Source organism: Streptomyces sp. NPDC002730, from assembly GCF_042888805.1.
Taxonomy (GTDB): Bacteria; Actinomycetota; Actinomycetes; order Streptomycetales; family Streptomycetaceae; genus Streptomyces.
In genome coordinates, this window is sequence record NZ_JBIAQG010000001.1 from 275,097 (window position 1) to 500,311 (window position 225,215).

General features: G+C 70.1%; 203 protein-coding genes and 1 riboswitch (1 of these 204 only partly in view). Of the genes, 118 read left to right on the top strand and 85 right to left on the bottom strand.

The genetic code is table 11. The features are described from left to right. Positions 1–123 precede the first annotated feature (123 nt). The 3 genes from ACFYXH_RS01470 (at position 124) to ACFYXH_RS01480 (ending at position 3,604) form a co-directional block, all read left to right on the top strand. Positions 124–699 carry a sigma-70 family RNA polymerase sigma factor gene (locus ACFYXH_RS01470; protein WP_326652003.1) on the top strand — a complete coding sequence of 192 codons (576 nt, stop codon included), beginning with the start codon at positions 124–126 and terminating at the stop codon, positions 697–699. 164 nt (positions 700–863) lie between these two features. Then, a complete protein-coding gene (gene guaB, locus ACFYXH_RS01475) occupies positions 864–2,366 on the top strand; it encodes an IMP dehydrogenase (RefSeq protein WP_327325528.1) in 1,503 nt (500 codons plus the stop codon). A 113-nt stretch (positions 2,367–2,479) separates the two neighbouring features. Next, positions 2,480–3,604: a GuaB3 family IMP dehydrogenase-related protein gene (locus tag ACFYXH_RS01480; protein WP_362678409.1), complete on the top strand. Its 1,125-nt coding sequence runs from the start codon at positions 2,480–2,482 to the stop codon at positions 3,602–3,604. Between the two features lie 109 nt (positions 3,605–3,713). Here ACFYXH_RS01480 and ACFYXH_RS01485 read toward each other — a convergent pair whose 3' ends face one another. Further along, positions 3,714–4,202 carry a hypothetical protein gene (locus ACFYXH_RS01485; protein WP_389559616.1) on the bottom strand — a complete coding sequence of 163 codons (489 nt, stop codon included), beginning with the start codon at positions 4,200–4,202 and terminating at the stop codon, positions 3,714–3,716. A 112-nt stretch (positions 4,203–4,314) separates the two neighbouring features. Beyond that, a complete protein-coding gene (locus ACFYXH_RS01490) occupies positions 4,315–5,556 on the bottom strand; it encodes a nucleotide sugar dehydrogenase (protein ID WP_389559618.1) in 1,242 nt (413 codons plus the stop codon). Between the two features lie 229 nt (positions 5,557–5,785). Between ACFYXH_RS01490 and ACFYXH_RS01495 the strand changes: the two genes are divergently transcribed. From ACFYXH_RS01495 to ACFYXH_RS01535, 9 genes are all read left to right on the top strand, one after another. Then, positions 5,786–7,492: a glycerol-3-phosphate dehydrogenase/oxidase gene (locus tag ACFYXH_RS01495; protein ID WP_389559620.1), complete on the top strand. Its 1,707-nt coding sequence runs from the start codon at positions 5,786–5,788 to the stop codon at positions 7,490–7,492. Between the two features lie 326 nt (positions 7,493–7,818). Further along, complete coding sequence (locus ACFYXH_RS01500) at positions 7,819–10,092, top strand: protein kinase (protein ID WP_389559622.1); 2,274 nt, start codon at positions 7,819–7,821, stop codon at positions 10,090–10,092. Between the two features lie 139 nt (positions 10,093–10,231). Beyond that, positions 10,232–13,201 carry a protein kinase gene (locus ACFYXH_RS01505; RefSeq protein ID WP_389559624.1) on the top strand — a complete coding sequence of 990 codons (2,970 nt, stop codon included), beginning with the start codon at positions 10,232–10,234 and terminating at the stop codon, positions 13,199–13,201. A gap of 155 nt (positions 13,202–13,356) precedes the next feature. Then, positions 13,357–14,973 (top strand): serine/threonine-protein kinase, encoded by a 1,617-nt coding sequence (locus ACFYXH_RS01510; RefSeq protein ID WP_389559625.1) that lies wholly within the window; start codon positions 13,357–13,359, stop codon positions 14,971–14,973. A gap of 29 nt (positions 14,974–15,002) precedes the next feature. Further along, entirely contained in the window at positions 15,003–16,625 is a 1,623-nt protein-coding gene (locus ACFYXH_RS01515; RefSeq protein ID WP_389559627.1) for a serine/threonine-protein kinase, read from the top strand. A 79-nt stretch (positions 16,626–16,704) separates the two neighbouring features. Next, positions 16,705–18,426, top strand: a complete 1,722-nt coding sequence (locus ACFYXH_RS01520) for a serine/threonine-protein kinase (protein WP_389559629.1) — start codon at positions 16,705–16,707, stop codon at positions 18,424–18,426. After that, the gene (locus tag ACFYXH_RS01525; RefSeq protein ID WP_389559630.1) at positions 18,423–20,315 is read left to right on the top strand and encodes a protein kinase; all 1,893 of its coding nucleotides are present in this window, start codon (positions 18,423–18,425) and stop codon (positions 20,313–20,315) included. The genes ACFYXH_RS01520 and ACFYXH_RS01525 overlap by 4 nt, the downstream gene beginning before the upstream one ends. Before the next feature lie 104 nt (positions 20,316–20,419). Then, the gene (locus ACFYXH_RS01530; protein ID WP_389559632.1) at positions 20,420–22,036 is read left to right on the top strand and encodes a succinic semialdehyde dehydrogenase; all 1,617 of its coding nucleotides are present in this window, start codon (positions 20,420–20,422) and stop codon (positions 22,034–22,036) included. Between the two features lie 28 nt (positions 22,037–22,064). After that, entirely contained in the window at positions 22,065–23,954 is a 1,890-nt protein-coding gene (locus ACFYXH_RS01535; RefSeq protein WP_389559634.1) for a GMC oxidoreductase, read from the top strand. 108 nt (positions 23,955–24,062) lie between these two features. On the opposite strand, the gene ACFYXH_RS01540 is transcribed toward ACFYXH_RS01535, so the two are convergent. Beyond that, the gene (locus tag ACFYXH_RS01540) at positions 24,063–25,031 is read right to left on the bottom strand and encodes an LPXTG cell wall anchor domain-containing protein (protein ID WP_389559636.1); all 969 of its coding nucleotides are present in this window, start codon (positions 25,029–25,031) and stop codon (positions 24,063–24,065) included. Between the two features lie 484 nt (positions 25,032–25,515). Here ACFYXH_RS01540 and ACFYXH_RS01545 point away from each other — a divergent pair, with 484 nt between their 5' ends. After that, positions 25,516–25,716 (top strand): hypothetical protein, encoded by a 201-nt coding sequence (locus tag ACFYXH_RS01545; RefSeq protein WP_389559638.1) that lies wholly within the window; start codon positions 25,516–25,518, stop codon positions 25,714–25,716. Between the two features lie 538 nt (positions 25,717–26,254). Here the strand turns inward: ACFYXH_RS01545 and ACFYXH_RS01550 are convergent. Continuing rightward, entirely contained in the window at positions 26,255–26,536 is a 282-nt protein-coding gene (locus ACFYXH_RS01550; RefSeq protein WP_389559640.1) for a chorismate mutase, read from the bottom strand. A 309-nt stretch (positions 26,537–26,845) separates the two neighbouring features. On the opposite strand from ACFYXH_RS01550, the gene guaA reads away from it, so the two are divergent. Next, entirely contained in the window at positions 26,846–28,441 is a 1,596-nt protein-coding gene (gene guaA / locus ACFYXH_RS01555) for a glutamine-hydrolyzing GMP synthase (RefSeq protein WP_389559642.1), read from the top strand. Between the two features lie 114 nt (positions 28,442–28,555). Next, positions 28,556–29,137, top strand: a complete 582-nt coding sequence (locus ACFYXH_RS01560; protein WP_389559644.1) for a Uma2 family endonuclease — start codon at positions 28,556–28,558, stop codon at positions 29,135–29,137. A 6-nt stretch (positions 29,138–29,143) separates the two neighbouring features. Here the strand turns inward: ACFYXH_RS01560 and ACFYXH_RS01565 are convergent, their stop codons facing one another. Next, entirely contained in the window at positions 29,144–29,593 is a 450-nt protein-coding gene (locus tag ACFYXH_RS01565) for a cupin domain-containing protein (protein WP_389559646.1), read from the bottom strand. A 78-nt stretch (positions 29,594–29,671) separates the two neighbouring features. Here ACFYXH_RS01565 and ACFYXH_RS01570 point away from each other — a divergent pair, with 78 nt between their 5' ends. The 3 genes from ACFYXH_RS01570 (at position 29,672) to ACFYXH_RS01580 (ending at position 32,472) form a co-directional block, all read left to right on the top strand. Then, positions 29,672–30,460, top strand: a complete 789-nt coding sequence (locus ACFYXH_RS01570; protein WP_389559648.1) for a class II aldolase/adducin family protein — start codon at positions 29,672–29,674, stop codon at positions 30,458–30,460. A gap of 206 nt (positions 30,461–30,666) precedes the next feature. Then, positions 30,667–31,839, top strand: coding sequence for a hypothetical protein (locus ACFYXH_RS01575; RefSeq protein ID WP_389559650.1), 1,173 nt, complete (start codon positions 30,667–30,669; stop codon positions 31,837–31,839). Between the two features lie 105 nt (positions 31,840–31,944). Continuing rightward, positions 31,945–32,472: a DoxX family protein gene (locus ACFYXH_RS01580; protein WP_389559652.1), complete on the top strand. Its 528-nt coding sequence runs from the start codon at positions 31,945–31,947 to the stop codon at positions 32,470–32,472. A gap of 168 nt (positions 32,473–32,640) precedes the next feature. Here ACFYXH_RS01580 and ACFYXH_RS01585 read toward each other — a convergent pair whose 3' ends face one another. Beyond that, complete coding sequence (locus tag ACFYXH_RS01585; RefSeq protein WP_389559654.1) at positions 32,641–33,960, bottom strand: PspC domain-containing protein; 1,320 nt, start codon at positions 33,958–33,960, stop codon at positions 32,641–32,643. 140 nt (positions 33,961–34,100) lie between these two features. Here ACFYXH_RS01585 and ACFYXH_RS01590 point away from each other — a divergent pair, with 140 nt between their 5' ends. The 3 genes from ACFYXH_RS01590 to ACFYXH_RS01600 all read left to right on the top strand — a co-directional run bounded on the left by ACFYXH_RS01590 (position 34,101) and on the right by ACFYXH_RS01600 (position 37,406). Further along, complete coding sequence (locus ACFYXH_RS01590; RefSeq protein ID WP_389559656.1) at positions 34,101–35,402, top strand: PspC domain-containing protein; 1,302 nt, start codon at positions 34,101–34,103, stop codon at positions 35,400–35,402. Next, on the top strand, positions 35,399–36,094 hold the full coding sequence (locus ACFYXH_RS01595) for a LuxR C-terminal-related transcriptional regulator (protein WP_389559658.1): 696 nt from the start codon (positions 35,399–35,401) through the stop codon (positions 36,092–36,094). The genes ACFYXH_RS01590 and ACFYXH_RS01595 overlap by 4 nt, the downstream gene beginning before the upstream one ends. Positions 36,095–36,191: 97 nt before the next feature. Then, positions 36,192–37,406, top strand: coding sequence for an alpha/beta hydrolase (locus ACFYXH_RS01600; RefSeq protein WP_389559660.1), 1,215 nt, complete (start codon positions 36,192–36,194; stop codon positions 37,404–37,406). A gap of 101 nt (positions 37,407–37,507) precedes the next feature. Here ACFYXH_RS01600 and ACFYXH_RS01605 read toward each other — a convergent pair whose 3' ends face one another. Both ACFYXH_RS01605 and ACFYXH_RS01610 read right to left on the bottom strand, forming a co-directional pair. Further along, the gene (locus ACFYXH_RS01605; RefSeq protein WP_389559662.1) at positions 37,508–38,263 is read right to left on the bottom strand and encodes a GNAT family N-acetyltransferase; all 756 of its coding nucleotides are present in this window, start codon (positions 38,261–38,263) and stop codon (positions 37,508–37,510) included. A gap of 120 nt (positions 38,264–38,383) precedes the next feature. Further along, a complete protein-coding gene (locus tag ACFYXH_RS01610; RefSeq protein ID WP_389559663.1) occupies positions 38,384–39,454 on the bottom strand; it encodes an NlpC/P60 family protein in 1,071 nt (356 codons plus the stop codon). A 333-nt stretch (positions 39,455–39,787) separates the two neighbouring features. On the opposite strand from ACFYXH_RS01610, the gene ACFYXH_RS01615 reads away from it, so the two are divergent. Then, positions 39,788–40,141 (top strand): hypothetical protein, encoded by a 354-nt coding sequence (locus ACFYXH_RS01615; protein ID WP_389559665.1) that lies wholly within the window; start codon positions 39,788–39,790, stop codon positions 40,139–40,141. A gap of 146 nt (positions 40,142–40,287) precedes the next feature. Here ACFYXH_RS01615 and ACFYXH_RS01620 read toward each other — a convergent pair whose 3' ends face one another. Further along, complete coding sequence (locus tag ACFYXH_RS01620; protein WP_389559666.1) at positions 40,288–41,481, bottom strand: NlpC/P60 family protein; 1,194 nt, start codon at positions 41,479–41,481, stop codon at positions 40,288–40,290. A gap of 1 nt (position 41,482) precedes the next feature. Next, positions 41,483–41,648, bottom strand: a riboswitch (cyclic di-AMP (ydaO/yuaA leader). Positions 41,649–41,958: 310 nt separating this feature from the next. Between ACFYXH_RS01620 and pcrA the strand changes: the two genes are divergently transcribed. Continuing rightward, positions 41,959–44,400: a DNA helicase PcrA gene (gene pcrA / locus ACFYXH_RS01625; RefSeq protein WP_389559668.1), complete on the top strand. Its 2,442-nt coding sequence runs from the start codon at positions 41,959–41,961 to the stop codon at positions 44,398–44,400. A gap of 76 nt (positions 44,401–44,476) precedes the next feature. Here the strand turns inward: pcrA and ACFYXH_RS01630 are convergent, their stop codons facing one another. Together ACFYXH_RS01630 and ACFYXH_RS01635 are read right to left on the bottom strand one after the other, a co-directional pair. Beyond that, positions 44,477–46,132, bottom strand: a complete 1,656-nt coding sequence (locus ACFYXH_RS01630; protein WP_389559670.1) for a peptidoglycan DD-metalloendopeptidase family protein — start codon at positions 46,130–46,132, stop codon at positions 44,477–44,479. Positions 46,133–46,380: 248 nt separating this feature from the next. Next, on the bottom strand, positions 46,381–47,241 hold the full coding sequence (locus tag ACFYXH_RS01635; RefSeq protein ID WP_389559672.1) for an esterase/lipase family protein: 861 nt from the start codon (positions 47,239–47,241) through the stop codon (positions 46,381–46,383). A gap of 381 nt (positions 47,242–47,622) precedes the next feature. Here ACFYXH_RS01635 and ACFYXH_RS01640 point away from each other — a divergent pair, with 381 nt between their 5' ends. Then, the gene (locus tag ACFYXH_RS01640) at positions 47,623–48,036 is read left to right on the top strand and encodes a cobalamin B12-binding domain-containing protein (protein ID WP_327325560.1); all 414 of its coding nucleotides are present in this window, start codon (positions 47,623–47,625) and stop codon (positions 48,034–48,036) included. A gap of 674 nt (positions 48,037–48,710) precedes the next feature. On the opposite strand, the gene ACFYXH_RS01645 is transcribed toward ACFYXH_RS01640, so the two are convergent. After that, positions 48,711–50,330: a DUF5691 domain-containing protein gene (locus ACFYXH_RS01645; RefSeq protein WP_389559675.1), complete on the bottom strand. Its 1,620-nt coding sequence runs from the start codon at positions 50,328–50,330 to the stop codon at positions 48,711–48,713. A 15-nt stretch (positions 50,331–50,345) separates the two neighbouring features. Beyond that, positions 50,346–51,695, bottom strand: coding sequence for an SWIM zinc finger family protein (locus ACFYXH_RS01650; protein WP_389559677.1), 1,350 nt, complete (start codon positions 51,693–51,695; stop codon positions 50,346–50,348). Positions 51,696–51,824: 129 nt separating this feature from the next. Here ACFYXH_RS01650 and ACFYXH_RS01655 point away from each other — a divergent pair, with 129 nt between their 5' ends. From ACFYXH_RS01655 to sucD, 7 genes are all read left to right on the top strand, one after another. Further along, positions 51,825–52,937, top strand: coding sequence for an AAA family ATPase (locus ACFYXH_RS01655; protein WP_389559679.1), 1,113 nt, complete (start codon positions 51,825–51,827; stop codon positions 52,935–52,937). Then, complete coding sequence (locus tag ACFYXH_RS01660) at positions 52,934–55,513, top strand: DUF5682 family protein (RefSeq protein ID WP_389559681.1); 2,580 nt, start codon at positions 52,934–52,936, stop codon at positions 55,511–55,513. The genes ACFYXH_RS01655 and ACFYXH_RS01660 overlap by 4 nt, the downstream gene beginning before the upstream one ends. Then, complete coding sequence (locus ACFYXH_RS01665; RefSeq protein WP_389559683.1) at positions 55,510–56,802, top strand: VWA domain-containing protein; 1,293 nt, start codon at positions 55,510–55,512, stop codon at positions 56,800–56,802. Before ACFYXH_RS01660 ends, ACFYXH_RS01665 begins: the two co-directional genes overlap by 4 nt. Before the next feature lie 94 nt (positions 56,803–56,896). After that, positions 56,897–57,811, top strand: a complete 915-nt coding sequence (locus ACFYXH_RS01670) for a hypothetical protein (RefSeq protein ID WP_389559685.1) — start codon at positions 56,897–56,899, stop codon at positions 57,809–57,811. A 106-nt stretch (positions 57,812–57,917) separates the two neighbouring features. After that, the gene (locus ACFYXH_RS01675; RefSeq protein WP_389559687.1) at positions 57,918–58,904 is read left to right on the top strand and encodes a hypothetical protein; all 987 of its coding nucleotides are present in this window, start codon (positions 57,918–57,920) and stop codon (positions 58,902–58,904) included. 401 nt (positions 58,905–59,305) lie between these two features. Continuing rightward, a complete protein-coding gene (gene sucC, locus ACFYXH_RS01680; RefSeq protein WP_327325568.1) occupies positions 59,306–60,484 on the top strand; it encodes an ADP-forming succinate--CoA ligase subunit beta in 1,179 nt (392 codons plus the stop codon). 21 nt (positions 60,485–60,505) lie between these two features. Beyond that, entirely contained in the window at positions 60,506–61,390 is an 885-nt protein-coding gene (gene sucD, locus ACFYXH_RS01685) for a succinate--CoA ligase subunit alpha (protein ID WP_385303993.1), read from the top strand. A 113-nt stretch (positions 61,391–61,503) separates the two neighbouring features. Here the strand turns inward: sucD and ACFYXH_RS01690 are convergent, their stop codons facing one another. After that, positions 61,504–62,694 (bottom strand): sigma factor-like helix-turn-helix DNA-binding protein, encoded by a 1,191-nt coding sequence (locus tag ACFYXH_RS01690; RefSeq protein WP_389559690.1) that lies wholly within the window; start codon positions 62,692–62,694, stop codon positions 61,504–61,506. A 116-nt stretch (positions 62,695–62,810) separates the two neighbouring features. On the opposite strand from ACFYXH_RS01690, the gene ACFYXH_RS01695 reads away from it, so the two are divergent. Then, the gene (locus tag ACFYXH_RS01695) at positions 62,811–64,451 is read left to right on the top strand and encodes a DUF6350 family protein (protein WP_389559692.1); all 1,641 of its coding nucleotides are present in this window, start codon (positions 62,811–62,813) and stop codon (positions 64,449–64,451) included. A 153-nt stretch (positions 64,452–64,604) separates the two neighbouring features. On the opposite strand, the gene ACFYXH_RS01700 is transcribed toward ACFYXH_RS01695, so the two are convergent. Further along, positions 64,605–65,387: a hypothetical protein gene (locus tag ACFYXH_RS01700; RefSeq protein WP_389559694.1), complete on the bottom strand. Its 783-nt coding sequence runs from the start codon at positions 65,385–65,387 to the stop codon at positions 64,605–64,607. 241 nt (positions 65,388–65,628) lie between these two features. Between ACFYXH_RS01700 and purN the strand changes: the two genes are divergently transcribed. Continuing rightward, positions 65,629–66,264 (top strand): phosphoribosylglycinamide formyltransferase, encoded by a 636-nt coding sequence (gene purN, locus ACFYXH_RS01705; RefSeq protein WP_385303986.1) that lies wholly within the window; start codon positions 65,629–65,631, stop codon positions 66,262–66,264. Further along, a complete protein-coding gene (gene purH / locus ACFYXH_RS01710) occupies positions 66,261–67,823 on the top strand; it encodes a bifunctional phosphoribosylaminoimidazolecarboxamide formyltransferase/IMP cyclohydrolase (protein WP_389559697.1) in 1,563 nt (520 codons plus the stop codon). Before purN ends, purH begins: the two co-directional genes overlap by 4 nt. Before the next feature lie 72 nt (positions 67,824–67,895). On the opposite strand, the gene ACFYXH_RS01715 is transcribed toward purH, so the two are convergent. The 3 genes from ACFYXH_RS01715 to ACFYXH_RS01725 all read right to left on the bottom strand — a co-directional run bounded on the left by ACFYXH_RS01715 (position 67,896) and on the right by ACFYXH_RS01725 (position 69,752). After that, positions 67,896–68,252 (bottom strand): hypothetical protein, encoded by a 357-nt coding sequence (locus ACFYXH_RS01715; protein WP_389559699.1) that lies wholly within the window; start codon positions 68,250–68,252, stop codon positions 67,896–67,898. Further along, positions 68,249–68,983: an FHA domain-containing protein gene (locus ACFYXH_RS01720; protein ID WP_389559701.1), complete on the bottom strand. Its 735-nt coding sequence runs from the start codon at positions 68,981–68,983 to the stop codon at positions 68,249–68,251. Before ACFYXH_RS01720 ends, ACFYXH_RS01715 begins: the two co-directional genes overlap by 4 nt. Before the next feature lie 178 nt (positions 68,984–69,161). After that, positions 69,162–69,752 carry a hypothetical protein gene (locus ACFYXH_RS01725; RefSeq protein WP_389559703.1) on the bottom strand — a complete coding sequence of 197 codons (591 nt, stop codon included), beginning with the start codon at positions 69,750–69,752 and terminating at the stop codon, positions 69,162–69,164. Positions 69,753–70,028: 276 nt separating this feature from the next. On the opposite strand from ACFYXH_RS01725, the gene ACFYXH_RS01730 reads away from it, so the two are divergent. The 12 genes from ACFYXH_RS01730 (at position 70,029) to ACFYXH_RS01785 (ending at position 84,391) form a co-directional block, all read left to right on the top strand. Beyond that, positions 70,029–70,895: a bifunctional methylenetetrahydrofolate dehydrogenase/methenyltetrahydrofolate cyclohydrolase gene (locus ACFYXH_RS01730; RefSeq protein WP_327325575.1), complete on the top strand. Its 867-nt coding sequence runs from the start codon at positions 70,029–70,031 to the stop codon at positions 70,893–70,895. A gap of 17 nt (positions 70,896–70,912) precedes the next feature. Continuing rightward, positions 70,913–71,926 carry a DUF3017 domain-containing protein gene (locus ACFYXH_RS01735; protein WP_389559705.1) on the top strand — a complete coding sequence of 338 codons (1,014 nt, stop codon included), beginning with the start codon at positions 70,913–70,915 and terminating at the stop codon, positions 71,924–71,926. Positions 71,927–72,074: 148 nt separating this feature from the next. Beyond that, positions 72,075–73,295, top strand: coding sequence for an NADP-dependent isocitrate dehydrogenase (locus ACFYXH_RS01740; RefSeq protein WP_389559706.1), 1,221 nt, complete (start codon positions 72,075–72,077; stop codon positions 73,293–73,295). Positions 73,296–73,666: 371 nt separating this feature from the next. Further along, positions 73,667–74,734, top strand: a complete 1,068-nt coding sequence (locus ACFYXH_RS01745; protein WP_389559709.1) for a DUF2690 domain-containing protein — start codon at positions 73,667–73,669, stop codon at positions 74,732–74,734. Positions 74,735–74,931: 197 nt separating this feature from the next. Further along, positions 74,932–75,921 carry a malate dehydrogenase gene (locus ACFYXH_RS01750; protein WP_389559710.1) on the top strand — a complete coding sequence of 330 codons (990 nt, stop codon included), beginning with the start codon at positions 74,932–74,934 and terminating at the stop codon, positions 75,919–75,921. A gap of 152 nt (positions 75,922–76,073) precedes the next feature. Beyond that, positions 76,074–76,586 carry a hypothetical protein gene (locus ACFYXH_RS01755; protein ID WP_389559712.1) on the top strand — a complete coding sequence of 171 codons (513 nt, stop codon included), beginning with the start codon at positions 76,074–76,076 and terminating at the stop codon, positions 76,584–76,586. 152 nt (positions 76,587–76,738) lie between these two features. After that, entirely contained in the window at positions 76,739–78,232 is a 1,494-nt protein-coding gene (locus ACFYXH_RS01760) for an aldehyde dehydrogenase family protein (protein ID WP_389559713.1), read from the top strand. A 16-nt stretch (positions 78,233–78,248) separates the two neighbouring features. After that, a complete protein-coding gene (locus ACFYXH_RS01765; protein WP_389559715.1) occupies positions 78,249–79,799 on the top strand; it encodes a GMC family oxidoreductase in 1,551 nt (516 codons plus the stop codon). Continuing rightward, positions 79,796–81,010, top strand: coding sequence for a glycine betaine/L-proline ABC transporter ATP-binding protein (locus ACFYXH_RS01770; protein ID WP_389559717.1), 1,215 nt, complete (start codon positions 79,796–79,798; stop codon positions 81,008–81,010). Before ACFYXH_RS01765 ends, ACFYXH_RS01770 begins: the two co-directional genes overlap by 4 nt. Beyond that, a complete protein-coding gene (locus tag ACFYXH_RS01775) occupies positions 81,007–82,989 on the top strand; it encodes an ABC transporter permease (protein ID WP_389559719.1) in 1,983 nt (660 codons plus the stop codon). The genes ACFYXH_RS01770 and ACFYXH_RS01775 overlap by 4 nt, the downstream gene beginning before the upstream one ends. A gap of 27 nt (positions 82,990–83,016) precedes the next feature. Further along, the gene (locus ACFYXH_RS01780) at positions 83,017–83,970 is read left to right on the top strand and encodes a glycine betaine ABC transporter substrate-binding protein (protein WP_389559721.1); all 954 of its coding nucleotides are present in this window, start codon (positions 83,017–83,019) and stop codon (positions 83,968–83,970) included. A gap of 58 nt (positions 83,971–84,028) precedes the next feature. Then, positions 84,029–84,391: a hypothetical protein gene (locus ACFYXH_RS01785; protein ID WP_389559723.1), complete on the top strand. Its 363-nt coding sequence runs from the start codon at positions 84,029–84,031 to the stop codon at positions 84,389–84,391. Here ACFYXH_RS01785 and ACFYXH_RS01790 read toward each other — a convergent pair. After that, positions 84,388–85,164 carry an isocitrate lyase/phosphoenolpyruvate mutase family protein gene (locus tag ACFYXH_RS01790; RefSeq protein ID WP_389559725.1) on the bottom strand — a complete coding sequence of 259 codons (777 nt, stop codon included), beginning with the start codon at positions 85,162–85,164 and terminating at the stop codon, positions 84,388–84,390. The two genes, ACFYXH_RS01785 and ACFYXH_RS01790, sit on opposite strands and share 4 nt — an antisense overlap. Positions 85,165–85,242: 78 nt before the next feature. Then, positions 85,243–85,743, bottom strand: coding sequence for a carboxymuconolactone decarboxylase family protein (locus ACFYXH_RS01795; RefSeq protein WP_389559727.1), 501 nt, complete (start codon positions 85,741–85,743; stop codon positions 85,243–85,245). Positions 85,744–85,790: 47 nt separating this feature from the next. Here ACFYXH_RS01795 and ACFYXH_RS01800 point away from each other — a divergent pair, with 47 nt between their 5' ends. Next, entirely contained in the window at positions 85,791–87,191 is a 1,401-nt protein-coding gene (locus ACFYXH_RS01800) for a PLP-dependent aminotransferase family protein (RefSeq protein ID WP_389559729.1), read from the top strand. Between the two features lie 163 nt (positions 87,192–87,354). On the opposite strand, the gene ACFYXH_RS01805 is transcribed toward ACFYXH_RS01800, so the two are convergent. Further along, the gene (locus ACFYXH_RS01805) at positions 87,355–88,203 is read right to left on the bottom strand and encodes a hypothetical protein (protein WP_389560617.1); all 849 of its coding nucleotides are present in this window, start codon (positions 88,201–88,203) and stop codon (positions 87,355–87,357) included. A 134-nt stretch (positions 88,204–88,337) separates the two neighbouring features. Between ACFYXH_RS01805 and ACFYXH_RS01810 the strand changes: the two genes are divergently transcribed. Both ACFYXH_RS01810 and ACFYXH_RS01815 read left to right on the top strand, forming a co-directional pair. Beyond that, positions 88,338–88,625, top strand: a complete 288-nt coding sequence (locus ACFYXH_RS01810) for a hypothetical protein (RefSeq protein ID WP_389559731.1) — start codon at positions 88,338–88,340, stop codon at positions 88,623–88,625. Between the two features lie 18 nt (positions 88,626–88,643). Then, complete coding sequence (locus ACFYXH_RS01815) at positions 88,644–89,825, top strand: glutathionylspermidine synthase family protein (RefSeq protein ID WP_389559733.1); 1,182 nt, start codon at positions 88,644–88,646, stop codon at positions 89,823–89,825. 46 nt (positions 89,826–89,871) lie between these two features. On the opposite strand, the gene rocD is transcribed toward ACFYXH_RS01815, so the two are convergent. After that, positions 89,872–91,077, bottom strand: coding sequence for an ornithine--oxo-acid transaminase (rocD, locus tag ACFYXH_RS01820; protein ID WP_385303947.1), 1,206 nt, complete (start codon positions 91,075–91,077; stop codon positions 89,872–89,874). A 317-nt stretch (positions 91,078–91,394) separates the two neighbouring features. On the opposite strand from rocD, the gene glyA reads away from it, so the two are divergent. Further along, positions 91,395–92,663: a serine hydroxymethyltransferase gene (gene glyA / locus ACFYXH_RS01825; protein WP_362678568.1), complete on the top strand. Its 1,269-nt coding sequence runs from the start codon at positions 91,395–91,397 to the stop codon at positions 92,661–92,663. A gap of 129 nt (positions 92,664–92,792) precedes the next feature. Here the strand turns inward: glyA and ACFYXH_RS01830 are convergent, their stop codons facing one another. The 3 genes from ACFYXH_RS01830 to ACFYXH_RS01840 all read right to left on the bottom strand — a co-directional run bounded on the left by ACFYXH_RS01830 (position 92,793) and on the right by ACFYXH_RS01840 (position 95,075). Continuing rightward, positions 92,793–93,524, bottom strand: coding sequence for a hypothetical protein (locus ACFYXH_RS01830; RefSeq protein WP_389559735.1), 732 nt, complete (start codon positions 93,522–93,524; stop codon positions 92,793–92,795). A 104-nt stretch (positions 93,525–93,628) separates the two neighbouring features. Beyond that, positions 93,629–94,435 carry a hypothetical protein gene (locus ACFYXH_RS01835; protein ID WP_389559737.1) on the bottom strand — a complete coding sequence of 269 codons (807 nt, stop codon included), beginning with the start codon at positions 94,433–94,435 and terminating at the stop codon, positions 93,629–93,631. Then, entirely contained in the window at positions 94,428–95,075 is a 648-nt protein-coding gene (locus ACFYXH_RS01840; RefSeq protein ID WP_389559739.1) for an RNA polymerase sigma factor, read from the bottom strand. The genes ACFYXH_RS01835 and ACFYXH_RS01840 overlap by 8 nt, the downstream gene beginning before the upstream one ends. A 37-nt stretch (positions 95,076–95,112) precedes the next feature. Between ACFYXH_RS01840 and trpS the strand changes: the two genes are divergently transcribed. After that, positions 95,113–96,135, top strand: coding sequence for a tryptophan--tRNA ligase (trpS, locus tag ACFYXH_RS01845; RefSeq protein WP_389559741.1), 1,023 nt, complete (start codon positions 95,113–95,115; stop codon positions 96,133–96,135). 130 nt (positions 96,136–96,265) lie between these two features. Beyond that, positions 96,266–96,847 carry a 2'-5' RNA ligase family protein gene (locus ACFYXH_RS01850; RefSeq protein WP_385303938.1) on the top strand — a complete coding sequence of 194 codons (582 nt, stop codon included), beginning with the start codon at positions 96,266–96,268 and terminating at the stop codon, positions 96,845–96,847. Between the two features lie 71 nt (positions 96,848–96,918). Here the strand turns inward: ACFYXH_RS01850 and ACFYXH_RS01855 are convergent, their stop codons facing one another. Further along, complete coding sequence (locus ACFYXH_RS01855; RefSeq protein WP_389559743.1) at positions 96,919–97,674, bottom strand: decaprenylphospho-beta-D-erythro-pentofuranosid-2-ulose 2-reductase; 756 nt, start codon at positions 97,672–97,674, stop codon at positions 96,919–96,921. A 112-nt stretch (positions 97,675–97,786) separates the two neighbouring features. Then, entirely contained in the window at positions 97,787–99,139 is a 1,353-nt protein-coding gene (locus ACFYXH_RS01860; RefSeq protein WP_389559745.1) for an FAD-binding protein, read from the bottom strand. A 158-nt stretch (positions 99,140–99,297) separates the two neighbouring features. Here ACFYXH_RS01860 and ACFYXH_RS01865 point away from each other — a divergent pair, with 158 nt between their 5' ends. The 3 genes from ACFYXH_RS01865 (at position 99,298) to ACFYXH_RS01875 (ending at position 101,982) form a co-directional block, all read left to right on the top strand. Next, positions 99,298–99,915 (top strand): phosphatase PAP2 family protein, encoded by a 618-nt coding sequence (locus tag ACFYXH_RS01865; protein ID WP_389559747.1) that lies wholly within the window; start codon positions 99,298–99,300, stop codon positions 99,913–99,915. Beyond that, on the top strand, positions 99,908–100,849 hold the full coding sequence (locus ACFYXH_RS01870; RefSeq protein WP_389559749.1) for a decaprenyl-phosphate phosphoribosyltransferase: 942 nt from the start codon (positions 99,908–99,910) through the stop codon (positions 100,847–100,849). Before ACFYXH_RS01865 ends, ACFYXH_RS01870 begins: the two co-directional genes overlap by 8 nt. Positions 100,850–101,016: 167 nt before the next feature. Beyond that, the gene (locus ACFYXH_RS01875) at positions 101,017–101,982 is read left to right on the top strand and encodes a YihY/virulence factor BrkB family protein (RefSeq protein ID WP_389559751.1); all 966 of its coding nucleotides are present in this window, start codon (positions 101,017–101,019) and stop codon (positions 101,980–101,982) included. Here the strand turns inward: ACFYXH_RS01875 and ACFYXH_RS01880 are convergent. Further along, positions 101,951–103,159, bottom strand: a complete 1,209-nt coding sequence (locus ACFYXH_RS01880; RefSeq protein ID WP_389559753.1) for a D-alanyl-D-alanine carboxypeptidase family protein — start codon at positions 103,157–103,159, stop codon at positions 101,951–101,953. The two genes, ACFYXH_RS01875 and ACFYXH_RS01880, sit on opposite strands and share 32 nt — an antisense overlap. 121 nt (positions 103,160–103,280) lie before the next feature. Between ACFYXH_RS01880 and ACFYXH_RS01885 the strand changes: the two genes are divergently transcribed. Beyond that, complete coding sequence (locus ACFYXH_RS01885) at positions 103,281–103,541, top strand: SCO4848 family membrane protein (RefSeq protein ID WP_327325600.1); 261 nt, start codon at positions 103,281–103,283, stop codon at positions 103,539–103,541. Between the two features lie 12 nt (positions 103,542–103,553). After that, positions 103,554–104,951, top strand: a complete 1,398-nt coding sequence (locus ACFYXH_RS01890) for a metallophosphoesterase (RefSeq protein WP_389559755.1) — start codon at positions 103,554–103,556, stop codon at positions 104,949–104,951. 145 nt (positions 104,952–105,096) lie between these two features. On the opposite strand, the gene ACFYXH_RS01895 is transcribed toward ACFYXH_RS01890, so the two are convergent. Together ACFYXH_RS01895 and ACFYXH_RS01900 are read right to left on the bottom strand one after the other, a co-directional pair. Further along, entirely contained in the window at positions 105,097–106,674 is a 1,578-nt protein-coding gene (locus ACFYXH_RS01895; protein WP_389559757.1) for an ATP-binding protein, read from the bottom strand. Further along, positions 106,671–107,357, bottom strand: coding sequence for a response regulator transcription factor (locus tag ACFYXH_RS01900; RefSeq protein ID WP_389559758.1), 687 nt, complete (start codon positions 107,355–107,357; stop codon positions 106,671–106,673). Before ACFYXH_RS01900 ends, ACFYXH_RS01895 begins: the two co-directional genes overlap by 4 nt. A 159-nt stretch (positions 107,358–107,516) precedes the next feature. On the opposite strand from ACFYXH_RS01900, the gene ACFYXH_RS01905 reads away from it, so the two are divergent. Next, complete coding sequence (locus ACFYXH_RS01905; RefSeq protein ID WP_389560619.1) at positions 107,517–109,961, top strand: MMPL family transporter; 2,445 nt, start codon at positions 107,517–107,519, stop codon at positions 109,959–109,961. 60 nt (positions 109,962–110,021) lie between these two features. Here ACFYXH_RS01905 and ACFYXH_RS01910 read toward each other — a convergent pair whose 3' ends face one another. From ACFYXH_RS01910 to ACFYXH_RS01930, 5 genes are all read right to left on the bottom strand, one after another. Beyond that, on the bottom strand, positions 110,022–110,723 hold the full coding sequence (locus ACFYXH_RS01910) for a TetR family transcriptional regulator (RefSeq protein ID WP_389559760.1): 702 nt from the start codon (positions 110,721–110,723) through the stop codon (positions 110,022–110,024). Between the two features lie 11 nt (positions 110,724–110,734). Beyond that, positions 110,735–111,214: a DCC1-like thiol-disulfide oxidoreductase family protein gene (locus ACFYXH_RS01915; RefSeq protein ID WP_389560621.1), complete on the bottom strand. Its 480-nt coding sequence runs from the start codon at positions 111,212–111,214 to the stop codon at positions 110,735–110,737. Between the two features lie 5 nt (positions 111,215–111,219). Further along, positions 111,220–111,663 carry a hypothetical protein gene (locus ACFYXH_RS01920; protein WP_389559762.1) on the bottom strand — a complete coding sequence of 148 codons (444 nt, stop codon included), beginning with the start codon at positions 111,661–111,663 and terminating at the stop codon, positions 111,220–111,222. A gap of 234 nt (positions 111,664–111,897) precedes the next feature. Continuing rightward, positions 111,898–114,378 carry a DUF4132 domain-containing protein gene (locus tag ACFYXH_RS01925; protein WP_389559764.1) on the bottom strand — a complete coding sequence of 827 codons (2,481 nt, stop codon included), beginning with the start codon at positions 114,376–114,378 and terminating at the stop codon, positions 111,898–111,900. Between the two features lie 5 nt (positions 114,379–114,383). After that, positions 114,384–115,643 (bottom strand): MFS transporter, encoded by a 1,260-nt coding sequence (locus ACFYXH_RS01930; protein ID WP_389559766.1) that lies wholly within the window; start codon positions 115,641–115,643, stop codon positions 114,384–114,386. An 80-nt stretch (positions 115,644–115,723) separates the two neighbouring features. On the opposite strand from ACFYXH_RS01930, the gene ACFYXH_RS01935 reads away from it, so the two are divergent. Continuing rightward, the gene (locus ACFYXH_RS01935; RefSeq protein ID WP_389559768.1) at positions 115,724–116,254 is read left to right on the top strand and encodes a MarR family winged helix-turn-helix transcriptional regulator; all 531 of its coding nucleotides are present in this window, start codon (positions 115,724–115,726) and stop codon (positions 116,252–116,254) included. On the opposite strand, the gene ACFYXH_RS01940 is transcribed toward ACFYXH_RS01935, so the two are convergent. Continuing rightward, positions 116,190–117,113, bottom strand: coding sequence for an SMP-30/gluconolactonase/LRE family protein (locus ACFYXH_RS01940; RefSeq protein WP_389559770.1), 924 nt, complete (start codon positions 117,111–117,113; stop codon positions 116,190–116,192). The two genes, ACFYXH_RS01935 and ACFYXH_RS01940, sit on opposite strands and share 65 nt — an antisense overlap. 77 nt (positions 117,114–117,190) lie before the next feature. Here ACFYXH_RS01940 and ACFYXH_RS01945 point away from each other — a divergent pair, with 77 nt between their 5' ends. Genes ACFYXH_RS01945 through ACFYXH_RS01955 form a run of 3 tightly spaced genes read left to right on the top strand, consistent with a single transcriptional unit; the run spans position 117,191 to position 120,192 of the window. Further along, positions 117,191–117,634, top strand: coding sequence for an Lrp/AsnC family transcriptional regulator (locus ACFYXH_RS01945; protein WP_362678620.1), 444 nt, complete (start codon positions 117,191–117,193; stop codon positions 117,632–117,634). Positions 117,635–117,664: 30 nt separating this feature from the next. Continuing rightward, complete coding sequence (locus tag ACFYXH_RS01950) at positions 117,665–117,964, top strand: hypothetical protein (protein ID WP_389559772.1); 300 nt, start codon at positions 117,665–117,667, stop codon at positions 117,962–117,964. A 59-nt stretch (positions 117,965–118,023) separates the two neighbouring features. Further along, entirely contained in the window at positions 118,024–120,192 is a 2,169-nt protein-coding gene (locus ACFYXH_RS01955; RefSeq protein ID WP_389559774.1) for a DUF4132 domain-containing protein, read from the top strand. A gap of 9 nt (positions 120,193–120,201) precedes the next feature. Here ACFYXH_RS01955 and ACFYXH_RS01960 read toward each other — a convergent pair whose 3' ends face one another. The 6 genes from ACFYXH_RS01960 to ACFYXH_RS01985 all read right to left on the bottom strand — a co-directional run bounded on the left by ACFYXH_RS01960 (position 120,202) and on the right by ACFYXH_RS01985 (position 125,147). Next, entirely contained in the window at positions 120,202–120,744 is a 543-nt protein-coding gene (locus ACFYXH_RS01960; RefSeq protein ID WP_389559776.1) for a hypothetical protein, read from the bottom strand. Positions 120,745–120,936: 192 nt separating this feature from the next. Continuing rightward, on the bottom strand, positions 120,937–121,695 hold the full coding sequence (locus ACFYXH_RS01965) for a succinate dehydrogenase iron-sulfur subunit (protein WP_385303895.1): 759 nt from the start codon (positions 121,693–121,695) through the stop codon (positions 120,937–120,939). Next, the gene (gene sdhA, locus ACFYXH_RS01970) at positions 121,695–123,449 is read right to left on the bottom strand and encodes a succinate dehydrogenase flavoprotein subunit (protein ID WP_389559778.1); all 1,755 of its coding nucleotides are present in this window, start codon (positions 123,447–123,449) and stop codon (positions 121,695–121,697) included. The genes ACFYXH_RS01965 and sdhA overlap by 1 nt, the downstream gene beginning before the upstream one ends. A gap of 20 nt (positions 123,450–123,469) precedes the next feature. Then, positions 123,470–123,946, bottom strand: coding sequence for a succinate dehydrogenase hydrophobic membrane anchor subunit (locus ACFYXH_RS01975; RefSeq protein WP_327325632.1), 477 nt, complete (start codon positions 123,944–123,946; stop codon positions 123,470–123,472). 8 nt (positions 123,947–123,954) lie between these two features. Then, positions 123,955–124,335: a succinate dehydrogenase, cytochrome b556 subunit gene (sdhC, locus tag ACFYXH_RS01980; protein ID WP_326652107.1), complete on the bottom strand. Its 381-nt coding sequence runs from the start codon at positions 124,333–124,335 to the stop codon at positions 123,955–123,957. A 167-nt stretch (positions 124,336–124,502) separates the two neighbouring features. Continuing rightward, positions 124,503–125,147, bottom strand: coding sequence for a 2-oxo-4-hydroxy-4-carboxy-5-ureidoimidazoline decarboxylase (locus ACFYXH_RS01985; protein ID WP_389560623.1), 645 nt, complete (start codon positions 125,145–125,147; stop codon positions 124,503–124,505). Between the two features lie 126 nt (positions 125,148–125,273). On the opposite strand from ACFYXH_RS01985, the gene ACFYXH_RS01990 reads away from it, so the two are divergent. The 6 genes from ACFYXH_RS01990 (at position 125,274) to ACFYXH_RS02015 (ending at position 131,577) form a co-directional block, all read left to right on the top strand. Continuing rightward, on the top strand, positions 125,274–126,896 hold the full coding sequence (locus ACFYXH_RS01990; RefSeq protein WP_389559780.1) for a glycoside hydrolase family 20 protein: 1,623 nt from the start codon (positions 125,274–125,276) through the stop codon (positions 126,894–126,896). A gap of 240 nt (positions 126,897–127,136) precedes the next feature. Continuing rightward, positions 127,137–127,823, top strand: coding sequence for a DUF4328 domain-containing protein (locus ACFYXH_RS01995; protein WP_389559782.1), 687 nt, complete (start codon positions 127,137–127,139; stop codon positions 127,821–127,823). Positions 127,824–128,005: 182 nt separating this feature from the next. Further along, positions 128,006–128,512 (top strand): hypothetical protein, encoded by a 507-nt coding sequence (locus tag ACFYXH_RS02000; protein WP_389559784.1) that lies wholly within the window; start codon positions 128,006–128,008, stop codon positions 128,510–128,512. Positions 128,513–128,571: 59 nt separating this feature from the next. Next, positions 128,572–129,156 carry a hypothetical protein gene (locus ACFYXH_RS02005; protein WP_389559786.1) on the top strand — a complete coding sequence of 195 codons (585 nt, stop codon included), beginning with the start codon at positions 128,572–128,574 and terminating at the stop codon, positions 129,154–129,156. Positions 129,157–129,910: 754 nt separating this feature from the next. Next, entirely contained in the window at positions 129,911–130,639 is a 729-nt protein-coding gene (locus tag ACFYXH_RS02010) for an RNA polymerase sigma factor (protein ID WP_389560624.1), read from the top strand. After that, entirely contained in the window at positions 130,639–131,577 is a 939-nt protein-coding gene (locus ACFYXH_RS02015) for a hypothetical protein (RefSeq protein WP_389559788.1), read from the top strand. The genes ACFYXH_RS02010 and ACFYXH_RS02015 overlap by 1 nt, the downstream gene beginning before the upstream one ends. A gap of 232 nt (positions 131,578–131,809) precedes the next feature. Here the strand turns inward: ACFYXH_RS02015 and ACFYXH_RS02020 are convergent, their stop codons facing one another. Beyond that, positions 131,810–132,661 (bottom strand): L,D-transpeptidase family protein, encoded by an 852-nt coding sequence (locus ACFYXH_RS02020; protein ID WP_389559790.1) that lies wholly within the window; start codon positions 132,659–132,661, stop codon positions 131,810–131,812. Positions 132,662–132,867: 206 nt separating this feature from the next. On the opposite strand from ACFYXH_RS02020, the gene ACFYXH_RS02025 reads away from it, so the two are divergent. Both ACFYXH_RS02025 and leuE read left to right on the top strand, forming a co-directional pair. After that, complete coding sequence (locus ACFYXH_RS02025; protein ID WP_362678692.1) at positions 132,868–134,448, top strand: methylmalonyl-CoA mutase family protein; 1,581 nt, start codon at positions 132,868–132,870, stop codon at positions 134,446–134,448. A 75-nt stretch (positions 134,449–134,523) separates the two neighbouring features. Next, positions 134,524–135,177: a leucine efflux protein LeuE gene (gene leuE, locus ACFYXH_RS02030; protein WP_389559792.1), complete on the top strand. Its 654-nt coding sequence runs from the start codon at positions 134,524–134,526 to the stop codon at positions 135,175–135,177. Here the strand turns inward: leuE and ACFYXH_RS02035 are convergent. Beyond that, positions 135,164–136,609, bottom strand: coding sequence for an FAD-dependent monooxygenase (locus ACFYXH_RS02035; RefSeq protein ID WP_389559794.1), 1,446 nt, complete (start codon positions 136,607–136,609; stop codon positions 135,164–135,166). The genes leuE and ACFYXH_RS02035 overlap by 14 nt on opposite strands. A 58-nt stretch (positions 136,610–136,667) precedes the next feature. Between ACFYXH_RS02035 and ACFYXH_RS02040 the strand changes: the two genes are divergently transcribed. Together ACFYXH_RS02040 and ACFYXH_RS02045 are read left to right on the top strand one after the other, a co-directional pair. Further along, entirely contained in the window at positions 136,668–137,378 is a 711-nt protein-coding gene (locus ACFYXH_RS02040; protein ID WP_389559795.1) for a TetR/AcrR family transcriptional regulator C-terminal domain-containing protein, read from the top strand. Between the two features lie 139 nt (positions 137,379–137,517). Further along, positions 137,518–137,718: a hypothetical protein gene (locus ACFYXH_RS02045; RefSeq protein WP_389559796.1), complete on the top strand. Its 201-nt coding sequence runs from the start codon at positions 137,518–137,520 to the stop codon at positions 137,716–137,718. A 663-nt stretch (positions 137,719–138,381) separates the two neighbouring features. On the opposite strand, the gene ACFYXH_RS02050 is transcribed toward ACFYXH_RS02045, so the two are convergent. From ACFYXH_RS02050 to ACFYXH_RS02060, 3 genes are all read right to left on the bottom strand, one after another. Next, positions 138,382–138,867, bottom strand: a complete 486-nt coding sequence (locus ACFYXH_RS02050) for a hypothetical protein (protein WP_389559798.1) — start codon at positions 138,865–138,867, stop codon at positions 138,382–138,384. A 639-nt stretch (positions 138,868–139,506) separates the two neighbouring features. Beyond that, positions 139,507–140,496: a hypothetical protein gene (locus ACFYXH_RS02055; protein WP_389559800.1), complete on the bottom strand. Its 990-nt coding sequence runs from the start codon at positions 140,494–140,496 to the stop codon at positions 139,507–139,509. A 3-nt stretch (positions 140,497–140,499) separates the two neighbouring features. Continuing rightward, positions 140,500–140,898: a hypothetical protein gene (locus tag ACFYXH_RS02060; RefSeq protein WP_389559801.1), complete on the bottom strand. Its 399-nt coding sequence runs from the start codon at positions 140,896–140,898 to the stop codon at positions 140,500–140,502. Between the two features lie 174 nt (positions 140,899–141,072). Between ACFYXH_RS02060 and ACFYXH_RS02065 the strand changes: the two genes are divergently transcribed. Continuing rightward, positions 141,073–145,242 carry a tetratricopeptide repeat protein gene (locus ACFYXH_RS02065; RefSeq protein ID WP_389559802.1) on the top strand — a complete coding sequence of 1,390 codons (4,170 nt, stop codon included), beginning with the start codon at positions 141,073–141,075 and terminating at the stop codon, positions 145,240–145,242. A gap of 268 nt (positions 145,243–145,510) precedes the next feature. Here the strand turns inward: ACFYXH_RS02065 and ACFYXH_RS02070 are convergent, their stop codons facing one another. Then, a complete protein-coding gene (locus ACFYXH_RS02070) occupies positions 145,511–146,854 on the bottom strand; it encodes a polysialyltransferase family glycosyltransferase (RefSeq protein ID WP_389559803.1) in 1,344 nt (447 codons plus the stop codon). Then, a complete protein-coding gene (locus tag ACFYXH_RS02075) occupies positions 146,854–147,837 on the bottom strand; it encodes a glycosyltransferase family 2 protein (RefSeq protein WP_385303848.1) in 984 nt (327 codons plus the stop codon). The genes ACFYXH_RS02070 and ACFYXH_RS02075 overlap by 1 nt, the downstream gene beginning before the upstream one ends. Before the next feature lie 188 nt (positions 147,838–148,025). Between ACFYXH_RS02075 and ACFYXH_RS02080 the strand changes: the two genes are divergently transcribed. From ACFYXH_RS02080 to ACFYXH_RS02135, 12 genes are all read left to right on the top strand, one after another. Further along, the gene (locus ACFYXH_RS02080) at positions 148,026–149,420 is read left to right on the top strand and encodes a DUF6716 putative glycosyltransferase (protein WP_389559804.1); all 1,395 of its coding nucleotides are present in this window, start codon (positions 148,026–148,028) and stop codon (positions 149,418–149,420) included. Positions 149,421–149,470: 50 nt separating this feature from the next. After that, positions 149,471–150,790 (top strand): cytidylyltransferase domain-containing protein, encoded by a 1,320-nt coding sequence (locus tag ACFYXH_RS02085; protein WP_389559805.1) that lies wholly within the window; start codon positions 149,471–149,473, stop codon positions 150,788–150,790. Positions 150,791–150,803: 13 nt separating this feature from the next. After that, complete coding sequence (locus ACFYXH_RS02090; RefSeq protein WP_389559807.1) at positions 150,804–151,727, top strand: N-acetylneuraminate synthase family protein; 924 nt, start codon at positions 150,804–150,806, stop codon at positions 151,725–151,727. 123 nt (positions 151,728–151,850) lie between these two features. After that, the gene (locus ACFYXH_RS02095) at positions 151,851–152,981 is read left to right on the top strand and encodes a hypothetical protein (RefSeq protein WP_389559808.1); all 1,131 of its coding nucleotides are present in this window, start codon (positions 151,851–151,853) and stop codon (positions 152,979–152,981) included. 349 nt (positions 152,982–153,330) lie between these two features. Continuing rightward, the gene (locus ACFYXH_RS02100) at positions 153,331–154,551 is read left to right on the top strand and encodes an amidohydrolase (protein ID WP_389560626.1); all 1,221 of its coding nucleotides are present in this window, start codon (positions 153,331–153,333) and stop codon (positions 154,549–154,551) included. A 219-nt stretch (positions 154,552–154,770) separates the two neighbouring features. After that, positions 154,771–155,814, top strand: coding sequence for a BMP family protein (locus ACFYXH_RS02105; RefSeq protein WP_389559810.1), 1,044 nt, complete (start codon positions 154,771–154,773; stop codon positions 155,812–155,814). 242 nt (positions 155,815–156,056) lie between these two features. Continuing rightward, a complete protein-coding gene (locus tag ACFYXH_RS02110; protein WP_389560627.1) occupies positions 156,057–157,607 on the top strand; it encodes an ABC transporter ATP-binding protein in 1,551 nt (516 codons plus the stop codon). Next, complete coding sequence (locus tag ACFYXH_RS02115; RefSeq protein ID WP_389559812.1) at positions 157,604–158,716, top strand: ABC transporter permease; 1,113 nt, start codon at positions 157,604–157,606, stop codon at positions 158,714–158,716. Before ACFYXH_RS02110 ends, ACFYXH_RS02115 begins: the two co-directional genes overlap by 4 nt. Continuing rightward, the gene (locus ACFYXH_RS02120) at positions 158,716–159,978 is read left to right on the top strand and encodes an ABC transporter permease (RefSeq protein WP_389559814.1); all 1,263 of its coding nucleotides are present in this window, start codon (positions 158,716–158,718) and stop codon (positions 159,976–159,978) included. The genes ACFYXH_RS02115 and ACFYXH_RS02120 overlap by 1 nt, the downstream gene beginning before the upstream one ends. After that, a complete protein-coding gene (locus ACFYXH_RS02125) occupies positions 159,975–160,367 on the top strand; it encodes a cytidine deaminase (protein ID WP_362678730.1) in 393 nt (130 codons plus the stop codon). The genes ACFYXH_RS02120 and ACFYXH_RS02125 overlap by 4 nt, the downstream gene beginning before the upstream one ends. 112 nt (positions 160,368–160,479) lie before the next feature. Next, a complete protein-coding gene (locus ACFYXH_RS02130; protein WP_389559816.1) occupies positions 160,480–161,757 on the top strand; it encodes a thymidine phosphorylase in 1,278 nt (425 codons plus the stop codon). 151 nt (positions 161,758–161,908) lie between these two features. Then, a complete protein-coding gene (locus ACFYXH_RS02135) occupies positions 161,909–162,202 on the top strand; it encodes an STAS domain-containing protein (protein ID WP_389559818.1) in 294 nt (97 codons plus the stop codon). 33 nt (positions 162,203–162,235) lie between these two features. Here the strand turns inward: ACFYXH_RS02135 and ACFYXH_RS02140 are convergent, their stop codons facing one another. From ACFYXH_RS02140 to ACFYXH_RS02150, 3 genes are all read right to left on the bottom strand, one after another. Then, on the bottom strand, positions 162,236–163,216 hold the full coding sequence (locus ACFYXH_RS02140) for a sigma-70 family RNA polymerase sigma factor (RefSeq protein ID WP_389559820.1): 981 nt from the start codon (positions 163,214–163,216) through the stop codon (positions 162,236–162,238). 68 nt (positions 163,217–163,284) lie between these two features. Continuing rightward, positions 163,285–163,986, bottom strand: a complete 702-nt coding sequence (locus ACFYXH_RS02145; RefSeq protein ID WP_389559822.1) for a L,D-transpeptidase family protein — start codon at positions 163,984–163,986, stop codon at positions 163,285–163,287. 106 nt (positions 163,987–164,092) lie between these two features. Continuing rightward, complete coding sequence (locus ACFYXH_RS02150; protein WP_389559824.1) at positions 164,093–165,376, bottom strand: MFS transporter; 1,284 nt, start codon at positions 165,374–165,376, stop codon at positions 164,093–164,095. Between the two features lie 62 nt (positions 165,377–165,438). On the opposite strand from ACFYXH_RS02150, the gene ACFYXH_RS02155 reads away from it, so the two are divergent. After that, entirely contained in the window at positions 165,439–166,401 is a 963-nt protein-coding gene (locus ACFYXH_RS02155; protein WP_389559826.1) for a LysR family transcriptional regulator, read from the top strand. Positions 166,402–166,405: 4 nt separating this feature from the next. On the opposite strand, the gene ACFYXH_RS02160 is transcribed toward ACFYXH_RS02155, so the two are convergent. Beyond that, positions 166,406–166,699, bottom strand: coding sequence for a DUF397 domain-containing protein (locus ACFYXH_RS02160; RefSeq protein ID WP_389559828.1), 294 nt, complete (start codon positions 166,697–166,699; stop codon positions 166,406–166,408). Beyond that, positions 166,680–167,534, bottom strand: coding sequence for a helix-turn-helix domain-containing protein (locus ACFYXH_RS02165; RefSeq protein ID WP_389559830.1), 855 nt, complete (start codon positions 167,532–167,534; stop codon positions 166,680–166,682). The genes ACFYXH_RS02160 and ACFYXH_RS02165 overlap by 20 nt, the downstream gene beginning before the upstream one ends. Before the next feature lie 112 nt (positions 167,535–167,646). Between ACFYXH_RS02165 and ACFYXH_RS02170 the strand changes: the two genes are divergently transcribed. The 6 genes from ACFYXH_RS02170 to ACFYXH_RS02195 all read left to right on the top strand — a co-directional run bounded on the left by ACFYXH_RS02170 (position 167,647) and on the right by ACFYXH_RS02195 (position 171,516). After that, positions 167,647–167,859 (top strand): hypothetical protein, encoded by a 213-nt coding sequence (locus ACFYXH_RS02170; RefSeq protein WP_389559832.1) that lies wholly within the window; start codon positions 167,647–167,649, stop codon positions 167,857–167,859. After that, positions 167,856–168,224, top strand: coding sequence for an ATP-binding protein (locus ACFYXH_RS02175; protein WP_389559834.1), 369 nt, complete (start codon positions 167,856–167,858; stop codon positions 168,222–168,224). The genes ACFYXH_RS02170 and ACFYXH_RS02175 overlap by 4 nt, the downstream gene beginning before the upstream one ends. A 126-nt stretch (positions 168,225–168,350) precedes the next feature. Continuing rightward, positions 168,351–168,764 carry a hypothetical protein gene (locus ACFYXH_RS02180; RefSeq protein WP_389559836.1) on the top strand — a complete coding sequence of 138 codons (414 nt, stop codon included), beginning with the start codon at positions 168,351–168,353 and terminating at the stop codon, positions 168,762–168,764. Next, positions 168,761–170,557, top strand: coding sequence for an alpha/beta hydrolase (locus ACFYXH_RS02185; protein ID WP_389559837.1), 1,797 nt, complete (start codon positions 168,761–168,763; stop codon positions 170,555–170,557). The genes ACFYXH_RS02180 and ACFYXH_RS02185 overlap by 4 nt, the downstream gene beginning before the upstream one ends. Positions 170,558–170,619: 62 nt before the next feature. Beyond that, positions 170,620–171,090, top strand: a complete 471-nt coding sequence (locus tag ACFYXH_RS02190) for a hypothetical protein (protein ID WP_389559838.1) — start codon at positions 170,620–170,622, stop codon at positions 171,088–171,090. 72 nt (positions 171,091–171,162) lie between these two features. Beyond that, positions 171,163–171,516 (top strand): hypothetical protein, encoded by a 354-nt coding sequence (locus ACFYXH_RS02195; protein ID WP_389559839.1) that lies wholly within the window; start codon positions 171,163–171,165, stop codon positions 171,514–171,516. A 9-nt stretch (positions 171,517–171,525) separates the two neighbouring features. Here ACFYXH_RS02195 and ACFYXH_RS02200 read toward each other — a convergent pair whose 3' ends face one another. After that, positions 171,526–172,206, bottom strand: a complete 681-nt coding sequence (locus ACFYXH_RS02200) for an alpha/beta hydrolase (RefSeq protein WP_389560629.1) — start codon at positions 172,204–172,206, stop codon at positions 171,526–171,528. A gap of 295 nt (positions 172,207–172,501) precedes the next feature. Between ACFYXH_RS02200 and ACFYXH_RS02205 the strand changes: the two genes are divergently transcribed. The 3 genes from ACFYXH_RS02205 to ACFYXH_RS02215 all read left to right on the top strand — a co-directional run bounded on the left by ACFYXH_RS02205 (position 172,502) and on the right by ACFYXH_RS02215 (position 175,001). Further along, positions 172,502–173,656 (top strand): adenosine deaminase, encoded by a 1,155-nt coding sequence (locus ACFYXH_RS02205; protein ID WP_385303824.1) that lies wholly within the window; start codon positions 172,502–172,504, stop codon positions 173,654–173,656. 127 nt (positions 173,657–173,783) lie between these two features. After that, on the top strand, positions 173,784–174,161 hold the full coding sequence (locus ACFYXH_RS02210; protein ID WP_389559841.1) for an ATP-binding protein: 378 nt from the start codon (positions 173,784–173,786) through the stop codon (positions 174,159–174,161). 81 nt (positions 174,162–174,242) lie between these two features. Continuing rightward, a complete protein-coding gene (locus ACFYXH_RS02215) occupies positions 174,243–175,001 on the top strand; it encodes a hypothetical protein (RefSeq protein ID WP_389559842.1) in 759 nt (252 codons plus the stop codon). Between the two features lie 70 nt (positions 175,002–175,071). Here ACFYXH_RS02215 and ACFYXH_RS02220 read toward each other — a convergent pair whose 3' ends face one another. The 5 genes from ACFYXH_RS02220 to afsQ1 form a co-directional block, all read right to left on the bottom strand. Next, positions 175,072–175,272, bottom strand: coding sequence for a PspC domain-containing protein (locus ACFYXH_RS02220; RefSeq protein WP_362678761.1), 201 nt, complete (start codon positions 175,270–175,272; stop codon positions 175,072–175,074). Positions 175,273–175,364: 92 nt separating this feature from the next. Further along, positions 175,365–175,934, bottom strand: a complete 570-nt coding sequence (locus ACFYXH_RS02225; protein ID WP_389559844.1) for a VanZ family protein — start codon at positions 175,932–175,934, stop codon at positions 175,365–175,367. Between the two features lie 115 nt (positions 175,935–176,049). Next, positions 176,050–176,685 (bottom strand): hypothetical protein, encoded by a 636-nt coding sequence (locus tag ACFYXH_RS02230; RefSeq protein ID WP_389559846.1) that lies wholly within the window; start codon positions 176,683–176,685, stop codon positions 176,050–176,052. Then, the gene (locus tag ACFYXH_RS02235) at positions 176,682–178,274 is read right to left on the bottom strand and encodes an ATP-binding protein (RefSeq protein WP_389559848.1); all 1,593 of its coding nucleotides are present in this window, start codon (positions 178,272–178,274) and stop codon (positions 176,682–176,684) included. The genes ACFYXH_RS02230 and ACFYXH_RS02235 overlap by 4 nt, the downstream gene beginning before the upstream one ends. 40 nt (positions 178,275–178,314) lie before the next feature. Further along, complete coding sequence (gene afsQ1 / locus ACFYXH_RS02240; RefSeq protein ID WP_175257369.1) at positions 178,315–178,992, bottom strand: two-component system response regulator AfsQ1; 678 nt, start codon at positions 178,990–178,992, stop codon at positions 178,315–178,317. A gap of 250 nt (positions 178,993–179,242) precedes the next feature. On the opposite strand from afsQ1, the gene ACFYXH_RS02245 reads away from it, so the two are divergent. Then, positions 179,243–179,974 (top strand): SigE family RNA polymerase sigma factor, encoded by a 732-nt coding sequence (locus ACFYXH_RS02245; RefSeq protein WP_362678773.1) that lies wholly within the window; start codon positions 179,243–179,245, stop codon positions 179,972–179,974. A 960-nt stretch (positions 179,975–180,934) separates the two neighbouring features. Here the strand turns inward: ACFYXH_RS02245 and ACFYXH_RS02250 are convergent. After that, positions 180,935–181,639 (bottom strand): uridine kinase, encoded by a 705-nt coding sequence (locus ACFYXH_RS02250; RefSeq protein ID WP_389559850.1) that lies wholly within the window; start codon positions 181,637–181,639, stop codon positions 180,935–180,937. Positions 181,640–181,695: 56 nt separating this feature from the next. Here ACFYXH_RS02250 and ACFYXH_RS02255 point away from each other — a divergent pair, with 56 nt between their 5' ends. Then, positions 181,696–182,085, top strand: a complete 390-nt coding sequence (locus ACFYXH_RS02255; RefSeq protein WP_389559852.1) for a hypothetical protein — start codon at positions 181,696–181,698, stop codon at positions 182,083–182,085. 134 nt (positions 182,086–182,219) lie between these two features. Here the strand turns inward: ACFYXH_RS02255 and ACFYXH_RS02260 are convergent, their stop codons facing one another. From ACFYXH_RS02260 to deoC, 3 genes are read right to left on the bottom strand one after another with little or no spacing between them, the layout of a single operon-like run. Next, entirely contained in the window at positions 182,220–183,107 is an 888-nt protein-coding gene (locus tag ACFYXH_RS02260) for an aldehyde dehydrogenase family protein (protein ID WP_362694111.1), read from the bottom strand. Next, the gene (locus ACFYXH_RS02265) at positions 183,100–184,545 is read right to left on the bottom strand and encodes an aldehyde dehydrogenase family protein (RefSeq protein ID WP_389559854.1); all 1,446 of its coding nucleotides are present in this window, start codon (positions 184,543–184,545) and stop codon (positions 183,100–183,102) included. The genes ACFYXH_RS02260 and ACFYXH_RS02265 overlap by 8 nt, the downstream gene beginning before the upstream one ends. Positions 184,546–184,551: 6 nt before the next feature. Further along, the gene (gene deoC / locus ACFYXH_RS02270; RefSeq protein WP_389560631.1) at positions 184,552–185,499 is read right to left on the bottom strand and encodes a deoxyribose-phosphate aldolase; all 948 of its coding nucleotides are present in this window, start codon (positions 185,497–185,499) and stop codon (positions 184,552–184,554) included. A gap of 158 nt (positions 185,500–185,657) precedes the next feature. On the opposite strand from deoC, the gene ACFYXH_RS02275 reads away from it, so the two are divergent. Continuing rightward, complete coding sequence (locus tag ACFYXH_RS02275) at positions 185,658–186,293, top strand: PH domain-containing protein (protein ID WP_389559856.1); 636 nt, start codon at positions 185,658–185,660, stop codon at positions 186,291–186,293. 158 nt (positions 186,294–186,451) lie between these two features. Here the strand turns inward: ACFYXH_RS02275 and ACFYXH_RS02280 are convergent, their stop codons facing one another. The 4 genes from ACFYXH_RS02280 to ACFYXH_RS02295 all read right to left on the bottom strand — a co-directional run bounded on the left by ACFYXH_RS02280 (position 186,452) and on the right by ACFYXH_RS02295 (position 191,251). Beyond that, a complete protein-coding gene (locus ACFYXH_RS02280) occupies positions 186,452–187,648 on the bottom strand; it encodes a hypothetical protein (protein WP_389559858.1) in 1,197 nt (398 codons plus the stop codon). Positions 187,649–187,804: 156 nt separating this feature from the next. Continuing rightward, positions 187,805–189,469 (bottom strand): phospho-sugar mutase, encoded by a 1,665-nt coding sequence (locus tag ACFYXH_RS02285; RefSeq protein WP_389559860.1) that lies wholly within the window; start codon positions 189,467–189,469, stop codon positions 187,805–187,807. A 401-nt stretch (positions 189,470–189,870) separates the two neighbouring features. Further along, complete coding sequence (locus ACFYXH_RS02290) at positions 189,871–190,701, bottom strand: purine-nucleoside phosphorylase (RefSeq protein WP_389559862.1); 831 nt, start codon at positions 190,699–190,701, stop codon at positions 189,871–189,873. Between the two features lie 112 nt (positions 190,702–190,813). Then, a complete protein-coding gene (locus tag ACFYXH_RS02295; protein WP_327325688.1) occupies positions 190,814–191,251 on the bottom strand; it encodes a gamma-glutamylcyclotransferase in 438 nt (145 codons plus the stop codon). Positions 191,252–191,454: 203 nt separating this feature from the next. Here ACFYXH_RS02295 and ACFYXH_RS02300 point away from each other — a divergent pair, with 203 nt between their 5' ends. Together ACFYXH_RS02300 and ACFYXH_RS02305 are read left to right on the top strand one after the other, a co-directional pair. After that, the gene (locus ACFYXH_RS02300; protein ID WP_389559864.1) at positions 191,455–192,894 is read left to right on the top strand and encodes an NAD(P)H-quinone dehydrogenase; all 1,440 of its coding nucleotides are present in this window, start codon (positions 191,455–191,457) and stop codon (positions 192,892–192,894) included. Between the two features lie 176 nt (positions 192,895–193,070). Continuing rightward, the gene (locus ACFYXH_RS02305) at positions 193,071–194,027 is read left to right on the top strand and encodes a DeoR/GlpR family DNA-binding transcription regulator (protein WP_389559866.1); all 957 of its coding nucleotides are present in this window, start codon (positions 193,071–193,073) and stop codon (positions 194,025–194,027) included. Positions 194,028–194,230: 203 nt separating this feature from the next. On the opposite strand, the gene ACFYXH_RS02310 is transcribed toward ACFYXH_RS02305, so the two are convergent. Beyond that, complete coding sequence (locus tag ACFYXH_RS02310) at positions 194,231–194,866, bottom strand: TetR/AcrR family transcriptional regulator (protein ID WP_389559868.1); 636 nt, start codon at positions 194,864–194,866, stop codon at positions 194,231–194,233. A gap of 121 nt (positions 194,867–194,987) precedes the next feature. On the opposite strand from ACFYXH_RS02310, the gene ACFYXH_RS02315 reads away from it, so the two are divergent. Further along, positions 194,988–196,442, top strand: coding sequence for an MFS transporter (locus ACFYXH_RS02315; RefSeq protein ID WP_389559870.1), 1,455 nt, complete (start codon positions 194,988–194,990; stop codon positions 196,440–196,442). Between the two features lie 65 nt (positions 196,443–196,507). On the opposite strand, the gene ACFYXH_RS02320 is transcribed toward ACFYXH_RS02315, so the two are convergent. Continuing rightward, positions 196,508–198,259 carry an acetyl/propionyl/methylcrotonyl-CoA carboxylase subunit alpha gene (locus ACFYXH_RS02320; RefSeq protein WP_389559872.1) on the bottom strand — a complete coding sequence of 584 codons (1,752 nt, stop codon included), beginning with the start codon at positions 198,257–198,259 and terminating at the stop codon, positions 196,508–196,510. Between the two features lie 356 nt (positions 198,260–198,615). On the opposite strand from ACFYXH_RS02320, the gene ACFYXH_RS02325 reads away from it, so the two are divergent. After that, positions 198,616–199,080: a hypothetical protein gene (locus ACFYXH_RS02325; protein ID WP_389559874.1), complete on the top strand. Its 465-nt coding sequence runs from the start codon at positions 198,616–198,618 to the stop codon at positions 199,078–199,080. An 84-nt stretch (positions 199,081–199,164) separates the two neighbouring features. On the opposite strand, the gene ACFYXH_RS02330 is transcribed toward ACFYXH_RS02325, so the two are convergent. The 4 genes from ACFYXH_RS02330 to ACFYXH_RS02345 all read right to left on the bottom strand — a co-directional run bounded on the left by ACFYXH_RS02330 (position 199,165) and on the right by ACFYXH_RS02345 (position 202,012). Further along, entirely contained in the window at positions 199,165–199,776 is a 612-nt protein-coding gene (locus ACFYXH_RS02330) for a Maf family protein (protein WP_389559876.1), read from the bottom strand. A 20-nt stretch (positions 199,777–199,796) separates the two neighbouring features. Beyond that, the gene (gene mmpB, locus ACFYXH_RS02335) at positions 199,797–199,925 is read right to left on the bottom strand and encodes a morphogenic membrane protein MmpB (protein ID WP_326652175.1); all 129 of its coding nucleotides are present in this window, start codon (positions 199,923–199,925) and stop codon (positions 199,797–199,799) included. Between the two features lie 278 nt (positions 199,926–200,203). Next, positions 200,204–200,410: an acyl-CoA carboxylase epsilon subunit gene (locus ACFYXH_RS02340; RefSeq protein WP_327328471.1), complete on the bottom strand. Its 207-nt coding sequence runs from the start codon at positions 200,408–200,410 to the stop codon at positions 200,204–200,206. A gap of 21 nt (positions 200,411–200,431) precedes the next feature. Beyond that, a complete protein-coding gene (locus ACFYXH_RS02345) occupies positions 200,432–202,012 on the bottom strand; it encodes an acyl-CoA carboxylase subunit beta (protein ID WP_389559879.1) in 1,581 nt (526 codons plus the stop codon). 114 nt (positions 202,013–202,126) lie between these two features. Between ACFYXH_RS02345 and ACFYXH_RS02350 the strand changes: the two genes are divergently transcribed. From ACFYXH_RS02350 to hutH, 5 genes are all read left to right on the top strand, one after another. Beyond that, positions 202,127–202,984, top strand: coding sequence for a biotin--[acetyl-CoA-carboxylase] ligase (locus ACFYXH_RS02350; RefSeq protein WP_389559880.1), 858 nt, complete (start codon positions 202,127–202,129; stop codon positions 202,982–202,984). 130 nt (positions 202,985–203,114) lie between these two features. Next, entirely contained in the window at positions 203,115–204,440 is a 1,326-nt protein-coding gene (locus tag ACFYXH_RS02355) for an adenylate/guanylate cyclase domain-containing protein (protein WP_389559882.1), read from the top strand. A 119-nt stretch (positions 204,441–204,559) separates the two neighbouring features. Further along, positions 204,560–205,360: an enoyl-CoA hydratase-related protein gene (locus ACFYXH_RS02360; protein WP_362694071.1), complete on the top strand. Its 801-nt coding sequence runs from the start codon at positions 204,560–204,562 to the stop codon at positions 205,358–205,360. Positions 205,361–205,419: 59 nt separating this feature from the next. Further along, entirely contained in the window at positions 205,420–206,619 is a 1,200-nt protein-coding gene (locus ACFYXH_RS02365) for a diguanylate cyclase domain-containing protein (RefSeq protein ID WP_389559884.1), read from the top strand. A gap of 87 nt (positions 206,620–206,706) precedes the next feature. Continuing rightward, a complete protein-coding gene (gene hutH, locus ACFYXH_RS02370; RefSeq protein ID WP_362694120.1) occupies positions 206,707–208,248 on the top strand; it encodes a histidine ammonia-lyase in 1,542 nt (513 codons plus the stop codon). 58 nt (positions 208,249–208,306) lie between these two features. Here the strand turns inward: hutH and ACFYXH_RS02375 are convergent, their stop codons facing one another. Continuing rightward, the gene (locus ACFYXH_RS02375) at positions 208,307–208,579 is read right to left on the bottom strand and encodes a hypothetical protein (protein ID WP_389559886.1); all 273 of its coding nucleotides are present in this window, start codon (positions 208,577–208,579) and stop codon (positions 208,307–208,309) included. 108 nt (positions 208,580–208,687) lie between these two features. Here ACFYXH_RS02375 and ACFYXH_RS02380 point away from each other — a divergent pair, with 108 nt between their 5' ends. Both ACFYXH_RS02380 and ACFYXH_RS02385 read left to right on the top strand, forming a co-directional pair. Next, a complete protein-coding gene (locus ACFYXH_RS02380) occupies positions 208,688–209,050 on the top strand; it encodes a hypothetical protein (protein ID WP_389559888.1) in 363 nt (120 codons plus the stop codon). A 207-nt stretch (positions 209,051–209,257) separates the two neighbouring features. Next, complete coding sequence (locus tag ACFYXH_RS02385; protein ID WP_389559890.1) at positions 209,258–210,523, top strand: Ig-like domain-containing protein; 1,266 nt, start codon at positions 209,258–209,260, stop codon at positions 210,521–210,523. Between the two features lie 86 nt (positions 210,524–210,609). Here the strand turns inward: ACFYXH_RS02385 and ACFYXH_RS02390 are convergent, their stop codons facing one another. Further along, a complete protein-coding gene (locus ACFYXH_RS02390; protein ID WP_389559892.1) occupies positions 210,610–211,470 on the bottom strand; it encodes a helix-turn-helix transcriptional regulator in 861 nt (286 codons plus the stop codon). 120 nt (positions 211,471–211,590) lie between these two features. Here ACFYXH_RS02390 and ACFYXH_RS02395 point away from each other — a divergent pair, with 120 nt between their 5' ends. Both ACFYXH_RS02395 and ACFYXH_RS02400 read left to right on the top strand, forming a co-directional pair. Beyond that, positions 211,591–212,634: an NAD(P)-dependent alcohol dehydrogenase gene (locus tag ACFYXH_RS02395; RefSeq protein WP_389559894.1), complete on the top strand. Its 1,044-nt coding sequence runs from the start codon at positions 211,591–211,593 to the stop codon at positions 212,632–212,634. Between the two features lie 274 nt (positions 212,635–212,908). Further along, on the top strand, positions 212,909–213,262 hold the full coding sequence (locus tag ACFYXH_RS02400; RefSeq protein WP_362688210.1) for a DUF1330 domain-containing protein: 354 nt from the start codon (positions 212,909–212,911) through the stop codon (positions 213,260–213,262). A gap of 103 nt (positions 213,263–213,365) precedes the next feature. On the opposite strand, the gene ACFYXH_RS02405 is transcribed toward ACFYXH_RS02400, so the two are convergent. The 4 genes from ACFYXH_RS02405 to ACFYXH_RS02420 all read right to left on the bottom strand — a co-directional run bounded on the left by ACFYXH_RS02405 (position 213,366) and on the right by ACFYXH_RS02420 (position 216,145). Beyond that, positions 213,366–213,734, bottom strand: a complete 369-nt coding sequence (locus tag ACFYXH_RS02405; protein WP_385311835.1) for a VOC family protein — start codon at positions 213,732–213,734, stop codon at positions 213,366–213,368. A gap of 68 nt (positions 213,735–213,802) precedes the next feature. Beyond that, positions 213,803–215,299: a hypothetical protein gene (locus ACFYXH_RS02410; RefSeq protein WP_389560632.1), complete on the bottom strand. Its 1,497-nt coding sequence runs from the start codon at positions 215,297–215,299 to the stop codon at positions 213,803–213,805. Between the two features lie 125 nt (positions 215,300–215,424). Further along, positions 215,425–215,787 carry a hypothetical protein gene (locus ACFYXH_RS02415; protein ID WP_389559897.1) on the bottom strand — a complete coding sequence of 121 codons (363 nt, stop codon included), beginning with the start codon at positions 215,785–215,787 and terminating at the stop codon, positions 215,425–215,427. Next, on the bottom strand, positions 215,777–216,145 hold the full coding sequence (locus tag ACFYXH_RS02420; RefSeq protein WP_389559899.1) for a hypothetical protein: 369 nt from the start codon (positions 216,143–216,145) through the stop codon (positions 215,777–215,779). Before ACFYXH_RS02420 ends, ACFYXH_RS02415 begins: the two co-directional genes overlap by 11 nt. Before the next feature lie 148 nt (positions 216,146–216,293). On the opposite strand from ACFYXH_RS02420, the gene ACFYXH_RS02425 reads away from it, so the two are divergent. Beyond that, positions 216,294–216,671 carry a hypothetical protein gene (locus tag ACFYXH_RS02425; RefSeq protein WP_389559901.1) on the top strand — a complete coding sequence of 126 codons (378 nt, stop codon included), beginning with the start codon at positions 216,294–216,296 and terminating at the stop codon, positions 216,669–216,671. After that, positions 216,668–217,120, top strand: coding sequence for a helix-turn-helix domain-containing protein (locus tag ACFYXH_RS02430; RefSeq protein ID WP_389559903.1), 453 nt, complete (start codon positions 216,668–216,670; stop codon positions 217,118–217,120). The genes ACFYXH_RS02425 and ACFYXH_RS02430 overlap by 4 nt, the downstream gene beginning before the upstream one ends. Before the next feature lie 57 nt (positions 217,121–217,177). Here the strand turns inward: ACFYXH_RS02430 and ACFYXH_RS02435 are convergent, their stop codons facing one another. Together ACFYXH_RS02435 and ACFYXH_RS02440 are read right to left on the bottom strand one after the other, a co-directional pair. Next, entirely contained in the window at positions 217,178–217,780 is a 603-nt protein-coding gene (locus ACFYXH_RS02435) for a ClpP family protease (protein ID WP_385311843.1), read from the bottom strand. 1 nt (position 217,781) lies between these two features. Then, on the bottom strand, positions 217,782–218,435 hold the full coding sequence (locus tag ACFYXH_RS02440; RefSeq protein ID WP_389559905.1) for a ClpP family protease: 654 nt from the start codon (positions 218,433–218,435) through the stop codon (positions 217,782–217,784). A gap of 194 nt (positions 218,436–218,629) precedes the next feature. Here ACFYXH_RS02440 and ACFYXH_RS02445 point away from each other — a divergent pair, with 194 nt between their 5' ends. Beyond that, a complete protein-coding gene (locus ACFYXH_RS02445) occupies positions 218,630–219,103 on the top strand; it encodes a hypothetical protein (RefSeq protein ID WP_389559907.1) in 474 nt (157 codons plus the stop codon). A 203-nt stretch (positions 219,104–219,306) separates the two neighbouring features. Here the strand turns inward: ACFYXH_RS02445 and ACFYXH_RS02450 are convergent, their stop codons facing one another. Next, the gene (locus ACFYXH_RS02450) at positions 219,307–220,440 is read right to left on the bottom strand and encodes an endonuclease NucS domain-containing protein (protein ID WP_389559909.1); all 1,134 of its coding nucleotides are present in this window, start codon (positions 220,438–220,440) and stop codon (positions 219,307–219,309) included. A 191-nt stretch (positions 220,441–220,631) separates the two neighbouring features. Here ACFYXH_RS02450 and ACFYXH_RS02455 point away from each other — a divergent pair, with 191 nt between their 5' ends. From ACFYXH_RS02455 to ACFYXH_RS02465, 3 genes are all read left to right on the top strand, one after another. After that, the gene (locus tag ACFYXH_RS02455; RefSeq protein ID WP_389559911.1) at positions 220,632–221,633 is read left to right on the top strand and encodes a helix-turn-helix domain-containing protein; all 1,002 of its coding nucleotides are present in this window, start codon (positions 220,632–220,634) and stop codon (positions 221,631–221,633) included. A gap of 161 nt (positions 221,634–221,794) precedes the next feature. Then, positions 221,795–222,373, top strand: a complete 579-nt coding sequence (locus ACFYXH_RS02460; protein WP_389559913.1) for a hypothetical protein — start codon at positions 221,795–221,797, stop codon at positions 222,371–222,373. Between the two features lie 8 nt (positions 222,374–222,381). Then, a complete protein-coding gene (locus ACFYXH_RS02465; RefSeq protein WP_389559915.1) occupies positions 222,382–222,513 on the top strand; it encodes a hypothetical protein in 132 nt (43 codons plus the stop codon). A 212-nt stretch (positions 222,514–222,725) separates the two neighbouring features. On the opposite strand, the gene ACFYXH_RS02470 is transcribed toward ACFYXH_RS02465, so the two are convergent. Beyond that, positions 222,726–223,553 (bottom strand): alpha/beta fold hydrolase, encoded by an 828-nt coding sequence (locus tag ACFYXH_RS02470; protein WP_389559917.1) that lies wholly within the window; start codon positions 223,551–223,553, stop codon positions 222,726–222,728. Between the two features lie 73 nt (positions 223,554–223,626). Between ACFYXH_RS02470 and ACFYXH_RS02475 the strand changes: the two genes are divergently transcribed. Then, positions 223,627–224,232: a sigma-70 family RNA polymerase sigma factor gene (locus ACFYXH_RS02475; RefSeq protein ID WP_389559918.1), complete on the top strand. Its 606-nt coding sequence runs from the start codon at positions 223,627–223,629 to the stop codon at positions 224,230–224,232. A gap of 240 nt (positions 224,233–224,472) precedes the next feature. On the opposite strand, the gene ACFYXH_RS02480 is transcribed toward ACFYXH_RS02475, so the two are convergent. Next, a protein-coding gene (locus ACFYXH_RS02480; protein ID WP_389559920.1) for a fatty acid desaturase family protein crosses the window boundary here: on the bottom strand, positions 224,473–225,215 show its 3' portion. It continues 307 nt past the right edge of the window; 743 of the gene's 1,050 nt are visible here — the last part of the coding sequence; its start codon lies beyond the right edge, outside the window; its stop codon occupies positions 224,473–224,475.

Genomic DNA, 225,215 nt, shown 5'->3' on the forward strand with positions numbered 1-225,215 from the left:
AAGTCGGTCGAGCGGGAGGGGAGGGCGCAGGAGATGAGTTCCGGCGCACCTGCTCATAACGCTTCGGTGCACAACATTGGACGCAGTGCCACGGATCCTCAGCCGCCAAGGCACCATGGACCGATGCGCGACGACGAGACCACGGTGATCGGTGCACTCGTTCACCGTGCCGTCGATGGCGACGAGCAGGCTACGCACGACCTCCTCGCGCATGTCCATCCGCTTGCGCTGCGCTTCTGCCGTGCCCGGCTCAGCCGGCTGCCGGGCGACGCGCGTCACTTCGTGGAGGACCTTGCGCAGGAGGTCTGTGTCGCGGTGCTGATGGCGCTGCCGCGGTACAAGGACACCGGAAGGCCCTTCGAGGCTTTCGTCTTCGCCATCGCATCCCACAAGGTCGCCGATCTGCAGCGGGCGGCCATGCGGCATCCGGGATCGACGGCCGTGCCGTCCAACGAGATGCCGGAGCGTCCTGACGATTCGCTCGGTCCCGAGGAGCGCGCGCTGCTCAGTGACGATGCCGAGTGGGCCAAGAGGCTGCTCGCCAATCTGCCGGAGAACCAGCGGGAGCTTCTGGTGCTGCGGGTCGCCGTGGGACTGACCGCCGAGGAGACCGGGCAGATGCTGGGAATGTCACCCGGCGCAGTGCGTGTCGCCCAGCACCGGGCGCTCAGCCGGCTGCGTGCCCTGGCCGAGCAGTAGGCCGCGGGCCGAACCGAACGGTTGGCCGAGCACTGAACCGAGCAGCGCGTCTCGTACGTATGAATGTACAAAGCTGCTCGCTGATCTTGATCGTGGAATGAGACCGCTGCTGAGCCCGTTAGCATGGACATCCGCACCGATCAAGGCCATTTGGGGAAGGTGTCATGACCAACGTCGACGGAGTGCCCGATAAATTCGCGACACTCGGGCTGACCTACGACGATGTGCTGCTGCTGCCGGGCTCCTCTGACATGGCGCCCGACCAGATCGACACCTCCTCGTACATCTCGAAGAACGTACGGGTGAAGATCCCGCTGCTGTCCGCCGCGATGGACAAGGTCACCGAGGCCCGTATGGCCATCGCCATGGCCCGGCAGGGCGGCGCCGGTGTGCTGCACCGAAATCTCTCCATCGCCGACCAGGCCAACCAGGTCGACCTGGTCAAGCGCTCCGAGTCCGGCATGGTCAGCGACCCGATCACGGTGAACCCGGACGCGACGCTCACCGAGGCCGACCAGTTGTGCGCCAAGTTCCGTATCAGCGGCGTCCCGGTGACCGACCGCGCCGGCAAGCTGCTCGGCATCGTCACCAACCGCGACATGGCCTTCGAGTCGGACCGTACGCGCCAGGTGCGCGAGGTCATGACTCCGATGCCGCTGGTCACCGGCAAGGTCGGGATCTCCGGTGTGGACGCCATGGAGCTGCTGCGCCGGCACAAGATCGAGAAGCTTCCGCTGGTCGACGAGGCCGGTGTACTCAAGGGCCTGATCACGGTCAAGGACTTCGTCAAGGCCGAGAAGTACCCGAACGCCGCCAAGGACAAGGACGGTCGGCTGCTCGTCGGTGCGGCCGTCGGTGTCGCCGGTGACGCGTACGAGCGGGCCCAGGCGCTGATCGAGGCGGGCGTCGACTTCATCGTCGTCGACACCGCGCACGGCCACTCCCGGCTGGTCGGCGACATGGTCGCCAAGATCAAGTCGAACGCGGCCGGAGTCGATGTCATCGGCGGCAACATCGCCACCCGCGACGGCGCACAGGCGCTGATCGACGCCGGTGTCGACGGCATCAAGGTCGGTGTCGGACCGGGCTCCATCTGTACGACGCGTGTGGTCGCCGGCATCGGCGTACCGCAGGTCACCGCGATCTACGAAGCCTCCCTCGCCGCCAAGGCGGCCGGCGTCCCGGTCATCGGTGACGGCGGTCTGCAGTACTCCGGCGACATCGCGAAGGCGCTGGTCGCGGGCGCGGACACGGTGATGCTCGGCTCGCTGCTCGCCGGCTGCGAGGAGTCGCCGGGCGAGCTGCTCTTCATCAACGGCAAGCAGTTCAAGTCGTACCGCGGCATGGGTTCGCTGGGCGCGATGCAGACCCGTGGCGAGCAGCGTTCCTTCTCGAAGGACCGTTACTTCCAGGAGGGCGTGGCCTCCGACGAGAAGCTGGTGCCCGAGGGCATCGAGGGCCAGGTGCCCTACCGCGGTCCGCTCTCCGCGGTCGTGCACCAACTGACCGGTGGTCTGCGGCAGTCGATGTTCTACGTCGGCGGGCGTACGGTGCCGGAGCTGCAGGACCGCGGCCGGTTCGTACGGATCACGTCGGCGGGGCTCAAGGAGAGTCACCCGCACGACATCCAGATGACGGTCGAGGCGCCGAACTACACCAGGCGCTGACAGCTGTGTGCTGAACGCATGCGGTGAGGGGCGGCTCCGGGGTTCCGGGGCCGCCCCTCCCGTGCGTGTCGGGGATACTGGAACCGCAGACGTAGAGGGAAAGGCCACACATCGTGACTGAGATCGAGATCGGGCGCGGAAAGCGCGGCCGCCGGGCGTACGCGTTCGATGACATCGCCGTCGTACCGAGCCGGCGTACGCGGGACCCGAAGGAGGTCTCGATCGCCTGGCAGATCGACGCCTACCGCTTCGAGCTGCCGTTCCTGGCCGCTCCGATGGACTCGGTGGTCTCTCCGCAGACCGCGATCCGCATCGGTGAGCTGGGCGGACTCGGTGTGCTCAACCTCGAGGGCCTGTGGACCCGGTACGAGGACCCGCAGCCGCTGCTCGACGAGATTACTGAGCTCGACGAGGACGCCGCGACCCGCCGTCTGCAGGAGATCTACGCAGCCCCGATCAAGGAGGAGCTGATCGGGCAGCGGATCAAGGAGGTGCGCGACTCGGGTGTGGTGACCGCTGCCGCGCTCTCGCCGGGGCGCACCGCGCAGTTCTCGAAGGCCGTGGTGGACGCGGGCGTCGACATCTTCGTCATCCGCGGTACGACGGTCTCCGCCGAGCATGTCTCCGGCGCCGCCGAGCCGCTGAACCTGAAGCAGTTCATCTACGAGCTCGATGTGCCGGTCATCGTGGGCGGCTGCGCCACCTACACGGCCGCGCTGCACCTGATGCGTACGGGCGCCGCCGGCGTCCTGGTCGGCTTCGGCGGCGGCGCCGCGCACACCACGCGCAACGTCCTGGGCATCCAGGTTCCGATGGCGACCGCTGTCGCCGATGTGGCCGCGGCCCGCCGCGACTACATGGACGAGTCCGGCGGCCGGTATGTCCACGTCATCGCGGACGGCGGCGTGGGCTGGTCCGGCGATCTGCCGAAGGCGATCGCCTGCGGTGCGGACTCGGTGATGATCGGCTCCCCGCTGGTCCGTGCGACGGACGCTCCGGGCAAGGGCCACCACTGGGGCATGGAGGCAGTCCACGAGGACGTGCCGCGCGGCAAGCTGGTGGACCTGGGCATCGTGGGCACGACCGAGGAGGTCCTCACCGGTCCCTCGCACAGCCCCGACGGCTCGATGAACTTCTTCGGCGCGCTGCGCCGGGCGATGGCGACGACGGGCTACAGCGAGCTCAAGGAGTTCCAGCGCGTCGAGGTGACGGTGGCGGACTCGCAGCACCGCCGCTGACGCCCACGGTCGTACGGTCTGTACGGGTCGTACGGCTGGTACGGCTCGTACGGTCAGTACGCAGAAGGGCCCCGCACCTGGTGGTGCGGGGCCCCTTCGCTTGCGTGGATCAGCCGTTGGCCTTCTTGGCGCCGGCGAACGCGGCGGCCGCGCCGACGGCGAGGAAGACGTAGGACATGAAGTCCGCCGCCTCCTTCCACACCTTGGTCAGGTCACCGAAGTGGCCGAAGAAGTATTCCGTGAAGGAGAGGTCGCCCAACTTCGTGAAGATGACCGCGATGGCAACCAGCTGCCCCAGGTACACGGCACCGAGCGCGAGCACCGCGCCGATGACGGGCAGGGCCGGGTTGCGGCCGCCGACCTTGGCGGCGGCGAAGCCGACAAGGAAGCCGACGCCGATGGCCGCGTAGCCGATCTCGCGCTCGATGGCACCGCCGATGGCGCCGTACGCGCCCGCGGCGACCAGGGCGGCGACGACGGCGGCCACCAGGCCGAGGCCGATGTTGTCGCGGACCGGGGCCGGCGGCGGAGTCGGGGCGTACGGGGCGCCTTCGCCGGCGAACGGGTTGCCGGACGGCGGTGGAACAGGCTGGCTCATGTGGAATTTCCCCCAGGGACGAATGCATCGCACGACCATGCGAGCGGAGGTCCCGGAGACTAGCAGCCCGGTCCGACAGTGCGGCATTCAGTTATCGAGCCGTTGTGAGGGCTCAGAGGCGGTGTGCTGCGCCGACCGGGGTGGCTCCCCTTGTGTCCAGCAGGAGTTGGGCTTTGACCGCGAGACCTTGGAGGTCGTACGTGCGGTGGTGCTGGAGAAGCACCGTCAGATCCGCGCTGGCGGCGGCCTCGTAGAGCGAGTCGGCCCGGGGCACCGGCTGATCGCCGATGCGCCAGTCGGGGACGTACGGGTCGTGGTAGCTGACGGCTGCGCCGAGGTCCAGCAGACGGCGGGCGATCTCGGTCGCCGGGGAGCTCTCCAGGTCGGCGAGGTCCGGCTTGTAGGTGATGCCCATGAGCAGCACGCGCGCGCCGCGGGCCGATTTGCCGTGTTCGTTGAGGAGGGTGGCGCAGCGCTGGATGACGTACTGCGGCATCCGGGTGTTGATCTCCTGGGCGAGGCCGACCATTCGCAAGGGGTGGCCGGGGGTACGGCCGGTGTGCGGGAGGCAGTTGGGGTCGAGGGGGACGCCGTAGCCGCCGACGCCCGGGCCGGGGCGGAAGGCATGGAAGCCGAACGGCTTGGTCTCGGCGCAGCGGATGACGTCCCACAGGTCGACGCCGAGGTCGTGGCAGAGCACCGCCATCTCGTTGACCAGGGCGATGTTGACATGTCGGAAGTTCGTCTCGAGGACCTTGACGGTCTCGGCCTCGCGCGGTCCGCGAGCGCGGACCACTTTGTCGGTGAGCCGGCTGTAGAAGGTGGCTGCCGATTCGGTGCAGGCCGGGGTGAGACCGCCGATGACCTTGGGGGTGTTGGCGTAGTCGTGGGTGCGGCTGCCCGGGTCGACGCGGCTGGGGGAGTAGGCGAGATGGAAGTCGCGGCCGGCCCGCAGTCCGGAGCCTTCCTCGAGGATGGGGCGGAGAAAGTTCTCCGTGGTGCCGGGCTGGACGGCCGATTCCAGTAGCACGGTGGTGTGCGGGCGCAGTCGGGCCGACAGTGCCCGGGCGGCTTCGGCGACCGCTGTGAGGTCGAGGGTGCCGTCCGCGCCGAGAGGTGTGGGGGCGCAGATGACGGCGGTGCGTACGCGGCCGAGTTCGCCCGGGTCGGTGACGGTCCGGAAGCCCCCCGAGAGCATCCGGCGGATGTCGGCGGGGGTGCGTCCCGCGGCCGGTTCCGTGAGGTGGCGTGGGTCGGTGTCGTAGCCGATGGTTTCGATGCCGACGGCTACGGCGGCCTGGGCGAGGGGCAGGCCGAGGTGGCCGAGTCCGATGACGGCGAGATCTGCGGGCATGGCGTTGGCCGTCCTTCCCTTAGCCGGAGGGGACAGAGAGCGCAAGCCCTGTGGGCAGAACGAGCGTGCGCAATGTCAGACTAGGCGTAAATATGACCGATATGCCGCATTGCAAGCTTGTGGCTGCCCGAGTGTTATCCACAGCCGGTGGCTGAAGTCGCCGAGTGCGGACAGAATCGACGTTGTGAGCCCGACCGCAGGGGACACACGGGGGCGACGGGAGGCAACAGTGAGGACAGCGACACTGGGACCCGTGGAGCGCGCCGAGGCGCTCGCCGGGATGGCCGAGCGTGAACTGGACGTGCTGGTAGTGGGCGCGGGCGTGGTCGGAGCCGGTACCGCGCTGGACGCCGCGACGCGCGGGCTCTCGACCGGTCTGGTCGAGGCGCGCGACTGGGCATCGGGCACGTCGAGCCGGTCGAGCAAGCTGATCCACGGCGGGCTGCGCTATCTGGAGATGCTGGACTTCGCGCTCGTACGGGAGGCGCTGAAGGAGCGTGGGCTGCTGCTGGAGCGGCTGGCACCGCATCTGGTGAAACCGGTGCCGTTCCTGTATCCGCTGCAGCACAAGGGCTGGGAGCGGCTGTACGCCGGATCGGGCGTCGCGCTGTACGACGCGATGTCGGTGTCGTCGGGGCACGGGCGCGGACTGCCTGTCCACCGTCATCTCTCCAAACGACGCGCGCTGCAGGTCGCGCCCTGTCTGAAGAAGGACGCCCTGGTCGGGGCCTTGCAGTACTACGACGCCCAGATGGACGACGCACGCTATGTGGCGACGCTGGTGCGCACGGCGGCGAGCTATGGCGCCCAAGTCGCCAGCCGGGCCCGGGTGATCGGCTTCCTGCGGGAGGGCGAGCGGGTCGTCGGGGCGCGGGTGCAGGACGTGGAGGCCGGCGGGGAGTACGAGATCCGGGCCAAACAGGTCGTCAACGCCACGGGTGTGTGGACGGACGACACCCAGGCGCTGATCGGGGAGCGCGGGCAGTTCCATGTGCGCGCGTCCAAGGGCATACATCTGGTGGTGCCCAAGGACCGGATCCACTCGACGAGCGGGCTGATCCTGCGGACCGAGAAGTCGGTGCTGTTCGTCATCCCGTGGGGCCGGCACTGGATCGTGGGGACGACGGACACCGACTGGGACCTGGACAAGGCCCATCCGGCGGCATCCAGCGCCGACATCGACTATCTGCTGGAGCACGTCAATTCGGTGCTGGCGGTACCGCTGACCCGGGACGACGTCGAGGGTGTGTACGCCGGTCTGCGGCCGCTGCTCGCCGGGGAGTCGGACGCGACCAGCAAACTGTCGCGCGAGCACACGGTGGCGCATCCGGTGCCGGGCCTCGTGGTTGTCGCGGGCGGTAAGTACACGACGTACCGCGTGATGGCGAAGGACGCGGTGGACGAGGCGGTGCACGCGCTCGACCAGCGGGTGGCCGCGTGCGTCACGGAGGACGTGCCACTGGTAGGGGCCGAGGGGTACGGCGCGCTGTGGAACGCGCGGGCGAGGATCGCGGCGCGGACCGGGCTTCATGTGGTGCGCGTGGAGCATCTGTTGAACCGGTACGGCTCGATGATCGAGGAGCTGTTGACCCTGATCGCCGACGATCCGGCGCTCGGTGAGCCGCTGGGCAGTGCGGACGACTATCTGCGGGCCGAGATCGTCTATGCCGCCTCGCACGAAGGGGCGCGGCACCTCGACGACGTACTGACACGACGGACCCGGATCTCGATCGAGACCTTCGATCGGGGAACGCGGAGTGCGCGCGAGTGTGCGGAGCTGATGGCACCGGTGCTGGGTTGGGACAAGGAGCACATCGAGAAGGAGGTGGAGCACTACGAGAAGCGGGTCGAGGCGGAGCGTGAATCGCAGCGGCAGCCGGACGACCTGACGGCGGACGCGGCGCGGCTGGGCGCGCCGGACATCGTGCCGATCTGACCTCTGGAGATCTGTCCGGCTCCCTGCATCCGGCCCTGAACCGGCGGAAATCGGCCTCTGGGAAGGTCGGTTCGGGGCGGTGAGTGGAGCGGAGGGATGCCGTCCGCTTGGCCGGGCAGGGCTACGACCAGCGGAGCGGTGAGCTTCACCACGAGTAATGGCATTGTGGGTGGTCCCATGCTTCCGGACCCGTCCCGGCGGACGGCGGACCCGGGAGAAACGCCGGTCCTGGAGTAGGGGACAATGGGGGCTCTGCCAGGGCGGGTTACCGCATCGCGCGGGAAGCGGCAGGCGCGGGCGAAGATCAGGGATCGCAGAGGGGACGCATGTCGGAGGCGGAGCAGTCGCGGGAGCCCCAGCGGGACACGGCCGAGGAGCCCCAGCGGGACGCCGGGCAGGATTCCGGGACGGAGCTCGAGGCGGAGTCCAAGGACTCCAAGAAGGAGCTCGGCAAGGAGCCCGAGCCGGGGCCCAAGTCGGAGTCCGTGAAGGGATCCGGGGCGGAGTCCGGGGCGGGGCCCGCGAAGGGTTCCGGGGGGTCTGACAGGGGCTCGGGGCGGGGCGCGGAGAAAGCTTCCGGTCACGGGGCCGAGGCCGGGTCCGGTGCTGGGTCTGCGGACTCCGCGGCCGGGTCTAAGGCTGGGTCTGCGGGGTCCGGTGTCGGGTCCGGGTCCAAGGCCGGGGCCGTCGCGTCCGGAGCCGGGCAGGGCGCTGCCAAGGCTGCCGCGGGCGGAAAGGGGTTCGGGCGGGAGACCGAAGGGCGGCTTCTCGCCGGGCGTTACCGGCTCGGCGGCGTGCTCGGGCGCGGTGGCATGGGCACGGTCTGGCGAGCCGTCGACGAGACGCTCGGCCGTACCGTCGCCGTGAAGGAACTGCGCTTCCCCAACAGCATCGACGAAGAAGAGAAGCGCCGGCTCATCACGCGTACGCTGCGCGAGGCCAAGGCGATCGCCCGGATCCGCAACAACAGCGCGGTGACCGTCTACGACGTCGTCGACGAGGACGACCGCCCGTGGATCGTCATGGAGCTCGTCGAGGGCAAGTCTCTCGCCGAAGCCGTACGTGAGGACGGCACGCTGACTCCGCGGCGGGCCGCCGAGGTCGGGCTGGCGATCCTCGACGTACTGCGTTCCGCGCACCGCGAGGGCATCCTGCATCGCGATGTGAAGCCGTCCAATGTGCTGATCGGCGCGGACGGGCGTGTGGTGCTCACCGACTTCGGTATCGCGCAGGTCGAGGGTGACCCGTCGATCACCTCGACCGGCATGCTCGTCGGCGCCCCTTCGTACATCTCGCCCGAGCGCGCCCGTGGCCACAAGCCCGGGCCGGCCGCCGACCTCTGGTCGCTGGGAGGCCTGCTGTACGCGAGCGTCGAGGGCTGCCCGCCGTACGACAAGGGCTCCGCGATCGCGACGCTGACCGCCGTGATGACCGAGCCGCTCGACCCGCCGAAGAACGCGGGCCCGCTGGAGGAGGTCATCTACGGCCTGCTCGCCAAGGACCCCGATCAGCGTCTCGACGACGCGGGCGCACGGGCGTTGCTCATCGATGTATTGCACGCGCCCGAGGCCCCGGAGCGGGTCGCCGAGCCGGAGCCGTCGCCCGAGGCCACCCGGGCCATCGCGCTGCCGCCGCCCCCCCCTGGGCCGCCGGAGGCGAAGCCGAAGGACCCCGCGGCCGACCGGGTGCGCGGTGCGCTGCGCTCCGTACGGAACGCGGCGGCGGCCGCGAAGCCGGAACAGAAGCCGAAGCCGCGGCCCACGCCGCAGGCACCCGCCGCGCGGCCCACGCCGCAGGCACCCGCCGCGCGGCCCACGCCGGTGCGCGCACCGCTCACCGATGTGGTGCCGCGCCGCACCCTGGTGATCATCGCGGTCCTCGCCGCGCTCGCCGTGCTGTCCACCGTGCTCTATCTGACGCTGGGCGACGACGACAAGGGCGGTAAGGGCAAGCCCAAGGGCGACAAGTCCGCTTCGGCCGGGGCCACAAACGGCGGCAAGGGCACGGACGCCGGCACGGACACCGGCAAGGGCAAGGACACGGGCACGGGCGGCGGCAAGGATGACACCGGCGGCAGCGGCGCCGCGTCCGGGCAGCCGTCGGGCAAGCCCAAGACCGACGACTCCGCGGGCGGGAACGGGCTGCCGGCCGGGTACGCGATGATGTCCAACGACCAGTTCCACTTCACCATGGCGATGCCCAAGGGCTTCAAGCTCACCGGCATCGCGGGTGAGAACTCCGGCGGGATTTTCAGCGCCGGCGGTGGATTCCCGCGCATCCAGGTCGACTTCAACCCCAGCCCCAAGGACGACGCCGCCGCTGCCTGGAATGCGGCGATGCCGGGGACCGCAGGCAGCAGCCGTGGCTACAAGCACCTCGGGATCCGCGCGGTCGAGTACAACGGCTATCCGACCGTCGCCGACTGGAAGTTCGAGCGCAATCAGGACGGCAAGCGGGTACGGATCCTCAACAGGGGCTTCAGGGTGGACGCCACGCACGGCTACTCGATCATGATCACGTGCGTGGCGAGCGAGTGGGGGAGCGCGGAGTGCGAGACGCTCCGCAAGACGGCGTTCGCCACATTCAAGCCCAAGGACTGAGCAAGGCCACGTATCGTGAGAGCTCGCGGACGGTACGCAGCCGCGAGGGGTCGTAAGAGGCCGTCAAACGACCGGAATTGACGGTTTGGTGTCGGCCTCCGGGACCAGCCGGGGGACAGCGCGCTCGTGGGGAGGCGTCGTGGACGACTATGCGGGACGGGTGCTCGCCGACCGCTACCGCCTGCCGCTGCCGCCTTCCGACGCGTACGAACTGGTCGAGACCCGCGCGTTCGACACCTACAGCGGGCAGGAAGTCCTGGTGCGGCAGGTGCCGTTACCGGAGGTCGTGGACGCAGAGGTGCTCGACGCGGACGGCATGGCCGGGGCCGCGGTACCAAGGAGAGCCCAGGGGCGCACGACGCGACGGCCCACGGACCCGGCGGTGCGGCGGGCCATCGACGCGGCGCAGGCCGCGGCACAGATCCCCGACCACCCGCGCCTGGACCAGGTCTTCGACGTCTTCGCGGAGGGCGGCTCGCTCTGGATAGTGAGCGAACGCGTCGCGGCCCGGCCGCTGGCGGCACTCCTTGCGGAGAAGCCGCTCAGTCCGTACCGCGCGGCCGAGGTCGCCTCCGATGTGCTCACCGCGCTCCGTGTGCTGCACGCGCACGGCTGGACCCACCGGAACATCACCGTCCGCACAGTGCTTGTCTGTGACGACGGGCGCGTGGTTCTGACCGGACTTGCGTCCGGCGCGGCCGAGGAGGCGCTCTGCGGATACGCCCCGGTGCCGGAGCCGCCGGAGGAGAGTGACCAGCAGGACGAGGTTATTGACGCGGAGTTGGAGCCGCTGCCTGCGGGGGGAGTTCCCGCATCGCCGGGGCGGGCCGCGCTGGAGACTGCCCGCTCGGAAGATGCGGACGACGAGGCGGATGCGGATGTCGCGGTAGATGCGGATGTCGCGGTGGATGCGGATGTCGCGGCGGATGCCGAGGATGACGGTCCGTACGAGGTTTCGCCCGCAGCGCCGGTCGCGCTGCCGGGCAGCGGGGCCCGCGGTGGTGTGCCGGATGTCCGCGCCGCCAGGGCGGGCGCGATCGCCGCGTATCGCGCGGGCGCCAGGGCCGCTGCACGCGTCAGCGAGAACCAGCGCCAGGACGAGGGGCCGGGCGATCCGGTGGACCGCCCGGTGCAGACCGGCTACGACCCGGACTGGTGGGCCCAGCGACCGGGCGACCTGCGCCCGGCCATCGATGTGGACGACATCGACGACGACGAGGACGACGGGGAGGACGAGGGCGGTTGGTATCCGGGTGACGGCTCTCGCGGTCCCGGCCACGCCCGGCTGGCCGGGACGTGGCACGACGGGCCGTTCCCGGGCAGTGAAGGACCCGGACCCGTACCCGCGGGCGGCAGCGGCATGCCCGCGGGTGGCAGGCCCGTACATGGAGTCCCCACAGGTGTGAGGCCCGCCGACGGTGAACTGCCGTACGGTGTGCGCCGGGCGGCACCGGACAGCGGCCATCGCTCCGACCGCGACCGCTCAGACCGCGACCGCTCAGACCGCTCCGGACGCTCCGAACGCGACCGCTCCGGTGGCAGCCCCTACGGTGGCGCCCGTCCCGCGCTGCCCGCCCCCCGGCCCGGAGGCGGACGCGCCCCGCAAGGCAGCGGCGACCCCTACGGCGCCCGCCCCGCCCTGCCCGGCGCCCGCTCCGGCACCCCGTCCGGCCCCCGGCCCGCCGCCCCCGCCGCAGGCAGCAGCGGGAGTTGGGAGCACGGCGGCGGCGGGGACGCACTGCGCGCAGACGCCCAGCGGCAGCCCGTCGTGGCCGGCAGCAGCGCCCCCACCGGGCGTTGGGACGAGATCGTCGCGAGCGGGGGCACCCCCGCGTACCGCGGCCCCGCCACGCCGCTCGCCGCCGAGCGCGCCCGGCAGGCGCGCATCGCGGTCGTCGGTGCCGTCACCGAGCGATGGGCGCCCGAGCAGGCCGGACCCGTCCACGAGAACTGGCAGTTGGCCGCCCCGGTCGGCCCCTCGACCGATCTGTGGGCGCTCGGTGCGCTGCTCTACCGGGCCGTGCAGGGCCATGCCCCGTACCCGGAGGAGAGTGCCGTCGAGCTGGTCCAGCTCGTCTGCGCCGAGCCGCCCGCGTTCGCCGAGGAGTGCGGTCCGCTGCGCCCCGTCGTCGAGTCGCTGCTGCGGCAGGACCCCACCGAGCGCCCGGACTTCGAGGAGCTGCGCGGCTGGCTGCGTTCGCTCGTACGGTCCGCGCCCGAGCCCGAGGCCGGTATGGACGTCGTGCCGCTGCCGGCGAGTGCCGTCGACGGCACGCGGCTGCCCGTCGTACGCCGCCGGGGCGAGCTGGTGCGCAAGCGCCGCGCCGGCTCGGCCGAGGTGGTCCACGGCCGCCACCGCCACGCGAAGTCGAAGCGGGAGCGGCGCGGACGCGGCGAGCACGGGCCGCGGGCGCTCGGCCGCACCCTCCTGCTGCTGATCCTGGTCGTCCTGGTGGCCGCCGTCGCGTACGCGGTGCTGTTCATGCCGAAGTCCGGCCAACAGCAACAGGACCAGCCGCTGCCCAAGAACGGCGCCCGCCCCCCGGCCACCAGCGCGAGCCCGGACCGCACCGCCCCGGACACCCCGCCCGCGACCTCAACCGGCAGTCCCGGGAGTGCCCAGCAGCCGCAGACCTCGGCCCCGGCCGGGAAACTCCCGGACGGCTATGCGCTGCGCAAGGACCCCGAAGGCTTCCAGATCGCCGTCGACAAGACCTGGCAGCGCCGTTCCATCAATGACAGTGGCCAAGTCCGCTACACCGACGGAAACTTCACACTGATAGTCGTCCCAGGCCGGGACCCCGTGAAGACCAACGGCAACGACCCGCTGGCATACCAGCGCGACAAGGAGCGCGAGCTCCAGCCGTTCCGGGACTCCTCCTGGGCCGGGGCGACCGGACTGCGCCGTATCGACGTCGGGCAGCAGGCCATGGCAGAGGGCCAGTTCACTTGGCAGGACGGCAGCGGCCGTGAGGTCTATGTACGCAACCTCGCCCTGATCGTCGACGGCAGCTATCACGTCATCCAGGTGATCGGTCCTGAGGACCGGCGAGACAAGGTGACGGAGGCCTACCAGGAAGCCACGAACGCCTACCGCGCGACCCGTTAGACACCTGGACACCTGCCGTACACCCGTTAGCGGGCGTTTTGCCTGTCGTTGCGCAGAGTCACAAGCATCACAGTGAGGTCACTTGAGCCATCCGAGGTTCCGCGCCCGTACTTCACCTCCGTAACCTGTGATCCCAAGGAAACGGGGCGGGGGACGTGGAACACTCTCAGAGCACGGGCGCGGGTCTCTTGCTCGCCGGGCGTTACCGGCTGAGCGAGACGATCGGCACCGGCGGCATGGGCAAGGTCTGGCGCGCACACGACGAGGTGCTGCACCGGGTCGTCGCGGTCAAGGAGCTGACCGCGGGGCGATATGCCTCCGAAGCCGACCGGATCGTCCTGCATGCCCGCACTCAGAAAGAGGCCCGGGCCGCCGCCAGGATCAGCCACCCCGGTGTCGTCACCGTCCATGACGTGCTCGAGCACGACTCGCGCCCCTGGATCGTCATGCAGTACGTCGACGGGCCTTCGCTCGCCGACGCGGCCAAGGAGTCCGGACGGATCCAGGCGCTCGAGGCCGCCCGCATCGGGCTGCACGTGCTGCGCGCGCTGGGTGCCGCGCACGCCGCCGGTGTGCTCCACCGGGATGTCAAGCCCGCCAACATACTGCTCAACCGCGACGGCCGGGTCCTGATCACCGACTTCGGGATCGCCGCGATCGAGGGCGACTCGACGATCACCCGCACCGGGGAAATAGTCGGATCCATCGATTACTTGGCTCCCGAGCGGGTGCGCGGCGCCGATCCGGGTCCCGCTTCCGACCTCTGGTCACTGGGCGCGACGCTCTACACGGCGGTGGAGGGCGAGTCGCCGTTCCGTCGCTCCTCGCCGCTCTCCACCATGCAGGCGGTGGTGGCCGAGGAGCCGCGCCACCCCGAGTCGGCCGGTCTGCTCACGCCCGTGATCATGGAGCTGCTGCGCAAGGACCCCGCCGCCCGCCCTTCGGCCGCCGAGGCCGAACGGATGCTGCTGGCGGCGATGGACGGCCGGGGGCCGGCCGCGAAGCAGCCGCAGGTGCCCACTCAGCGGACGACCCAGCGGAATGTGCGGCCCGAGACCGCCAGGATGCCCGCGCCGACGCGGCCCGCACCTGTCCCGGTTTCCGCCAACACCAATACCAACGCCGGCACCACCGCCAACACGACCGCTTCGGCGTCGGCACCGCGGCGCGGCGGCCGGCTGCGCATGGCGGCGATCGTCGTCGTACTCGCCGCCGTCGTCGGCGGCGGTGCGGGACTGGCCGCCATGAAGTACGCGGCCGGCAAGAACGGCTCGGAGAGTACGGGCACCCAGTCGACCCCGGACACCTCCCCGTCGGCGTCCGCACCGTCCGGCTGGCACCGCGTCGACGACCCGGAAGGCTTCAGCCTGCTGGTGCCGAAGGGCTGGACGCGCCAGACGGACGGCGACCAGATCGACTACACGCCCGACAACGGCCGTCACCGCATCCGGATCAGCAGCGACACCTCGCCGGACTTCGAGAATCCGTACATGCACATGCTGGACATGGAGAAGAGCGTCAAGCGCCTGCCCAAGTACCAGAAGGTGAAGCTGCGCCCCAATACCTTCCGCGGCCATACGAACTCCGCGCTCTGGGAGTTCTCCTGGACCGAGAAGACGGACTTCCCGGGCAAGCGGCGGGCCATCGACCAGATCTACTACGAGGACGACGGCACGGAGTACGCGCTCTACATGTCGGGCCCGGCCGAGGACTGGGCGACGACCCGCGAACAGTTCGACACCATGCTCGGCGGCTGGCAGCCTCCGGCATGATGGACGCAGGCTGATCGAGGGGGAGTTGCGTGTCCGAGGAATCGCGGCTGATCGCGGGCCGCTACCGGCTCCTGGACCGGCTTGGGCGCGGGGGCATGGGCACCGTGTGGCGCGCGGACGACGAGCTGCTGGGCCGTCGTGTGGCCGTCAAGGAGCTCCATCCTGACGACGGGAACTCCGGCCGTCCGGTGTCTCCGTACACCTCGGCGGCCGCACCCCTGCGTGAGGCCCGCGCCGTCGCCCGGGTCAAGCACCCGCATGTCATCGTCGTCCATGACGTGGTGGTGGACGACGGACTCGCGTACATCGTCATGGAACTGGTCGACGGCGGCTCGCTCGCCGAACGGATCTCCCGCCGGGGTCCGGTCGATGTGGCGGAGGCGGCGCGGATGGGGCTCGCGCTGCTCGGCGCGCTGCGTGCCGCGCACGGGCTCGGGGTGCTGCACCGGGATCTGAAGCCCGCCAACGTGCTGCTGGAGGAGTCCACCGGGCGGGTCGTCCTCACCGACTTCGGCATCGCGCACTTCGCCGGGGCCACCACGATCACCGAGTCGGGGTCGTTCGTCGGATCGCCGGAGTACACCGCGCCGGAGCGGATGTCGGGCGACACGGCCGGTCCCGAGTCCGATCTGTGGTCGCTCGGTGTGCTGCTGTGCGCGGCGCTCAGCGGTGAATCGCCGTTCCGCCGCGATTCCTTGGGCGGCATTCTGCACGCCGTCGTCGAGGACGAGATCCGTCCGCCCGCGCAGGCAGCCCCACTGCTGCCCGTCGTCATGGGGCTCCTCGAGCGGGACCCGGAGCGTCGGCTCGGTGCGACGGAGGCGGAGGATCTGCTGCGTACGTACATCACGACGGGCTCGCTGCCGGTGGTCGCGGCGCAGTACACACCCACCCGCCAGGACACGCGACCCGCGTCCTCGCCCCGGCAGCCGGTCGCCGCGCCGGCGCCCCCGTCCGCGCCCCGCCGCCGTGCGCCGCTCCTGGTCGCCGCCGCCCTGGTCGCCGCGCTGGCCGGAGCGGGAGGGGCGGCCGCGGTGCTGCTGCAGGACGACGGGCCGGGCGGCGCACAGGCCGGAAGAACACCGAGCCCTACGGTCGTGAGCAGTACGCCGCCGGTACGCACCGCACAGTCACCCGCCCCGGGCGCGAAGCCGACCCCCACGGTGACCGTCACCACCCCTGCCGCCGGCGCCGCCAACAGGCCCGTGGCGCCGGACGGTTACCTCACCGTGGCCGACCCGGACGGGTTCGCGCTCGCCGTCCCCGAGGGCTTTTTCCGCTCCGAGGACGACAAACGGGTCTACTTCATGGCGCCCGACAAGAGCATCAGGATCGGCGTCCGGGTGCAGAACCCCGCCTCCGACGGGCCGCTCGGCACGATGCGACGCTCGGACGCCGACGCACCGAACACCAACCCCGGCTACCGCGACGGCAAGGTCACCCCGACCACGCACAACGGACTGTCCGCCGCGCTCTGGGAGTTCACCTGGAACGGCTACTCCCAGGCCGAGGGACCCCGGCACACGTACGACATCTGCTGGGACGAGAACGGCACGATGTACGACGTCTGGGTCTCGGCGCCGGTCGGCCGACTCGACGAGGCGCGACGGCACTTCGACACCGCGCTCGACTCCTTCACGCCGCACAGATGACGCGCGGACACGGTCACGGGTCTGCATCCGCTCCGCTGGGCCGGTGGTATCCACATCCACTTATGGCCAGGATGTGAGCATGACCAACGATGGGGGACGGGCGAACGAGCCCACCAGCTATGGACTCCGGCCGCCGAACGCCGCGCAGGTGCCGTCGCAGAGCGGCGCGTACCGGCCCACGCAGGCGTCCGAGCTGCCCGGTTCCGGCTCTGGAGATGCCTCCGGTTCCGGCGCCGGTTCCGGTTCGGGCGCCGGCGTCGGTTCGGGCGCCGGGACCGATCCCGAGGTGGGCCGGCTGATCGGCGGTCGCTACCGCCTCGTCTCGCGCCTCGGACACGGCGGAATGGGCACGGTCTGGCGGGCCCGCGACGAGGTCGTGGACCGCGACGTCGCGGTCAAGGAGCCACGCCTGCCGGACCATGTGAACGAGCGCGAGCGGGACAAGGTCTATCTGCGGATGCAGCGTGAGGCGCGCGCCGCGGCCCGGATCGACCACCCTTCCGTCGTCACCATGCACGACGTGGTGATCGAGGACGCCAAACCGTGGATCGTCATGGAGCTGGTGCACGGCCAGTCGCTCGCCGACCGGCTGCAGGACGGGACGCTCGACGTTCGTGAGGCGGCCAGGATCGGTCTCGCCGTACTCGGCGCGCTCTCCGCGGCCCACGAGGCCGGCGTGCTGCATCGCGACGTCAAACCGGACAACGTCCTGCTGGGGCGCGGCGACCGGGTCGTACTGACCGACTTCGGTATCGCGCAGGTCGAGGGCGAGCAGGGGCTGACGGAGACCGGGGCCTTCGTCGGGTCGCCGGAGTTCATCGCGCCGGAGCGGGTGCTGGGTCAGCAGCCGGGTCCCGAGTCGGATCTGTGGTCGCTGGGTGTGGTGCTGTACGCGGCGGTCGAGGGCATGTCCCCGTACCGCCGCTCCAACAGCCCCGCGACGCTGCAGGCGGTGCTCTCCGCCGAGCCGCAGACGCCCGCTCGCGGTTCCGGGGCCTTCGGCACGCTGGTGATGCAACTGCTGCGCAAGGACCCGGCGATGCGGCCGGACGCCGCGGAGATCCGGCAGACGCTGGAGTCGGTGGCGCGGCCGCCGCAGATCCCGCTCGATGCGACGAGGCTTCTGGCGGGCGCCCCCGGCCAGGGCGCCGGCAGCCCGGCCGGGCGCGGGAGCCGGTGGGTGCCGCCGGTGCTGCAGGGCAACCGGCCGGCGCAATTCGGTCTCGGCGGCGGGGTGCTCGCGGTGGCTGTCGCCCTGGTCCTGATCTTCGCCGATCCCTTCGGCGGCGACGCGATCCCGGAGGGCTGGGAGGTCCGCCCGGACCGTGAGGTCGTCTCGGCGAACATCGCCGTCCCGGCGGAGTACGAGCGGGTCGAGGGCGACAGCGGCAACAGCGTCACGTACTGGGATCCGAGCGGTGTCTTCCAGGTCTACATGGAGCGCATCGAGACCAAGACCGTGGAGGGCGAGCTCAAGCCGGAGGCCGACGTCTGGCGGCAGTACTACGAGAAGGGCGGCAAGGACGGCACCGAGATCAAGGACCAGGAGGTGAGGTCCTCGTCCACGACGCAGCAGGGCAGCAAGGCGTTCGACACGCTTGTCGACTATGTGCAGTTCAGCGACTCGAACGACGACCCGATCCGGTACCGCTGGCACGAACGCGTCGTCGGCACGGGCAAGGGTGCGGACGAGGTCTACTGGCGGCTGCGGGTGGCCGGGCCCGCGGAGGGCTGGGCGGCGAGGGAGGGCGCCAAGCTCTTCGACGGGGTCGTCAAGCATCTGAAGATCCAGGATCTGTGAGCCCGGCGGGGCAGCCGGAGCCGGCAGACGGGGGCGACGGCAACAGGGGCGAGGGCGGCAGCGGTGAGGGCGGCAGCGGTGAGGGCCGGCTGATCGGCGGCCGATACCGGCTGACCGTACGTGTCGGGTCCGGCGGCATGGGCACGGTCTGGCAGGCGCGCGACGAACTCGTCGGCCGCGACTGCGCGGTGAAGGAGCCACGGCTGCCCGGCGACCCCCGCGAGCCGTCCCAGCAGCGGCTCTACGAACGGCTGCGGCGGGAGGCCAGGGCTGCCGCCCAGGTCGAGCACCCGGCGGCCGTGGCCGTCCACGATGTCGTGATGGACGGCGGACTCCCTTGGATCGTCATGGAGTTGATCCGCGGTGAATCGCTCCATGAACGGCTCAAGCGCGGTTCGCTGCCTCCGGCAGAGGCGGCACGGATCGGGCTCGCCGTGGCGGGCGCGCTGGGCGCGGCGCACACGAAGGGGATCGTCCACCGGGATGTGAAGCCCGCGAATGTGCTGCTCGGTCCGCACGGCCGGGTGGTGCTCACCGACTTCGGTATCGCGCGGATCCAGGGCGAGGAGCCGCTGACCGTGAGCGGTGAGTTCGTCGGCTCGCTCGAATTCATCGCCCCGGAGCGGATGTCGGGCATCACGGCCGTTCCGGAGTCGGATCTGTGGTCGCTGGGTGTGCTGCTGTACGCGGCAGTGGAGGGCTGGTCGCCCTTCCGCCGTACGACCCTGGAGTCGACGCTCGCCGCCATCCTCCAGGCCGAGGCCCCGAAACCGGTCCAGGCGGGCCCGCTGGCGGAGTTGATCGTCCGCCTGCTCTCGAAGGTCCCGGAACACCGTCCGTCCGTCGACGAGGTGGAGACGGAACTTGCGGCGGTCGCGGAGGGCAGCGCGTCGACGCTGCGGCCACCGGCCCCGGCGGAGACGGAGAGCCCGCCGACCCCGCCGGAGACCGAGAACCGGCCGGAGGCGGCGTGGCCAGGGTCCGAGGTGGACTGGCCCGTGGCCGGGTCCACCGGAGCCGGCCGGCTGCCCGGAAGGCGGGAGGCCCGGCAGCCGGATACGGACGACTCCGGCCCGGTCGACTCCGGCCCGGTCGACGCCGACTCCGACGCCGACGCCGACTCCGACTCCGACTCCCGGACCGTACGGCTCGGAGGCCGCGCATCCGCCCCGTCGGCCGCTCCGGGCCCCTCGACGCCACCAAGGGCCCCGGCCCGCGCCCGCGCCCGTGTCGCGCTCGCCGCAATCGCCGGGGCCGTCGCCGTCGGTATCGCGGTCTGGGCGTACGCACCCGCCTCGCCGGACACCGGCAACGACAAGCGCGCCGGCGCATCCACCCGTACCACCCCGCCGCCGATGGAGGCCCCGGAGGCATGGCAGACCTGGCGCCCCTATCTCGAGTCCCGGCTCGACGCGGAGATCTCCGTCCCCTCCACGTACACACGTGAACCCGTCACCTCCGAGGCCGAGCTCGCGAAGGACAAGGAGATCACCTTCGAGGAGCGCGGCAATCCCGTCTGGGTCGAGCTCAAGCGCGCCGGCAAGGCGACGGACACGGCCGTCCAGTGGGCGCGGGGCGAGCTGAAGTGGCTGACGGACGGCGGTCCGCGCGCGGGTGGGTTCACCGCGTCCGAGGCGAAGGGCACCGTCGTGCCGGCCAACCACCACGGCGTTGACGCGGCCCTGCTCGACGTGACGTACTTCGCGCAGGAGGGCGACACTGCGCGTCCCGTCCACCGCCTGGCGTTCTACGTCGTTACCGAGGCCGGCGAGCGCTACACGGTGCTCGTCGAGATGCCCAAGGGCGGCAGGGAAGAGGCCGCCGGGCAAGATCTGTTCCGGGGCGTACGGAAGCGGTTGAAGCTCGGAAAAGCCGAGACAAGCCCCTGATCAGGCCTTATCTGCCAGTGATCGCTGGCGCGATGGTGAGGGCCTGGTGAAAAGCCGTTACCGACGGGTACCCAAAGTTCCGGATGCGGCATACTCTCGCCCCCATGACGGACTCGCAGGCCCCCGCCGCCGCCCCCGGCACCAACCCGACAGCCGCCGCGCCGGCCGGTGCGCGCACCGCAGCCGATGTGGTCACCCCCGAGGTGGTCGCCCAGCTCACCCGTGGTGTGGTCGGCTCCGGCCGTACCGCCAACCACACCCCGTTCACCGGGGAGAAGCTGGCGGACCTGCCCGAGTCCACCCCCCAGGACGTGGCGGAGGCCTTCGAACGCGCCCGCGCCGCCCAGCCCGTCTGGGCCGCGACGTCGGCCCGCGCCCGCGCCGCCGTCCTGCTCCGCTTCCACGACCTGGTCCTGGAGCGCCAGGCCGAAGTCCTAGACCTCATCCAGCTGGAGACCGGCAAGGCCCGGCTGCACGCGCACGAAGAGGTCCAGGCCGTCGCCGTCGCCGCCCGCCACTACGGCCGCAAGGCGCCCGCCTATCTCAAGCCCAAGCGCCACACCGGTGTCGTTCCCGTCCTCACCAAGACCACCGAACTGCGCCAGCCGCGCGGCGTCATCGGCCAGATCGCGCCCTGGAACTACCCGTTGGAGCTCTCCGTCGGTGATGCGCTGCCCGCGTTCGTCTCCGGCAACGCCGTCGTGATGAAGCCCGACACCGAGACCGCGCTCACCGCGCTGTGGGCCCGCGATCTGCTCATCGAGGCGGGCCTGCCCGCCGGCGTCTTCCAGGTCGTTCTCGGCGAAGGGCCGGTCGTCGGCCCCGAGGTCGTCAAGCACGCCGACTATGTCTCCTTCACCGGCTCCACCCGCACCGGCCGCGAGGTCGCCCAGGGCGCCGCGGCCCGCCTGGTCGGTGTCTCCCTCGAACTCGGCGGCAAGAACGCCATGCTGGTGCTGAAGGACGCGGACATCGAGAAGGCCGCGGCCGGAGCGGTACGCGCCTGCTTCTCCTCCGCCGGCCAGCTGTGCATCTCCATCGAGCGGCTGTACGTGCACGAGTCGATCGCCGACGCGTTCGTGGAGCGCTTCGCCACCCGTACGAAGGCGATGCGCCTCGGCAAGTCCCTCGCGTACGGCGCCGACATGGGCTCGCTCGTCGGCGAGCGCCAGCTGGAGACCGTCACCCGCCATGTCGAGGAGGCCGTCGCCAAGGGCGCGACGCTCGTCGCGGGCGGCGTCGCCCGCCCCGACATCGGCCCGCTGTTCTACGAGCCGACCATCCTCGACGGCGTCGAGGCGCCGATGGCCGTCTGCACCGAGGAGACCTTCGGCCCGGTCGTCTCCATCTACCGCTTCACGGACGAGGACAAGGTCGTCGAGCAGGCGAACGCCACTCCGTACGGGCTGAATTCGAGCGTCTGGACCAAGGACGGCAAGCGCGGCCACGCGGTCGCGGCGAAGCTGCGCACCGGCACGGTCAATATCAATGAGGGCTACGCCCCGGCGTACGGCAGCGTGCAGTCCCCGATGGGCGGCATGAAGGACTCCGGCCTCAGTCGGCGGCACGGCTCCGAGGGCATCCTCAAGTACACCGAGGCACAGACCGTCGCCCAGCAGCGACTGATGCCGCTGGCGCCGTCCTTCGGCATGGACGACGAGAAGTACGCCGCGTTCATGAGCCTCAGCCTGAAGGCGATGAAGGCCCTGCGCCTGCGCTAGTTTCCGCTGTTTTCGTACGAGGAGAGCCATGTCCCAGGTACCCCCTGCCCAGAATCAGGCCGCCGAGAGTGACGAACAACTGCTCTCCGAATCGGTTTCCGAGTCGGTTTCCGAGTCGGTTTCCGAAGCGGTCTCCGACCAGGCCTTCGACCCGGCGTACGACTACGACGTCATCGTCGTCGGCTCGGGCTTCGGCGGTTCGGTCACCGCGCTGCGGCTGACCGAGAAGGGCTACCGGGTCGGGGTCCTGGAGGCGGGCCGCCGCTTCACCCGCGAGACTCTGCCCAAGAATTCCTGGGACATCAAGAACTATCTGTGGGCGCCCCCGCTCGGCCTGTACGGGATCCAGCGCGTGCATCTGCTCGGCAAGGTGATGGTGCTGGCGGGCGCGGGTGTCGGCGGCGGCTCGCTCAACTACGCCAACACGCTGTACGTACCGCCCGCTCCCTTCTTCGAGGACCCGCAGTGGAAGGACATCACTGACTGGCAGGAGGAGCTGTCGCCGTACTACGACCAGGCCAAGCGGATGCTGGGCGTACGGCTCAACCCGACGATGACCCCCTCCGACGTGCATCTCAAGGCGACGGCGCAGGCGATGGGTGTCGGCGACAGCTTCCACATGGCCCCGGTCGGCGTCTTCTTCGGCGACGGCGAGGACGCCGACGGTACGTCGAAGGCCGGTCCGGGCTCGACGGTCGATGACCCGTACTTCGGGGGCGCGGGCCCGTCGCGCAAGGCGTGCACCGAGTGCGGCGAGTGCATGACGGGCTGCCGGCACGGCGCGAAGAACACCCTCAACGAGAACTACCTCTACCTGGCCGAGAAGGCCGGGGCCGTCATCCACCCGATGACGACGGTCGCCTCGATCAGCGAGGACCCGGAGGGCGGCTTCCACGTCACGACGGTCCCGACGGACGCCCGCAAGAAGGCCGAGCCGAAGCTGCTGAGGGCCGGGCGCGTGGTCGTGGCGGCGGGCACGTACGGCACCCAGACCCTGCTGCACACCATGAAGGACCAGGGTCTGCTGCCGCATATCTCGGCCCGGCTCGGCGAGCTGACCCGTACCAACTCCGAGGCGATCGTCGGCGCCCAGACCGACAACCGCCGCTACCGCAAGCGGCACGGCGTGGACAAGGTCGACTTCACACGCGGAGTGGCGATCACGTCCTCGGTCCACCCCGACGAGAACACCCATATCGAGCCGGTCCGCTACGGCAGGGGCTCGAACGCGATGGGTGCGATGACGATCCTCCAGGTTCCGTACCGTGCGCGGGCGCGGGTCGCGGGCTGGTTCGGCAATATGGCCAGGCACCCCTGGCTCGCGGCCCGCGCGCTCTCCAACCGCCGCTGGTCGGAGCGGACCATCATCGGGCTGGTCATGCAGTCGCTGGACAACTCGCTGACCACGTACCGCAAGCCGGGCGGTATCGGAAAGGGCCTGCTCACCGCCCGCCAGGGCCACGGCGCACCGAACCCGAACCAGATTCCCGAGGCGACGCGCGCGGCCTCGCTGCTCGCCGAGGAGATCAACGGCTTCGCGGGGTCCAACATCGGCGAGCTGATGGGCACCCCGCTGACGGCCCACTTCCTGGGCGGCTGCCCGATCGGGGCCTCGGCAGAGGAAGGCGTCATCGATCCGTACCACCGGCTCTACGGCCACCCGGGCATCTCGGTCGTCGACGGCGCCGCGGTCTCGGCGAACCTCGGTGTGAACCCGTCCCTGACCATTACGGCGCAGGCCGAGCGGGCGATGTCGTTCTGGCCCAACAAGGGCGAGGAGGACCCGCGTCCGGCACAGGGCGCGGCGTACGAACGGCTGGCGGCGGTCGCGCCGAAGTCACCGGCGGTCCCGGAGGAGGCGTTCGGCGCGCTGAAGCTGCCGTTCCTGGGCATCCCGGCGGTCCCGCCGAAGAAGTGACCCGGCCTCCGGACGTCGTACGAAGGCCGGAGGTACGAAGGTTGGAACGCGCGAAGGCCGCTGCACCCCCCTCCGAGTGCAGCGGCCTTCTGGCGTGTGGGCCCGGTGTTACGCGGTGGCGTCGCCGCTGCGGCGGCGCTTCATCGCGAAGACGACACCGGCACCGGCGACGATGGCGATGCCACCGGCGATACCGACGGTCGGCAGCATGGAGCTGGAACCGGTCTCGGCGAGGTTGCCGGTGACCGGGATCTCCTTGGAGCCACCCTGCGGCTTGACGTCCTTCGGCTTCTCACCGCTCGGCTTGGCGTCGTCGACGTCGCCCGCGTTGCTGCCGGCCTTGAGAACGTCGAACTCGTAGAACTCGCTGTCCTCGAAGCAGTCCTCGCCCTTGTCGTAACCGCCGGCGGCGAGGGCGATGCCCTTGCCCGCAGGGGCCGCCTTGTCGATGCGAACGCGCAGCTTGATCGAGCGCTTCTCGGCCTTCTTGAGGTCGATCACGTCGAAGTAGAAGCCGTTGTTCATCCCGGAGAGGTTGCCGCCCGCCTTCCACTCACCGGACGACTTGTCGAAGTACTCGAAGTGCGCGTACTTCTCGATCAGGCGGTCCTGCTCGCCGCCGATCAGGTCGTCCTCGTACGAGGCGAAGGTGAAGAGACCGAAGTTCTCGATCTTCTCCTTGCTGTTGTTCTTGACGTCGAGGCTGAACTTCTTCCAGCCACCGCCCGCGACGATCTTGTTCGGGAAGCCGGAGAGCTTCACGTCGACCGCGGATGCCTTGCACTCGAAGTCCGGGTCCTCGTCGCCCTCGCCCGGCTCGCCGGCGGTGGCGCTCGGCGTCGCTGCGGCCGAGCTCGCGGGGGTGCTCGGCGTCGCGGCGGGCGAGCTCGGCGTGTTGGCCGGCGCGCTCGGCGTCGTGGCCGGGGTGCTGCTCGGCGCCTCCGACGGGGCGCTCGGGGACTCCGATGGGGTGCTGCTCGCCGTCTCGGTCGGCGTCGGCGACGGGTCCGCGAACGCGGCCGGAGCCGACAGGAGCGCGGCGGGTGCTATGACAGCGGTCGCTGCAGCGACGGCCATAGCGCGGCGAAGCTTCATTAAGACCTCAGTGAAGTCCGGCGTACCGCATGACGCGGCACGGAGTCTGGTGGGCCTACCGAGGTGGGGGTACACGGGTGAGGCCGTTGTTTCGCATGCATGACCTGTGACCAGCCTGAATAGTTGCCCTGGGACTCACAGAAACTTTATGTGACACCCGTCACGCGCAGCCTTCTGCTCCTGGCCGGGTCGAACTCGTGGTGCCTTCCGGCCTCTTGCCGTCCCGCGGCAATTTCAGCACCCACTGATGAGAGTCCTGATGAGACGTTTTGGCTTCGCTGTCGTTGCCGCGGTCTGCCTTGTGACACTGGCCTTGGGTGCAGCCGCGTGTTCGGGCGCCGACGGCGATGGCGCAGGGAGCGCCGCACCCACGGCGTCTTCGTCATCGCCGTCGACCACACTCCCGACGCCGTCCGTGCGCCTTTCGCCCAGCAGCGATACGACCGCTACCCCCAAGACGAAGGCCGTGCCCAGCCTGACGGCGAAGCCGCGCAGGACGAAGGCGGCGGGCGGTCGGAGCAGCAGCGGCGGGCAGTCGTCGGCGTCGGCTGTGCCGCAGAACCCCAACCGCGGCCCCAACCCACCGCCCGCGCCGCCGGCCCCCGAGCCGACGGCGGAGTGGAGCGACGCCAACTGGAAGCCGGGCGACCCTTACGCGACGAGGTAGCCCCGCACGGGACAAGCAAGGGCCCCGCGGATGCATGATCCGCGGGGCCCTTGGCGGTCAGCACCGACGTCAGGGCAGCGCCGGTGCCGAGGTGCGGCGCCGGGGGGTAGCGCCGCGTGGGGAGGGTCGCCGACCCGGCGCACTTGGGGCGCGCGAGTGGTATCGACCTTTGGCAATATGGCTGCGCAGAGTGGGGACGCGCTTGTCTTGCATCGTGCGGGATGGGCTGCGGCCTGCGCAACCGTTTCGACCGGATGCGGTCGGCCCCGGGCGTCCCCGGAGCCGACCGCCCTTGGGGTGACCGGGCTGCTGTCCCCTGCCGACCGGTCACGCGCGCTGGGGCGAGGTCCCACGACGTACTTGCAGTACGTCACACGCCCCAGCGGAGCCACGCGTGGTTTCCTTCATGACCCGCCCCTGGCTGGCACGGATATCGGTACCAACGAAGCCCCGGCGCGTGCAGTCACGCGCCGTACGGGTGAGAGTGCGCCCGAACTCAGGTCCGTGCGCGGATGTCTGCGCAGGCTCGGACACGGCCTCAGATCCGGCCCCGGCAGAGCTCGAGCAGCGTCATCGCGAGCGCCGTTCCCGGCTTTCCGAGCGCGTCGCGGAAATGGCTGAGAACCTCCATTTCGCGCGACAGACTCACCCGGCGGCCGCCGGAGGAGATCCGGGCTTCCTGGATGACGGCCGAGACGGCCATCCGTTCCTGGATCAGCCCGATGATCCGGTCGTCGAGCGTGTCGATGCGGCTGCGGGCGTCGCCGATGAGGGAAGCGGCCTCTTCGGTACGGGCTCCGGTGTCGGTCGTGACGGTCATGCGGGGCTCCTTGTCGGGGACGGTGCCCCGGAGCGGCAAGGCCCGGAAATGACAGAACGCCCCGGGCCTTGTCGGCCCGGGGCGCCTGGGAAGTTGCTTGTCAGTGGCTCAAGCAGCACGACCATGGCAGCCGGACGGGCCGGTGCCATAGGTAAAGACGAAGGTCAGCTGCTTGTGCATGGGTGGAGTATGGACCTCCCGCCGTCCGCGGCCAAACCCGGGTTCGGATGGTGAGACGAAAAGCGGGTCCGCCACGCCGGTAGAATCGACAAATACCGACCCCCTCCCACCGCCGGAAGGCCGCCACCCGTGCCAGCAGCACCCTCCGCCGCCCCCGACAGCAACGCTCCGGACGTCGTCCTCGTTGTTGACTTCGGCGCGCAGTACGCACAGCTCATCGCCCGCCGCGTCCGTGAGGCCCGGGTCTACAGCGAGATCGTCCCGTCCACGATGCCCGTGGCCGAGATGCTGGCCAAGAACCCGAAGGCGATCATCCTCTCCGGCGGCCCGTCCTCCGTGTACGCGGAAGGCGCCCCGCGCCTCGACCGCGCGATCTTCGAGGCCGGGGTCCCCGTCTTCGGCATGTGCTACGGCTTCCAGCTGATGGCCACGACGCTCGGCGGGACCGTCGACAACACGGGAGCGCGTGAGTACGGCCGTACGCCGCTGCATGTCTCCAAGACCGGCTCGACGCTCTTCGAGGGCACCCCGGCCGAGCAGCCTGTGTGGATGTCGCACGGCGACGCCTGCTCCGCCGCCCCGGAGGGCTTCACGGTCACCGCGTCCACGGACGTGGTGCCGGTCGCGGCCTTCGAGAACGACGAGAAGAAGCTGTACGGCGTCCAGCACCACCCCGAGGTGATGCACTCCACGTACGGCCAGCAGGTCCTGGAGCACTTCCTCTACCGCGGCGCCGGCATCGAGCCGAACTGGACCACCGGCAATGTCATCGAGGAGCAGGTCTCGGCGATCCGGGAGCAGGTCGGCACCAAGCGCGCCATCTGCGGTCTGTCCGGCGGCGTGGACTCCGCGGTCGCCGCTGCACTCGTGCAGAAGGCCATCGGCTCCCAGCTGACCTGCGTGTACGTCGACCACGGCCTGATGCGCAAGGGCGAGACGGAGCAGGTCGAGAAGGACTTCGTCGCGGCGACCGGCGTGCAGCTGAAGGTCGTCGACGCGCAGGAGCGGTTCCTGAAGGCGCTGGCCGGGGTGTCCGACCCCGAGGAGAAGCGCAAGATCATCGGGCGCGAGTTCATCCGGGTCTTCGAGCAGGCGCAGGCCGAGATCATCGCCGAGGCCGCGCATGGCGAGGACGTCGCCTTCCTCGTGCAGGGCACGCTCTACCCGGACGTGGTCGAGTCCGGCGGCGGCACCGGCACCGCCAACATCAAGTCCCACCACAACGTCGGCGGCCTGCCCGAGGACCTCGAGTTCGAGCTCGTCGAGCCGCTGCGCAAGCTGTTCAAGGACGAGGTCCGGATGGTCGGCCAGGAGCTCGGCCTGCCGGACGAGATCGTCCAGCGCCAGCCCTTCCCGGGCCCGGGCCTCGGCATCCGTATCGTCGGCGAGGTCACCAAGGACCGCCTCGACCTGCTGCGCGAGGCGGACGCGATCGCCCGCGAGGAGCTGACGGCGGCCGGTCTGGACCGTGACATCTGGCAGTGCCCGGTGGTGCTGCTCGCCGATGTGCGCTCCGTGGGCGTACAGGGCGACGGCCGCACCTACGGCCACCCGATCGTGCTCCGGCCCGTCTCGTCCGAGGACGCGATGACGGCGGACTGGACGCGGATGCCGTACGACGTGCTGGCGAAGATCTCGACCCGTATCACCAACGAGGTGGCGGACGTGAACCGCGTGGTGCTGGATGTGACCTCCAAGCCGCCGGGCACCATCGAGTGGGAGTAACCCTCTCTGCAGGCTCAACGCCGACGCCGTCGCTCATTCGTTTGAGCGGCGGCGTTGTCGTATGGGCTGGGTACGCTGACCGTACGGCCCAGAATCCCGTCCATGGGAGGAACCATGACCGCTGAGATCGCGCACCCCTGGCCGGTGCCGCCGCAGGACGGTTACACCGTGGACGACCTGCTGACGCTGCCCGACCTCCCGCCGCACACGGAGTTGATCGACGGGAGCCTGGTCTTCGTGAGTCCGCAGAGGAGTTTTCACAGTCTGGTGAACGACCTGCTGATGCATGGCCTGCGCAGGACGGTGCCCGATGATCTGCGGGTGCGGCGGGAGATGACTGTGGTGATCGACAAGCGCCAGGGGCCGGAGCCGGACGTCTCGGTGATCCGGGCGGAGGCTGTGACCAGTTCGAACGAGACGCATTACAACGCGAAGGATGTCGTACTCGTAGTCGAGACGGTGTCACCGGACTCGGAGGAGCGCGACCGCAAGCGCAAGCCGCAGCTGTACGCGGAGGCGGGCGTCCCGCACTTTTGGCGGGTGGAGTCCGGCGAGGGCGGCCGCCCGGTCGTGTACGTCTATGAATTGGACCCGGCGACGAAGGCGTATGCCCCCTCCGGCATCCACCACGACCGGCTCAAGCTCTCCGTTCCCTTCACCATCGACATCGACCTGGCGGAGATCGACAACCTGTAGCTCTCTTCAGCTCTCTTCAGGCTTCTCCAGCTCGAAGTCGTCGAAGTGGAACCCCGGCGCCACGATGCAGGTGACCAGGACCGGCTCGGCACCTGCCGGGTCCGCCGACTGCCAGGTGCCCGCCGGGACCAGGAGCTGGGGCTGTTCGCCGGATTCGACCGAGGGACCCAGGGTCAGGGTCGTGGCTTCGCCCGGCTCGTTGCCCATGCCGCCGAGGTGCAGATTCAGCGGGCCGCCCCGGTGCCACAGCCAGAGTTCGTCGGAGCGTACGCGGTGCCAGCACGAGCTCTCGCCGGGGTGGAGCAGGAAGTAGATACCGGTCGCGTACGCGCGCGGGCCCGGGTAGCCCGGCGGGGTCGTCGAGCCGGCCGTCTTCCAGGTCTCCTTGAACCAGCCGCCCTCGATGTGCTTCTCGAGGCCGAGGAGAGAGACCAGGGGGGATGTCGGTTCGGTCATGGGCGCATTCTCGTGGAAGCCGTGCGAGGCGCGTGAAGTCTCTGGTCAGTTGCGGTACCCGAAGGTAGCTTCCCAGCCATGACTGAGACGCCCGCTCCGATCCCCGTCGAGCAGCTGCGATTCGCCATGCCGCCCGTGCATGAGTCCGTCGTGGACGAGCGGGCGTACCGGAAGGAGCGGCTCGCCGGGGCGCTGCGGCTGTTCGGGCGTTTCGGGTACGAGGACGGGGTGTCCGGCCATATCACCGCACGGGACCCGGAGTTCACCGACTGCTTCTGGGTGAACCCCTTCGGCGTGCCGTTCGCGCATGTCGCCGCCGGTGATCTGATCCTCGTGAACGGGGAGGGGCAGGTCGTCGTGGGGCGGTACCACGTCAACCAGGCCGCGTTCGCCGTACACGCCCAGGTGCACCGCGCCCGGCCCGAGATCGTCGCTGTCGCGCACACCCACTCCGTGCACGGGCGGGCACTGTCCGCGCTCGGCGAGCTGATCGAGCCGATCACCCAGGAAGCCTGCGGTTTCTACGAGGACCACGCCCTGGTCGACAGATACACCGGAGTGGTCGTCGACGAGGAGGAGGGGCGGCGGATCGCCGGTGCCCTCGGTGCGTACAAGGCCGTCATCCTGCGCAACCACGGGCTGCTGACCGTAGGCGACTCGGTGGACGCGGCAGCCTGGTGGTTCATCTCCATGGAGCGCTGCGCGCAGGTTCAGCTCGCGGCGCGGGCGGCGGGCAAGCCCCTGCTGATCGAGCACCGGGACGCGGTCGCCACGCGCGAGCAGCTCGGCACCGATCTGGTCGCATGGATCAACTACCAGCCCCTGTGGCGGCAGATCAGCCGGGCCGAGCCCGACCTCGTGCAATAGGGAGTGGTCAACCGGGCAATGGCGGATTCACCCGCTGTGGCCTCGGGCGCCGCGGGAGGCGCCCCTTCCGTACGGCACAATTCCCAGCAATCAAAGGGAAGTTCAGTCGGTGCGGGGCGGGGAAGGTGGCGTCGGTCGTGGCGGTGCAAGAAGCGGGACAGTGCGACGAATGTACGCACGGGGCGCGCGAAGGGCATCGGCGGGCAGTGGCAGCCTTCCTCGCCAAGCGGGACGAGCTGGCCACCGGGCAGGGATTACCGGTCGCTCTCTCGCACTCGCCGGTCGCCTCGCGCCAGTGGGTGTCGGACGAGCTGACGCAGTCGGCGCGCACTGTCGCCGATCGCAGCCGTGAGGCGGGCGAGGTCTGGCTCCAACTGGTCTGGTGCCGCACGCTGCTGGTCGTATGGGCCGGTCTCGCGATCCTGGCGCTGGGGCAGACGGTGACCGCGATCGGCGCGGGCTGGACCGGTGCGCGAACGGCAGGGTTGCTCGCCGCGCTCACCGTCGGTGGGCTGCTGACCGGCGCGGCACGGCTGCACAGGTCGCGCGGCGGGCTTCTCGCGCCGCTGATCGGCGAGGACAACCGCCTCTCGACCTCGCGCGCGGTCGCCACGGTCTGGGTGCTGCTCGCCGTCTTCGCCGTCCTTGTGCTGGCCCTCCAGCTGGCGTTGGCCTCGTCCGCCGCCCATCGGGACGCGCTGATCGAAGGGCTCGACCTGGCCCGCGGCGCAGGCATGCTCTCCGTCCTCGCGCTCGTGTGCGCGATCGCCGTCGTCGTACGCCGTGTGGTCGCCGTACGCGTCCTCGGCAAGCGGCTGCAGAAGGTGCGTGCCGACCGCCCGAGGCTGGCCGATCTGCTCTGCGACGACGCCGGCCGCGGCAGCTTCGCGGATGTGCAGTACGTGCTGGTGAGCGCCGCTGCGGTGATCTTCGCGCTGGTTCGGCTCGCCCGCCGGCCCGAGCAGCTGCCCGACCTGCCGTGGGGGCTCGCGCTGCTGGTCGCGGTCTCGGCGATGACGTACTTCGCCGGGAAGCACGCGGAAGGAGGCCGGCCCGTCGTGTTCGCGGTCGTCCGGGCCCGCGAGGCCGGGGACCTGGACGCCCCGATCCGTACCGGCGACGACATCGAGATCCGCGGCGCCGGCTTCGTACCGCCGGGCGCCGGGGCCCCCGACCGGCTCGCCCGTATGGTCGTACGCATCGGCGCCGTCCATGTCCATGTCCCGCTGATCCCGGTCACCGGCGGTTTCGCCAACCCGACCGACACGGTGCTCACCGTGCCGGTCCCGGCGGAGGTCGAGCCAGGGCGGGTGGATGTGCAGGTGGTGACGGCATCGGGAGCGGAGAGCAACCGCTGCGCCATCGAGGTGACGGACTGACCGGCGGGCAGGCTGTTGTCACAGAGTGAGCCGCACGTCTGGTGAGCCGCGCGGCTTCGTCGTACGTATGGTCAGTTGACGGGTCAACCGAAGGTGGGACCAGCGATGACACACACATATCGGACGACAGCGACCTACGGCACGGTCGACGGAGGCGGCGGACGCGGCGGCTTGAGAGAGCGGGCGGGACACTACGCCCTTCTGCCGCTGCGGATCTTCCTCGGCGTGACCTTCATCTATGCGGGCATCGACAAGCTCACGGACAGTCAGTTCATGGCGGCGAGCGGAGCCGGTTCCGTCGGCGACCTCATGCGCAGCGTGCGCGACACCTCCGCCGTGCCTGCCCTTGTCGATCTGGCGCTCAAGAACCCCGAGGGTTTCGGCTACGCCATCGCCTTCGGTGAGCTCGCCGTCGGCATCGGCGCCCTCGTCGGACTGCTGGCCCGGCTGGCCGCGCTCGGCGGGGCGCTCATCTCGCTGAGCCTGTGGCTGACCGTGAGCTGGCAGACCGAGCCGTACTACTACGGCAACGACCTCGCCTATCTGATGGCCTGGCTGCCGCTGGTGCTCGCCGGCGCTCCGCTGCTCTCGCTCGACGCGCTGTTGGCCAAACGGCGGCGCCGGATGCCGTAGTACGTCAGGCTCACCGCCCCGGCCAGGAACAGACCGCCGAAAACGACCGGGAACACCACATAGAACGGTGTCTGCCAGGAGCCGGCCGCATCGCCCGCGTACAGCAGCGCTGCGGCCAGCACAGCGAGACCCGCGACCAGCTTGCCCGGCCGGAAATCATGCCGGAGTTCACGACGCGGCACGGGTCACCTCCACCTGTCCGATGCCCACTTCGAGATCTAGATCCAGTGTGCCGGTCGGCTTCGCGCCGGCGGGCGCGGGCAGTGTCTGCCGCCGGTCCTGATCGGGTGAGACGTCGATGTCGTTCGCCGCGTCGTCGGGCAGACGGATATCGCCGAGGCCCGCCTGGGCCCGCAGCTTCACCGTCGCGTTCTTCGGTACGACCACCTTGAGCTGACCCGCCGCGACTTCGGCCCTCGTCGACACCGTCCGACCCGCGGGGACGGCGAGAGAGGACAGGTCGAGCGTCGCGACTCCCGAGCCGAGCTCGTAGCTCGGCTGGACGGCGGCGACCGAGGCCGGCTTCCACTGCGTACGTATCCACTCGGTGGTGATGTCCTTGGGCAGCGCCGCGGCTCCCGCCAGCAGTGCCGCTGTGAGCACCGTCAGCATGATCGTTCCGAAGCCGGTTCGGCCGAGCAGCGAGCTGACCAGCAGACCCATCCCGAATACCGCCAGCGCGCAGACGAGCCCGATCTGCAGGCTCGTGCCCAGCGGCTGGCTGTCCCAGCTGGTCCCGGTGCCGAGCCCGCCCGCGAGGAGCGCGAGAAGGAAGACGGTGCCGCCGATTCCGCGCGGCCCGCGCGCATACGCGGGAGCTGCGTTCGGCCGGAGCCGGCGCGGCGCCCCGGTCTCCGCCACCGCGCTCTCCGGACCCCACAGATAGCCGGTGGGCACCAGCCCTGTCGTGCCGTCCTTGACGATCGGGTCGCGCCACCACGAGGGCCTGTCGGGCACCGGCGGCGCCTTCGTCTCGGGCGGCGCCTCGGCCACCGCATGCGCCGTCGCCGCATCCAGCGGTACACCGTCGGGCGCGGTGAGACGGCGGCGCTGCGACCACACGGCGGCGCCCGCGACCGCGAGGGAAAGCAGCGCGGCGAAAGCGAGCGTCCCGCCGTTGCTCAGCATGGAGAGGAACACCCCGCAGCCGATGAGAGCGAGGAGTACGGCGGTGAGGGAAGCACCGTCGACCCGGCCGGACAGCAGCCGGCGCGCCTCGTTCTCCTCCTCGTCCTCGAACGGGATCAGCAGCCAGGCGAAGCCGTAGAAGATCAGGCCGATGCCGCCGGTCACGGAGAGCACACCGATGACGATCCGGAATATCACCGGGTCGATGTCGCAGTACCGGCCGAGCCCGCCGCAGACACCGGCCACGACTTTCTGGCGGGGCGTGCGGCGCAACTGCTGCACCTCGGGCGGCGCCGGAGCGGGCTGCGCCTCCGGCTGCGCGTCGTGCGGCGCCGCCGGCGGTGGGGTCGGCTGATTCATACGTACATGGTGACGGGCGCCGCGCTGTGATGGCACCCGCGCCGACCCTGGCCCTTCCCTGATATCGCACCCGGCTTTCAGGGTCGGTTTAAGGGACGACCCTGATACCGCGCCCTGTCCTTACATGTGACGATCGGGGCATGCCAGTCGCCACGCCCCGACCCGCCGGTCCCTCCCGCGCCCCCGTGCCGGAGGAGCAGCCGATGCGCAAGCTGTATCGCAGCGCCGACGGCCGGATGCTCGGCGGCGTGGCGCGCGGGCTGGCCGGTCATCTGGGGCTGCCGGTCATCTGGGTACGACTCGTCTTCCTCGGCCTCTTCATGGCCGACGGCCTCGGTGTGCTGCTGTACGCCGTCTTCTGGATCGTCGTACCCCTCGGCGTCGGCGGCAGGACCGCAGAGCCGCGCTCCGTCTTCGAGACCACGCCCGACGGCCGCCGTCGGCTGCGCAAGCCCGACAAGGGCCAGCTCTTCGCGATGGTCGCGCTGCTGGTCGGCGCCGCGGTCTTCGCCGGCAATGTCGAGACGGGCAGCAGCGCCAACCGCTATGTCTGGCCGATACTGCTGATCGGCGCCGGTGTGGTGCTGGTGTGGCGCCAGGCGGACAACGCCCGCCGCGCCCGCTGGGCCACACTGTCGACGGACAGCCGACGCCGTCGGCTGCTGCAGCTGGGCCGGGCGCTCGCCGGTGTGGCGCTGGTCGGCATGGGCCTGACCGTCTTCATGGTGGTCCGCGGCTCGGCGGCCCAGCTCGGCAACGTACTGACCGCCGCGATCGCCGTCATCGCCGGTGTCGCTCTGCTCGCGGGGCCGTGGCTGGTACGGATGACGCAGGACCTCTCGGAGGAACGGACCATGCGCATCCGGGCCCAGGAGCGTGCCGAAGTCGCAGCCCACGTCCATGACTCCGTACTGCACACCCTCACCCTGATACAGCGGAACGCCGACGACGGCGGCGAAGTGCGCCGTCTCGCCCGCGCTCAGGAGCGCGAGCTGCGGAACTGGCTCTACAAGCCGGAGGGGACGGGCAAGGACGAGGACGAGGAGCCGGACACGCTCGCCGAGGCGGTGAAGAAGGCCGCCGCCGAGGTGGAGGACAAGCACGGGGTCCCGCTGGAGGTCGTGGTCGTAGGCGACTGCCCGCTCGACGAGAAACTGTCCGCACAGATGCAGGCCGCGCGTGAGGCGATGGTCAATGCGGCCAAGTACGGTGGCGAGGGGGGCGCGGTCCAGGTCTACGCGGAGGTCGAGGGCCGTACGGTCTTCGTGTCCGTACGGGACAGGGGACCGGGATTCGATCCGGATTCGGTGCCCCAGGACCGGATGGGCGTAAGAGAATCGATCATCGGCCGGATGCAGCGCCACGGCGGAACGGCGCGACTGCGCTCGGTTCCCGACGGGGGCACCGAGGTCGAGCTGGAGATGGAGAGGGCGGGCGAATGACCGAGACCGAGACTGCTGGAGAGACCACCGAGCGGCGTGTACGGGTCGTGCTCGTCGACGACCACCGGATGTTCCGTACCGGAGTGCAGGCCGAGATCGGCCAGACCGACCGCACCGGCGTCGAGGTGGTCGGCGAGGCCGCCGACGTCGACCAGGCACTCACCGTGATCACGGCGACCCGTCCCGAGGTCGTCCTGCTGGATGTGCATCTGCCGGGCGGCGGCGGGGTGGAAGTGCTGCGCCGCTGCGCCTCGCTGATGGCGGCCGCGGAGCATCCCGTACGGTTCCTGGCGCTGTCCGTGTCCGACGCGGCCGAGGATGTGATCGGGGTGATCCGGGGCGGGGCTCGCGGCTATGTCACCAAGACGATCACGGGCACGGATCTGGTCGACTCGATCTTCCGGGTGCAGGAGGGCGACGCGGTCTTCTCGCCGCGGCTCGCGGGTTTCGTGCTCGACGCGTTCGCCTCGACGGACGCACCGCCGGTGGACGAGGACCTCGATCGGCTCACTCAGCGGGAACGGGAAGTCCTGCGGCTGATCGCGCGGGGTTACGCGTACAAGGAAATCGCGAAGCAGCTGTTCATCTCGGTGAAGACGGTGGAGTCGCATGTGTCGGCGGTCCTGAGGAAGCTTCAGCTCTCGAATCGGCACGAACTGACCCGATGGGCGACCGCCCGACGTCTCGTCTAGTCTCCGTTGTGAGGTAACTGGTACATAGGCGGGCAACCAGTTGCGCCCAGTTCACCTCTTGTTTTGCGTGATGAATTTGACGGGGCACACCTTCTTCTTGATCACGATCGTCCTGGTCGTGATCGCCGTCCTGCTGCCGCTGCTGCTGTGGAGCCGGCTGCGCGGTCCCGCTGTGGTGCGGGGCGCCGGGCGGTTGCTCATGGTGCTCTTCGCACAGGCCACCGCCGTGCTCGTGGTCTTCGTGGCAGTGAACAACGCCAACGGTCTCTACGACAGCTGGGACGATCTGCTCGGCACGACCGACCATGTCGACTCGGCGATCGACCTCGGACCGAGCGGCACCGGCGGCAGGCAGATCTCCTCGCTGCCCAAGGTTCCGCTGAAGTTCGAGAAGGTCGACGACCCTCAGCTCGGCAGCGGCTTGCTGCGCACCTCGCTCAAGGGCTCCATATCGGGAGTGTCGGGCGAGGTGTATGTCTGGCTGCCGCCGCAGTACAACGATCCCGCGTACCGCAACAAGAAGTTCCCGGCCGTCGAGGTGCTCTCCGGCTTCCCAGGTACGTCGAAGAGCTGGTTCAAGGCACTGAAGTTCCAGGACAAGGTCCAGCCGCTGATCGAGTCGGGCAAGGTCGCGCCCTTCATCCTGGTCTCGCCGCGGACCATGCTGCTCGGCAAGTCCGACGCCGGGTACGCGAACATACCGGGCGAGGTCAACGCGGACAGCTGGCTGACCGTCGACGTACGCAAGGTGGTCACCGACAACTTCCGGGTCTCCCCGAACCCGGAGAGCTGGGCCATCGCCGGCTACTCGGCGGGCGGGCACGGCGCCGCCAAACTGGCCCTGGCCCACCCCGACCGCTTCAGCGCCGCCGTCAGCTTCTCCGGGTACAACGATCCGGCCGTCGAGCGCGGCTCGCTGACGGGCGCGGACCCGAAGCTGCGGCACGAGAACGACGTTCTGAACATCCTGAAGTCGGCGAAGAAGCCGCCGCGTGTGTCGCTGCTGGCGATGGGCGAGGGCGCGGACGGCTATGAGCCAGGGCTCGCGCTGAGGCGTGTGGCCAAGCCGCCGACGCAGGTGGATGTACGGCAGACGTGGGGCGGGCATCTGCCGGTGGTGTGGAGCAGGGAGCTGCCTTACGCGTTCGAGTGGCTGACGCGGCAGATGCAGCTGCAGCACCGGGGCGGCGTGGACGCCGGGGCGCCTCGGGGCGGCGGAGGGCCCAGCGTTGGCGGGGTGTCCCATGAAGCCCAGGACGGTCAGGCGCCCGACAACGGCCAGGCGGCAGCCGGTGGCGGCCTGCTGGAGTGACAGCGGTGGCCCGTTGGGAATGACAGCGGTGGCCTGCTGACGTGACAGCGGTGACCCCGCCGGAGTGACAGCGGTGGCCTGTTGGGAATGACAGCGGTGGCCTACTGGAGTGACATATCGGTCTTGTCGCCGACCCGCCGGTAGCCGATCCCCGCGTAGATCCGCTCGATGTCCGCGTCGCCCGGCTCCAGCCAGACGATGCGGCAGCCCCGGTCGAAGGCGGTGGCCGTCAGATACGCGGACAGGGCCGCGCCGATTCCTCGGCGGCGGTGCGAGGAGGCGACCGCCAGGCCGCACAGCTCGCTCAGTCCGTCGGCCGGGACGGAGCAGCCGCCCGCGGCCACCGGTGTGCCGTCCTTGTCGTCCGTGGCGAGGCCTGCGACTCCGCCGCCCTCGTTGGCCCCGCGCAGCCACGCGATTTCGCCGTCGGTCGGGTCGCCCGACTCGCCGTACGCGAGATGCTGCACGCCCGCCGCGGCGGTGTACCCGGCCTCGTCGGAGGGCTCGGTGAGGCTGACTCCGTCGACCGGCGCCGGGGCTATGAGGGATTCGGGCGTGCAGGCCAGCAGTGGTGCGCGGCGCTCGACCGTGAAGCCGGCCGCGAGCAGAGCGGGCTCGACCTCGGGCGCGCACGACGGCAGGAACTCCAGGCGTGGCTGCCGGTCGCGCTCGCGGAAGACGGCGATCAGAGCGTTGACCTCTTCGGTGGTCGGCTCCGCGCCATGGTCGGGGATGGCGTAATTGGCCGGTGGGATCGCCCAGTTGGGGTTGTAGCGCACGGTGAAGGGGCCGACGCGGACGTGATCGGACGAGCGGAGCGTGAGCGTGCGTACGTAGTTCTGGACATCGACGTCCACGGGGGCTCCTGCCGCGATCGGGATCTTGGGACGCCGGGGATGGTGTCACTTCCGTGCGCGGCCGGGCAACCGGTTTGCGAGCGGCTCGCGGTCCCTCCGGTGGCGCGGGCTCTGCGGCGGCTACACGGGGCGGGCGGCACCCGCGAAGGGCATCTGGTCGATGGGCGCGACGCGGACGGGGGCGCCCGGACGGGGTGCGTGGATCATCTGGCCGCCGCCGATGTAGAGGCCGACATGGGAGATGCCTGAGTAGAAGAACACCAGGTCGCCAGGGGCGAGTTGAGAGAGGGACACGCGTTCGCCGGTGTTGATCTGGGTGTAGGTGGTGCGGGGCAGCGAGACGCCGGCGGAGCGCCAGGCGGCCTGTGTGAGACCGGAGCAGTCGTACGAACCCGGGCCCGTCGCACCCCATACGTAGGGCTTGCCGAGTGCTCCGTACGCGTACGCGACGGCTTGTGCGGCACGGGAATTGGGGGCCCGGAGCGAGCCGCGCGGGACGGCGGAGCGGTCGGCGCGGGCATCCGTCGCTCCGCCCGTACCGCCGTAGGCGGAGTTGTACGCCGCGCGCTGCTCGGCGGTCATCCGGGTCAGCAGACGCTCGGCGGCGGCGAGCTTCTCCCGGACGGTGGACTTGTGCTTCGCCAACTCGGTCTGCCGGGCCTCGAGAGCTCTCATCCGCTCGTCGGCCCGCGCCTTCAACCGCGCGATCTCCACCAGCTGTTGGTGTACGCCGGTGATCGCGTCCGCGTGCCGCTCGCCGACCCGCTCGGCGAGCGCGGCGCGCTCCAGATACTGGTCGGGGTCGGAAGTGAGCGCGAGCTGCAGGCCGGGGTCGATACCGCCGGCGCGGTACTGGGCGGTGGCGATCGAACCGAGCGCGTTCCGTGAGGTGTTGAGCCGCTGGGTCCGGCGCCCGGCCTCGTCGCGCAGCGAGTCCAGTGACTCGCGCGCTCTGGCGGTCTGCTCCTTGGCCTCGTTGTACTTCTCGGTGGCGGCCTCCGCCTCCTGGTACAGCTTGTCGACCTTGGCCTTGATCTGTGCGGGGCTGAGGCGGGGCTCGGCGTGCCCGGCGCCTTCGAATGCGGTGGCGGTCGCTGCGCCGGCGAGCGCGAGAGTGGCGGCGGTACGGGCGGCGGGCCCGGTGAGCGGATGCTGCTTGGGTTTCCGGTGCGCTGCCACGAGGGCGTCCACGTCCTTCCGTTCCCTGCCGGTCCGAGTCGGAGTCCGACGGCGGACCGCACAGGGGGAGCGGCCCGCCGCCGGATCTCTCGGCGGTGGTGACTGACGGCCGCCCGGGAACTCGGCGGCGGTGGGGAGTCGGTCACCTGAGGGAGGACGCTAAACCTGGGGGTCACGGGAAAGAGGCGTAAGGACCGATGTTGGCCAAAGGTGGACATGAGGGTGCGCCTTGTGAGAGCCCTGCCCATGGTGCCGGACCGCAATTCCGTACCGGAGTGACCGATGAGGCGAACGAGGCCCACCTGCCCGGAGAGCGGTGGTATGGGGGCGGCTAGGCTCCGCCTCATGGACGTACTCATCAATGTCTTCGTCGCCCTGCACATCATCGGCATCGCGTCGCTGCTCGGCGGCTTCCTCACTCAGATGAAGGCGATGGGCGCGGGAGAGGCACGCTTCATTCCGGCGATGCTGCACGGCGCGCTGACGATGCTGGTCACGGGCGTGGCGCTGGTGGGCCTCAACCAGGCGGACGACCAGGCGGTGAACAACCTCAAGATCGGCATCAAGCTGGCGGTGCTGATCGTGATCCTGGGCCTGGTGTATGTGAAGCGGGACGAGGAGAAGGTGGAGAAGGCGCTGTTCGGGGCGGTGGGCGGACTGACGGTCGCGAACATCTTCATCGCCACGCTCTGGACGTGAGAACGCCGCTCCCGATGTGAGAGCGGCGTTCTCCGTACGTGGCACGTCTTCCGTACGTGGTCTTCCGTACGTGGCCTTCCGTGCTGGGAACGCCCGGGCGCGGTCGGGTCCGGGCGTTCCCCTTGTTCGCTGTGCCAGTTGTTCCGCTATGCCGGACGCACGCTGCCGTAGATCGGCATGTAGTAGATCGACTCCTCGCGGACGTTCGCGCCGGGCTTGGGCGCGTGGATCATCTTGCCGTCGCCGATGTAGATGCCGACGTGGCTGATGTCGTCGTAGAAGAAGACCAGGTCGCCCGGGAGCAGATCCTGTGTCGCGATCCGCTTGCCGACCTTCACCTGGTCCCAGGTGGTGCGCGGCAGATCCACGCCGGCCGCCTTCCAGGCGGCCTGGGTCAGTCCCGAGCAGTCGTACGAGCTCGGCCCCGTGGCGCCCCAGACGTACGGCTTGCCCATCTGCGAGCGGGCGAACGAGAGGACCTTGTCGGCCTTGGCCGCGTACGCACCACCGCTGGAGCCGGTGCCTGTACCCGTACCTGTGCTGGTGTCGCCGCCCGGCTGCTGCGCCTGCTCCCGGCGCTTGCGCTCCGCCTCCGCGTCGGCCCGGGCCTTCGCCTCCTCCTTGGCCTTGGCCTCGGCCTTGCGGCGCGCCACTTCCTCCTTCTCGCGCTCGATCGCCGCGAGCCGCGCCTTCTCCTCGGCGGTCAGCTTCGACAGCAGCGAACGCGCCTCGCTCAGCTTCGCCTGGACTTCCTGCTTGCTGGTGCGCAGCGCCTTCTGGGAGTCCGTGAGCGACTCGAGGCTCTTCGTCGCCTCCGCGCGTTGCTTGGCGGCTGCGGCCCGCTGGGTCTCGTAGTCGTCGATGACGGTGCGCTGACGGTCGGTCATCCGGTCCATCAGCTGTGTCTGGTCGAAGTACGCCTGCGGGCTGTCCGCGAGCAGCAGGGCGGCGGTCGGGGTGACCGCGCCCGTGCGGTACTGCGCGGCCGCGTAGTTGCCGAGCGTGCGCCGGGACTCGTTCAGCTTGTCCGTGCGCTTCGCGGCGTCGTCGAGCAGCTGGTCGACCTCGCGCCGCTTCTCGTCGGTGGATTCCTTGGCCTTGTTGTACTTCTCGGTCGCGGTGCCGGCCTGCCGGTACAGGTCGTCGACCTTCTTCTGCACCTCTTCGACGGAGGGCTTCGGCTCGGTGGGCGCGGCGTTGGCGCTCTGCGTGGACAGCAGGGTGACGGAGGCGAGGGCAGCCGTCGTGAACCCGACGGCGGGGGAGTTGGTGCGTAGTCCTGCCATTCCGGCAATTCCGGTACGGGTACGCGGTTTGCGATGCGACGCCAAGGCCGGCATCTCCTTCTTCCGTGGACCGCCTACCGGGTTAGCTGTCGGGTTCGGGCGGAACGGAAGGTCGCCCTACGGACCGAGGGGGGAACGGTCCGATTCACCCCAGGTTGTGCATGGTGGGTCCCCGGCTCCGAACTCCCGTGAAGAGAGCTCGAATTCGGCGCAGGCCGCCCGATTCGGCGCGAGTCGCCAGGGGGGTACGGGCCGCCTGATCGAGCACGCTAGCCAACTCGTGTGGTTGCTGTGAAGGTTGATGTTCGATATGTCCGATACATTTTCGTGACCTTCGCGGCTGAGTGAGGAGTCGCTCACGGGCCGGTGCCGCGTGACAGCGCAGCGGAGCGGCCTGATCGCGTAGCGTCGTCGGGCTCGTCGTCGGTCTCGTCACCCGAGTCGCTGCCCGAGTCGTGCCGGAGCCGCTCTCGGAGTCGTATCGCAATGCGGCCGCGGGCTGTCAGTGCGGCGGCCTAGACTCGTAGAGCGATGAGCAGCCTCTTTGACGACAGCTTCCTGGCGGACCTCCAGCCCAGCGCGGAGCAGCACCCGCCACCGCCCGAGGACTCGGCCCCGGAGGAGATCCCGGACGATCTCTTCCAGGGTGCATTTGACGTGCCTCCGGCCAGGGACCCGTACTACCGCGACGGCGCCCCGCGCACCGTCGTGGACCCCGCCGCCCTGCTCGAGGGGCTGAACGAGCAGCAGCGTGCCGCCGTTGTGCACACCGGGTCGCCGCTGCTCATCGTGGCCGGCGCCGGGTCCGGCAAGACCCGGGTGCTGACCCACCGGATCGCGCATCTGCTGGGGACCCGCAGCGTGCACCCCGGCCAGATACTGGCGATCACCTTCACCAACAAGGCCGCCGGCGAGATGAAGGACCGCGTCGAGCAGCTCGTCGGGCCGCGCGCAAACGCCATGTGGGTCATGACCTTCCACAGCGCGTGCGTCCGCATCCTGCGCCGGGAGTCCAAGAAGCTCGGCTTCACCTCGTCGTTCTCGATCTACGACGCCGCCGACTCCAAGCGACTGATGGCACTGGTCTGCCGCGATCTGGACCTCGACCCCAAGAAGTTCCCGCCGAAGTCCTTCAGCGCGAAGATCTCGAATCTGAAGAACGAGCTGATCGACGAGGAGACCTTCGCCGACCAGGCCGTCGACGGTTTCGAGAAGACGCTCGCCGAGGCCTACCGCATGTACCAGGCGAGGCTGCGCGAGGCCAATGCCCTGGACTTCGACGACATCATCATGACCACCGTCCACCTCCTCCAGGCCTTCCCGGACGTCGCCGAGCACTACCAGCGGCGCTTCCGGCACGTCCTGGTGGACGAGTACCAGGACACCAACCACGCTCAGTACACGCTCGTACGCGAGCTGGTGGGGACGGGCTACGAGGACCTGCCTCCGGCCGAGCTCTGCGTGGTCGGCGACGCCGACCAGTCGATCTACGCCTTCCGCGGCGCGACCATCCGTAACATCCTCCAGTTCGAGGAGGACTACCCGGACGCGACGACGATCCTGCTCGAGCAGAACTACCGCTCGACGCAGACGATCCTCTCCGCCGCCAACGCCGTCATCGAGCGGAACGAAAGCCGCCGGCCCAAGAACCTCTGGACCAACGCCGGCGCCGGCGCGCAGATCACGGGCTATGTCGCGGACACCGAGCACGACGAGGCGCAGTTCGTTGCCGACGAGATCGACCGGCTGACGGACGCGGGCGACGCGAAGGCCGGCGACGTCGCCGTCTTCTACCGTACGAACGCCCAGTCCCGTGTCTTCGAAGAGATCTTCATCCGGGTCGGGCTGCCGTACAAGGTCGTCGGCGGAGTGCGCTTCTACGAGCGCAAGGAGGTCCGGGACGTCCTCGCGTATCTGCGGGTCCTCGCCAACCCCGAGGACAATGTCCCGCTGCGCCGGATCCTCAACGTCCCCAAGCGGGGTATCGGCGACCGCGCGGAGGCGATGATCGACGCGCTCGCGCTGCGCGAGAAGATCACTTTCCCGCAGGCGCTGCGCCGTGTGGACGAGGCGTACGGCATGGCGGCCCGCTCCGCCAACGCCGTGAAGCGCTTCAACGTGCTCATGGAGGAGCTGCGTACGGTCGTCGACTCGGGCGCGGGTCCGGCGGTGGTGCTGGAGGCCGTCCTCGAGCGGACCGGATATCTCGCCGAGCTGCAGGCATCCACCGACCCGCAGGACGAGACCCGTATCGAGAACCTTCAGGAACTGGCCGCCGTGGCGCTCGAGTTCGAGCAGGAGCGCGGCGAGGAGGACGGTGCGGGCACGCTCGCAGAGTTCTTGGAGAAGGTGGCGCTCGTCGCCGACTCCGACCAGATCCCGGACGAGGACGAGGATGGATCCGGTGTCATCACGCTGATGACGCTGCACACCGCCAAGGGCCTGGAATTCCCTGTGGTGTTCCTGACCGGCATGGAGGACGGCGTCTTCCCGCATATGCGTGCCCTCGGCCAGGCGAAGGAGCTGGAGGAGGAGCGGCGGCTGGCGTACGTCGGCATCACGCGCGCCCGCGAGCGCCTCTATCTGACGCGGTCGTCGATGCGCAGTGCGTGGGGTCAGCCCTCGTACAACCCGCCGTCGCGGTTCCTGGAGGAGATCCCGGGCCGCCACCTGGAGTGGAAGCGGACGGGCCCGATGGCCGCGCCCGCCGGTCCGACGTCCGGCATCGCCTCGTCGCTGTCGTCGTCGCGCTCACGGTCGGGCGGTGGTGCTTCGGGATTCGCCACGCGGCGTACGAGCGACAAGCCGGTGATCGCGCTGGTCGTCGGCGACAGGGTCACGCACGACCAGTTCGGTCTGGGGACCGTGGTGGAGGTGACGGGGTCGGGGGCGGACGCACAGGCGACGATCGATTTCGGGGACACCAAGCCGAAGCGGCTGCTGCTGCGGTACGCGCCGGTCGAGAAGCTGTAGCGGGCTTCGTCGCTTCGTCGTTACGTCGCTTCGGCGGGTCGTCGCTGCGGCGGGTTGTCGTTACGCCGCTTGGTCGTTACGTCGGGTCGAGGCCGTGGCTGCGAAGCCACGGCAGCGGGTCGATCGCCGAGCCGCCGCCTGGCCGGACCTCGAAGTGGAGGTGCGGTCCGGTGGAGTTGCCGGAGTTGCCCGAGTACGCGATGACGTCACCGGCCTTGATCGAACCGGAGCGGATCTTGGTGCTGCTGAGGTGGCAGTACCAGGTCTCGGTGCCGTCGGGCGCGGTCACGATGGCCATGTTGCCGTAGGCGCTGTTCCACTGCGTACGGACGGTCCCGTCGGTCGCGGCCATCACCTCGGTGCCGTACGACACCGGGAAGTCGATGCCGGTGTGCACGGACATCCAGTTGACGCCGGCCTGGCCGTAGTACGCGCTCAGGCCCTGCTGTTTCACCGGCAGTACGAACTTGGGGCGCATGGCCTCGCGGCGCTTCGCCTCTTCCTCGCGCTTTTTCTTCTCCGCCTCCTGGCGCGCCTTGAGATCGAGGCGTTCCTGGGTGCGCGACGCACGGTCGCCGAAGTCGCGGGCGTCGGCGCTGAGAGCGGCGAGCTGCGTGTCCATCTTGTTGTTGGCGGCGACGGGTTTGACGGAGGCCGGATCGGCGGCCGCCAGGCTGGTCGTGTCGTCCTTGGTGTTGCTGCCGCTGTCGGCGAGGCCACCGACGGAGGCGGCGGCGATACCGGCGACGCCCATCACACAGGCGGAGGGCACGGCGACGGTGAGGAGGGCCGAGCGCTTGGCGGGGGTGCGGCGACGGCCTCGGCTTCCGCCGGAACGGCGGACGGGGCGGGGCGTGACGGGTGTGACGGGGGTGATGGCTGACGGCTCGAACTCGGCCTCAGCCTCGGAGTCGAGGTCGGAGTCGTGGTCGAGTTCGGCTGCGGGCTCGGCTTCGGTGTCGAACTCCCCCTCGAACCCGGCCTCAAACTCCGTCTCGAACTCGGTGTCGGTGTCGGTGTCGAAGTCGGGCTGAGGCTCCGGCTGGAAGTGGGCCTCGGTCTGGAAGTCCGGCTGGTGCTGGGTCGTGTACTCGGCCGGGTTCTCGTAGCCGGTCTCGTACCCGGTGTCGACCGTGAACTCGGGTGCGGGGCTGAACTCCTGCTCCGGCGTGAACTGTCGCGGTACGAAGGCCTCCGCGCCCGTGTTCCAGGCGGTGGCGTCGTATGTGCCGGTGTCGAAGGCGGGCGCCGCCCACTGGCCGGTCGCGTCGTAAGCAAAGGTGGCCGCGGCGGTCTCGTACTGACCGGTCTGCGCGGTCTGGTTCCAGGCGCTGGCGTCCCACTGGCCTGTGGCGTCCCACTGGCCTGTGGTGTCGTACTGACCCGTCGTGTCGTACTGACCCGTGTTGTTGTACTGACCGGTGGTGTCGTGCAGGCCGGTCGTGTCCCATTGGCCCGTGTTGTCCCACTGACCTGTGGTGTCGTACTGACCTGTCGCGTCGTACTGCGGGAATTGCTGCGTCTGCTGAGGCTGTTGGGCCTGCTGCGTGGCGTAGACGTCGTAACCGGGGGCCTGGTGAGACCCGGTGTCCCATTGGCTGCTGTCGTACTGACCGCTGTGGTTCGCCTCGTGGCTGCCCGGAAGGGCGCCGAAGAGGGGGTCGGCGTCGTAGCCGCCAGTGGAGTACCCGTCGTGTCCGACGTACCCGGCGTGGGCGTGCTGGTCGTTCACCAACTTCTCTCTCGCCTCGGCAGCAGGACCTGGGTTCCGGGGCCCGGGAGAGCGGGGAGCCCCAGAGGGAAAGCAGTGGCGCGACTGTACCCGGCGGTATGCGACGGCGACAATCTTCCGCAGGTTTTAGGCAATCAGGAAACGGGCATTCGGCCGTGTTTCGGGGAACTGTGGGCACAGCTTTGGCCCTACGTTCGAAATGTGTTCGACGTGCGGTTACCTGGTCGGACGCTGAATCGGGCGCCGAATCAGGCGACCGAGACGGCTCCCGAGGTGCCTGCCTCCGACTCGCTCGATTCGAGCGCCTGGCGGATGCCGGTCGCGACGGCGGAGTGGACCGGCAGGGCGAGATGTCCGATTCCGCTTACGCGCACGTTCTGCGCGATGAGGTCCGGATGGTCGATGCAGGCCGTCTCGACCGGGACCATTATCTGGTCGAGGTCACTCCAGAAGCTGACGAAACGGGTACGGCATCCGGGTGCGGGCGCGCGCAGCGCCTCGATCACGGCGGATCCCGGACGCATCTGGCGAACTATGGGATGTGCGCTCGCGAGCGGGGCGACGGCGGTGCCCGAGTGCGGGGTGCCGAGCGTGACCAGGGTGCGTACCCGCTGGTCGCCGCCGAGGCGCTGTACGTAGTAGCGGGCGATCAGACCGCCGAGGCTGTGCCCGACGATGTCGACCTCGCGATGCCCCGTACGCGCGCAGATCTCCTCTATGTGCCGGCCGAGCAGATCGGCGGCGGCGCGGATGTCGCATGTCAGAGGGGAGTAGTTGAGGCACTCGAGATGGTGCCAGCCGTGCCGGGCGAGGGAGCGGCGGAGCAGAACGAAGACGGAGCGGTTGTCGACGAAACCGTGGAGCAGTACGGCGGGCGGGTGTGAGGGGCCTGCGGTGGTCGGCAGGGCCGCGGCCTGGGGCGGCAGCTCGGCGTTCCTCGGTCCGGGGTGGTCGGGGGTGCGGCGCTCCGGGGTGAGGCCGGAAGGGTAGAGGAGCAGATGCCCGGCGAGGATCGCCAGCTCGAGGGCGGTGGCCCGAAGCAGCGCGGCCGAGATTCTTAGGTGTCGCACGGGGCGCAGACACAGCGGAAAGAAGGGCAAGACCTTCATGGCCGACCTCCCGAATGGCACGCCGGAGACGGCTCTGTCCCCCGTTGTGCCCTCATGGGGCGCCGCTCAGGCTCTTTTACGGCTCTGTGCCCGTGCCGGGCCGGTGTCGGAGGGGTCGCAGCACCGTGCCGTGCGGCTGACGGCGCGGTGCTGCGACGACCCTGTAGCGGCTCCCCGTGCGACCGTTCCCGCTGCGGCTTGTGTGCCGCGTGATGCGGGTACGACGCATAGCGAACATGTCCCACGTGTGATTTCCCCCTCCCTATCCACCGTGAAACGGCGGGTTGCGGGATGCTGGAGATAACGTTCGTTCACTTTCCCGGACCTTGGTCGGTGCGGGACCCGTGCCCGTGGCGGCGCAGTCGGTATGTGGAGGCAGTGATGGGTGTGACTGGTCCGATCCGTGTGGTGGTGGCCAAGCCGGGTCTCGACGGCCACGATCGCGGGGCCAAGGTGATCGCGCGGGCGCTTCGCGACGCGGGTATGGAGGTCATCTACACCGGGCTCCACCAGACTCCTGAGCAGATCGTGGACACGGCGATCCAGGAGGACGCCGACGCGATCGGCCTGTCCATCCTGTCCGGGGCACACAACACGCTGTTCGCGAAGGTGATCGAGCTGTTGAAGGAGCGCGAGGCGGAGGACATCAAGGTGTTCGGCGGCGGCATCATCCCGGAGGCGGACATTGCTCCGCTGAAGGAGAAGGGCGTCGCGGAGATCTTCACGCCGGGAGCGACGACGGCGTCGATCGTCGACTGGGTCAACGCAAACGTCCGCCAGCCTGCGGGGGCGTGACGCCTCCGTCGCGTTGCCCGGGCCGGGGGGTGCGGGTGCTTGTTGCCCGGGCTTGGGGTGCGGGTTGCCTCCGGCGGGGGCGTCCGGTCTTGTCGGGTGCGGGCGCGCGTGTTGCCCGGGCTGCGGGGTGCGCGCTCTTGTCGGGTGCGGGCTCCGGTGCCCCTCCGGGCTCGACTCCTCGGGGTCGGCGGCGTACAGGGTCTTGGTGCGTGACCCCGGTTTTGCCGCCAATCCCCTGCGGGGCCGACCCTGCACGGCCCCTCCCCACCCGGACGAGACAAGACCACTCGCCGCGGGGGTACAGCGGTTCGCCGGAGGAAACCACCCACCGGACAGCAACCAGCAACGCCCCCGGCCCACCCCGGCCACATGACCGATCACTGACGGCACCTCCCCACCGGACGGGACAAGACCGCTCGCCGCGGGGGTACAGCGGTTCGCCGGAGGAAACCACCCACAGACAGCAACCGAACAACGCCCCCGGCCCACGCTCACCACGTGACCGAGCAACTGACGAAGCTGCCGCTCAGGGGTGTGGGGGCGTCAGCCCCCACGTAGTCCTTCCCCTGGCAGGGGGTGGGGTCTGGGGACTGGAGCCCCCAGTTTCAGGAAGGGGCGGGGTGGGGGAGCAAAAAGGCCCGCATCCCGAGCGTGACCGCGCCCCCACCCGCTCCCTACCCCGCCGGGCCCCGGAGCTCCGCCGTCATCGTCGCTCGCAGCCGCAGTGTCGAGACCAGGCGCTGGAACGCCTCCGACCAGTAACCACCCGCGCCCGGTGACGCGCCCTCCGGCTCGTCAGGCGTGGCCGTGAGTATCTCCAGGCGGCTCGCCTCCTCCGGGGCCAGGCAGCGTTCCGCCAGGCCCATCACTCCGCTGAAGCTCCAGGGGTAGCTCCCCGCGTCCCGCGCGATGTCGAGCGCGTCGACCACCGAACGGCCCAGCGGCTCCGACCACGGCACCCCGCAGACCCCCAGCAGCTGGAACGCCTCCGACAGGCCGTGCGCCGCGATGAACTCCGCCACCCAGCCCGCCCGTTCACCCGCCGGCAGCGTCGCGAGCAGCTTCGCCCGCTCGGCGAGTGACGTCGTGCCGGGGCCGGTCTCCGGCGGGGTGCCCGGTGCGCCGAGGAGGGCCCGGGACCACTCCGCGTCCCGCTGCCGTACCGCCGCCCGGCACCAGGCCGCGTGCAGCTCGTCGCCCCAGTCGTCGGCGACGGGCAGCGCGACGAGCTCATCGGCCGTACGCCCGCCGAGCCGCCCCGGCCAGGTGGCCAGTGGCGCCGCCTCCACCAACTGGCCCAGCCACCAGGACCGTTCGCCCCGTCCCGACGGCGGACTCGGCACCACACCGTCGCGCTGCATACCGGCATCACACTCGTGCGGCGCCTCCACCACTATCGCCGCATCGGCTCCGTCACCACTGCGGTCGAGGCTGATGCACGACGCCGCCCGCGCCGCCATCCGCCCGGCGAGCGCGGAGTGAGGCAGCGCCGAGAGCAACTCGGCGGCCGTGGAGCGGACATTGCGGCTGCGGTCGGACAGGGCCTTTTCCAGGAACGCCTCGTCCGCGTCGGACAGTCCCGTACGCAATGAGTCCAGGAACATCAGCCGATCCTCGGCGCGCTCCGTGGACCAGGTCGCGGCCAGCAGCGCCAGCGCCGTACCCGCGTCGTGCGCCCGTACGGCGGCCAGGAGCGCGACCCGCTCGGCGAACAGCCCTTCCTCCCAGAGGCTTTGGACGGCCTCCGCGTCACCAGTGTCCGGAAGCGTGGCGCCGCCGGACGCGCCGCGCAGCGCGAACTTCCACTCCGGGCTGAGCCGGGCGAGCCACAGCCCGCGCGGCCCGGCGAAGGTGAGGGCCTGCGGCCGCAGATCCGTACGCGCACGGGCCGCGTCGAGCAGCGCGGGCAGAACGGACGCCGGCGCCTGGTACTCGCGCTCGTTGGCCGCGGCCAGCCACTGGGGGAGCAGCTCGGTCAGATCCGGCGCCGTACCGCGCCGCCCCCCGGCGGACGGGGCGGACCGGTCTGCCAGCAGCTGGGCGAGCCGGCGCCGGGCGGGCGCGGGCAGCTGCGGGCGCGCGTCGTGCGGCGCGGGCTCGGGGAGGGCGGCGGCAGGTGCGGGCAGCAGCCCCGCCCTGCGCCGTACGGTCTGCAGGGCCGCGGCGTCCAGCAGCGCGGCCGGCGCGTCCTTCCCCGGCGTCGTGGCCTCGGCCGGCGGCGTACGGCGGTCGGTGCCGAGAAGAGCCGAGGTGACGAGCTCTTCCCAGAGTGAGGTGCTGGTGGTGCCAGTCATGGGTCCTCCGTACATTCAGATGAGCGGGACCGTCTCGGACCCGTCCTCGGACCAGGCGGCGAGCGGCGAGAAGCCCTGGTGGCCGCACTCGCCGAAGACGGTGACCGGTCCGCCTCCGGAGAGCGCCACAAGCTTCAACAGCCCGGAGCGGCCGAGCGCGGCGGGCGCGATGGGCAGCGCGGTCTCGCCGTCGGCGTCCGCCAGTTGCCACCCTGGGCTCGTCGGGACGGGTATGACGCCGCTCAGCGTCACCGGCCAGGAGTCCAGCCAGGGATCGTCCCGCAGCGCCTGCCCGTACGCATCGAGAGCCGCCCCGGTGCGCCCTCCCGGCGGCGGTGACGCGATCGCGACGGGCGCGCCGAACTGCTCGCCCAGGTCCGCCCGCAGCTGCCCCGCGCCCGCGTACGGAGTGAGTTCCGCGTCGATCATCAGCCCCACCGGAAGCGCCTGCTGCGGGGACCGGCCTGCCGCGCCGAAGGAGAGCAGCAGCGCCGTCCGCCCGGAATCCCGCCCGTACAGCCAGATACGGCGGGTGGTGATCTTGCCGTCCGAGGAGTCGTACTGGGCAAGGATCAGCCAGTGGTCCCGGACCGGCGGGCCCTCGGCGGGGGAGGTGAGGCCGACCCGGGTGCGGACCGTGGCGGCCAGTGGCTCCGGCAGCCGCTCGATGCCCAGCCAGGCCGCGTCCAGCAGATGGATCAGCGCGCACTCCTCCAGCAGCCGCACCGGCCAACCGGGCCCGGAGCCAGGAATGGCGCCCAACTCCCGCACCCGGCCTGCCAGTCCCGGCGCCTGCGCGTCGACCATGCGGGCCGCGGTCTCCTCCCACAGTCCGTACCCCGACTGCTCGGCCGCGGCCAGGCCGCCGCGCAGCAGATCCGCCAGCCGCTGCTCCAGCTCCGTCGCCCCCGCGGTGATCCGCCCCGCCCGGCGTTCGGCCCGGCGCCTGGCCGCTTCCGGGTCGGCGGTCTTCGCGGACTGTCCTGTGCCCGCGTCGCTCTGTTCCTTGTCCGTGGTGCGCTTTCGGCGCCCTTCCAGCCACTCCTCGGCCCAGTCCGGCGTCGTGGAGCCGCGTACGGCCTCCTCGTCCGCCGCCCAGAGCAGCAGCAGTCCCAGCGCGTGCTTGCACGGGAACTTCCGGCTCGGGCAACTGCACTTGTAGGCCGGGCCCGTGGTGTCGACGACTGTCTGGTACGGCTTGCTCCCGCTCCCCTTGCACAGGCCCCACACGGCTCCCGAGCCGCTGCTGCCCGCGCCGGACCACGTCCCTGCCGCGCCGAGTTTGTTTCCCGCTTTGCGTGACACGTCGTCAGGAGCCAGAGCCAGCACCTGTTCCGACGTCCAGCGCACCCCCTGCTGATTCATGGGTACGACGCTACGGGCCACCACTGACAATCGGCTCTGACCTGCGGAGACGGTCGATTGTCAGTGGCATGGTGCACGGTGGAACTCACATCGGGTCGAACAATCTGGAACCGATCTGGAGGGGGATCCATGACCGTGTCCGAAACCGGCGCAGCCACCGGCGCCGAGGCCCTGCGGCCGCACGCCGAGGATGCTTTCGCCGACGAGCTCAAGACGCTCGCCGCGGCCGACGACCGGCCGCGGCCGGTCAGCTGGCAGCTGTCGCCGTGGGCCGTCGCCACCTATCTGCTCGGCGGCACGCTGCCCGACGGGACGGTGATCACACCCAAGTACGTGGGGCCGCGCCGGATCGTCGAGGTGGCCGTCACCACGCTGGCCACCGACCGGGCGCTGCTGCTCCTCGGCGTGCCGGGCACTGCCAAGACCTGGGTCTCCGAACATCTCGCCGCGGCCGTCAGCGGCGACTCCACCCTGCTCGTGCAGGGCACGGCGGGCACGCCGGAAGAGGCGATTCGCTACGGCTGGAACTACGCGCAGCTGCTCGCCCACGGCCCCAGCCGGGACGCGCTGGTGCCCAGCCCCGTCATGCGCGCGATGTCGGAGGGCATGACCGCGCGGGTCGAGGAGCTCACCCGTATCCCCGCGGACGTGCAGGACTCGCTGATCACGATCCTGTCCGAGAAGACGCTGCCCATCCCGGAGTTGGGGCAGGAGGTGCAGGCGGTCCGCGGGTTCAATCTCATCGCCACCGCCAATGATCGCGACCGCGGGGTCAACGACCTCTCCAGCGCGCTGCGCCGCCGGTTCAACACCGTCGTGCTGCCGCTGCCCGCCACCCCGGAGGCCGAGGTCGACATCGTGTCGCGCCGCGTCGACCAGATAGGGCGCTCGCTCGATCTGCCGGCCGCGCCGGAGGGGCTGGAGGAGATCCGCCGTGTGGTCACCGTCTTCCGGGAGCTGCGGGACGGAGTCTCGACGGACGGCCGCACCAAGCTCAAGTCACCGTCCGGGACGCTCTCCACGGCCGAGGCGATCTCCGTGGTCACGGGCGGTCTCGCGCTCGCCGCGCACTTCGGGGACGGCGTGCTGCGTCCCGGTGATGTGGCGGCCGGCATCCTCGGCGCGGTCGTACGCGACCCGGCGGCGGACCGGGTCATCTGGCAGGAGTACCTGGAGACGGTGGTCCGCGAGCGGGACGGGTGGAAGGACTTCTACCGCGCCTGCCGCGAGGTGAGCGTATGACCGGCCCCCTGCTGCTCGGCGTCCGCCACCACGGGCCGGGCTCGGCACGGGCGGTCCGGGCCGCGCTGGAGGCGGCGTCGCCCGCCGCCGTGCTGATCGAGGGACCGCCCGAGGGCGACGCGCTGCTCGCGCTCGCCGCGGACGAGCAGATGCGCCCGCCGGTCGCGCTCCTCGCGCACGCGGTGGACGACCCGGGGCGGGCGGCGTTCTGGCCGCTGGCCGAGTTCTCCCCGGAGTGGGTGGCGCTCCGCTGGGCGCTGGGACGCGGGGTCCCGGTCCGGTTCATCGATCTTCCGGCGGCGCATTCGCTGGCGTCGGCGGCGCAGGAGGAGACGGCGAACCCGGACGCCGCCGACGGCGAGCCAGGCTCAACCGAGGGGGCCGAGCAACCCGAGGGCAGCGGTGCCGGGACGGGTGCACCCGGAGCGGGGGCGGACAGCGTCCACCCGGAAGGCCCGGGGACGGGCGGGCCGAGCGGGGTCGCACCGCCTACGGGGCAGGCGCCCGAGGGCAGCGGTGCTCCGGTGGCAACACCGGGTGCGCCCGGGACCACAGGATCCCTGCCGCCCGACGGGCGGACGCCCGGTGCGGAGGGAGGCGACGGCGCGGGCACGGTAGGACCCGAGGACGAGCGGGGCGCGCCCGACCCCCGTGGGCTGCGGATCGATCCCATCGCCGTGCTTGCCGAGACGGCCGGATACGACGATCCCGAGCGGTGGTGGGAAGACGTCATCGAGCATCGCGGTACGGGAGCCGACGCGGCGGATCCCCGCGCGCCCTTCGCCGCACTCGGGGACGCCATGGCCGCACTGCGCGAGACGTACGGGCACGGCGGACACGACCGTGATCTCGCCCGCGAGGCCCATATGCGGATCCAGCTCCGGGCCGCACGAAAGGAGTTCGGGGACGACGTCGCCGTCGTCTGCGGCGCCTGGCATGTGCCCGCGCTCGAGGAGAAGACCACTGTCGCCGCCGACAGGGCTCTTCTCAAGGGGCTGCCCAAGGTCAAGACCGAGATGACCTGGGTGCCCTGGACCTACCGCAGACTCGCCCGGCACAGCGGATACGGCGCCGGCATCGACTCGCCCGGCTGGTACGGGCATCTCTTCGGCGCGGCCGACCGGCCCGTCGAGCGCTGGATGACCAAGGTCGCGGGGCTGCTGCGTGACGAGGACAGGTTGGTCTCCTCCGCCCATGTCATCGAGGCCGTACGGCTCGCCGAGACCCTCGCCGCCATGCGCGGCAGGCCCCTCGCCGGGCTGACCGAGACGACCGATGCGATACGGGCCGTGATGTGCGAGGGCTCCGATGTGCCGCTGGACCTCATCCGGGACCGTCTCGTCGTCGGGGATGTGCTCGGCGAGGTGCCGGACGCGGCGCCTGCCGTGCCGCTGCAGCGCGATCTGACCCGACTCCAGCGCAGTCTGCGGCTCAAACCGGAGGCACTGGAGCGGGAGTTGGAGCTCGATCTGCGTAAGGAGACCGACGCGGCGAAGAGCCGGCTACTGCACCGGCTGCGGCTGCTCTCCATCGGCTGGGGCGAGCCCGTGACGGGGCGGGGGAGCACCGGCACCTTCCGGGAGAGCTGGCGGCTGCGTTGGGAGCCGGAGCTCTTCGTCAAGGTCGCGGAGGCCGGGGTGTGGGGCACGACCGTGCTCTCCGCCGCCACGGCGAAGGCCGAATCGAAGGCCGTGTCCGCGACCGCCCTTGCCGACGTCACCGCGCTCGCCGAACAGTGCCTGCTGGCCGAACTGCCCGACGCGCTGCCCGTGGTGATGCGGGCGCTTGCCGACCGCGCCGCACTCGACGCCGACGTCGGTCATCTCGCCCAGGCGCTGCCGGCGCTCGCCCGCTCGCTGCGGTACGGGGACGTGCGGTCGACGGACACGGCCGCGCTCGGTGAGGTCGCGGCCGGGCTTGCCGAGCGGATCTGCGTCGGCCTGCCGCCCGCTTGCACCGGACTCGACGCGGACGGCGCGGCCGAGATGCGGGGCCATCTGGACGGCGTGCACACCGCGATCGGGCTGTTGCCGAAGGACCGTGAACTGATCGCGCGCTGGGGATCGGTCCTGCATCGGCTCGCGGCCCGCGACACCGTGCCCGGAGTCATACGCGGCAGGGCGGCACGGCTGCTGCTGGACGACGGGCGGCTCGAGGAGGACGAGGCCGCACGGCTCATGGGCCTCGCGCTCTCGGCCGGCACACCGACCGCCGACGCGGCCGCCTGGATCGAGGGATTCGTCGGCGGCGCGTCCGGCGGCGGAATGCTCCTGGTCCACGACGAGCGCCTGCTCGCACTCGTCGACGCCTGGCTGACCGGCGTGCCGGCGGACGCGTTCACCGACGTACTGCCGCTGCTGCGCCGCACCTTCTCCGCGTACGAACCGGGCGTGCGCCGCACCCTGGGCGAGCTGGTCCGGCGCGGACCCGCGGCGGCGTCCGGCCCCACGCACGGCGAGTCCACGATGCCCGGCTTCGGCCCCGGCCTCGACGGGCCACGGGCGGACGCGGTGCTGCCGGTGCTGCATCTGCTCCTCGGAATCGACGACAACGACCTAGCGGGGGTGGCCCGATGAGCACGGCGACAAAGAACGAGACCGCGGACGACAGCGCGACCGGGAACGCAACCGAAGCCGTCACGGGAGCGGGAACCGGAGGCGCAACCGCAAGCACAAGCGCCACCGGAACCGGGGACGAGCGGCTGCGGCGGTGGCGGCTCGTCCTGGGCGGCGACTCCGCCGACGGAACCGGCTGCACGCTCAGCGGGACCGACGCGGCGATGGACGGCGCCCTGACCGCCCTCTACGGCACCGACAAGGACAAGGGCAGCACGGGCAACCGCACCGGCAACCGCTCTGCCGGGCTCGGGGCCTCCGCGCCGTCCGTCGCGCGCTGGCTCGGCGACATCCGCACGTACTTCCCGAGCTCCGTCGTCCAGGTCATGCAGCGTGACGCGATCGACCGGCTCGGCCTGTCCACGCTGTTGCTGGAGCCGGAGATGCTGGAGGCCGTGGAGGCCGACGTCCATCTCGTCGGCACCCTGCTCTCCCTCAACAAGGCGATGCCCGAGACGACCAAGGAGACGGCCAGGGCCGTCGTACGCAAGGTCGTCGACGATCTCGAGAAGCGGCTCGCGACCCGCACCAGGTCCACCCTCACCGGCGCACTCGACCGGTCCGCGAAGATCAACCGCCCGCGCCACCGGGACATCGACTGGGACCGGACCATCCGGGCCAACCTGAAGAACTACCTGCCGATTCCCGAAAAAGAAGGTGCCTACACCGTCGTTCCCGAGCGGCTCATCGGATACGGACGCGCGTCCCAGTCGGTCAAGAAGGACGTGGTGCTCTGCATCGACCAGTCGGGCTCCATGGCGGCGTCCGTCGTCTACGCCTCCGTCTTCGGCGCGGTCCTCGCCTCCATGCGCTCCATCGCCACCCGACTCGTCGTCTTCGACACCGCCGTCGTCGACCTGACCGACCAGCTCGACGACCCGGTGGACGTCCTCTTCGGCACTCAGCTCGGCGGCGGCACCGACATCAACAGAGCGCTCGCGTACTGCCAGTCTCAGATCACCCGCCCCGCCGACACCGTCGTCGTACTCATCAGCGACCTCTACGAGGGCGGTATACGGGACGAGATGCTGAAGCGGGTCGCGGCGATGAAGGCGTCCGGTGTGCAATTCGTCGCACTGCTGGCGCTCTCGGACGAGGGGACGCCGGCGTACGACCACGAGCACGCGGCGGCGCTGGCGGCCCTGGGCGCACCGGCGTTCGCCTGTACCCCGGACCTTTTCCCGGATGTGATGGCGGCCGCGATCGAGAAGAAACCACTGCCCATATCGGACATGGTGACTCATCAGTAACAGGGGGCTTGCGTCCCCCCGGGAGGCTCGTGCGAGCATCGTCCCGATCCCCGCGGAAGGTCCACTTCCGCCGACCGAGAAGGTTCCTCTCACTGTGACCGTCGCAGCTGCTCGTTCTGCTGCCGTTCTGTGCGCACTGCGCCGGGCGGCGGGCGAGCAGCGTGCGCTGCAAGTGCTGCTGTTCCTCGGGGGACTGATGACCCTCGGTCTTCTCTACGGCGGCCAGGCGCACGCGGCGGATTCGGCGGGTATGCCGGAATCGGCGGTGTCGGCCGACGCCGAGGTGCGCGTCGCGCCGCCGACCGGGCCGGCCCCGGCGCGGGAACTGCGGCGCGTGGCAACGGACTCCACCGACGTCGGCACCGCTGACGCCGCGGACACGGTCGACTCTGCCAAGTCCACCCAACCCGTGCAGCCCGGCCGGCCAGGCCAGGCCGCGCAGCCCGTCCAGACCGTTCGCCATGTGGTGAAGCCGGCCGCGGACACCGTGCGGGACGTCGTACTGCCAGTGGCCCAGCCGCTGACCGGGCCTCTCACCGAGACGCTGAACGGGCTCCTGCCCGTACCGCTGCCGCCGCCGGGCGGCGGCGCGGATCAGGGACTCACGCCGCAGCTCCCCGTCGACCGGCCCGTGGACGACTCCGCGGACCGGTTCACGGTCGACAACCCCGCGGACTCCGCGAACCCGGCCCGGTGGTCCGGCACGACCGCCACCACGGTCGGTCCGGTCGGCGGGTACGACAGGGCTCTTGGCTTCAGGCAGGCCGAATTCCGTTACGAGCGCCCGGTAACTGCGCCTGCGCCCGCTCAAGTCCCCGGCAAGCCCTGCGACTCCACGCACGGCGCATTGCAGCAGTCCGGCGAGACGCACGCACCGCGTAAGGGAGACCAGCACGCGGCGACGAGCCCCTACGGCACGCCGTTCGCGCTCATACCGGGTGTGGCCTGGGCCGCGGCCGAAGCGCCGACCCGCGAACGACCGCGCGACATCCTCGAATTCCCCGGCTAGGGCAGTCCTTTCCCCGCTCAAGACCTGCCGCGCGGGGGCGGGACAGGTCTGCCCGCCAACCGGATAGTTCCGGACAGCCGAATGAATTCGAAGGATTGACGTAAGCATGCATAAGAACATCCGCCGTTCCATAGCCGTCGCTGCCACGGCCACCGGCATGTGGGCCCTCGGCACCGCCGCGGCCAGCGCCGACGAGCTGCACGTCTCCGTACCCCTCTCCGCGCCCGACGAGGCGGCCGACGTTGTCGACGACGTCAAGGACGTCGACGTGGTCAAGGACGCCCAGGGCGTCGACGCCGTCCAGGGCGCCAAGGGCGCCGCCGCCGACGCCAAGCGCACCGCCACCGGCAGGGCTGCTCAGGCCACGGGCACGGCCGCCCAGGCCAAGCGCACCGCCACCGGCACGGCCGCCCAGGCCCGCCAGTACGCCGAGGCCGAGCTCCCGGCGTACCAGGTCCCGGCCACCCCCGACGTGGCCGACGTCCAGAGCGAGATCGACTACCTCTTCGGTCCGCTCGCCGCCTTCGCGCCGCAGCTCGCCGAGCAGGCCCCGTCCCAGGTCCACTACCAGGCACAGGGCGCCGTCGCCGCCGCCACCCCGCTCGCCGCTGCCGCCGCGCAGGACACCCTGCCGCCCATCGCCGCCCGTGCCGTGAACGGCGTGCTCCCGGTCGCCGGTCAGGCGGTCGGCGACGTCGACGGTTTCGCCCAGGGCGTGGTCGGTGGCGTGACGCCGTTCGCAGGTGGCGTCGTGGGCGAGGTCCAGCCCTTCGCCGGTGGCGTCGTCTCCGAGGTTCAGCCCTTCGCGGGCGGGGTCGTCGGTGCGGTCCAGCCGCTCGTCGAGACCGTCGTCGACCACGCCCAGCCGGTCGTGCACGGCATCGGCGGCAGCACTGGTTCCCTGGCCCAGGGCGTCGTGGGCGATGCCACGCCGTTCGCCGGTGATGTCACCTCCGAGGTCCAGCCGTTCGCGCAGCACGTGTACGGCACGGCCGACTCGACGCCGCTCGTGGGCAACGCCGTCTCCGGCGTCCAGGGCGTGGCCACCTCGACCACCCCGGGCTACGTGTCGCACCTGACGCAGGGCATCTGACGCAAGCCTGTGACACATGTGACGGAGTGCATCTGACAGGCGGGTCCGATGTTTCCGGGCGGTCCTCATTGGGGTGAGGGCCGCCCGATTCCGTTCGTAGCGGTAAACCTGCCGTCCCGCACCGAGTGGCAACCTTCTCTGCGTCCGCTCGGACCCCGCCCCGTGTCCGCCCCGTATCCATGTCCGACGCGGCCACCCGTGCGATCTGTGACAGGTATCACCGCTCAGGTGTGATCTGCGATTTAGGGACCTCGGGCCCACGGGGATAACCTGCGAGACGGACATGCCGCGTACCCGGACACCGTGTACGCCTCCCTCAGTGACAGCGCAGTCACGTTGCCCTTCGCGGCACGCCCACGCAGAAAACGAACCGCGAGACCACTGAAAAGGGACGGACGCGCGTGGACCTGTTCGAGTACCAGGCGAGGGACCTCTTCGCCAAGCACGGTGTACCGGTGCTGGCCGGTGAAGTCATTGACACGCCTGACGCGGCGCGCGAGGCCACCGAGAGGCTGGGCGGTAAGTCGGTCGTCAAGGCCCAGGTGAAGGTCGGCGGCCGCGGCAAGGCCGGCGGCGTGAAGCTGGCCGCCACCCCGGACGAGGCCGTCGCCCGCGCGACGGACATTCTCGGCATGGACATCAAGGGCCACACGGTCCACAAGGTGATGATCGCCGAGACCGCCCCCGAGATTGCCGAGGAGTACTACGTCTCGTACCTCCTCGACCGCACCAACCGCACCTTCCTCGCCATGGCGTCCGTCCAGGGCGGCATGGACATCGAGGAGGTCGCGGAGAAGACCCCCGAGGCCCTCGCGAAGGTTCCGGTCAACGCCGTTGACGGCGTGACGATCGAGAAGGCCCGCGAGATCGTCGCCCAGGCGAAGTTCCCGGCCGAGGTTGCCGAGCAGGTCGCCGAGGTCCTGGTGACGCTGTGGGACACCTTCGTCGCCGAGGACGCGCTCCTCGTCGAGGTCAACCCGCTCGCGAAGGTCGCCGACGGCCGCATCATCGCGCTGGACGGCAAGGTGTCTCTCGACGAGAACGCCGACTTCCGCCAGCCCGAGCACGAGGCGCTCGAGGACAAGGACGCAGCCAACCCGCTCGAGGCTGCCGCCAAGGCCAAGAACCTCAACTACGTCAAGCTCGACGGCGAGGTCGGCATCATCGGCAACGGCGCGGGTCTGGTCATGTCGACCCTCGACGTCGTCGCGTACGCCGGTGAGGCGCACGGCGGCGTGAAGCCCGCCAACTTCCTCGACATCGGTGGCGGCGCCTCCGCCGAGGTCATGGCGAACGGCCTCGAGATCATTCTCGGCGACCCGGACGTCAAGTCCGTCTTCGTCAACGTCTTCGGTGGCATCACCGCGTGCGACGAGGTCGCCAACGGCATCGTGCAGGCCTTGGCACTGCTCAAGTCCAAGGGCGAAGATGTGAACAAGCCGCTGGTCGTGCGCCTCGACGGCAACAACGCGGAGCTGGGTCGCAGGATCCTGTCCGACGCCAACCACCCGCTCGTGCAGCGCGTGGACACCATGGACGGCGCGGCCGACAAGGCCGCCGAGCTCGCGGCTGCGAAGTAAGGGACGAGGGACTCCAACACCATGGCTATCTTCCTCACCAAGGACAGCAAGGTCATCGTCCAGGGCATGACCGGCGCCACCGGCATGAAGCACACCAAGCTCATGCTCGCTGACGGCACCAACGTCGTCGGCGGTGTGAACCCGCGCAAGGCCGGCACGTCCGTCGACTTCGACGGCACCGAGGTGCCCGTCTTCGGCTCCGTCGCCGAGGCGATGGAGAAGACCGGCGCCGACGTCTCCGTCGTCTTCGTGCCGCCGGCCTTCGCCAAGGCCGCCGTCGTCGAGGCGATCGACGCCGAGATCGGTCTCGCCGTCGTCATCACCGAGGGCATCGCGGTCCACGACTCGGCCGCCTTCTGGGCGTACGCCGGCTCGAAGGGCAACAAGACCCGGATCATCGGCCCGAACTGCCCCGGCCTGATCACCCCCGGTCAGTCCAACGCCGGCATCATCCCGGGCGACATCACCAAGCCCGGCCGCATCGGTCTCGTGTCCAAGTCCGGCACGCTGACCTACCAGATGATGTACGAGCTCCGTGACATCGGCTTCTCCTCGGCCGTCGGCATCGGTGGCGACCCGGTCATCGGTACGACGCACATCGACGCCCTCGCGGCGTTCGAGGCCGACCCCGAGACCGACCTGATCGTGATGATCGGCGAGATCGGCGGCGACGCCGAGGAGCGTGCGGCCGACTACATCGCCAAGAACGTGACCAAGCCGGTCGTCGGCTACGTCGCGGGCTTCACGGCTCCCGAGGGCAAGACCATGGGCCACGCCGGCGCCATCGTCTCCGGCTCCTCCGGCACCGCGCAGGCGAAGAAGGAGGCCCTCGAGGCCGCGGGCGTCAAGGTCGGCAAGACGCCGACCGAGACGGCCAAGCTGGCGCGCGCGATCCTCGCCGGCTGACCTTCGCGACAAGGCAGTACACACGGCAGTACGCAGCAGTACGCCGTGCGCAGTTCGTACGAGTGGGCCCGCTCCTCCTGGTGAGGTGCGGGCCCACTCGCGTACCGCCGGGGCTATCGGATCTGGGGTACGAGTCGCTCGGGACCGTTCGCGAGCAGGGAGCGGAGCTGCTTGCGCAGCGCGGTGTCCCGTTGGGGCAGCTGCGGTCCGCTGAGCACCGGTCCGCCGTCGACCTGCTGGGCGGGGGCGAGCGGCGGCTCGTACCGCGTCGGCGCGGTGACCACGGTGAAAGCCGTGGCGCTCACGATCAGCGTGGTGACGGCGATGGCCACCCGCGTCCAGAACCGGGCCCGCCGCTCACTGCCCGTCCGCACGGCAACGGCGGGAGTCATCTCCGGTGCCGGCCCCTCGCGGGCGAGGTCCGTGAGCCGCTCGTGCAGCGCCGCCCCCTGGCTCAGCTCCGGGAGCCGCTCGGCGATGGCCGCCCGTGCGTGCAGCACCCGGTTCGCCGCGGCCGGGGTGCTGGCCTCGGTCTCGGCCGCGGTCTCCGGCAGGCCGAGGCCCAGGCCGTCGTAGAGCAGCACCGTGCGGCGGTACGGCGGCGGCAGCTCCAGCAGCGCGTCGAGCAGCGCGCGCCGGCCCGGCTCGGCGGGCGGCTGGGAATCGGGCTCGTTGTGGGCGCGGAGGAGCCGGTGCCAGGGGGACATGGCGTACTCGTACGCGACGGCCCGCACCCAGCCCGCGGGGTCCCCGTCGCGCGCGACCTCGGGCCAGTGCTGCCAGGCGAGGTGGAAGGCGCGCTCGACCGACTCGTGGGAGAGCCGGCGCCGGCCGGTGAGCAGGTAGGTCTGGCGTACGAGAGCGGGGGCGACGTACGAGTACAGCTCGTCGAATGCTTCGGCGGGGGTGAGCTCGGCGCGTGGTGGTGGCGGTGGGTCCTGCCAGGGGGCTTCGCGGACCGCGGGTGACGAGGTGAGGGCGTTGGTTTTGTCCGTGCGGTCCGGGTCCGGTTCCGGGTCCGGGGCCGCCTGAGGGGCGGGTTCGGTCCAGGGGGAGGGGGCCGTCGTGACGGACAATTCCGCGGGCTCCGTGCCGGGGGCTGCCAGCAGCTTCGCGTACGCCTCCCGCCTGGACCCCCGCGGGCTGGTACGGCCGGCCTCCCAGGACCTGATCGTCGCCCGCCTGACACCGATCGCAACGGCGACCTGCTCCTCGGTCAGTGACTTCGCCTCGCGCAGCATCCGCCGTTCCTCCGGGGAGGGCAGTGGAGCGGCGGAAGTGGAGCGTGGGGCGCGCTGAGTCATGAGGGGCTCTCCTCAGTGCTGCACTCGGCGAAAAAGTACATAAACGTATATTGAGCGACACAACGGCTATTCGCGTGTTCCGCGGTTAAAGAGCGTGTCGTTGGCAGCATGGCCGCGTGACCCAGCTGACCGATCACACCCCGTCGATGCCGCAGACCCCGGTTGCCGTGCAAGGCGGCCGACAGGCCGCGCTGGCCGCGCTGGGCTCGGCCCTCGTGCGCGGAGCGACCGCGGCGGGGCTGGGGCTCGGCGCGCTCGCCGTTCTCGTGATGGTGTTGTGGATCAGTTCCCCGTACCCGGACAGCGGTCCGGGCGGGGCGCTGCATGTCGCGGCCGGGCTGTGGCTGCTGGCCCATGGCGCGGAGCTCGTACGGACCGGCACGCTGTCCGGGAGCCCGGCGCCGGTGGGGGTGGTGCCGCTGTTCCTGGTCGCGCTGCCGGCCTGGCTCGTGCACCGGGCGGCGCGTGATGCGCTCGAGCAGGACAGGGGGCGGCGGCGGCCTTCCGCGCGGGGTGCGGTGTGTGCGGTGACCGCGGGATATCTGCTGGTCGGCGCTGCTGCGGTGCTGTACGCGGCGGGCGGTCCGCTGGCGGCGGACCCGCTGAGCGTGGTGTTCCATCTGCCTGTGGTGACCGTGCTGTCGGCGGTGGCCGGGGTGTGGACAGCGAGCGGCCGGCCGCGCGGGCCGCTGCCGGCCAGGCTGCCGGAACGGGTACGGCGGGAACTCGCCCGCCCCCGGGTGGCCGTCGCGCTGCGGTCCGCGACGGCGGGGGCGGCGACGCTGCTGGGCGGCGGCGCGCTGCTGGTCGCGGCGTCGCTGGTGTGGCACGCGGACGCGACGCAGGACTCGTTTTTCCACCTCGCGGAGGAGTGGTCGGGGCGGCTGGCGGTGCTGTTGCTGGGGCTCGCGCTGGTGCCGAACGCGGCGGTCTGGGGCGCGGCGTACGGCCTCGGTCCCGGTTTCGCACTCGGTACGGGCGCGACGGCGATGCCGCTTGCGTTGGCCGGGGATCCCGCGCTGCCTTACTTCCCGCTGCTCGCCGCGGTCCCTTCGGAGGGGCCGGGCACGCCGCTGAACTGGGCGGCGCTGGTGGTGCCGGTCGCCGCGGGGGCGGTGATCGCCTGGTTCACGGAACGGTCGGCGGCACTGCGGTACGCGGAACGGGAGGAGGTGTGGGGCTGCCGCGAGACCGCGCTGACCGTGCTGCTCGGGGCGACGGGATGCGCGGCGTTCACGGCGATCCTGACGGCGGCGTCGTGCGGCCCGATGGGCACGCGGGCGCTGGTGGAGTTCGGCCCGGTGTGGTGGCTGACGGGCCCGGCGGCGCTGCTCTGGTCGGCGGGGATCGGGGTGCCGGGGGCGCTGGGGCTGCGGGCGTGGCGGTTGCGGGGGCGACGGGGCGAGGCGGAGGTGCCGGTTCCCGCTCCGGTTCCGGCTCCCGCTCCCGCTTCGGTTCCGGTTCCGGCGGAGGCGGTGCCGGCCCCGGAGGCTCCGGAGGCCCTTGAGTCGACGGAGCCCGACGACCCGGCGTTGGAGCCGTACGACATCTTGCCGACGGGCTCGTGGAGCGAGAGAGGCGAGAGGGACGAGCGGGAGGCGCGACGGGCGGCGCTGAGGGAGGCGTCGGGGGGTCTGATGTCGGAGTTCCCGCCGATGCGGATGCCGGAGCCGCCAGTGCCGCCGACCGCGCCGGTGGAGCCGGTGGAGCCGGTGGAGCAGACGGACCCGGAGGAGCCGGCGCCGGGGGCGCCGTAGGGGGTGTCCCCGGCCCCGCCCCTTCCCGAAACTGGGGGGCAAGCCCCGAGCCCCCGGCGCGGGGCAGCTTCGCGCCGCTGCACGGCAGAGAGGCCACGCACCCGGCCCCGAGGCGGGGCCGGGACCTGGAGAAACCGCCCGGTCGGCGCCCGTTTACTCCTGGACGCCGATCACTCCGCGGAGCGGCTCCGGGAGCAGGTCGTTGCAGGCCAGTTGGCCCGACTTGGTCAGCGCGTCGTTCACGCAGGTGTAGTAGTCGCGGTAGACCAGCTGCGCCGTGAATGACGCCGCCACGATCACCAGCGCGATGCTCGCCATCACCAGACCGCTCACCGCCGCCGTGATCTGCGGCCTGCCTGGAGTCGCGGGTGCCACCGGCGCCGGCGGTGTGGGAGATGTCACGGCGTCCGGCGCGGGGCGCCGGGGCTTGGCGCGCAGGGAGCTGATGCTCCAGTACAGCGCCAGCGCGCCGAGCAGCAGCGCGATCTCCGAGAGGTCGAACAGCGCGAAGAAGAACGCCCACATGCCGGAGAGCAGCGCATAGCGCGCGCGGCGCTGGGCCGGGTCCGTCGGGTCCCACTTGAGGCCGCCGGAGGAGCCGCCCTCGGGGCCTTGCTGGCCGCCGTTCTGACCGTTCTGACCGTTCTGACCGCTCGGGCGGCCGCCGAAGCCGCCGCCCGAGGAGCGGCCCGGCTGGCGGCTGCTCCACTGGCTGCCCCAGCCGGAACGGCCGGAACGGTCGTCAGGTGTGCCGGAGGAAGGCGTGTCGGAGGAAGACGAGGAGGAGTCGTCGGACGAGCCGTCGTTCGCCGGGCGCCGGGGCTGCCAGGGCTGGTCCGGCCTGCCCTCCGGCGGCGGCGCGAAGGGATTGTTGTCATCCGTGGACTGGCGCTCCCGCGGCAACAGGAGGTCCGTACGGCGGCGTCGGTCCGGCATCTGGTGAACGTCTTCCCCTCAGACCCAGCGCACATGGGGTCTTGTGTCGTCTTGCCCGTCGGGGGACGGGTCCTGTCCCCTGACGCTACCTCCCGGCCACGCCCCCGTCCCGTGGGGGCCGTTCTGTGTGCCGGTATCGTTGCTGACGGTCGGCCCCTTCGTAGAGTTCCCCGTATCGGGGGGCGCGATTCGTTCGTACGACCACACAAAGACGTACAGCAACGCGAGAAAGAGACCCGCCGTGGCCTCCCCGCCCCCCTCCGCCCGACCGGCCCGCCTCGTGGTCCTGGTCTCCGGCTCCGGAACGAATCTCCAGGCCCTGCTCGACGCGATCGCCGACGACCCTCAGGGCTTCGGCGCCCGTATCGTCGCCGTCGGCGCCGACCGGGACGGGATCGCCGGTCTGGAGCGCGCCGAGCGCGCCGGGCTGCCCACCTTTGTGTGCAGGGTCAAGGACTACGAGACGCGCGACGCGTGGGACACCGCGCTCACCGAGGCCACCGCCGCGTACGAACCGGATCTCGTCGTCTCGGCCGGCTTCATGAAGATCGTGGGGAAGGAATTCCTCGCCCGCTTCGGTGGCCGCTGCGTCAATACGCATCCCGCCCTGCTGCCCAGCTTCCCCGGAGCCCACGGAGTGCGCGACGCGCTCGCGTACGGCGCGAAGGTCACCGGATGCACTGTCCACTTCGTCGACGACGGCGTCGACACCGGCCCGATCATCGCGCAGGGCGTGGTCGAGGTACGGGACGAGGACGATGAAGCCGCTCTCCATGAGCGGATCAAGGAAATCGAGCGACGGCTGCTCGTCGAGGTCGTGGGGCGTCTGGCCCGTAACGGCTACCGCATTGAGGGACGAAAGGTAGTTTTCCCGTGACTGTTGAGGCTGCGAAGCGGGCCATCCGGCGAGCGCTGGTCAGTGTTTATGACAAGACGGGTCTTGAGGAGCTCGCCCGCGGGCTGCACGAGGCGGGTGTGGAGCTGGTCTCCACCGGCTCGACCGCCGCGAAGATCGCCGCGGCCGGGGTGCCGGTCACCAAGGTCGAGGAGCTCACCGGCTTCCCCGAGTGCCTGGACGGCCGGGTCAAGACGCTGCACCCGCGCGTGCACGCCGGCATCCTCGCCGACCTGCGGCTCGAGTCGCACCGCGAGCAGCTCGCCGAGCTCGGCGTGGAGCCCTTCGATCTCGTGGTCGTCAACCTCTACCCGTTCCGGGAGACCGTCGCCTCGGGCGCCTCTCCCGACGAGTGCGTCGAGCAGATCGACATCGGCGGCCCGTCGATGGTCCGCGCCGCCGCCAAGAACCACCCTTCCGTCGCCGTCGTCACCAGCCCCGCGCGGTACGCGGACGTCCTCGACGCGGTCAAGGAGGGCGGCTTCGACCTGACCGCCCGCAAGCGGCTCGCCGCCGAGGCCTTCCAGCACACCGCCTCGTACGACGTGGCCGTCGCCTCCTGGTTCGCCTCCTCCTACGCGCCCGCCGACGACTCGGTCCTCCCCGACTTCCTGGGCGCGACCTTCGAGCGTACGAACGTGCTTCGCTACGGCGAGAACCCGCACCAGGCCGCGGCGCTGTACTCCAACGGCAACGGGGGCCTGGCCGACGCGGAGCAGCTGCACGGCAAAGAGATGTCGTACAACAACTACGTCGACACGGAGGCCGCCCGGCGCGCGGCGTACGACCACGACGAGCCCTGTGTCGCGATCATCAAGCACGCCAACCCGTGCGGCATCGCGGTCGGCGCGGATGTCGCCGATGCGCACCGCAAGGCGCACGCCTGCGACCCGCTGTCGGCGTTCGGCGGGGTCATCGCCGTCAACCGGCCGGTCACGGTCGCGCTTGCCGAGCAGGTCGCCGAGATCTTCACCGAGGTCATCGTCGCCCCGGCGTACGAGGACGGCGCGGTCGAGGTGCTGGCCCGCAAGAAGAACATCCGCGTGCTGCGTTGTACGGGCTCCCCGGCGGCCCCCGTCGAGCTCCGGCCCATCGAGGGCGGCGCGCTGCTGCAGATCAAGGACCGCCTTCAGGCGGAGGGCGACGACCCGGCGAACTGGACGCTGGCGACGGGTGAGGCGCTGTCGGCGGACGAGCTGGCCGAGCTCGCCTTCGCGTGGAAGGCCTGCCGCGCGGTCAAGTCCAACGCGATCCTGCTCGCCAAGGACAGCGCGTCGGTCGGTGTCGGCATGGGCCAGGTCAACCGCGTCGACTCCGCGAAGCTCGCGGTGGAACGGGCCGGGGCCGAGCGCGCGCAGGGTTCCTACGCCGCGTCGGACGCGTTCTTCCCGTTCCCGGACGGCCTGGAGATCCTGTTGGCCGCGGGCATCAAGGCCGTGGTGCAGCCGGGTGGTTCGGTGCGGGACGAGCTGGTGGTGGAGGCGGCGAAGAAGGCGGGCGTGACGATGTACTTCACGGGCACGCGCCACTTCTTCCACTGAGCTCACCCAGCCCACTGAGCCGTACGGCCCGGAGGCCCCGCCCCGCACCGCGGGGCGGGGCCTCCTCGCAACCTATGAGTTCACAGGTGCCCTCGCGGCAGGGCGGGTGGTTCGCTCATTGCACGGCACAGACCGGTGTCCACGGGGGGCGCCGGGGCCGTCATGGGAAGGAACCACAATGCTCAAGTTCCAGGGGAAGGCCGGCGCGCTGCTCATCGCGTCCGCGGCTGCGGTGGGGTCCCTCGCGGTGTCATCGCCCGCTTCGGCGGCCGGGGTCGGGGCGGGGAGCGCGGCGTCGCCGGATCCGTCCACGGCGCGGGCGGCGTAGACGCTGCCGAAGGCGCCGGATGCGAGCGGTTCGCGGACCTCCCAGTCGCCGACGCGGTAGCCGGACGGTACGGGCACGGTGAAGTGGCTGGCGTCGGTCACACCAACAACCTGTCCAATGCATCGAGTTCGGCTTCGCGCACCAGGTCGAAGCGCAGGGCGAGCGAGACCAGCGACTCCTTCTTGCCGTTCAGCCTCGGGCCGCCGTCCGCGGATTCCGGGGGCTGTTTGAGGCGGAGCTTGACCGCCAGATAGTCGATGTTCCACTGGACGGAGGTCCTGTTCGCCGCCGGCCATACGGGTTGCAGCCGCTCGACGACCTGATCGACCGTGGGCAGCGGCGCGTGCGGTTCACCGCGCAGCCGCGGTTCGCACAGGGCCGCGAGCACCAGGTAGTAGCGCTTGGTGCGGTCGAGCGGGAAGGCGAGCGCGGTCGGTTCGCCCTCGCCGGGCGGGGCGTCGTCGGCGTAGTCGTGACGCGGCGCCCAGACATCGAAGGTCACCAGCTCGTCGGCGGCCGGCAGGACGATGCGTGAGAACTCGAAGGGGACGGGTGCGTCGATCCGGCCCGGGGCGATCTTGATGTGTTCGCCTGCGCCTTCCGGATTTTCGACGACGTACGTGGATGTGGTGCTGAGATTGCTCAGCGACCAGTACGTCCCGGCCGCGATGATCTCACCCGCCGTACGGGACACCCCGTGGTGCGGAATGGTCAGATGGCGGCGGCCGTCGGTGGCCGCGGCGCGGCCGAAGCGGAGCGCCTCCCCCGGCGCCAGCCTGATCTGCTCACCAGGCCCTGCGCAGTCCGCGGGCACCACGATGATGCTGTACATGCTCAAATCCCTTCCCCCGACGGAATCAGGCGCCAGCGTAGGGATGGGCGTAGATCGAAGGCAGCGTTCCGGCCGAGGCGGCGCGAATGTGCCGGTAGAACGGCCGAAGGCCGTAAACCCGCCGGTCGGCGAGTGTTACGGCCTTCGTGTATTCGGTACGTGTGTGGTGCCAAGTACCTCAGTAACGCGGGCGGTTGAACCAGGCAGACGCCTGCGAGGTCACCATCGCGGCGAGGATGATGCCGCCGATGGCGAGGGAGACGAGGCCGCCGACCACGCCGCTGGCCTGGCCGGACGCGAAGTTGGCGAGGGATCCGAGGATCATCAGCGATGCGTACACGATCGTGATGACGCGGATGGCGGTGCCGCCGGTGGAGAACTTCACCCCGAGGAAGATCGCCAGGCCCGCGAAGGCCAGCAGGATGATGACCACGATGAAGCCGAGACCGGCCAGACCAGTTGCTGCGTCCGAGTCGACCGCGTCCGAGGCAGCCGCGATGGCGATGGCCGCGATGATTCCGATGAGGACCTGCAGACCGCCAATGATGTACAGGAGGACGCGGGCCGCAGTCATCAGACCGGGCATGGACGTCGGGGCGCCGCCGTAGGGCTGCTGCACCGGCGGGGCCTGCGGGTAGCCGTATGCCGGCTGCTGCGGCTGGCCGTAGCCCGGCTGCTGCGGTTGGCCCTGCTGGGGGTAGCCGTAGCCCGGCTGCTGCGGTTGGCCTTGCGGCTGGCCGTAGGGGTTGTTCGGGTCGCCGAAGCTCATGGCGGGATTCCTCCGTTGAAAAATGCGGGGACGATGCGGTCCGAGCGGAGGAACGTCACAAGATCAGCGGTTTGCCCCCCAACACTGCCGCGGTACTGCGCGGCTCATCGTGGTATTAACGTCGACTTTTTGTCCAGTCGGGAACCCTATGTGTTGTGCAAGTGCAACCTCAGGTTCCCTTGCGGCGGGCCGTGAGGGAGCGTGAAGACGCCGCGATCGGCGCGTGACGGCGGCCCGAATTGGAACCCGGGCGGGTCCATCCGCGAGGATGGGTCCATGACCGCCCAGATTCTCGATGGCAAGGCCACCGCAGCCGCGATCAAGTCCGACCTGACCGCCCGCGTGGCGGCGCTCAAGGAGCGGGGCATCACCCCGGGCCTTGGGACCCTGCTCGTCGGGGACGACCCGGGCAGCCGTTGGTACGTCAGCGGCAAGCACCGCGACTGCGCGCAGGTCGGCATCGCCTCGATCCAGCGCGAACTGCCCGACACCGCCACGCAGGAGGAGATCGAGGCGGTCGTACGGGAACTCAACGACAACCCCGAGTGCACGGGCTACATCGTCCAGCTGCCGCTCCCCAAGGGCATCGACGCCAACCGCGTCCTGGAGCTGATGGACCCGGCCAAGGACGCGGACGGGCTGCACCCGATGAGCCTCGGCAAGCTGGTGCTCGGTGTGGAGGGCCCGCTGCCGTGCACTCCGTACGGCATCGTCCAGCTGCTCCGGCACCACGGCGTCGAGATCAACGGCGCGAATGTGGTGGTCGTGGGCCGCGGGATCACCATCGGGCGGCCGATGCCGCTGGTGCTGACCCGTAAGTCCGAGAACGCGACGGTGACGCAGTGCCACACCGGTACGCGCGATCTGTCCGCGCATCTGCGGCAGGCGGACATCATCGTGGCCGCGGCCGGTGTCCCGCACCTGGTCAAGCCGGAGGACGTCAAGCCGGGCGCGGCCGTGCTCGACGTCGGCGTCAGCCGTGACGAGAACGGCAAGATCGTCGGGGACGTCCACCCGGGCGTCGCCGAGGTGGCCGGCTGGGTCGCCCCGAACCCCGGCGGCGTGGGCCCGATGACCCGCGCGCAGCTGCTGGTCAACGTGGTCGAGGCGGCGGAGCGCGCAGCGGTCGCCGCCGCGGGCTGACCGGGAAGGCTGAGCCCATGGGCGTACGCACGAACGACGGAGCCGACGCGGCGGAGCCGCGGGGCGCGGGCGCGAGCCCGAACGGGGCGGGGACCGGTGGGGACGCGCGGGACGAGGCGGCCGCGGCGGCCGCCCGGAAGAGGGCGTCCACCGCGGAGGACGAGCCGTTCCGGCCGGGCGGCCCGGACGCCGACGGCGCCGACCTGAATCCGGTGGCTGATGCGGCCGGTGGCGGGACTGGCCGCGACGAGGATGCCGCGCCGAAGTCCGCGGCCGACGCCGCCGGTGCTCCCGCCGAGGACGGCGAGTCCGCTGCGGCGGTCCGCTCCCGGTCCGGCGACCAGGACTCGGGTGCCGCTGACGCCGACGGCGCCGACCTGAATCCGGTGGCCGATGCGGCCGGTGGCGGGACTGGCCGCGACGAGGGTGCCGCGCCGAAGTCCGCGGCCGACGCCGCCGACAGCGGATCCCGTCCGGAAACCGACGCCGCCTCCCCGAAGCCGGAGACCCCGGACGCCGCTGCCGCCGCCGTGATCGCCGACGCCGTCCACCCCCGCCACGCCGGCCCGGACGCCGAAGCAGCCTCCGCGACGGCGGCCGACACTCAAGGGGTCGGCCCCGGCACCGGCAAGACGCCCTCCCGCCGGCCCCCCTCCCTCACCCGGGACACCGCCAGGCCCGAGGGTGGTGGACGGGCCGCGCCGGGGGACGCTTCCGCGCCCGCTCGTCAGTGGCCCCTGCTCACCGTCCTCGCCCTCGCCGGCCTCGGCCTGGTGATCGTCGGCAGCGATGCCTTCGCCGACGCCTTCCGGGTGGGCACCATCCTGATCGGCGTGGCCCTGCTCACCGCTGCCGTCATGCGCCGCACCCTGCCCTCCGTCGGCATGCTCGCGGTGCGCTCGCGCTTCACGGACATGGTCACGTACGGGCTGCTCGGCACCCTGATCGTGCTGCTCGCGCTCGTGACGCAGCCGAAGCCGTGGCTCGACGTCCCGTTCCTCGAGGACGCCGTCCACTTCACCGTCCGTTAGTCCCGACGGTTGGTCCCGACGTTCGAGTATCTTGATGACGAGATATCTGGAGTATCTTGATGACGAGATATATCGGCGGAGTCTGAGACCGCGACATCACTGACTTCGCCGACCCCAGCCGAAGCGCGTGAGAGGGACGTTCCACGTCATGGCCAAGATCAAGGTAGCCAACCCGGTCGTCGAGCTCGATGGCGACGAGATGACCCGCATCATCTGGTCCTTCATCAAGGACAAACTGATCCTGCCGTACCTCGATGTCGAGCTGAAGTACTTCGACCTGGGCATCGAGCACCGCGACGCCACCAACGACCAGGTGACCGTCGACGCCGCCAAGGCCATCAAGGAGCACGGTGTCGGCGTCAAGTGCGCCACGATCACGCCGGACGAGGCGCGGGTCGAGGAGTTCAACCTCAAGGCGATGTACCGCTCGCCGAACGGAACCATCCGCAACATCCTCGGCGGCGTCATCTTCCGTGAGCCGATCATCATGGAGAACGTGCCGCGGCTCGTCCCGGGCTGGACCAAGCCGATCGTCGTCGGCCGTCACGCCTTCGGCGACCAGTACCGCGCCACCGACCTGAAGGTCCCGGGCCCGGGCACCCTCACCATGACCTTCACCCCGAAGGACGGCTCCGAGCCGATCGAGCTCGAGGTCCACGAGTTCCCGGGCTCCGGCGTCGCCCTCAGTATGTACAACCACGACGAGTCGATCCGCGACTTCGCGCGCGCCTCGTTCCGGTACGGCCTGGCCCGTGAGTATCCGGTCTACATGTCCACGAAGAACACGATCCTCAAGAAGTACGACGGTCGCTTCAAGGACATCTTCCAGGAGATCTTCGACGCCGAGTTCAAGGCCGAGTTCGACGCCAAGGGCCTCACCTACGAGCACCGCCTGATCGACGACATGGTCGCCTCGGCGCTCAAGTGGGAGGGCGGCTATGTCTGGGCCTGCAAGAACTACGACGGCGACGTCCAGTCCGACATCGTCGCGCAGGGCTTCGGCTCGCTCGGCCTGATGACCTCGGTCCTGATGTCGCCCGACGGCAAGACCATCGAGGCCGAGGCGGCGCACGGCACGGTCACCCGCCACTACCGCCAGCACCAGCAGGGCAAGGCGACTTCGACCAACCCGATCGCCTCGATCTTCGCCTGGACCCGTGGTCTCGCCCACCGCGGCAAGCTGGACGGCACTCCCGAGGTCACCAGGTTCGCCGAGACGCTCGAGCAGGTCTGCATCGAGACCGTCGAGGGCGGCCAGATGACCAAGGACCTGGCGCTGCTCATCTCCAAAGACGCACCGTGGCTGACCACGGAGCAGTTCCTGGACGCGCTCGACGCCAACCTGCAGAAGAAGATGGCGTCCGCCTGAGGAAACCGGCACCGAATGCCGACGGCGCCCGTCCTCTCCCCCGAGGGAGGACGGGCGCCGTCGTGCTTCAAGAGTCATGGACGCGCCAACCGCGTTCAAGGGACGCCTGGTGCCTGTGGCATGGAAGTGACCATTCCGCCACGGTGTGATCGTTGGGCTACGGATGCGAGACTGAAGCGGCAGCCGGGGCGGGGCGCGCAGGGGGGCGCACCAACTGTCCCGAATGCTCCCGTGCACTCCAATTACAGGAACTGACATCCTGGCTCTGCGCATCCCACTGGGTAGTCCGGAACACGGACGCCCGAAGGGCACGGCACGGGGTCGGGACAGCGCGGGGCAATTCAGGAACGTTCGGGGGACAAGGGGGGGCAATGCCTCGTTGGAAGGCACTACCGGAGGAGCTGGACCCGCAGGTCCGGGAGTTCACCAGCCAGCTCCGTCGGCTCGTCGACCGCAGCGGGCTGAACCTCGCCGCGGTCGCGGACCGCACCGGGTACAGCAAGACGTCGTGGGAGCGGTATCTGAACGGTCGGCTGCTCGCGCCCAAGGGCGCGATCGTCGCGCTGGCCGAGGTGACCGGTACGAACACGCTCCATCTCACCACCATGTGGGAGCTGGCGGAGCGCGCCTGGAGCCGCTCCGAGATGCGCCACGACATGACCATGGAAGCGATACGCATCTCCCAGGCGCGGGCGGCGCTCGGTGAGTTCGGCCCTGCCCCCGCGGGCGCCGCGAACAGCCGCTCGGGGGGCCGGACGGCCGCGCCCGCGGAGCCGGCCGGACCGGAGGCCGGGGCGTTCAGGACCGATGAGCAGCGTCGTCCGCGCGTACCGGTGCAGCCCGGCCCGGACCACCAGGGCTCGCCCGGCCACCAGGGCCCGCCGATGTCACCGCCGACCGCACCTTCCGGCCCCACCGCCGCCCCCGACCAGGGACGTGGAAAGCGCAAAGTCACCATGTTCCTGGCCGGCGTGGTCGGCGCGCTGCTGGTGATAGCCGCGGCCGTGCTCCTGACCGACCTCGGCGGTGACGGCGACGGCGGCAAGACCGCGGCCAAGACGCCGTCCGCCCCGCCGACGACCAGCAGCCCGCCGCTGCCGGCCGGTGTGAAGTGCAGTGGCAAGGACTGCACGGGCCAGGACCCGGAGGCCATGGGCTGTGGCGGACAGCTCGCCAAGACCGTCTCCAGCGCGACTGTCGGCAAGGCCCGGGTCGAGGTCCGGTACAGCAAGACCTGCCAGGCGGCCTGGGCCCGTATCACTCAGGCGGCCCCCGGCGACACGGTGCAGATAAGCGTGGGCGGCAAGGGCGCGCAGAACGGCCTGGTGAACGGGGACAACGACGCGTACACCCCTATGACCGCGGCGGCGGCGCCGGCCGAGGTAAAGGCGTGCGCGACGCTGAAGACGGGGACGACGGGGTGCACCGGGCAGCAGTGAGCGCAGCGGTGGGCCATGCGTGAGCGGTTCGTGAGCCGCGCGTGAGCCGCGCCACAAGGGGGCGGGGAATGCCGGGGGCGCGGGTCGGATAGCCTGACGCTGGATATCTCTTCACGTCAAGATTCAGAAGACGGGCGAAGGGGTGTCCAGCACCAGGGGCAGGGACCCCTACCGCCAGCTGTCTTACGGAGATCGCCATGACCCGCACTCCCGTGAATGTCACCGTGACCGGCGCGGCCGGCCAGATCGGCTACGCGCTGCTCTTCCGCATCGCCTCCGGCCACCTGCTAGGCGCGGATGTGCCGGTCAAGCTTCGTCTCCTCGAGATCCCGCAGGGCCTGAAGGCCGCCGAGGGCACCGCGATGGAGCTCGAGGACTGCGCCTTCCCGCTGCTGAGCGGCATTGAGATCACGGACGACCCGAACGTCGCCTTCGACGGGGCCAATGTGGCCCTGCTGGTCGGCGCCCGTCCGCGTACGAAGGGCATGGAGCGCGGCGACCTCCTCTCCGCCAACGGCGGCATCTTCAAGCCGCAGGGCAAGGCCATCAACGACAACGCCGCGGACGACATCAAGGTCCTCGTCGTCGGCAACCCGGCCAACACCAACGCGCTCATCGCGCAGGCCGCGGCCCCGGACGTACCGGCCGAGCGCTTCACCGCGATGACCCGCCTCGACCACAACCGCGCGATCTCCCAGCTTGCGAAGAGGACCGGCGCCCCGGTCTCCGAGATCCGCCGCCTCACCATCTGGGGCAACCACTCCGCGACCCAGTACCCGGACATCTTCCACGCCGAGGTGGCGGGCAAGAACGCCGCCGAGGTCGTGAACGACGAGAAGTGGCTCGCCGACACCTTCATCCCGACCGTCGCCAAGCGCGGCGCCGCGATCATCGAGGCCCGTGGCGCGTCCTCGGCCGCCTCGGCCGCGAACGCCGCGATCGACCACGTCCACACCTGGGTCAACGGCACCGCGGAGGGCGACTGGACCTCCATGGGCATCCCGTCGGACGGCTCCTACGGCGTCCCGGAGGGCCTGATCTCGTCGTTCCCGGTCACCACGAAGGACGGCAAGTACGAGATCGTCCAGGGCCTGGACATCAACGACTTCTCGCGTGCGCGCATCGACGCGTCGGTGAAGGAGCTGGAGGAGGAGCGCGCGGCGGTCCGCGAGCTCGGCCTCATCTGATCCGTACGCCTCACGTACGTACGCACCGCCCCCGGCAGCCGACAGGCCGCCGGGGGCGTTTTTCATGCCGGTGGTACTGACCGTGCGGAACTGACCTCGCCGGACAGGAGGAGCTGGATGCGGTCAATGTTCGATGATGCAGGATGAGCCGCATGCGTTTGATCTCCGAGGCTCCTGAGACGGTCCAGCTGGCGGCGGACACCGGTCAGAACGGCGTGGCGGCCCTGGGGATGATCGTTCTCGGGCTGCTCGTCCTGATCATGCTCTGCGCGTATCTGTTCCCTACGTTCATCGCCCGTCGTGGCTTTGCCGCCCCGACGCTCGCGGGGACGCTGCGGGACATCGCGGTGGTGTGCGTGACGGTCGCGCTGGCGCTCTATGTCTACGGGCTCATGTGCTACATCCGGCTGGAGAACGAGTCCTACACCTGCGCAACCGAGCGGTACGGGTACTCCTCCGGGAACGCGGGCGCGCGGTTGGAGCGGATGCAGGACAGTCTTTTCCCGGTCGGCTCGACCTGTCGCTGGTCCGACGGGTACACCCACGACTTCGTGCCCGCGTTCGTCGATCCGGCGATCACCGTGCTGCTGTCCCTCGCGGTGATCGCGGCCGGTGTCGCCCTCGGTCACGCAGGGGCCGCGCGGGATGCGGCCCGACGGAGTTGATGAGGCCCGAGTGCGCCTGCCCCGCCGGGGCAAAGTGATACGGGTAACTTTGAGACACCCAATGCGCATGCTTTCCGAACCCTGGGGCAGGGGACCCGACCGCCGGATATCACCGGTGTGGAACTTATCGGGAACGGAAGGCAAAACGCGACGTGTCGGCACAACAGACCATCCACGTGGGCGGAGAGTGGCGCGCAGCCGTATCCGGCGCCACGCGCGAGATAATCGACCCCGCTGACGCGACCGTCTTCGCCGTCGTGGCGGAGGGCGGGACCGAGGACACCGACGCCGCGATCGCCGCCGCGCGTACCGCATTCGACCAGGGCGAGTGGCCCCGTACCCCCGTCGCCGAGCGTGCCGCGCTGCTGCGGCGCGTCGCCGAGTTGCTCCAGCGCGACCGCGAAGAGATCGGTCTGCTGGAGAGCCGGGACGCCGGAAAGACCCTTGAAGAAGGGCGTGTCGACGTCGACTGCGTGAGCGACGCCTTCCGTTACTTCGCCGACCTCGTCATGAACGAGAGCGGCGGGAGAGTGGTGGACGCCGGTTCGCCGGACATCCACAGCGTGGTGGTGCATGAGCCCGTCGGGGTGTGTGCGCTGATCACGCCCTGGAACTACCCGCTCCTGCAAGCGAGCTGGAAGATTGCCCCGGCGCTGGCCGCAGGCAATACCTTTGTGATCAAGCCCAGCGAGATCACCCCGCTGACCACCGTCGCGCTCATCGAGCTGCTCGTCGAGGCCGGACTGCCCGCCGGCGTCGCGAACATTGTCACCGGCGCCGGCGACCCCGTCGGGGCCCGGCTGGCCGAGCACCCCGATGTGGATCTGGTGTCCTTCACCGGTGGACTGTCCAGCGGTACGAAGGTGATGCGCACCGCCGCCGACAGCGTCAAGAAGGTCGCCCTCGAACTCGGTGGCAAGAACCCCAACGTGGTCTTCGCCGATGCGTGCGGGACGGACGAAGACTTCGACACTGCCGTCGATCAGGCGCTCAACGCGGCGTTCATTCACAGTGGGCAGGTCTGTTCCGCCGGGTCGCGGCTCATCGTCGAGGAGTCGCTGCGCGAGCGCTTCGTCGGCGAACTCGCCCGCCGCGCCGAGAAGATCCGCCTCGGACGAGGCACCGAGAAGGGCGTGGAGTGCGGGCCCCTCGTCTCTCGGCAGCAGCTCGCCAAGACCGAGGAGTACGTCGCCTCCGCCCTGGCGGAGGGCGCGGTGCTGCGCGCCGGTGGAGCAAGGCCGGAAGGGGAGGGATACGAGGGGTACTTCTACCGGCCCACCGTCCTCGACCAGTGCCACCGCGACATGCGCGTCGTACGCGAAGAGATCTTCGGCCCCGTCCTGACCGTCGAGACCTTCCGTACGGAGGACGAGGCCGTAGCCCTCGCCAACGACACCGAGTACGGGCTCGCCGGCGCCGTGTGGACCGCCGACCCGGGCCGGGCGCGGCGCGTCGCCGGGCGGCTGCGGCACGGGACCGTCTGGATCAATGACTTCCACCCCTATCTGCCACAGGCCGAGTGGGGCGGATTCGGGAAGAGCGGCATCGGCCGTGAACTCGGGCCCGCCGGCCTCGCCGAGTACCGCGAGGCCAAGCACATCTACCAGAACCTCGCCCCGCGTCCCGTGCGCTGGTTCGCGGGCTGAGCAGGGGTACGCAGAAATGACGCAGCAGAACATGACCACGTACGACTATGTCGTCGTCGGCGGCGGCACCGCGGGATCCGTGATCGCCTCCCGGCTCACCGAGAACCCGGACATCACCGTCGCCGTCATCGAGGGCGGGCCGAGCGATGTCGACCGCCCCGAAGTCCTCACCCTGCGGCGCTGGATGGGGCTCCTCGGCGGCGAGCTCGACTACGACTACCCGACCACCGAGCAGCCTCGCGGCAACTCCCACATCCGGCACAGCCGCGCCCGGGTGCTCGGCGGCTGCTCCTCCCACAACACCCTCATCGCCTTCCGGCCGCTGCCGTCCGACTGGGACGAGTGGGCGGCGGCGGGCGCCGAGGGCTGGGACGCCGCCGCGATGGACCCGTACTTCGACCGGCTGCGGAACAACATCGTCCCCGTCGACGAGGCGGACCGTAACGCCATCGCCCGTGACTTCGTCGACGCGGCCCAGGCGGCGGTGGCCGTCCCGCGCGTCGAGGGCTTCAACAAGAAGCCGTTCCACGAAGGCGTCGGCTTCTTCGACCTCGCGTACCACCCGGAGAACAACAAGCGGTCCTCCGCCTCGGTCGCGTATCTGCACCCGTTCCTGGACCGCCCGAACCTGCATATCGCCCTGGAGACCTGGGCGTACAAGCTGGAGCTGGACGGCACACGCGCGACCGGGGTGCATGTCCGTACGAAGGACGGCGAGGAGCAGTTCGTCGAGGCGCGGCACGAAGTCCTGGTCTGCGCCGGCGCGGTGGACACTCCGCGGCTGCTGCTGCACTCCGGCATCGGGCCGCGCGCCGATCTGGAGCGCCTCGGCATCCCCGTCGTACACGATCTGCCGGGCGTCGGCGAGAACCTGCTCGACCACCCGGAATCGGTGATCGTCTGGGAGACGCACGGGCCGATCCCCGAGAACTCGGCGATGGACAGCGACGCGGGCCTCTTCGTACGGCGGGATCCGGACGCACAAGGGCCCGACCTGATGTTCCACTTCTACCAAATACCGTTCACCGACAACCCGGAGCGGCTCGGCTATCAGCGGCCCGCGCACGGGGTGTCGCTGACGCCGAACATCCCCAAGCCGCGCAGTCGCGGCAGGCTGTATCTGACCAGCGCGGATCCGGATGTAAAGCCTGCGTTGGACTTCCGTTACTTCACTGATGAGGACGACTACGACGGCCGTACGCTCGTCGACGGCATCAAGATCGCCCGCGAGATAGCCAAGGCCGAACCGCTGGCCGGCTGGCTGAAAAGGGAGGTCTGCCCGGGGCCCGAGGTCACCTCCGACGAGGCGATCGGGGAGTACGCGCGGAAGGTCGCGCACACGGTGTACCACCCCGCAGGTACCTGCCGAATGGGTGCCGCCAATGATGAACTTGCCGTAGTTTCCCCGGACTTGACGGTCAGAGGTCTCGACGGCATCCGTATCGCGGACGCGTCCGTATTCCCGACGATGCCTGCCGTGAACCCGATGATCGGGGTCCTGATGGTCGGAGAGAAGTGCGCGGAGCTGCTGTCCGCGGCTTCCGAGGAGAGGGGCGTGACCCGATGAAGTCCGAGACCGAGTCCGAGTCCGGCACCAAGGCCGAGACCAAGGCGGAGACCAAGGCCGGGACCAAGGCGGAGACCAAGGCCGGGACCAAGGCCGAGCCCGGCGCGGAGACGAAGGGTGCGGAGGTGACCGAGGTGGCCGCTTCCGACGCCGGTCAGCCACCCGTCTTCTCCGTACGCGACCTGTGGAAGGTCTTCGGTCCGAAGGCCGGCCGCATCCCCGGCGACGCCGAACTCGGTGCGCTCTCCCCGGTCGAGCTGCGCGAGCGCACCGGCTGCACCGCCGCCGTACGCGATGTCTCCTTCGATGTGCGCAAGGGCGAGGTCTTCGTCGTCATGGGCCTCTCCGGCTCCGGCAAGTCGACGCTCGTACGCTGTCTGACCCGGCTGATCGAGCCCACATCCGGGTCGATCGCCATCGACGGCGAGGACGTGCTGTCCATGGACACGGCGCGGCTGCGCGAACTGCGCCGCCACCGTGCGTCCATGGTCTTCCAGCACTTCGGCCTGCTGCCGCACCGCTCCGTGCTCGACAACGTCGCGTACGGTCTCGAGATCCAGGGCATGGGCAAGGCCGCCCGCCGCTCCCGGGCCGCGGACGTCATCGCCAAGGTGGGCCTCGAGGGCCTCGAACACCGCCGTCCCGGACAGCTCTCGGGCGGTCAGCAGCAGCGGGTCGGGCTTGCCCGCGCGCTCGCCGTCGACCCCGAAGTGCTGCTCTTCGACGAGCCGTTCAGCGCGCTCGACCCGCTGATCCGCCGCGATATGCAGGAGGAGGTCATCCGGCTGCACCGCGAGGAAGGCCGGACGATGATCTTCATTACGCACGATCTGAGCGAGGCGCTGAAGCTCGGCGACCGTATTGCGCTGATGCGGGACGGCCGGATCGTGCAGCTGGGCACGCCGGAGGAGATCGTGGGCTCGCCCGCCGACGACTATGTGCGGGACTTCGTCCGCGATGTACCGCGCGAGCAGGTCATGACGGTGCGTACGGCGATGCGCCCGGCGGACCCCGGCGAGGCCGAGACCGGACCGGCGCTCGCCGCCGACGCGACCGTCTTCGAGGCGATCGAGGCGGTCGCCCGCAGCGGCCGGACCGCGCGTGTCGTACAGGACGGGCGGTGCCTGGGGGTCGTCGACCACCGCGGGCTGCTGGATGTCGTGGCCGGCCTCGACCGTGGTGCCGATACGGACAAGGCGGTCGTCGCATGACGGCCGTCGTCACCGCCCCCGCCAAGGAGGCGGCCGCACCTGAACACACCCTCCGGACCCTGCTGCGCCACCGCGTCAAGGGCAAGCTCCTGCTGCTCGCCGTCGCCGCGCTGGTGCTCATACCTGTCGGCATCTCGCTGTGGGGCAGCGGCAGCTGGCCCGGCGGGCTGACCCTCGACGTCTCCGGGCCGCTCGACGACGCCAACCAATGGGTCATCGACAACCGCGAGACCCACCCTCTTTTCCTCTACTTCCTGCTCCACTTCTCCAACACCGCCGTGGACGCCGTCGACGTGGTCTACCGGTTCCTGGACGCCATGGGCTGGCCGGGTGTCCTGGCCGCCGGTGTGCTGTTCGCCTGGCGGGCCGCCGGGCTCGGGCGGCGCGGGGTCAAGGTCGCGGCGACCGCGTTCGGGGCGTTCGCCGTGTGCGGGTTGCTCGGGATGTGGGACGCCGCGCTGCTCACCATCGCGCTGATGGTCGTCGCGGTGGCCGTCGCCGCGCTGCTCGGCGTGCTGATCGGTCTGGCGGCCGGGCTGTCCGACCGTTTCGACCGGGCGCTGCGGCCGGTGCTGGACACCATGCAGGTGCTGCCCGCCTTCGCGTATCTGCTGCCCTTCGTGCTGGTCTTCGGCACCGGCACGCCCGCCGCGCTCTTCTGCACGGTGATCTACGCAGCCCCGCCGATGGCCCGCCTCACGGCACTGGGACTGCGCGGCGCAGACCCCGCCGTGCTCGAGGCCTCCGCGTCGCTCGGCGCGAGCGGCTGGCAGCGGCTGCGAACGGCGAGGCTGCCGCTCGCCCGCAAGCAGATGCTCCTCGGCCTCAACCAGACGATCATGATGGCTCTCTCGATGGTCGTCATCGCGGCCCTCGTCGGCGCCGGTGGACTCGGCGAGGAGGTGTACTCGGCGCTCTCCACCGTCGACGTCGGCAAGGCGCTCGCCGCCGGCATCCCGATCGTGCTGATCGCGATCTGGCTGGACCGTACGACGGCGGCGGCAGGCGACCGTATCGGCGAGAGCGCGCCGGGCGGCGGCCTGCTGCACGGCCGGTCCGCGTGGGTGCTGGTGTTCGCCGGTGTCGTCGCCGCGGAGGTGGGGCGGCTGGCGGTCGGCAAGTCCTGGCCCGAGGGCTGGACGTACGACATCTCCACGCCCGTCAACAAGGCCCAGGACTGGATCACCGAGAATCTCTCCTCCGGCGTCCCGGTCCTCGGCGGTACGGAGGTGTGGTCGGAGCACTTCACGCTCTGGATCCTCAACCCCCTGCGCGACGTCCTGCTCTGGCTGCCGTGGTGGTCCGTACTGCTGCTGGTGGCCGCCGTGGCCTGGCTGGTCGGCACCTGGGCGACGGCGCTGACCGCCACGGTCTCGATGGCGGCGATCGGCGTACTGGGGGTCTGGGCGAAGTCGCTCGACACGCTCTCGCAGGTGCTCGCGGCGCTTGTCCTGACGCTCTTCCTGGGTGTCCTCGCGGGCATCTTCTGCGCGCGGGCCGGACGTCTGGAGCGCTGGTTGCGGCCCGTGCTCGACGCCATGCAGACCATGCCGCAGTTCGTGTATCTCATCCCGGTGGTCGCGCTGTTCGGCGTCACCCGCGCCTCGGCGATCATCGCGGCTGTCGTGTATGCGCTGCCCGCCGTCGTACGCATCACGACGCAGGGTCTGCGCGAGGTCGACCCGGCCGCGCTGGAGGCCTCCCGCTCGCTCGGCGCATCGACCCGGCAGCAACTCCTCCAGGTGCAACTGCCGCTTGCCCGCCCGGCGCTCCAGCTCGCCGTCAACCAGGGTGTGGTGCTGGTCCTCGCCGTGGTTGTCGTCGGCGGCCTGGTCGGCGGCGGCGCGCTCGGCTACGACGTCGTGAAGGGCCTCTCCCGGGGCGAGATGGGCATCGGGATGACAGCCGGAGTCGCGATCGTCTGCCTCGGTCTCGTACTGGACCGGATCACGCAGCGCACCACCCGCAAGACCGACTGAACCCGTCCATCCATGCACAGGAGCATCATGCGCACCCTCCGTACAACCACCGCTGTCGTCAGTGCCATCGGAGTCCTCACTCTCAGCGCGTGCGGCGCTGCCGACACCGGCAAGAAGGACGAGGCGGGCGGCAAGAAGTCCGTGACGCTGACCGTCCCGTCCTGGGTCGGCGCCCAGGCCAACACGGCCGTCGCCGGCTACATCCTGAAGAAGGAGCTGGGCTACACCGTCAAGACCAAGCAGATGGGCGAGGTACTCGCCTGGGACGCGCTCTCCAAGGGCGACATCGACGCGATCATGGAGGACTGGGGGCACCCCAAGGAGGAGAAGCAGTACCTCGCGACGAAGAAGACCGTCGTCAAGGGCGGCGACCTCGGCGTCACCGGACACATCGGTTGGTTCGTGCCGAAGTACTACGCGGACAAGAACCCCGAGGTCACGGACGCCAAGAACCTCAACAAATTCGCCAAGGACTTCAAGACCGCGGAGAGCGGCGACAAGGGCGAGATCCTCGAGGGTTCGCCGGACTACGTCACCAACGACGACGCGCTCATCAAGAACCTGAAGCTGGACCTCAAGACCAACTACTCGGGCTCCGAGGCCGCGCAGATCACCGCGATGAAGAAGTACGCCAAGGAGAAGAAGCCGTTCCTGACGTACTGGTGGACCCCGCAGTGGCTGAACGCCCAGATCGACATGGTCGAGGTCAAGCTGCCGGAGTACAAGGCGGGTTGTGACGCGGACCCGAAGAAGATCGCCTGCGCCTACCCGAACACGCCGCTGCAGAAGTACTTCAACGCCGACTTCGCCAAGAACGGCGGCGAGGCGGCGGAGTTCCTGAAGAACTTCAAGTGGACGACCGAGCAGCAGAACGAGGTCGCGCTGATGATCGCCGGCGAGAAGATGTCGCCGGAGGCGGCGGCCGAGAAGTGGGTCAAGGCGAACGAGTCGACTTGGAAGGCCTGGCTCCCGAAGAAGTAGCCTCAGAAACCCCTCAACTCTCTTGAGGGGAAGGGGTCCTGCGACCGAAGATCCGTACATGCTCGGATTCGGTAAGCAGGAACTCAACGTACTCGTACTGCGTGACGCGGACGGCATCGCCGATGCCATCCGCGCCGCGTTGGACACTGCCACGCCCGAGGAACGCCCGGGCCTCGAGCGGGCGGCCGCCCTCGTCGCCGAGGCCGCCGCGGCCTCGGACGCCGAGCTGCGCGGCCGCTGGGTGCGCGGGCATCTGGCCGCGGCGGGCATCGAAGGGCCGGCCGACTCGATCACCGCGATCAAGGCGCTGCGCCAGGCCGAGCGGCAGCTGAGTCTTGCCTCGGCGGTGCACCTGGCGAGGGACGCGGAGGCGACCAGGCCCGGAGCCGGTCAGACCGGCCTGGCAGACCAGGCCGGTTAGTCCGCACGCTCTGGGCGCTCTGTGCCCTCTTTGCCCTCTGTGGCCTGTGTGTGCTCCGCGCGCAGGCTCTCGGCGATGGTCCGTACCGCCGCCATCGCCTTCCTGTGCAGACCGGGCCCGAAGGTGATCCGGGTCGCGCCGAGGCGGCCCAGCTCCGCGACGCTCGGACTGCCCGGCAGCGGCCCGACATTGATCGGGCCTTCGATCTCCTCGCGCAGCAGGGGGAGTTGCTCTGGCGGTACGGCGAACGGGTAGACACAGTCCGCCCCGGCCGCGACATAGAGCCGCGCCCGGGTGATCGCCTCCGCGGGGTCGCTCACGCCGCGCAGGAACGAGTCGACCCGGGCGTTGATGAACAGCCGGTCGCCCGCCTGCGCCCGTACCTCCGCCAGCCAGTCCGCGTGCCGCTGCGGGTCCTTGAGCGTTTTCGTGGCCGAGTCGGAGTCCTCCAGGTTGCAGCCGACCGCCCCGGTGTCGAGGATTCGGGCCACCAGTTCCTTCGGAGTCAGGCCGTAGCCGGCTTCGACGTCCGCGGAGACGGGGACGTTCACCGAGCGGGCGATACGGGTGACGGCCGCGAACATCTCGTCCGCGGGCGTCTGCCCGTCCTCGTATCCGAGTGCGGCCGCGACACCGGCGCTCGGGGTGGCCAGCGCCGGGAAGCCCGCGTCCGCGAAGGCGCGGGCACTGGCCGCGTCCCAGGGGCCGGGCAGGACCAAGGGATCGCTGGGCGAACGGCCGTGGTGCAGGGCGCGGAAGACGGTCACGGTCATTTCTCCTGGACCTCCTGGACCTTTTGGTTCTCCCGGATCTGCCGGATCTGCCGGATCTCCCGGGACAGTGGGCGGCGGTCAGTGCTTGAACTGGCCGGGCGTGTAGTGGCCGGGGACCATGCGGGTCGACACGCCGATGCGGTTCCAGGCGTTGATGACCGTGATCGCGGAGATCAGCTGGGCCAGCTCCTTCTCGTCGAAATGCTTCGCGGCGTTCTCGTACACCTCGTCCGTCACAAAGCCGTCGGTCAGGACGGTCACGGCCTCCGTCAGCTCGATCGCCGCGATCTCCTTCTCGGTGTAGAAGTGCCGCGACTCCTCCCAGGCGCTGAGCTGGATGATCCGCTCCACCGACTCGCCCGCCGCGAGCGCGTCCTTGGTGTGCATGTCGAGGCAGAAGGCGCAATGGTTGATCTGCGAGGCACGAATCCTCACCAGCTCGAGGAGGACCGGGTCGACGCCCTGCCGGGCGGCCGCGTCCAGCTTGACCATGGCCTTGTAGACCTCGGGGGCGAGCTGTCCGATCTGGAGACGGGGGGTGTGCTCGTGGGCGTAGGACGTGTTCCTGTTCGTCGTCATGGTGACGACGGTACGCGGCTGGTGGCACAGGAGTATGGTCCACTTCCATGACAGATTCCTGGGCCACTTTCGGTGCCGATCTGCATGTCGAGCTGCGCGGCTCCGGGCTGCGATCGGGCCTGATGGACGCGTTGCGGGAGGCCGTGCGCACCGGGCGGCTGGCGCCCGGGACCAGGCTGCCGTCCTCGCGCTCGCTCGCCGTCGACCTGGGCATCGCCCGTAATACCGTCGCCGACGCCTACGCGGAGCTGGTCGCCGAAGGGTGGCTCACGGCGCAGCAGGGCTCGGGGACGCGGGTGGCCAGACGAGCCGCGCCGAGGAAACCGCACGCAGGCGTGGTCAGAGCCCGGCCGGCCCACCGCCGCCCCACCTACAGCTTGCATGCCGGCACCCCCGACCTGGCCTCCTTTCCGCGCGCGGAGTGGCTGAAGGCGGCTCGCCGGGCGCTGACCGCCGCGCCCCACGAGGCCTTCGGATACGGCGATTCACGCGGGCGCATCGAGCTGCGGACCGTACTGGCCGACTATCTGGCACGGGCGCGCGGTGTGTACGCGGACCCCGAGCGCATCGTCATCTGCTCCGGCTTCGTACACGGGCTGATGCTGATGGGGAAGGTACTGAGACAGCGGCGGGTGCGGGAGGTCGCCGTCGAGTCGTACGGGCTCGATGTGCACTGGAATCTGCTGACCGAGGCGGGTCTGCGAACGCCTGCGCTGCCCTTCGACGAACTGGGTTCGCAGACGGGTGAGTTGGCTGCGCTGCGTGGGGTGGGCGCCGTGCTGATGACGCCCGCGCACCAGTTCCCGATGGGGGTTCCGCTCCACCCCGACCGGCGCGCGGCCGCCGTCGACTGGGCGCGCGGGTCGGGCGGGCTGATCCTGGAGGACGACTACGACGGGGAGTTCCGCTACGACCGGCAGCCGGTGGGCGCGCTCCAGGGCCTGGACCCGGAGCGGGTGGTCTATATGGGCACGGCGAGCAAATCGCTGGCGCCGGGGCTGCGGCTCGCCTGGATGGTGCTGCCCGAGGAACTGGTCGGGGAGGTCATCGAGGCGAAGGGGTCCGTCGACTGGGTGTCGAGTGCGCTGGACCAACTGACGCTCGCGGAGTTCATCGCCTCGGGCGCGTACGACCGTCATATACGGGGGATGCGGCTGCGCTACCGCAGAAGGCGCGACCAGCTCGTCCGGGCGCTGTCGGAGCGCGCGCCGGACATCCGGGTCAGCGGCATCGCCGCCGGGCTGCACGCGGTGCTCGAACTGCCGCCGGGCACGGAGCGCTCCGTGATCCAGGCGGCGGCGTGGCAGGGCCTGGCGGTGGAGGGCGTCTCGCGCTTCCGCCACAAGGACGCGCCGGCGGGGAGGGACGCGCTGGTGGTGGGGTATGCGACGCCGGCGGACAGCGGCTGGGCGGGGGCACTGGACGCGCTGTGCCGGGCGCTGCCGTGAGACGCACCTGGGGCTCGGCCCCCGGACCCCCGCGTCTCAATCGCCGGCGGGGCTTGAAATCAAGCCCGTCCGGCGTTTGAGGACATGCGGCCGAACGTCGCATACGGGGGTCCGGGGGCTTGTCCCCAGTCGCGGGAAGGGGCGGGTAGGGGGACAGCCCCGCTCAGGGGGCCGCAGCCTCGGGTGCCTCCGAAGGCGCGGGCGGCTCGCCGAACCGTGCCAGAGCCAACGCACCCGCCACCGCCACCACGAACCCCGTGACTGCCAGCCACGCCAGGCCCTCGCGGGTCCGGTCGCCGAGCCACACCACGCCCACCAGTGCCGGGCCGATCGTCTCGCCGATCACCATGCCCGCCGTGGCCGTCGTCACCGAGCCGCGCTGCAGGGCGGAGGTGAGCAGCAGGAACGCCGCGCCGCCACCGAGCAGCAGCGCGTACAGGGCCGGGTTGGTGAGGACCTCGGGCAGGGAGACCGTGTCGATCAGGCGGACCGCGACCTCGACCACCCCGAAGCCGAAGCCCGCGCCGAGGCCGAGGACCAGGGCGCGCGCCTTGTCGGGGAGGCGGCCCGCGACCGCGCCGGCGAGGAGTACGGCGAGCGCGACGCCGAGCATCGCCCAGGCCAGCGCGGGCGATCCGGCGCGGCTGCCCTCCTCGCCCGAGGAGAGGCCCAGCATGGCCAGACCCGCGCAGACCACGGCCACCGCGGCCCATTCGGTCCGGCTCAGACGGACATCGAGGAGGCGGGCGGCGACCACGGCGGTGACCGCGAGGCTGGCGGCGAGCGCCGCGCCGACGGCGTAGATGGGGATGGAGCGCAGCGCGACGATCTGAAGGACGAAGCCGAGGGCGTCCAGGGCGAGTCCGGCGACATAGTGCCACTGGCGCAGCGCCCGCAGCAGCAGCGCCGGGTCGACACCGGAGCCGGTGCCGGGTTCAGCGGCGCGGGCGGCGACGGCCTGGAGGACGGAGGCCGTGCCGTAGCAGACCGCGGAACCGAGTGCGCAGATCATCCCAAAGAGCACAGAGCGACTGTAGATGAACCACAGGTGAGGAGGGCTGGTGGACCGGGCTGACAGCCGCGCGGGGCGGCCCTCTAGTCTGTCCGGCGATCTACTGGCTTGATTCGAACGGGGGCGACCGGCTGATGGCACGACGCAGGCTGAGGTCGAGCACGGTGGTGCTCGGCGGCATGGGGGTGCTCGCGGCGACGCTGACGGCGTGCAGCTCGGAGCCGGACGAGCGGTGTGTCGATCCGGTGACCTACGAAGTGCTGCCGGACTACAAGTGCGACGGCGACAGTGACGGATCCAGCAGCTCCGGCAGGTACTACTACGGCGGCAGGGTGAGCGGTGGCCGGGCCGAGGGTGGCAGCTTCGACAGGACTGCCGTCGACAGCGGCGGCTTCGGCGGCTCCAGCTCCGGCGGCGGCTGAGTACGGGGCATACAGAGCATGAAGCGTCACACCATCGAGCCCCGCCCCGGCTGGCAGCAGATCGTCGAGGAACAGGGCCTCATCTACCCGCTCACCCGCTACCCGGACGGCTCGCTGCGCCCGTACTGGGACGAGAGCGCGTACTACGAATTCTCGCTGCCCGAGGTCGAGGCGCTGGAAGAGGTCGTCGAGGAACTGCACGCCATGTGCCTGGCCGCGGCCGCGCACATCGTCCAGCACGACCGCTTCGCCGATCTCGGCATCACCGACCCGAGACTCGCCTCGCTGATAGCCGAGTCCTGGCGGAGGCGGGATGAACTTCCCTCCGTCTACGGCCGGTTCGATCTGCGCTACGACGGCACCGGCCCGGCCAAGATGCTGGAGTACAACGCCGACACCCCCACCTCCCTGGTCGAGGCCGCCAGCCCGCAGTGGTTCTGGATGGAGGACCGCTTCCCCGGCGCCGACCAGTGGAACTCCCTCCATGAACGCCTCGTCGACGCCTGGAAGCGCCAGGTGCCGCTGCTTCCGCCCGGGCCGCTGCACTTCGTCCACTCCGACGGCGACGAGCTGGGCGAGGACCTGATGACGGTCGCGTATCTGCGCGAGACCGCCGAGCAGGCCGGCCTCGTCACCGAGGCACTGTCCGTCGAACGGATTGGCTGGGACCGGCTGTCCGGTCGCTTCGTGGACGACCGGCTGCGCTTCATCCGCAGCTGCTTCAAGCTCTATCCGTGGGAGTGGCTGGCCACCGACCGCTTCGGGCCGTACGTCCTCGACACCCTGGACAACGGCGGCGGCACCGGCACCACCTGCTGGATCGAGCCCGCGTGGAAGATGCTGCTCTCCAACAAGGCGCTGCTGGCGATCCTCTGGGAGTTCAATCCGGGCCACCCGAATCTGCTTCCCGCCTATCTCGACGGGCCACGTGAACTCGCCGCGGAGCGCGGTTACGTGGCCAAGCCGCTGCTCGGCCGCGAGGGCGCCGGAGTCACCATCCACGAGCCGGGTGCCGAGCCCCTACTGCGCGATGAGCCGTGCTGCTACCAGGAGTTGGCCCCGCTGCCCGATTTCGACGGCAACCGCGTGGTGCTCGGCGCATGGGTCGTCGAGGACGAGGCGGCGGGGCTCGGCATCCGGGAATCGGCGGGGCTGGTCACGGACGAGTACGCCCGCTTCCTGCCCCACGTCATCCTCTAGCCCGGTCCGAACGGTCCGAACGGTCCGAACGGTCCGAACGGGCCGCTCAGCCCTCCAGTACGGCTCTGAGCTGGTCCAGGCCCCAGTCCAGGTCCTCCTTGCTGATCACCAGCGGCGGGGCGATCCGGATCGTCGAGCCGTGGGTGTCCTTGACCAGGACCCCGCGGTCCATCATCTTCTCGGAGATCTCCCGGCCGGTGCCGTGGCTCGGCACGATGTCGACACCCGCCCACAGCCCGCGGCCGCGCACCGCCTCCACCGCGCCGCCGCCCGTCAACAGGCCCAGCTCGTGGTGGAGATGGTCGCCCAGCTCGGTGGCGCGCTGCTGGAACTCGCCGGTGCGCAGCATCGCGATCACCTCCAGAGCCACCGCGCAGGCCAGCGGATTGCCGCCGAAGGTCGAGCCGTGCTCCCCGGGTCGGTAGACGCCGAGCACCTCGGCGGAGGAGACGACCGCCGACACCGGAACGACGCCGCCGCCCAGCGCCTTGCCCAGCACATACATGTCCGGCACGACGTTCTCGTGCTCGCAGGCGAAGGTCCGGCCGGTTCGCCCGAGGCCCGACTGGATCTCGTCCGCGATGAAGAGGATGTTCCGCTCGCGGGTCAGCTCCCGCACCCTCGAGAGGTACCCGGCCGGCGGCACCAGCACCCCGGCCTCGCCCTGGATCGGCTCCAGCAGCACGGCCACGGTGTTCTCGGTCAGCGCCGCGCTCATCGCGGTGAGATCCCCGTACGGAACGATCTCGAAGCCCGGGGTGTAGGGACCGAAGTCCGCCCGTGCCTCCGGATCCGTCGAGAAGCTGATCACCGTCGTCGTACGGCCGTGGAAGTTGTTGGCCGCGACGACGATCTTCGCCATGTTGTCCGGGACGCCCTTGACCCGGTAGCCCCATTTCCGGGCGGTCTTCACGGCGGTCTCCACCGCCTCCGCCCCGGTGTTCATCGGCAGCACCATCTCCATGCCGCACAACTCGGCGAGCTGTGTACAGAAGTCGGCGAACCGGTCGTGATGGAAGGCACGGGAGGTGAGCGTGACTCTCTCCAGCTGTGCCTTGGCGGCGTCGATGAGACGACGGTTTCCGTGACCGAAGTTGAGCGCCGAGTACCCGGCGAGCATGTCGAGGTAGCGGCGCCCCTCGACATCGGTCATCCAGGCGCCCTCCGCCGTGGCGACGACGACGGGCAGAGGGTGGTAGTTGTGCGCGCTGTGAGCCTCCGCCGAGGCAATGGCACTCTCCGTTGTGGACACGGGATCTCCGTTCAGTAGAGACAAGCCGTCCGGTGTGGGGCGGGGTGGTGCCCCTGTTTCTATCGTCGCTCGCATGGTGGACTAAGAAACCTTGCGGTGGGGCGTGGCCGCTAGGCTGGGTATTACGCACGGCGACTGGCGTACGGGGAAGTGACCTCGAGGGAACCGCGCGCGGAAGATCACACGAGGTGCCGCCCGCCTGGGTACTCCGGGACACATCCCATCCGGGTGCTGCCCGCCCCTCGCCTCAGGCCGAGGGGACCCACGAGCCGCACCCCGGGACCACGACCGAGCAACGGATCGCCCCGGAGGACACCATGACGCTTCCCCTGCCGCACCCCGCACTCTCCGCCACCGACCCGGAACTGGCGGGCCTCGTCGCCGCCGAGGAACAGCTCCAGGCAGAGACGCTCCGGCTGATCCCCAGCGAGAACTATGTCTCCCGGGCCGTACTGGAAGCCTCCGGCACGGTCCTGCAGAACAAGTACAGCGAGGGCTACCCCGGCCGCCGCTACTACGAGGGCCAGCAGAACATCGACCAGGTCGAGCGGCTCGCCATCGCCCGCGCCAAGGCCCTCTTCGGCGTTGAGCACGCCAATGTCCAGCCCTACTCCGGCTCTCCTGCCAACCTCGCCGTCTATCTCGCCTTCGCCGAGCCCGGCGACACCGTGATGGGCATGGCTCTGCCGATGGGCGGCCATCTCACCCACGGCTGGGGCGTCTCCGCCACCGGCACATGGTTCCGCGGCGTCCAGTACGGCGTACGCCATGACACGGGCCTCATCGACTTCGACGAGGTGCGCGAACTCGCCCTCAAGGAGCGCCCGAAGCTCATCTTCTGCGGTGGCACCGCGCTGCCCCGCACCATTGACTTCGCCGCCTTCGCGGAGATCGCCCGCGAGTCCGGTGCCGTCCTGGTCGCCGATGTCGCGCATATCGCGGGCCTGATCGCGGGCGGCGCCCATCCCTCCCCCGTGCCGCACGCCGACGTGATCTCCACAACCACCCACAAGACCCTGCGAGGGCCCCGCGGCGCGATGCTGATGTCCCGCGAGGAGCACGCCAAGGCGATCGACAAGGCGGTCTTCCCCGGACTCCAGGGCGGCCCGCACAACCAGACCACCGCGGCCATCGCGGTCGCCCTGCACGAGGCGGCCCAGCCCTCCTTCCGTACCTACGCGCAGTCGGTCGTCGCCAACGCCAAGGCGCTTGCCGAGGAGCTGCTCGCCCGCGGCTTCGACCTGGTCTCCGGCGGCACCGACAACCACCTGATCCTGATGGACCTCACCCCCAAGGACGTGCCCGGCAAGGTGGCGGCGAAGGCCCTCGACCGGGCCGGGATCGTCGTCAACTACAACACCGTCCCGTACGACCCGAGGAAGCCCTTCGACCCCTCCGGCGTACGCATCGGCACCCCCTCCCTCACCTCCCGCGGCCTCGGTACGCAGCACATGGCCGCCGTCGCCGACTGGATCGACCGTGGTGTCACCGCGGCCGGCACGGGCGACGAGGACGCGCTGGGCGACATCCGGTCCGAGGTCGCCGAGCTGATGGCCGCGTTCCCGGCGCCCGGACTGTCCGCCTAGCGCGGTCACCCGGTGACCTGTGACCTGTGACCGTGATGGTCGGCCAGGTCCGGCCGGCCGTCGGTTCGTCCTCAATCGCGGACAGGCTCGCAAGCAATCCTGTCCGGCGTGCTCGCCCGGACAGGGCGCCTAGCTGTCGAGCAGCTCCTGACGGGGGCCGGTCTCCGGCGCGCCGCCGCCCCGCCCGAATGGCGGGCGCGGCAGCCGTGAGGCCACCGGCCTCAGCACCAGTGCCAGCACCGCCCCGGCCGCGAGCCCCGATATCGCCCACCACCAATCCGTGGTGCCGTCACCGGCGGCCGCCGCCGCGGGCTGCCGCCGCTCCTCCTGCGGGGGAGCGGCGGCTTCGGAGCTCCCGCCCCGGTCCTGCCCCTGTTCCTCTCCCCACGCGGGCGGGAACATCGCGACTCCGCTCCCGCCGGACTTCTTACCCATCAGGCCCAGCTTCTTGAAGAGGCGGGTGAGCTCCGCCGGATTCCGCGCCTGGTGCCAGTAGCCCTGCTGCAGCGTCGGCTCCGTCGCGGTGTGTATCCAGACGAGGCCCGTTCGCTCGCCCGGATACACCCGGTCCACGCGCCACGGCGCCACATCGTGGACCATCCAGGTCACATTGACCTGCCGCGTCCCCACCGCCATGTCCAGCGACGGCGGCCGCTCCTTCCGACCCTTCACCTTCTCCGCCCCCAGCAGGTCCAACAGGGCCGTGTACTCCTTGTCGGAGTAGTAGAGCGAGGCCGTCTCACCGCTCTCCGGAGAGGTGATCAGTACGCTCGTCGGCCCGCCCGCCACCGCACTCGGGGCGAAGATCCAGGTCAGTGCGAGCACCGTCGCCAATGCGGCAAGTCGTCGTAGCAGTCGCATACTTCCCCCAGCCGACGCCCGGTTCGGACCGTCCGCACCGCGTCCGCGTCACCTCTTGTACACCGCTCGCCCCCGCCAGGTTCCCGTTCCGGGACGATCAGTCTTCAGGGCGTGGACTCCGCGATCTCCCTGGCGCGCGGCAGCGATGCCACGCCTTCCAGGCGCAGCGTCGTCCGCTCGTCCGCCGCCATCCACAGCAGCGTGGGACCCGCCGTGCGCTCGGCCTCCATCCACCCGTCACCCTGGGCGCCGGTCAGCCGGAACCGCAGCAGATGCGGCTCGGCGAACCACAGGCCACTCCCGCCGCTCAGCGTCACCCACTCAGGCATGAGCCGTGCCTCCTTGATGAAGCCGAGGTCCAGCTTCGCCGGGAACTCGTCCAGCCGTATCGTCCGACCCCCCTGGCTCCAGCACAGACTCACGACCGACCGGCCCCCGGGCCCCGTGGCCACCGAGACCGCGTCCGGCTCGCCGAGCCCGCCCGGCACCCGCGCCCGGAAGCCCGCGCGCCGCTCCGCCTCCGCCGGGGGCACCGGGGCGTGGCACCACGGCACCTGCCCCTCGGCCCGTGGCGGTGTCGACGGGTCGTACCGCACTTCCACCCCGCCGAAGCCGAACCAGTCCGCCACCGTCGCCCGCACCGGAGGCGTGAGCACCAGCACCACCACGACCCCGGAGAGGGTGACCGTCAGCGCCCGAGACCGCCTGCGCGTCCAGCGCCTGAACCGCTCGGCCCGCCCGGGCACGGCGGGCACGGCAGGCACGGGCACCGCCTCGGCGAGGAGCTGCGCCAGCACCCGCTCCGCCATCGTCTCGCCGTCGACATCCGGGATCCTGATCCCGCGCCCCAGCCCTCGCAGCTCCTCACGCAAGGCCTCGCGCTCCTCGCCAGGACGATCCTCGTCACTCATGCTCCTCACCTCCCTTCGCCGGCAGAAGCCCCGGAAGAAGCCGCTCCAGCTTGCGCAGCGCGCGGTTCAGCCTCGACTTCACCGTGCCCCGCGGCCAGCCCAGCGCCTCGGCAGTCTCCGCCTCGTCCATCTCCAGCAGATAGCGGTAGGTGACGACCTGCCGTTGCTGCTCACTCAGCCTGTCCAGCGCCGCCCGCAGCAGCGCGCTCCGCTCCTGCGCCACGGCTGCCACCGCCGGGTCCGCGGATTCCGGTATCAGCGGCTCTGAGCCGAGCAGCAGCGCCTCCCGGCCGGCGAGCGCCCGCAGCCGCACGGCGGAGCGCACTGTGTTTCTCGTCTCATTGACCACGATCCGCAGCAGCCACGGACGGAAGGCCGCGCCGTCCCGGAACCGTCCCAGCGACTGGTACGCCTTGAGGAAGGCGCTCTGCACCACATCCTCCGCGTCTGCACCCGCCCCGAAGACCACAGCCGCCCTCAGCGCGACATTCGTATGGGCGCGCACCAGCTCCGCGTACGCCTCCGGCTCTCCGGCGCGCACCCGTGCGATCACCGCGGCCTCGTCAACGACGATGCCGCCCCCCTCTTCGACGGCGCGGCCCCCCTCCAGCGTCCCCTCGCGCTTGCTCACAGCTTTCATACACCGGCGGCCGGGGATCGGTTCCACACCTGAGAGAATGATGAGCATGGCCTCTGATCGACCCCGCGCGCTCTCCGGTATCCAGCCCACCGCAGGCTCGTTCCACCTCGGGAACTACCTCGGTGCGATCCGCCAGTACGTGGCGCTGCAAGAGACCCACGACGCGTTCTACATGGTCGTGGACCTGCACGCGATCACCATGCCGCAGGACCCCGCCGAGCTGCGTGCCAACACCCGGCTCGCCGCCGCCCAGCTGCTCGCCGCCGGTCTCGACCCCGAGCGCTGCACCCTCTTCATCCAGAGCCATGTCCCCGAGCACGCCCAGCTCGGCTGGATCATGAACTGCCTCACCGGCTTCGGCGAGGCCTCCCGGATGACGCAGTTCAAGGACAAGTCCGCCAAGCAGGGCGCCGACCGCGCCACCGTCGGCCTCTTCACGTATCCGATCCTGCAGGTCGCGGACATCCTGCTCTACCAGGCCAACGCCGTGCCGGTCGGCGAGGACCAGCGCCAGCACATCGAGCTCACCCGTGACCTCGCCGAGCGTTTCAACACCCGCTTCGGCGACACGTTCACCGTCCCGGCGCCGCACATCGTCAAGGAGGTCGCGAAGATCTACGACCTCCAGGACCCGTCGATCAAGATGAGCAAGTCGGCCTCCACGCCCAAGGGCCTGATCAACCTGCTCGACGAGCCCAAGGTGACCGCCAAGAAGGTCAAGAGCGCGGTCACCGACACCGACACCGTCATCCGGTTCGACCCCGTGAACAAGCCGGGTGTCTCCAACCTCCTCACCATCCACTCCACCCTCACCGGCAAGACCGTCGTCGAGCTCGAGGCGGAGTACGAGGGCAAGATGTACGGTGCGCTCAAGACCGATCTTGCCGAGATCATGGTGGACTTCGTCACACCGTTCCGGAGCCGTACGCAGGAATATCTGGACGACCCCGAGACGCTTGACTCCATCCTGGCCAAGGGTGCGGAGAAGGCCCGCGCGGTCGCCGCCGAGACCCTGGCCGCCGCATACGACAAGGTGGGCTTCCTTCCCGCCAAACATTGAGCGGACACTGATTCCGTACTGAGTCATCACTGAATCAGCACTGTGTCCAAGGACTCTGGCCACACCTACGGTGCAGCCGCCACACTGGCGGCTGCACACCACCTAGCTACCGACGACTGAGGAGAACGACGTGGGGACCGTAACGCTCGGCGTTTCGATCGCGGTCCCGGAGCCTTACGGCAGCCTGCTCCAGGAGCGGCGCGCGGGCTTCGGGGATCCCGCCGCGCACGGTATTCCCACGCACGTCACGCTCCTCCCGCCCACCGAGGTCGAGGCCGACGCCCTGCCCGCGATCGAGGCGCATCTCGCCGAGGTCGCACGCTCCGGTCGGCCGTTCCCGATGCGGCTCTCCGGCACCGGGACGTTCCGTCCGCTCTCGCCCGTCGTCTTCGTCCAGGTCGCCGAGGGCGCGGCAGCCTGCACCTGGCTGCAGAAGCGGGTGCGGGACGCGTCCGGGCCGCTCGTGCGCGAGCTGCAGTTCTCGTACCACCCGCATGTGACCGTGGCGCACGGCATCGCCGATGAGGCGATGGACCGGGCCTACGAAGAGCTCTCGGACTACGAGGCGGCGTGGACCTGCGCCTCCTTCGCCCTGTACGAGCAGGGCGCGGACGGCGTGTGGCGCAAGCTCAACTCGTACGCCTTCGGTGGCGGGGTCGCGGCCGTTCCGGCTCAGGGCGCCCCGATCGACGAGCCCGCCACCACCATCTGACCCGAGCGTCCGGCCCGGCCGTCCGGCCCACCGTGGCCCGTGACCCGGTGACCCGGTGACCCGCGAGGCCGTCAGACGGGCAGTCGGCGGAAGACCGGCCTCGGTACATGCCGCAGCGCCGACATCACCATACGCAGCGCCCCCGGCACCCACACCATCTCCGACCTGCGCCGCAGCCCCTGTTCGATGGCCGCGGCGACTGCGTCCGGCGTGGTGGCGAGAGGTGCCTCGGCCAGCCCCGCCGTCATCTTCGTGCGTACGAATCCGGGGCGTACGACCATCACATGCACCCCCGTCCCGTGCAGCGCGTCACCCAGACCCTGTGCGAACGCGTCCAGGCCGGCCTTGCTGGAGCCGTAGATGAAGTTGGCGCGGCGGGCCCGCTCGCCCGCGACCGACGACAGCACCACGATCGAGCCGTGCCCCTGGGCCTGCAGCGCGCCCGCGCACACCAGGGAGGCCGAGACCGCCCCCGTGAAATTGGTCTGCGCGACCCGCACCGCCGCCAGGGGCTCGGCCTCGTCGTTCGCCTGGTCGCCGAGGACGCCGAAGGCGAGCAGCACCATGTCGATGTCGCCCTCCGTGAAGACCTTGCCCAGCGCAGGCTCGTGCGCGGCGGGGTCGAGGGCGTCGAAGGCGACGGTGTGCACGTCCGCGCCGAGCGTGCGCAGCTCGGCCGCGGCGGTCTCCAGGGCGGGCGAGGGGCGGCCTGCCAGCCAGACCGTACGGGTGCGGCGGGCGATGAGCCTGCGGGCGGTGGCCAGGCCGATCTCCGACGTACCGCCGAGGACGAGCAGGGACTGCGGAGTGCCGAAGGCGTCCTTCATGACAGGGGTTCCTCAAGGTCGGAGGGAGAGGGCAGGGCAGGGGACAGGGGGCGGGCAGGCGGATGCGGGGCCTTGGACGCCGGACGGGCCGGAAGGCTGCCGCAGCCTGGGGTCACAGGGCCAGGCGCCTCGACAGGTCCGAGACGAAGACGCCGCTCGGGTCCGCTTCGGCCCGCAGCGCGCGGAATTCGGGCAGTCGCGGGTACATCTCGGCGAGCAGTTCCGGGCGCAGCCGGGAGTCCTTCGCGAGGTAGACCCGGCCGCCCGCCGACGCGACCTCCTCGTCCAGCTCGTCCAGGAACGCGCCGAGGCCCGGCAGCCGGGCCGGGATGTCCAGAGCGAGCGTCCAACCGGCCATCGGGAAGGACAGCCACCCCGGGTCGCCCTCGCCGAACCGCTTCAGCACCGCCAGGAACGAGGGGCAGCCGCGCCGCGAGATGCGCCGCACGATCCGGCGCAGCGCCTCCTCCTGCCCGTGGCCGACCACGAACTGGTACTGGACGAAGCCGCCGCGCCCGTAGATCCGGTTCCAGTGCGGGACGCCGTCCAGGGGATGGAAGAAGGTCGAGATCTTCTGCAGCTCGCCGGTCCGCTGCCGCGGCGCCTTGCGGTACCAGAGCGCGTTGAAGAGCCCGACGGTGGTTCGTCCCAGCAGGCCGCCCGGTACGAAGCCGGGGGCGGCCGGCAGCTGTCCCGGGCGGAAGGTGAGGGGCGTGCGCCGGGCGCGCGGAGGAAGCGCGTCCAGCGGTGCGTGCTCCCCGTAGGTGAGGACCGAGCGTCCCAGCGCACGGCCGCGCGCGAGGAGGTCGATCCAGGCGACCGAGTACCGGTGGCGTTGATCGGTGGCGGTGAGCCTGGCCATCAGATCGTCGAGGTCCGTGGTCCGTTCGGTGTCGACGGACATCAGCGAGGTCTCGACCGGGTGGAGCTGGACGGTCGCCGAGAGGATCACCCCGGTCAGTCCCATGCCGCCCGCTGTCGCGTTGAAGAGGTCGGTGCCGGGGACGACATCTTGGATCTCGCCGTCGGCGGTGAGCAGTTCCAGCGACCGCACATGGCGGGAGAAGGATCCTGAGACATGGTGGTTCTTGCCATGGATGTCGGCGCCGATCGCGCCGCCCACCGTGACATAGCGGGTCCCCGGCGTCACCGGCACGAACCAGCCGAGCGGCAGGAGCACCTCCATCAGCCGGTGCAGGCTCACGCCCGCGTCGCACACGACGAGGCCCGCCTCCGCGTCGACGGTACGGATCCGGTCCAGCGCGGTCATGTCGAGTACGGATCCGCCCGCGTTCTGCGCCGCGTCGCCGTACGCCCGACCGAGCCCGCGGGCGATGCCGCCGCGCGCCCCGCACATCCGTACCGCTGCCGCGGCCTCCGCGGGCGTACGGGGTCGCAGCAGACGGGAGGTCGTCGGGGCGGTCCGACCCCAACCGGTGACGGACACGAACTCGGCACTGAGCATGCCCTTGACCGTATAGCCGCTTATTAACTATTTGCTCTGTACGTCACTGGACTCGCCGAAATGGGTGATTAAACGAGTGTCATACAAGATGGGCGTGAAAGTGGGCCGTTCGCCGAGAAGAGTCGCCCCTGGCTCATGAGAAGGGGTGGCGAAGGCATATGGGATACGTCGACTGTGCGGCCGTCGACCGGCGGCTGCTGGCGGCGATGCGCGACTGCGGCAGCGAGCCGCGCGTGGCCGCGGTCGCCCGCGCGCTCTCCTTCACCGGCGAGCACGGCGCGCTCTGGCTCGTCGCCGGGCTCGCGGGCGCGGCGGCCGACCGGGAGCGGCGCGGGGTATGGCTGCGCGCCACGACCCTGGTGGGCGCGGCCCATCTGGCGAGCATGAGCCTCAAGCGCCTGGTACGCCGCCCCCGACCCGAACTCCCGGCTCGCGAGCCCCTCGTGCGCACCATGGGATCTCTCTCCTTTCCCAGCTCGCACGCCACATCGGCCGCCGCGGCCGCCGTCGCCTTCGGTGCGGTGCGACCCGCCGGCCGTCGGCTGGCGCCGCCACTGGCTGCCGCGATGTGCGTGTCCCGGCTGGTCGCCGGCGTCCACTATCCGACGGACATCGCCGCGGGCGCCGTGCTCGGCGGACTCACCGCGAGACTGGGCGCGGCCTGGATGATGCGCCCCCTCGCGAGAGCGGCGGAACTCACCGCAGTGGCTGCCGCAGGAGCGGCGGAACTCACCGCAGTGGCCGCAGGAGCGGCGGGAGGAGGGCGCGATGACTGAGCCCGGCACTGCGCTGCTGGACCGGCAGGAGCGGCCCACGCCACCTCGGGCCGTAAGCCTGCCCGCCGGCCTGATCAGGACTGCCCGGCCGCGCCAGTGGGTCAAGAACGTGCTCGTCATGGCCGCGCCCGCCGCCGCCGGGGAGCTGGTCTCGCGGCACACCGCCGTCCAAATGGCCATCGTCTTCGCCGTCTTCACGGCGGCCGCGGCAGCCGTCTACCTGATCAACGACGCCCGGGACGCCGAGGCCGACCGCGCGCACCCCGTCAAATGCCGGCGGCCCGTCGCCGCCGGGGACGTCCCGGCGGCCCTTGCCTACACCGTCGGCGCACTCCTCGCCGGCGCCGCGATCGCCGGCGCCGTCACCCTGTGCAATGTCATGACCGGCGCGCTGATCACCGCGTATCTGTCGATGCAACTCGCGTACTGCGTCTGGCTCAAGCATGTACTCGTCGTCGACCTGGTCGTCGTCACCACCGGGTTCCTGATGCGCGCGATGATCGGCGGGGTCGCGCTCGGCATCCCCCTGTCCCGGTGGTTCCTGATCACCACCGGCTTCGGCGCGCTCTTCATCGTGGCGGCCAAGCGGTACTCGGAAGCGGTGCAGATGGAGGGCGGCAAGGGCGTGACCCGGGCGCTGCTGAACGAGTACACGACCGGATATCTGCGCTTCGTCTGGCAGCTCGCGGCCGGTGTCGCCGTGCTCGCCTACTGCTTGTGGGCGATGGAGAGCGGCGGCGTGGCCGGCCGGGCGCTGCTGCCCTGGCGGCAGCTGTCGATGATCGCGTTCATCCTGGCGGTGCTGCGGTACGCGGTCTTCGCGGACCGGGGTACGGCCGGCGCGCCTGAGGACGTCGTGCTGCGCGATCCGGCGCTCGCCGTCATCGGGCTGGCGTGGGCGGCGATGTACGGACTGGCGGTCGCCGACCTGTGAGCGGCCATTCGTCCGGCTGCGCGGCCCCTTCGGCCGGGCCCCGCCCACCGCGAAGGCCCGCTCCTTCCTCGCGGGACGCACCGTCGCGTCGGCATGGCACTCGCCTCCTGCCTGCGATTCTGGGGAACCCGGACGCTGGTATTCGGTGTGGAGGGTACGCGTACGACATGGACTGGCTGACCAAGCTCCCCGTCATCGGCCCGCTCGTGGCCAGGCTGATGCGCACTCACGCCTGGCGTTCGTACGAGACGCTCGACCGGGTGCACTGGACGCGACTCGCCGCCGCGATCACCTTCATCAGCTTTCTCGCGCTCTTCCCGCTGATCACCGTCGCCGCGGCGATCGGCGCCGCGCTGCTCGGCAAGGAGCAGCTGGCCAAGATGGAGAACAAGCTCAGCGAGCAGGTGCCCGGTATCTCGGACCAGCTCGACCTCAACTCCCTGGTCACCAACGCGGGCACGGTCGGGCTGGTCGCGGGCGCGCTGCTGCTCATCACCGGCATCGGCTGGATCGGCTCGCTGCGGGAATGTCTGCGCGCCGTCTGGGAGCTGGACGACGAGGAGGAGGGCAACCCCGTCCTTCGCAGGCTGAAGGACGCGGGTGTGCTGCTCGGGCTCGGCGCGACCGCGCTCGCCTCGTTCGCCGCCTCCGCGCTCGGCTCCACCGCCGTCGGCTGGAGCGCCGACCGGCTCGGTATCGACGAGGGCGGAGCCAGCGGCGTACTGCTGCAGATCGCGGCACTCGTGGTCGGCGTCGTCGCCGACTTCCTGATTCTGCTGTACATGCTGACGCTGCTGCCGGGGGTGGAGCCGCCGCGCCGCCGTCTGGTCGTAGCGGCATTGATCGGCGCGGTCGGCTTCGAACTCCTCAAGCTGCTGCTCGGCAGCTATATGAAGGGCGTCGCGTCGAAGAGCATGTACGGGGCCTTCGGCGTTCCGGTCGCCCTGCTGCTGTGGATCAACTTCACCGCGAAGCTGATGCTGTTCTGCGCCGCCTGGACAGCGACGCGGAGTGAGCAGAACGGGCCGAAAGAGCAGAGCGGGCCGAGTGAGCAGGGTGGGCCGGGTGAGCGGAGCGGTACGACCGAGGCCGCCGGCGGGACTAGCGGCGGCGCAGCGGCCAGCGGCGGTTGACCAGGAACACTCCGGCCGCCACCACCACCAGCACGCCGCCCGTGATGGCGATCGCGGTGCCGATGCCGCCGGCGCCCTTCCCGGCGGCGTGCGACTTCGCGGGAGCGCCGTTGTTGGCCGTATTCGCGTCGTTGGCGGACGGGGTGACCGCGGACTTCGGCGGGACCAGCTCGCCGACCGGCTTGACCTTCCCGGCCGCGGCGAAGCCCCAGTCGAGCAGCCGGCCCGCTTCCTTGTAAACGGCCTGGCTCTCCTCCGAGTCCGGGTTCATGACGGTGACGAGCAGCACCCTGCCGTTGCGCTCGGCGACACCGGTGAAGGTCGCGCCCGCATGCGAGGTGTTGCCGTTCTTGACGCCCGCGATGCCCTTGTACGGAGAGATGCCGGAGTCGCCGGTAAGCAGGCGGTTGGTGTTCTGGATCTCGAACGTCTCGCGCTTCTTGCCCTCGGCCTGCGCGCCCGGGAATTCGGCGTGCGCGGTGGAGCAGTACTCGCGGAAGTCCTTCTTCTGCATGCCGCTACGGGCGATGAGTGTGAGGTCGTACGCGGAGGAGACCTGGCCGTCGGCGTCGTAGCCGTCGGGCGACACGACATGGGTGTCGAGCGCCTGCAGTTCCTCGGCGTGCTCCTGCATGTCCATGACGGTCTTGGGCACGCCGCCGTTCATCGATGAGAGCACGTGCACAGCGTCGTTGCCGGAGCGGAGGAAGACACCGAGCCACAGATCGTGGACGGAGTAGGTGAGGTTCTCCTTGACCCCGACCAGGCTGCTGCCCTCGCCGACGTCCGCCAGCTCGGCGTTGGTCACCGTGTGGATCTCGGTCCTCGGCAGCCGGGGCAGCACGGTGTCCGCGAACAGCATCTTGAGAGTGGACGCCGGAGGCAGCCGCCAGTGGGCGTTGTGCGAGGCCAGCACGTCGCCGCTCTCCGCGTCCGCGACGATCCAGGATCGGCCGCTCACATCCTTGGGCAGGACGGGCGCGCCGGGGCCGAGGCTGACCTGGGTGCCGGGCTTGCCGAGTTGGGCGCCCCCGACGGAGGACATGGAGGCCGGGGGGTTCGGCTGTTTCTTGTCTGCCGTGCGGTGCTCGGTGTCCGCGGACGCGGGCGCGATGGTGAGAACGGGGAGCAACGCGGCGGCGGTGACCGTCAGCGCGGTCTTTTTCAGAGCAGACACGGTCGAGAACGTACATGGCGTTGAGGAAAATATGTTCATCATCCCGATGACCCGCCGGGAGTGACGCCGGGACAGCCCACCCCGAGGAACCCGGTCGGAGGACGGCCGCGATACTGAGTCCATGAAGCTCAGCCGCCCGGTCTCCTGGTTCCTGCTCGCATTCGGGGTGTGGAGCTGGTTCATCTGGATCACTTTCGTCAAGAACCTGTGGAAGGACGGCAGCGGACTCGCCTTCGACGACGCGGGTGACCCGACCACCTACTTCTGGGTGCATCTGCTGCTCGCCATTACGTCCTTTCTCCTGGGGACGGTCGTCGGCGTGATCGGGTTGCGTGGCGTACGCGCATTGCGTCGTGAGGGCGCGCAGAAGGAAAAGGAATAGGGGAGCGCTTCCGTGCTGGTGGTCGTCCTGCTTGTGGTGGTCGTGATCGTGGCCGTGCTCGCCGGGGTGCACTGGTACGTGTGGCGGCGGCTGGTCCGTGACACGACGGCGCGGGGCGGGGCGGCGCGCCGGGCGGGCACGGTGTCGGCGTGGGTGCTGCCGCTGCTTTCTGTGGGAGCGCTGGTGTCGGGGCGGGCGGGGGCGCCGTTCTGGCTGCAGCGGGTGGTGGCGTGGCCGGGGTATTTGTGGCTGGCAGTGCTGCTGTATCTGACGCTGGCGCTGGTGGTGGGGGAGGGGGTGCGGGTTCTGCTGCGGCGGGCGCTGGAGCGCCGGGCGACGGCTGCGATGGCCGGGGGGAAGTCCCTCACCCAGCCCCTTCCCGAAACCGCGGAGCAGGCCCCCCGGACACCCGGGCCGACTCCGGCCGCGGCCGGCGCGACGGCGCAGGTGGAGCCTGGGCGTGCTGCCGTCGTGACAACGCCGACGGCGGACGCGGGCACGAACGGCACCCTCGCGGCCCCCGTGCCCGAGGTGGTCCCCGCGCCTGAGGCGGTCTCCGCGGACCCGCCCGCCGGGCGAAGTGCCCCCTCGCGGCGGATGTTTGTTTCGCGGGTTGTCGGCGGAGGCGCCGCCGCCGTTGCTCTTGGCACCGTTGGGTACGGGACCTACGGCGTGCTGCGCGGGCCCCGGGTGAAGCGCGTCACCGTGCCGCTCGTCAGACTTCCGCGCGCCGCCCACGGGTTCCGGATCGCAGTCGTCAGCGATATCCACCTCGGCCCGATCCTCGGCCGCGCCCACACCCGGCGGATCGTCGACACCATCAATGCCACCTCGCCCGACCTCGTCGCCGTCGTCGGCGATCTCGTCGACGGCACCGTCGCCGATCTCGGGCCCGCCGCCGAGCCGCTCGCGCAGTTGCGGTCACGGCACGGGTCCTTCTTCGTCACCGGCAACCACGAGTACTTCTCGGGTGCCGAGGAGTGGGTCGACCATGTCCGCGAGTTGGGGCTCAGGCCGCTGCGGAACGAGCGCGTGGAGATCGGCGGCTTCGACCTCGCCGGCGTCAACGACCTCGCCGGCGAGAGCGAGGGCGACGGCCCCGATTTCGCCAAGGCCCTCGGCGATCGGGACCCGGCGCGCGCCTCCGTGCTGCTCGCACATCAGCCCGTCGTCATCCATGACGCCGTCGAACACGGCGTGGACCTGCAGCTGTCCGGACATACGCACGGCGGTCAACTCTGGCCGGGAAACCATCTTGCGGCCCTGGCCAATCCGACGGTCGCAGGCCTCGAACGCTACGGCGACACCCAGCTGTACGTGACCCGCGGCGCGGGTGCCTGGGGACCGCCCGTGCGGGTCGGAGCCGCCTCCGACATCACCGTCGTACAGCTCGCCTCCCGCCAGGCATAGCCCAGGTTCAGCGGACGGCACCGGCGTCCGGCGGCTGCGGGAGCTCAGCTGGATCTGACGGCCGGCGTACGGCGGCGGGGCGGCCGGGCCTTCCGGCGTTCCGGCTCGGATTCTGCGGCTCGGTTCCTGCGGCTACGGCTCGGTTCTACGGCGCGACCGTCCGCGCGGCGGCCGGCAGCGCCACCGTCACCGCCAGGCCCTCACCCGGCGCGGTCTGCACCGTCACCGCGCCGCCGTGCGAGGCGACCACCGCCTGCACGATCGCCATGCCGAGACCGCTGCCCGCGGGCTGACCGCCGTCCCCGTCCGAACTCCCGCCGCCCGCGCGGAAGAAGCGGTCGAAGATGCGGTCGGCGTCCTCGCGGTCCATGCCGGGCCCCTCGTCCGCGACCCGCAGCCGCACCCGGCCGCAGCCGCGCCCGTCGCCGTCGCCGTCCTCGCGCTCCAACTCCACCCGCACCGGGGCGTCGGCCGGGGTATGGGCGCGGATATTGGCCAGGAGGTTGCCGATGACCTGCCGCAGGCCCGACTCGTCGCCCTGGACGACCATCGCTCCATCGGCCTGTACGGCGACCGGGCGCTGGGGCTGCTGCGCCCGCAGATCGTCCGCAGCGTCCCGTACCAGACGGCTCAAGTCGACTGCACACAACTGCAGTTGGGGCTGCTGGTCGAGGCGGGCCAGAGTGAGCAGTTCCTCGACGAGCCGTCCCATCCGGTCGGCCTCGGCGTTCATCCGGGCCAGCGCCCGGGTCCGATCCGCCGTCTCGCGCAGCATCCCCTTGTCGTAGAGCTGGAGATAGCCGCGGATCGCGGACAGCGGCGTACGCAGCTCGTGCGAGGCGTCGGCGACGAACCGCCGCAGCTGGGCCGCGCTGTGCTCGCGCGTCTCGAAGGCCGACTCGACCTGGTGAAGCATGGAGTTGAGAGCGACCCGCAGTTGCTCGATCTCGGTGACGGGGTCGCGTCCGGCCGGTACCCGCCGGGTCAGGTCGCCCTCGGCGATGGCGGACGCCGTCTCCACCATGTCCTCCAGCGGCCGCAGCCGGTGCTTGGCGCCGAGCATGGTGAGCAGCGCGAGCAGCCCCAGCAGGAGGGTGCCGAAGGCGACATCGAGCCTGAGGGCCTTCTTCATCGAGGAGTGCACCGCCCCGGTGTGGGTCGCCATCAGGACGACCGTGCCGTCGCCGAGGCGTGTGCCGACCGCTCGGTACGGCTCCGAGTCGAGGCTCACGTCGACCGGCACCGGGGAGTCGGCGAGCGCGGCGGGATCATCGACGGCGGCGGCGAGTCTGTGCTGCCGTTCGATGGGTGCGATGCCCGCGAAGCCGATCGGCTCGCCCCCGCGGTCGAGGGCGACGAGGATCGTCTCCGGCCGCGGCAGGCTGTCGGCGTCCGACGTGCCCGGCGCGAACTGGTCGCGCAGCGCTCCGATGGCGCTCAGCGATTCGATCTGCTTCTGGGTGAACCCCGTCCGCTGCAGCGCGTTGCGGCTCCCGACCAGCTCTGTGTCCACCCGGTCCAGCAGATAGTGCCGCATGCCCATGAGGCTGACCGCGGTGGCCGCGACGATGCCGAGGGCCAGCAGCGCCACATTCACCAGCGTGAGCTTGGCACGCAGGGAGTGAATTCCGCGGTGCGGGTGCCGACGCCGTATGCGGCCCGTGACAAGCCTCCATCGCGCCCTCGAGCGAGTCCTCGTGCGAGTCGTCGTGCGAGCCCTCATGCGAGTCCGTATCCGACGCCCCGCCGGGTGGTGATCAACGGTGGCCCCAGCGGATCCAGCTTGCGTCGCAGATAGCTGATGTACGTCTCGACCACGGTGGACTCGGCCTGGTGCTCGTACTGCCAGACATGGCGCAGCAGCTGCTCCTTGGGCACGATGCGCCCGCCGTTGCGCACGAGAAAGCGCAGTAGCGCGTACTCGGTGGGCGTGAGCTGCACCGAGTTGCCCGCGCGCCGTGCCGCGTAGGTCGTATCGTCCAGCTCCAGATCCCCGTACCGCAGCGGTGGTCGCGCCGGCAGCACATCGGCGGGCCTGGTCCGGCGCAGTACTGCCCTGATGCGGGCCACGACCTCGTCGACGTTGAACGGCTTGGTGATGTAGTCGTCACCGAAGCCCAGCGCGCCCACGATCTCGGCAGGAGCGTCACGCGCGGTCACGAAGACGACGGCCATCTCCGGGTGAGCGGCACGCAGTTCACGCCCCAGCACCCGTCCGTCGCCGTCCGGGAGCATCACATCGAGGAGCGCCACATCAGGGCGCGTCTGCCCGGCCAGCTGCTGGGCCTGCCGTACGCTTCCCGCCGTAATCACCTCAAAACGGTGATAGCGCAGTGCGATGGCGAGGACGTCGGCGATGCTCGGCTCGTCCTCGACCACCAGCACGGTCGCTCCCTCGTGGTTCATGTCCCCAGTATCGGTGTGTACGCCGTACGGGGAGCCGGTCACTGTCTTGGAGTTCCTTGAGAGTCATGGCCGCGCCACGCCACGGGCCGTATCCGCGGCCGATTCTTGAGACCGGCCCGGGGGAGACGGATCGACGAAGGGGCAGGAATCGTGGCGGCATTGGCACGGTGGTGCTATCGGCACCGGCTGGTGGTCCTGGTGCTGTGGGTGGGGGCACTGTTCGGCCTGGGGGCGGCGGGAAGTGCGGCAGGCACCAACTACTCGAACAGCTTCAGCCTCCCGAACACCGACTCCACACACGCGTACGACCTGATGGTGAAGGCCTTCCCGGAGCGCTCCGGCGACACCGACACGGTGGTGTGGCGGGTCTCCGAGGGTTCCGTACGCGACGGGTCGGTACGGGAGCGGATCGAGCCCGCGCTCAAGGAGATCGCGGGCATGAAGGGCGTCGGCGAGGTCGCGAGTCCGTACGTTGGAGCGGCGGGCGCGGCACAGATCAGCAAGGACGGGCGGATCGCCTACGCCCAGGTGACCTTTGCCGAGCAGGCCAACGGCGTGCCGAAGGAGCTCGTCCAGGACGTCGTCGACACCGCGCAGGACGCTGAGCGTGGCGGTCTGCGGGTCGAGCTCGGCGGGCAGGCGATCACCCGCATCCAGGAGCCGCCGACCGGTACGGCCGAGATGGTCGGTATGGCGGCCGCGGCGATCGTGCTCTTCCTGGCCTTCGGCTCGCTCTTCGCGATGGTGCTTCCGCTGGTCGTGGCCGTCTTCGGGGTGGGTTCCGGGATGCTGTCGACGACGCTGCTCAGCCATGCCACGGATGTGCCCGAAGTGGCGCCGCTGCTCGGTTCGTTGATCGGCCTCGGCGTCGGTATCGACTATGCGCTGTTCATCGTGACTCGGCACCGCAAGGGCATCATGGGGGGCGCGACGCCGGAGGAGGCGGCCATCACCGCGCTGAACACCTCCGGGCGTGCGGTGCTGTTCGCCGGCGGCACGGTGTGCATCGCACTCGCCGGCATGCTCGTGATGAACATGCGTTTCCTCAACGGTGTGGTCGTCGCGACCTCGCTCACCGTCGTACTGAGCGTGCTCGCCGCGATCACACTGCTGCCCGCGCTCCTCGGCGTCCTCGGCATGCGGGTGCTGAGCCGACGGCAGCGGCGCAGGCTTGCCGCCGAAGGGCCCGAGCCGACGGAGTCGAACGGCGCCGCCGCCCGCTGGTCCGTGCAGGTGCAGAAGCGGCCCAAGTCGGTCGCGCTGGTCGCGGTCGTGGTGATGGCGGCGCTCGCCATTCCCGTACTGTCGCTGCGTCTCGGCGCGTCCGACCAGGGCAACCACAGGAAGGACACCACCACCCGACAGGCGTACGACCTGCTCGCCGAGGGCTTCGGGCCCGGTTTCAACGGGCCGCTGCAACTGGTCGCGCGGGACGCCGAACCCGCCGCCGTCCAGGCGCTGGTGGGCGAGGTGCGCGGAACGGAGGGCGTCGCCCAGGTCGTCGCGCTGCCCTCGCCGCCGGACTCCGGTATCGCGGTGATCCAGGTCGTACCGACGACCTCCCCGCAGTCCGAGGAGACCGACCGGCTGATCGACCGGCTTCGTGACGAGGTGATCCCGCAGTCAGGACAGGAGGTCCATGTCGGCGGAGTCACCGCGGTCTTCAAGGACTTCGCGGCGGTGACCGGTGACCGACTGCCGTACTTCATCGGGACGATCATCGCGCTGGGCTTCCTGCTGCTGCTGATCGCGTTCCGGTCGCTGGTCGTCCCGCTGACGGCGGCCCTGATGAACCTGATCGCGGCCGCGGCCTCGTTCGGCGTACTGGTCGCGATCTTCCAGTGGGGCTGGGGAGCCGAGGCGCTCGGCCTCGGCAAGGAGGGTCCGATCACCGCGTTCCTGCCGGTGATCATGCTGTCGCTGCTCTTCGGGCTCTCCATGGACTACCAGGTCTTCCTGGTCAGCCGGATGCACGAGGAGTGGGTGCATACGAAGGACAACGCGCGGGCGGTACGGGTCGGCCTCGCCGAGACCAGCCGGGTCATCAACTGCGCCGCCCTGATCATGATCTGCGTGTTCAGCGCGTTCGTGCTGAGCGGCGACATGGAGGGCGCGATGGCGGGCATCGGGCTTGCGGCGGCGGTGGCGCTGGATGCGTTCATCCTGCGTACGGCGCTGGTGCCGGCGGCGATGCATCTGCTGGGGAAGTCCAACTGGTGGCTGCCTGCCGGTCTGGAGAAGCGGCTGCCGCATCTGGCCGTGGAGCCGCGGGAGGCCGCGTACTCGGGCCCGGCTGCCCCGGCGGTCCCCGGGCAGCGCCTTCGGCCGCCGGCAGGCGCGTCCGTCGTGCACGGCTTCGTCCGTACGGAGCTGGGCGAGCCGGTCGGGGACGCGATCCTCACCCTTGTCTCGCCGGGCGGCAGCCAGGTCGACCGGGTGGAGTCGCTGGCCGACGGCTCGTACATCCTGTCCGCGCCGGCCGGCGGCGCGTATCTGCTGGCGGCGACGGCGGGGATCCGAGACCCCTGGGTCAGGCACATCATGATCGGCGGCGATCCGCTGGTCCACGATGTGGTGTTGACCGACGTGGGAGTGAGCCGCTGACGGCGTCGCTCCCGTGCGACGGACACCCCGGGCCGCGGCCGGGGCGTTCGTCGTTCCGCGCTACTTCTTGCGGGCGGCGACGGTCTCCGCCATCCCGGGAAGGAAGTCCGTGAACAGCTCGTGCACCTCGCGTACAAGCGGCCGCAGCACCCGGAACCGGGAGAGCGCGACACCGCGCGTGGTGAGCCTGGCGCCGCGTTCGGCGAGGCGTCGGCTGCGTTCACGGCCATCGGAGCGGTCGAAGACCCAGTACAGGACGAGTCCCATCTGGGAGAGCCACATCAACTCGGGGAGGACGTCGGCGAGTTCTTCCGCCACCTTGGCCTTCGATCCGGCCAGCACCTCCCGGTGGACGGCGATGGCCGCCTCGCGGGCGTGTTCCGATTCGGGGGAGAAGGGGCTGAGCGGGCTCTCCGGGTCGGCCGCGTTCTTGAAGAACTGGGCCGCGAACTCGTGGTACGGCGCGGCGATGTCCAGCCACGCCTGCAACACCCCGGCGAGCCGGGCCTCCAGATCCGTCTCCCGGTCCAGCACGGGCCGGACCGCCGCCTGGTGCTCGGCGGCGATCCGGTCGTAGAAGCCCTGGACGAGGTGTTCCTTGGAGGAGAAGTAGTAGTACGCGTTCCCTACGGAGACCCCGGCCTCCTTGGCGATGGCCCGCATCGTCGTCTTGTCGTAACCGCGCTCCTGGAAGAGCCGGAGCGCGGTCTCGAGAATGAGCGTGCGGGTCTGCTCGCTCTTGGCGGCCTTTACTTCTGTCACGGTGTCCGAGCCTAACCGGGGACGGAGCACCGGTTGTCGCAGGGCGTACCGATGGCCCCTCCTGCCGCGGTCGCCTCGCGGTACTTGGCCGCCGCGAGCATCGAGACGCGTACGAAGGGCTCGCCCGCCGGGGTGGCGAGCCAGTGGGCCTTCGGCCGGTGTTCGGCCAGGGCCCAGAGACAGACGATCCAGGCGGCGGGCCCGGTGTAGATCTGGCCCCTGTCCCCGATGACGGTGATCTCTTTGAGAGTCCGGGCGTGGTCGAGGCGCGGGTATCTGCGCCGCGCCTCGTCCGACCCGGCGGGCACCAGGTCCAGCGGTACGAGTGTGCGCTGCCGCAGGAGCCAGCTCCGCAGGTGCACGCAGAGCGAGCACTGGGCGTCGTACAGGACGGTCAGTCTGCGGACCGGGGTGCGGACCGGGGTGCGGGCCGAGGGGCCGGTCGGGGTGCGGGCCGAGGGGCCGGTCGGGGTGCGGGCCGGGGTGCCCATGGCGCTCACGCCCCGGCGTGACCGGCGGCGGGTGCGGCCCACGGGCCCTGGCCTGCCTGGCCCGTCCAGCCCTGCGGCGGCACCGGCGGTATCTGCTCGCGCTCCATCACTCCGCGCCGGCGGATCTTGTTGAGTACGTAGACATTGCCGAGGTGCATCACACCGAGGACGAGGAGCACGACGCCGATCTTCACCGAGAGCGCCTCGAAGAGTCCGCGGGCGTCGGCGACGGCGTCGGCGGCCTTGAGGTAGAGGGCGACGAAGCCCAGATTCACCAGGTAGAAGCCGACCACCAGAAGGTGGTTCACGGCATCGGCGAGCTTCTCGTTCCCCTGGAGTACGTCGGCGAGGAAGACCCGGCCGTTCTGGCTGAGCGTGCGGGCCACCCAGATGGTGAGGGCGACGCTGATCAGCAGATAGATGACGTACGCGATAACAGTGAGGTCCATGCCCCACCCTCCCTTGAACGCGTTCAAAAGCTGGTGCCATGGACTGTAGACCTCCTTTTGAACATGTTCAAGTCAGCTGGGAACCAGGGGAGGGGAGGGCGTCGGGGCTCCAACCTCGGCCGGGTGACGCACTCTTGCGAGAGGGCAGGTCAGCGCCCGACAGTGGTGCTGCTGCTCTGGGCCGGTCGACTCTCCGGGCTGGAGTGGCCGCTCCTGGCCGGCGGTCAGGGCCGCCTACCTGTCGCGCCTCAGCTGAGCCGTGATCGTGCGGTCGGTGATCCTCTCGTCGTCGGCAAGCAGGAACGCCTTCGACATGATCACCGACAGCAGTCCGCCGTCCTCCTCGAAGGGCAGGAAGAGTCGCTCCCCGCTCCCGCCGACCGCCGAACGGTCCACCACGATGCAGAGATAGGCGTCGTTGGGCTCCATCAGGATGTTGCCCGAGCCGAGATGGATCTTGTACGTGCGGAGCTCACCGCGCACCCGCAGGAACCGCTCCGTGAGCTCCACACGGTCCGCGATCCGGGTCCGCGGCAGCAGGCGGGCCAGCGACTCCCGCCGTATCCGCGCCGATTCGGTGAGCTCGCCGAACGCCCAGCCCTCCCAGTACCCGTCGTACGCGCGCTCCTCACCGCGGTCCCGCCACTGCGGGTCCGCCCCGATCGACGCGACCCCCACGAACAGGTCCGCGTCCCGCATCGCCTCCGTCAGCACCAGCGGCGGTACGTCGACGAGGTCGGCCCGCTCCCACGGTCCGCGCGCCCCGTGCCGCCGCTCGAAGCGCAGCTGGTCCGTGGAGCACAGGGACGCCATTGCGCCGTCCGACCGCTGCTCGACCAGCTCGACATGGAACCGGGCCCGCCAGAACTCGCTGTCGGAAGCGTTCAGTTCACCGGCGCGCGGCAGCTCCCGCACCATTTCCGCCGCGTATCCCTCGCCGTACCCCAGGTGGTTGCCCAGCCAGCCGCGCTCCACCATCAGCGCCTTCGCCTGGTTGTAGCGCAGGATGTGTCCGGCGAAGCGGTTGGAGTAGCCGCGGGTCTCCTCCTCGGCCGGGGTGAGCGGATAGACCTCCCGGAACGCCTGCTTGAACGGCTGGCGCAGCTCGCGTTCGGCGAGCTCCTCGCGCCAGATCCGTATCTCGTCGGCGTCGGCGCGCACCGGATGCCAGAGCCGCAACACGGAGCCGTCCGTCACCGGGGCCGCCGTGCCGTCCGCCCCGGCCAGCGCCCAGCCGCCGGCCGTACGCTCCGGCAGTCCGGCAATCCACTGCTCGCCGCCGTCCGCGCTCGCCTCCCAGAGCAGGCTGCGCGACAGCGTGCCGGTCACCGGATGGTCGATGTAGTACCGCTCCCAGTCGCCGGACGCCCACTGGGTGCCCGCCATCAGATGCTCCTCGAGCCGCACCCGTTCGACCGGCAGCAGGGTCCGCAGCTGCTTCAACGCTGCCCGGATGCCCGTCAGTTGGTCACCGAACTCCTCCCGGACGGCCTTCGGCGCGGACTTCAGCACCCGGCCCTGCGGCCCTCGGAAGGAGAGCGTGGCCGCCGCGGAAGCGGTGATCGACAGCACCACGGTGTAGTCGCCGAGCGGCTCCTCGCGGATGCCGCGCGCGTCGAGGCCCACGGACGGCACCGCCCGTTCCCTGAGCATGGACGGAGTGATCCCGCCGCGCTCGGCGACAGCCTGCAGGGAGGCGCTGATGCCCTTGACCACCGTGCGGTTGCGGATCTTGCGCCGGAGCTGGCCGAGCCAGTCGGCGGCCTGCTCGCCCTGCGTACCGCCGAAGTCGCCGAGGACGGAGACCGCGGTCGTGGCCATCCTGCCGCTGCGGCAGTCACCGCCGGAACCGCGCGTCCCCGTGCCGGCGTTGAGTGCGACCGCGCCGACGGCCGGCACCACCCAGTCCGCCTCGACATCGGCGGCGGCCCACAACAGCCCGCGCAGCAGCCGGGTGCTGCCCTCCGCCGCGATCCCCGGCAGGGTGTACCCGCCGACCCAGGCGGGCGCCGCCACCGGATGCTCCCGCTGCCCCGCCATCCCCTCCAGCAGCGCCCGCACCACCTCGGGACCGCCTTCCGCTTGGTCCAGCAGCGCCGCCGCCTTCTTGCGCCACCGCTTGGTGGCGCGCAACTTGTCCTGGCCCATGCAGTGCCACAGGAGGTCGTTGACGCCAGGAGCGGCGAGCAGCGCGCTGTGGGCGGCCCGCATCGCAGGTCCGTAATCGTCGAACCCGTCGAGCAGTTCGTCCGTAAGGCCGGTGGCGGCGGGCTCAGCCCCCGCCAGCTCGTCGAGCTGCTCCCGCATCCTCTCGGACCCGCGCGCCGCGAACGGCATCCATCGGCGCAGCGACCGCACCAGCTCCCGGTCGTACGCCCCGGCCGTGCGGGCCGCCGTCAGTGCGGGCCCCACCAGCGGCTCGAACTCCCGCAGCAGGGTGAGCAGATCGACCTGCGCACGCTTGCCCGCCAGCCGCCCGAGCAGCTCGTCGGCCTGCTGCGCAGTCCAGTCGAGCTGCCGCGACACCACCCAGCCGAGCGCCCCCAGATTGACATCGTCCGCGCCGCCGCCGATGACGTTCTGGTGGAACCAGAGCGCGGCCTGCCGCTGCTCAGGCTCGTCCAGCGACTCCAGCAGTTCTTGCACCGGCGGCCCCTCGCCCGTGCGCTCCTGCCACCCCGCCTCGTACAGCCTGGTCTCCAGGCCGTCCGTCATCGGTGTCATCGTGCCGGTCCCCTCCCCGAGCTCAACTCCTTCCGACGGTACGGCGCACCACTGACAACGGCCCCGGCGGCCCTGAACCGGCGCACTCCCGGAACCGCCGCCGTGCCCAGGCAGGCCGCGCCCACCACGACCGCCGCGACCGCGAGCGGCACCGAAGGGCCCCATGCCGAGGCGGCCAGCGGTGCCAGCGCGTACCCGAGCGGCATCGCGCCGAGCGAGAGCAGCCAGTCGTACGAGGTGACCCGGGCCAGCGCATGCGCCGGGATCGCCTGCTGGACCGAGGTCGCCCAGACCGGTGAGAGGAAGCCGAGCCCGGCCTGGGCGACGCCGTACGCCGCGATGGTCAGCGGAGCGGGCGCGGAAAGGGCCAGCAGCCCGAGCGGCAGCGCGTAGGCCGCAAGGCCCAGATTGGCCACCAGGACCGGCCGCTCGGGCCGGGCCCGCGCGGCGATCAGCGAGCCCAGCAGCAGTCCGACCGCGCCGGTCTGGAGCAGCGCGACCCAGGTGCCCTGCCCGCCCAACTCGCTTACCGCGATGGCGGGGCCGAGCGTCATCAGTACGGCGGCCGCGCCGTTCCACGCGGCGTGCGCGAGGAGGCTGGTCCAGTACCAGTCGCGGGCGAGGACCTCGGTCCAGCCCTCCTTGAGGTCGGCGAGCAGCGACCGCCGCGGTATGGGCACGTGCCGTACGCGGACAGCCGCGAGCAGCACGGCGCTCACCGCGAAGCTCGCCGCGTCGAGTACGAAGGCCCAGCCGGGTCCGACGGTGTAGATCAGCAGTCCGGCGAGCGCGGGTCCGCCGAGCCGGGTGGCGCTCTGCGCAACGCCCATCACCGCGTTGGCCTTGCGCAGCCCGTCCGCCTCGACCGTCCCGGTGATCAGCGGCGAGACGGTCGGCATCGCGAAGGCGCCTGCCGCGCCACCGACCGCCTCGGCGACGGCGATGTGCCACAACCGGGGCTCGCCGCCGAGGAGTTCCACTCCCACGAGGAGCTGGGTGAGACACCGTACGGCGTCGGTGACGAGCGCGACCGTACGGGCGTTGAACCGGTCCCCGACGACGCCGCCGAGCGGCAGCAGCAGGAGCTTCGGGACCATCGCACAGCCCAGTACAAGCGCGAGCGCGCCGGTCGATCGGGTGGCTTCGTACACGGCGAGGGCCAGCGCGGCGGGAATCGCGGCGTCGCCGAGCAAGGACAGTGTGCGGCCGAGGAACAGCAGCCGGAAGGCGCGCGTGCGCAGAGGATGCGGTGGCATGAAGGCCAAACTATTTCGGTACCTAACTATTCGTCAACGAAATATCTCCTCCCGAAGTACACCCCAGTACCATCGCGGCCATGGAGCACCGCGACTGGACCGACGGACATGTGGAGCGATGGAGGCCCGTCCTGCCCGACCTCGACCCCGACATCGAGGGCGCGGTCACGCGGATGAAGAAACTCTCCGTGCATCTGCGTCGGGTGCGGGAACAGTCCCTGCTCGACTTCGCCCTGGAACGCCATGAGTTCGACACCCTGCACAAGCTCGCGGGCCGCGGCGGCAAGGCGGCTCCCTCCGAACTCGCCGCGGACCTCGACCTGGCCCCGGCCTCGGTCACCGGCCGCCTGGACGCGCTCGATAAACGCGGGTTCATCCGCCGTACGCCCTCCACAACCGACCGCCGCCGGGTCGATGTGGAACTGACGAAGTCGGGCCGGGCGACCTGGCTGGGCGCGATGGACGTCCTCGGCGACGAGGAGTACCGGCTGCTCGGGGTCCTCTCCAAGGATGAACGGAAGCAGCTCAACGACATGCTGCGACGCGTCATGCTGGCCGCCGAGCACCCGTCACCGACATCACCAGGGAGTACAGACTCGTCGTCGCCGTGATGAACAGCCGGTTGTTCTTCGGGCCGCCGAAGGCGATGTTGGAGACCGCCTCGGGGACGACGATCCGGCCGATCAGGGTCCCGTCCGGGTCGTAGCAGTGCACTCCGCCGTCCATGGCCGCCGCCCACAGCCGGCCTTCGTCGTCGAAGCGGATATTGTCGAAACGGCTGATGCCGTCCGCCGCCTCGGCGAAGACCTTGCCGTCCGAGAGCGTGCCGTTCTCGCGTACGTCGAAGACGCGGATCTGGCCGGCGCGTGTGTCGGAGACGTACAACTGCCGCTCGTCGAGCGAGAAGACCAGGCCGTTGGGGCCGCCGAAGCCGTCGGCGACCAGGCGGACCTCGCCCGTGGCCGGGTCCACGCGATAGACGTTGCAGGCGCCGATCTCGCTCTCGGCGCGGAAGCCCTCGTAGTCGCTGGTGATGCCGAAGTCGGGGTCGGAGAACCAGACTGAGCCGTCGGACCGTACGGCCGCGTCGTTCGGGCTGTTGAGTCGCTTGCCCTCGAAGCGGTCGGCGAGGACGGTGAGCGTGCCGTCCGGTTCGGTGCGGGTCACGCGTCGGTTGCCCTGCTCGCAGCTGATCAACCGGCCCTCGCGGTCGAGCGTGTTGCCGTTGCTGTGGCCGGCAGGAGAGCGGAAGAGGCTGATCGCACCGGTCGCCTCGTCCCAGCGCAGCATGCGGTCGTTGGGGATGTCGCTCCAGATCAGCTGCCGCCAGGCGGGCAGATAGAGCGGGCCCTCGGCCCAGCGGCAGCCGTCGTGGAGCGTCTCCAGCCGCTCGTCGCCGTTGGCACAGCGTCCGGTGCGGAAGCGATCATCCAGGATCTCGTATATCGAGGGGCGGATAGTACTGGACATGGTTGAGTCCCCTAGTTCTGTGACTGAACGGTATTCCGTGGAGTATCCGTATCGCAGTATGAGGTATGGTCGCAAGCGTGGATGACATCGATCGTGAGCTTGTGGCCCTGCTCCAGCAGGACGCCACCCAGGCCTACGCGGCGCTGGGCAAGGCCGTAGGCCTCTCGGCCGGCGCCGCGCACGAGCGGGTAAGGAAATTGCGTGAGCGTGGTGTCATCCGCCGTACGACGGTGGAGGTGGACCCGGCGGCGCTGGGGCGGGGCGTGCTCGCCTTCGTCATGGTCGAATCGTCCGTCTGGATGGGGGAGTCGGGCGCCGCGTTCGCCGCGATCTCCGAGATCCAGGAAGCGCACATCATCGCGGGCAGCGCGTCCGTGCTGGTGAAGGTGCGCACCGCCACCACCGAGCAACTCCAGGACGTGCTGCGGCGGTTGTACGCCATCGAGGGCGTCAGCGGCACGCAGGCCACCGTCTCGCTGGAGACCTTCTTCGAGCGGCCGGTCTCCCCCCGTCAGGACTGATTGTCAGTGGTGGCTTCTACTGTTCTCGGCATGGGAATGGTGACCTTCGTCGACGAGACGACATCGGGGGAACGCCGCGACGCTCTGGGACTGGAGGTCGCGGAGGAACGCCTCGCGCTGCGCGAGTTGATACGGCGCAGGGTGCTCGAGGAAGTCGTGGACGGCCAGGACGCCAGGGGCGCGTACGAGCGCGCCATCGAGGCGTTCGGGCGCAACGGCTTCCTGGTGCTGGTCGGGGACCGGCAGATCGAGGAGCTGGACCAGCAGCTCGAACTCGGCAGCGCCACGGAGGTCACCTTCCTGAAGCTCGTTCCGCTGGTGGGTGGCTGATGGGGACGGGCGGGCGCGGGCTCCCGCAGGACGTCGTCTCCGCCGATCGGCTCACGCGTATGGAAGAGCTCAGCACCGCCCACTCCTTCCACGCGTACCACGAGCTGATCACGCTGGCGAAGGGCGAACTGGACGCGGGACGCGAACTGCCCGGCGCGTTCGTCGCCCTGCTGCGCCGTTCCCTGCTGGACAGTTACGGCGTCGCTCCCGAACTCTCCCTCGTACTGAAGCGGGTCGTGGATCCCGTCCTCAACCCCGGTGAGGCGTGGGCGGACCAGGCCCTGGCGGACGCGGCCCGGTTCGGCGACGCCGGGCGGCGGCTGCTGAAGCATCTGCGGACCGCCACCTCCGCCAAGCCCACCGGCACATGGGAGCAGACCGGCCGCGAGCTGATCGACGAGATCGGTACCGGGGCCGTACGGGACGCGGTGCTGAGCTGGCTCCAGCTCGTGGGACGGCCACGGACGATCCAGCTGTACGCGAGGCCGCACGGGGCCGATCCCAACAGCCTGTACGACCCGTTCAACGCCGACGCCCTGCGCGGAGTCGCCTGGCTGACTGCCCTGCTGCCGGCCGGCCAGGACACCGCACGCGTCCTTGGCGCCCTCGTCGAGACGTCTCTGCGCAAAGTCCCCCAAGTCGGCCCGCGCAACCCGAAGGTCGCCAACGCCGGCGTGACCGGGCTCTCCCGTACGGACGGCGACGCGGCCCTCGCCGAACTGGCGCGGCTGTCCACGCGCGTCACCTACAAGGGCACGCTCAAACAGCTGAGCGCCGCTCTCGAGGCCCGCGCACAGGCCCTCGGTCTGAGCCGGGAGGAGATCGAGGAGCTCGCCGTACCGGCGTACGGACTGACCGGTGTCGGGCACGGCCAGTACGAACTGGGCGAATCCACCGCCCTGTTGGAGGTGCACGGCAACAAGGCGGTGCTGTCCTGGCGCAATGCCGCGGGCAAGGCCGTCAAGAGCGTGCCCGCGGTCGTGAAGCGCGACTTCCCGGACGGGCTCAAGGAGCTCAAGGCCGCCGTCAAGGACATCGACAAGATGCTCACCGCGCAGGCCGAGCGGCTGGACCGGCAGTTCCTGGCCCGCCGCACCTGGACGTACCGGGACTGGCGCAAGCGCTGTCTCGACCACCCGCTGGTCGGCACGCTCGCCCGCCGGCTGATCTGGATGATCGGCGACACACCTGCGTACTTCCACGGCACCGATGTGCACACGCTGGACGGCGACCCGGTGTGCGCCACCGACGCTGCCGTCGTCGAGCTCTGGCACCCGGTCTCCCGCCCGGCGTCCGAGGTCGCCGCCTGGCAGGAGCGGCTGGAGGCCGGGCGCATCACCCAGCCGTTCAAACAGGCCCACCGCGAGGTGTATCCGCTCACCGACGCGGAGCGGACCACGGGGACCTACTCCAACCGCTTCGCCGGGCACGTCCTGCGCCAGCACCAGTTCAACTCCCTGGCCGCGGTCCGCGGCTGGACGGCCCGGCTCCGGCTCAGCGTCGACGACTCGTACCCGCCCGCGGTAAGGGAGTTGCCGCAGTGGGGGCTGCGCGCCGAGTACTGGATCGAGGGCGTCGGCGGCAGGGAGGACGACGACCTCACCGACTCCGGCGCGTACACCCGCGTCGTCACCGATCAGGTCCGCTTCTATCCGATCGACGCCCCCGGCAACCGGGCGCACGCGGGCGGCGGCGCCTACCGCCAAGGCGGCAGATGGCAGGACGGGACACCCGTCGACCCGCTGCCGCTCACCGGCATACCCGAGCTCGTGCTCTCCGAAGTCCTGCGTGACGTCGACCTGTTCGTGGGCGTGGCCTCCGTCGGCAACGACCCCACCTGGCAGGACGGCGGACCCGGCGGCCGCTTCCGGGAGTACTGGACCTCGTACGGCTTCGGCGAGCTGTCCCAAACGGCCGCGACCCGCCGCGAGTTGCTCACTCGGCTCGTCCCGCGGCTGGCGATCGCCGACCGTTGCACGGTCGACGGCCGCTTCCTGCGGGTCCGCGGAGATCGGCACACGTACCGGATCCATCTCGGCTCGGGCAACATCCTGATCGATCCGCACGAGCGCTATCTGTGCATCGTCCCGTCGGCGGGCAGCGGCGCGGTGAACGCCGGATACCTGCCCTTCGAGGGTGACCGGATGCTCGCCGTGATCCTCAGCAAGGCAATGATGCTCGCCAAGGACACGGAGATCACCGACGCCACGATCACCAGCCAGCTCTAGAGGGTGTCGTCACATACTGCTCAGCGAGCGCGCGTAGTTGATCTGGCCCATCACCATTTGGAAGCTCTCGGGACCCCGGGCCGGGATCATCGTCGAGTGGTGCCGGCCGCCGCTCGTCACCGTGACCTGGATGAAGCCCGTGGTCGTCTTCTCCTTCATCAACAGGAAGAGCAGACCCAGCAGACAGAAGATGAAGAACACGACCGCCAGCACAATGGCGTGCGCCGGGATCTTCTCCTCGGTGCGCGACATGTCCGTCGCGTTCCAGACCGCGCCCCTCAGCGGGAGGGTGCCGGCGGGCGTCACGATCGAGTCGCCCATGACGGTGATGTCACCGATCGACACCAGCGGCGCGCCACCCATCGGAGCGGGCGGACCGCCCGTAGGGATGGGCAGAGCAGGCTGCGTCTGGCTGTAGTCGGGGGTGCCCTGGCCGGGATATCCGTACCCTGGCGCCGGATTCGGGTAGCCGTACGCCGGCGTCCCCGGCGGCTGCGTCGGCCCCCACTTGTACTCGGGCTCTCCGTCCGCGTACGGATTCGGCTCGCTCATACTCTCGTCCCCGCTTTCCTGCTGCGCATGTCAGACAGAACCGATCCTGCCAGGTATCGCCCTCGTCGGTGAAGTGAAGCCGTACGGCGAAGGGTCCCGCCTCCCAGGACCGGGAGGCGGGACCCTTCGTACCGCATCGGCAACTACCGTTGCCCGGAAGTCCAGATGCCCACAAGCGCAGAGGCTCAGAGCTCAGAAGCGACGCGTGATCAGCGCCCGCTTCACTTCCTGGATCGCCTTGGTGACCTCGATACCGCGCGGGCAGGCGTCCGTGCAGTTGAACGTCGTGCGGCAACGCCACACGCCGTCCTTGTCGTTGAGGATCTCCAGCCGCTGCTCGCCGGCCTCGTCGCGCGAGTCGAAGATGAAGCGGTGCGCGTTGACGATCGCCGCCGGGCCGAAGTACTGGCCGTCGTTCCAGAACACCGGGCACGAGGAGGTGCACGCGGCGCACAGGATGCACTTGGTGGTGTCGTCGAAGCGCTCGCGGTCCTCGGCGGTCTGCAGACGCTCACGCGTCGGCTCGTTGCCCTTGGTGATGAGGAAGGGCATCACATCGCGGTACGCCTGGAAGAACGGCTCCATGTCCACGACCAGGTCCTTGAGGACCGTGAGGCCCTTTATGGCCTCGACCGTGATCGGCTTCTCCGGGTTGATGTCCTTGATCAGCGTCTTGCAGGCGAGCCTGTTCTTGCCGTTGATCCGCATCGCGTCGGAGCCGCAGATGCCGTGCGCGCAGGAGCGCCGGAAGGTGAGCGAACCGTCGACGTCCCACTTGATCTTGTGGAGGGCGTCGAGCACACGCTCCTTGGGGTCGATCTCGATCTGGAAGTCCTGCCACTGGGCCTCGTCGGAGACCTCGGGGTTGAAGCGGCGGATCCGGAAGGTGACCGTGATGTAGGGCGAGGCGGCGCTCTCCGCCTCCACCTTGTCCAGTACGGGAGTAGCCATCAGTACTTACGCTCCATCGGCTGGTAGCGGGTCTGGACGACCGGCTTGTAGTCGAGCCGGATCGACTCGATGCCGTCGTCGCCCACCTCGCGGTACGCCATGGTGTGGCGCATGAAGTTGACGTCGTCGCGGTTGGGGTAGTCCTCGCGGTAGTGACCGCCGCGGGACTCCTTGCGGGCGAGTGCGGAGACAGCCATGACCTCGGCCAGGTCGAGCAGGTTCCCCAGCTCGATGGCCTCCAGCAGGTCGGTGTTGAACCGCTTGCCCTTGTCCTGGACCGAGACGTTCAGGTAGCGCTCGCGCAGCTCGCCGATCTTCTCGACGGCGGTCTTGATCGTCTGCTCGGTACGGAACACCATCACATTGGCGTCCATGCACTCCTGGAGCTCGCGGCGGATCTCCGCGATCCGCTCGTTGCCCGTGGCGCTGCGCAGCCGCTCGACCTGCTCCTGGACGAACGCCGCCGGGTCCTCGGGAAGCTCGACATAGTCGTTCTTCGCGGAGTACTCGGCCGCGGCGATGCCGGCCCGCTTGCCGAAGACGTTGATGTCCAGCAGCGAGTTGGTGCCCAGGCGGTTGGCGCCGTGCACCGAGACGCAGGCGACCTCACCGGCGGCGTACAGACCGGGAACGACGGTGGTGTTGTCCCGCAGGACCTCACCCTCGACATTGGTCGGGATGCCGCCCATGGCGTAGTGCGCGGTCGGCTGGATCGGGATCGGGTCCGTGTAGGGCTCGATGCCGAGGTACGTACGCGCGAACTCGGTGATGTCCGGGAGCTTGGCGTCCAGCTGCTCCGGCGGCAGGTGGGTCAGGTCCAGGTAGACGTGGTCGCCCTCGGGACCGCACCCGCGGCCCTCGCGGATCTCCGTGTAGATGGAGCGCGAGACGACGTCACGCGAGGCGAGGTCCTTCATGACGGGCGCGTACTTCTCCATGAAGCGCTCGCCGTCCTTGTTGCGGAGGATGCCGCCCTCACCACGGGCGCCCTCCGTCAGCAGGATGCCCATGCGCCAGATGCCCGTCGGGTGGAACTGGAAGAACTCCATGTCCTCCAGCGGCAGTCCGCGCCGGTAGCAGGCGGCCTGGCCGTCACCGGTCAGGGTGTGCGCGTTGGAGGTCACCTTGAAGAACTTGCCGGTGCCGCCCGAGGCGTAGATGACGGCCTTCGCCTGGAAGATGTGGATCTCGCCGGTGGCCAGCTCGTACGCGACCACACCCGCCGACTTCATGACGCCGTCGACCTCAGTGATCAGCTGGTCCAGGACGTAGAACTCGTTGAAGAACTCCACGCCCTCCTTGACGCAGTTCTGGTACAGCGTCTGGAGGATCATGTGACCGGTGCGGTCCGCGGCGTAGCAGGACCGGCGGACCGGCGCCTCGCCGTGGTTGCGCGAGTGCCCGCCGAAGCGGCGCTGGTCGATGGTGCCGTCCGGCGTCCGGTTGAACGGCAGGCCCATCTTCTCCAGGTCGAGGACGGCGTCGATGGCCTCCTTCGCCAGGATCTCGGCGGCGTCCTGGTCGACCAGGTAGTCACCGCCCTTGACCGTGTCGAAGGTGTGCCACTCCCAGTTGTCCTCCTCCACGTTGGCGAGCGCGGCGGCCATGCCACCCTGCGCGGCGCCCGTGTGGGAGCGGGTCGGGTACAGCTTCGTCAGTACGGCGGTACGGCTGCGCTTGGTCGACTCGATGGCCGCGCGCATGCCGGCGCCGCCCGCGCCGACGATGACGGTGTCGTACTTATGGATCTTCATTGGTCTCGTCAGCCCCGGCTTTAGCGGATGTTCGGGTCGAAGGTGAAGATCACCAGCGTGCCCAGAAGGATGGTGAACACCGTGGCGGTGTACAGCAGGCCCTTGAGCCACAGGCGCGTGTTGGCGCGCTCCGCGTAGTCGTTGATGACGGTACGGAGGCCATTGGCGCCGTGCAGCATGGCGAGCCACAGCATCAGCAGGTCCCAGGTCTGCCAGAACGGGGACGCCCAACGGCCGGCCACGAAGGCGAAGCCGATCTTGGAGACGCCGCCGTCGAGCACCAGCTGGATCAGCAGGTGTCCGATGACCAGGACAACCAGGACGACACCGGACAGGCGCATGAAGAGCCATGCGGCCATCTCGAAGTTGCCGCGGGTCGACTTCGGGGTCTTCTTGGTGCGCCGGCGAGGCGCCTCGATGTACGGGGCCGGATTGTCCACGTCGTAGAGGCTCTCGCCCTCGACGGGACCGATCACGGAAGAGGTGTCAGCAGACATGTCTGGCGTCAGCTCCCGAACAGTTCACGTACGGCGTGGCCGAGCACCGGGTACAGGGCGCCCACCATCAGCACGAACCAGATGGCCATGACGGTCCAGAACATCTGCTTCTGGTAGCGCGGGCCCTTGGACCAGAAGTCCACAGCGATGACACGCAGGCCGTTGAGCGCATGGAAGAGAATGGCGGCCACCAGGCCGTATTCGAGCAGCGCGACGATCGGCGTCTTGTACGTGGCAACGACACTGTCATACGCCTCGGGAGAGACGCGGACGAGTGCGGTGTCCAGCACGTGTACGAACAGGAAGAAGAAGATGAGGACGCCGGTGACTCGATGAGCCACCCAGGACCACATTCCTTCCCGGCCGCGGTACAGCGTTCCAGCCGGCACGGCAGAACCCTCCGGGAGCGGGGATTGGGGCCTGCCGGCTTGGGGGGTCGGTCTGGCCCGGCCGGGTACGGTCCACCGGCCCCGGCCATCGTAGCGACGAGTTGTCGGTTCGTTCGCCCGGGGTCCGCAGGTGTGATCAAACAGGCAATCAAACAGCCTCGGACGGGCTATCGGGAAGCCCCTGCGACGTCTGATTCCGGATGGTTGGCCACTACATGTGCCAATCGGGAGCGGGCGAGGCCGCGCAGCTCCTCGGCGGAGACGGCCCGCTCCTCGTCCGGCTCGTGCGCGAGGCGGGTGCGGATGCCGGCCAGTACCTGGTCGAGATATTCGTCGGGGTGGTAGCCGTGCAGGCTGATCACGAAGGCGTGGCCGAAGCGGCTCTCGTACGCGGCGTGGGCGGCGGAGAGCGCGGTCTGCGCGGCCTGCGGCGCGCCGGGGTGCAGACCGGCGGAGGACTCTCCGGAGAGGGCCTCGGAGAGGTCGGCGGGTGAGAGGTCGTAACCGGCCTCGTCGGAGGCGGCGAGCAGCGCGTCGAGGTCGGGATAGGGGCGGTGGGCGACCACACGCTGGGCCCAGCGGCGGCTGCCGCAGCAGGCGAGCAGCACGGCTTCGGCCAGGTCGGCGGGGGCGGCGTTGAAATGCGCGAGGCCCGGCGCGCCGTGACGCGGGGAGGGTATGGCCGAAGGGTCGAGGGCTCGGTGACTGTGGTGGAGTGGCGGCGGTCGCTTCGGGAGGCCGGCGTGGGATTCGCTGGACAGCGTGGGCTCCTCGAACGGGACAGCGGGACGGCTGGGAGACAAGTGATGGATGGTTCATAACGCTATCCAGGCCGGGCAGGAGCTGTCCGACGGATGCGCGATATTCACCCGGACGAGAGAGTTCCGCATCGCGTGATAGACCTTGATGGGGGGTGCTTCGCCATAGTTACGCCAGATATGGGAGGAATCCGAGTGAGACGGCACTCTGGGCGCGCAGGGTTCACCGGCGCGATCGTTGCCGCAGCCGCGGCCTTCTCGATGACGCTGACCGGCTGCTCGAGCGGTGCACCCGGCGGGACGGGCAGCGATGTGCGCGGCGCCGGGAAGACACCCGTGGCCGCGGCGCCCACGCCGTCGCCCTCCAGGACGTACCCCCTCTCGAAGGCGCCCGACACCATCCCGTCCGTACGCACCTTTGAGCCGGCCCGCGGTCCTGGCTGGCGGCCCCAGGCTGGCGGCGGGGTCGTCATCGCCAAGGGCAGCGGGGCACTCGCCGACGAGGGTCAACTGATCGCGAAGGAGCTGAAGCTCGGCTACCGGGGCGCGGTTGCCGCCCGCGCCGGCGACGTCGAGCTGGCGCTCGCGACCCCACCGAAGGGCAAGCCCGAGTCGTACACCGTCCGCACCCGTGGCGGGCGGGTCACCATCTCCGGCCCTGACCAGGCCGGGGTCTTCTACGGGACGCGGACGCTGAAGCAGGCGGTGCGGTCCGGGGGTGCGATGCCGGAAGGTGTCGTACGGGATCAACCGGACCGGCCGCAGCGCGGGCTGATGGTCGACATCGCGCGCAAGCACTACACGGCGGGCTGGATCGAGGACCGGCTGCACGAGATGGCCGACCTCAAGCTCAACCAGCTGGGCCTGCACTTCTCCGACGACCAGGGCTTCCGTATCGCGTCGGACTCGCATCCCGAGATCGTCTCGCGCGAGCATCTGACCAAGGCCGAGGTGCGGCGGATCGTGGACCTGGCCGCCCGGCTGCACATCACGGTCATCCCGGAGATCGACTCCCCCGGCCACCTCGGCGCGGTGCTGGACGCGCATCCGCAGCTCCAACTGCGGGACGCGGCGGGCAGGTCCGTGCCCGGGGCGATCGACATCGGACAGCCCGCGTCGGCGAAGATCGTGGACGAACTGCTGAAGGAGTACGCGGAGCTGTTCCCCGGCGCGTACTGGCATCTCGGCGGGGACGAGTACCAGGCGCTGACCAGGAAGAACCCGGAGGTGTCCTTCCCGCAGCTCGCGGCCGTCGCCCGCCAGAAATACGGGCCGAACGCGGGGGTCCAGGACCTGGCGACCGCGTGGGTGAACGACCGTGCGGCGGTGCTGCGCCCGCTGGGCCGCAAGCTCAAGGCCTGGAACGACGGCTTCTTCCGGGGTGGTGTGGTCACCGCGGACAAGGATCTCGAGGTCGAGTACTGGACGGGCAAGGAGATCGGGGCGCGGCCGCCGGAGGAGTATCTGCGCGAGGGCCGACGGGTGGTCAATGTCAATGACGAGTACATGTACTACGTGCTCGGCCAGCCGCAGACCTTCCGCTATCCGACGGGCCGCCGGATCTATGAGCAGTGGACGCCCTTCGTGATCCGCGGTACGCAGCCGGTGCCCCGGACGTACTCGGACCAGATCCTGGGCGGCCGCTTCGCGGTCTGGTCCGACCTCTCCCAGGCGCAGACCCAGGACCAGGTCGCACGCGGCATCGCCATGCCGTTGCGGGCGACGGCCCAGAAGCTGTGGGACCCACGCCCTCCGGTGCGCAGTTGGCAAGCCTTCGACCAATTGGCCCGGAAGCTGGGCTGAGCCGCGGATTCACGCTGGACGGTCGCCGCCGGGGAGACATATCTTCCGCTGGCGGCCGCACATTGTGCGGCCGCGATTCTGTGACGCCTCTGGGGAGGGGTGTCGTCTCACCCGTGGGGGGTCCGCTCAGCCATGCTCTGCTCGAACTGCCAAACGAATACGGCCACGACCGGGGAGGGCCTCTGCGATGGCTGCTCGGTAGCCGCGGCCAACAGCACTCCGCCGCCTGCTCGCCCCCCGATGGGCTACTCCAGGCCCACATCCGCACTGCGCTCGCCGGTCGGACTCTCGTACGCCGTCGTGGCGCTGCTCTCGTTCGTCGTCGTGGCCGACCTCTTCTCCGTCTTCGCCTCGGTCAATCTCCGCGGAGTGGTGGGTCCGCTGCCGGGAGACAGGTTCGAGATCTTCGCGGATGAGGACCTGGAGCGGGCGGACGTGCTGATCGCCATGGCGGGCGGGCTTCAGTCCATCGGGCTGTTGGCGGCGGCCGTGCTCTTCATCATCTGGTTCCACCGGGTACGGATCAACGCCGGCGTGTTCGCGCCGGATCTGCAGAGCCGTGGCCCCGGCTGGGCGATCGGCGGCTGGTTCATCCCGATCGGCAATCTGTGGATCCCGCGCGGGGTCGCCGGTGACATCTGGGTGGCGAGCCGGCAGGACCCGTACGGAAGGTCGAAGGGGGAGTCGCAGGCCGTCCTCAACGCCTGGTGGACGGCGTGGATCATCTCGCTGCTGATCGACCGTGTCGCGAGCAGGCAGTACGACGATGCCAAGACGGCGGAGGCGTTCAGGACGGCCGCGAACGCGTTCATCGTCACCGACGTCGTCGACATCGTGGCCGCGCTGCTGGCGATCCTCGTCGTCCGCAGGCTGACGCGCATGCAGAGCGTCAAGGCCGTGCGGGGCCCTCAGGAGGTCGCGGTGTGAGCCCGCCCGGGGCGCGCGGGCTCACACCGCGGGGTCGCGGCCGCGGCGGTCCCAACTGGGCGCTGCGCAGGCCGAGTTCCAAGTGGGCAGAATGTAACAGAGTTGTGGCGCATGTGTGTGCGAGTGACGTATGACGGTTCCTCCGGGTCAGGCTGGTGCCTCCGGCATGGGGGGAGCGGGGTATGGGGTTCTCGGGCTACTACGTCGTGGGCAGGAGTGGGCAGCCGCTCACGGAGCAGGGTGCGCTCGCAGGCGTACGGGGAAATCTGACGCTGTACCAGCAGCGAGCGGACGGCTGGCAGATCTGGCAGCACCCGAGCGAGCCCGATATCGGCGATATGGGCGCGCTCGCCCGGTCGATGGGTTCGCCGGTGCTCTTCGGCTTCGTCATGGACAGTGACTGCGTGGTCGTGGAGGCGGCGGCGCCGGACAGCGGATCCTGGTACGCGTGCCTGGCCAGGGAGGCGATGGCCGGGTATCTGGGTACGAGCGGCATGGTGCTCGACGACCTCTTCCTGACCGCCGAGGACGCGGCGCGGCGGGCGGCGGAGTGGGCGGAGGAAGCCGGCACGGCCATGGCGGCGGAGGCCCTGAAGGGGGTACTTTGCGCCAAGCGGCCCGAGCCTTTCGCCGAGGAACTCTTCTTCCGATTCCTCGATGGACTGGGAATTCCCGGTCTGTCGGAGTGACGCATTTGAGCCACGGGGCGCAGTAAGAGGAAGTACTGCGTCCGCGACGGGAGGCGTCCATGGCGTCGAAGAGCCTGAGGGAACTGATGGCACAGGCGGATGAGCGAGGCCTGGCCGCGAGCGGGCTCGCCTGCCTGGACCGCTGTCTGCCGCTGCTCGCGTCCGAGGCCGATGCGCTGCGTCCGCTCTGGGCCGGGCTGGTGGAAGGCGAGGAGGACTGGTCCGTACGCCTCGCGGAGGCCAGGCAGACCATGGAGAGCGCGGCCGTCGACGACGAAGCCGCCGCTCTCGTACGGCAGATGCTCGGCGCCGCGCCCTCCGAGTGGGAGGTGGATCCGCTGCGGGAGTGGGCGGACGACTGCTCCGTCGCGGCCCTCGAACTCCACCACCGCTTCGATGCGGGTCCCGGTACCGAGGTACCGGAGGCGGCCGATGTGGTCGACGTGCTGAAGCGCTGCCGTGAGGGCGAGCCGGACGGCGCGGGTCCGCTGGTCGCCGGTGAACTGCGCCGTCAGGTCCAGATCCTGGAGATCCTGGCGGACGCGGAGGGGGGCGTCGGGCTGCGCCAGGCGCTGGATGTGTCGACCGAGGGGCAGCGGGTGCTGCGCGCGGTTGTCTCGCGCCGTGCGCGCGTCAAGCGCTGACGCGCGCGGCTCGAGGCCGCCGCGGACGGCTGGGGCCCCCGGGAGCTGACCCGGGCCCGGCGCTCGCCGAGGCCGGTGGGCGGGAGGTGTCTGCCGGCCCGGAACGCCCCGCAGCCGGTGAGCGGCCGCCTGAGTGATCGTGTTCCGCCGGGCTGTGAGTCCGGGGTGCGTGTCTGAAGCGGATCGGACGGGTCGGGGCCCGCGTATTTGGCGCTCCGCCAGAGGTGTGCGGGATTGCTGGACGCCACGTGGCTTCAGCCGAGTGGAGGATCGACGAGCTGGAGGCAGCGCTCCCCGCGATGAGGCGGTGGAGGGCGGGATCGCCTCGCTGTGTGTGGACTGGGAGTCGCTGACGGGCCACGACCCAGGGTCCGCCGGCTGACGAATGCAGGTCCCCATCGCGCCATCGGCTGAGGCCGCCCGCGCGCGGGGGCTCGACTGTGTCCCGCGGACGCCGGGGCCGCCGTTCCAGCGACTCGGCCCCGCCTGACAGTTGCTCGCGGATGTGGAAGGACGACCGGGGCCGCCACCCCCCACAGGAGAGGCCCCGGTCGTCGTTCGCCAGGGCCGCGGAGCGGCCCCGTACTTCTCTCAGCGCCGAGCGTGCGTTTTCTGTCACACCCCGCTGTGTCAGCATGTTGTTGCGGGTTGTACAAAATGTGGACGCGGCTCGGTAGGAGGACGTAGCGTGCTGATTCGCGTACAGGGCGGCGCGGCAGTGGTGACCAGCTGCGATTCAGGACGGGTTGAGGGAGTGCTGGGGGACGACGCGGAGTTGACCGCCGCGGTGCTCGCGGCTCAGGACGGGGACGAGGACGCTTTCCGTGCTGTGTACCGCGCTGTGCACCCGCGGTTGCATGGATATGTCCGGACTCTGGTTGGCGAGTCGGAGGCCGAGGACGTGGCCTCGGAGGCCTGGCTGCAGATCGCCCGCGACCTCGACCGGTTCAGCGGCGACGCGGACCGCTTCCGGGGCTGGGCCGCACGTATAGCCCGCAATCGCGCTCTCGACCACATACGTATGCGGGGCCGGCGCCCCGCCGTCGGCGGCGACGAGAGTGAACTCACCGGGATGCCCGCAGAGTCGGACACCGCGGACCAGGCCATGGAGGCCCTCGCCACCGGCCACACCATGGAGCTCATCGCCCAGCTGCCGCAGGACCAGGCCGAGGCCGTCGTACTGCGCGTCGTGGTCGGCCTCGACGCGAAGAGCGCGGCCAAGACGCTCGGCAAGCGGCCGGGTGCCGTACGGACAGCGGCGCACCGTGGCCTGAAGCGGCTGGCCGAGCTGCTGGGCGCGGACGGTGCGGACGGTGCGGATGGTTCGGACGGTGCGGGCTTCGCGGACGGCGCGGACCTGGACAACCTCCGTACGGGCGCGGCGGATCTCGGCGGCGTACCGCCGCAGCGAGGCCCCCGACCGGGCTCGACGGCACCCGCCGGTGTGACGCATTCACGCCTGCGGACGCAGAAGGACATGTGATGGCCGACGAGCGGTACGAGTGGCTTGACAAGGATGCTGCGGAGCGACTGCTGCGGGGCGAACCGGTCGAAGCCGCCGATGAACACGCCCGTATCCAGGCCGCGCGACTCTCCCGTGCGCTGGACGGCGTGGGCCGGGCCGACTACTCCGACGACGGCGAAATGCCGGGCGAGGCCGCCGCACTGGCCGCCTTCCGCAAGGCCAGGGCCGACGCCGCAGCGCCCGCCGGCGACACCATCGGCACCGTACGACTCGCTCGCTCCACCCGCTCGGCGCCCGGACTGCGCTTCGGGCGTCCGGTGCGCTTCGGCATCGCCGCCGCGATGGCCGGCTGCGCGCTCGGCGGAGTGGCGGTCGCGGCCGGCACCGGCATGCTGCCCGGCCCCTTCAGCAACGACGATCCGCTGCCCGCGTCCTCCATCTCGGCCGCCGCGACTCCCGGGCCGCTGGTCTCGGATTCGCCGACCGGCGGCGGACCGGACTCCCCGTCGCAGACCCCGGGCGGGATCAGTACGCCGCCGGTGTCGCCCTCGCCGAGCGGTGGGCCCGGTCGGCATCCGGACCAGGCGAACGGCGGGAAGCCGGACGACGACGGCAAGCAGCAGGGCGACGCCGGCAAGAAGAGGGGCGACCGGAACGCCGAGTGGTACCGCAAGACGGCCGAGGCCTGCCGCGACTACCGCAGCGGCCGTATCGCCCCGGAGCGCAAGCGGCGACTGGAGGCGACGGCCAAGGGGCCGGAGCGTGTGGAGCGGTTCTGCGACCGGGTGCTCAGCGGGGACAGCGACGGCGACGGCGGTGACGACGGCGGCGACGGACAGAGCGGCGACGGCTCCGACTCGGACGACGGCCGGCCGGGCGGCGGATCGCTGCCGCCCGTGTCCTGGTCACCTCTGCCCGCCGAATCCCCGACTGTCCCCTCCGTGAGCACACGCTGAGCCTCGCCCCAGGTTGCTCCGCAGCCTGTCTGACCTGTGGTTTCTCCACCGCTGCCGGTATCGGATCACCCAGGTGTGACGTTTTTTGAGCCAATGGCGCAGTAGAGAGTGAGCCGACTGGTCATCGGCCGCGCTTGAGCCGGGGTTCCCCCCGTACCTACGGCTTGGCGCACATGGCGCGGGCGGGACACGTTCCCCCGGTCCCGCCCGCGCCACTCTTCCTTCTCGACTCTCACCAGTAGATGACGACCTTGTCGCCGCTGTGGACCTGCGCGAAGAGCGAGGCGATCTTCCCCTTGTCCCGGACGTTGACGCAGCCGTGCGACGCGCCGTTGTAGCCGCGGGCCGCGAAGTCCGAGGAGTAGTGCACCGCCTGGCCGCCGCTGAAGAACATCGCGTACGGCATGGACGTGTGGTAGATCGTCGAGACGTGGTCCTTGGACTTCTGGAACACGCGGAAGGTGCCCTCACGGGTCGGCGTGTACTGCGAGCCGAAGCGCACATCCATCGTCGACTGCACCTTGCCGTCGATCACCCAGGAGAGCGTGCGGGTGGACTTGCTGATGCACATCACCCGGCCCGTCGTGCAGCGCGGGTCCAGCTTTGCCGCCGGCTTGTTGACGGCCTTGCCGTTCAGCTCCTCGCGCGTCGGCTTCGTCGTCATACCGAGCAGCTTCTGCCACGTCACGGTGTCCGTGTCGCCGGTCGTGGGCAGACCGCGCTTGCCCTGGAAGCCCTTGACGGAGGCGACCGTCACGGGACCGTAGGTGCCGGTCGGCCTGTCGTCGAACCAGCCGATCTGCGCGAGCCTGGCCTGCAGCTCGCGCACCTGCTTGCCCTTCGAGCCGTTGGCCATCAGCACCTCGGCGGGCTTGCTGGGCCTGGCGGTCGTCTCCTTCGGCTTCGGCGTGGCCGAGTCCGCCCCGGACGGCGTCGCCGTGCCTGCCTGCGCGGGCGCCGAGCTGCCCGGCTTGGCGTCGGCCCGGGCCGGCTGCTCGGTCGCGGCCTGCGCCGTGCAGCCCGCGGTCACGGCAAGCACCGCGGCCGCGGCCAGTGATCTGCGTATGACGGAATTCCGAACCATGTTCGCCCCCCTGTATTCCCTGTGTCTCCAGAGACAGATTCCCGCCCTGCCCGGTTGCGCAATCCCGCGCATCATGGGGAACAAGCGGTGGAAGAGGCTGTGAGCAAGGTCCCAGCGTGCGGCTCTCCACCCGTCGCGGGCCCGCCGATACAGTCCGACGCGAGGATCGGTTACCAGCGAGTAGCTCTAGCGGGAGGCACACAACCATGGCGCGCGAGTCCGAGTCGGGACTGCCCATCGAGCCGGTCTACGGACCGGGTGCACTGGACGGCTGGGATCCGGCCGAGAAGCTGGGCGAGCCCGGTTCGTACCCCTTCACCCGCGGCGTCTACCCGACGATGTACACCGGCCGTCCCTGGACGATGCGCCAGTACGCGGGCTTCGGCACCGCCGTCGAGTCCAACGCCCGCTACAAGCAACTCATCGCCAACGGCACGATGGGCCTGTCCGTCGCCTTCGACCTGCCCACCCAGATGGGTCACGACTCGGACGCGGCGATCGCGAGCGGCGAGGTCGGCAAGGTCGGCGTCGCCATCGACTCGCTCGACGACATGCGGGTGCTGTTCGACGGTATCCCGCTGGACAAGGTCTCCACGTCGATGACGATCAACGCCCCCGCCGCGCTGCTTCTGCTGCTCTACCAGCTCGTCGGCGAGGAGCAGGGCGTCCCCGCGGACAAGCTCACCGGCACCATCCAGAACGATGTGCTCAAGGAGTACATCGCCCGCGGTACGTACATCTTCCCGCCCAAGCCCTCGCTGCGACTGATCGCCGACATCTTCAAGTACTGCAGGACCGAGATCCCGAAGTGGAACACCATCTCGATCTCCGGCTACCACATGGCGGAGGCCGGCGCCTCGCCCGCGCAGGAGATCGCCTTCACGCTCGCGGACGGCATCGAGTACGTCCGTACGGCCGTAGCCGCCGGCATGGACGTCGACGACTTCGCGCCGCGCCTGTCCTTCTTCTTCGTCTCGCGTACGACGATTCTGGAAGAGGTCGCCAAATTCCGTGCCGCGCGCCGCATCTGGGCCCGGATCATGCGGGACGAGTTCGGCGCGAAGAACCCCAAGTCGCTGATGCTGCGGTTCCACACGCAGACGGCCGGTGTGCAGCTGACCGCCCAGCAGCCCGAGGTGAACCTGGTCCGCGTGGCCGTCCAGGGGCTCGCGGCGGTGCTCGGCGGTACGCAGTCGTTGCACACCAACTCCTTCGACGAGGCGATCGCGCTCCCGACGGACAAGTCGGCGCGGCTCGCCCTGCGTACCCAGCAGGTCCTGGCGTACGAGACCGATGTCACCGCCACCGTGGACCCGTTCGCGGGCAGTTATGTCGTCGAGAAGATGACGGACGACGTGGAGGCGGCGGCGCTGGCGCTGATGGAACGGGTCGAGGACCTGGGCGGCGCGGTCAACGCCATCGAGCACGGCTTCCAGAAGAACGAGATCGAGCGCAGCGCGTACCGCATCGCGCAGGAGACCGACAGCGGCGAGCGGGTCGTCGTCGGCGTCAACCGCTACACGCTGGACGCGGAGGAGCCGTACGAGCCGCTGCGGGTCGACCCCGCCATCGAGGCGCAGCAGGCGGACCGGCTGGCGAAGCTGCGGGCCGAGCGCGACCAGGGGGCGGTCGACGCGGCGCTCGCGGCGCTGCAGAAGGCCGCGGAGGGGACGGACAACGTCCTCTACCCGATGAAGGACGCGCTGAAGGCGCGGGCGACGGTCGGCGAGGTGTGTGACGCGCTGCGCGCGGTGTGGGGCACGTACGTCCCGACCGACGCCTTCTGAGCGGCTCGTTCCGTTCTGTTCCGTGATACGGAACGCAAAGGCGGAGTGTCGTGCCCATGTGCGACACTCCGCCTCATGCTGGGTGTTACCGATCTGCCGACCTATCTCGCAGGACTTGTCCTGATCGTTCTGCTGCCGGGGCCGAACTCGCTGTACGTGCTCTCGGTCGCCGCGCGACGCGGTGTGCGTACGGGCTATACGGCGGCCGCGGGTGTGTGGTGCGGCGATACCGTGCTGATGGTGCTCTCCGCGGCGGGTGTCGCCTCGCTGCTCAAGACCAATGCGCTGCTCTTCGGGATCGTGAAGTTCGCCGGCGCCGGCTATCTGACCTGGCTGGCGATCGGGATGCTGCGTGCGGCCTGGTCGCTGTGGCGCACCCGCCGTGAGCTGACCGCCGAGCAGGCGGCCCCGGCCGAGGGGTCCGCCGCCGAGCGGCCGTTCCGCAAGGCTTTTGTGATCAGCCTGTTCAACCCGAAGGCGATCCTCTTCTTCATCGCCTTCTTCGTGCAGTTCGTCGATCCCGAGTACGCCTATCCGGCGCTCTCCTTCGTGGTGCTCGGCGTGCTCGCCCAGCTGGCGAGCTTCCTCTATCTCACCCTGCTGATCTTCACCGGGACGCATCTGGCGGCGGCATTCCGCCGTCGCAAGCTGCTCTCGGCGGGTGCGACGTCGGCGGCCGGCGCGCTGTTCCTGGGCTTCGCGGTGAAGCTTTCGCTCAGCAGCACCTGACCAGGTACTCGGCGAGGCCGGACATGTCCTCGCCCGCCCAGCCGACGTAGCCGTCGGGCCGAACAAGGAAAAGACCCTTCCCGTACGGCTCGTAGGCCTCGATCCGGTGTGTGTGCACCAGCTCGTCGTCGAGTACGGGCAGTTCGGCGTCCGTGCCGACCGCGAGCAGCGTGAAGTGCGGGCCGCGGAAGAGGTCGAAGATCCGCCGTCCGCCGGGCAGTGGACCGTCCGGGGCGCGGTCGCCCGCCTCCAGTGCGCCCGCGCCGCCGGAGGCGAGCGGGCCGCCGCGGTAGCCGAGCCCCAGCTGCATGGTGGCCGCGCCGCGCTGCTCCTCACCGCGGTGGATACGGGTGGAGAGGCCGAGCATCTGTGCGGCGACGGGCAGCCGCTCCTGCTCGTAGGTGTCCAGGAGCGCCTCGGGTGCGCCGTGTCGCAGCACCTGGCCGAGCTTCCAGCCGAGGTTGTACACGTCCTGGACGCTGGTGTTGAGGCCCTGTCCACCGGCGGGGGAGTGGACATGGGCGGCGTCGCCCGCGAGGAACACGCGCCCTTCGCGGAACCGGTCGGCCATGGCGGCACGCGGCCGGAAGTCCGAGGCCCACAGCACCTCGGTGACCTCGTCCTCGGTCAGATGGGTGCGGGCGGCGATCAGCTTCCGTACGCCCGAGGGCGAGGTGTCGGGCTCGCCCTCCGCGAACTGGCCGACGGCCTGGAAGTCGTCGGTCCCCGGCAGCGGGCAGACAGCGAAGTAGCCGGCGCTGCCGCCCGGGAAGACATGCCAGTTGAGGCGGTCGAGCGTGGGGATGCGGACATCGGCGACCAGCATCGGGGCCGGGTCGACGCTCTCGCCGTTCATCGCGATGGAGAGGATCCTGCGGACCGTGCTGCGGCCGCCGTCCGCCGCGACCGCGTAGGCCGCGCGGATCGTCGACGTTCCTGTCGTCGCTGCCGTCCCTGTCGAGAGCTGGGCCGTCACTCCGTACGCGTCCTGGCTGAGCCCCGTCAGGGCCGTACCGAAAGAGACTTCGCCGCCGAGCTCTCTCAGGCGCGCGTACAGGATCTGCTGGGTGCGCCACTGCGGGAGCAGCCAGGGCTCGCCGTACGGCTCCGTGTCCGTGGGCCCGGAGCGCTCGAACATGTCGTGCTCGCCCTGGCGGCTGCCGTCCTGCCAGACCATGCCGACCGGAGCCTTGCCGCCCGAGGCGAGGACCGCGTCCACGACGCCGAGGTCGTCGAAGACCTCCATGGTGCGGGGCTGGATGCCCTTGCCGCGCGAGCCGGGGAAGAGCGTGGCCGACTGCTCGACGACGAGGGCGCGTACGCCGCGGCGGGCCAGATCGCAGGCGAGGGCGAGCCCGGTGGGTCCGGCCCCGACGATCAGGACGTCGGTCTCCGTGCCGGGGCCAGTTTCCTTAACGTTGTTAAGTGTCATCCTGAGAGGGTGCCCTTAACGTTGTTAAGTTGTCAAGGGTGACGGGTAGGTTGGCACCGTGGCTACGGAACGACTCGACCGGATCCGGGTGGCGCGCACCGCCCTGCGCCTGCTCAACGAAGTAGGACTCGAAGGGCTGACGCTGCGCGCCATCGCCAAGGAGCTCGACGTCAAGGCACCGGCCTTGTACTGGCACTTCAAGGACAAGCAGGCGCTGCTCGACGAGATGGCGACCGAGATGGTCCGGCGGATGGCGGCCGACCTGCTGGCGGCGGAACCGGCTGCCGACTGGCGCGAGAGCCTCGCCGGGGCCATGCGCGGGCTGCGCGAGCATCTGCTGCGCTATCGCGACGGCGCCAAGGTCTACAGCGGCACGCGCTTCACCGACATCAGTTACGCCGCCCCGATGGAGGCGCATCTGCGCATCCTCACCGGTGCGGGCTTCACGCCGGGCGCGGCGGCCCGCGCCTGGTTCACCGCGTACAGCTACACGATCGGCTATGTGATCGAGGAGCAGTCAATGGGGCCCGACCCGGCGACCGGGGCGGAGGGGTACGACCTGGTGGCCCGGGCCGAGCGGCTGGCGGAGTACCCCCTCGCCACGGCGGTGGGGGAGGTCTTCGCAGACCATGAGGCGGCGTTCGAGGCGGGGCTCGCGGCGGTGGTGGCGGGCATCGAGCAGGTGCTGCTGAGCTGCAATGCAGCCCCTCCGGCGATTGAGGAGCGGGGTTTGGGGCGGAGCCCCAACGGGAGCCTCGCCGACGATTGAGGCGCGGGGCCCGGGGCCCCAGGGGTCACCCGAGCCGCTAACAGGCGAGCCGGCCGCGTGGGAGGCCTCGGTCACTGACACGGGAGCGGCAACGGCGCGGCTGCCCGAGCAGCAGACCGAGGAGCCCGAACTGGATCCCGTGCAGCAACAGATCGTTACCGTCGCCGAGTGGCTGGCCGAGGCTGAGGAAGCCGGGCAGAAGCTCTCCGGTGCGGAAGTCGCCCGCCGGCTCGGGCTGTCCCCGAAGACCGGACAGCGGCGCGTGAACGCTGCGGCCGAGTACCTCGAAGAGCAGCGCCGGCAGCAGGGCCGCGCACGCCTTCGGTCGGTCAGGCGCTGACCGACTACCACCGAGTGGCCGATGACCGGTGACCAACGACCTCGTGACCGATCCCGGCGCCGGTGACCGATGGCCGATCTAGCCTGGATCGGCCATCGGTCTGGCCGGTCCGGCGCTGACCAGTCACTCAAGCAGCGTGACCGATCTACCGCCGCTCCGCACACACGGGTCTGCCCACATCCTCCCAGGCTGCTTCACGGGATTGGCATCAACCGGTCACCGAGACTTGCGCAGCCCGCTGGGAGGCTTGCCCAATGGGTCACTGCTGGATTGCCCGTTGAGCACGGGCGCGGCTTGGCGACGCTCTCGCCCGAAGAACAACGCGCCGCTGCAGACGCCCGAGCGCAGCAGACCAAGCAATGGGCGCAAGAGAAGAAGGAGCGACGTCAGGCCGCACAAGCGAAGCGACCCACTGATAACGACATAATCACTCAGCCGGGGATGGCGAAGACTGCCAGTCCAAGCCCCCCGGGTGATAACGACGTAATCACCCCCCGCCAGGCCTCAGAGGTGCCGGATGGGGCACGCGCCGGTGATAACGACGTAATCAGCAACGGCCAGGAAGAGGCCCCAGCAGCGGCGCACCTTCCATGGCTGTCCCGTCTCACTCAACCGAGTCGTTTCTCAACGAACCGAGTCGTTCGGGCTTCTGTCTCAGCGAACCTAGGCCCTTCCTCCTTGGTCATCTGCGGGCCGGAGGACTTGTAGATTGTCCGCGGTGGTTCCGTCGGGCTTCCGTCCGAAGGCGGCCGCAAGAACGGCCGAGAGGTCGACCTCGGGGACTGCGGCGCGCACCTCCTCCAGGACATGAGGAAAGTCGTCGTCATCGATGGCGCCCATGTACTCCTGGCGCAACTGGTAAATGGCCTCGACGAGTTCGGGCCGCAGCCGCATCCAGGCGCGGAACGTGCGGATCTCCTCCTCGACCTGGTCCATGAACCAGCGCATGACCTCGTACGGGACATCCAGGTGACGCCCGTGAGGGTTGAAACACACCGTCGGCTCCCGTGCCGGGTCCTCGTCGGGGACGATCGCGGTCACAAGGTTTCGTTGCTCGGCAACGAGATCCAGTTCCAAGTACCAGGCGTCATCGGGCACGGAGTACATCGCGGTGATCGCGTAGTCCCCGTTGGGGTGCGGGACAGGCATGGCCGCATGCTGTCACGCCCGTCTGGCGGCAGACCGGCCCCATACGCCGACGGCAGATACAAGACTTGCGGTCTGTCTCGACGAACCGAGTCCACGCGTCTCACCCAATCCAGTCCAGGTCAGCCACATGCGGACGACAAACTTCGTTGAGAGCTGGACAATGGCACAACCCGCAGGCCCTCACCAGCCTCGCCCGCGAGCACATGTAGCACGGCGCCTTCCTCGATGCCGGTCAGCTCGCTGCCTTCCTTGCCCAGTACGGGGCGACCTATCCGGCGACCGGCGGCCCGCTGCCGAGGCGCAGCCGGAGCCGGAGCCGGTGCTGGCGTCTGCCACCGCCTAGGCCTCATCGTGCAAGTCGTTGAAACGGTCCATACCAGGTCGTGCGGCTCTACATTCGACACAGCCATGCGCATTGGGTACAGCCATGCGCATCGGGTCTAGCCCGACCGACAGCTGGTCGAGGTCGTCCAATGGCGGGAAGGTGACGTGGCGTCAGCCATCGCCGGGAGGTGATCGGTGCGATCGCCTGGGTCCGTCGGCAGTTCGGTGCCGGGGTACGGGCCCGCGCCACGAGTCGATGATCCACACGGCGCCCCACAGCGAGTTGACGGCATCGAACCGAGTCACACGTTCTCTTCACCGCCCCTCCGGGGAACTTGACGCTCGGTCGGCCTGGCGGATTGCGGGGGACTCCTCCGGTGGCGGTGGTGGGCTGGGTGTCACGTGGAGGGCCAGGGCGCCGCCGGACTCGTGGGTGAGGGGCCCGGTGGAGTCCAGGCCGAGGTGGTCGGCGACGTCGCGGGCGTGGAGGCGTGCGGCGGCTTCGAGCAGGGTGGCGTAGGTGTCGGCAGCGGTGCACGTACGGTGTCGGCTGATGAGAGCGAGCGTGGCCGTGATCACGGCAGCGGGCCACCACCATAGTGCGAGGGGGAGGTAGAGCAGAGCCCAGGCGGTCAGGGCGGTGGCGCGGGTGAGGGCTTGGCGGGCGGTGGTGATCTCGGTGCGGGTGGTCTCGGGCAGGATCAGCCATAGGTGCGGCCACAGGGCGGCCAGGTCGAGGTGGTAGTCCCGTTCCAGGCGGACAGCTGCGGCGTGGATGCGGTCTCCGGACCAGGTGGGGCGGTCGGGTTGCTCGGGGGATATGCGGGTCATTGCCGCTCGGGCGGCGTGCCGATCGGCGGGGTCGGTCCGTATGCTGCGGGTGAGGGCGACTGCGGCATCCTCCCGGCGGTGGTGCCAGACTTCGGCGGCTGTCCTCCAGCGGTCCTGCCGACGGGTGGTGATCCGGTTCGACAGCCTGCGGCCCCAAGTGGGCCAGGTGCGCCAATCGGCGGCGAGGTGGAGCCGTTCGGCCAGAGAACCGAGAGCTTGTGCCACCAGCCCGATTGCCGCGGCGCCGGCCAGCACGGCCGCCAGGAGGACCACCTGGCCTCCTACGGTAGCGGCGGCGGGCGCGTTGGCCCACGCGGTGATCCGGCCGGTCAGGCGGGACATATCGAAGGGATGGGTGTGGCCGAGCGTCCGGGCCGCAGCAACGACCGCCAAGTAGAGGGCGCCGGGCAGGACCAGCAGGGACAGCCACCGCTCAGCGAGCTTCTTGCCCAGTTCGCCCAGTAGACCCCCCATCGGCTACAGCCGCTCCCGGCGCAGTGCATCCCCGCTGATCGCGCAGCGGGGAGCGGGGACGGGGCCCTGCGGCCACCAGTAACGTGCACATCGTTGGGACGGGCACAAGAACACGGGCTCCCCCAATCCGTCACGGTCGACACCTGCGGCATAAACCCCGCGATCCGCCGTACGACCGTTCTTGCTGTAGGCGTGGAGTCCTTGGGCGTCGCCGAGGGCTTGCAGCACGGCGTGCAGCACATCGAGCGCGCGGTCTGTCTCCCCACCGCCGCGGGCTGCGGACAGCACCTCTTCCAGGACGGCGTCGTCTCCGGTCGGACCACCGCACAGGCGGGCGCGGATCGCCTCCGCGTTCGCGCAGACGACAGCCAGTCGCTGCGCCGCTTCATCAGGCTCATCCATGGCTTCCCCCGGGTCGGTGTCTACTCCGGTGACCGCCGTCACCGTTCACGCTGTCGTGACTCTTCGAAGAGGGAGCGTATCCGAGCAATTCCCCGCCATTGCACTGATTGTGCGACTACCATCCACGACACGTGATGGTTGGGGGGCACAGTGCGGGCTGCACCACTGGCTGCGATGGCGGCACGGCTGCGGCAGGTCGCAGAGAGCCGAGATCTGTCACCGGTGCTGAACCCGAAGGCCGTCCACGAAGCCCGGCAGCTCGCCGAAATGCTCCCCGGCGAGGACTACCTGCAAGTCCGGTTCCTCCTTGGCTGGTTCCACTGGTACCGCTATCGCGCACTGCCGGCTGATGAAGGTCGAGCAGACCTGACGGGCGCCGTTCAGGCATTCACCGTGTGCTTCATTGCCGGCATCGACGATCTGCCGGAGCCGTTGCTGCCACTCGTCGCCGATACTGCGGTATCGCAGGCCAGAGGGATGCTTCAGCGGGTCCAGACATTCCCTGAACCGACTCGGCTCTACGCCACTGTGGATCTGTGGCTGCGCATCGTCCGGTCCACCCCTGCCCACCACCCCCAACGCGCGGGCCGCCTGTCAGACCTGAGCGTCGCGCTGCAAATCCGATGTGAGCGCGGCGGCGCGGCGGCGGACCTGGACACCGCCATCGTGCTCGGAGAGGAGGCGGTGAAAGCCGCCCCCGCTGGCCACCGTCAACACGCCCCCAGCCTGACCAACCTCGGGATCGCACTGCAGGCCCGGTTCAGGCGGGGAGGCTCCGTAACGGACCTCGACACCGCCATCGACCGCCTCCAGGAAGCCGTTCAGGCCACCCCCACCGACCACCCCCACCGAGCGAGATACCTGTCCAACCTCGGGAACGCACTGCAGGCCCGGTTCCAGCGGGGAGGCTCCGTAACGGACCTCGACACCGCCATCGACCGCCTCCAGGAAGCCGTTCAGGCCACCCCCGCCAGCCACTCCGACCGCCCGGTGATGCTGTCCAACCTCGGGATCGCGCTGCGGGCCCGATTCGGACGGGGCGGCGCGGTGGCGGACCTCGATACCGGCATCGAGTGCCTCCGGCAAGCCGTGGACGCCACCCCCACCGACCATCCTGACCGGACCGGTCTCCTGTCCGACCTCGGGGATGCGCTGCGGGCCCGATTCGAACGGGGAGGCTCCGTAACGGACCTCGACACCGCCATCGACCGCCTCCAGGAAGCCGTTCAGGCCACCCCCACCGACCACCCCCACCGAGCGAGATACCTGTCCAACCTCGGGATCGCGCTGCGGGCCCGATTCGGACGGGACGGCACAGTGGCGGACCTCGACACCGCCATCGAGGTGGGGCAGGAGGCGGTGAAGGCCACTGCCGTCAGCCACTCCGACCGCCCGGTGACGCTGTCCAACCTCGGGATCGCACTGCAGGTCCGGTTCCAGCGGGGAGGCTCCGTAACGGACCTCGACACCGCCATCGACCGCCTCCAGGAAGCCGTTCAGGCCACCCCCACCGACCACCCCCACCGCCCGACATATCTCTCCAACCTCGGAAACGCGCTACAGGCCCGATTCGGGCAGGGAGGCTCCGTAACGGACCTCGACACCGCCATCGACCGCCTCCAGGAAGCCGTTCAGGCCACCCCCACCGACCACCCCCACCGCCCGACATATCTCTCCAACCTCGGAAACGCGCTACAGGCCCGATTCGGGCAGGGCGGCACCGTAACGGACCTCGACACCGCCATCGACCGCCTCCAGGAAGCCGTTCAGGCCACCCCCACCGACCACCACGACCGAGCAAGGTACTTGTCCAATCTCGGGAACGCACTGCGTGCCCGATTCGAGTGGGGCGGCGCGGTGGCGGACCTCGACACCGCCATCGACCGCCTCCAGGAAGCCATGGAGGCCACCCCCACCGACCACCACGACCGAGCAAGGTACTTGTCCAATCTCGGGAACGCACTGCGTGCCCGATTCGAGTGGGGCGGCGCGGTGGCGGACCTCGACACCGCCATCGACCGCCTCCAGGAAGCCATGGAGGCCACCCCCACCGACCACCACGACCGAGCAAGGTACTTGTCCAATCTCGGGATCGCGCTGCGTGCCCGATTCGGACGGAGCGGCGCGGTGGCGGACCTCGACACCGCCATCGACCGCCTCCAGGAAGCCATGGAGGCCACCCCCACCGACCACCACGACCGCGCGGGGATGCTCGCCAACCTCGGGAACGCACTACAGGTCCGGTACGAGCGCGGCGGTACCGTGGCAGACCGGGACACCGCCATCGACCGCCTCCAGGAAGCCGTGGAAACCACCCCCACCGACCACCCCCACCACGCGAGGTACCTGTCCAACCTCGGGAACGCACTACAGGTCCGGTACGAGCGCGGCGGCACCGTGGCAGACCGGGACACCGCCATCGACCGCCTCCAGAAAGCCGTGGAAACCACCCCCACCGACCACCCCCACCACGCGAGGTACCTGTCCAACCTCGGGAACGCACTACAGGACCGGTACGAGCGCGGCGGCACCGTGACAGACCGGGACGAGGCCATAAGCGCCTGGTCGAGGGCCTCGGAGGTGGAGTCGGCAGCAGCCTCGATCCGTGTCCGGGCAGGGTTGAGGGCCGCTGGTCTGCTGGCGCAGTCCGGTGAAGCCGGGCGGGCAGCGGACGCGGCGGAGGCCGCGGCGCGACTGCTGCCCCAGGTGGCCCCGCGCCGTCTGGAGCGCAGCGACCAGCAGCATGCGGTCGGCGGTTTCGCCGGGCTGGTCGGCACTGCCGCTGCTCTGGCACTCGCCGCCCCGGGCGGGACCGCAACCGAGAGGGCAGAACGGGCATTGGGGCTGTTGGAGGCGGGCCGCGCGGTGTTGCTCAGCCAGACGCTGGAGACCCGCAGCGATCTCACCGACCTGCGCACACACCAACCCGAGCTGGCCCGTCGGTTCGCCCAGCTGCGCAACCGGCTCGATCAGCCCCCAGACCAGGTGGTCCCCCCCGAAGGGAGCGATGCCGGCGATGATCCGAGGCTCCGGCAGAACCATGTGGTGCAGGACAGGCACCGGCTGGCGGAGGAGTTCACCGCCACTCTGGCCGAAATCCGCAGCCTTGCCGACTTCGCCTCCTTCGCCCTGCCGCCCACCATCGACGAACTCAAGGCCGAGGCGGCCCACGGTCCCATCGTCGTATTCAACATCAGCACCCACCGAAGCGACGCGCTGCTGCTCACCGCCGACGCCGTCACGAGCCTGGCCCTCCCCGACCTGACCCAGGCCGGTGTGATCAACCAGATCACCACCTTCCGGCAGGCGCAGCAGCTGGCGCTGTCAGGGGCAGATCCCTCCGAGCGGGAGGACGGGCAAGCCATGCTCCGCGACGTCCTTGAGTGGCTGTGGGACGCTGCCGCCGGCCCCGTACTGAACGCCCTGGGACATGGCGGTCGGCCCCCGGCAGCCGAGGATGACGGGGAGGTATGGCCGCAGGTGTGGTGGGCTCCGGGCGGGCTGCTGGGACTGCTGCCCGTGCACGCTGCGGGCTACCACACCGACCCCGCTCATGACCTGGGCCGACGGACCGTGATGGACAGGGTCGTCTCCTCCTACACACCTACCGTGCGCGCACTGCGCTATGCCCGCGATCAGGTCCTGCGCCAAGTGGCCGATCCCTCCGCTGCTGGGCGGACGCTGATCGTCGCCATGCCGACCACACCCGGGCTGCCCGGCCACGGTCGCCTGCGCTTTGTCGACGACGAAGCCGCAATGCTGCAGGCCCGCCTGCCCGACCCTGTTGTGCTCCGGGAGCCGGATCCCACCGACGGGCATCCGGATCCGACAACGACCACGCCGACGAAGGTCAATGTCCTGACGCATCTGCCGAAGTGCGCGATCGCGCACTTCGCCTGCCACGGCGCCAGCAATCCTATCGATCCCTCAAAAAGCCGGATGCTGCTCCACGATCACGCGGACGACCCGCTCACCGTGGGGAGCCTGGCCCCCGTCACCCTCGACCGGGCCAGGCTTGCCTTCCTGTCTGCCTGCCGCACGGCAGCCATTGACGCGGATGACTTGCTCGATGAGGCCATTCACCTCACCTCCGCCTTCCAGCTCGCCGGCTTTCCCCACGTGATCGGCACCCTGTGGGAGATCGACGATCAGATCGCCGTCCGCATCGCCGATTCCTTCTACGACGGCTTGAGGACCGACTCCGCAGCAGTGGACCCCGACCGGGCGGCCCTTGCTCTCCATCAGGCTGTACGCGGGGTACGGGACGGCCACGACCTACCGCCCGGCTATGACCGGACACGGGCCCCCCTTCTCTGGGCCGCCCATCTCCACGCCGGCGCGTGAACACCGCACCGCCGGGCGGCCCGTACACGCTCACTCAACTCGCCGCGATCGTCGGCACGTTCGTGGCGCTGATTCTCACGAGGGCCATCTGGGGCGGCAACGGGCTGCTGGACGTGGCGGTGCTGCTCGGCTGTCCGTTCGCGGCCGCTTTCCTGCTGCGGCACCTGCACGTCGACGGCCGCAACCCGGCCGCCGCTCTGGTCAGCGTCGCCGTGATGATGACCGGCCCGGAGCCCCAGGGGTCACCCGAGCCGCAGAACCCCAGGGGTCACCCGAGCGCCACCCGCTTGAGGCGGCGCACCCTCCGCACCACCCGGCGTACCGTCGCATTGCGCGGCACCGGGATGCCGCCCGGCAGCCCGAGCACCGTCAGCCTGCGGCGCTTGAAGTAGCGCCAGGTGCGGTGGTTGAGGTTGCGGCCGAGATAGCTCTCCGCCGCCGCCCGCAGATCCGGCCGCAGCTGCGGCTGCATCGCGAAGCCGACCGCGCTGACCAGGCCGGTCAGTATGTCGTCGGCCTCCTTGGGCGCACCGGCCGCGCCGTCGGCGAGATCCGGCAGCAGCGCGTCGACGATCGTCAGTGGCACCCGGTTGCTGTTCTGGTACGGCGTGAGCCGGTCCAGGAGCGGTTCCGTGCCGATACGGGCCACGGGAATGCCGTAGAACGTGCTCGCCGTGAACAGCGCGGTGGAGAAGCAGCCGGCCACCAGCGCGGGGCGCAGCCGGCGGTAGAGCACCTCGGCGATCAACGGCCGGTCCAGGACGGTCAGTTCCGCCTCCAGCGCCGCCGCCTCGCGCTCCAGCGTGCGCGTCCAGGAGGCAGGCGCGGTGGGATGCGGCTTGAAGACGATCCTGCGGTGGCCCAGCGCGACCGCGCCCCGCACCATCCGGACATGGAGGGCTTCCTCCTCCGCGGGCGTGATGATGCCCAGCGCCGCCAGATACTGGCCCAGCAGCAGCACCGGGCCCTCGCCCTCGGCGGACATCGCGTCGGACATCGCGTCGGACGCCGGGTCCGTCACGCCGTCGGAGAGCTCGGCGACGACCTTGACGAAGGCCTCCGTCGGAACGATCTGCGGCTCGGCCCCGAACTCCGCGAGCAGCAGCGGCTTCAGGCCCGGCACCAGATCCAGATGGAACAGCCGGCGCACGCGCTCGCCGACCAGCGGGTCGATCTTGTTGCGGGTGGGGCCGTAGCTCATCAGCCCGTCCGCGTAGACATCGAGCGCCGCGTCCGGGAAGAGCTGCGCGACGGCGAGCGCCGGATTGACCTGGATGGACTCGACGGCCAGCTCGATCCGGTCGTCACAGAGGTCCCACAGCAGCCGCAGATGGCGCTCCCACAGCGGCGCGTCGTCCGGCCGCGGGGCCCAGCCGCCCGGGTGGAAAGGGGAGATGGCTTCGTTCCAGGAGAGCACGCCGTCGAAGCGGCCGCGCAGTCGCTCGAAGCCCGGCATCTCGTCCAGCGCCGGCGAGGTCTCCGGCGTCGTGGCGTTGTTGGCGACCAGCAGCAGCCGCCGGTCCGCGGGCGCGAAGCAGCCGCTGTCCAGCGCAGCTGCCAGCGTGGCGGCCCCGTACAGCGAGGACGCGAGGAAGATCTGGGTCGTACGCATCAGGCCGCGGCCTCCGCGGAGAGAGGGGCGGGGCGGCGACGCAGCCTGCGCAGCCGCGACGCACGCTCGATGTCCATCGAGTCGAGCGCGTCCTTCAGAACGTCCTGCGGCATCCGCCTCAGCGCCGCCGCACTCATCGCACGCAATTTCCGCGCCACAGGCGGTTCGAACCTCTCCACTGATCCCAAGTGGTGGGAAATAACCGCGCAGTAGGTGCGTACGGCTTTTGGCAGCAGTCGTTCGGAATCCGGATCCTTCGCCGTTTCTTCGATCACCTGGTCGAATGCGCGAATGAAATCGAGTTGCCGGATGTCTCCGATCTGAGTGAGCGAAGAAGCCACTCCGCGCCGGTAGAAGATTCCGAGCTCGCTGATCGCCGCGAAGGATTCCGCCTCGCGGTGCAGCCGCCAGATCCACGGCCGGTCCTCGGCGGTGCGCAGCCCGTGCGTGAAGTGCAGCAGCCCGCGCTCCGCGAGCCGCCGGTGGTACATCCCGGCCCAGGCCATCGGGTAGTCGACGCCGGTGGAGCGGTCGGCGGGCAGGATCGCGTCGCGCGGCCGCAGCACCTCGCCGCGCCGGCCGACCGGGACGCGATGGACCGTACGGGCCCTGGCCGTGCACTGCACATGGTCCGTACGGACGAAGTCGCAGCCCAGGTCCTCGATGGCGGCGAGCAGCCGCTCGTAGTGGCCGGGGGCCAGCCAGTCGTCGCCGTCGAGGAAGGTGAGGTACTCCCCGGTCGCGGCGTCGAGGCCGGTGTTGCGTGCGGTGGCGAGCCCGCCGTTCTGTTCATGTCTGATCAGGCGAACCCCCGGAACCTCGCGCTCCGCGCGCTCGAGGATCTCCGGTGTCCCGTCCGTCGAACAGTCGTCGACAAGCAGGAACTCGAAGTCCTCGCGGGCGTTCGCCTGGAGGCTTCTGAGGGTGTCGGGTGCGTATGTCTGCACGTTGTAGAACGGCACGATGACGGAGAGCTTAACCACCCGCGTGACGCTATGGCCGGCACCCGGCATTCGTACTGACGCCGGGAGAGATGACAGGTGAACGCAGAGCGGCGACTTTGTTAACCAGGTTGATTCTTGGGCCTTATCGCCAACCGTAGACGCTCTGTTAACCAGCTGTTGCGGTCGAGTTGGGCCGTCAAACGGAATGCCTTTCTAACGTCCTCGGCGTGCCATCAAGTACCAGCGAGGCCGTACGGGTCGCCGTACTCGCCGACTCCGACACCCGGTGGAAATGGGGTGCGCTCACCGCGCGCCGTATCGCCGCGCACGACGTCCAGCGGGACGTCCCGCGCCACTCGTCGGGTTCCGCCGGCTCATCGGATGCGGTCGACGCCGTCGATTCCGCGGACTCCGTCGAGCTGAGCGGCTTTCTGCTGCGCGGCCGGGCCACCCCCACGGCCCGCCAGCTCGCCGAGGTCGGTGTGCGCGCCGACGGGCTGCGCGAGGTGACCGGGAACGAGTTCCTGCGGGCGATGAAGGACGAGCAGTACGACGTGGTCGTACTCGCCCTCGTCGGTGGCGCGGTCCAGGCCATGCTGCACGGGTTCGGCGCACTCCGGCTGCCCCGCCGGCCCGTCGTCGTCACCGGCTATGTCGGCGTCGTCTACGAGAAGCTCGCCGACGGGCTCCTGCTGCGGCACGGCGCGGACGTCGTCCTCGCCAACTCCCGCCACGACGCGGACCGTTTCCGCGCGGTGTACGAGGGAGTGGGCGCCGACGCCTCGTCCGTCACCGAGGCGGCGCTGCCCTTCCTCGGCGGCGCGCCCTACGAGGCACAGAACGGCCGCGACACCGTGGTCTTCGCCGCTCAGCCCTCGGTGCCCGAATCCCGCGCCGACCGCACCTATCTACTGCGCCGCCTGGTCGAGCACGCCCGCCTCCACCCGAGCCGCGAGGTGCTGCTGAAGCTGCGCTCCAAGCCGGGCGAGCACACCACGCACCTCGAAGAGCTCCCGTACCAGAAGCTCGCCGACAAGCTGCCGGGCGGACTGCCGCCCAACTTCAAGCTGGTCTACGGGCATATGGGCGACGTCCTCGACCGCACCGACCTGCTGGTCACCGTCTCCTCCACCGCCGCGCTCGAATCGCTGCACCGGAGCATCCCCACCGCGGTCCTCACCGACCTCGGTGTGCGCGAGGCGCTCGGCAACCACCACTTCCTCGGCTCCGGACTGCTGACCTCATGGGACCGGCTCGACGGCGGCCACCGCCCCGCGCCCGACCCCGACTGGCTGGCCAGGCAGGGCGTGGCCGCGGGCGGCGCGTACGACACGGCCTTCGACGCGGCCCGCAAGCGCGTCGCCGAACTGCTGCGGAGCCCCGCACTGCCGCCGCTCGCGCCGTACTACACGCCCGCCACCGCGCCGGGCTATCTCCCCGGCATCCTCGCCCGCCACCACCTCGGCCCCGACGGCACTCCGCTGCCGGGCGCGGCCCCGGCCGCCGAGATCACCGGCGTAAGGCGTGTGGTGCGCGACGCGATACGGAACGCGGCGCGCGGCGCGTACCGCCACGGCGTGCAGCGCGTCGCCCCGATCATCCGCCGGATGGGCGAGCTGTGACCCGCACGCGCCCCGGTGCCTCACCTCAACTCCCGTATTCAGGAGCGCAGATGACCGTACTCGCCGTGATCCCCGCCCGTGGCGGCTCCAAAGGCGTTCCGGCCAAGAACCTGGCCCCCGTGGGCGGAGTGCCGCTCGTCGCGCGCGCCGTGCGCGAGAGCCTCGCCGCACCCCACGTCACCGATGTCGTGGTCTCCACGGACGACCCGGACATCGCGGAGGCGGCCCGGCACGCGGGCGCCGAAGTGGTGCTGCGGCCGGCCGCGATCGCGGGGGACACCGCGACCAGCGAGGCGGCGGTGCTGCATGCGATGGACGCGTACGAGGCGATGCACAGCACGTCGGTGGACGTGGTCCTGCTCATCCAGTGCACCAGCCCCTTCCTGGCGCGCGAAGACGTCGAGGGTGTGGCGGCTGCGGTCCTCGAAGGCGGCGCGGACAGCGCGGTGACCGTCGCCCCCTTCCACGGTTTCGTCTGGCGCGAGGAGGACACGTCGCCCGCATCGGAGTCGGCCGCCATCGGCGCTCAGCGCGTCGGCGGCGCCACCGCGCTGCTCGTCGACACCGACCGCACCTCCGGCTACGGCGTCAACCACGACGCGTCCTTCCGGCCGCGCCGCCAGGACCGGCCGCAGGACTTCCTGGAGACCGGGGCCGCGTACGCCATGTCCGCCACCGGATTCCGCGAGGCCGGCCACCGGTTCTTCGGCCGTACCGCGCTCGTACGGACCGACCCCGCGCGCGTCCTCGAGGTCGACGACCCGCACGACCTGGCCAGGGCCCGCGCGCTGGCGCCCCTGCTCGACACCCCCGCGCTGCCCACCCGCGAGGACATCGACGCCGTGGTGCTCGACTTCGACGGCACCCAGACCGACGACCGGGTGCTCATCGACGCCGACGGGCGCGAGATCGTCGCCGTGCACCGCGGCGACGGCCTCGGCATCGCCCATCTGCGCAGGTCAGGCCTGGAGCTGCTGATTCTGTCCACCGAGCAGAACCCCGTCGTCGCCGCCCGCGCCCGCAAGCTCCGGGTCCCCGTCCTGCACGGCATCGACCGCAAGGACCTCGCGCTGAAGCAGTGGTGCGAGGAGCAGGGGATCGCGCCGGAGCGGGTGCTCTACGTCGGCAACGACGTCAACGACCTTCCGTGCTTCCACCTCGTCGGCTGGCCCGTGGCCGTCGCGAGTGCGCACGGCTCCGTACGTGCCGCCGCGCGTGCCGTCACCACCACGCCCGGCGGCGAGGGGGCGATCCGAGAGATCGCCGCCTGGCTCCTCGGCCCGACGCTCAACACCCCCGAAAACACCCCTCAAGACACCACAGGCACCTCTGTCACCCCTGCCACCTCCCACAACTCCCCCGAGAAGTAAGGAACCACCCCTCATGAGCACGTCCCGACTGCGCACCCTCGGCACCAAGACCGCGGGCCCCGGTCACCCCGTCTACGTCACGGGTGAGATCGGCATCAACCACAACGGCGACCTGCACAACGCCTTCGCGCTCATCGATGCCGCCGCCGACGCCGGCTGTGACGCGGTCAAGTTCCAGAAGCGCACCCCGGAGATCTGCACCCCGCGCGACCAGTGGGACATAGAGCGCGACACTCCCTGGGGCCGGATGACGTACATCGACTACCGCCACCGCGTGGAATTCGGTGAGGACGAGTACCGCCAGATCGACGAGCACTGCAAGAAGCGCGGCATCGACTGGTTCGCGTCGCCGTGGGACACCGAGGCCGTCGCCTTCCTGGAGAAGTTCGACGTCCCCGCCCACAAGGTGGCCTCCGCCTCGCTGACCGACGACGAGCTGCTGCGCTCCCTGCGCGCCACGGGCAAGACGGTCATCCTCTCCACCGGCATGTCCACGCCGAAGCAGATCCGGCACGCGGTGGAGGTGCTCGGCAGCGACAACATCCTGCTCTGCCACGCCACCTCGACGTACCCGGCGAAGGCCGAGGAGCTCAACCTCCGCGTCATCAACAGCCTCCGGGCCGAGTACCCGAACGTCCCGATCGGCTACAGCGGCCACGAGACCGGGCTGCAGACCACCCTCGCCGCGGTCGCACTCGGCGCCGCCTTCGTCGAGCGCCACATCACTCTCGACCGCGCCATGTGGGGCTCCGACCAGGCGGCCTCCGTCGAGCCGGGCGGCCTGCAGCGCCTGGTCCGCGACATCCGCACCATCGAGACCGCGCTCGGCGACGGCGTCAAGAAGGTCTACGAGTCCGAGCTCGCCCCGATGAAGAAGCTGCGCCGGGTCGCGGGTGTCGTCGCCGAGGCCGGCGACCGTGAGCCGGCCGCGGTCTGACATGCCTGCTGCCGTGCTGTGCCTTCCCGGGGGCCGTGGCCCCCGAAAGCCGCTCCGCGGCGGGCTCCCGGACCACCAGCAGGCCGGCCGGCAGGCCTGCCCGGCATCACGAGGTGAACTTCAGTGAATCTCGCCTTCGTCGAGAGTCCGGTCCAGCTCCTGAACGTCCTGGAGTGGGCCCACGCACGGACGGGTGCGCCGCCGACGCTGCCGGGTGTCCCGGCACAGCCGGCAGGCCGGGCAGGGACAGACCGGGCAGGGACAGGCCGGACCGCGTCGCCGGGGGCCGGGACGTCCTGGGCCCCCACCGAGCTCACCGTCGTCGTCCTGTCGCCGACCGACCCCATGTCGCGGGGCCAGCTGCGCCGGATGGCGGAGCTGGCCCGCGACGAGGGGTACACGGTGCGCTGGCAGGAGGCACGCGGCGGGACGGGTGCGCCGCTGAAGACGCTGCGCGAGCTGGGCCCGATGCTGCACCGCGCCGAGCGCATCGTCATAGGGGACCCGTTCTCCCGGTACGTACAGCTGCTGCTGACCCTCGTCCGCAGCAAGGATCTGACCGTGGTCGACGACGGCACGGCCACCATGGAGTTTGTCGCCCAGCTGGCGCGCGGCGAGAAGCTGGTGCGCTGGCACCGGCGCGGCAGGCGGGGCCCCCGCGAACTGGTCCTCGCGCCGGTCACCTTTCTGGCGCGGCGCCGGCTCACCCCGTCCAGGACCCGCAAGGTCGAGGTCTTCACCTCGATGCCGGTCGAGCCGCCGCCCGGCGTCACGGTCACGGCCAACCGGTTCGCCTGGACCCGCTCCCGCTTCGGACCGCCCAGGATCACCCGGGGCGCCGACCTCGTCGGCACGTCGCTCGTGGAGACGGGCGTCGTCGACCCGGACCAGTATGTGGAGGCCGTCGGTGCCCTGGCCCGTACGCACGGCGCCACCCGCTACTTCGCGCACCGCCGCGAGAGCACGGAGAAACTCCACCGCCTCGCCGTCGAGACCGGCCTGGAGATCGTCCGCCCGGATCTGCCGCTGGAACTGATCGCCCGCCGCGGCCCCATCGGCGGCACGGTCCTCAGCTTCCCGTCCACCGTGGTCCACACGCTCCCGCTCGCCCTCGCGGGCACGGGCATCAAAGTCGCGGTCTGTGACATCGCCCCGGAGTGGCTCAGGGACAGCGCGTCCCCGCGGGCCCAGGGCTTCCTGGCCGGGGTGACGGGGACGGCCCGGGATGTGCATCGGCTGCCCGCTCCGGCGTGAGCGGCGCGCACTGCGGGGGCCGGCACCGTGCTGCGGCTCGGTTCCCCTCCAGGGCGCCTTCAGCGTCTGCCGACGGTCGATCGTGCTCGACCGCTCGTCCCTCGCGGCCTCCGCGCGTTCTCCCACGGCAACCGCGCGCCCCTTCGGCTCACTCGCCGGAGACCCCGAAATCCCTTTCTTCGGGGATCGCCGGTTGACTCTCGGTCGAGAAGAGGAGTGAGCTTACCCACAGGGGTGGACAACCATGCACCTCGCGGCCACCTTTCCTCACCCTATCGGGCTGATTTTTTGTTGATCAGTGGTCAGTCGGGGCATGCCTGGGCCTACTCTTCAACAGGTGAACCAACTGATGTCCCGCGATTCCGAAGCCGAGCAACCCGGCGAGGTGCTGCCCGGCACGCTGTCCGAGTCCTTGCGCGCTGAACTGATCGAGTTCCGCCGCGACTTGCACATGCACCCGGAGCTCGGCAACCAGGAGTTCCGTACCACCGCCGTGCTCAAGGCCCGCCTCGAGCAGGCCGGCCTCGAGCCCCGGGTGCTCGCCACCGGTACCGGGCTCATCTGTGACATCGGCTCCTGGGACGGCGTACGTCCCTTGTTCGCGATCCGCGCCGACATCGACGCGCTGCCCATCCCGGACACCAAGACCGGCGTGCCCTACCGCTCCACCGTTCCGGACCGGGCGCACGCCTGCGGGCACGATGTGCACACCACCACCGTCCTGGGCGCAGGGCTCGTCCTCGCCGAGCTCGACCGGCAGGGGCTGCTTCCGCAGCCGGTCCGGCTGATCTTCCAGCCCGCCGAGGAGGTGCTGCCCGGTGGCGCGTCCGACGCCATCGAGTCCGGCGTACTGGACGGCGTCGGCAAGATCATCGCGGTGCACTGCGACCCCAAGGTCGACGCCGGAGTCATCGGGCTGCGGCCGGGCCCCATCACCTCCGCCTGCGACCGGCTCGAGATCACGCTCGACGGCCCCGGCGGCCACACCGCCCGCCCGCATCTGACCACCGATCTGGTCACCGCCGTCGCGAAGGTCGCCACCGAGGTTCCGGCCCTGCTCGCCCGCCGGGTCGACGCCCGCTCCGGGCTCGCTGTCACCTGGGGCCGCATCGAGGCCGGTCACGCCTGCAACGTCATCCCGCAGCACGCCGAACTGTCCGGCACCGTGCGCTGCCTGGATCTGCCCGGCTGGCGCGCCGCCCCCGATCTGGTGCATGCCGCTATCGACGAGATCGCGACGCTGCACCGGGCCAAGTCGCAGATCAACTACATCCGCGGAGTCCCGCCGGTGGTCAACGACCCGGTCGTGACCGAGCTGCTGCGCGACGCGCAGACCGCGCGCCGGGGACCGTACGCCGTAGAGGACACCGAACAGAGTCTGGGCGGCGAGGACTTCTCCTGGTACCTGGAGCACGTCCCGGGCGCGATGGCGCGGCTCGGCGTCCGGATGCCCGGTGACACCGCCCGGCGTGATCTGCACCGCGGCGACTTCGACGCCGACGAGCGCGCGATCGCGGTCGGCGTGGAGCTGTTCACGGCGGCCGCGTTGCTGGACGGGCAGCGCAGCTGAGGAGACATCGCCGGGCCCTGTATTGGGGCCGGGCGACGCACCGACATGGGTGTACGTTGAAATGTCGGGTCGCTACGGCGCGCGCGGCTCGTGGCTTGTTCGCGACGATCCGATAACGACTGATGAACAGGTCTTTAACTGACATCTACGCGCGTTACGATCGCCGCAAAACCAGCGCCGGAAGAGGCGCTCTCGGTCAGTCTTGAAGGGACCCTCCTCTTGCGCCGGATCACCAGAATCGCCACCGTGGGCATTGCGTCCGCGGCTCTCGCACTCACCGCCACCGCGTGTGGCGGAAAGACTTCTTCGGACGCCGGTTCCGCCAAGGACAGCGCCGCCATCGCGTACGACATCGGTGGTCGCGGCGACCAGTCCTTCAATGACGCCGCCTACGCCGGTCTGGCGAAGGCGGAGAAGGAACTCAAGGTCAAGGGCAGCGAAGACGAGCCCACCGAGGGTGAGTCGGACGCCGACAAGGTTCAGCGGCTCACCGAGCTCGCCCGCGCCGGCAACAACCCGGTCATCGGTGTCGGCTTCTCCTACGCCCCGGCCATCAAGAAGGTCGCGCCGAAGTTCCCGAAGACCACCTTCGGCATCATCGATGACACCTCGGTCACCGGTAAGAACATCGCCAACATGGTCTTCAACGAGGAGCAGGGCTCGTACCTCGCCGGCGTCGCCGCCGCCAAGGCCACCAAGACCAACAAGGTCGGCTTCATCGGTGGCGTCGAGGTTCCGCTGATCAAGAAGTTCGAGGCGGGCTTCGCCCAAGGCGTCAAGGACACCAACCCCAAGGTCACGGTGCTCAAGCAGTACCTGACGCAGCCGCCGAACTTCGACGGCTTCTCCAAGCCCGACCTCGGCAAGGCCGCTGCCCAGGGCCAGCTCGACAAGGGCGCCGACGTGATCTACCACGCCGCGGGTCTCGCGGGCTCCGGCTCGATCGAGGCTGCCGCCACGGCCGGCAAGTGGGCCATCGGCGTGGACTCGGACCAGTACAACCAGGCCGGTCTGGCCAAGTACAAGGAGAAGATCCTCACCTCGGTGACCAAGGACGTCTCCGACGCGGTCTTCAACCTGATCAAGTCCGTGAAGGACGGCAAGCCGCAGTCCGGCGAGGTCCGTTACGGTCTCGACAAGGACGGTGTCGGCCTGGCCGACTCCAACCCCGAGTACAAGAAGATGACGGACCTCACCGCCGCTGTGGAGAAGGCGAAGAAGGGCATCATCGACGGCACGATCACGGTCAAGACCACGCCGTAAGGCCACTGGCCGCGACGTGAGTCCCGGGGGCCCGGGAAGGCAGGCGGTGCCGCCTTTCCTGGCCCTCGGGCCGTATTTCGCACCACATCTTTTACGATTCGGCAGCGCTACGCGCGTAGACGCCTCACTGGCGCGATAGCTTCGCCCCCGCCCTGCCTCCTGCTCCTGCCCTTCTGCTTCCCGCTCCTTTCCGCCAAGGAGAGTGCGTCATCAACGCGTCAAGCCCGCCCGCCGCCGTAGAACTGCACGGCATCACCAAGCGCTTTCCCGGCGTCGTCGCCAACCACGACATCGACATCACCATCCGCAAGGGCACCGTGCATGCCCTCGTCGGCGAGAACGGTGCCGGTAAGTCGACCTTGATGAAGATCCTCTACGGCATGCAGAAGCCGGACGAGGGCACCATCACCATCGACGGCGACCAGGTCAGCTTCAGCACCCCGGCCGACGCCATCGCCCGCGGCATCGGCATGGTGCACCAGCACTTCATGCTCGCCGACAACTTCACCGTCCTGGAGAACGTCGTTCTCGGCGGCGAGAATCTGTACGGCATCGGCAACAAGGCCCGTAACAAGATCCGGGAGATCTCGGACGCGTACGGGCTGAACGTGCGCCCCGACGCCCTGGTCGAGACCCTTGGTGTCGCCGACCGCCAGCGTGTGGAGATCCTCAAGGTCCTCTACCGCGGTGCCCGCATCCTGATCCTCGACGAGCCGACCGCCGTGCTCGTCCCTCAGGAGGTCGACGCGCTCTTCGACAACCTGCGCGAGCTCAAGGCCGAGGGCCTGACCGTCATCTTCATCTCGCACAAGCTGGGCGAGGTGCTGTCGGTCGCCGACGACATCACCGTCATCCGCCGCGGTACGACCGTGGGTACCGCCGACCCGGCGAACACCACCACCAAGCAGCTCGCCGAGCTGATGGTCGGCAGCGAACTGCCCTCGCCCGAGACCCGTGAGTCGACGGTCACCGATGTGCCGATGCTCCAGGTCTCGGACCTGCAGCTGACCGCCACCGACCCCGACGGCGTCGTCCGCGAGGTCCTCGCCGGCATCAACCTCACCATTCACAAGGGTGAGGTCCTGGGCATCGCCGGTGTCGAGGGCAACGGCCAGACCGAGCTCATCGAGGCGCTGATCGGCATGCGCGACCCCGACGGCGGCGTGATCACGCTCGACGCCGAGGACATCTCGCACGCCCCGACGCGCAAGCGCCGCGAGGACGGCATCGGCTACATCCCCGAGGACCGGCACCGCCACGCCCTGCTGCTGGAGTCGTCCCTCTGGGAGAACCGCATCCTCGGCCATGTCACCGAGAGGCCCAACAGCAGGAGGGGCCTCCTCGACATCAAGGCAGCCCGCCGCGACACCGAGCGGATCGTGCGCGAGTACGACGTCCGTACCCCCGGCATCGAGGTCACCGCGGCCTCGCTCTCCGGCGGCAACCAGCAGAAGCTGATCGTCGGCCGCGAGATGAGCCACAAGCCCAAGCTGCTGATCGCCGCCCATCCCACCCGTGGTGTGGACGTCGGCGCGCAGGCGCAGATCTGGGACCAGATCCGGGAGGCCCGTCACGAGGGCCTGGCGGTGCTGCTGATCTCCGCGGACCTGGACGAGCTGATCGGGCTCTCCGACACCCTGCGGGTCATGTACCGCGGCCGGCTGGTCGCGGACGCCGACCCTGCCACCATCACTCCGGAGGAGCTGGGTTCCGCCATGACCGGCGCGGCCACCGGCCATCTCGAAGCAACTGACAGCGGCTCCGCCGCGGGCGAAGAGGACGAGGCCCGATGAAGAAATTCGACAAGGACCGGGTGATCCTGGCCCTCGCCGGCCCGGTGCTCGCGCTGGCCGTCGCCGTCGCGCTCACCTCCGTGGTGCTGCTCGCCTCGGGCCGCAACCCGTTCGAGCCGTACAGCCTGATGATCGAGAATGCCAGTTACGTCGACGTACAGGTCCTGATCATCAACCAGGCCGGTACGTACTACCTGGCGGCCCTCGCCGTCGCCGTCGGCTTCCGGATGAACCTCTTCAACATCGGTGTCGACGGCCAGTACCGGCTCGCCGCGATGGCGGCCGCACTGGTCGGCGCGCGCGTCGACCTGGCGGGCCCGCTGCAGATCGCGCTGATCGTGCTCGTCGCGATGCTGACCGGCGCCTTCTGGGCCGGTATCGCGGGCATCCTCAAGACCACCCGCGGAGTGAGCGAGGTCGTCTCCACGATCATGCTCAACGCCATTGCCACCAGCCTGATCGCCTGGCTGATCCTGCCGGCCAACCTCGGTGTCCAGCCGGAAGGCTCCAACGACCTGACGACCGGCGACATCCCGGAGTCCGGCTGGTTCCCCGGCCTGACCATGGGTGACGGCGGAGAGATCTACGGCTTCACGTTCGTCGCCTTCGCGCTCGGCATCGTCTATTGGATCGTCCTCAACCGCACCCGCTTCGGTTTCGATCTGCGCGCCACCGGCGCCAGTGAGAGCGCCGCCGCGGCCTCCGGTGTCGACGCCAAGAAGATGATCCTGACCGCGATGCTGATCTCGGGTGCCGTCGCGGGTCTGGCCGGTATGGCAACACTGCTGGGCGACACCCACACGTACAGCCTCAGCTTCCCGACCGGAATCGGCTTCACGGGCATCACCATCGCCCTGCTCGGCCGCAACAACCCGATCGGCATCTTCTTCAGCGCGCTGCTCATCGCCTTCCTGGACAAGGCGTCCGCGACGCTCGACCAGCACGGCTATGAGAGCGAGATCGCCACGATCATGCAGGGCCTGATCGTGATCGCGGTCGTCGTCAGCTACGAACTCGTCCGCCGCTACGGGCTCCGCCGCCAGCAGCAGAAGGTGGGCGACGAGCTCGCCGCGGCAGCCCGCAAGAACCGTGAGGAGGTGGCGGCGTAATGAGCACCAGCACGGTCTCCGCAGTGAGCGCGGCACCCAAGAAGAGCGCCCGCCGCAAACTGTCCACCCCGGTCGTCCTGCTGATCATCGCGGGTGCGCTCGGCCTGGTCTCCCTGGTACGCATCCTCAGCGGTGCCGAGGACCTCACCTCCGTCGGCCAGGTCTCCGGCGCGCTTCAGCTCGCCATCCCGATCGGTCTCGCCGGCCTCGGCGGCCTCTGGGCCGAGCGTTCGGGCGTGGTCAACATCGGTCTCGAGGGCATGATGATCCTCGGCACCTGGTTCGGCGCCTGGGCCGGCTACCAGTGGGGTCCGTGGACGGGTGTCGCGGTCGGCATCCTCGGCGGCGCGCTCGGCGGTCTGCTGCACGCGATCATCACCGTCACCTTCGGTGTGAACCACATCGTCTCCGGTGTGGCCATCAACATCCTGGCCGTCGGCGTCACCCGCTATCTGTCCAACTTCACTTTCGCCGAGGCCCCGGGCGGCTCCTCCAAGCAGTCCCCGCGGATCGATCCGATCACCTCGATCACGATTCCAGGGCTGTCGGACTGGATGAAGGATCTGCAGGGCAAACACTGGTTCTTCATCTCGGACCTCGCCGGTGTAATCGGCGGCCTGGTGACCAACCTGTCGCTGCTGACCGTCGTCGCGCTGCTGCTGATCCCGGCCACCACCTGGATCCTGTGGCACACCGCCTTCGGTCTGCGGCTGCGCTCCTGCGGTGAGAACCCGGTCGCCGCCGAGTCGCTCGGCGTCAACGTCTACAAGTACAAGTACATCGCCGTCGCCGTCTCCGGCGGTCTGGCCGGCCTCGCGGGCGCGTTCCTGGCGATCGTGTCCACCGGCATCTACCAGGAGGGCCAGACCGGCGGCCGAGGCTATATCGGTCTCGCCGCGATGATCTTCGGTAACTGGATGCCGGGCGGCATGGCGCTGGGTGCCGGTCTCTTCGGCTTCACCGACAGCCTCAAGCTGCGAGGCGGTGCCGAGAACGTCCACGCGATGCTGCTGCTGCTGGCGATCCTGCTGGTGCTGGTCGTCATCTGGCAGCTGTACAAGAAGAAGTACGTGCCCGCGGTGATCTCGGCGGCCGCCTCGGCCCTGCTGTTCGCCTGGTACCTGCTGACCAAGGAGGTGCCGAGCCAGTTCGTGGACGCTGCTCCGTACATCACCACGCTGCTGGTCCTGGCACTCTCCGCACAGCGGCTCCGGATGCCCAAGGCTGATGGCATGCCGTACCGGAAGGGCGAAGGCACGTGACGGCGGCTGTCGACTGGGACGCTCTGCGCGAGCGGGCGCGTGAGGCCATGTCGCACGCGTACGCCCCCTACTCGGGCTTCCCGGTCGGCGTGGCCGCGCTCGTCGACGACGGCCGCACGGTCGTCGGCTGCAACGTCGAGAACGCCTCGTACGGGCTCAGCCTGTGCGCCGAGTGCGGTCTGGTCTCCCAGCTCCAGGCGACGGGCGGCGGCCGGCTGACCCACTTCACCTGCGTGGACGGCCGGGGCGAGAGCCTGGTGCCGTGCGGCCGGTGCCGTCAGCTGCTGTACGAATTCGGCGGCCCCGAGCTGCTTCTGGAGACCCCGGAAGGGGTTCTCCCGCTGTCCGAGATGCTGCCGCAGGCCTTCGGGCCGGGGCATCTGCGCTGACACCGCGGCCCTCCCGCCCGCCGGGAGGGCCGCTCCTCTTTCGTATCCCTCTCTCCACCCCTCTATGCGCGTAGAGTCGCGCGTACGCACTTCATTTGCCGGAAGGAATCCCATGGACGCCATCTCCGTCATCCGCACCAAGCGGGACCGAGGCGAGCTGAGCCCCGAGCAGATCGACTGGGTCATCGACGCCTACACGCGCGGTGAGGTCGCCGACGAGCAGATGTCGGCGCTGGCGATGGCCATCCTGCTGAACGGCATGAACCGTGCGGAGATCACCCGCTGGACGGCCGCGATGATCGCCTCCGGCGAGCGGATGAACTTCGACGCGCTGTCCCGGCCCACCGCCGACAAGCACTCCACGGGCGGCGTCGGCGACAAGATCACGCTGCCGCTCGCGCCGCTGGTCGCCGCATGCGGCGCGGCCGTCCCGCAGCTGAGCGGCCGCGGTCTCGGCCACACCGGCGGCACGCTCGACAAGCTCGAGTCCATCCCCGGCTGGCGGGCGCTGCTCTCCAACGAGGAGATGCTGCACGTCCTCGACACGACCGGCGCGGTGATCTGTGCCGCGGGCGACGGCCTGGCCCCCGCGGACAAGAAGCTGTACGCCCTGCGGGATGTCACCGGCACAGTCGAGGCCATTCCGCTCATCGCCTCCTCGATCATGTCCAAGAAGATCGCCGAGGGCACCGGCTCGCTGGTCCTCGACGTCAAGGTGGGCACCGGCGCCTTTATGAAGACCATCGAGGACGCCCGCGAACTGGCCTCCACCATGGTCGCGCTGGGCACCGACAGCGGCGTCAGGACCGTTGCGCTCCTCACCGACATGTCGACCCCGCTCGGCCTCACCGCGGGCAATGCCCTCGAGGTCCGCGAGTCCGTCGAGGTCCTCGCGGGCGGCGGCCCGCAGGACGTCATCGACCTCACCGTGGCCCTCGCCCAGGAGATGCTCGTCGCTGCCGGTATCAAGGACGCCGACCCCGCGAAGGCACTCGCCGACGGCTCCGCGATGGACGTCTGGCGCCGCATGATCGCCGCGCAGGGTGGTGACCCGGACGCCGAGCTCCCGGTAGCCCGCGAGCAGCACGTGATCACCGCCCCGTCGTCGGGCGTCCTCACCCGCCTCGACGCGTACGACGTCGGCGTCGCCGCCTGGCGCCTCGGCGCGGGCCGGGCCCGCAAGGAGGACCCGGTCCAGGCGGGCGCGGGCATCGAGATCCACGCCAAGCCCGGCGAGCCGGTGACCGCGGGCCAGCGACTGCTGACCCTGCACACGGACACCCCGGAGAAGTTCGAGTACGCCCTGAAGCCCCTGGAGGGCGCGTTCGACATCGCCCCGTCGAACACGGAGTTCACCCAGAATCCGATCGTGCTCGACCGCATCGCCTGACCCCACTCGCTCGGCGGGCCGATGAGAATCGGCCCGCCGAGCGGTCCACAGAGCAGGGCATATCCGCCACTGCGACGGGACGGGGACATGGGCCATGGGCCGACGACCGGGTACCACGATGAGTTCTGGACGCCGGGGCAGTCTCCCCCGTGTGGATGCCACACAGCCGATCATCCTGCGCATCGCAGGGAGAGTGTCCCCGGCCGATGTGCCGCGCCTGTGCGCGGAGTTGAGCGCGCGGCTCAGGTGCGCCGACGTCGCCGTCGAGGTCACAGAGGTGATCTGTGACGTCGGCGGGCTCACCCATCCCAATCTGGCCGCCGTCGATGCTGTGGCCCGGCTGCAGCTCACCGCCCGTCGGCTCGGCGGTCGGATACGGCTGCGCGATACCGGGCCGGAGCTGCGGGCCCTGCTCGATCTGGTGGGGCTCGGCGAGGTCGTCTAGATCTCGCGCTCGGCCCCCGCGCTCCCGTGACGGTTACGCCTCCAGCCGGTCCGGCAGCTCGAAGAGCGGAAACCAGCGCTTGGTGTCCAGGAAGAAGTCCATCCCGCCGACCATGCCGTCCCTGACCTCCAGGACGATCAGGGCCCACGGCTCGTACCCGTCGCCCGTCCGGCTCGGGTGGTAGTGCGCGAACGCCGGAGAGCCGTTGGCCACGGTGGGGACCAGCTTCGAGCCCCGGCAGACCTCGCCGACGCCGAGCATCCAGCCCACTATGTCGTCGTGGCCGCGCAGCCACAGGTCGTAGGGCGGCATGGACATGGTCGCGTCCTCGTGGAGCAGCGCCGTGAGCGCCTTCATGTCGTACCCCTCGAAGGCCGCGACATAGCGGTCGAGGAGCTTCTTCTGCTCTTCGTCGAGCGGGTCTGCCGCGTCCGCCACTGCCGGCTCCGATTCGGCGAGCGTCGCCCGCGCCCGCTGCAGCGCGCTGTTGACGGAGGCCACCGTCGTACTCAACAGCTCGGCCACCTCGCTCGCCTTCCACGCCAGCACCTCGCGCAGGATCAGCACCGCTCGCTGCTTGGGCGGCAGATGCTGCAGCGCGGCGACGAACGCGAGCCGGATGCTCTCCCGCTCCACCGCGGTCTCGGCAGGGTCCGCGACGGACGGCAGCACCCGCCCGTCCGGCACCGGCTCCAGCCAGGTGATCTCCGGACGGGCGTTGAGCTGCGCCTGGGCCACGGGCGTAGCAGACGTGAGGTCCATCGGCCGGGCCCGGCGGTTGCCCGCATTCAGCATGTCGAGGCAGACGTTCGTCGCGATGCGGTAGAGCCATGAGCGCAGCGAGGACCGCCCTTCGAACTTCTCGAAGCTCCGCCAGGCGCGGACCATCGTGTCCTGTACCGCGTCCTCCGCCTCGAAAGCGGAGCCCAGCATGCGGTAGCAGTAGCCGGTCAGCTCCCTGCGGTGCTGCTCCAGCCTGGAATCCAGGTCCTGTGTCGTTGCCAGATCACTCATCGGCTCCACCCCTGTCGCCCATTGGCCCCAGCTCTTCGGAACCTACAGGAGGGCACTGACAATGGAGGTCAGGTTCCGGGCTTGCGCCCGTAGACGTACACGTCGTCGCCGTTCTTCAGAAGATTCCAGTATGCCTTCGCATCCGCGGGGCGCATGTTGACGCAGCCCCCGGAGCCGGGCGGGTTGTACATCGACTTCGTCGTGGAGTGGAAGGCCTGTCCGCCGTCGAAGAACTGCGAGTACGGCATCCATACGTGGTAGAGCGTCGACCAGTGGTTGATGCTCCGCTGATAGATCTTCTTCGAGCCGGTACGGGTCTCGGTGCCGTTCTTGCCCGTGCGCACCGGCACCGGGCCGTACTTCAGCTTCTTGCCGTCCTGGATCCAGGTGAGCTGGCGAGTGAGGTCCACGCACGCGATACGGCCCTTGGTGGTCGGGCACTTGCCCGCCTTGTTCGGGGTCTTTCCGGCCGCCCGCTGCTGGAGGATCGTGTTCATGGTGCGCCAGGTGATCTCGCCCGCGTACCCGATGGTCGGCTTGATGCCGTGCCAGCCCTGGAAGGTCCGGATCGCCCGGCAGTCGGCCGCCGACTGCTTGCCGTCCACAGGGCGGCCCAGGAACTTCTCCACCTGCTTCTGGTACGGGCCCGTGGACGTCGTGCACGACGCCGCCTGTGCGGGCGCGCTGCCCAGTGCCACGGTCAGCGGAACCACCAGTCCGGTCAGACCGAGCACGACGCCTGCTCGTCTGCGGTGTGTACCTCTCGTCATGCCCCTCACAGCCACCAACTCCCCTCCGTGCACCACGCAGTTGCGATATGCCTGCCCGTTGGACGCACGCCGGGGAGTTGGAGTTGTGCGGATTTCTGTGTTTATTTCAGCGCTGGGCCGCACCGAGCACCAGCCGGTGCTCGGCCCGCGCCACCCGGGTCCCGTACAGCGTGATCGATACGACGCCGAGGACCGCGAGCAGCCCCAGCAGCACCGTGCCCGCCCAGCCGCCGGAGTGGAAGGCGACCGCGCCGAGCGTGCCGCCCGCGCTGCTGCCCAGGTAGTACGCGGACTGGTAGAGCGCCGATGCCTGAGCGCGGCCCGTCTTCGCCGTACGGCTCACCGAGGACGAGGCGACCGCGTGGCCCGCGAAGAAACCCGCGGTGATCAGGACCAGGCCGAGCAGCACGGCGGGCAGCGAGTCCGCCAGCGAGAGCAGCAGGCCCGCGGTGGTGGTGGTGACCGCCAGGTAGAGCGCGCCACGGCGGCCGAGCCGGGCGACGAGCTTTCCGGCCGCGGCGGAGGAGACCGTACCGACCAGATAGACCAGGAAGATCGAACCGATGATGCCCTGGGGGAGGTTGAAGGGCGCCTCGACCAGGCGGTAGCCGATCACCGTGTAGACCGCGCCGAAGACGGTCATGAACAGTGCGCCGATCGCGTACAGCCGCAGCAGCAGCGGGTCGGCCAGATGGCCGCGGACCGTCTTCGCCAGGGCGCGCGGGTTGAGCGAACCGGGCGTGAAATTACGGGCCTTGGGGAGCATGGCGCGGAAGACCAGCGCGCACACCAACGCCAGCACGCCGACCGCGGCGAGCGCCGCACGCCAGCCCCACAGCTGTGCCACCCAACCGGTGACGATCCGGCCGCTCATACCGCCGATGCTGTTGCCCGCCACGAACAGGCCGATCGCGGCGACCAGCGCCTTGGGCCGTACCTCCTCGGCGAGATACGCCATCGCCGACGCCGGCAGACCGGCGAGCGCCGCACCCTGCACGGCGCGCAGCGCCACCAGCCACTCCAGGCTCGGCGCGAACGGCACGAGCAGCCCGACCACGACGGCGACCGCGAGGGACGCGGTCATCACGGTGCGCCGCCCGTAGCGCTCGGAGAGGGCGCTCATCGGCAGGACGCACAGGGCCAGCGCGCCCGTCGCGGCGGAGACCGTCCAGCTGGCGGCGCTCGCGCTCACGCCGAAGCCGGCGGAGACGGCGGGCAGCAGCGCCTGCGTGGAGTAGAGGAGGGCGAAGGTGGCCACACCGGCGGCGAAGAGCGCGAAGCTCATGCGGCGGTAGCCGGGACCGCCGGGGGCGAGGAGCGCGGGGGAGGGCGAAGGGGACGGCGAGGCGGCGCCCACGGTGGTGGGCGCCTTGGTACTGGCAGGAGGCATGCAGCAAAAGTAGGCCGCCACTTTTCATGCGTCCAATGCATGGAATGGCGATAATCGTTCCCATGGTGCATCAACACAGCTCACAGCCTCGGCTGTCACCAGGCAGTTACGAAGAATACGCAAAGGACACAGCGCTGCTGCTCGCTCCGCGGCTCGCGTACTTCGCCGGGGTCGCCCGCCACGAGCATGTGACGCGAGCCGCGCAGGAGATGGGTGTCCCGCAGTCCACGCTGTCGCGGGCGATCGTGCGCCTTGAACAGGACCTGGGGGTCACCTTGTTCACCCGCAAGGGCCGTACGGTGTCGCTGACCCCGGCCGGCCGTACCTTCCTCGCCTCCGTGGAGCGGGCCCTGGCGGAGGTGGAACGGGCGGCGGAGTCGGTGCAGGCGGACGCGGATCCGAGCGGGGGCAGGGTTGCGTTCGGCTTTCTGCACACGATGGGCTCCGAGACGGTGCCGGGGCTGATCAGGGCCTTCCGCGCCGACCATCCGCGGATCCGCTTCACGCTCGTCCAGAACTACGGCGAGGCGATGATCGAGGGCCTGCGCGCGGGGGCCCTCGACCTGTGCCTGACCTCGCCGGTCCCGGACGCTCCTGACTTGGTCGCCCGCCGCCTGGACGAGCAGCGCCTGCGGCTCGTGGTCCCCGACGACCACCGCCTCGCGTCCCGCAAACGCATCAGGCTGGCCGAGGCGGCCGACGAGACGTTCGTGACCCTTGAACCCGGCTACGGCCTGCGGCGCATCACGGACGACCTGTGCGCGGAGGCGGGCTTCACACCGCGGGTCGCCTTCGAGGGCGAGGAGGCGGAAACCCTGCGCGGCCTGGTCGCGGCGGGACTGGGCGTGGCTCTGCTGCCACCCCCGGCGGTGGCGCGCCCGGGCGTCGTGGAACTGACGGTGACGGCACCGCGCGCGGTTCGGGAGATCGGCGTCGCCTGGCTGGACGGCCACCCGGACACGGCGCCGGTGGCGGAGTTCAAGAAGTTCCTGCTGTCCAGGCGGGGGCGCTTGCTGCCGGAGTGAGGGGTCAGTTTCCGAGCCGGCCCACCTTGAGGGCGGTGACGAAGGGGACCCAGGCGGGGGCGGGGATGAGGAGGGCGGGGCCGTGGGGGTTCTTGGAGTCGCGTACGGGGACGAGACCGGGGAGGCCGTCGCGGACCTCGACGCACTCCCCGCCGCTGCCGTTGCTGTAACTGCTCTTGCGCCAGCGGGCAGCTCCGAGGAAGCCCTCGGCGATCTCGACGCAGTCCCCGCCGTCACCGTTGCTGTAGGTGCTCTTACGCCAGACAGCAGTGCTCAAGTCAATCCGGTTGCTTGCCATTTCGGTAATCCTCTGCCGCATCCTCGATCATGGCGAGGGACGCCTCAGGCGGCAGTGCGGCGGCCCTGAGCCGATCGTATGCCTTGCGGTATTGCTTCACGAGGGCCGGATCGTCGATGGTGTCTCCGCTGTAAGAGGACTCGGTGTAGACGAGCGGCGGGGCGTCCGGGAAGGTCATGACCTTGGCTCCGCCGAGCATGAGCGGATACACCCCGCGGTTCCACGGCAGAAGCTGTGGAATGATCCGGTGACGCCGTGCCAGCTCCAAGATGCGGTCAAGCTGTACGGCCATCTCCTCCGGCGGGAGGAGGGGGTGTTGCAGGATCGACTGGTGCAGGATCGCCCAGTATTCGGGCTTCTTGTGGTCGGCCTCGAAGAGCCGGGCTCGCGTCATGCGGGCGTTGACCTTCTCGTCCACCTCGTCGCCGAGCGCCAGGGGGTGGGCCACACGCACCAGCCTTCGCGCATACGCAGGAGTCTGCAACAAGCCGGGGACGACCGCGGGACACCACTCTTCGATGTTTTCCGCGTGCTGCTCCGCGTCGAGGACGCGCTCGAAGTACCCGGCGTGGCCCCTGCGCTTGGCCTTCCGTACATCCTCGCAGCGCCGCCCGAAGAACCCGTCCGTCTTCAGCGCCTGGTCGATGTGCCGCGCCAGGTCCACGGGCATCCGCCGCGCGCCGCGCTCGATCTCGCTCAAGTACGTCACGCCGTAGAAGCTGCCGTCAACGGTCTGCTGAAGCGTGAGCCCCGCTTCCTCTCGCTTCCAGCGCAACTCCTTGCCGTAGAAGGCGGGAACGCTCGCCGAGCCGTCGATGTCCTTCCGCGCGGCCATGGGCGCCCGCCTTCCACAGTCCGTGCCGTGAACCCCAAATCCCTTTTACGTTACGCGGCTTCGCACCACTGTGTGGTCAGTTCATCACAGCCCGTACGTGAAAGGTCCCTCCGTGAACCCTCACCCCCACGACGCCGCCACCACCGTCGACCAACTCCGCACCGCGCTCGCCGCACACGGCGTCACGCTGCCGTCCCTCGGGATCGAGTTGTCCAGCCTCGCCGCCCATTACGGCACTCCGCCGCTGATCGCGCTCGGCAACTGCAATATGGCCACTGCCCGGCTGCTCACCGAGGCCCTGCGCAGGGCGGCGACTACCCGGTGAGGCCGTTCACCACCCGCCTGCTCGCGGTCCCCAAGGCGGTCCCGATCCTGCGTCACACCCTGCGCGAGCATCTGGGCCGTCCCTGCGCCGACCTTCAGCTCTGCGCCGGCGAGTTGCTGAGCAACGTCATCACCCACCTCGGCGAGGGCGCCCCCGTCACCGTCCACCTGGCCCGCACCCCCGACGGCCGTACCCGTCTGGAGGTCACCGACCCCGACCCCCGCGCCTGGCCAGTCCTGCGCCACGCGACAGAGGACGACGAGTCCGGCCGCGGTCTCGCCCTCTTGGCCGCCCTCGCCATCCGCTGGGGCATCACCCAAGGCCCCCACACCAAAACCATCTGGTGCGAACTCCGGGAACCATGACCGGCCCGACGCTTGCATACTCATTCTTCTAGGTACTGGTACTCATCTCCGGCCTCTTCCGTCCGGCGGAGACTCTCCTGTTGCTAAGTTCCCCGGGAGTAATAAAACGACCACGGGGGGCACTTCATGGCGCTCAGCGCCAGATGGCAGGAGCTGTTCGACGCGGACAGCTCCGGGGCAAGGATGAGTCTGGCGTCCGCGAACGCGCCGGGAGACGGCGGCAGGGGTGGCCCGGACCATAAGGCCAGCCAGGGGCCCTGGACCCGGGCGTCGGGTGTCGCCGATGCGCTGCACACGTCCTCGGCCTCCGCGCTGACCGAACTGGAGACGGCTGCCAAGGTCGAGGCGAAGAGCACCGCGGGGTTGGACAGCACCAAGGCGATGAGTGAGGTCCTCGGCTCCTGGAAGGTGCGTCTCACCGCCGTCCGCGACGAGTGCGGGCGGCTCGAGGGCTCCCTCAAGAGCGCGGGCAAGGAGTTCGGCGAGCAAGAGGTCAGGATCAAGCGGACCTTCGAGGGCAGGACCGGGGGTCCGAAGTGACCACCTGGCAGGAGCTGGAGAAGCTCAATACCAAGGAGTACGAGGACGCGGCGGACGGCTGGGGCACGGTCTCCAGCCGCGCCAACGCGGCCAAGGACCGCGTCGACAACGAGATGCTCGCCAAGCTCCGCGAGACCCAGAAGGGCCACACCGCCACCGCAGCCATCGGTGACCTGGCCCAGCTCAGCCGCAACTACCAGTACATCCACACCGAGTGCGGACTCATCCGCACCGCCCTCAACGGACTCGCCTCCGAACTCGCCGGCCCGCAGAAGAGGCTCAAGGATGCGCTGGCAGAGGCCCCCAAGACGTTCACGGTGAACCCCGACGGCTCCGTCGAATACCCCGTCTCCCCGTCCTTCCTCAAGGTGCCTGCCTCCGGCAGCGGGACAGCCAGCCCCGGAGCCCCCGTCCCCCTTCTCCCCGGCAAGGCAGAAGGCGGCAGCGACGCCAACAAGGCCCTGGCCGAGCAGATCGCCGAGAACATCGCCACCGCACTCCGGGAAGCCAAAGAGATCGACGGCCGGTACGCCGGCATCCTGCGCAAACTCAAGATCCCGGACGGCGTCAAGGGCCTCGACATCACGGACGCGATGTTCATCGATGCCGCCCAGGACACCAAGAACCTCCGGAAGGCTTCCAAGTACCGCGAGGAATCGGAGATCCCCAAGGGCAAGTCCCCGGCGCATAACGCCGGGTGGTGGAAGGGCCTGTCCCAGGAGCAGCGGGACGAGTACACCACCCTCTACCCGGCCTCCATCGGCGCCCTCGACGGCCTCCCCGCCACCGTCCGCGACGACGCCAACCGCATGGTGTTTGCGGAAACCCGCGCGACGTACCAAGTCGAACTCAATGCGATTCCCCCGGAGCCGCCGAAATACGCGAAGCACCCCGGCCATGGCAGGACAGTGCGTAGCGAAGAATGGAAAGAGTGGAACGATAAATACGGAGAGAAAATTGAGCGCCTGGATAATTCCCTCGAGGGAATGAAGTCGATCCAGCAGCGGTTCGACTCCACCGGAACGAACGGCCTTCCGGAAGCCTACCTGTTGGGATTCTCCGCGGAGGGAACCGGACGGGCGATCGTCGCCAACGGCAACCCGGACACCGCGGACCACACCGCCGTGTACGCCCCGGGCACCACCTCGAACCTCGGCTCGATCGAAGGGGACATCAACCGCATGACCCAGCTGTGGCGCACCTCCGACGGTATGGAGGGCTCGGGGAATGTCTCCACCATCACGTGGCTCGGGTACGACGCCCCGCAGTCCATCGTGAAAGACTCGCCTTTCCGTCACTATGCGGACGACGGAGCACCTGCCTACAACCGGTTCATGGACGGCCTGGAGACCGCACAGGGCGGACCCGACAAGAGCCACACCACGGTCATCGGCCACTCCTACGGCACGACACTCGTCGGGGCGGCCGCCCGCCAGGGAGACCTGAGCGCCGACGACGTGATCTTCGCCGGCAGCCCGGGTGTCCAGGTGGGCTCGGCGCAGGAGATGGACGTACCAAAGGGCCACGTCTGGAACGAGGATGCCAAGGGCGACCCTGTTCCGTCCCTCGGCAGTTGGGGGCACGGCGGCAGCCAGGAAGGCGGCCCCCACTTCATCATTCCGAGCGACAATATATTTGGAGCCAACCAGATGTCCACGGACACTGAGGGCCACAGTGACTACTGGAAAAAAGATAGTCAGAGCCTGATGAACCAGGCAGCCGTTGTCACCGGAAACTACGGTGCGGTGCAGCAGCTCGAACCTGAATCGGTATGGCGAGGTCCACAGCGGTGAACAGGCTTCAGATCGGCGTTCTCGCGGCGGCCGCGACTCTCTTCACACTCACGGGATGCAGCATGTCCGAATCCAACGGGACGACGAAGGTCGTCGGCACACGCGCCCAAGACGAGGTGGACGCCAAGACCAAGCAATTGTCCAGCCAGATCCTCGACCTTATCGCCATCAAGGGAAAGGTTGACGGCACGGGTCCGGGCGTCGGTGAGTGCGGCGGAGACCCAGAGAAGCAGTATCTGATCCGTCACTCGTGGAGCATTTCGGGATCCACCGACGCGGAGGTCTCGAAGGCCATGACCCGACTCAAGGACGGTCTCCCCGCACAGGGCTGGAAGATCGTCCAGTACGGCAGGAACAACAGCGCGGCCAAGAGCCTGGAGCTGACCGCGGACCACACCGAGAAGAAGTTCGGGGTCAACGTCGAGTTCTGGGAGAAGGGCGCCATCCGGAAGGACAATCCGCCGGCGCTGGTCGTGACAGTGGTGTCCGGCTGCTACCAGGTCCCGGACGGTCAGACGGTCAAGCACTACTAAGTACGCGGGGCCGTACTTCCTGAGTGCCGGCCCGGATACGGCAGCGCGGCAGCCAGAGGTTGGATCAAGGCCATGAACCCGACTCCGCCCCCACCCGCTGCGCTGCCCACCAGGGCCACACCCCCCGACATTCGCAGATGGTCCCTGAACTCCGCCGTCCTGCTGATCCCGGCCGTGCTCATGGCCGGAATTCTCGCCCTGTCCACCGAGCACGGATCGAGGTGCCTGACCTACGGCGGTGACGGCTGCTCCCCCTGGCCCGCGGGCACCTTCTCGTGGACGCTGATCGGCGTGGTCCTGGCCTTTGTGGTGACCATGGCCATTCCCGCACGTATGCGACGGGCCCACCAGCTGCGTACGGCCGCCTTCGCCGTGCAGGCCCTGCTGGAAGCCTTCGCGGTGATCGTGGCGCTCAGCTTCCCCTGACCCCCGGGCTCACGGTCGCAGCGAGCGGCCGAAGCCCGCCGCCAGGGGCATGCGCAGGCCCAGCGGCGGTGGCGCCGCCAGCGCGTCCGCCACCGGGCGGGCGTACCTCCTGGTGAAGAGCGCGCCCAGCACGAAGTCCGCCGCCAGCGCCCGGACTTCCTCGTAGTGCTGGCGCAGCGCGTGGCCGTCCGAGTGGACCTCGAAGCGGCATATGTCGCGGTTGGACTTCTTCGCCCGCTCGGCAAGCCGGTACGAGAGCTCCGGGTCCGTGCGCGCGTCATTCGTGCCGTGCACGATCAGCACCTGCTTGCCCGCCAGCTGCTTCACCGGTTCCGGTGCCGCCGCCACATCGTCCTCCGGCAGCCAAGGGGCCAGCGCCAGCACGGAGTTGACGGCCGGGTGGCCCGCCGCGTGCAGGGCGGCGCGGCCGCCCATGCCGTGGCCGGTGAGGCACACCGGGACGTCGCCGTAGCGGCGTACCACCTCGTTCACCGCCCATGTCGCGTCCGCCGCGAGATGCGCGTCCGGGCCGTTCCAGCCGCGGCAGCGGTAGCGGACCCTGTGCACGACCAGCCCGTCCGCGCGGCCCGCCCGGGCCAGCGTGCGGCCCAGCGGCAGGGCCGCCGCGTACGAGAGCCGGGAGGGTCTGCGTTCCGATTCCGGTTCGCCGTCCGGCAGCAGCAGCACCACCCCGCCGACCGCGGAGTCCTGCCCCAGGATGCGTCCGCCGCTCGCGCGGCCGAGGCGGGCGCGCGGCGGGGTACGGCTCCCTCGCGCTGCCCGTGCCACGGTTGCCTCGCGGCGGGTGTCCGCTTCTCCGGCGTCATCGGCCGGACGCCCCCACCACGGGGGCAGTGCGTGGTGTGCCATGGCAGAACAGTCTCAGAAGGGCAGGTGTACTCCACCCGTCCGCACGGTCACTGTTATGTATCGACGGGCGAAGTTGAGGGGCGCTCTCTACGCGCGTAGGGCGTAGAGTGCGGAGATGACGAGCCAGACCCTCAATACGCCCTCCGCGGACCAGATCCGCCGCGCTCCGAAGGTGCTCCTCCACGACCACCTCGACGGCGGGCTGCGACCGGGCACGATCATCGAACTCGCCCGCGAGACGGGCTATGACGCGCTTCCCGAGACCGAGCCCGACAAGCTCGGCATCTGGTTCCACGAGGCGGCCGACTCCGGCTCGCTGGAGCGCTATCTGGAGACCTTCGCGCACACCTGCGCCGTCATGCAGACCCGCGAGGCGCTCTTCCGTGTCGCCGCCGAGTGCGCCGAGGACCTCGCCGAGGACGGAGTCGTCTACGCCGAGGTCAGGTATGCCCCCGAGCAGCACCTCGAAGCCGGCCTGAGCCTCGAAGAAGTCGTCGAGGCGGTCAACGCGGGCTTCCGGGAGGGGGAACGGCTGGCCCGCGAGAGCGGCCACCGTATCCGTGTCGGCGCCATGCTCACCGCGATGCGGCACGCCGCCCGCGCCCTGGAGATCGCCGAACTGGCCAATCGCTACCGCGATATGGGCGTCGTCGGCTTCGACATCGCCGGCGCCGAGGCGGGCTTCCCGCCCACCCGCCACCTCGACGCCTTCGAGTATCTGAAGAGGGAGAACAACCACTTCACGATTCACGCGGGCGAAGCCTTCGGGCTGCCGTCGATCTGGCAGGCGCTCCAGTGGTGCGGCGCCGACCGGCTCGGGCACGGTGTGCGGATCATCGACGACATCACGGTCGCCGATGACGGCAGTGTGAAGCTCGGGCGGCTCGCCGCGTACGTACGGGACAAGCGCATCCCACTGGAGCTGTGCCCGACGTCCAACCTGCAGACCGGCGCGGCCGCTTCGTACGCCGAACACCCCATCGGCCTGCTGCGCAGGCTGCACTTCAGGGCCACGGTCAACACCGACAACCGCCTGATGAGCGGTACGAGCATGAGCCGCGAATTCGAGCTGCTGACCGAGACCTTCGGATACACCCTCGACGACATGCAGTGGTTCACCGTCAATGCGATGAAGTCGGCGTTCATTCCTTTCGATGAACGACTGGCGATGATCAGCGATGTGATCAAGCCCGGATATGCCGAGTTGAAATCCGAATGGCTGTTCCGGCAGACCGCCACGACCAGCCCTTCTTCCGTCGGTGAGAGCTGATCGAGACACCTATGTCGAAGCGGCCGGGAATGTCAATTTCCGGCCGCTTCGTGGCATTTGCGCCCTTGGGTGAGCGTGGCTAGCTTGCAGAGTCGCTCAGAATCCCCGTCCCAAGGACTCATCCCTGATGAAGCAGTCTGCTGCCAAGACTCTTGGTGTCGCCGTCGTCGGCGCTGCCTTCGCCGCTGCCGCCGCCGGCACGGCCGTCGCCGCCCCCGCTTCCGTCCCCGACTCCGTCACCGGCGTCCTGCCGGTCCAGGACGCGCTCACCAAGCTTCCGGCGGGCGCCCCCGAGTCGCTGGCCGCCGGCCGGACCGCGCTCGCGAACGGCACGACCACGCTGCCCACCACCGCCCAGAAGTCCGCGAAGTCGGCGAAGAAGCTGCTGACCGCCGACAAGGCCGACGACCCGGTCGCCAAGCTGCTGGGCGGCCTCCCGCTCGTCGGAGGTCTGCCGACCGGCGGCGGCCTGCCGACCAGTGGCGGTCTGCCCGGCATCGGCTGACGTACACCGGCTCCGTACACAAGAGTGGGCGTACACCCGAATCGGGTGTACGCCCACTTCGCCTGTGCCAGGATCGCGGCCATGCGCGTGAAGACCGCAGGACTGACCGCCCTTGTCACCGTCCCCGTGCTCCTGCTGGCCACGGCCTGCACGAGTGGCGAGGACGGGGGCCCCGCCAAGGACAGGGACACGCCTGCGTCCACGGGTGCCGATACGGGCAAAGGCGGTGGTGGAGGCGGCGGCAGCGATGCGTCCGCGCCGCTCAACCGGCAGCAGCTGGAGCGGGCCGCACTGGCCACCGGCGATCTGGACGGGTTCCAGGTGTCCTCCGGAAAGAGTGCGCTCGCGCCCTCCGGCCAGCCCGCCGCCGACAAGCCGCAGTGCCAGCCGCTCGCCGACGCCATGGGCGACAGACCGAGCCCGCAGGCCACCCACACCGTCAACCGCGGCCTTGGCTCCCTCAAGAATCTCGGGCTCGCGGTGTCCGCCTCGCTCAGTTCGTACAGCGAGGCCGACGCCGGAAAGCTGATGGCCGGACTCAAGTCGGCGGTGGCGGCGTGCGCCGGGGGCTTCGGCGCGACCCTCGAGGGCCGCAGCGGCGCCTACCGCGAGGTGAAGGCCGCGGCCTTCACCACTCGCGGCGCCGACGAGATCGTCAGCTGGACCACCGTCGGGACCAACGAGGGCGCCGTGGCCCCGATCCATCTGGTCGTGGTCCGCAAGGGAGCGACCGTGGCGCGTTTCATGGCGCTGGACCTCGCGCGACGCACACCGCCGCGCGTCCCTCAGGAGGTCGCCGACAAACAGCTGGCGAAGGTCGTCCAGGTGCTTGCCGGCTGACTGCGTACGACCGGGCGGTGCCGCCGTACGACCGGGCGGTGCCGCCGTACTACCAGGCCGTGCTGGCGTACTACCAGGCCGTGCTGGCGGTCTTCTCGGACGGCAGCAGCACCCACAGCGCCAGGTAGAGCAGGAACTGCGGGCCGGGCAGCAGACATGAGAGCAGGAAGATCACACGCATCGTGGTCGCGGAGGTGCCGAAGCGCCGTGCCAGCGCCGTGCACACTCCACCGATCATGCGTCCGTCTCGGGGGCGGACAAGTGCGGCCATGGTGGGCTCCTTCGCGAGAACCTTCGGGGAGCATCTCTGTTGTGCTCCCGATGCATCCATCGTGGCTTCGCGAAGGGGGTCGAAGCGTCGCTCTACGGTGCGATCCCGACCCTTGGAATCGTCGGGGTCGGCCCCTGAGACGCCTCGTCCCGCAGCATGGCACCGTGCCGCTGCCGGGTGGAGCCGGCGGCCGGCCGGCCCTGCCTGCGGCGGATCCGGGCGCGGCCCGCGGGCACGAAGACCAGGTGGGCCAGCGCGACCCCGGCCGTGTTCAGTAGCAGGGAGTCCACATCGACGACCTGTCCGGGCACCCCGGTCTGGAGCAGTTCGATGCCGAGCGACAGCAGCGCGCCGGCCGCGACCGTACGGGCCAGCGATGCCAGCGGAGAGACGGTGAGCCGGCCGCCCGCCATCGGCAGCAGTATGCCGAGCGGGGCCAGCAGCAGAAGGCCTTCGCCGATCCGGCGCGCGGCTTCCACAGCGCCCATCGCCAGATCCGCCTTGATCCCGGCGAGCGGCTCGAGATTCGCGGCCGTCACCCACACCACATCCAGCGGGCGCAGCGTCAGCCAGGAAACGAGCAGCAGATGCGCGAGGAGGAGGATGACCCCCGCCGCGCGGAAGCGGATGGCGGCACTGCCGGCCGGACCTTGACGCTGCACGCCCCCCAAGACGCACGCTTCCCCGGGATCGGTTCCGCGAGCTTCCAAAGAGGAAGCGGGAGTGGCTCCGGAACCCGCTCAGGAACCCCGCTCCGGAACCGGATCCGGACGAGGCTCAGGGAGCGCCGGAGGATGACGGGAGCGCGCTGAGCGTCGGCACGGCCTCGTCCGGCCGCTCCTTGATCCCGGCGGAGCACTGGTACGCCCGGGGCGCGTACTCCCCGGGCCCGCCCAGCAGCACCGAACCGCCCGTGGCGGCGGCCCTGCTCTCCGCGAAGGTGCAGACGATCTGGGCCAGCGCCGGCATCGGCAGATCCTCCGGCTGGCGGCTCAGGCGCAGGGTGCCCTCGGGATCGCCCTCGCGCGCACCTGTCAGGGCCAGCGGCCCGCGTACGTACGTGGCGAAGCCGGCCTCGTGCTCCGGGGACGAGGGCTCCTTCTCGAGTTCGTCGAGGAGCGCCTGCGCGACCTGTACGCGGCTGTCGACGGCCTTCTTCTCGGGGACCTGCGCCGTACGGTCCACGGACTCCAGCTGCGAGGCGCAGACCAGGTAGACGCGGACCGGGATGCCCTGCTGCTGCGCCTGGGGGGTGATGTTCTCCCCGCTCACCTCGCAGGGCACCCGCGAGGGCGCGGGCCCCGCGTCGACCGGTACCTGGGTGGTCCTGATCCCGCAGCCGCCGAGCACGACGACGCCCGCGAGTACGGCGAGTGAGGCTGCCGCCCGCCTGGTGCACCTCTTGGGCGTCACTGCGTGCCTTCCTCTCCGCGGCCGTCGGTGCGGCCCCGGTCCACGTCTTCGACGGCGTCCGGGTCCGTGACGGCGTCCGGGTCCGTGCCGCCGTGACCGTCGCCGTCCCTCAGCGACGAGGCGTCGCGCGGCAGCCGCAGTACGAACACCGCACCGTCCCCGTCCGCGGAGTTGGCCGCGGTGATGTCGCCGCCGTGGATATGGGCGTTCTCCATCGCGATCGACAACCCCAGCCCGCTGCCCTCGGAGCGCGGCCGGGAGGCGCTCGCCTTGTAGAAGCGGTCGAAGACATGCGGCAGTACGTCCTCGGGGATACCGGGCCCGTGGTCCCGTACCTCGATCAACAGCTCGTGGTCGATCGGCCGCACCGACACCCGTACCGGCGAGCCGCCGTGCTTGAGCGCGTTGCCGATCAGATTGGCCAGGATCACATCGAGCCGGCGCGGATCGAGCAGCGCGATGATCCCGCGCTCCGCGTCCAGATCCACCGCATCAAGCCAGGCTCGCGCGTCGATGCACGCGGTGACCTGGTCGGCGACGTCCACCGTGTCCAGTACGAGCCTGGCCGTGCCCGCGTCGAAGCGGGTCACCTCCATCAGGTTCTCCACCAGATCGCCCAGCCGCCGGGTCTCGCTCACCACCAGGTTCACGGCGGGCGCGATCATCGGGTCGAGGCTGTCGGCCTCGTCCTCGAGCACCTCGGTGACGGCGGTGAGCGCGGTCAGCGGGGTGCGCAGCTCGTGCGACATGTCGGCGACGAAGCGACGGCTGGACTCCTCCCGTGCGCTCATGTCCGCGACCTTCTTCTCCAGCGACTCCGCGGTCTTGTTGAACGTCCTTGCCAGCTCGGCCAGTTCGTCCGTGCCCGAGACCCGCAGCCGGGTGTCGAGCTTGCCCTCGCCGAGCCGCCGCGCGGCCTCACCCAGCCGGTGCACGGGCTTGAGCACGGTCGTGGCGGCGGCCTGCGCGAGCAGCGCCGAGCCGACGAGGGCGAGCGCGGTGGCGATCGCCAGCGACCAGGCGAGCGAGTTGAGGTCCTGACGCTCCTGGTCCAGCGACTTGAAGACATAGCCGGTCGGCCCGCCGCCGATGATCCTGGTGCCGCCGACGAGATAGGGCTTGCCGCGACGCTCGGTGCGCTGCCAGTACAGGTGGTACGGGACGGAGTTGCCGGCCCCGACGTCCTGCCGCTGGGCCACCGCTTCCTGCAGCCTCGCCGGTACGTCGTCGAGCGTGAAGCTGTCCGGGTCGGACGTACCGACGATCGGCTTGCCCTTGGCGCGCTCGCCGATGAGCAGCACGCTGTAGCCGTCACCGCCGCCCGCCATCTGCTCGGCTGTCTTCTGCAGTTCGTTCTGCGTCGGACGCAGCGGCAGCGCCGCCGCCCGGTTCTGCATCTCCTGCCGGAAGTCGCCGAGCGCCGCGTCCTGGGTACGGGTCAGCACGGCTTCGCGGTTGAGCCAGTACGCGATGCCCGAGGCGGACACGGCGGCGGTCAGCGCGACCAGCGCGAAGACCACGACAAGGCGGAGCCTCAGGCTCGTCCAGCGGAGTCCGGCGAGCATCGCGCGCTTGGCGGCACTGGTCACCTAGGTGTTCCGTTCGTGGGGGTCGCGGCGCGCACACAGCTCACTGTGGGACATCCAGCCGGTAGCCCACGCCACGCACCGTACGGATCAGGGTCGGCGAGGACGGCACGTCCTCGACCTTCGCCCGCAGCCGCTGCACACACGCGTCCACCAGCCGCGAGTCACCGAGGTAGTCGTGCTCCCAGACCAGCCGCAGCAGCTGCTGCCGCGACAGGGCCTGTCCGGGCCGTCGGCTGAGCTCGAGCAGCAGCCGCAGCTCGGTCGGCGTGAGCTGAAGATCCTCGCCGTTCTTGGTGACCGTCATCGCGGAGCGGTCGATCACCAGCGAGCCGAAGGTCGCCGAGTCGGTGGACTCGCGCTCACCGCGCCGCAGCACCGCGCGGATACGGGCGTCCAGCACACGGCCCTGGACGGGCTTCACGACATAGTCGTCCGCGCCCGACTCAAGACCCACGACCACATCGATGTCGTCGCTGCGTGCGGTCAGCAGGATGATCGGCAGCTGGTCGGTGCGCCTGATCCGTCGGCACACCTCGAAACCGTCGATGCCGGGCAGCATCACATCCAGCACGATCAGGTCCGGCCGCTGCTCGCGCAGCAGCTTCAGGCCGTCCTCTCCCGTCGCCGCGGTGGCCACTCGGTGGCCCTGGCGTGACAGGGAAAGTTCGAGGGCCGTGCGGATGGCGTCGTCGTCCTCGATCAGCAACAGGAAGGGCACGGAGGTCATTCTGACCCATGGGGGAGCCGGAGTTCGACAGTTGGTGGGCTCTCACACGACTCCTCCCCTTGTGGCAGGCCGTGCAAGCCCTTTTGCTAACGATTTCCGACCGCCTTCCGACTGCCTCCGGGACCGTCCCGGCGGGGCTTGTGACGCGCCTGTGACAGTCGGCGGACACCGCCATGAAACTGCCTGGGCAAGCTTCTTGGCACACGGACGGAAACAGACTCCACTCGACGGGGGGCGCGAGATGAACGCACTGCACAGCACCACCTCAAGCGCAGTTGTCACGCGTCTCCACGACGTCGTGCGGAGCACGGAGAAGTCCGGCGCGGTGAACGGGCGGGGGTGCGTTCGCAGCGTCGGGCGTCAGCACAAGCCGTCGTACATGACGGTGGTTGACGCACCTGTGGGGGGTGGCGGGGAGGCGTACCGGGAGGCGGGGGAGCGGACGAACCTGTCGGAGGCGGAGTTCACCGCCTACGTACAGGAACGCCGCGCCTCCCTGTACGCGACCGCGTACCACCTGACCGGTGACCGGTTCGAGGCGGAGGATCTGCTGCAGAGCGCCCTCTTCTCGACATACCGGGCCTGGGACAGGATCAGCGACAAGGCGGCGGTCGGGGGTTATCTGCGCCGCACCATGACCAATCTGCACATCAGCGCCTGGCGCCGGCGCAAGCTCAACGAGTACCCGACGGAGGAGCTGCCGGAGACGGCGAGCGACACCGACGCGATGCGGGGTACGGAACTGCGCGCGGTGCTCTGGCAGGCGCTGGCCAGGCTTCCCGAACTCCAGCGGACGATGCTGGTCCTCCGTTACTACGAGGGCCGCACGGACCCGGAGATCGCGGAGATCCTGGACATAAGTGTCGGCACGGTGAAGTCGAGCATCTGGCGGTCGCTCCGCCGGCTGCGTGAGGACGAGGTCCTCAGCTTCGGCCGTGACGAGGAAGAGTCCTTCGGCGAGCTGGTGGCCTGAAGGTAACGGGGGGAACGGGGCCGCCGTTTCGGGGGAGACGGCGGGATCGGGGGATCCACGGGGGTCACGGGGGACCGACCTGGGTCAACGGGGGAAACAGAGCGGGACCGGACAGGCCGGGGGGTCTTGTCCGGCCCCGCTTTTCTCTGTTTGTGGTGACCTGGCAGTCGGCGGCACGAGCGGCCGCGTGTAGAGCCCTCGACGGTGTGGTGCCGCCGGGCCCCCTCGCCGCCGACGTTCATCAGCCTGCTGCACACCGCCGTGTACGTCGCGTCCCGCGCAGGGTTGGTCTTTTCGGCCGCAGGCAGGCCGCGGCGGGAATGGGCCGTGTGCCGCGGGAGCGTGGGGTCGTCAGACTTGCTCGTCTCAGTCACCCGCAGGTGTGCCGCCGCGCGGAGCGGCCGTAGTCCGCTGGGGTGTGGTGCCCCCGGCCCGTCGCCGCCGACGTTCACCAGCCTGCTGCACACCGCCGTGTACGTCGCGTCCCGCGCAGGGTTGGTCTTTTCGGCCGCAGGCAGGCCGCGGCGGGAATGGGCCGTGTGCCGCGGGAGCGTGGGGTCGTCAGACTTGCTCGTCTCAGTCACCCGCAGGTGTGCCGCCGCGCGGAGCGGCCGTAGTCCGCTGGGGTGTGGTGCCCCCGGCCCGTCGCCGCCGACGTTCACCAGCCTGCTGCACACCGCCGTGTACGTCGCGTCCCGCGCAGGGTTGGTCTTTTCGGCCGCAGGCAGGCCGCGGCGGGACCGGGTCCGGGGCGCCAGAGCTGGCGTCACCTTCACTCTCGGGTGTGCCGCGGCGCGGAGTTGTCGCCTTCCGCCGATGGTGTGGTGCCGCCAGGCCCCACGGTCGCCGTCACCGACAGGCAGGCCGCGGCGCGAAGCTGCCGCCTGCCGCCGGGGGCGTGGGGGTACGCCGTACCCCCACTTTTCATGGGCGGGTGGGTGGGGAAGAGCCCCCGGGCCGCTACGCCAACGTCCGCGCCGCAGGCGTCCGGCGGCCCGCCGCGGCCGCCGCGAGGCGGCCCAGCGCCTCCGCCTTGCCGCACGGGTGCGCGCCCAACTCCGTCTGGCGCGCCACGATGCCGCGTTCCGCGCGCATCAGGCGCCAGCCCCGCCGCAGCAGGAAACCCACCGACTTGCGGCCCTCGCGCAGATCCCGCGCCAGCCGGCGGCGGAACGTCGTCGACGGGCGGCCGCGCAGGCACAGCGCGTCCGCCAGTACGCCCAAGTCCTGGCACCGCCCGACGATGTCCGCCGCGAAAATGCCCTCCGCCACGAACAGCGGCGTGCGGTCGATGTCGAGCGCCTCCCGGTCGATGCGGGAGCTCGTCGCGATGTCGTACACGGGGACCGTCGTACGTCCCGTACCGCACAGCTCCACGATCGCCGCCACCGCCGCGTCCGCGTCCCACGACAGCGGCGAGTCCCAGTCGATGTCCGTACTGCCCTCGACCAGCGGCAACGTCGGGTCGTCGCCCTCTTTGTAGAAGTCGTCCAGGCGCAGCACCGGCAGGCCGGTGCGGGCGGCGAGGGAGGACTTTCCGGAACCTGAGGGACCCGCAAGCAGCACAACACGGGTGGGAATGGGGGAAGAGCTCACGGGACACCAGTGTGAGGCATTGCCCCTTGAAGGGGACCCCTCGGGGCGGAGGTTGGTATTGAGCGTCACATCTCAACTACGCTACGTGCTCGTCCGATTACTCATTCAGCAAGGAATCGAAACCCATGGCACGTCACACAGCTCCCCAGTCCCGGCGGATCGCCCTGCTTCGCGCAGGTATGACCGTCGCGGCGGTGGCCGCGGTCCTCGGTGCGGGCGGTGCCGCTCAAGCGGCGCCGATGGCGCCCGCGGGGCACGACACGGTCGACAAGGGGCAGGGCCGGTCGCTGGCCGGCATGGTCACGAATTCGGTGACCGGAGTCGGGCAGGTCAAGAGCCTTCAGCTCAACCCGCTGGCCAAGACCGGCGTCAACCCGCTGGACAACAACGTGTCCACCCAGGTCGCCGACTTCAACCCGGTCGCCACGGAAGCGGTCACCGGGCCGCTGGCGAACGGCGCCGCGCTCAAGGACCTGCCGGTGGCGAAGCGCGCCACGGGGGCGCTGCCGTCCTGAGTCGAGGCCGGCCGCCGGCGTATGCAGCGAGCGCGTGCAGCCAACGCATGCAGCCGAGGCGTGAAAGCCAGGCGTGAAGGAGCCCCCTGCCGCCGGACGGGACGGCAGGGGGCTCGGCCATGGGAGGGGTCGGGTCAGTACGCCGAACCGGACGCGCCGAGCGAGCCCGTCGGGTGCCAGACCGTCTTCGTCTCCAGGAAGGCCGTCAGCCGGTGCGTGCCCGGATCGGCCGAGAAATCCACAGGCTGTGGACGGAGAACGCGCTTGAGGTTGTCCGCCGCCGCGATCTCCAGCTCCTTCGCGAGGACTTCACCGGCCCCGGTCAGGTCGATCGCGTTGACGTCCTGGTGTGCGGCGAGCGGGGTCGCGATCTCCTCGGTCCGGCCGGAGAGGACGTTGACCACGCCGCCCGGGAGGTCCGAAGTGGCCAGCACCTCGCCGAGCGAGAGCGCGGGGAGCGGGGCCTTCTCGCTCGCCACCACGATCGCGGTGTTGCCCGTCGCGATCACCGGGGCGACTACCGAGACCAGGCCCAGGAAGGACGACTCCTGCGGCGCGACGATGGTCACGACGCCCGTCGGCTCCGGCGTCGAGAGGTTGAAGAACGGGCCGGCGACCGGGTTCGCCCCGCCCACGATCTGGCCGATCTTGTCCGTCCAGCCCGCGTACCAGACCCAGCGGTCGATCGCCGCGTCGACGACGGCCGCGGCCTTGGACTTGGACAGGCCCTCGGCGGCAGCGACCTCGGCGGTGAACTGCTCGCGCCGGCCCTCCAGCATCTCCGCGATGCGGTAGAGGATCTGGCCCCGGTTGTACGCGGTCGCGCCCGACCAGCCGCCGAACGCCTTGCGGGCCGCGACGACCGCGTCACGCGCGTCCTTGCGGGACGAGAGAGGCGCGTTGGCCAGCCACTTGCCCTTGGAGTCCGTCACCTCGTACACCCGGCCGCTCTCGCTCCGGGGGAACTTGCCCCCGACGTACAGCTTGTAGGTCTTGAAGACGCTCAGTCGCCCGTCAGACATCGAGGTAGGCCTCCAGACCGTGACGGCCGCCCTCGCGGCCGAAGCCCGACTCCTTGTAACCGCCGAACGGCGAGGTCGGGTCGAACTTGTTGAAGGTGTTGGCCCACACCACACCCGCGCGGAGCTTGCTCGCCACCGCCAGGATGCGGGAGCCCTTCTCCGTCCAGATGCCGGCCGACAGGCCGTACTGGCTGTTGTTGGCCTTGGCGACCGCCTCGTCCGGCGTACGGAACGACAGCACGGACAGCACCGGGCCGAAGATCTCGTCGCGGGCGATCGTGTGCGCCTGCGTGACGCCGGTGAAGAGCGTCGGAGCGAACCAGTAGCCGGAGTTCGGCAGCTCGCAGGGCGCGGACCAGCGCTCGGCGCCCTCCGCCTCGCCCTTCTCGGTCAGCGCCGTGATCCGGGCCAGCTGCTCCGCGGAGTTGATCGCGCCGATGTCGGTGTTCTTGTCCAGCGGGTCGCCGAGGCGCAGCGTGGACAGCCGGCGCTTGAGGGAGTCGAGCAGCTCGTCCTGGATCGACTCCTGGACCAGCAGGCGTGAGCCCGCGCAGCAGACCTGGCCCTGGTTGAAGAAGATGCCGCCGACGATGCCCTCGACGGCCTGGTCGATCGGGGCGTCGTCGAAGACGATGTTCGCGCCCTTGCCGCCCAGCTCCAGGGTGACCTTCTTGTCGGTGCCGGCGATCTGGCGGGCGATCGCCTTGCCGACGGCGGTCGAGCCGGTGAAGGCGACCTTGTTGACGTCGGGGTGCGCGACGAGCGCGGCGCCCGTCTCTCCGTAACCCGGCAGGATGTTGACGACACCCTTCGGCAGGCCCGCCTGGCGGCAGATGTCCGCGAAGAAGAGGGCGGAGAGAGGGGTCGTCTCGGCGGGCTTCAGGACGACCGTGTTGCCCGCCGCGAGCGCCGGGGCGATCTTCCACGCGAGCATGAGGAGCGGGAAGTTCCAGGGGATGACCTGGCCCGCGACGCCGAGTGGCTGCGGGTTCGCGCCGTAGCCGGCGTGGCCGAGCTTGTCGGCCCAGCCCGCGTAGTAGAAGAAGTGCGCGGCGACCAGCGGCAGGTCCGCGTCGCGGGTCTCCTTGATCGGCTTGCCGTTGTCGAGCGTCTCCAGGACGGCCAGCTCGCGCGAGCGCTCCTGGATGATCCGCGCGATACGGAACAGGTACTTGGACCGCTCCGAGCCGGGCAGCGCCGACCACTTCTCGAACGCCTTGCGGGCCGCCTTCACGGCGCGGTCCACGTCCTCGGCGCCGGCCTGGGCGACCTCGGCAAGCACCTCCTCGGTGCTCGGCGAGACGGTCTTGAAGACCTTGCCGTCCGCGGCGTCGGTGAACTCGCCGTCGATGAAGAGGCCGTACGACGGTGCGATGTCGACGATCGACCGCGACTCGGGCGCGGGCGCGTACTCAAAAATCTGCTTGTCCATGGTCATGGGGTCTCAGTCCACCGTCACGTAGTCGGGGCCGGAGTAGCGGCCGGTGGCCAGCTTCTGACGCTGCATCAGCAGGTCGTTGAGCAGGCTCGAGGCGCCGAAGCGGAACCAGTGGTTGTCCAGCCAGTCCGCACCGGCGGTCTCGTTGACCAGCACCAGGAACTTGATCGCGTCCTTGCTGGTACGGATGCCGCCCGCAGGCTTCACGCCGACCTGCACTCCAGTCTGCTCCCGGAAGTCGCGCACGGCCTCCAGCATCAGCAGGGTGTTCGCCGGGGTGGCGTTCACCGCCACCTTGCCGGTCGAGGTCTTGATGAAGTCCGCGCCGGCGATCATGCCGAGCCAGGAGGCGCGGCGGATGTTGTCGTACGTGGAGAGCTCGCCGGTCTCGAAGATGACCTTCAGCCGGGCGGCGCCCGCGGCCTCCTTCACGGCGAGGATCTCCTCGTAGACCTTCAGGTAACGGCCGGAGAGGAAGGCTCCCCGGTCGATCACCATGTCGATCTCGTCGGCTCCGGCGGCGACGGCGTCACGGGTGTCCGCGAGCTTCACGTCGAGCGCGGCGCGGCCGGCCGGGAAGGCGGTGGCGACGGAGGCGACCTTGACGCCGGAGCCCCGCAGGGCCTCCTTGGCGATGGCTGCCATATCGGGATAGACGCAGACCGCGGCGGTCGTCGGGGTCGTACGGTCGGTGGGATCGGGATGGACGGCCTTGGCGGCGAGCGACCGGACCTTGCCCGGGGTGTCCGCACCCTCGAGCGTCGTCAGGTCGATCATCGAGATGGCCAGGTCAATGGCGAACGCCTTGGCCGTGGCCTTGATCGAACGCGTGCCGAGCCCTGCGGCGCGGGCCTCCAGGCCGACGGCGTCGACGCCGGGCAGGCCGTGGAGGTAGCGGCGCAGTGTGCTGTCGGACGCGGTCACGTCAGCGAATGCGGGTGGGGTGCTGGGCATGGTCACCAGATGAGCATATCTACGCGCGTAGCGACCTGTACAGGGGGCCAGGTCAGCGGCCGCTCGGTGGTGGCTTCGCGGCGGGCACGACCAGTACGGGAAGTGTGGCACGACCCGTACGGGAAGTGCCGCCGCAGGCGTACGGCAGAATCGGAGGCATGAGTAGCCCGCAGCAGCCCGCCGAGCCCACGTACGCCGACCGGGTCTTCCGGTCGCCCGCCGGTATGGGGGGCGGGGTGTTGCTGCTCGCGCTCATCGCCTGGATCGCCGTGGACGCGCTCATCCGCGGCGAAGGCCGGACGCCGTGGCTCGCGCTCGCCGGTGCGCTGCTGGCGGTGCCGCTCATCGTCGCGTTCACGCTGCGGCCCGCGGTCTTCGTCAACGAGGACCGGGTGCGTATCAGGAATCCGTTCCGGACGATCACCCTGCCGTGGGCGGCCGTCGCCGATGTGCGCGCCGGGTACTCCAGCGAGATCTTCACGCAGGAGGGTACGAAGTACCAGCTCTGGGCCATCCCCGTCTCGCTGCGCCAGCGCAAGCGGGTCTCGCGCCGGCAGATGCAGAACGCCCACGACGATCCGCACGGCCGGACCTCCGTGTCGGCCGACGTCAACGACTCCCAGGCGCGGCTGGCTCCCGCCGACCGGACGGTCGCGGATCTGCGCGAGCTGGCCGAGCGCAATGCGTCGCGGCCGGGTGCGCAGGGCGAGCCGCAGGTCCGCTGGGCGTACGAGGTGGTGGCGCCGGCCGTGGCCGGGGCCGTGCTGCTCGCGGTGCTGCTGGCCATCGGCTGAGGCCCCTGAGCTTCTGAGCCCCCTGCGGCCCCCGAGCCTCTGAGCGCCCTGAGCACCTGAGGGGCCTTTGAGCCCTGGGCCCTGGGCCCTGGGACCCAAGGTGCCACCCGGGGCCGCGCAGCGCCTCCGAGGCACTGACGCACGGGTGACCGCGACGATCAGGGCGGGCCCTTCCACACCAGCAGCATGTACGCCCCCAGCCACGCCGACGACAGCGTCGACGTGCCCAGCACCACCGCGGCCACCGCTGTCCGCCGTGTCCTGGCCAGCGCCAGCGCGATCGGCAGCAGCAGCGGGAAGCCCGGCAGCAGAAAGCGGGTGCGCGGGAAGTAGACCCCGCCGCTGCCCAGGACGACCAGCAGCAGCACCCCCGTGAAGACGAGCAGCGCCGGCGGCTGCCGGTCGGCCAGACAGAGCAGATACAGCCCGACCGACACGATCAGCATCAACGACACGATCACCAGGAACAGCTGAGGACGCGTCATGTACACCAGGTACTGCCGCAGCCGCAGCAGCGTTGTCGCGCCGCCGTCCCACTCGTTGCGCCACAGCTTCTGTACGGCGAAGTAGCCGTCGGGCCGCCCCACGCGGAACCCCACCCATGCGACATACGCCAGCCACCCCAGCGGCGCGACCAGCGCTCCCACGAGCGCCCGCCGGTTCCCGCGGCAGGACGGAAGCAGCGCGGCCACCGACACGGCCGCCGCGACCGCGATGCCCGTCGGCCGGGTCAGCCCGGCGAGCGAGGCGAGCGAAGCCGCCCAGAGCCAGCGCCCGGTGAGCACCGCGTACAGCGCCCAGGCCGCGAGCGCCGTGAACATCGACTCCGTGTAGCCCATCCACTGGACGATCGCTACGGGCAGCACACCCCACAGCACGGTGAGCACGGTGCCCGTCCGCCGCCCGTACAGCCGGTCGCCCACCGCGAAGATGCCCCACGCTGCGACGAACGAGAACGCGATCGCGAGGACGAGCGCGACGGTGGCGCGCGAGCCGGGTGTGACACCGGCGACGGCTTTGATCAGGACCGGATAGAGCGGGAAGAAGGCCAGGTTGTTGGCGTTGAACTGGGTGCCGAGGGCGTCGGCGTACCCATGGTCGGCGATGCCCAGGTACCAGCCGGAGTCCCAGGACGTGGCGAGCGTCGGCCAGACACCGTGGTGCTTGAGATGCACCCACCTGGCGAGGACCAGAAGACCGCACAGCCGCACCGCGAGATAGCCGAGCAGCGCGGGCGCGGCCCGCCGCAGCGCGCGCCGCAGCCGGTCCCGTACGCCGGTCGCGTCACCGCCTCCCGGGGCCGGTGGCCGGCGGGAGGCGGGGACGGTGGGCCGAACGGTCGCGGCGGGGGACACAGCGGCAGCTCCTGGAACTCGGTATGCGCTACCGGGTCACCCTTTCCCGGAGGGTCCCAGGGAGCGGGTGCCACTGCCTCAACTCCGTACGAGATTCACCCGTGCGGACGGTCGAGGGCCGGCGTGCCGACGGTCGTAGGGGCAGCCGGCCGACGGTCAGATCCCCGCGGCCGCGGCGAGATCCCGCTTGATCCCGGCGAGGACCTCCGCGGCCCGCTCCCGCGCGGTGACAAGCTCCGACGCGTCCGCGACCGGCACCACGACCTCCAGGTAGCACTTGAGCTTGGGCTCGGTGCCGCTCGGGCGGACGATGACGCGGGCCGTGAACTCGCCGTCGAGGTAGTAGCGCAGCCCGTCCGTGGGCGGCAGCTTGTCCGTACCGCGGTTCAGGTCCTCGGCGGTGACGACCTGCAGCCCGGCGAGCACGGCCGGCGGCTGCTCGCGCAGCGCCCGCATCGCGTTCGCGATGATGCTCAGGTCCTCGACCCGCACCGACAGCTGGTCGGTGGCGTGCAGACCGTGCTCGACGGCGAGGTCGTCGAGCAGATCAGTGAGCGTACGGCCCTGCTCCTTCAGCTCCGAGGCCAGCTCGGCGACGAGCAGCGCGGCGGTGATGCCGTCCTTGTCGCGTACGCCTTCGGGGTCGACGCAGTAGCCGAGCGCCTCCTCGTAGCCGTACCGCAGACCGTCCACGCGGGCGATCCACTTGAAGCCGGTCAGCGTCTCCTCGTACGGCAGCCCCGCGGCCTCCGCGATCCGTCCCAGCAGGGACGAGGACACGATCGACTCGGCGAAGGCGCTGTTCCTGTCCCGCGGAGACACTCCCTTGTGGACGAGGTGCGCGCCGAGCAGCGCGCCGACCTCGTCGCCGCGGAGCATGCGCCAGCCGCCGGGCGCGGCGTCGTCGGGAACGGCCACGGCGCACCGGTCCGCGTCGGGGTCGTTGGCGATAACGATGTCCGGCCGGTCCCGGCGCGCGGTCTCGAAGGCGAGATCCATCGCCCCCGGCTCCTCCGGATTGGGGAACGCGACGGTCGGGAAGGCCGGGTCGGGCTCGGCCTGCTCCTGTACGAGGGTGGGCGCGGGGAAGCCCGCGCGGTCGAAGGCGGCGGTCAGTACGTCCTTGCCGACGCCGTGCATGGCCGTGTAGACGACGCGGGCGGTGCGGGGGGAGCCGGCGGTGAAGATGGCGTCCGTACGCGCCAGATAGGCGTCCAGGACCTCGTCGCCGAGGGTGTCCCAGCCGCTCTCGGCGCGAGGCACATCGTCGAGACTCGCCACGGCCGCGATCTCCGAGGCGATCTCCGCGTCGGCGGGCGGCACGATCTGGGAGCCGTCGCCGAGGTAGACCTTGTAGCCGTTGTCGCGCGGCGGGTTGTGGCTGGCGGTGACCTCGACGCCGGCGACGGCGCCCAACTGCCTTATGGCGAAGGCGAGTACGGGCGTCGGCAGCGGGCGCGGCAGCACGGCGGCGCGGAGCCCGGCGCCGACCATGACGGCGGCGGTGTCGCGCGCGAAGTCGGCGGACTTGTAGCGGGCGTCGTATCCGATGACGACGAGCCCGTCACCCTGCCCCTTCGCCCTGAGATACGAGGCGAGCCCGGCGGCGGCCCGGATGACGACGGCCCGGTTCATCCGCATGGGCCCGGCTCCGAGCTCCCCACGCAGCCCGGCCGTCCCGAACTGCAGCGTCCCGCTGAACCGCACGGCGAGCTCGTCGAGGTCCTGGGCCTCGATGAGCTTCCTGAGCTCGTCCCGGGTCTCACTGTCCGGGTCCTCCGCCAGCCACGCGCTGGCCCGCGCGATGAGGTCCTGCTGCACGGTTGGTCCGCCTCTCGTGTGTAATCCGTCGCCCCCATTATTTCGGGGGGCCGCCCCCGTCCCCTGCGGCGCCGCAGCGCCGTGGGGCTGTCCTGTACCCGCGATCCACGGCACCGAAGCGGCACGGTTCCCCCATGCGGGAGCACGGGAGCATCCGGCGCGCCCGGGCGGGCCGGCCGGTTCGGGGGACATGGGTTCCGGAGAACCCTGCCCTGCGGCCCGTAAGCCGCCGCCCCGCCGATGCCGTGGTCGTTGTCCGGCCCGCTGGCCACGGTCCCCGCCTTGTCGCGTGAAGCAGCCCCCGCCGACACGCCGCGCGAAGTCGCCGCGGCGTCCGGGGGCGTGGGAGTGTCCCGCCCACCCGCACATCAGGCGGGTGGGCGGGACAAGCCCCTCTCCGCTCAGATGCGGTCGAGCACCCGGGTCAGCAGCTCGCCCATCCGCGCCGCCGAGTCCCGGCCCGCCTGGAGTACTTCCTCGTGGTTCAGCGGCTCGCCTGACAGGCCCGCCGCCAGGTTCGTGACCAGCGAGATGCCGAGCACCTCCGCGCCCGCCTCGCGCGCCGCGATCGCCTCGAGGACCGTCGACATGCCGACCAGGTCACCGCCGAGCACGCGGACCATGTTGATCTCCGCCGGCGTCTCGTAGTGCGGGCCGGGGAACTGGACGTAGACGCCCTCCTCCAGGGAGGCGTCGACCTCCTTGCACAGCGCCCGCAGCCGCGGCGAGTACAGGTCCGTCAGGTCCACGAAGTTCGCGCCGATGATCGGCGACGTCGCCGTCAGGTTGATGTGGTCGCTGATCAGCACCGGCTGGCCGGGGCGCATGCCCTCGCGCAGGCCGCCGCAGCCGTTCGTCAGGATGACCGTCTTGCAGCCCGCTGCCACCGCCGTACGCACTCCGTGCGCCACCGCCGCGACCCCGCGGCCCTCGTAGTAGTGGGTCCGGCCGAGGAAGACCAGCGCCCGCTTCTCGCCGATCCTGTACGAACGGATCTTGCCGCCGTGGCCCTCGACCGCCGGCGGCGGGAAGCCGGGCAGTTCGGTGACCGGGAATTCGGCCTCGGGCGCGCCGAGGGCGTCAACGGCCGGCGCCCAGCCGGAGCCCATCACCAGGGCTACGTCGTGCGTCTCGGCGCCGGTCAGCTCGCGCAGCCGCGCGGCTGCTGCGTCGGCTGCGGCATGGGGGTCGGCGGTAGCGCCGTTGAGGTCCGGATTCACAGATGCGTTCACGCCGACGAGGGTAGCCGGTCATTCCCTACGCGCGTAGATGATGCAGCTCACGGTCTTCGGATCGTTGTCTTGTCGTTTCCGACAAATGAACGTGCGAACCATTGCCCACGCGCTAGCAGGGTCGCTTGCGCAGCTCCATCACATAGTCGTGCGGCGCGCCCGCCGAATCCGCCGCGTCCGCCAGCTCCCCCAGATACCGCGCCGACGGCAGCCCGCCCTCGTACCCGTTCAGCACGTACACCCAGGCCGGCTCCTCGCCGTCCAGCGTGTCGACACGGACCCGCATCCGCCGGTAGATGTCGAGCCCGACACCCTCCCAGCGGTCCATGGAGTCCTCGTCCATGGGCGCGATGTCGTACAGCGCGACGAAGACCTGCGAGCGCGGCGCCTCCACGATCGTGGCCAGCGCGCCCTCCCAGCCCATCTGCTCGCCGCCGAAGGTCAGCCGGTGGCCGTTGAGCCAGCCGGTCCCGCGCAGCGGGGAGTGCGGTGCGCGGCGGGACATCAGCCGCGCGTCGAGGTTGCCGGCGTACGCGGCGTAGAGCGACATGGGATCGAGGGTACGGGAGGGGGCGGAGAGGCTGCTCATGCGGCGGAACCGCACACGGTTGCGGCCGTACGGAGACCCGGGGGCGAAGCCACTTGAACCGTGCGGGACAATGGGGTACGTACTGCATTCCCCCGGGGCACCCCCGGGACCCCCGGTCGGGCGGGCAGGCGGGCCGGGATTGACAATGCGAGGCGGACTTTTTCGTGACCCGGATCGTGATCATCGGTGGCGGACCCGGCGGTTATGAGGCTGCCCTGGTGGGCGCCCAGCTCGGCGCGGAGGTGACCGTCGTCGACTGCGACGGTCTGGGCGGAGCGTCGGTGCTGACCGACTGCGTACCGTCGAAGACTCTGATCGCGACGGCCGAGGTGATGACGACCTTCGACTCCTCCTACGAGGAGCTGGGCATCATCGTGGCCGACGACACACCGCACATCGAGCAGGCCGCCCGGGTCGTCGGCGTCGACCTCGGCAAGGTCAACCGACGGGTGAAGCGGCTCGCCCTCGCCCAGTCCCACGACATCACCGCCTCCGTCACCCGGGCCGGCGCGCGCGTGCTGCGCGGCCGCGGCCGGCTCTCCGGGCGCCAGGCCGTGGACGGCTCCCGCCAGGTGATCGTGCGCGCCGCGGACGGCAGCGAGGAGACGCTGACCGCCGACGCCGTACTGATCGCGACCGGCGGCCACCCGCGCGAGATCCCGGACGCCCTCCCCGACGGGGAGCGCATTCTCAACTGGACGCAGGTGTACGACCTGGACGAGCTCCCCGAGGAGCTCATCGTGGTCGGCTCCGGCGTCACCGGTGCCGAGTTCGCCGGCGCGTACCAGGCGCTCGGCTCCCGGGTCACCCTCGTCTCCTCCCGCGACCGCGTGCTGCCGGGCGAGGACCCGGACGCCGCCGCCGTCCTCGAGGACGTCTTCCGCCGACGCGGCATGAACGTCATGGCCCGCTCCCGCGCCGAGGCCGCCAAGCGCGTCGGCGACCGCGTCGAGGTCACCCTCTCCGACGGCCGCGTCATCTCCGGTACGCACTGTCTGATGGCGGTCGGCGCGATCCCGAACTCCGCGGGCATGGGCCTGGAGGAGGCCGGCGTACGGCTCAAGGACTCGGGCCACATCTGGACCGACAAGGTCTCCCGCACCAGCGCTCCCGGCGTGTACGCGGCCGGAGACGTCACCGGCGTCTTCGCGCTCGCCTCGGTCGCGGCCATGCAGGGCCGCATCGCGATGTACCACTTCCTGGGCGACGCGGTGCAGCCGCTGAACCTGAAGACCGTCTCGTCGAACGTCTTCACCGACCCGGAGATCGCGACGGTCGGCTACAGCCAGGCCGACGTGGACGCCGGCAAGATCGACGCCCGGGTGGTCAAGCTGCCGCTGCTGCGCAACCCGCGCGCGAAGATGCAGGGCATCCGGGACGGCTTCGTCAAGATCTTCTGCCGTCCGGGTACCGGAATCGTGGTCGGCGGTGTGGTCGTCTCACCGCGCGCGAGCGAGCTGATCCATCCCATCTCGATCGCGGTCGACAACAATCTGACGGTGGAACAGATCGCAAACGCTTTCACTGTGTACCCGTCTCTGTCGGGGTCGATCGCCGAGGTGGCGCGGCAGTTGCACACCCGCAAGGTGACCGGCGAGGCGTGATGCGGGCGTAAAGAGGCGCGATCCGGGCGTAAATCCCAAGAGCCCCGGGCACTCCACGCACCGACCGATCAACTTCGTGGCCGCCAATACCACTTGGCGGCCACGTGTGTGCGCAACTTCTATTATTCGGCGCATAGTGCTGAAAACTATCGGCCGGTCAGGTTACTGTCAGTTTCGTGTTCGCTGCAGAACGTCGCCAATTGATCCTCGAAATGGTGCGCGCCAACGGGGCCGTGTCGCTCCGTGAGCTCGCCCGTGTTGTCCAGACCTCCGAAGTGACCGTACGGCGGGACGTGCGGGCACTGGAGGCAGAAGGACTCCTCGACCGCCGGCACGGCGGTGCGGTACTGCCGGGTGGCCTCACGCGGGAGTCCGGCTTTCCGCAGAAATCCCTGTCCGCGACCGCGGAGAAGACGGCCATCGCCGATCTTGCCGCGGGCCTCGTCGAAGAGGGCGAGGCGGTTGTGGTCGGCGCGGGGACGACGACGCAGGAGCTGGCCCGCCGGCTCGCGCGCGTCCCCGGACTGACCGTTGTCACGAATTCCCTGCTGGTCGCCCAGGCGCTGGCGCATGCCAACCGGGTCGAAGTCGTCATGACCGGCGGAACGCTGCGCGGCTCGAACTACGCGCTGGTGGGCAGCGGGGCGGAGCAGTCCCTGCAGGGGCTGCGGGTCTCCCGGGCCTTCCTCTCCGGCAGCGGTCTCACCGCCGAGCGGGGGCTCTCCACGTCCAACATGCTGTCGGCGAGCGTCGACCGGGCACTGGTGCAGGCCGCGGCGGAGGTGGTGGTCCTCGCGGACCACACCAAACTCGGCACCGACACGATGTTCCAGACGGTGCCGACGGATGTGATCACGCGGCTGGTCACCGACGAGCCGCCGACGCATGACGACCGCGCGGCGACCGAGCTGCAGGCGCTGGCGGACCAGGGGGTCCAGATCGCGGTGGCCGGCGCGGGAGCCGGCTCCGGCGGTGACGGCGTCCCGACGGGGCGGCAGCCTCGCCGGGACGTCCCGCTTCCGGGCCAGCGGCGTACGCGTGGCGGGCCGGGGCCGCAGTTGCGCAGCGCGGCGCTGCCGGCGGAGCCGCCGGGCGAACGGGCAGCAAGGGTGGCGGACCTCCGCCGCCGCTGAGGGGCTTTGCGGGGTGCGGGCGGGGGGCCGGTGCGGGTTGCCCGCGCGCCCCGCGGTTCTTCCCCCCGATCACTCGGCTCCGCAGGATGCGGGGCCCATCACGCCGCGCAGTCGGCGCCCTGGGGCCAGGGCTTGCCCCGGATTCGGGAAGGACGGGTAGGGGAGAGGCCCCCCGCGCGGCGGCCCCCCACTGCGGCCCCCGCTCAGGTCGTGTCCGGCTTCAGGCCCCGCAGCGTCAGCATCAGCAGCCGGTCCGCCAACTCCGGGTCGTCCGGATCCTGTTCCGCCGCCAGGGCGATCGCGTTCGTCAGCTGCATCAGGTCGCCGATCGATACGTCCGCCCGCACCGCACCGCCCTGCTGCGCCCGCACCAGCAGCCGTTCCCCCGCGTCGCGCATCGGCACGCTGCACTCCGACAGCGCCGAACTCTGGTCGTGCGAGGCCGACATCAGCGCCCGCGCCAGACCGCGGTACTCACCCGCATGAGTGATGATGGCGCGCAGCCACTCCACCAGTGCTCCGCACGGCTGTTCGGCCGAAGCCAGTTCGCGTGAGCGCTGCAGCAGCGACGCCAGCGCCTCCTGGAAGACCGCGCTCATCATCGCGTGGCGGTTGGGGAAGTGCCGGTACAGCGTGCCGATACCCACGCCCGAGCGGCGTGCGATCTCCTCGAGGGAGGCGTCGGTGCCGTGCTCCGCAAAGGCGGTACGGGCTTCGGCCAGCAGTCGTTCGTAGTTGCGGCGCGCGTCGGCTCGCATCGGTCGCGGTGAGCCCGTCGCCGTGCCAGTCGTACCAGGCGTGCCAGTCGCACCAGCCGTGCCCGCCGTACTTGTCGCCATCGCGCCGTCCTCCCTGAGTCCGCCCCGATGTCCAGGATGCCATTGCGAAATCGGAGGTGCCCTCCGTATCTTAAGCGGAGGATACCTCCGTATATTGTCGTCCCCTGGAGGCACTGCCGCCATGTCCAAAGCCGGGCCCAGCACCAGCAATGCAAGCGCCAGCCCCAGCACACGTCCCGACGCAGGCCCCCACCCCGGCCGTCATCGGCCCGCCCTCGCCCTCACGCTCATCCTCAGCTGCCAGATGATGCTGATGCTCGACGCGACCGTCGTGAACATCGCCCTGCCCGACATCGGCGGAGAACTCGGCTTCAGCTCCGCCGGACTGTCCTGGGTGCTCAACGCCTACACCCTCGCCTTCGGCGGACTGCTCCTCATCGGCGGCCGGATCGGCGACCTCATCGGCCGCCGCCGCGCCCTCACCGTCGGCGTACTCGCCTTCACCGCCGCCTCGCTCCTCGGCGGCCTCGTCGACAGCGGTGGCTGGCTGCTCTTCGCCCGTGCCGCGCAGGGCGCCGCCGCCGCGCTCACCGCGCCCTCCACGCTCGCCCTGGTCGCCACCACCTTCGGCGAAGGGCGGGAACGCGAGCGCGCGCTCAGCCTGTTCACCGGAATGGCCGCCGCCGGCTCCGCGATCGGCATGATCCTCGGCGGCATCCTCACCGAGGCCGGCTCCTGGCGCTGGACCCTCTTCATCAACGTGCCCGTCGGCCTCACCGTCGCCGCGCTCATCCCGCTCGGTATCGCCGAGACCGAACGCCACCGCGCCCGCTTCGACTTCCCCGGCGCGCTCTCCGGCACCGCCGGTGTGACCGCCCTCGTCTACGCCTTCATCCGCGCCGCCGACCACGGCTGGCGCGACGCCCAGGTCGGCTGGGCGTTCGTCACCGCCGCCGTACTGCTGCCGGCCTTCCTGCTCGTGGAGCGTCAGGTGCGGCAGCCCGTCGTGCCCCTCGAGCTCTTCGCCGTACGCAACCGGGTCATCGCCTACGCCGCCATGCTGCTGGTGCCCGCCGCCATGTTCGGTGTCTTCTACTTCGACACCCAGTACTTCCAGTTCGTCCGCCACTACAGTCCGCTGCGCGCCGGGCTCGCCTTCCTGCCGCTCGCTGTGGGCATCTTCGCCGCGTCCACGTCCGCCGGAAAGCTGCTCGCCCGCCACGGCCTGAAGAAGGTCGCAGGGACCGGGCTCGCCCTCGCGGTCGCCGGTGTGCTGTGGCAGTCCACGCTCTCCACCGGCGGCGGCTACTGGACGACGCTCTTCGTTCCGCTCGTGGTCAACGGCTTCGGCGTCGGCCTGGTCTTCATGCCGCTCAGCGTCCTCATCCTCACCGGCATCCGTCCCGACCAGGCGGGCGCTGCCTCCGGTCTGATGCAGACCATGCAGCAGGTCGGCGGCGCGCTCGGTCTCTCCGCGCTGGTCACGGTGTACGGAAGCGCGGCACGCGGCGCGGGCGGCTCAGGGCCGGACGCGATGGTGGAGGGCTTCTCCGCGGGCCTGCTGGCGGCCGCGGCCTTCATGGCGGTCGCGTTCGTCCTGCTCCTGGTGTCGCGGACAGCCGCCGACAGCACCTGAACACACGTGTGGGGCCTGCCCGTTGACACTTGGGCAGGCCCCACACGTACACATACGGCAGGACGTCAGTCCTTGATCTCGCAGATCGTCGCGCCGGAGGTCAGCGAGGCGCCGACCTCGGCCGAGAGGCCCTTGATGGTGCCGGAGCGGTGCGCGTTCAGCGGCTGCTCCATCTTCATCGCCTCGAGTACGACGACGAGGTCGCCCTCCGTGACCTCCTGGCCCTCCTCGACCGCGACCTTGACGATCGTGCCCTGCATCGGGGAGGAGAGAGTGTCGCCGGAGGCCGCCGGGCCCGACTTCTTCGCGGCGCGCCGCTTGGGCTTGGCGCCCGCGGCCAGACCGGTCCTGGCCAGCGTCATGCCCAGCGAGGACGGCAGCGAGACCTCGAGACGCTTGCCGCCGACCTCGACGACGATCGTCTCGCGACCGGCCTCGTCCTCGTCCGCGTCCGAAGGCACGGCGAAGGGCTTGATGTCATTCGCGAATTCGGTCTCGATCCAGCGGGTGTGGACCGTGAACGGGTCGGCGGTGAAGGCCGGGTCGGTGACGACCGCGCGGTGGAACGGGATGGCGGTGGCCATCCCCTCGACGGTGAACTCCTCCAGGGCACGCGCGGCGCGCTGCAGTGCCTGTTGGCGGGTGGCGCCGGTGATGATGAGCTTGGCCAGCAGGGAGTCCCAGGCCGGGCCGATGACGCTGCCGGACTCGACACCCGCGTCCAGACGGACACCGGGGCCGGTCGGCGGCGCGAACGTCGTGACCGTACCCGGGGCGGGGAGGAAGCCGCGGCCCGGGTCCTCGCCATTGATGCGGAACTCGAAGGAGTGGCCGCGCACGGCCGGGTCGCCGTAGCCGAGCTCCTCGCCGTCGGCGATGCGGAACATCTCGCGGACCAGGTCGATACCGGTGACCTCTTCGGTGACCGGGTGTTCCACCTGCAGACGCGTGTTGACCTCGAGGAAGGAGATGGTGCCATCGGTGCCGACGAGGAACTCGACGGTACCGGCGCCGACGTAACCGGCCTCCTTGAGGATGGCCTTGGACGCGGCGTACAGCTCCGCGTTCTGCTCCTTGGTCAGGAACGGCGCCGGGGCCTCCTCCACCAGCTTCTGGTGGCGGCGCTGCAGCGAGCAGTCACGCGTGGAGACGACGACGACATTGCCGTGGCTGTCGGCCAGGCACTGGGTCTCCACATGCCGCGGCTTGTCCAGGTACCGCTCGACGAAGCACTCGCCGCGGCCGAACGCGGCAACAGCCTCACGCACCGCCGAGTCGTACAGCTCCGGAACCTCTTCCAGAGTGCGGGCGACCTTCAGACCACGGCCGCCGCCGCCGAACGCGGCCTTGATCGCGATCGGCAGCCCGTGCTCCTCGGCGAACGCGACGACCTCGTCGGCACCGCTCACCGGGTCGGGCGTACCGGCGACCAGCGGCGCACCGGCACGCTGGGCGATGTGCCGGGCAGCGACCTTGTCACCCAGATCACGGATCGCCTGCGGCGGCGGCCCGATCCAGGTCAGACCCGCATCCAGCACGGCCTGGGCGAACTCGGCATTCTCCGAGAGGAAGCCGTACCCGGGGTGGATGGCGTCCGCCTCCGCATCCTTCGCGGCCTGCAGCACCTTGGCCATGTCCAGATAACTGGCGGCCGGGGTGTCACCGCCCAGGGCGAATGCTTCGTCGGCCGCGCGGACATGCAGAGCGTCCCGGTCCGGATCGGCGTAGACGGCTACGCTCGCGATCCCGGCGTCCCGGCAGGCGCGGGCAACGCGGACAGCGATTTCGCCACGGTTGGCGATGAGCACCTTGCGCACGATGGCTCCCTCCTTGAAACAAGCTGAGTTTAGGGACTACCGACACGGCCTTTCGACCCGTCCCCAATGGTGAGCTTGCCCACACGGAGCGTGATTCGAGGCTCGCGCAAGTCGCGAAATCCCTTGTCGCACCACGGTACGACGGGTTCCTCCCTCGCACAGTAGCCCTGTGGTGTGGCACAGGTCTCTGTTCGAGCGGTCAGCGCCGTATGGCGTTTCTTTGTTGAGTCCCTACGAATGGCCGAATGATTCTTTGCTGTGGGACCCAGCGTGCCGAGACCCTTGTCCCACGGTTTACCCGTTAGTAGCGTTCGTGATGTCGTACGTACTTCCGGTAACTGAGGGTTGGGGGCGCCGTGGCGCGCAGACCGGTGGCCGTCGTGGCCGCGATTGTTCTGCTGGTGGAGGCCGTCGGCATCGTGCTGATCAACGGCATCCTTGCCACCTTCGTCGACAAGCAGGACATGTCGCTCGCCGACCTGGACCCGGATGCGATGGTCACCGGGACCTGGGCGATGGGCGGCGTCTTCGGTCTGTTCCTGGCGGCGTGCGGTGTCGTCCTGCTGCTCACCGGCCTGCGGAACCGGGCACCAGGGCGCTTCGGCCGGATCCTGCTGATCAGCTGCGCGATCATGCACGGGGTGCTGGGCGCGCTGACGGTGGGCCTGGTGGGCTGGGACGCGTTCGCGTTCATGATGGTCGTGCTGGGGCTGATCGTGCTGACGCTGGTGGCGTACGGCAGGCGGGAGCAGGCGCCGGTGGAGGACACCCCGGCGCCGACGAACGGCGCGGCGCCCACGAACGGTCCTGCGCCGGCCTGAGGGCGACGCCGTCCTGGCCCGGGCCGTGTCCTCGCTCGGCAACGCCGTGCCGGCCAGGGCCGGTTCAGCGGAAGTGACCGAGTCTCATGCCCACAGGTCGGTGATGGAGTGGCCGAGCTCGCCCAGCAGCTTCCGCAGCAGCGGCAGCGAAAGACCGATGACATTGCCGTGGTCGCCGTCGATGCCCTCGATGAAGGGGGCCGAGCGGCCGTCCAGGGTGAAGGCACCCGCCACCTGGAGCGGTTCGCCGCTGGCGACGTAGCTGGCGATCTCGGCGTCGGTCGGGCGGCCGAAGCGCACGACGGTGGACGCGGTCCCCGAGGCATGGTGGCCGGTGGCGGTGTCGTAGACGCAGTGCCCGGTCTGCAGGGTGCCCACGCGGCCGCGCATCGACTTCCAGCGGGTGATGGCCTCCTCCGCGTCGGCGGGCTTGCCGAACGCCTGGCCGTCGAGATCGAGTACGGAGTCGCAGCCGATGACGAGCGCCCTGCTTCTGACCACATCGGCCTGGGCCGCCACGACGGATGCCTTGGCCTCCGCGAGTGCCAGCGCAAGCTCGGCCGGGGTGGGCGCGGATACGGCGTCCTCGTCGACACCGCTGACGATCACCTCGGGGGCGAGTCCGGCCTGGCGCAGCAGATTGAGGCGGGCAGGGGAGGCGGAGGCGAGGACGAGACGGCGACGCTGATCGGTCATGGGGTCATCGTAGGCGGCGATCAGTGGAGACCGACCACGAACATCGCAAGCACCATGGCCAGTGCCAGCACAAAGCCCACGCGGCGCATCATGGCCTGCATCTCGCGCAGTTCTTCGGGGGGTTCGTTCTCCGGGTCGGACCACAGCATGCAACCGATCCTGCTCCCGGGGCCCGGGCGGCGCCTGAGTACGAGTACTCAACCGCCGGGGTGACAACGGGCTAATTCCAGGTGCCGACCCCCGGCCTGGGCCCGGTAAACGGGCCTGCTGTTCCATTAGGCCGTTACGGCCAACGGCGCGTCCGTCGAGCAGGGCTCCGTACGCCACGGCCGAGGGGCTCGGGTCCTGTGACTGGACCCGAGCCCCCGGAACAAGCCTCGCCGGCGACTGAGGCGCGGCGTCCGGGGCGGCGCCCCAGGTGCTCGGCCTACACCGGCCAGTAGGTGCGCGCCCAGGCCCGCGGCCCCGGCTGCGGCCTCCGGCTCCGCCCGATGCGCGCCGGGTCCGACCACTGCTCCGGCAGCAGCGGTGCCCCGTCCGCGGCGGAGACCGTCGCCGCGGCGCGCGCCTGAACCACCGCCAGTGCGGCGGCCAGCTCCTCCGGGGTCGGGTTTCCTCGTACGACCTTGATCATCGTCAAGTCCCTTCCTGGGGGCTAGAGGGGGATGTTGCCGTGCTTCTTCGGAGGCAGGTTTTCCCGCTTCGTACGCAGCTGACGCAGGCCCTTCACTATCTGCGCCCGCGTCTCCGACGGCATGATCACCGCGTCGATGTAGCCGCGCTCAGCCGCCGTGTACGGGTTGAGCAGCGTGTCCTCGTACTCCTGGATCAGCTGCGCCCGGGTCGCCTCCTGGTCCTCGGCGGCCGCGATGGTGCGGCGGTGCAGGATGTTCACCGCTCCCTGCGCGCCCATCACCGCGATCTGCGAGGTCGGCCACGCCACATTCAGGTCGGCGCCCAGGTGCTTGGAGCCCATGACGTCGTACGCCCCGCCGAACGCCTTCCGCGTGATCACCGTGATCAGCGGGACCGTCGCCTCCGCGTAGGCGTAGATCAGCTTCGCGCCGCGCCGGATGATGCCGCCGTACTCCTGGTCCACGCCGGGCAGGAAGCCGGGCACGTCCACGAACGTGATCACCGGGACGTTGAAGGCGTCACAGGTGCGGACGAAGCGCGCGGCCTTCTCGGAGGCGTTGATGTCGAGGCATCCGGCGAACTGCATCGGCTGGTTGGCGACTATGCCGACCGGGAGGCCCTCCACCCGTCCGAAGCCGGTGATGATGTTCGGCGCGAACATCGCCTGCGTCTCCAGGAACTCCCCGTCGTCCAGCACATGCTCGATGACCGTGTGCATGTCGTACGGCTGGTTCGCGGAGTCCGGGATCAGGGTGTCGAGCTCGCGGTCCTCGTCGTTCGTCTCCAGGTCGGCCTCGTCGGGGAAGGCCGGCGGCTCGGAGAGGTTGTTGGACGGCAGGTACGACAGCAGCGACTTGACGTACTCGATGGCGTCCTTCTCGTCACCCGCCATGTGGTGCGCGACGCCCGAGGTGGTGTTGTGCGTACGGGCTCCGCCCAGCTCCTCGAAGCCGACGTCCTCACCGGTGACCGTCTTGATGACGTCGGGTCCGGTGATGAACATGTGGGAGGTCTGGTCGACCATCACCGTGAAGTCGGTGATGGCCGGAGAGTAGACGGCTCCGCCCGCGCACGGTCCGACGACCAGCGAGATCTGCGGGATCACGCCGGAGGCGTGGGTGTTGCGGCGGAAGATCTCGCCGTACATGCCCAGTGCGCTGACGCCCTCCTGGATACGGGCGCCGCCGGAGTCGTTGATGCCGATGACCGGACAGCCGGTCTTCAGGGCGAAGTCCATGACCTTGATGATCTTCTGGCCGTAGACCTCGCCGAGCGCGCCGCCGAAGACCGTGAAGTCCTGCGAGAAGACGGCGACCGGACGGCCGTCGACCGTGCCGTAGCCGGTGACCACGCCGTCGCCGTACGGGCGGGTCTGCTCAAGGCCGAAGTTCGTGGAGCGGTGCCGGGCGAACTCGTCGAGCTCTACGAACGATCCCTCGTCCAGCAGCAGATCAACCCGCTCACGGGCCGTCAACTTGCCCTTCGCGTGCTGCTTTTCCACCGCGCGCGCGGAGCCCGCATGCGTCGCCTCGTCAATGCGGCGCTGCAGATCCGCGAGCTTTCCCGCGGTGGTGTGGATGTCAATCTCGGACTCCGACATCGGGATGCGGCTCCCTGTCCTGGTCAACGTCAACCGGAATGGCTACTGACACGTAGCGTATCGGCGCGCATGGCGCTCGGCAGTGCGGCGTTTGCCACACCTAACCTGGCTTGCATGACGCCTCAGAATGCGCCCGAGAGCCGCTGGTCCGACCTCGACCGGCCCCCGCTGAACGTCCCCGCGCTGCGCCGCGCCCTACTGGTACCGGGCGGGCTGTGGACCTCGCTCGACATCGTGCCCGAGACCGGCTCCACCAATTCCGACCTGGCGGCACGGGCCGCGTCCCTGGAGGAGGGGGCGGTGCTGGTCGCCGAGGAGCAGACGGCGGGCCGCGGGCGGCTCGACCGGTCCTGGACGTCGCCGGCCCGCTCCGGGCTGTTCTTCTCCGTACTGCTGCGGCCCGGACCGGAGGTGCCGGTGGAGCGCTGGGGCTGGCTGCCGCTGCTCGCCGGAGTCGCCTCGGCGACCGGCCTCGCCCGGGCCGCCGGAGTCGACATGTCGCTCAAATGGCCTAACGACCTGCTGGTAAAGGTCGGCGGCGAGGAGCGCAAGACCGGCGGGATCCTCGCGGAGCGTGCGGGCGACGACGCGGTGGTGGTCGGCATCGGCCTCAATGTGACGCTGCGCGCGGACGAGCTCCCGGTGCCGACAGCGGGGTCGCTCGCCCTGGCGGACGCGATCTCCACCGACCGCGACCCGCTGCTGCGGGCCCTGCTGCGCTCGCTGGAGCAGTGGTACGGGGACTGGCGCGCGGCGGGCGGCGACCCGGCCCGCTCCGGGCTCCAGGCGGCGTACACGGCGGGCTGCGCGACGCTGGGGCGCACCGTACGGGCCGAGCTGCCGGGTGACCGGTCGGTCACCGGCGAGGCGGTCGCCCTCGACGGTGACGGCCGTCTGGTGCTGACCACGGAGGGTGGCGGGCGGCAGTCGATCAGTGCGGGTGACATCGTGCACCTGCGGTCGGCCGACTGATCTGGGGCGAACCCGGGTGAGTCTCGATCGCGGACCGGGACGTGAGCTAGGGCACACCTGTCGTATCGTTGAGGCGATCGAGCGACAGATCGGCAGGGCAGTGCCGCAGGGAACGGGCAGGAGGCGGCTGGTGACAGTCGACGACACCACTTCCGGCGCGGGCGCGCAGCCCCCGTCGGACTCCTCGTCCGGCGCGGCCGCTTCGTCCGGTTCTGCGTCCGGCTCCTCGCCCGGTTCTCCGTCCGCGGATTCGTCCGCGGAGTCATCCAACGGATCGGCCGGGCCCTCTGAGTCTGCCGACTCGTCCGGCCCTTCCGGGTCTTCCGGGTCTTCAGGGGCGGCCGCTTCGTCCTCCTCGGTGCATCCGACCCCGCACCACGAGGTCGATCACACCGCGGAGCCGACGGACGACCCTCTCGCCATCCGTCTGGAGCAGCTGATCCTCGGCGCCGACCGGCGCTACACGCCCTTCCAGGCGGCCCGTACCGCAGGCGTCTCCATGGATCTCGCCTCCCGCTTCTGGCGGGCCATGGGTTTCGCCGACATCGGGCAGGCGAAGGCGCTGACCGAGGCGGACGTACTGGCCCTGCGGCGGCTCGCCGGTCTGGTCGAGGCGGGCCTGCTGAGCGAGCCGATGGCAGTCCAGGTGGCCCGCTCGACCGGCCAGACCACCGCCCGGCTGGCGGAATGGCAGATCGATTCTTTCCTGGAGGGCCTCACCGAGCCGCCCGAGCCGGGCATGACCCGTACCGAGGTCACATATCCGCTGGTCGAGCTGCTGCTGCCCGAGCTGGAGGAATTCCTGGTGTACGTGTGGCGGCGACAGCTCGCCGCGGCCACCGGGCGCGTGGTCCAGGCCGCGGACGACGAGGAGATGGTCGACCGCCGGCTGGCGGTCGGCTTCGCGGACCTGGTCGGCTTCACCCGGCTGACGCGGCGGCTGGAGGAAGAGGAACTGGGCGAGCTGGTCGAGGCGTTCGAAACCACCTCGGCCGACCTGGTCGCCGCGCACGGCGGCCGATTGATCAAGACCCTCGGCGACGAGGTGCTCTACGCGGCGGACGACGCGGGTACGGCGGCGGAGATCGCGCTGCGCCTCATCGAAACGATGACGCACGACGAGACGATGCCGGCGCTGCGCGTCGGCATCGCTTTTGGCACGGTCACCACGCGGATGGGCGATGTGTTCGGCACGACGGTGAACCTGGCCAGCCGGCTGACCTCGATAGCGCCGAAGGACGCGGTGCTGGTGGACGGGGCGTTCGCGGAGGGGCTGGTACGCACCGGAGACGCGCCGGCCTCCGAGGCGGAGGCGGCGGAGGAGGCGGCAGCGGCGGAAAAGGAGGGCGAGGAACCCCCCTTGTACCGCTTCGCCCTCCAGCCGATGTGGCAACGCCCGGTGCGAGGCCTGGGCGTGGTGGAGCCGTGGCTGCTGTCACGGCGGACGAACTCCTGAGTCGTGGGGCCGGGGCCGCCCCCATCCCCCCGTTCATCGGGATCGCTGGGTGGGGGAGACCCCCGGCGCGGGGCGCGCCTATGATCCGGTGAACCGTCGTTAACCGGGAGGGTGCCGTCATGTCCGAGTCCGAGCAGCGGTTCGGGGAATTCGTCGTCGTGCGCAGGCACGAGCAAGCGCACGTCGCGGAGCTTGTGCTCGATCGGCCCAAGGCCATGAACGCCGTCTCCAGCGAGATGGCCCGGTCCATCGCCGCCGCTTGTGACGCCCTCGCCGCCGAGGCGGACGTACGCGTCACCGTGCTCACCTCCACCCACGAGCGCGCCTTCTGCGTCGGCGCCGATCTCAAGGAGCGGAACTCCTTCTCCGACGCCGAGTTGGTTCGGCAGCGGCCCACCTCCCGGGCCGCGTACACCGGGGTTCTCGAGCTGCCGATGCCCACCGTCGCCGCCGTGCACGGCTTCGCCCTCGGTGGCGGGTACGAGCTGGCGCTCGCCTGCGATGTGATCGTTGCCGACGCCACCGCCGTGGTCGGGCTGCCGGAGGTGTCCGTCGGCGTCATCCCCGGCGGCGGCGGGACCCAGCTGCTGCCGCGCCGCGTCGGTGCCGCGCGCGCCGCCGAGCTGGTGTTCACCGCGCGGCGCGTGGAGGCGGCCGAGGCGCGGGAGTTGGGGCTCGTCGACCAGTTGGCGGACGACGCCAGGACCGAGGCGCTCGCGCTCGCGGGGCGGATCGCCGCGAACTCTCCCGTTGGGCTGCGCGCCGCGAAGCGCGCGATGCGGCTCGGGCACGGGCTCGATCTGCGGGCCGGCCTGGAGGTGGAGGACGCGGCCTGGCGGTCCGTGGCCTTCTCCGGGGACCGGGCGGAGGGCGTCGCGGCCTTCAACGAGAAGCGGAAGCCGCAGTGGCCCGGCGAGTGACTGTTCCGACCACGGCCCACTCCGACTGATCAAACCGTCTCGAACCTCCCTAAGCTGGGATGATGGCTGAGGATCGACGGTTGCGGGCCGTGGTGGCGCTGGCGCAGGCAATGGCGGCCGCGCACACACCGCGCGAGTTCTGGCGCGCGGCCGCGCTCGGCGCGTGTCAGGCGCTGGCCGGCTCCTTCGCCGCCCTGTCGGTGTGGGAGCGCGAGCTCGGCCGGCTCAAGGTGCTCGTGAACGCCGGCGAACGGGCCGCAGGGGAGGAGGAGTTCCCCGAATCCGAGACGTACCCCGTCAATCGCTTCCCGGAGATCACCGAGTTTCTGCACGAGCAGTGGGCGGGCGGCGGTGAGCCCGACGCCTGGGTGGCGACGGCGGAAGGACCGCCGTCGGCCGCGAACGGCTACTGCCATCAGGGGGCACCTCCCGCGGACGAAGTCCTGTGGGGGAGGGTCGCGTCCCTGCGGCGGCGCGGTCGCGGCTGCTGTGTTGTCGCGCCGATCGTGCTGCGCGGCCGGGCCTGGGGCGAACTGTATGTGGCCAGGCCGCCGGGCGCGCCGGTGTTCGACCGCGACGACGCGGACTTCGCGACCGTCGTCGCCTCCGTCGTGGCCTCGGGCATCGCTCAGAACGAGCGGCTCGAGGAGGTCCGCAGGCTCGCCTTCACGGACCCGCTGACCGGTCTCGCCAACCGCCGCGCCGTCGACATAAGGCTCGACGAGGCGGTCGAGCGACACCGCACGGACGGCTCGGTCGTCAGCTTGGTGGTCTGCGACCTCAACGGCCTCAAGCGCGTGAACGACACCCACGGCCACGCCGTCGGCGACCGGCTGCTCGAGCGTTTCGGCTCGGTCCTCTCGCTCTGCGGGGCGATGCTGCCGGGCGCGCTGGCGGCACGGCTCGGCGGTGACGAGTTCTGTCTGGTCGCGGTCGGCCCGGCGGCGGACGAGGTGGTCCGGGTGGCTGACGAACTCTGCGTACGGGCAGGGGAGTTGGAGCTCGGTGAGGGTGTGGCCTGCGGTGTGGCCTCGACCGGTGATCCGATCGGCCAGGTCCGCTCGGCCCGCCGGCTGTTCCGGCTGGCGGACGCGGCCCAGTACCGCGCGAAGGCGGCCCTCTCCCCGAAGCCGGTGGTCGCCGGCCGTGACGGCACCGTGATGCGCCTGGCGGACACCCCGCCGCGTTCGCCGCACGAGCGCCGCCGCTTCCGTGGCGTACGACCCGAGGATGCGACGGAGCCCTGGAGCGAGCCCTGACACCGGGTGTCAGATTGCGGTAAGGGGTCATCCGGCCCGCCACTAGTGACAGGTTGCGATTCAGTCCGTACGCTCCTGAATATGGATATGCAAACAGTCGTGGTGGGGACGTCCGGTACCACCGCCGAAGACGTCATCGCCGTGGCCCGCGAGGGCGCCCGCATCGAGCTCTCCGCGGAGGCCGTCGCCGCCCTCGCCACCGCCCGCGGGATCGTGGACGCGCTCGCCGCCAAGCCCGAGCCGGTCTACGGGGTCTCCACCGGATTCGGCGCGCTCGCCAGCCGCCACATCAGCCCCGACCTCCGCGCCCAGCTGCAGCGCAACATCGTCCGCTCGCACGCCGCAGGCATGGGCCCGCGCGTCGAGCGCGAGGTCGTCCGCGCGCTGATGTTCCTCCGTCTGAAGACCGTGGCCTCCGGCTACACCGGCGTACGCCCCGAGGTCGCCCAGACCATGGTGGACGTACTGAACGCCGGCATCACGCCCGTCGTCCACGAGTACGGATCGCTCGGCTGCTCCGGCGACCTCGCCCCCCTCTCGCACTGCGCGCTGACGCTGATGGGCGAGGGCGACGCCGAGGGCCCCGACGGTCAGGTGCGGCCCGCTGGCGAGCTGCTCGCCGAGCACGGCATCACGCCCGTCGAACTCCGTGAGAAGGAGGGCCTGGCCCTCCTGAACGGCACCGACGGCATGCTCGGCATGCTGGTCATGGCCCTCGCCGACCTCCAGCGCCTCTACACCACCGCCGACATCACCGCCGCCCTCAGCCTCGAGGCGCTGCTCGGCACGGACAAGGTGCTCGCCCCCGAGCTGCACGCCATCCGCCCGCACCCGGGCCAGGGCGTCTCCGCCGCCAATATGAGCGCCGTGCTCAAGGACTCCGGGCTCACCGGGCACTTCCAGGAGGAGGAAGCGCCCCGAGTCCAGGACGCGTACTCCGTGCGCTGCGCGCCGCAGGTTGCCGGCGCCGGGCGGGACACCCTCGCGCACGCCCGTCTGGTCGCCGACCGCGAGCTCGCCTCGGCCGTCGACAACCCGATCGTGCTGCCCGACGGCCGTGTGGAGTCCAACGGCAACTTCCACGGCGCCCCGGTCGCGTATGTCCTCGACTTCCTCGCCATCGTCGCCGCCGACCTCGGCTCCATCGCCGAGCGCCGCACCGACCGGCTCCTCGACAAGAACCGCTCGCACGGTCTGCCGCCGTTCCTCGCCGACGACGCCGGCGTGGACTCGGGCCTGATGATCGCCCAGTACACGCAGGCCGCCCTGGTCAGCGAGATGAAGCGGCTTGCCGTCCCGGCATCCGCCGACTCCATCCCGTCATCGGCGATGCAGGAGGACCACGTCTCCATGGGCTGGTCGGCCGCGCGCAAGCTGCGCACCACCGTCGGCAACCTGAGCCGGATCCTCGCCGTCGAGCTCTACGCCGCGACCCGCGCCATCGAGCTGCGGCGCGGGCTGACCCCCGCGCCCGCCTCACAGGCCGCCATCGCGGCACTGCGCGCGGCAGGTGTCGAGGGCCCCGGTCCCGACCGCTTCCTCGCGCCCGACCTGGAGGCCGCCGACGCGTTCGTACGGGACGGAAAGCTCGTCGCGGCCGTGGAGCCGGTGACGGGTCCGCTGGCCTAGCAGCTCAGCAGCACGCAAGGACGGGCCGCTCCGCACACCGCGGGGCGGCCCCGCCCCGTCACATGTACAGGGCCCCGCGCCGGCGCACGGAGTACGTCACCAAGCCCGCGCCGATACCCAGGAAGGCAGCGCCGCCGACGAGATACGGGGTGGTGTCCACGGTGCCCGTGGCGGCCAGGGTCAACTGCTGTGACGACGCACTCGCGCCGGTCTGGTGTCTCTGCACCGCTTCCCGCTCGACACTGGCATTCGCCGAGGGAACGAACCACAGCGCACACAGCAGAGTCCCTGCGGCAGTGGCGGTAAGAAGCGGTCGACGTGCGACGGACACGGACTCGATCCCCCTTGAGGCATCCTCGAATTGGCCGGGTGCGCTGATGCTAGTGAAAGCAGCGGGTCGTGGGAAAGCCGCGAGGGCGGGAGCTCTACGCTCCGTCGTATGACCACTTCTGAGACATCACGGTATGTGCGGCTGCGGGTGGAATTGGTGCTGGAGATCGAGGACACCGCGGCGCTGACCGGCGGCGCCCTCGAACGCATCGCGGCGGACACGTTTATGCCGGACGAGGAGCGCGCACACGCCAAGTCGGCGGTACGCGAGGACGAGGCCGAGGCCATCGCCTATCTCGTGGACCCCTTCGACCTGGTCAGCGATGTGCCAGGGGTGGAGCTCGCCCAGGCTTCGTGGAGCAGTGAGCAGATCGAGTACGACCCCGATGCGGAGGACTGGGACCCGGACGAGGAAGATGGAGAGTACGACGACGATGACGAGTCGGACGACGGTGACGCCGGGCGGCCCTAGCGCGTGTGTATGGGACGGGCTCCGGGCCCCGGGGTGCCGCGACGGTGAACCGGGGCCCGGCCGTTTTCGTGTCGCAGTGCAACCGCCGGAGCTGTGGGCGCGTCGATGAATATCTGTGAGTGGTGTTCCCCACATCCTCTTCGGATGTGGAACCGGGCAGCCCGAAATGGGTGTTGTCCAAGTTGTGGGTCAGGGGAATCGGCGACGATGGAGAAGCGTGTGATGACGGACAGCAAGCGGCGCAAAGGCCTCATAGCCGCGTCCGCAGTGCTCGGCGGCGTGCTGGTGCTGTCGGCCTGCAGCGGCGACGGGGACAAGGGCGGCAGCGCCGACGGCTCGAAGAAATCGCAGGCCCAGGTCGACGAGGCGGCAGCCAAGGAAGCGTCGAAGGCCCGAATAGCCATCTCGCCGAAGAACGGCGCGACCAACGCGGGCATCAACAACGACGCCAAGGTGACCGTCAGCGACGGCACCCTCACTGAGGTCACCATGGCCACCGCGGACGGTGCGAGCGTCAAGGGCACCCTCGCCGCCGACGGCAAGAGCTGGAAGCCGGACGCGCAGCTCGAGCGCTCCACCACGTACAAGATCTCGGCCACGGCGAAGGACTCCAAGGGCAAGGAGGCCCACGAGAACTCCTCCTTCACCACCGTCTCGCCCGCCAACAGCTTCATCGGCAACTTCACGCCCGAGGACGGTTCCACCGTCGGCGTCGGTATGCCGGTCTCGATCAACTTCAACAAGGCGATCACGGACAAGAAGGCCGTCCAGTCCGGGATCACCGTGACGTCGAGCAGCGGCCAGGAGGTCGTCGGCCACTGGTTCAACGGGCAGCGGCTGGACTTCCGCCCCGACCAGTACTGGCAGGAAGGCTCGACCGTCACCCTGAAGCTGAACCTCGACGGGGTCCAGGGCGCCCAGGGAGTCTTCGGCGTCCAGCAGAAGACGATCACCTTCAAGATCGGCCGTAACCAGGTCTCGACCGTCGACGCGTCGGCCCACACGATGACGGTCACCCAGGACGGCAAGACGATCAAGACCATCCCGATCTCGGCCGGTGGCCCGGACAACCCGACCTACAACGGCCAGATGGTGATCTCCGAGAAGTTCAAGGAGACCCGGATGGACGGCTCGACGGTCGGCTTCAAGAAGAAGGACGGCAAGGGCGAGTACGACATCAAGGACGTCCCGCACGCGATGCGGCTGTCCACGTCGGGCACGTTCATCCACGGCAACTACTGGGGTGCCGACTCGATCTTCGGCAGCTCCAACACCAGCCACGGCTGTGTGGGTCTGAACGACGTCAAGGGTGCCGGTGACCCGAACCAGCCCGCCGCCTGGCTGTTCGACAACACGATCGTCGGCGACGTCGTGATCGTGAAGAACTCCAAGGACCGGACCATTCAGCCGGACAACGGCCTGAACGGCTGGAACCTGAGCTGGAGCGACTGGAAGGCCGGCTCGGCCGCCTGAGCCACCGCCTCGTACGGATGAGGGCGGCGGCACCCCCCGGGGGTGCCGCCGCCCTCATCCGTAGCCGCGGGCAAGCTGTAACGGCGTTACCGCGTGTCGGCGTCCACCACCTCGTCCACGCCCCAGCCGGCCAGCAGCCGCAGCGACTCCGCCGAGCGGGTGCCGGGCTCCGCGTGGTAGGTGACCAGCGACAGATCGTGGTCGTCGGGCAGCCTCAGCGTCTCGTACGACAGGGTCATCTCGCCCACCAGCGGATGGTGCAGCCGCTTGGTGCCGTGACCCTTGTCCTGGACCGTGTGCGCGGCCCAGAGCTTGCGGAACTCCTCGCTCTTGACCGACAGATCGCCGATCAGCGCGGGCAGCTGCGGGTCGTCGGCCGAGCAGCCCGCGTACATCCGCAGGAAGCTCACCACCTCGGTCGCCTTGCACTCCCAGTCGACGTACAGATCAGGCGCGTTGGGGTCGAGGAAGACGAGCCGGGCCATGTTCCGCTCCTGTGGGGGCAGTGCGGCGAAGTCGCCGAGCAGTGCGCGGGCCATGCGGTTCCAGCCGAGGATGTCGAGCCGGCGCCCGAGTACGTACGCGGGCACCCCGTCCATCGCGTCCATCAGCTGCTGCACCGCAGGCCGCAGCTGCTGCGGCCGGCCCATGCGCCGGTGCTTCTTCTGCTTCGGCTTGGCGAGGTGGCTGAGATGGTCCCGCTCGACGTCGGACAGGCGCAGGGCTCGCGCGATCGCGTCGAGCACCTCGGTGGACACATTGCGTCCGTTGCCCTGCTCGAGACGCGTGTAGTACGCGACGGAGACCCCGGCGAGCTGCGCCAGCTCCTCGCGGCGCAGCCCGGGGACACGGCGGTGGCGGCCCAGTTGTGGCAGGCCGACGTCCTCCGGCTGCAGCCGGGCTCGGCGGGAGCGGAGGAATTCGCTGAGTTCGGCGCGCTGGTCCATACAGCCAAGTATTACCGGCCGGGGAGCCTGTCGATCCTGACCCTGTCAGTAGTACGCACACTGGACGTAGGTACAACAGAGGGCTGGGTAAGTGCCGCGTCCGGCGGCAGGCTCGTAGCCATGACCACCACCGTTTCCGCATACGCCGCTCCCGCCGCCAAGGCGCCGCTGGAGCGGACCACCGTCCCGCGCCGCCCGGTCGGCGAGCACGACGTGCTCATCGAGATCAAGTACGCGGGCATCTGCCACTCCGACATCCACCAGGCCCGCGACGGCTGGGGCGAGGGCATCTACCCGATGGTGCCGGGCCACGAGATCGCCGGCATCGTCACCGAGGTCGGCCCCGGTGTCACGAAGTTCGGCGTCGGCGACAGGGTGGGCGTCGGCTGCATGGTCGACTCGTGCCGCGAGTGCGACAACTGCAAGGCCGGTCTTGAGCAGTACTGCTCCGGCGGCAACGTCGGCACGTACAACGCCCTCGACAAGAGCGGCGAGCCGACCTACGGCGGCTACTCCACTCACATCGTCGTCGACGAGGCCTTCACGCTGCGCATCCCCGACGGCCTGTCGCTGGACGTCGCGGCCCCGCTGCTGTGCGCCGGCATCACCCTCTACTCGCCGCTCGCCCACTGGAACGCGGGCCCCGGCAAGAAGGTCGCCATCGTCGGCCTGGGCGGTCTCGGCCACATGGGCGTCAAGATCGCCCATGCGCTGGGTGCCGAGGTGACCGTGCTCAGCCAGTCGCTGCGCAAGAAGGACAACGGGCTGAAGCTGGGCGCCGACCACTACTACGCGACGAGCGACGAGGCGACCTTCGAGGAGCTGGCCGGCAGCTTCGACCTGATTGTCTCGACGGTGTCCGCGCCGCTGCCGCTGGACGCGTATCTGCGTCTGCTGAAGACGGACGGCGCCTTTGTGAACGTCGGCGCTCCCGAGGAGCCCGTCTCGCTCAACCTGTTCTCCGTCATCGGCGGCCGCAAGACCCTTGCGGGCTCGGGGATCGGCGGCATCCGGGAGACCCAGGAGATGCTCGACTTCTGCGCCGAGCACGGCCTGGGTGCGGAGATCGAGCTGATCCGCGCGGATCAGATCAACGAGGCGTACGAGCGGGTGCTGGCGAGCGATGTCCGCTACCGCTTCGTGATCGACACGGCGACGATCTGAGCTACACCGGCGCACAGGTCTCGCACGGTCTCAACTGCGGCCCCGGCCGCACCGGATCAGCTTCGCGCGGATCCGGTGCGGCCGGGGCATCGGTACGTCCACCCCGCGGCGGTCGGCGGGCCAGGACCGGGCTTGAGAGTGCCCGACCGGGTCCGACCGGTGCGGTGCACTTACCTCGCGGGTAATCGACGGTCTCCCGGTGTCCCGGCACGATCGAAGACATCCGAACGAGCCCCGTACGGGCCGTGTACGAGCCCCGCACCAGGAGGACATCATGACCGCCTACGCCGTCGGCCACCTGCTTCCCGCCGCGCACCTGCACGACGAGATCTTCGTCTACATGGAGCGGATCCAGTCCACCCTCGACCCCTTCGGTGGCCGTTTCCTCGTCCACGGCGCGACCGTCGAACTCCGCGAGGGCGAGTGGCCGGGCGCGCTCGTCATCATCGGCTTCGCGGGCATGGAGGAGGCGCGCCGGTGGTACGACTCCGAGGCCTACCAGGAGCTTCTGCCGCTGCGTACCCGGCATATGGCGGGCGATGTGATCCTGGTCGACGGCGTCGCCCCCGGCTATGACGCCGCGGTCACCGCCGCCCGGCTCCGGGAGGCCCAGGCCCTGGCGTCATGACCGTCATGACCGTCATGACCGTCATGATGACGACCTGCCGAAAGACGGACGCCGCGCAGGCAGCCCGTCGCGATCCGCGCCGGGGCGACGTCTGTCCCCGGTCTCACTCCGGCGTATGGCAGGTCGCCTCCACGTTGTTGCCGTCCAGGTCCCTGACGAACGCGCCGTAGTACGCGGGGTGGTACTCGGGCCGCACCCGTGGCTCGTGCAGTACCTCCGCCCCCGCCTCGACGGCCGCCGCGTGGAACGCCCGTACCTGTGCGCGGTCGGCCGCGACGAAGGCGATATGCACCTCGCGCGCCTGCCCCTCCGTCGTCACCGGGCCAATCCAGAAGGTCGGCTGCGTCGTGCCGTAACCGATCACCTGACCGAAGTCGAGCAGCCGTTTGCCGCCGAGCGGGGCCAGCACACGGTCGTAGAAGGCGGCGCTGGCCGCCGGGTCCGCCACTTGTACCGAGATGTGGTCAATCATGCGTCGAGCGTGGCACACGCCACTGACAATCGGCCGTCAGCGTCGGCCGTCGGCCGCCTTCAGCGCCGTCAGCAGCCCGAGCCGCTCGAACGCGACAGACGGTAGGGCGAGTCCAGCCGGTACTCGCCCGCCCGCGGCACGGTCAGCCGCGTCCACTCGCCCTCCTGCCGCAGACACGCCCCCTCCGCCCGCAGCCACGGCGAGTACGCGACCCGTACCGTCACCGATCCCGCCGCCGGCATCCGTACGACCAGCTCCGCGTCGTCGCCGCGGACCACCGTCGCCGGTGCGGCGGCCAGCGGAACCGCGTCCCGCACCCGGTAGACCGTCCACCCGTCGTCCTGCCACACCCGCTCCAGCCAGCCCGGCCCGCTCCTGACGATCGCCGCCTCGTCCTCGGCCGGCCCGTCAGGACGCCCGTGGTGCAGCACCACGAAGCCCACTGCCCAGCGGTCCAGCCACTGCCGGTACGTCGCCGGGGTCAGCGACCCGTCGTAGAAGAGCCGCCCGCGCTCCACATCCAGCTGCCGGTTCCAGCCGCGCGCCATATTGATGTGCGGGGCGAGGACGGTCGCCTCGCGGTGGTTGCGGGCGGGGACGACCTCGACGCGCGTGCGGTCGGCGCCCAGCCGCTGCAACTCCCGTACGACACCGTCGGTGTGCGCGGCCCACGCGGGCACCTCGCCGGAGACGACCAGATCGTCGTCGGTTTTGTCGATCAGCCAGTACGTGTTCACGGCCAGCCCGATCGCGAGCAGGGCCCGCAGAAGTCTGCCGAGCCCTCCCGCCAGCACCGCCGCGAGCAGCACCGGCGGCCCGACGAGAGCCAGCAGACGCTCGACGTTCGTGCCGATGGGCGAGGCTATGAGATAGGTGAGGACGACGCCGCTGCCGTACACCCCGGCCCCGAACCGCACGACCCGCCAGTCGCGCGGCGCCGCGATCGCCACGGCGGCGGAGACGGCCAGCGGCAAGCACAGTTGCCCGGCCGCCATGGGCTGTTCGCCGTGGAAGGGGAAGAGCAGCGTCACCGCGCCCACCACGGCGAACGGCGGCAGCACGAGCGCGGCGCCCTTCCGCCACTGCCGGTCCAGCAGATACGCGGCCCCCGCCACCACCAGAAAGAGCCCGGCCACCGGACTGGCCGTGGCAGCGAGCGCCGCGCAGACCACGGCGACGCCGGTCCTGCGTACATACAGGACGGCGAGCAGCCCGATCGCGACGCCAAGTGCGAAGGTCGTACGACCGCAGGCGACATTGGACCAGAGGGCCAGTGCCCCGAGCGCGGCGGGCCAGCCGGGCCGCCGCACTCCGCTGCGTACGAAGAGGCAGGCCAGCACCCACGTTCCGGCCAGACCCGCGGCGACGGACACCGCGCGCACGCCGAAGACGGCCATGAGCGGGGGAGACAGCAGGCTGTAGTTGGCGGTGTGGGTGCCGCCGTACCAGGAGAGGTTGTACGCCGACATGGGGTGCCGTTCCATGAACCCCGCCCAGGCGAGCTGAGCCGCCAGGTCGCCGCCGCCGGTCGCGAGCCAGGCGGCCCACAGGACGTACAGCGGCACGACGAAGGCCGTCGCGACGAGCGGGACGCGCCACCAGGGTGGTGCGTCCCGCTCGCCGACGTCAGTCCGTACGGTCTCTGCCCGCTCGCTGATCCCCACGCCGCAAACCCTAGTGGTGCGGTGCCTCACGGCCGGACCGTGAGTTCGTCGGCGCGTGGCCAGGTGGCGAATGGTTCCTCCTCCAGGGAGTAGATCTCGAGCAGAGAGAGGTAGCCGTCCGCCACGAAGAGCAGTACGCCGCCGAGGCGGCCGTCGGTGGTGGAGACGTCCGCTTCGGCGACGGGATTCGCCGCGGCGGCTGCCGGCTCCACACCGTCGCGGGTGACCTCCAGCGAGACGGTGGCGCATCCGCATCCGCACGGCTCGGTCGTCCGGGCGTAAGGGATCTGCCCGCGTAGTTCGGCGAATCCCGGCCGGTCGGAGGAGAGCAGCGCTGCCAGAACGGCGACCACGTCGTCCGGCAGGTCGCCCGATGAGTCATCCGGCACAGCTGATCACTCCGCCGGGGTCGGGCTGGTACAGCCAGTACACGAGGAGGCCGTGCTCCAGCAGAAGCACCGCGGCACCCGCCGCGCTCACACCCGCGACCCAGGTCATCGACCTGCTGCGCCGGACCAGCCGCTCTGTGAGGAACAGCGCGACAAGGCCGCACGCCAGTCCGCCGTACGCCGTGACGTACATCTGCCAGGAGACCGGCAGGCTGTTGCACTCGGCCCACTGCGCGGCCATGTGCGCGTCATCGGCGGCGAAGTAGCCGACGGTGGCGAGCAGACCGATGATGACCAACAGCAGTACGGCGACGGTGCTCTTGGGCGTGATGTTCTTGGGCGTGGTGTTCTCGGACATGGAGGCGACCATGGATTGATCATTCCTGATCGGCCGGGCGGCTGTCCGGCCGGATCTCAACTCCTGCCGCGGGCCAAGGAATTCGCAAACGCCCGTTGTGTGGGCCGACGGGGTGTCAGGTGCAGGCGGGGGACTACTGTCCTCGGCCATGGCCGAACCCTCCCATCTGCGCGTCACCCGGGCGTTCTACGACGCCGTCGCCGTCGACTACGCCGAGCGCTATCGCACCGGACTTGAGGCCAAGCCGCTGGACCGTGCGCTGCTTGCCGCGTCCGCCGAACGCGTGCGGGCCGACGGTGCGGGGCCGGTCGCCGACCTCGGTTGCGGCCCCGGCCGCGTGACGGCACACGTGCACTCCCTCGGGTTGAACGCCTTTGGCGTCGACCTGTCGCCCGCGGCGCCGCGCCTGCCGCAGCGCGCACCGATGCTCCCTCTCCGGGCATCGGCGGCGGGTCATGCGATTTCGCAGGGGGCGGAACTCTGCTGCCACCCAGCCGACCGCATCGCTCCTACCCTGAGGAGGTGAGCAGCCACGCGCCGAACCAAGTCCGCGTCATTCCCCTGCGCCCGGCCACAGCGGCGCCGACCCCCGTGACCAAAGAACCCCTGTGGCGGGACGTAGTTGGTGACGTCCTGCGCCGTCAGCGCCTCGCCCAGGAACGCACGCTCAAGGACGTGGCCGACGCCGCTCGGATCTCGATGCCGTATCTCTCCGAGCTCGAGCGCGGCCGCAAGGAGGCTTCGTCCGAAGTTCTCGCGGCCGCCGCCCGTGCACTGGGCCTCGGACTGGCCGATCTTCTCGCGCTGGCCCACCGTGAGCTTGCCCGCCCGGCTCGGGCGAGGCCGGCCCAGAGCGGCACCGCCCCCACCTCGGTCACCGCCCCCACCTCGGTCACCTCGGTCTCCTCGAGGCGCGACCGCAACTCCGGGCGCGCGGCGACCTCGCGGCAGGGCGGAATGTGCCTCGCCGCCTGACAGACGGCCGTGCCCCCGCCGGGGCGACGGCCGCCGGGCGCCACGCACTTCAGCGCGTCAGGCAGGTGCGATCCGCCGGCTGAGCACCTCGTCGGCGAGCCCGTACGCGACTGCCTCCTGCGCGGTGAAGACCTTGTCGCGGTCCATGTCCGCGCGCAGGGTCGCGACGTCGTGGTGCGTGTGCCTGGACAGGACCTCCTCGACCTGGGAGCGGACCCGGAGCATCTCCTTGGCTTGGAGGCTGAGGTCCGAGACCGTACCCTGCCGGCCGCCGCTCGCAGGCTGCCCCAACAGCACCCGGGCGTGCTCGAGAACGAACCGCCGCCCCGGGTCTCCGCCGGCCATGAGCACCGCCGCGGTCGAGGCCGCCTGCCCGACGCAGAAGGTGGAGATCGGCGCGCCGACGAACGTCATCGTGTCGTAGATCGCCATGAGTGAAGTGAACGAACCACCCGGTGAGTTGATGTAGATCGCGATCTCACGGTCCGGGCTGGACGACTCGAGGTGGAGCAGCTGGGCGATGACGACGTTCGCGACGCCGTCGTCGATCTCAGTGCCGAGGAAGATGATCCGCTCGGACAGCAGCCGGCTGAAGACGTCGTACGACCGCTCCCCCTGCGGGGTGCGCTCGACGACGTTCGGGATCGTGTACTGGCCCATGTCAGAGCCCCACCCGTCGCCGCGGTCCGGCAGGGCGGACGTCGTCGAGCGACTCGACGACGCGATCGACCATGCCGTACTCCTTCGCCTGCTCGGCGGTGAACCACCGGTCGCGGTCGCCGTCTTGGGAGATCGTCTCCTCGGTCTGGCCGGTGTGCTCCGCGGTGATCCGCTCGACGGCCTTCTTCGTGAACTCGAGGTTCTCGGCCTGGATCGCGATGTCGGCGGCGGTCCCGCCAATGCCGGCGGACGGCTGGTGCATCATGATCCGCGCGTTCGGCAGCGCAAAGCGTTTCCCCTCCGCCCCGACGGTGAGGAGGAACTGCCCCATGCTCGCGGCAAAGCCCATGGCGAGTGTCGAGACGTCGTTGGGGATCAGTCGCATCGTGTCGTAGATCGCCAGCCCCGCCGTCACCGACCCGCCCGGACTGTTGATGTAGAGGCTGATGTCGGTCCTCGGGTCCTCCGCCGACAGCAGAAGCATTTGCGCGCACACCCGGTTCGCGGAGACCTCGTCCACCTGGGTGCCGAGGAAGACGATCCGCTGCGCGAGGAGCTGTGCGGCCAGGTGGTCGTCGAACCGCGTCGGAGGTGTGTCGCCCTCGGCGGCTCGTGGGTTCATGGCCGGGTCCCAGTCGGTGATGAGTGGGGACATCGGTCCTCCTTGTCGTGGCGCGGCTCGGGTCAGCCGCGGTCCCACCACTCTTCGCCCGCGGTCGCCGCTCCGTCAGCTTTCTTGGCCGGGAGCAGATTCGCTGACGGCAGAGGGGGGCGGGTGTCCCGGCCGTTGCCGAGCCCGGCGGGGGCGCTAGGCTGCGTCGGCTGACGACACGGAGTACGGGGGCGGCGATGGAACGAATAGGTCCGAGACGGGTGCTGGTCACGCTGGTGGCCCTGGGCGCGGGTGTCTTTCTTCTGGGCGCCGGTCTGATGCGGTTGGAGACACGGCTGACGGGGGTGGCCGGACAATTCCGCGCCGAGCGCTGCGAGATCTCGGAGTCCCGGCACGGCGACGACGGTCTGCTGTGCTCCGGATCCTTCGAGGCTGAAGACGGGGCCTTCCGGATTGCGCAGATCGAGGTCGAGACCACGTTCGACGAGAAGCCGACCGAGCCGGTGGCCGCCACGGTCGACGGCCCCTCGGCCACGGTGGCAGTCGAGCACCGCCTCGGGGCCTGGCTCGCTCCAGGAGCCACCGGTCTGTTCTGCCTGCTTGTCGCGGCGTGGAACGTCTGGTCGGCCCTGCGTCGCAGGCGAGGTTCCGGCTCACCCACGGCGAGCGACACCGCGGAGGCGGGGCGGTCTCAGCAGTCCCCGGCCTGAGCGGGACGCGGGTGAAGCGTCCCCGGTCAGCGGCGATCGCGATCGGGGGCTTCGCCCTGTGCGGAGCGGCCGACTTCATCGGGATCTCTGGCGATCCTCGCCCGTTGGATGACCAGTTGGAAGCGCACGAGGCGGAAGAAGTCAGGTGCCGACGCCGCGCGTTCGACGGATCAGGCGGAGCGAATCCGTGCAGGCGCGGCCATTCAACCTTCCTCGAGAGTCCCAGCACCGTCACCGATGCCGAAGTGGCGGGAGACTTCATCGATCGTGAAGCGGGCGCGGAGCTTGCAAGCAGAGTTCTGGTTGGCGAAGAAGCCCGTACGCCACAATGCGCTCTCGCGGGGCACGGCATGTTCCCAGTCCACCGGGACGATCCACTCGCGGCGGTCCTCTTCGTCATTGCTCTCGGCCGCACGAGCCGCGAATCGGTAGTTGCCCTGCAGGGCAAGGTCGGCCATCTGCTGGACTTCGCCATCCAGGGTGAGTACGGCTTCCTCGAAGGGCCGAGGTTCACCGGACACAGTGCCCACGCCCACGTACCCCACCTTGGGGATGTGAGTGAACACCCGCGCCCCAACGGGCAGTGAGCGGATCGTGCGGGAGAACCAGTCCCCGCCGCCGGCCGACACGAATCCGTAGAGGAGCGCGTCGTCCCAACTCCGGTGGCCGAGTTCGTCGCCGAAGGACACGTACCAATCCGTGCCGTTCCACGGCTCCTTCTTCCCGCGCCCCTTGGCTCCCACGGGAGGCACCACGACCTCGGCCTCGTCCATCAGCCAGGTACGGGCCAGATACGAGCGTCCCTCGTCCTCGAAGTAGCGGAAGAACAGCACATTGACCGGCACTTGATAGCCGGATGCCAGATAGGTGACGATCCGCTCAGTCGCGGCGTCGATCTCGCTCGCGATGATGGTCAGAGTATGGGTGCCGTTCAGTGCTTCCGGCGGACTGCTTCCGAATCGCAGCGCGAACGCCTCGTCCAGCTCCTCCACCAGTCCTCGCTCGCGGGCGTACGTTGTGTAGGTCTCGCGCACTTGCTCGTTGGTGAGTTCCTGGACCCAGGAGCCGTAGTCGAGAACCTGTGCCACGACGTCGCGGGGAGTGCGGTCCCGTTTGAGCTCCAAAACATGCAGGCATCCCTCGGCGTCCATGCCGAGCAGATCGACGACCTTGCCGTACCTCGTCTGCACCTGCCGGCCGATCAGTAGCAGGGGTCGCCCCAGGATTCCCGGATCGGCCTCAATGAGCTCCTCCAGCCTCGACTCCAGAGGCATCGGCCGCGTAGTGACCCGCACCGGCTTGTCGTCTACTCGCCACAGACCGAATTCAAGTGGCATCTCATGCTCCCCCAGACGGTCCGACCCACTCGACGAGTCAAGCACGACGACGCTTCAGGTGCATGGCTGCCGCCTCATCCGCAGGCCCGACGACGTGGAATGAAACAGATACATGAGAATCGAAGCCCACCCATCGGCGCCTGATCCAGGGCGACGAGGCGGTATTGAGGCCATGAGGCGGAGGAGACGGGATGCTGACCGAGACCGAGTTCCGAACTGAAGATCTGGCTGGTGCGGACCGGTTCGACTTCTGGCGCGAGCGCATCGGCCGAACCCATGCGCCGCTGGACCTTCACAGCGAATTCGCGGCGGATTACCGGGCGCATCAGCGAGTACTGGAGCTCGGCGCGGTTCACGTCTGGCCCACGACCCACCAGGCCCTTCGATTTCGCCGGACCCCGAAGCTCATCCGCCAGTCCGATCCCGAGCAGTACCACATCGGGATCCCTCTGCACGGGACCAACCGAGTCACTTGGGCCGACCAGAAAGCCGTGTACGGGCCTTACGAGATACAGGTCTTCGACAGCTCAAGGGCTTTCGAAGTCAACTCCGCCAACGGACCCGATTTGTTCTCGGGAATCGGGATCGAGATCCCCAAGGCGTTACTGCCCCTGCCGCAGAACAGGATGGACCGACTGTTCGCCCATGGAATGTCCGGACGGGAAGGGATTGGCACCCTGCTCGTACAGTTCCTCACTCAGCTGACGGTGGACACGAGCCCCTACCTGCCGTCCGACGGCCCCCGTCTGGGAACGGTCGTGGTCGACCTGCTGTCCGCACTGTTCGCTCACGCTCTGGACGCCGACCGCTCCCTTCCGCCGGAAACCCGTAGCCGGACTCTGGTGCTGCGTATTCGGGCGTACGTCCAACGGAACCTGCAGGACCCGCGGTTGACCCCGCGTGCGATCGCCGCCGCGCACAACATCTCCACCAGCTATCTGCACCGCCTCTTCCAGACCGAGCACGAGACCATCGCGGCCTGGATCCGCCACCAGCGCCTGGAACATGCTCGCCGCGACCTCGCCGACCCCGCGATGTGCTCCACCACCATCCACGCCATCGCCGCCCGCTGGGGCTTCACCCGTGCCGCCGACTTCACGCGCGCCTTCCGCACTGCCTACGGCATGCCACCCAGGGACTACCGACACCAAGCCCTCCACAGCCCTGAGCCGACCGCGTGGACTCATTGCTAAGAACTGTGGACGCTGTGCAAACGACTTCCGACGGTATCTCCGGCAGGCTGGCCGACAGCTGCCGCCGGGGAGGCGTCGGCTGACCAAATTGGCTTCCGGCGCGTCAGACCACCGCGCTGAAGCGAGACGACCATCAAAGACAACAGGGGGATTCCTTGCAGGTGCGACGTACTGTCACAACTATCGCCACCACCACCGTGCTCGGACTCGGCGTCCTGGCCGGCACGGCGCACGCCGACAGCCATCACCCGGCTTCGGCCGCGGAGCCCGTCACCACCAAGGCAGGCAGCAGGACCTTCACCGCCCAGGTTGCCAAGATCGACCCCAGGACCGGCAAGCAGGTCAAGGCCCGCACCGTGCTGTGCGAGTGGAACCACAAGGCGGAGTGGACTGCCGGGAACCCGACCAAGGTCACCGGCACCGCCAGCTTCTTCTGTGCGGCGGTCGGCCCCGACGGGCCTCAGATCACCGGGGAGATCCGGGCGCGCCTGCTCGACGGCAAGAACGGAAGCACCGTTGCCGACGGCAAGTGGAGCTTCATCAACGCCATCGACCCGACTCCTACGGTTGCTGAGGTCACCGCCAAGGTCAAGCGCCCGAAGAGCCTGTACGTGCAGAACGAGATGCACGGCGCGTTCATGACCCCGGGCTGGGTGTGGACGTCGCACCCGAAGGGCTGCTCCGGGGCTGCCACGCCGAACATCGTCTGCAACATCAACTCCTCGAAGTTCTCGGTCTGAGGGGACGTGTGAAGAAGTCGCGTATCGCCGTGCCGGCCGGGATGGCCGGGCTGATGGTCTTCAGCAACTCGCCGATGGCGATGGCCTGGTCCGGCAGCGCGCATGGGGTTCGGGTCGGCTTCGAGTCTCGCGGTCACTGAGCAGGCTGCTGCCTGTGAGGGCCGGATTCTGCACGTGCGGGATCCGGCCCTCGGCGTCTCGGCTCACCTGGTCTCTTCGTCCCGGACATCCGCCCCGGGAGCCTCCCCGCGATGTCCTGCAATGTCATGTCCGTTACGGCCCACGGCGGGAACGCGAGGACTGCGGCCGTGATTCCGGGCTCTTCGCTGGTAGGCAGCGCATGAGCAGGTCCTTACCGCAGGAATGCTGCAGTGGTCGCCACGAACCGGTCGGCGTCGTCGAGCCATGGGTAGTGGCCTGCCCCCGACTGCACAACGAGTGAGGCATCAGGGAACAGGCCGGCAAGCTCAGCCACCGCCGGAGGGGGACTGTTCACGTCGAACTCCCCGGCGAGCAGCAGCACGGGGCCCTCATGGAAGGCGAGCGCCGCACGAGTGCTCTCCGTGTCGAAGGCGCCCTCGGCTGCGAAGAGAGCGACAGCTTCTTTGTTGCTCGGCGGGCCGGCCGCAGGGTGATTCTGAGCGGCGGCATCCCACCGGCCCCAGAAGAAGGGGGCGATGGCCTCCCGGTCGCTGCCCGTGCCCTTGGTGATCGCCTCCAAGGCGGCGAACGCCGCCGGGAACCACGGTTCGCCTTTCCTGAGCTGCGCATGCTCACGCCGCATCGCTCCGGTGATCGTGATGCCGACGGCTGCGGAGCTGGGGGTGATCAGGGTCAACTTGCCGATGCTCTTCGGGTATCGGGCCGCGTACTGCACCGCAATGTTCGTGCCGGCGGAGTGGCCGAGCAAGTCCATCCGGGTGAGTCCGAGGTGTTCGCGCAGGGCCTCGACATCGTCGACCAGGCGATCGCAGCGGTAGGAGGTGGTGTCTTCGGGCATCGCGGATTGGCCGGTGCCGCGGAGGTCCAGAAGGATCAGCCGGCGGTGTGCGGACAGGCCGCCGAGGTCGCCGAGGTAGATGGCGTCCGTGGGACCTCCCGGGATGCAGACGAGCGGGTCGCCGGCCCCGTGTACGCGGTAGGCGAGCCGGGTGCCGTCAGGTGCGGAGAAGGTAGGCATGGTGTGGAGCCTGTCAGCTATAACCGGGTTGTACAACCTGGTTATGGTAGCGGGTTCAGGCTATAACCGAGCTATGGCAGGCGAAGAGGACACGCGTCAGGACCCCGAGACGCTGACGGAGGAACAGGCCGAGCGGATGCTCACCGACATGAACGACGTCATCCGTGCAGGGGAGGAGATGCGGAAGCTTCGCGCTGAAATGATCAAGCTGTTCGCCGGCTTCGGCTGGACCCAGGACAGAATTGCCCGGCTCACCGGCATGAGTCAGCCCGCCGTGTCCAAGCAGGTGGCGAAGTACAGGGTTGGCGAGTCACTGCCCCCGATGGGGCTCTCCCTCGACCAGTACGACACCCCATGGCTCGAAGGTCGCCTGTGGGGCCTCGCCGAGGAAATCTCCGAGACCTCCGACGACACCGCCCGCTGCACCCGCTACGTCAACGCCATCGCCCGGGGGAAGAAGCGCTTCACGCCCCAGAACGTCGACGAGCTGCGACGCCTCGTCGAAGAGGACCTGAGACTGCACCGGGCAGAGATGCCTCGCAGCTACCAGGACGCGTACGACAAGATCAGCCGTGGTCTCGATGTCCCCTCGAAGGTCCCCACCACCACCGCATCGGCCTCCGTGCGGCGCGCCCTCGCCTACCAGATCCAGCGTGACCGGCTCCGGGTCGATTCCTGAGCCTTCAATCTCGGACCTCCCGCGCTGACCCTGGACCGGACTGTCACGCTCGAAGGGTCACTTTCACCCTTCCCATCCCACCGGCACGTGGGATCAGGTCGAAGAGCCGGTCAACTACCGCACCGAGACCACAGCTTTCACGGGCCCACTGCTCCAACTCGGCGAGGGGAAGCGCTCTTCGCCTGCTCTTCAACCCGTACGCCACAGCCGAAGGCACGAGAAGAGGGCAGGACATCGGGCCTAGGCGGAGGCAGCGTGCCGGATCGGCGCTCCGGCCTGGTGGAGGCTGGCAAGGGCCTGTCGGTAGGAAGTGATCAGGCTGGTCTCCAGGTAGTTCACTCCCAGGTCCTGGCAGTGGCGGCGGACGATTGCCTGTGCCTTGCGAAGATGCGGGCTGGGCATGCTGGGGAACAGATGGTGCTCGATCTGGTAGTTCAGTCCGCCGAGTGCGACGTCAGTGAACCATCCACCGCGGACATTGCGTGAGGTGAGCACTTGGCGCCGCAGGAAGTCGGGGCGGTCATCGCCGGTCAGGATCGGCATGCCCTTGTGGTTGGGGGCGAAGATCGAGCCCAGGTAGACCCCGAACAGGCACTGGTGAACCACAAGGAACGCAATGGCCATGCCGGGCGGCAGCACCAGGAACAGGGCGCCGAGGTAGAGGGCGAAGTGGGCGAACAGCAAACTTCCTTCCGCCACGCGGTTCTTGAGCGAGCGGTCGGCCAGCGACTTCACACCTGACAGGTGCAGGTTGAGGCCCTCGAGAGTGAGGAGAGGGAAGAACAGGAACGCCTGAAAGCGGCCGAGCAGACGGGGCAGCCCTTTTGCGGCGCGGGCCTGATTCTGCGACCAGACCAGGATGTCGGGGATGAGGTCGGGGTCCAGTTCCTCATGATTGGGGTTGGCGTGGTGGCGCGTGTGCTTGTCCTGCCACCAGCCGTAGCCCATCCCGATTCCGGCGTTTCCGGCGATACGGCCGGTTC

What these genes read in the sequence shown, in the direction of transcription:
- pcrA (WP_389559668.1), top strand. Translation starts at nt 41,959, where the DNA reads ATGAGCAGCCTCTTTGACGACAGCTTCCTGGCGGACCTCCAGCCCAGC.
- ACFYXH_RS01725 (WP_389559703.1), bottom strand. Translation starts at nt 69,752, where the DNA reads ATGAGCTTCGGCGACCCGAACAACCCCTACGGCCAGCCGCAAGGCCAA.
- ACFYXH_RS02255 (WP_389559852.1), top strand. Translation starts at nt 181,696, where the DNA reads ATGGCACGTCACACAGCTCCCCAGTCCCGGCGGATCGCCCTGCTTCGC.
- ACFYXH_RS02420 (WP_389559899.1), bottom strand. Translation starts at nt 216,145, where the DNA reads ATGTCCGAGAACACCACGCCCAAGAACATCACGCCCAAGAGCACCGTC.
- ACFYXH_RS01855 (WP_389559743.1), bottom strand. Translation starts at nt 97,674, where the DNA reads ATGAAGGACGCCTTCGGCACTCCGCAGTCCCTGCTCGTCCTCGGCGGT.
- ACFYXH_RS01935 (WP_389559768.1), top strand. Translation starts at nt 115,724, where the DNA reads ATGGAGCACCGCGACTGGACCGACGGACATGTGGAGCGATGGAGGCCC.
- mmpB (WP_326652175.1), bottom strand. Translation starts at nt 199,925, where the DNA reads ATGCTGTGGTCCGACCCGGAGAACGAACCCCCCGAAGAACTGCGCGAG.
- ACFYXH_RS01785 (WP_389559723.1), top strand. Translation starts at nt 84,029, where the DNA reads ATGCTCGGATTCGGTAAGCAGGAACTCAACGTACTCGTACTGCGTGAC.
- ACFYXH_RS02145 (WP_389559822.1), bottom strand. Translation starts at nt 163,986, where the DNA reads ATGACGAGAGGTACACACCGCAGACGAGCAGGCGTCGTGCTCGGTCTG.
- ACFYXH_RS01860 (WP_389559745.1), bottom strand. Translation starts at nt 99,139, where the DNA reads ATGCTCAGTGCCGAGTTCGTGTCCGTCACCGGTTGGGGTCGGACCGCC.
- ACFYXH_RS01870 (WP_389559749.1), top strand. Translation starts at nt 99,908, where the DNA reads ATGACTGAGCCCGGCACTGCGCTGCTGGACCGGCAGGAGCGGCCCACG.
- ACFYXH_RS01975 (WP_327325632.1), bottom strand. Translation starts at nt 123,946, where the DNA reads ATGTCTGCTGACACCTCTTCCGTGATCGGTCCCGTCGAGGGCGAGAGC.
- ACFYXH_RS02400 (WP_362688210.1), top strand. Translation starts at nt 212,909, where the DNA reads ATGACCGCCTACGCCGTCGGCCACCTGCTTCCCGCCGCGCACCTGCAC.
- ACFYXH_RS02315 (WP_389559870.1), top strand. Translation starts at nt 194,988, where the DNA reads ATGTCCAAAGCCGGGCCCAGCACCAGCAATGCAAGCGCCAGCCCCAGC.
- ACFYXH_RS01500 (WP_389559622.1), top strand. Translation starts at nt 7,819, where the DNA reads ATGTCGGAGGCGGAGCAGTCGCGGGAGCCCCAGCGGGACACGGCCGAG.
- ACFYXH_RS02090 (WP_389559807.1), top strand. Translation starts at nt 150,804, where the DNA reads ATGAGCACGTCCCGACTGCGCACCCTCGGCACCAAGACCGCGGGCCCC.
- ACFYXH_RS01790 (WP_389559725.1), bottom strand. Translation starts at nt 85,164, where the DNA reads ATGACCGTGACCGTCTTCCGCGCCCTGCACCACGGCCGTTCGCCCAGC.
- hutH (WP_362694120.1), top strand. Translation starts at nt 206,707, where the DNA reads ATGCAAACAGTCGTGGTGGGGACGTCCGGTACCACCGCCGAAGACGTC.
- ACFYXH_RS02310 (WP_389559868.1), bottom strand. Translation starts at nt 194,866, where the DNA reads ATGGCGACAAGTACGGCGGGCACGGCTGGTGCGACTGGCACGCCTGGT.
- ACFYXH_RS02165 (WP_389559830.1), bottom strand. Translation starts at nt 167,534, where the DNA reads ATGGCCGCGCGGAAGGACATCGACGGCTCGGCGAGCGTTCCCGCCTTC.
- ACFYXH_RS01875 (WP_389559751.1), top strand. Translation starts at nt 101,017, where the DNA reads ATGGACTGGCTGACCAAGCTCCCCGTCATCGGCCCGCTCGTGGCCAGG.
- ACFYXH_RS02070 (WP_389559803.1), bottom strand. Translation starts at nt 146,854, where the DNA reads ATGCGTACGACCCAGATCTTCCTCGCGTCCTCGCTGTACGGGGCCGCC.
- ACFYXH_RS02020 (WP_389559790.1), bottom strand. Translation starts at nt 132,661, where the DNA reads ATGGTTCGGAATTCCGTCATACGCAGATCACTGGCCGCGGCCGCGGTG.
- ACFYXH_RS01750 (WP_389559710.1), top strand. Translation starts at nt 74,932, where the DNA reads ATGACCCGCACTCCCGTGAATGTCACCGTGACCGGCGCGGCCGGCCAG.
- ACFYXH_RS02150 (WP_389559824.1), bottom strand. Translation starts at nt 165,376, where the DNA reads ATGCCTCCTGCCAGTACCAAGGCGCCCACCACCGTGGGCGCCGCCTCG.
- sucD (WP_385303993.1), top strand. Translation starts at nt 60,506, where the DNA reads ATGGCTATCTTCCTCACCAAGGACAGCAAGGTCATCGTCCAGGGCATG.
- ACFYXH_RS01805 (WP_389560617.1), bottom strand. Translation starts at nt 88,203, where the DNA reads ATGATCTGCGCACTCGGTTCCGCGGTCTGCTACGGCACGGCCTCCGTC.
- ACFYXH_RS02295 (WP_327325688.1), bottom strand. Translation starts at nt 191,251, where the DNA reads ATGTCGCTCTACGCCGCGTACGCCGGCAACCTCGACGCGCGGCTGATG.
- ACFYXH_RS01635 (WP_389559672.1), bottom strand. Translation starts at nt 47,241, where the DNA reads ATGAAGGTCTTGCCCTTCTTTCCGCTGTGTCTGCGCCCCGTGCGACAC.
- ACFYXH_RS01995 (WP_389559782.1), top strand. Translation starts at nt 127,137, where the DNA reads ATGGGCTACTCCAGGCCCACATCCGCACTGCGCTCGCCGGTCGGACTC.
- ACFYXH_RS01720 (WP_389559701.1), bottom strand. Translation starts at nt 68,983, where the DNA reads ATGTACAGCATCATCGTGGTGCCCGCGGACTGCGCAGGGCCTGGTGAG.
- ACFYXH_RS01775 (WP_389559719.1), top strand. Translation starts at nt 81,007, where the DNA reads ATGACGGCCGTCGTCACCGCCCCCGCCAAGGAGGCGGCCGCACCTGAA.
- trpS (WP_389559741.1), top strand. Translation starts at nt 95,113, where the DNA reads ATGATGAGCATGGCCTCTGATCGACCCCGCGCGCTCTCCGGTATCCAG.
- ACFYXH_RS02190 (WP_389559838.1), top strand. Translation starts at nt 170,620, where the DNA reads ATGTCCGAATCCAACGGGACGACGAAGGTCGTCGGCACACGCGCCCAA.
- ACFYXH_RS01925 (WP_389559764.1), bottom strand. Translation starts at nt 114,378, where the DNA reads ATGACGGACGGCCTGGAGACCAGGCTGTACGAGGCGGGGTGGCAGGAG.
- ACFYXH_RS02425 (WP_389559901.1), top strand. Translation starts at nt 216,294, where the DNA reads ATGGCCGAACCCTCCCATCTGCGCGTCACCCGGGCGTTCTACGACGCC.
- ACFYXH_RS02365 (WP_389559884.1), top strand. Translation starts at nt 205,420, where the DNA reads ATGATGGCTGAGGATCGACGGTTGCGGGCCGTGGTGGCGCTGGCGCAG.
- ACFYXH_RS01960 (WP_389559776.1), bottom strand. Translation starts at nt 120,744, where the DNA reads ATGAGCGAGCCGAATCCGTACGCGGACGGAGAGCCCGAGTACAAGTGG.
- ACFYXH_RS01615 (WP_389559665.1), top strand. Translation starts at nt 39,788, where the DNA reads ATGGACGTACTCATCAATGTCTTCGTCGCCCTGCACATCATCGGCATC.
- ACFYXH_RS02380 (WP_389559888.1), top strand. Translation starts at nt 208,688, where the DNA reads ATGACCACTTCTGAGACATCACGGTATGTGCGGCTGCGGGTGGAATTG.
- ACFYXH_RS01640 (WP_327325560.1), top strand. Translation starts at nt 47,623, where the DNA reads ATGGGTGTGACTGGTCCGATCCGTGTGGTGGTGGCCAAGCCGGGTCTC.
- ACFYXH_RS02455 (WP_389559911.1), top strand. Translation starts at nt 220,632, where the DNA reads ATGCTGACCGAGACCGAGTTCCGAACTGAAGATCTGGCTGGTGCGGAC.
- ACFYXH_RS01560 (WP_389559644.1), top strand. Translation starts at nt 28,556, where the DNA reads ATGACCGCTGAGATCGCGCACCCCTGGCCGGTGCCGCCGCAGGACGGT.
- ACFYXH_RS01990 (WP_389559780.1), top strand. Translation starts at nt 125,274, where the DNA reads ATGGGAGGAATCCGAGTGAGACGGCACTCTGGGCGCGCAGGGTTCACC.
- ACFYXH_RS01950 (WP_389559772.1), top strand. Translation starts at nt 117,665, where the DNA reads ATGGGAATGGTGACCTTCGTCGACGAGACGACATCGGGGGAACGCCGC.
- ACFYXH_RS02195 (WP_389559839.1), top strand. Translation starts at nt 171,163, where the DNA reads ATGAACCCGACTCCGCCCCCACCCGCTGCGCTGCCCACCAGGGCCACA.
- ACFYXH_RS01835 (WP_389559737.1), bottom strand. Translation starts at nt 94,435, where the DNA reads ATGAGTGACGAGGATCGTCCTGGCGAGGAGCGCGAGGCCTTGCGTGAG.
- ACFYXH_RS01765 (WP_389559715.1), top strand. Translation starts at nt 78,249, where the DNA reads ATGACGCAGCAGAACATGACCACGTACGACTATGTCGTCGTCGGCGGC.
- ACFYXH_RS02440 (WP_389559905.1), bottom strand. Translation starts at nt 218,435, where the DNA reads ATGTCCCCACTCATCACCGACTGGGACCCGGCCATGAACCCACGAGCC.
- sdhA (WP_389559778.1), bottom strand. Translation starts at nt 123,449, where the DNA reads ATGAAGATCCATAAGTACGACACCGTCATCGTCGGCGCGGGCGGCGCC.
- ACFYXH_RS02330 (WP_389559876.1), bottom strand. Translation starts at nt 199,776, where the DNA reads ATGACCGATCAGCGTCGCCGTCTCGTCCTCGCCTCCGCCTCCCCTGCC.
- ACFYXH_RS01800 (WP_389559729.1), top strand. Translation starts at nt 85,791, where the DNA reads ATGACAGATTCCTGGGCCACTTTCGGTGCCGATCTGCATGTCGAGCTG.
- ACFYXH_RS02015 (WP_389559788.1), top strand. Translation starts at nt 130,639, where the DNA reads ATGGCCGACGAGCGGTACGAGTGGCTTGACAAGGATGCTGCGGAGCGA.
- ACFYXH_RS02060 (WP_389559801.1), bottom strand. Translation starts at nt 140,898, where the DNA reads ATGGATGAGCCTGATGAAGCGGCGCAGCGACTGGCTGTCGTCTGCGCG.
- ACFYXH_RS01660 (WP_389559681.1), top strand. Translation starts at nt 52,934, where the DNA reads ATGACCGGCCCCCTGCTGCTCGGCGTCCGCCACCACGGGCCGGGCTCG.
- ACFYXH_RS02130 (WP_389559816.1), top strand. Translation starts at nt 160,480, where the DNA reads ATGGACGCCATCTCCGTCATCCGCACCAAGCGGGACCGAGGCGAGCTG.
- ACFYXH_RS01655 (WP_389559679.1), top strand. Translation starts at nt 51,825, where the DNA reads ATGACCGTGTCCGAAACCGGCGCAGCCACCGGCGCCGAGGCCCTGCGG.
- ACFYXH_RS01470 (WP_326652003.1), top strand. Translation starts at nt 124, where the DNA reads ATGCGCGACGACGAGACCACGGTGATCGGTGCACTCGTTCACCGTGCC.
- ACFYXH_RS02025 (WP_362678692.1), top strand. Translation starts at nt 132,868, where the DNA reads ATGGCGCGCGAGTCCGAGTCGGGACTGCCCATCGAGCCGGTCTACGGA.
- ACFYXH_RS02435 (WP_385311843.1), bottom strand. Translation starts at nt 217,780, where the DNA reads ATGGGCCAGTACACGATCCCGAACGTCGTCGAGCGCACCCCGCAGGGG.
- ACFYXH_RS01490 (WP_389559618.1), bottom strand. Translation starts at nt 5,556, where the DNA reads ATGCCCGCAGATCTCGCCGTCATCGGACTCGGCCACCTCGGCCTGCCC.
- glyA (WP_362678568.1), top strand. Translation starts at nt 91,395, where the DNA reads ATGACGCTTCCCCTGCCGCACCCCGCACTCTCCGCCACCGACCCGGAA.
- ACFYXH_RS01955 (WP_389559774.1), top strand. Translation starts at nt 118,024, where the DNA reads ATGGAAGAGCTCAGCACCGCCCACTCCTTCCACGCGTACCACGAGCTG.
- ACFYXH_RS02340 (WP_327328471.1), bottom strand. Translation starts at nt 200,410, where the DNA reads ATGATCAAGGTCGTACGAGGAAACCCGACCCCGGAGGAGCTGGCCGCC.
- ACFYXH_RS02155 (WP_389559826.1), top strand. Translation starts at nt 165,439, where the DNA reads ATGGTGCATCAACACAGCTCACAGCCTCGGCTGTCACCAGGCAGTTAC.
- ACFYXH_RS01520 (WP_389559629.1), top strand. Translation starts at nt 16,705, where the DNA reads ATGACCAACGATGGGGGACGGGCGAACGAGCCCACCAGCTATGGACTC.
- ACFYXH_RS01920 (WP_389559762.1), bottom strand. Translation starts at nt 111,663, where the DNA reads ATGGACCTCACTGTTATCGCGTACGTCATCTATCTGCTGATCAGCGTC.
- ACFYXH_RS02265 (WP_389559854.1), bottom strand. Translation starts at nt 184,545, where the DNA reads ATGACCATGGACAAGCAGATTTTTGAGTACGCGCCCGCGCCCGAGTCG.
- ACFYXH_RS01895 (WP_389559757.1), bottom strand. Translation starts at nt 106,674, where the DNA reads ATGAGGGCTCGCACGACGACTCGCACGAGGACTCGCTCGAGGGCGCGA.
- ACFYXH_RS02210 (WP_389559841.1), top strand. Translation starts at nt 173,784, where the DNA reads ATGAAGCAGTCTGCTGCCAAGACTCTTGGTGTCGCCGTCGTCGGCGCT.
- ACFYXH_RS01755 (WP_389559712.1), top strand. Translation starts at nt 76,074, where the DNA reads ATGCGTTTGATCTCCGAGGCTCCTGAGACGGTCCAGCTGGCGGCGGAC.
- ACFYXH_RS01485 (WP_389559616.1), bottom strand. Translation starts at nt 4,202, where the DNA reads ATGAGCCAGCCTGTTCCACCGCCGTCCGGCAACCCGTTCGCCGGCGAA.
- ACFYXH_RS01915 (WP_389560621.1), bottom strand. Translation starts at nt 111,214, where the DNA reads ATGGGCACCCCGGCCCGCACCCCGACCGGCCCCTCGGCCCGCACCCCG.
- ACFYXH_RS02180 (WP_389559836.1), top strand. Translation starts at nt 168,351, where the DNA reads ATGGCGCTCAGCGCCAGATGGCAGGAGCTGTTCGACGCGGACAGCTCC.
- ACFYXH_RS01965 (WP_385303895.1), bottom strand. Translation starts at nt 121,695, where the DNA reads ATGGCTACTCCCGTACTGGACAAGGTGGAGGCGGAGAGCGCCGCCTCG.
- ACFYXH_RS02350 (WP_389559880.1), top strand. Translation starts at nt 202,127, where the DNA reads ATGACGCCTCAGAATGCGCCCGAGAGCCGCTGGTCCGACCTCGACCGG.
- ACFYXH_RS01810 (WP_389559731.1), top strand. Translation starts at nt 88,338, where the DNA reads ATGGCACGACGCAGGCTGAGGTCGAGCACGGTGGTGCTCGGCGGCATG.
- ACFYXH_RS01570 (WP_389559648.1), top strand. Translation starts at nt 29,672, where the DNA reads ATGACTGAGACGCCCGCTCCGATCCCCGTCGAGCAGCTGCGATTCGCC.
- ACFYXH_RS02035 (WP_389559794.1), bottom strand. Translation starts at nt 136,609, where the DNA reads ATGACACTTAACAACGTTAAGGAAACTGGCCCCGGCACGGAGACCGAC.
- ACFYXH_RS02055 (WP_389559800.1), bottom strand. Translation starts at nt 140,496, where the DNA reads ATGGGGGGTCTACTGGGCGAACTGGGCAAGAAGCTCGCTGAGCGGTGG.
- ACFYXH_RS02360 (WP_362694071.1), top strand. Translation starts at nt 204,560, where the DNA reads ATGTCCGAGTCCGAGCAGCGGTTCGGGGAATTCGTCGTCGTGCGCAGG.
- ACFYXH_RS01885 (WP_327325600.1), top strand. Translation starts at nt 103,281, where the DNA reads ATGAAGCTCAGCCGCCCGGTCTCCTGGTTCCTGCTCGCATTCGGGGTG.
- ACFYXH_RS01565 (WP_389559646.1), bottom strand. Translation starts at nt 29,593, where the DNA reads ATGACCGAACCGACATCCCCCCTGGTCTCTCTCCTCGGCCTCGAGAAG.
- ACFYXH_RS01900 (WP_389559758.1), bottom strand. Translation starts at nt 107,357, where the DNA reads ATGAACCACGAGGGAGCGACCGTGCTGGTGGTCGAGGACGAGCCGAGC.
- ACFYXH_RS01675 (WP_389559687.1), top strand. Translation starts at nt 57,918, where the DNA reads ATGCATAAGAACATCCGCCGTTCCATAGCCGTCGCTGCCACGGCCACC.
- ACFYXH_RS02245 (WP_362678773.1), top strand. Translation starts at nt 179,243, where the DNA reads ATGAACGCACTGCACAGCACCACCTCAAGCGCAGTTGTCACGCGTCTC.
- ACFYXH_RS01620 (WP_389559666.1), bottom strand. Translation starts at nt 41,481, where the DNA reads ATGCCGGCCTTGGCGTCGCATCGCAAACCGCGTACCCGTACCGGAATT.
- ACFYXH_RS01530 (WP_389559632.1), top strand. Translation starts at nt 20,420, where the DNA reads ATGACGGACTCGCAGGCCCCCGCCGCCGCCCCCGGCACCAACCCGACA.
- ACFYXH_RS02475 (WP_389559918.1), top strand. Translation starts at nt 223,627, where the DNA reads ATGGCAGGCGAAGAGGACACGCGTCAGGACCCCGAGACGCTGACGGAG.
- ACFYXH_RS01585 (WP_389559654.1), bottom strand. Translation starts at nt 33,960, where the DNA reads ATGAATCAGCCGACCCCACCGCCGGCGGCGCCGCACGACGCGCAGCCG.
- ACFYXH_RS02000 (WP_389559784.1), top strand. Translation starts at nt 128,006, where the DNA reads ATGGGGTTCTCGGGCTACTACGTCGTGGGCAGGAGTGGGCAGCCGCTC.
- guaB (WP_327325528.1), top strand. Translation starts at nt 864, where the DNA reads ATGACCAACGTCGACGGAGTGCCCGATAAATTCGCGACACTCGGGCTG.
- ACFYXH_RS01795 (WP_389559727.1), bottom strand. Translation starts at nt 85,743, where the DNA reads ATGACGACGAACAGGAACACGTCCTACGCCCACGAGCACACCCCCCGT.
- leuE (WP_389559792.1), top strand. Translation starts at nt 134,524, where the DNA reads ATGCTGGGTGTTACCGATCTGCCGACCTATCTCGCAGGACTTGTCCTG.
- ACFYXH_RS01700 (WP_389559694.1), bottom strand. Translation starts at nt 65,387, where the DNA reads ATGCCGGACCGACGCCGCCGTACGGACCTCCTGTTGCCGCGGGAGCGC.
- ACFYXH_RS02140 (WP_389559820.1), bottom strand. Translation starts at nt 163,216, where the DNA reads ATGAGTGATCTGGCAACGACACAGGACCTGGATTCCAGGCTGGAGCAG.
- ACFYXH_RS01865 (WP_389559747.1), top strand. Translation starts at nt 99,298, where the DNA reads ATGGGATACGTCGACTGTGCGGCCGTCGACCGGCGGCTGCTGGCGGCG.
- ACFYXH_RS01690 (WP_389559690.1), bottom strand. Translation starts at nt 62,694, where the DNA reads ATGACTCAGCGCGCCCCACGCTCCACTTCCGCCGCTCCACTGCCCTCC.
- ACFYXH_RS02065 (WP_389559802.1), top strand. Translation starts at nt 141,073, where the DNA reads ATGGCGGCACGGCTGCGGCAGGTCGCAGAGAGCCGAGATCTGTCACCG.
- ACFYXH_RS02160 (WP_389559828.1), bottom strand. Translation starts at nt 166,699, where the DNA reads ATGGCAAGCAACCGGATTGACTTGAGCACTGCTGTCTGGCGTAAGAGC.
- ACFYXH_RS01815 (WP_389559733.1), top strand. Translation starts at nt 88,644, where the DNA reads ATGAAGCGTCACACCATCGAGCCCCGCCCCGGCTGGCAGCAGATCGTC.
- ACFYXH_RS02220 (WP_362678761.1), bottom strand. Translation starts at nt 175,272, where the DNA reads ATGGCCGCACTTGTCCGCCCCCGAGACGGACGCATGATCGGTGGAGTG.
- ACFYXH_RS01645 (WP_389559675.1), bottom strand. Translation starts at nt 50,330, where the DNA reads ATGACTGGCACCACCAGCACCTCACTCTGGGAAGAGCTCGTCACCTCG.
- ACFYXH_RS02470 (WP_389559917.1), bottom strand. Translation starts at nt 223,553, where the DNA reads ATGCCTACCTTCTCCGCACCTGACGGCACCCGGCTCGCCTACCGCGTA.
- ACFYXH_RS02390 (WP_389559892.1), bottom strand. Translation starts at nt 211,470, where the DNA reads ATGGACCAGCGCGCCGAACTCAGCGAATTCCTCCGCTCCCGCCGAGCC.
- ACFYXH_RS01540 (WP_389559636.1), bottom strand. Translation starts at nt 25,031, where the DNA reads ATGGCCGTCGCTGCAGCGACCGCTGTCATAGCACCCGCCGCGCTCCTG.
- ACFYXH_RS02260 (WP_362694111.1), bottom strand. Translation starts at nt 183,107, where the DNA reads ATGTCTGACGGGCGACTGAGCGTCTTCAAGACCTACAAGCTGTACGTC.
- ACFYXH_RS01740 (WP_389559706.1), top strand. Translation starts at nt 72,075, where the DNA reads ATGGCCAAGATCAAGGTAGCCAACCCGGTCGTCGAGCTCGATGGCGAC.
- ACFYXH_RS01550 (WP_389559640.1), bottom strand. Translation starts at nt 26,536, where the DNA reads ATGACCGTCACGACCGACACCGGAGCCCGTACCGAAGAGGCCGCTTCC.
- ACFYXH_RS01650 (WP_389559677.1), bottom strand. Translation starts at nt 51,695, where the DNA reads ATGAATCAGCAGGGGGTGCGCTGGACGTCGGAACAGGTGCTGGCTCTG.
- ACFYXH_RS01595 (WP_389559658.1), top strand. Translation starts at nt 35,399, where the DNA reads ATGACCGAGACCGAGACTGCTGGAGAGACCACCGAGCGGCGTGTACGG.
- ACFYXH_RS02120 (WP_389559814.1), top strand. Translation starts at nt 158,716, where the DNA reads ATGAGCACCAGCACGGTCTCCGCAGTGAGCGCGGCACCCAAGAAGAGC.
- ACFYXH_RS01780 (WP_389559721.1), top strand. Translation starts at nt 83,017, where the DNA reads ATGCGCACCCTCCGTACAACCACCGCTGTCGTCAGTGCCATCGGAGTC.
- ACFYXH_RS02100 (WP_389560626.1), top strand. Translation starts at nt 153,331, where the DNA reads ATGTCCCGCGATTCCGAAGCCGAGCAACCCGGCGAGGTGCTGCCCGGC.
- deoC (WP_389560631.1), bottom strand. Translation starts at nt 185,499, where the DNA reads ATGCCCAGCACCCCACCCGCATTCGCTGACGTGACCGCGTCCGACAGC.
- ACFYXH_RS02385 (WP_389559890.1), top strand. Translation starts at nt 209,258, where the DNA reads ATGGAGAAGCGTGTGATGACGGACAGCAAGCGGCGCAAAGGCCTCATA.
- ACFYXH_RS02445 (WP_389559907.1), top strand. Translation starts at nt 218,630, where the DNA reads ATGGAACGAATAGGTCCGAGACGGGTGCTGGTCACGCTGGTGGCCCTG.
- ACFYXH_RS01930 (WP_389559766.1), bottom strand. Translation starts at nt 115,643, where the DNA reads ATGCCACCGCATCCTCTGCGCACGCGCGCCTTCCGGCTGCTGTTCCTC.
- ACFYXH_RS02205 (WP_385303824.1), top strand. Translation starts at nt 172,502, where the DNA reads ATGACGAGCCAGACCCTCAATACGCCCTCCGCGGACCAGATCCGCCGC.
- ACFYXH_RS02085 (WP_389559805.1), top strand. Translation starts at nt 149,471, where the DNA reads ATGACCGTACTCGCCGTGATCCCCGCCCGTGGCGGCTCCAAAGGCGTT.
- ACFYXH_RS02450 (WP_389559909.1), bottom strand. Translation starts at nt 220,440, where the DNA reads ATGCCACTTGAATTCGGTCTGTGGCGAGTAGACGACAAGCCGGTGCGG.
- ACFYXH_RS01770 (WP_389559717.1), top strand. Translation starts at nt 79,796, where the DNA reads ATGAAGTCCGAGACCGAGTCCGAGTCCGGCACCAAGGCCGAGACCAAG.
- ACFYXH_RS01580 (WP_389559652.1), top strand. Translation starts at nt 31,945, where the DNA reads ATGACACACACATATCGGACGACAGCGACCTACGGCACGGTCGACGGA.
- ACFYXH_RS01730 (WP_327325575.1), top strand. Translation starts at nt 70,029, where the DNA reads ATGACCGCCCAGATTCTCGATGGCAAGGCCACCGCAGCCGCGATCAAG.
- ACFYXH_RS01590 (WP_389559656.1), top strand. Translation starts at nt 34,101, where the DNA reads ATGCCAGTCGCCACGCCCCGACCCGCCGGTCCCTCCCGCGCCCCCGTG.
- ACFYXH_RS02275 (WP_389559856.1), top strand. Translation starts at nt 185,658, where the DNA reads ATGAGTAGCCCGCAGCAGCCCGCCGAGCCCACGTACGCCGACCGGGTC.
- ACFYXH_RS01940 (WP_389559770.1), bottom strand. Translation starts at nt 117,113, where the DNA reads ATGTCCAGTACTATCCGCCCCTCGATATACGAGATCCTGGATGATCGC.
- ACFYXH_RS01830 (WP_389559735.1), bottom strand. Translation starts at nt 93,524, where the DNA reads ATGCGACTGCTACGACGACTTGCCGCATTGGCGACGGTGCTCGCACTG.
- ACFYXH_RS01535 (WP_389559634.1), top strand. Translation starts at nt 22,065, where the DNA reads ATGTCCCAGGTACCCCCTGCCCAGAATCAGGCCGCCGAGAGTGACGAA.
- ACFYXH_RS01735 (WP_389559705.1), top strand. Translation starts at nt 70,913, where the DNA reads ATGGGCGTACGCACGAACGACGGAGCCGACGCGGCGGAGCCGCGGGGC.
- ACFYXH_RS02005 (WP_389559786.1), top strand. Translation starts at nt 128,572, where the DNA reads ATGGCGTCGAAGAGCCTGAGGGAACTGATGGCACAGGCGGATGAGCGA.
- ACFYXH_RS02345 (WP_389559879.1), bottom strand. Translation starts at nt 202,012, where the DNA reads ATGTCGGAGTCCGAGATTGACATCCACACCACCGCGGGAAAGCTCGCG.
- ACFYXH_RS01665 (WP_389559683.1), top strand. Translation starts at nt 55,510, where the DNA reads ATGAGCACGGCGACAAAGAACGAGACCGCGGACGACAGCGCGACCGGG.
- ACFYXH_RS02050 (WP_389559798.1), bottom strand. Translation starts at nt 138,867, where the DNA reads ATGCCTGTCCCGCACCCCAACGGGGACTACGCGATCACCGCGATGTAC.
- ACFYXH_RS02115 (WP_389559812.1), top strand. Translation starts at nt 157,604, where the DNA reads ATGAAGAAATTCGACAAGGACCGGGTGATCCTGGCCCTCGCCGGCCCG.
- ACFYXH_RS02405 (WP_385311835.1), bottom strand. Translation starts at nt 213,734, where the DNA reads ATGATTGACCACATCTCGGTACAAGTGGCGGACCCGGCGGCCAGCGCC.
- ACFYXH_RS02395 (WP_389559894.1), top strand. Translation starts at nt 211,591, where the DNA reads ATGACCACCACCGTTTCCGCATACGCCGCTCCCGCCGCCAAGGCGCCG.
- ACFYXH_RS01840 (WP_389559739.1), bottom strand. Translation starts at nt 95,075, where the DNA reads ATGAAAGCTGTGAGCAAGCGCGAGGGGACGCTGGAGGGGGGCCGCGCC.
- ACFYXH_RS02215 (WP_389559842.1), top strand. Translation starts at nt 174,243, where the DNA reads ATGCGCGTGAAGACCGCAGGACTGACCGCCCTTGTCACCGTCCCCGTG.
- ACFYXH_RS01745 (WP_389559709.1), top strand. Translation starts at nt 73,667, where the DNA reads ATGCCTCGTTGGAAGGCACTACCGGAGGAGCTGGACCCGCAGGTCCGG.